Below are 227645 nucleotides of genomic sequence, written 5' to 3' on the forward strand. Positions count from 1 at the left end.
CGCGTTCTCCATAGCGTCGAACGCCAGAAGGCTGGCGATCCCGATTACATGACGTTCGAATACCGTGAGCGGCATAAGGACGGTCACTGGGTCTGGATCGAATGCCGCGGCGCCTGCGTCGCCTGGGACAGCGACGGCAAACCACAGCGCATTATCGGCACCGATGTCGATATCACCAGCCGCAAGCTGGCCGAAGAAAAGATCGCCCGAATGTCCCGGCGGTTGAAGCTCGCCCTGGAGGTTTCGCACATCGGCGTGTTCGAGACGGACTTCGATACCGGCAGTTCGGACTGGGACGACGGCATGATGACCCTCTTCGGCCTGGAGGGCAGCCAGAAGATGCAGATTGGCGGCACATGGGAACAGATGCTCCATCCGGAGGACGCCGAACGCGTCTACAGCAAGGTGGACCATCATGTAGCCAATCTGCTCCCCTTCTCCGACGAATACCGCGTCATCCTGAAGGACGGTTCGATCCGCTATATCCGGTCTCGCACCCTGCCGTTCATCGATCCCGAGGGCCATCGCAAGATGATCGGCGCCAACTGGGACGTGACCGCCGACCACGCGCTCCACCGTGAACTGGAGCGCGCCAAGACGCTCGCCGAAGCACGCAACGCCGAACTGGAGGCAGCCAAGGCACGCATCGAGCATATAGCGATGCACGACTACCTGACCGACCTCCCGAACCGGCGTTTCCTTGACGAGAAACTGGACAGGTTTGCCGAGAACGATCGCGCAACAGCGGGCGGCCTTGCCGTGCTTCATATCGATCTCGACCGCTTCAAGGAAATCAACGACACGCTCGGCCACAGCGCCGGCGACATGATGCTCAAGCACGCGGCAAAGGTGCTGAAGGCCAATACCCGCGGCGAAGATTTCGTCGCCCGCATCGGCGGAGACGAGTTCGTCTTTCTCGCCCGCTTCGAAGGCTCGCACCGCAAGCTCGGACAGCTTGCCGACCGCATCATATCGGAGCTCAGGAAACCGGTATCCTATGAAGGCCATGAGTGCCGCTTCGGCGCCTCCATCGGGATCGCCTGCGAGCTAGGCCCCGAAATCGATGCGCGGCAATTGCTGCTGAATGCAGACATCGCGCTCTACCATGCCAAGAACCGCGGACGTAACCGCCACGAATTCTTTTCCCGCGACAGCCACAAGCATATGGTGGACACCCGAAGGCTTTCGGATGAAATCCTTCGGGCGCTGGAAAACGACGAGTTCGTTCCCCACTATCAGTTCCAGTTCAATGCGCGTACCCTCTCTATTGCCGGCGCCGAGGCTCTGGCGCGATGGCAACATCCCAGGCAAGGCGTGCTGACGCCCGACAGTTTCCTTTCCGTGGCAGAAGAGCTCGGCGTGGTGCCTCAGATCGATGCCCTCATCCTGGAAAAGGCGCTTGCCGACTTCGACAGGTGGCGCGAGCTTGGTCTGAACGTGCCGAAGATCTCGGTCAATGTCTCGACCCGCCGCCTGCACGATCCGTTATTGCGAAAGAAACTGAGCACGCTGTCTTTCGATCCGGGCACGGTCTCCTTCGAGCTGCTGGAGTCGATCTTCCTCGACGAATACGACGAACAGGCGATGGAGAACCTCAGCCATCTGCGCAAGCTCGGTGTCGATATCGAGATAGACGATTTCGGCACGGGCCATGCGTCCATCGTCAGCCTGCTTAGACTGAACCCCAAATCCCTCAAGATCGATCGGCAGCTGGTTCGCGATGTGACGCAATCGACCGAGCAGCGCAAACTGGTCAGATCGATCATCGACATCGGAAGGTCGCTAAATATCGGGGTCACTGCGGAAGGTGTCGAAACGCCGGAACATGTCCGGATCCTGGCCGCGCTCGGTTGCGACGTGCTGCAGGGTTTCGGGCTGGCTCGCCCGATGGCATTCTCGAAGACCGCCGATTTCATTACCGGCGACACCTGGCGTCGCCCATTCCAATAAACGGGCGACGAAATTCTCTGGCAGCCTGAGAGACCGCTTCCCCGGAGGGCTTATTCGCCTTGGATTTGGGCCACGGCCTCGGCCAGAAACTCGATCATCTTCGTGCGCAGTTCCTCGTCGGAAACTGCAACGCCACCAGCAGCCAGATCGCCCTGGAGCTTGCGGATAACATCGCCATCGCCGGCTTCCTCGAAATCGGCAGCGACGACTTCCTTGGCATAGGCATCGGCATCCGCCTTGCCGAGCAGACCGGCAGCCCAGAGCCCGATCAGCTTGTTGCGCCGTGCCACAGCCTTGAAGCGAAGTTCCTCATCGTGTGCGAACTTGTTTTCAAAGGCTTTTTCGCGATCACCCATACCGCTCATCTGTATCTCCCAAAAAGTATCCGTCACCATACGGGGGCTTCGTTTCCCCCATTAATCAAAAGGCTGTAGAAAGTGCAATGCAAACTTGGGGCACATGTTGATTCTCCGAGCCGCGCCTTGGTTTGGACGAAATCCGGGGAGGTAACAACAGCCGCATTGTGAAAAGCGTGGTTTTCCTTTATGGGACCGCTTCAATAATCGTTCCACAGCGTCCCCAGTGTGACGCCAACAGCAGAGAAAACCAGCCATGAACCGTCGCCGCCGTGTTTACGAAGGCAAGGCCAAGATCCTTTATGAGGGTCCGGAGCCCGGCACGCTGATCCAGTTCTTCAAGGACGACGCCACGGCGTTCAACAAGAAGAAGCATGAAGTCATCGACGGAAAAGGTGTCCTCAACAACCGCATTTCCGAATATCTCTTCACGCACCTGAACAAGATCGGCATCCCGACCCACTTCATCCGCCGCATGAACATGCGCGAGCAGCTGATCAAGGAAGTGGAGATGATCCCGCTCGAGGTCGTCGTGCGCAATGTCGCCGCCGGCTCGCTCGCCAAGCGCCTCGGCATCGAGGAAGGCATTGTGCTGCCGCGCTCGATCATCGAGTTCTACTATAAGTCCGACGCGCTCGCCGACCCGATGGTCTCGGAAGAACACATCACCGCCTTCGGCTGGGCCAACCCCGCGGAGCTTGACGACATCATGGCGCTCGCCATCCGCGTCAACGACTTCCTGAGCGGCCTCTTCCTCGGCATCGGCATCCAGCTCGTTGACTTCAAGATCGAGTGCGGCCGCCTCTACGAAGGCGACATGATGCGCATCATCCTCGCCGACGAGATCTCGCCCGACAGCTGCCGCCTGTGGGACATCGAGACCAATGAGAAGCTCGACAAGGACCGGTTCCGCCAGGATCTCGGCGGCCTGCTCGAAGCCTATCAGGAAGTGGCCAAGCGCCTCGGCATCATCAATGAAAACGAGCCGCTGCGCGGCACCGGTCCGGTGCTCGTCAAGTAACCGGCCAAAAAAGTAATCTACGGAGATTGAGAGTGATCAAGGCACGCGTGACCGTAACCCTCAAGAACGGCGTCCTCGACCCGCAGGGCAAGGCAATCGAAGGCGCACTCGGTGCGCTCGGTTTCGATGGCGTCGACCATGTTCGCCAGGGCAAGGTCTTCGACCTCGAACTTGAGGGCGCAGACAAGGCCAAGGCGGAAGCCGACCTCAAGGCCATGTGCGAGAAACTCCTCGCAAACACGGTGATCGAGAACTATACTATCGCCATCGCCTAAAGGTTGAAGGACGATGGGATGGCCGACCAATCTCAGGAACTGCTGTTCGAGATCTTGCGAAAGCTGCAATCGGACATGTCGGTATTGAAGGACGGCCAACGCGAAACGCGGCAGGAGATCAACAGCCTGCGAAACTACATGCACCTGATGCAGGGCGATCTCAACAACTTGCGGGGAACGATGTCGCAGGTAATGGATCGCCTTGATCGGATAGAGGGTCGTCTCGAACTTCGAGAACTGGCCGAAGCACAAGCAAGGTTTGAGCCACAGCCATGAAATCTGCCGTCCTGCAACTCCCCGGCCTTAATCGCGACCGCGACATGATTGCGGCACTCACCAAGATTTCCGGCAATGCGCCGGTGACGATCTGGCAGACGGAAACCGAACTTCCGGATGTCGACCTTATCGTCATCCCCGGTGGCTTCTCCTATGGCGACTACCTGCGCTGCGGCGCGATCGCAGCCCGCATGCCGGTCATGCAGGCGGTGAAGGCTGCGGCAGAGCGGGGCGTCAAGGTTCTCGGCGTCTGCAACGGCTTCCAGATCCTGCTCGAAGCCGGTCTCCTGCCGGGCGCCCTGATGCGCAACGCCTCGCTGAAGTTCGTCTGCCGGGAAATCAAGCTCGAGGTCGTCAATGCCGACACCGACTTCACCCGCGCCTATGCAAAGGGCCAGATCATCCGCAGCCCCGTCGCCCATCACGACGGCAACTACTTCGCGGACGCTGAAACCCTGAAGGCCATCGAAGGCAATGGCCAGGTCGTCTTCCGTTATGCGGAAGGCACCAACCCGAACGGCTCGATCAACGACATCGCCGGCGTAATGAACGAGAAGGGCAACGTTCTCGGCATGATGCCGCATCCGGAAAACCTGATCGAAGCAGCTCACGGCGGCAATGACGGACGCGGCATCTTCGCCTCCGCCCTCGACGTAATCGCTGCTTAACCAGTCGGATGATAGAGAGCGGGCGCCCAATGAACGAAAAGCGATTCAGCATGCGTCCCGCACTCCTTCTTGCCGCCCTTCCCCTTATCGCACTCGCCTCCTGTCAGTCGAAGCCACAACAGACCGCGTCGCATGGACCGTCCGCATTGGACATCATGGAAAAGGTCGCGGTCGGCGCCAATCGCTGCTGGATCAAGTCGGGCGATCCTGCCTTCAAGGCTTACGCAATGGCGCCGGAACTAAATTCCTTCTCCGGCAAGCCGCGTATCCTTCTCGTCCGCAAGGGCTCCGGCGACATTCGCCCGCTTCTCGTGGTGCAGGCGGAAGGCCGTCCGGCGCGTCTCGACGCCTTCGGACCGATGATGGGCGAACCCGTTTCTTCCCGTATCAACTCCGACGTCAACCGTTGGGCCCGCGGCGGCAAGGACTGCTGACTCGCCGCTATACGCGGACATTTAACGTGTGATCAAGGAAACCGCTTCGGCACAGGCTGCAACCCGTGCTAGCGTCTGGCATTCCCTGCGAGACGATATGGATTCCGGTCATGAGTGTTTGCAGATTTCTCGAATGCCTCCGCTTACCGCTGTTTTTGGCGGCAACTATCCCATTATTTTCTAATGCTTCTCTGGCCGCAGACTGGTCGGTTAAGGAAATCCGGCTCGGCGCCACCGCCTCGATCCAGACAAAGAGCACCTTCGAATCAGGCTTCTACCCCACCGTCGTCCTCTATTTCGATCCACTCGATTCGGCCAACGCAGCCACCTGGCGCGAGAAGCTGCTTCGCCCGCAGCTTCATGCCGGACTTTCGGTGAGCAGTGCCGGCAATGCGAGCCAGGTCTATGCGGGCTTCAACTGGAAGGTCGACATTACCGACCGCGTGTTCCTCGACCTCGGCTTTGGCGGTACGGTTCATAATGGCGATCTTGATGACGACGGCACCGATGGGCCCAAGCTGGGCTGCAGCCTGCTTTTCCACGAATATGCCGCGGCCGGCTTCCGCGTGACCGACAAGGTGGACATCCTCGCGACCATCGATCATTCGTCGAACGCGGACCTCTGCGACGTCAACGACGGCATCAGCCATGCCGGCCTGATGCTCGCCTACAAGTTCTAGGCACAAACTCTTTCGCCGCCACGATCAGGCGGCCCGACAAGACACCACATCGAAACCCTGCTCAAGGCCGCATCAGTATCCAGGACTTGCGTGCCTCGCGCTCCGCGTCGACCCTTGTCACCCCAATGTCCTTCAACTGATCGTCTGTCAGTTCCAGCAGCGCGAGTCGCCCGCTGCGCTTCATCCGCCAATGAGAAATCGACTGCGACAGCTTGGCCCAGAACCCCTTCGGCGGCGGCGCGGGGGCAAGCATGTCGCCACTGGAGCGAAACAACGCTTCCCGAGCATAGCCATCAGGCCACATTGTATCAATTGCATCAATATACCGCACTGAATCGGTCATTTCCTCACCAAATGTTTTATTTTTCGATGCAATTTGGGTAACATTGACTCAATGATTGGGACAATATATGGAATTGTCATGATGACAAATTGGCTTCCCGACCTCTCTCAGGGCAAAGGCCCGATCTATGTCCGCCTCGCCGACCAGATCGAGGCGTCAATTGCCGGTGGGACGCTTCCCGTGGGTGCCAAGCTTCCGCCGCAGCGCAATCTCGCCTTCGACCTCGGCATCACCATCGGCACCGTCAGTCGTGCCTATTCGCTTGTTCATGAACGGGGGCTTGTGACCGGCGAAGTCGGACGCGGCACGTTCGTCCGCGATACGCGCGACACGCCGCCCAACGGCGAACTCGATCCCGTTGCCGCAGCGCTTGTCGGCACGCGGCCGATGGCGCCACCACCCGGCAAGATCCGCTTCGACAGTACGGCCGCCCCGGACGTTGGTCAGGGCGCTTATCTACAGAGCCATATCGAGGGCATCCTGCGCGATCACCCGGTCGATATTGCGAGCTATACCCGCAGTTTCCCGGATCACTGGTTTGCCGCTGGTGCCCAATGGCTCGGCAAGGGCGACTGGGCGCCCGATCCGCAAAACATCGTCCCCACCCTCGGCGCCCATGCCGGCATCATGGCGGTCATCAGCGCGGTGACGGCCCCCGGAGACCGCGTGATCTTCGAACACCTCACCTATTCGCAGGTGAGCCGCGGCGCCGGATTGGCCGGTCGCCGCACGGCGCTGGTCGAAAGCGACGAGAACGGTATCTTGCCGGACGACTTCGACAGGGTCTGCGCCCAACAGCACCCGAAGGTCGCCTTCGTGATGTCCTCTGCCCAGAACCCCACCCTCGCGGTGATGCCGATCGAGAGACGCAGGGCGCTAGTCGATATCGCCCGCAAACACAATGTCTGGCTGATCGAGGACGATCTCTACGGCTCCATGTCGTTGCAGCAGCTGCCGCCGCTCGCGGCACTCGCACCCGACCGGACATTCATGGTCGGCGGCCTGTCCAAATCCGTCGCGGCCGGTGTGCGCGGCGGCTGGGTCGCCTGCCCTCCCCATTTTGCCCAGCGTGTGCGCATCGCCCACAAGATGATGACCGGCGGCATTCCCTTCCTGCTGGCCGAACTTTGCGCCCGTCTGGTACTATCGGGCGATGCAAAGACCATCCGTGCGCTCTGCGCCGAGGAAATCGCTGCGAGAGAGGCACTTGCCCGCCAGTATCTCGTCGGCTTCGACTACCGCTCAAGTCCTTCCATCCCCTTCCTCTGGCTTGCTCTTCCCGATCCCTGGCTTTCAGTCACCTTCAAGAATGCAGCACTTGCGGAAGGCGTGCTGATCGACGACGAGGACGAGTTCAAGGCCGGCCGTTCCGAAAAGGTCCTGCACCGGGCACGGATCGGCTTCTCCTCGCCGAAGGATCGCGATGAGGTTCGCAGCGGTTTTGCCGTCATTCGGAGGCTGCTTGAAAACGGCGGCGCGGGCTACGACAGCATAGCTTGACCTGTCTTGCGCTCCGAAGGGCGAACCGGCTGTTGCCAGCCGCATTTTCCTGTCGCACTGTCGGCTTACATGCGCTAAAGAGGCGCCGAAACGCCGATTTTCCGCAGCAGGCCAGCGCCAGACAGGCCCCCAGGACAAGCCCCAGGACAAGCGATGACGATCTCCAACACGATTGCAATCACTCCCGAACTCGTAGCCGCCCACGGCCTCAAGCCGGACGAATACGAACGGATCCTGCAGCTTATCGGCCGCGAGCCGAGCTTTACCGAACTCGGCATCTTCTCGGCGATGTGGAACGAGCATTGCTCCTACAAGTCCTCGAAGAAGTGGCTCCGCACGCTGCCCACCAAGGGCGAGCGCGTCATTCAGGGCCCCGGCGAGAATGCTGGCGTCGTCGATATCGATGACGGCGACGTCGTGGTCTTCAAGATGGAGAGCCATAACCACCCGTCCTATATCGAGCCTTACCAGGGTGCGGCGACCGGCGTCGGCGGCATTCTTCGCGACGTCTTCACCATGGGCGCCCGCCCGGTTGCCGCGATGAACGCGCTACGCTTCGGCGCGCCGGATCATCCGAAGACCAGGCACCTCGTTGCTGGCGTCGTTGCCGGCGTCGGCGGCTATGGCAACTCCTTCGGCGTTCCGACTGTCGGCGGCGAGGTCGAGTTCGATGCCCGCTACAACGGCAACATCCTCGTCAACGCATTTGCGGCCGGCCTTGCCAAGTCCGACGGCATCTTCCTTTCCGAAGCCAAGGGCGTCGGCCTGCCGGTAGTCTATCTCGGCGCCAAGACGGGCCGCGACGGCGTCGGCGGCGCGACGATGGCATCGGCCGAATTCGACGAGTCGATCGAGGAGAAGCGCCCGACGGTGCAGGTTGGCGACCCCTTCACCGAAAAGTGCCTTCTGGAAGCCTGCCTTGAGCTGATGGCAACCGGCGCCGTCATCGCCATCCAGGACATGGGCGCAGCCGGTCTCACCTGCTCGGCCGTCGAAATGGGTGCGAAGGGCGACCTCGGCATCGAACTGGAACTCGACAAGGTGCCGGTGCGCGAAGAGCGCATGACTGCCTACGAAATGATGCTGTCGGAAAGCCAGGAGCGCATGCTCATGGTTCTGGAACCCTCGAAGGAAGACGTCGCCAAGGCGATTTTCGTCAAGTGGGGCCTCGACTTCGCCATCGTCGGCCACACGACCGACGACTTGCGCTTCCGCGTCATCCATCAGGGTGAGGAAGTCGCGAACCTGCCGATCAAGGAGCTTGGCGACCAGGCACCGGAATACGACCGTCCGTGGATCGAGCCGAAGGCCCCGGCCCCGCTGGCCGAAAATGACGTGCCGCAGGCTGATGTCGCCGAGGCACTGGTCAAGCTGGCCGGCTCCGCGAACAATTCCTCGCGCCGCTGGGTCTACGAACAGTACGACACACTCATTCAGGGCAACTCGCTGCAGCTTCCGGGCGGCGACGCCGGCGTGATCCGCGTCGATACCCACCCGACCAAGGCGCTCGCCTTCTCCTCCGACGTCACACCGCGTTATGTCGAAGCCGATCCGTTCGAAGGCGGCAAGCAGGCTGTCGCCGAATGCTGGCGCAACATCACCGCAACCGGCGCACTGCCGCTTGCCGCCACCGACAACCTGAACTTCGGCAATCCGGAACGCCCTGAAATCATGGGCCAGCTCGTATTTGCCATCAAGGGCATCGGTGAGGCCTGCAAAGCCCTCGATTTCCCGATCGTCTCGGGCAACGTCTCGCTCTACAACGAGACCAACGGTCAGGCGATCCTGCCCACCCCGACCATCGCAGGCGTCGGCCTGATGAAGGACTGGTCGAAGATGGCCCGCATCCGCTTCGCCGCCCAGGGTCAGGCGATCCTGCTCGCCGGCGCTCCGTCGGGCTGGGGCAGCCATCTCGGACAGTCGGTCTATCTCCGCGATATCCACGGCCGCACCGATGGCCCGGCTCCGCATGTCGACCTCGCCCATGAGAAGAAGGTCGGCGATTTCGTCCGCGGGCTCATCGGGGCCGGTCTCGCGACCGCTGTCCACGATTGCTCCTCCGGTGGTCTCGCTCTGGCCGTTGCGGAAATGGCGATTGCATCCGGCATCGGCGCAACGATCAATGCACTCGAAGGTGCTGATCCTATCCCGGTCTTCTATGGCGAGGATCAGGGCCGCTATGTCGTGACCGTCGACGAAAAGAACGTCGATGCCGTTCTGGTCCGGGCCGAAGCAGCGGGTGTTTTCTGCCCTTGGATCGGCCGCACCGGCGGTAACAACGTCGTGCTGGGCAATGCCCGCGGGGTCGCAATTGAGGAATTGCGCTCGGCCTATGAATCGTGGTTCCCTGACTTCATGAATGGCGAAGTGGCCTGAACGGCCGCTTCCGAAAAGCAGGGAGAACCACCATGGCTATGAAACCGGGCGATATCGAAGACATGATCAGGGCCGGCATTCCCGGGGCCAAGGTGGTGATCCGGGATCTGGCAGGCGATGGCGACCACTACGCTGCCGAAGTCGTTGCGGAAGCCTTTCGCGGCAAGACGCGCGTGCAGCAGCACCAGATGGTCTATGATGCACTAAAGGGCAACATGGGCGGAGTGCTGCACGCGCTGGCGCTGCAGACCTCCATTCCGGACTGAGCGGACTGGGGAATCAAGATGGCCGATCTTATCAAGGAAGTGGTCGAGAATGTCGTTCAGGGCGTCCTGAAGGAAATCCTGAAGAAGACCACGGGACGGGGAGCGACACGCCGCAACAAGCGCCAGACGCGCTCTGCGACCACCGGACGCTTTACCAGGAAGACCACGCGCAAGCCTGCAAAGAAGCAGGTCAGCCGCCGCCGCAGCGCGACCAGCCGCAGCCGGCAGCGCAAGAGCTGATCCCCGTTCGTTCGGTCCGCTGATTGCACTGGCAAAAACGGCATGCACTTGCTATCTAGAAGAAACGTTTAAACAGCGGCCCTTGAAACCGCGTGTGAAAGGATATCCCATGAGCGTTCACGATTTCATCGACAATGAAGTAAAGACCAACGACGTGGTCGTCTTCATGAAGGGTACCCCGCAGTTCCCGCAGTGTGGTTTCTCCGGCCAGGTCGTGCAGATTCTCGACTACCTCGGCGTCGCCTACAAGGGCGTGAACGTACTGGCCGACAGTGAAATCCGCCAGGGCATCAAGGATTATTCCAACTGGCCGACGATCCCGCAGCTTTACGTCAAGGGCGAATTCCTCGGCGGATGCGACATCGTCCGGGAAATGTTCCAGGCCGGCGAACTGCAGAAACATTTCGAAGACCAGGGCATCGCCGTTCGCGGCGCCGCCTGATCATCACCGGCCCGCGCCTGACGCGGGAACTCATTACTTGTTTGATCCGAAAAGGCGTTGCCACCAGCAACGCCTTCTCGTTGTTTTCAGGGCACTTATTATGACTAAAACGTTACAGCCCGCCCCGGCCAGTCTGAAAGGCATGGGACGAGTGGAATTCATTGCCATGATGGCCTTCCTGATGGCGCTCAATGCGCTCGCCATCGACATCATGCTGCCGGGCCTACCGCAGATCGGCGCCTCGCTCAACGTCCAGAACGAGAACCACCACCAATACGTGGTCTCAGCCTATCTGATCGGCTTCGGCATCGCCCAGCTCTTCTACGGGCCGATCGCCGACCGTTTCGGTCGTCGAAAGCCGATGCTGTTCGGCCTCGGCATCTATGTGCTGTCGTCCCTGATGGTCGTGCTCGTGCCGTCCTTCGGCACGCTGCTCGCGCTGCGCTTCATCCAGGGCCTCGGTTCGGCTGCGACCCGCGTCATCACCGTCTCCATCGTGCGCGACGTTTACGGCGGTCGCCAGATGGCAGAGGTCATGTCGCTTATCATGATGGTGTTCATGGTCATTCCGGTCGTCGCTCCCGGCACAGGTCAGGTCATCATGATGTTCGGTCACTGGCACTGGATTTTCGTCTTCATGGCCGCCGCCGCCCTCGTGGTCGGCCTGTGGATGCATCTGCGCCTTCCGGAAACGTTGCACCGGGAAGACGTCCGCCCGTTCACCGCGAAGTCCATCTTCCAGGGCTTCCGGATCGTGCTCACCAATCGTGTCGCGCTCTGTTACACGATCGCCAGCACCTTCATCTTCGGTGCCCTGTTCGGCTTCATCAACTCGGCACCGCAGGTCTATCTCGGCATCTACGGACTGGGCGCACTGTTCCCCGTGGCATTCGCGGGCGTTGCGCTGTTCATGGCGCTTTCCTCCTTCGTCAACGCCCGTCTCGTCGGCCGTTTCGGCATGCGGCGCCTGTCGCATGCCTCGCTGCTGGGCTTCATCGCCATCAACACCATCTGGCTGGTGGTGCAGGTGTTGGGACCCCAACCCATGCCCTTCCCGCTGTTCATCGTGTTCTTCGCGCTGGCGATGTTCCAGTTCGGCTGGATCGGCTCGAATTTCAACTCGCTCGCCATGGAGCCGCTCGGCCACGTCGCCGGCACGGCCTCGTCCGTCCTCGGCTTCATGGGCACCGTCGGTGGCTCCCTAATCGGCGCGATCATAGGGCAGTCGTTCAACGGTACGGCGCTGCCAATGGTGGCTGGCTTCTTCACCGTTTCGCTGATCGGCCTCGTCTTCGTGCTGATCGCCGAACGCGGCCAGCTCTTCCGACCGCACAACAAGCCGGTGTAAGAACCTCCGAACAAAAGAAAGGCGCGGGAACCGAACGGTTCCCGCGCCTTTTTTCGTTTACGTACCCGAAGACTTTCAGACGTTGAAGATCTTCTCGCGCAGTTCGTTCCAGCTTGCCTCGTCCGACGCGACGAGAATGCCGCCCTCGAAATCGTAGGGACGGTACGGCGTTCTATCGAGCTTGCGTACATAGGCGCCGGCTTCAGCCGAAATCAGCGTACCGGCCAGATGGTCCCAGGGCATCAGCTTGCGATATTGCAGGAAATGCAGGTGTCCCGCGGCAAAGGCGCGATATTCATGCGCAGAGCAGCGATAGCTGGTGAAAAGCCTGACGTCGGCGAGATTGGCAAGCGTCTGCCGCTTCGCCTCGCGCTCCATATAGGTCACTGCCGCGATGCCGACCATCTGCGAAAGCGGCACGGACGGAGCGACAGCCATCTGCTCCTGCTGACCGTCCGGCCGGCAGAGCCATGCGCCGGAGCCCTTCTCGGCAAGCAACCAGTCATTGCCCATCGGATCGTAGATCAGCCCGGCAACCGTCTCGCCCTTGCGCACCACGGAGAGCATGACGCCGAACAGCGGCAGGCCGGCCGCATAGTTGAAGGTGCCGTCGATGGGGTCGACGATCACCGCCAACTCAGCATCCTCGATCTTGCCGAGCAGGCCGGGATCGGCAGCGACCGCTTCCTCGCCGATGAAGACGGCCTCGGGCATCAAGGCCTCGACGCGCGCGCGGATCACCCGCTCCGCGGCCTCATCCGCCTCGGTGACCAGATCGATCGCCTCCGACTTCATCCGCACATCATCCGTGCCGAGATTTCTGAAGCGTGGCAGGATTTCGGTTTCCGCCGCCTCCTGCAGCAGATTGGCGAGTGCGGCGATATCGAGACTTTCCATGACGGTTCCTTCGGGCTTCAGATTCTTGTTATGAGGCGAATATCACTTCGCGCAGGATCATGTCGCGGCAATCCTTGTCGGGAGCGGAAATGATGCCGCCACTCGTGTCTCCCGGCAGATAGGGCGTGCTATCGAACCTGGAGGTCACGCCACCCGCTTCGGCGTGGATCAGCACACCCGCGAGATGGTCCCACGGCATGAGGCTGTGATGGCCGATGAAGTGCACCTTGCCGGTCGCCACCATCCAGTATTCGTAGGCCGAGCAGTTATAGCCGAAAGCCATTTTTGTCTTGGCAAGATTGCCGGCGATCCGTCGCTTTTCCTCATAAGCGAGGTCGTTGACGGAGATCGTACCCACCATGTCCGAAAGCGCAGCCGGACTTGCGACCCGGATCGTATTGCGAGTGCCGTCCGCCCCGAAAAAATGAGCGCCCGCGCCCTTCACCGCCGCAAGCGTATCACCGAGAACCGATTCGTGAATGAGGCCCGCGATGGTCTCGCCCTTGCGGACGACGGCGAGGTTCGTGCCGTAAATCGGCAAGCCGGCCTGGAAATTGAAGGTCCCGTCGACCGGATCAATGACGAAGGCAAGCTCGGCCCCACGCAGGCGTCCGACGACGCCCCTGTCGTTCTCATAGGCTTCCTCGCCAACGATCAGGGCGTCCGGCCAGCGTTCGAGCAGCCGTTCCGTGATGAATTTCTCGGCCAGCAGGTCGGCATCGGTAACCAGATCGATCGACGACTTCTTCTCGCTCACCTGACCGTCTTCCAGATGACGGAACCGGGGTCGTATTTCGGTTCCCGCCGCCTCCTTCACGATATCAAGCACAAGATCGAGGTGGGCGTCGTCAAACATGGATATTCTTTCCGGAAACTGTTGGCAGAGGAAAGATCTCCCGCTGCACTATTCGGATGACGACTGCGTGACAGCAAGACCCGAAAAATCGAAGAGCTTCGGGTCGAGAAGGTGCGAGGCATCCACATGACCGAGTGCACGGAGCATCGCGTCCTTGCGTCCCGGCATCTTTGCCTCGATCCCCGCCAGCATCTCCTTCATCGCATTGCGCTGCAACCCGTCCTGAGACCCGCAGAGATCGCAGGGAATGATGGGAAACGCCATGGCCTCGGCAAAGCGCGCCATGTCGTCTTCCGCCGCATAGGCAAGCGGCCGCAGCACCATGAGGTCGCCCTCGTCGTTCAGGAGCTTCGCCGGCATCGTCGAGAGACGGCCGCCATGGAAGAGGTTCATGAAGAAGGTCTCGAGGATATCCTCGCGATGATGACCGAGCACCAGCGCGTCGCACCCCTCCTCCCGGGCGATGCGATAGAGATTGCCGCGCCGAAGACGCGAACAGAGCGAACAATAGGTCCCGCCATGCGGAACCTTCTCCTTCACCACGGAATAGGTGTCGCGATATTCGATCCGGTGCGGCACACCGATCGAGGACAGATAGTCCGGCAGGATGTGCTTCGGGAAATTCGGCTGGCCCTGATCGAGATTGCAGGCGATCAGCTCGACCGGCAGCAGACCGCGCCATTTGAGATCGAGCAGGATGGCGAGCAGGCCGTAGGAATCCTTGCCGCCCGAAAGACCGACCAGCCAGCGTTTCTGGCCGTTCAGCATATCAAAGTCCGAAAACGCCTGGCGCACCTGTCGGATCAGGCGCTTGCGCAGCTTGTTGAAGCCGACGGAACGCGGCGCGACGGCAAAGACCGGATGGACGCCGGCTGACAGATCGTCATCTTCGACGGCGTCGGCTGCAAAAGTTTCGGCGGATGGCAGGACGTTCATGGGCTGGCTCCGGTGCGCTTACAGCGCTGGCCTCTGCAAATGCCTGTTTGGATCGCCAAGATCAAGTCCCGAACACTGACCAGCCGGTACGCGTGGCAAGCATTTCCAGCGCCACGGAGCCGAGCGCGGAGTTGCCGACCTTGTTCAGCCCTGGCGACCAGACCGCAATTGAGGCCTTGCCCGGCGCAATCGCCAGGATGCCGCCCCCGACGCCACTCTTGCCCGGCAGGCCGACATGATAGGCGAAGTCGCCGGAACCATCATAGTGGCCGCAGGTCAGCATTAGCGCGTTGATGCGCCGCGCACGCTTCGGCGAGACGACCGAGAAGCCGGTGAGCGGATTGGTCCCGCGATTGGCAAGGTAAAGACCGGCATGGGAAAGCTGCACGCAACTCATCGCCAGCGCGCACTGGTGAAAATAGACGCCAAGCGTGTGTTCGACCGGGTGCTGCAGGTTGCCAAAGCCGCGCATGAAGTTGGCGAGCGCGAAGTTCCGGAAGCCCGTCTCCTGTTCCGAACGCGCCACCTTCTCGTCGATGGTGACGGCATCGTCATCGGCGATGAAGCGCATGAACCGCAGGAATTCGCCGATGGCCTCGCGCGGCTTATGGCCGGCCAGCACCATGTCGGTGATCACGATGGCGCCCGCATTGATGAAAGGATTGCGCGGAATACCGTGCTCATGCTCGAGCTGAACGATGGAATTGAAGGACGAACCCGATGGCTCGCGCCCGACCCGCTTCCAGACGGACTCACCGGCCTTGCCGAGCGCCAGCGTCAGCATGAAGACCTTGGAAATGCTCTGAATCGAGAAGGACGTATCCGCATCCCCGGCAGTGTAGGTGGTGCCGTCGACGGTCGTGATCGCAAGGCCGAACTGCGTGGGATCGACGCGCGCCAGTTCCGGAATGTAATCCGCCACCTTGCCCTCGCCGAGCCGGGGCTGAAGGTCGCGTACGATATCGTCAACGACTGCCTGAAGATCCATGGCTTCCTCTCGATGCAAAGCGCAGCGAACGACATATTCAACGGGGAATGCTGCAGTGCAAATAGAAAAAGCCGCCCCGAGGGGCGGCTTTCCACAATCCGCTCTCGCAGAAATCAGCGAGAATAGAATTCGACGACGAGCTGCGGCTCCATGACGACCGCGTACGGCACGTCGGACAGGCCCGGAACGCGAGCGAAGGTAGCAACCATCTTGTTGTGGTCGACTTCGATGTAGTCCGGAACGTCGCGCTCAGCGAGAGAAACCGATTCCAGAACAGTAACCAGCTGCTTGGACTTCTGGCGAACTTCGATGACGTCGCCCGGCTTGCAACGGTAGGAACCGATGTTGACGCGAACACCGTTGACGGTAACGTGGCCGTGGTTGACGAACTGACGGGCAGCGAAGACCGTCGGTACGAACTTGGCACGGTACACGATAGCGTCCAGACGCGATTCGAGCAGGCCGATCAGGTTCTCGGAGGTATCGCCCTTGCGACGGTTTGCTTCGTCGTAGGTGGCGCGGAACTGCTTTTCGCGCAGGTCGCCGTAATAACCCTTCAGCTTCTGCTTGGCGCGGAGCTGAACACCGAAGTCGGACAGCTTGCCCTTGCGGCGCTGACCGTGCTGGCCCGGGCCGTATTCGCGACGGTTAACCGGGGACTTCGGACGACCCCAGATGTTTTCGCCCATACGGCGGTCAATTTTGTACTTGGATGAAGAGCGCTTGCTCATCGTATTTCCTTCTCAACAAGTTAGGCCGGTTTGTTACCAAAGCGGTCGAGGAAACACGCCCTCCTCTGAACGTCGTTTTGGACGTTCTGACAGGTTTCTCACGTAAGCGTACGGACGAAACCACGGGACATGTCAAAACAAACACCGGGCGTTACGGCCCGGCGTTGGTGGGCTCAATAGCGACGGATCACGGGAAAGTCAACGGCTGGCGCTTGAACTAATTGCGCCGATGACCATTTCGAGGGAACGCAGCACCGGGCCCCTCTGACGCGAGTGCCGGATTCCCGTGATGTCGGAGCTGCTATCACCAACCGTTCCGGCAAAGGAAAGCCTCGATGGATTTTCTTTGGACAGACTTCTTGGGGACCGCCATATGGATGTGGCTCTCCTTCCTGGCCCTTGTCATACTTCTACTCGCCCTCGACCTGGGCGTCCTGCACAAAAAGAACGCCGAGATCGGCATTCGCGAAAGTTTCCTGCTTTCCGCCTTCTACATGTCGCTCGGACTTGCCTTCGGCGGATGGGTCTGGTGGCAATCCGGCCAGCAAGCCGGCCTTGAATATCTGACAGGTTTCGTCGTCGAGAAAAGCCTGGCGATGGACAATATCTTCGTCATCGCCATGATCTTCGGCTATTTCGCCATTCCCCGCGCCTACCAGCACCGGGTTCTGCTCTGGGGAATTCTTGGCGTCATCGTCTTGCGCGGCATCATGATTGCCGCCGGTGCCTCTATCGTCGAGAACTACCACTGGGTTCTGTACCTTTTTGCCGCCTTCCTGATCATCACCGGCCTCAAGATGCTGCTTACCGCCAACAAGGAATATGATGTCTCGGGCAATCCGCTGCTGCGGTTCCTGCGCAAACATCTGCCGATCACGGAAAAACTCGAAGGGCACCGCTTTGTCGTCCGGCGGGAAGACGTCTTTTCCGGCAAAATGAAGATCTATTTCACCCCGCTCTTCCTGGCGTTGGTCATGGTCGAACTCGCAGACCTCGTCTTTGCGGTCGATTCCATTCCGGCGGTGTTTGCCATCACCACCGATCCCTTCATCGTCTACACCTCGAACATCTTCGCGATCCTCGGCCTGCGGGCGCTGTACTTCGCGCTGTCGGCGCTCATTCACCGCTTCGCTTATCTGAAGTATGCGCTCTCCGTGGTGCTGATCTTCATCGGTTCGAAGATCTTCGTGGCCGACATGCTCGGGCTGGCAAAGATCCCCCCCATGGTCTCGCTCGGCGTGACCCTCGCCATCCTCGGTGCTGGTATCCTCGGATCGCTCTGGGCAACCCGCAACGAGGACAAGGCAGGCGCAAACACGCTGGCTCAGGAATAGCGACCCTCTCGAAACAGGAGGTGCGGCGCAGTCATGCGCCGCTTCCTCGTCTTGGTGCGCCCCCGGCCTTTCGGCCGATCACTTCCGAGCATTCACGACAGCCCTCCGAAGGGCTATAGCTAGACGGTTTCCATATTTTCAATCCGGATAGCTCATGATCGATACCGTCCTTGAACGCTTTCTTCGCTACGTCGTCATTGATACCCAATCTGATCCCGCCTCGTCGGCGCAGCCTTCCACCGAAAAGCAGAAAGATCTCGGCCGCCTGCTGGTCGATGAACTGCTGGCAATCGGCCTTTCGGACGCCCATCTCGACGAACACGGCAATGTCTACGCCACCATTCCGGCCAATGTCGAAAAGCCGGTGCCAGTCATCTGCTTCTGCTCACACATGGATACGGCCCCCGACTTCACCGGCACGAATGTCAGGCCGCAGATCGTGCGCAACTACCAGGGTGGTGACATAAGGCTGACGGGAGACACAAGCCGGGTCATCCGCGTTGCCGACAATCCGGAACTGAACGCTCAGATCGGCCACGACATCGTCACCACGGATGGCACGACGCTTCTTGGCGCCGACGACAAGGCCGGTGTCGCCGAGATCATGACAGCCGCGCAATACCTCATGGACCATCCCGAGATACGCCGGGGCAAGATCCGTATCCTCTTCACCACCGACGAGGAAATCGGTCGTGGCGCCGACAAGGTCGATCTTCAAAAACTGGGTGCCAGCTTCGGCTACACGCTGGACGGCAGCACCGTCGGCGAAATCGAGAACGAGACGTTTTCAGCTGACGGCGTGGATATCGCCATCAACGGCGTTGCCATTCATCCCGGCACCGCCAAGGGCAAGATGGAAAACGCGATCAAGATCGCCAGCGAAATCGTCGCTCGTCTGCCGAAGGACATTGCGCCCGAAACCACCGAGGGCAAGCAGGGCTTCATCCATCCGGTCGATATCAGCGGCTCCATGGAGAAGGCCCACATTTCCCTCATCATCCGCGACTTCGTGGAAGAGGGGCTGAAGACCAAGGAAACCCTGCTTGAAGAGCTCACGAAAGAGGTCATGAAGGCCTATCCCGGCTCGACCTTCACTTTCACCATCAAGGAACAGTATCGCAACATGAAGGTCGTCCTCGACCGACATCCGATGGTGGTCGACAATCTGGTGGAGGCGGTACGGCGCATCGGCCTGACGCCGGAACTGCACAGCATCCGCGGCGGTACCGACGGCTCGCGTCTGTCCTTCATGGGCCTGCCCTGCCCCAATATCTTTACCGGTGGCCACGCCTATCACTCGCCGTTGGAATGGGTGAGCCGGCAGGACATGGAGAAATCGGTTGAAACGATCGTCGAACTGGTAAAAGTCTGGGAAGAACGCACGCCGGGCTGATGTCTCCCGCACGCGGAAGCTAAGAACAAGCCGATCCGGCATTGAACGATAAGGAGAACTCACATGAACGATCCTTTCGCTCTGGAGCGCTTCGTGAAGGCGCAGAACCCGGTCTATGAAAATGTACTCGCCGAACTTCGCAACGGACGTAAGACGAGCCACTGGATGTGGTTCGTCTTCCCGCAGGTAAGCGGCCTCGGAAGCAGCCCCATGGCTGAGAAATACGCGATTTCCTCGCTCGAAGAGGCAACGGCCTATCTCGACCACCCGGTTCTGGGGCCGAGACTCTGGGAATGCTGTGAGATTCTTATGACGACCGAAGGGTCGAGCGCGGAGGACATCTTCGGTTATCCCGACGTGCTGAAGCTGCGCTCATCGATGACGCTGTTCTCGAAGGCAGCACCCGCACCCAATATCTTCGGCGGCATATTGGAGAAATATTACGGCGGTGAGCCGGATCCGGGAACCCTTCCCCGGATCAGATGAACCATTGGCAAGCCTGCACGACACCCGACGGGAAGCCTATTCGGCCGCCGAAGGAACGTCCGCACCGCCGTCGGTAGCATTCGGATCGCCGGGCTGGGTTTCGGCCTGGAGATCGGGGAAAGCAACGATACGCTTGCCGGCAAAGTCGGTGTGCACGACCACAAGCCCCTGCTCTTCGAAATAGCCGAGAAGCCTGCGGGCACGGCGGGCGGAATGCGTGCCATAAGCCTTGGCGATACGAAGGTCGGAAGGGCAAGCCTCGCCCCTGATTGCCGCCTTCGCCATCAACAGGAACACGCCCTGCAGATCGTCGGAAACGCCGGCGGAAAGCGAAAGCGCTGTCGCCCAGGCTTCGCTGGCTGCCGTTTCTTCGTCCACCCCTGCCCGCGCAATCGCCACCCGGCGGCGAAACTCGCCCATCGCCATCGGCGGACCGGGCACGCGACGCATGCGGGCGCGAACGAGGAACTCCTGATAAAGAACGGAATCAGTGCGATAGGCCGCCTGCGGATCTGCAAGGATTTCCGAGAGAACCGCAGCAAGGCGCTCTTCCCGCTCCTCTTCCGAGATTTCCGGCGTGCTGCTTGCCCTGCTTTCGGTCGCGACCGGCTGGGTCGCTGCCGGGGTCGAACGGGACAGTTCGGCAAGGATATCGGTGGTCGGGCGCGGCGCGGGCGGCGCACGGCGAACGATCGGACGGGTGAATTCTTCCGGATCCGGCGTGAAGATCAGATCCTCGACATCCTGCGGCGCATCCGGCAGCGGCATCAGCTTCGGGCTGGATGAGCGCGCCGAAGTCTCGACCGTTCCAATAACGATCGGCAGCGGACGACGGGAAAGTGCGGGACCGAGTGCCACGAAATTGCCGCGCTTGAGATCGCGGAACATTTCCGCTTGCCGGCGATCCATGCCGAGCAGATCGGCCGCGCGCGCCATGTCGATATCGAGGAAGGTTCGGCCCATCAGGAAGTTGGAGGCTTCCGCCGCCACGTTCTTGGCGAGCTTGGCAAGGCGCTGTGTGGCGATGACGCCGGCAAGCCCGCGTTTACGGCCACGGCACATCAGGTTGGTCATCGCGCCGAGCGACATCTTGCGGGCATCTTCGGAGACGTCACCGCCGACGGAGGGTGCAAACATCTGCGCCTCGTCCACCACCACAAGCACCGGAAACCAGTATTCGCGCTCGGCATCGAACATGCCGTTGAGGAAGGCAGCGGCAGCTCGCATCTGCTGCTCGATATCGAGCCCTTCCAGCGTCAGGACGCAGGAAACACGGTGCTGGCGGATGCGGTTGGCGATGCCGGCAAGCTCGGCCTCGGTCCGCTCGCCATCGACGACAACGTGGCCGTACTTGTCTGAAAGGGTTACGAAATCGCCTTCCGGGTCGATGATGACCTGCTGTACCCAGGGGGCCGACTGCTCCAGCAGACGACGCAGCAGGTGCGACTTGCCCGAGCCGGAATTGCCCTGCACGAGCAGGCGCGTTGCCAACAGCTCCTCGATATCGAGCTTGGCCGGCTGACCGCCAGACACAGTTCCCATATCGATCCCGACCTGCAATTCCCCAACCTCGAAAAGTGCGAATCCCCAATGCCGCCGAAGCGGCGCACCGGATCATGCCATAGCAAAATTGTTGCGGACGTGCGCGTCAGGAAAAAATTAACCCACAGGGGAAATACGCGGACGCCCAGCCCGACACGCTGCCTTCGATGGAACGCAGCGCACCGGGATCGGATCAGATATCCGGCTCGGATGCAGGCGAGACCAGCAGCTTATCGATCCGGCGACCATCAAGGTCGATCACTTCGAACTTCCATCCATCCTTGACAAAACTCTCGCCCAGTTCGGGAATGCGCTTCAGTTCGGCAATGACGAAGCCCGCAACGGTCGTGTAGTCAGGGTCCGATTCGGTCGTCACACGGATCTTGTCGACAAATTCGTCGATCGGCGTCCAGCCGGCCACCAGGAACGAACCATCGTCGCGGCGAACCAGCGACGGTTCCTCCTCGTCCCCCTCCTGGAAGGCACCGGTAATCGCCTCCAGAATGTCTCCGGATGTAACGATGCCCTCGAAATGTCCGTATTCGTCGTAGACCAGCGCCATGTGGAGCGGCGTCTTGCGCATCGCCTGGATGATATCCATGGCGCTCGCAAGGTCCGACACGATCGGCACTTCGCTGATGATAGTGCGGATATCCAGCGGCGCGTCGCCAACCGTAATCGCATCGTAGACGTGCTTCACGAACAGGACGCCGATGATCTCGTCGGAATTGCCATTGCGCACCGGCAGGCGCGAATGCTGCGTCTTGCGCAGGGTTTCGCGAATTTCCTCCGGGGTATCTTCGATGTCGACGACCTCGACGTCACGGCGCGGCGTCATCAGGCCACGTGCCGTCCGGTCCGCCAGACGCATGACACCTGAGATCATAGCCTGTTCTTCGGTTTCAATCACACCGGCGCTCTGCGCTTCCGCAAGCACCGTCTTGATCTCTTCGTCCGTGACCGTACCGACGGAGGCACCGCTTTGGCCGAGAAGACGAAGGACGAGCTTGCCCGAAGCATCGAGCAACCACACCAGCGGTGCCGCGACCCGGGAAAGCATCAGCATCGGCCCGGCAACCTTGGAGGCAACGCTTTCAGGGTTACGCAAGGCGATCTGCTTTGGAACCAGCTCACCGACAATCAATGAAAGATAAGTAATGAAAACAACAACGGAGCCGACACCAAGAGCGTTTGCGGCGCTGACGGACAATCCCTGCAATTCGAGCCATTCGGAAAGACGGGCACCAAGCGTGGCGCCTGAGAACGCGCCCGACAGGACGCCAACGAGGGTAATGCCAATCTGTACGCTGGACAAAAACCTGCCCGGGTTTTCGGCTAGCCTGATGGCAACCGCCGCGCCCGTATTACCCTGTTCGGAAAGAACCCTCAGGCGAGCAGCCCTAGAGGACACAACAGCCAATTCCGACATAGCAAGAACGCCGTTCAACAAAGTCAGAAAAACGACGATCAAAATTTCCGTTAACAAAACGAGAATCAAAGCTCCTCTACACCGGCTGAGCGTCCGGCAACGAGGACGATCTCTAGCATAGAAGCTACCGCCTTCCAAACGGGAACCCTGTCGCACCCAAGAATTGACAGCCCTTGAATGGAAGGGGCAGGAGGAGCGGTTCAGTCACCGAAAACCCCTCGGGAAAGAGGTGCCCGGCAACAGCATTACCAGGCACTTCTTCGGGTCTCAAAACCTTGCATCCCAAGGATTGAGGCTGATCGGGCGGCGCTGAACCTCGACTTCAGGAAGGCCGATATCCCGACGCATGTGATTGTTGAGACCATCGACGCGGTTCGAAGCCCGCCGCTCCCGCCAGACAGTTGCGAGCAGAGCCCGGGCAACCCTCCAGAAGCCGAATTCGCGGTGCAGTTCCCCCACGGTCCTTGCCAAGGGATAAGCAACCAAAGATTGTATTTCACGCATGATTTTCCGTCCCGGCGCATTGCAGCAACCCGGCCCTTCAAAGCTTGCGACGGATCAACGGGATACGCGAAAACGACAAGCGTCGTCGCGTTAGCCGATCACGTCAGTAAAATGAGGATGTGTGAAAAAAATCGCCAATCAGGCGCGATACGCCTGAGTTCCGGCAACACATTGAGCTGAATTTCGCGGCATTATAGCCCAGTCAGCTCGTCCGCCGTCGAGGCGCATATGCGAAGAAAAAGCATTCATGCTGCGCCTCCTGTGTCTAGATCCGGCAGATTGTGAAAACATGTCACGACATCATCCGCCAGACAAGACCACAATTGCGAATTGTGTTCGCTGAATCGGCAGAGTTGCAAAATTGCAACAATCTCCATTGACCGGCTCACGACATCGTGAGACCGAAGCCCTGCATCAGCCGGCGCGTGGAAAAGTCCGGCTTTCCGGAAGTGAAGACGGCGAAGTCGAAACCCTCCGGGTGCTCGGCGCCTTCGATAAGCGGCACCAGACGCCGGGCCTGGCGGGCGATCGCCTCGGCCGGGTCCAGCCAGTCGACCGGCCAGGGTGCAAGCCGGCGGAAGACATTGGCAAGAAACGGATAATGCGTGCAGGCAAGCACGACGATATCCGTCTTTTCTTCTTCCTTCTCGACGAAACAGGGAGAGATTTCCGCAAGCACGGCTTCGTCCGGGATTGTCTCGCCGCGAATATAAGCCTCGGCCATCCTTGCAAGGTTCTCCGAACCGACAAGGCGCACATCACATTTCGTGGCGAAGGACTGGATGAGATCGCGCGTGTAGGCGCGCTTGACCGTTCCGGGCGTGGCAAGCACCGAGACAAGGCCGGAGCGGGTCCGCTCCGCGGCCGGCTTGATGGCCGGGACGGTGCCGATAAAGCGCATGTCGGGAAAGGTATGGCGCAAGTCGGTTCCGGCAAGGGTGAAGGCCGTATTGCAGGCAACGATTACAGCCTCCGGATCGTACCGCTCCAGAAGATCGGCGAATAGCCCGACGATCCGCTCGCGGAGAGGCTGCTCTTCCCAGCCACCATAGGGAAAGCCGGCATCGTCAGCGACATAGATGAAACCGCGCTCCGGCATCAAGACGCGCGCCTCGCGCAGCACGGTAAGGCCGCCGATCCCGGAATCGAAAACCAAAACCGGTTTCAGATCATGCCCCGCTGTCGTCATCCCCGTTATCGTCCCCATTGTCCAGCTTGCCCGCGCCCCGCGGGTTCTTGCGGCTGTAGCGGTCGAATGTGGCGAAAACGCCGCGAAGAACGTGAATTTCCTGCTCGGTGAAGGCGCGGCGCGACAGGACCGCCCTCAGGTTCTCCACCATGCGCGGCTTCTTGCCGACCGGCCGGAAATAGCCACGGGCATCCAGGGCTTCCTCGAGCATTTCGAAGAGGCCGATCAGGTGTTCCTTGGTCGCCGGGTTCTGCTCCACCGCCTGGAACCGCGTTTCACCAAGGTCCTCCATGCCGGATTTCATCCACTCATAGGACATGAGCAGCACAGCCTGGGCGATATTGAGCGAGGCGAAGGCGGGGTTGACCGGAAAGGTGACGATCTCGTCCGCCAGCGCCACTTCCTCGTTGGTCAGCCCCCAGCGCTCGCGCCCGAACAGGATGCCCGTCCGCTCACCGCCGCGAAACTTGCCGCGCAGCGTTTCGGCAGCCGTCACCGGAGAGCGTACCGGCTTGAAGCCATCGCGCTCTCGCGCGGTCGTCGCATAGACGAAGTTGAGATCGGAAATCGCTTCCCCGAGCGTCTCATAGACCCGTGTGGCGTCGATGACGTGGTCCGCCTTGGACGCGGCGGAACGGGCCTTCTCGCTCGGCCATCCGTCCCGCGGATTGACGAGGCGCAATTCCCACAGTCCGAAATTCGCCATGGCCCGGGCGACCATCCCGATATTCTCGCCAAGCTGCGGCTCCACGAGGATGATTACCGGTCCTTCCGCCAGAAGCGCGCGCTCGCTGTTCGTACCTGCCATGTTCCTGTCCGAGGTTTATAAGTGGCGGCTTCACTGGCACAGGCTGCGGCAAAAATCAAAAACTCATTGCCGCAATCAGGGGCTGGCGAGTCTCTCCAGTGACGCTTTCAGCGAAAACCAGCTGCCATCCGACCTTTCCCGCAGGATATCGTCGATGACGAAGCGCATTCCTGCGGCATCGTCTGTGAGCAGGATGAACATCAGCCTCATCTGCGATCCACTCCCGGAATCACCATTGCAGGACGGCAGTTCGAACCTTGCCTCGACCATAATCCGCGTATCGGGTCGGGTCAGATCAGCGACATGGACGTTGCCGATGGGACATCGGTTCGCATCGCCAGTCACCGGATCCTCTTCGAAAAGGCTGACCTCCCGGCGCATCCGGGCCGCGTTCAGGGCTTTCGTATACGCGGACACGAAGTCCGCGCCGAAATCATTGAGCAACTGGATCTCGGTGAAATAGGCCTGATGACCATCCGGTTCATCGAGCGAGTTCGCAACGATCCTGTCGGCATAGGCGCGGACCAGCTCCACGCGGTCATTCGCGCTTGCCGGCTGCACCAGAGCCGGCAGAAGAAAAAGCACTAGCCCGCACGTCCGTCGCATACGCCTCTCACCTCTCGCCAATGCAATCAGTAGCGCAGCAATGATGACCGATGCAACTGGCCGAAACTTGAACCATCACTGGACGGCAATGGCCTTAAGATCATTCTTGATCGAGCTTGAGGAATTACCGTTCTCTACAGGAAAGATGTCGTCGATTACTTGCCGGCCATTCTCGGTCTTTACATGGAAGATCAGCACCCTGTCTTCCCTATAGGCGGGATCGTCGCCGAAGCATTGGTGATTGTTGAAGAGTGCCGTTACCTGCCCGTCTCCGTCGTCTTCGATACGGATGTTTTCGAAGTTGCAGCCATCCTGACCTCCGGCGATCGGATCATAGTCGAACGGGCTACCCGTGGTTTCGCCCTCCGGAAGGTCATAGGCAGGATGCTTCGACGCCTCGTGATAGGCCTTGGCGAAATCGACACTGAAAAGCCGCTTGAGGCGATCATCGCTGAACACGTCGTCATCGGAGGCGGCTTCCCCTGCCCAGTTACCGGCGGCCACATTGATGACCTCCTTGACCGGAGCCGTCGGGTCGGCGGCAAGCGCGGAGCCGGCGGCAAGGACAAGGAGAGCGGCGAAAAGCTTGGATTTCATCGGTGATTTCCCGGCGACTGAAAGGCATGGCGCAAGATATCTCCAGCCGGATAAAGCTCAAGCCCACCGGTCGCATGCCTAAGGCCAAAGTTGGTATGATTTTGTGAACGAAAAGCCGCTATCCGGGCGGTGCAGTGCTTTGCGTTCCCGATCCGGAATGCTATAGCGCAGCAAGCCTAAACACTGGGACCCTCGTCCCTCCCCCCAATCAGCGAGGATATTCATGAGCAAGATCAAGGTAGCCAACCCGGTCGTCGATCTCGACGGCGATGAGATGACACGCATCATCTGGCAGTTCATCAAGGACAAGCTGATCCTGCCTTATCTTGACCTGCAGATCGAATATTACGACCTCTCCGTCGAGAACCGCGACGCCACCAACGACCAAGTGACCGTAGACGCCGCCAACGCCATCAAGAAGCACGGCGTCGGCATCAAGTGCGCGACCATCACTCCGGACGAAGCACGCGTCAAGGAATTCAACCTCAAGGAAATGTGGAAGAGCCCGAACGGCACCATCCGCAACATCCTCGGCGGCGTGATCTTCCGCGAACCGATCATCTGCAAGAACGTTCCGCGCCTGGTTCCCGGCTGGACCAAGCCGATCGTCGTCGGCCGCCACGCCTTCGGCGACCAGTACAAGGCAACCGACTTCAAGTTCCCCGGCAAGGGCACACTGACCATCAAGTTCGTCGGCGAAGACGGCCAGACGATCGAGAAGGAAGTCTACAAGGCTCCGGGCGCCGGCGTGGCTCTCGCCATGTACAACCTCGACGAATCGATCCGCGAATTCGCCCGTGCCTCGATGATGTACGGCCTGATGCGCAAGTGGCCGGTCTACCTGTCGACCAAGAACACCATCCTCAAGGCCTATGACGGCCGCTTCAAGGATATCTTCGAGGAAGTCTACCAGGCTGAGTTCAAGGCCAAGTTCGACGAAATCGGCATCACCTACGAACACCGCCTGATCGACGACATGGTCGCCTCGGCGCTCAAGTGGTCCGGCGGCTACATCTGGGCCTGCAAGAACTACGACGGCGACGTTCAGTCCGACACTGTCGCTCAGGGCTTCGGCTCGCTCGGCCTGATGACCTCCGTTCTGCTCACCCCCGATGGCAAGACCGTCGAGGCCGAAGCTGCCCACGGCACGGTGACCCGTCACTACCGCCAGCACCAGAAGGGTCAGGAAACCTCGACCAACTCGATCGCCTCGATCTTCGCCTGGACCCGCGGTCTCGCTCACCGCGCCAAGCTGGACGACAACGCCGATCTCGCGAAGTTCGCCACCACCCTGGAAAAGGTCTGCATCGAAACCGTCGAATCCGGCTTCATGACCAAGGACCTGGCCCTGCTCATCGGTCCCGATCAGCCGTGGCTCTCCACCACCGCCTTCCTCGACAAGATCGACGAAAACCTCCAGAAGGCCATGGCCGCCTGAGGTTTAAGCCCTATCGCTTTCGACGAGAAACCCGGCCTAGCGCCGGGTTTTTTCGTTCTGGAGTCCTAAGTTTCTCCCCGTCAGAAGACTATGGAGTTCCGTCAAATGCCGGCCACATGACCGTGGCAACATCTTCGGCATGGCGTCAGGCGAGGTTCGTTGACACGGCAGACAAACGAACATAGCATGAACAAAAAAGGAGGGAGGAGCAGCGTGAGCGAAATCGTTTTCTATACCAATCCGATGTCGCGCGGACGCATTGTCCGCTGGATGCTGGAAGAGACGGGCGTTCCCTATCGCACGGAGATCGTTCCCTTTGGCCAGCCTATGAAGAACGAGGCCTATTGCTCCATCAATCCGATGGGCAAGGTGCCGTCGATCGTGCATCGCCAGAAAGTCGTGACCGAGTGCGCGGCAATCTGCGCCTATCTCGCCGACGCCTTTCCCCAGGCGGGCCTTGCCCCGCCCACCATGGATCGAGCCGACTATTACCGCTGGATGTTCTTTGCCGCCGGTCCGCTGGAGGCCGCCGTCTCCAACCGCGCGCTTGGTTTTGTCGTGCCGGAAGACCGTCGCCGCATGGTCGGCTACGGCTCGTACGACGACGTGATGGCCACGCTCGAAAAGGCCGTCAGCAGCAGCGCTTACATTGCGGGCGAACGCTTCACCGCAGCAGACGTCTATGTCGGTTCCCACATCGGCTGGGGTCTGCAATTCGGCTCGATCGAAAAGCGGCCCGCATTCGTCGACTATCTCGGACGCCTCAGCCAGCGTCAGGCCTATCAGCGCGCTGTAGAGCTGGACAATACCGCGATGGCAGCCCTGCAGAAGACTGCATGACTCCTTCGCGGTGTCGCTGATCGAAAAAGTGTGCCGTCAGGTGGAAGCAGCCGGCTTCAGCGGCAGACAGATCTCGGTCAGAAGTTCGGTTGGAGGAACCTCACGGGGATTGTTGAGGTAAATCTCGAAAACCGGCGCATCGCGAACGTCCCTGCCCGACTTGCGCAGCCACTCGCCATAAAGCCAGCGATAGGCAAAACGCATGTCGGCATAGGGCCCCTTGTGCAAAAGGACGGCACACTCCCCGCCTTCGACCATTGCGCTCTGCAATGGAGGATCGACTGCCACCCGACCGCCGTTGGTCACGCAGGCGAGCGATCGCAATTCGCTTTCCGCCACGCTTTCCGGATCGCTGTAATAGATCGCCAGCATCCGCGCTGCAGGATCGGCTAGATTTCGGCTGAACAACGTGCCGAAAAGCTGCTCGAAGGCCTTGCCGATTTCCATATAGGCGCCACGATGGGCAACGCCGATCACCGGCGTTTCGTCTGATGTTCTCAATGTCACGTCATACATAACCCGATCCTCCTTCTCATGGACCATCTGGAACGTCTGATGGCTCCCCTCCTTCCGGTATCGCGCTGGTGGCAGACCATAGGCCGCTTTGAAGATGCGATTGAACGACTGGAGATTGGGATAGCCGCAGCGGCGGGCGATCAACGAGACGGAACGGTCGGATGCAGCAAGTTCAGCTGCAGCGCGCTGCAGCCGCAGGCGCTTGACCGTTGCAGCCAGCGTCTTACCATGCACCGCACGATAGATGCGGTGCCAGTGATAGGGTGACATGCAGGCGACCTCCGCGAGCCGGTCGCTATCGAGTTCTTCGTCCAGATGCTAGTAGATATGGCTCGAAACCCTCAGCAGTCTGCTTTCGTAGGTCCCCCAGATGTCCGCTTTCGTCATTTTTTCCGTCTGTTGATCGTGGTGCCGTTGCGGCGGAGAATGAAGCACAGGCCGGTTTGACAAATCCTGCTTTATATTTCCTGACGTTCGTCAAATACGGCCGACCGTCGATTTGCGATTGCGCGGACTCGGGTTACCAATTGGAATCGCCGGGAACGGCGTCGTTCTCAATCATTCTTTGCATCGGCGGACCATCGTGAACAGTGAATTCCAGCCAAAGCTGATCAGCGTTCTTGCCGAAGGATACGGCTTCGCCCGCCTGAAGGCGGACGCCATTGCCGGCCTGACGGTCGCAATCGTCGCCTTGCCCCTCTCCATGGCGATTGCCATAGCATCCGGCGTCACACCGGACCGGGGGCTTTTCACTGCCATCGTCGGCGGTTTTCTTGTCTCGGCGCTCGGCGGCAGCCGTCACCAGATCGGCGGACCGGCCGGCGCCTTCATTGTGCTGGTTGCGGCGACCGTCACGGCGCACGGTATCGACGGACTGCTGCTGGCAACGGCGATGGCCGGCCTCTTCCTCGTGCTGGCGGGCCTGCTGCGGCTTGGCGACTATGTGAAATTCATTCCCTATCCCGTGACGGTCGGCTTCACCGCCGGCATTGCCGTCATCATCTTTTCCAGCCAGATCACCGAACTTCTCGGTCTTACCCTACCCGCAAGGGAGCCCGGACCGCTTGTCGAAAAACTGCCGGTGCTGGCCAGCGCCCTTCCAACTCTCAACCCGGCCGCGGCTACCGTCGCATTTCTGACGATCGCGACCATCCTCATCCTTCGCAGGTTTCGCCCGTCCTGGCCGGGGCTGCTGATCGCCGTCGGTGTCGCATCCCTTGCCGCAACTCTGCTGAACCTGCCGGTGGAAACCATCGGAACGCGCTTCGGCGGCATACCCCGCAGCCTGCCGGTTCCCCATCTACCATCGTTTTCGCCCGAGCTTGCGCAGGCAGTATTGCCTGACGCCATCGCCTTCGCATTGCTCGGTGCGATCGAGTCTCTGCTGTCCGCCGTCGTGGCAGATGGCATGACCGGGCGCCGGCATCGCTCCAACATCGAACTCATCGGCCAGGGCGTGGCCAATATCGGTTCGGCCCTCTTCGGCGGCATGTGCGTCACGGGCACCATCGCGCGCACCGCAACCAATGTCCGCGCCGGCGGGACCAGCCCGTTCTCGGGCATTCTGCATGCCGTCTTCCTGCTGGTCTTCATGGCGTTGGCAGCGCCGCTCGCCAGCTATATACCGCTGGCATCGCTCGCGGGTGTGCTGGCGATCGTTTCGTGGAACATGGTCGAAAGGCCCGCCTTCGCCGCCCTGCTCAGGTCGTCGCGCGGTGACGCGGTCGTTCTGCTGGCAACCTTCCTGCTGGTGATCTTCCGTGACCTGACCGAAGGCATTGTCGTCGGCTTCACCTTGGGCGCGTTGCTTTTCATCAACCGCATGAGCAAGAGCGTAACGGTCGTGCCTCACGAGGAAGAATCGGAGCACCCGCTGAAGAATACCGACCCCGACACGGTGGTCTACCGGATCGGTGGCGCCTTCTTCTTCGGCGCAGCCGCAACCGTGGGCTCGGTTCTCGACCGGATCGCGGACCGGTACCACAACCTCGTTCTGGATTGTTCCGCGGTTTCCTTCATGGATTCGACAGCGGCCAACGTCATTGCCGGCACGATCCGGAAGGCGGAGAGAGCTGGTGTGCGCGTCTTCATCGCCGGTGCCAATCCGGACTTCAGGCACCTTCTGGAAACCCACGAGGTGAGAAGTCCCGAAGTCGAATATGTCGAGACCATCAAGGCCGCCCGAACACTGATCCGTGAGGTACGACCACCGGAAGCCTGAAACTCTCGAGCCAGAGGCGGTTCCTCCTCAAGCAAAAGGGCGCGGAAACTGTCCGCGCCCTTCCGGCATTTCATTTCTGGGGCATCCTCCCGCAAGGGAAACCAGCCGTTCAGCCAGCCAGTGCGGTCGCGACGGCCTCAATTGCCGCATCCGCCTTGTCGCCGTCGGGACCGCCAGCCTGAGCCATGTCCGGCCGGCCGCCGCCGCCCTTGCCGCCAACGACGGCAGCAGCGACGCGAACGAGATCCACGGCGCTGAACCGTCCTGCGAGATCGGCGGTCACGCCGACGACAACGCTGGCCTTGCCGTCTTCCGAAACGCCGATCAGCGTGATGACACCCGATCCGAGCCCGGCCTTGCTCTCATCGACGAGGCCCTTCAGATCCTTGGCATCCACGCCCTTCAGCACCTTGCCGAGGAAACGGGTGCCTGCGACATCGCGAGCACCTTCATCGGCAGCAGCCTGACCGCTGCCGCCCATGGCGAGCTTGCGCTTGGCGTCGGCCAGTTCGCGCTCCAGCTTGCGCCGTTCATCGACCAGTGCCTCGACGCGCGAAACGACATCGCCCGGCTGAACCTTCAGTGCCGTGGCAAGCTGCTTCACCCGCTCGTCCTGCTCGGAGAGATAGGCGCGCGCCGCCTCACCGGTCAGCGCCTCGATGCGGCGCACGCCAGCGCCAACCGCGCTGTCCGACAGGATCCGGACGAGGCCGATATCGCCGGTTGCGGTGACATGGGTACCGCCGCAAAGTTCGACGGAATAGGGCTTTCCGGCCTTCGGACCATGGACCGCAGTGCCCATCGACACCACGCGGACTTCATCGCCGTACTTTTCACCAAAGAGGGCCATGGCACCTTCGGCAATGGCGTCATCGACGCTCATCAGACGGGTGGTAACCGGCGCGTTCTGGATGACGATCTCGTTGGCCATCTCTTCGACGACCTTGAGTTCTTCCGCCGAGATCGGCTTCGGATGAGAAACGTCGAAACGCAGACGCTCGGGCGCAACCAGCGAACCCTTCTGCGCTACGTGGGTGCCGAGAACCTCGCGCAACGCCTCGTGGATCAGATGGGTCGCTGAATGGTTGGAACGCAAACGCGAGCGGCGGGCGTGATCGACCGTCAGGCTGACGGCGTCGCCGACGCGGATCGTGCCGTCCGAGACTTCGGCAATATGTACGAAAAGGCCTTCGCCCTTCTTCTGAACGTCGGAAACGGAGAGGCTTGCAGTATCGCTTGCGATCTTGCCGGCATCGCCCATCTGGCCACCCGACTCGCCGTAGAACGGGGTCTGGTTGACGATCACCTGGACAGCATCGCCCTTGGAGGCGCTATCGACGGCGACGCCATCCTTGACGATTGCCAGCACCTGGCCTTCAGCCACCTCGGAGGAATAGCCGAGGAACTCCGTCGCGCCATGCTTTTCCTTCAGCTCGAACCAGATGGTTTCGGTAGCCTTGTCGCCGGACCCGGCCCAATGGGCACGCGCTTCCGCCTTCTGGCGCTGCATGGCGTCGTTGAATCCGGTGATGTCGACACCGATGCCACGGGCGCGCAGCGCATCCTGTGTCAGGTCGAGTGGGAAGCCATAGGTGTCGTAGAGCTTGAAGACGGTCTCGCCATCGAGGCTATCGCCCTTCTTCAGGTCGCTGGTCGCGTCCGAAAGCAGCGAGAGGCCGCGCTCCAACGTCTTGCGGAATCGGGTTTCCTCAAGCTTCAGCGTTTCGGAGATCAGCGCCTCGGCGCGCACCAGTTCGGGATAGGCGCGGCCCATCTGCTGAACCAGCGTCGGCAGCAGCTTGTAGATGACCGGTTCACGCGCACCGAGGAGCTCGGCATGACGCATGGCGCGGCGCATGATACGGCGAAGCACATAGCCGCGGCCTTCGTTCGACGGCAGCACGCCGTCGGCGATCAGGAAGGCAGAGGAACGCAGGTGGTCGGCGATGACCCGGTGGCTTGCCCGGCGCTCGCCCTCGGCCTTGACGCCGGTGAGTTCGACCGAAGCCTCGATCAATGCGCGGAACAGGTCGATGTCGTAATTGTCATGCTTGCCCTGCAGAACGGCGGCAACGCGCTCGAGGCCCATGCCCGTGTCGATCGACGGACGCGGAAGGTCGACGCGCTCCTCCTTCGTGATCTGCTCGTACTGCATGAAGACGAGGTTCCAGATCTCGATGAAGCGATCGCCATCCTCTTCCGGCGAGCCGGGAGGACCGCCCCAGATATGGTCGCCATGGTCGTAGAAGATTTCCGAGCAAGGACCGCAGGGGCCGGTATCGCCCATGGCCCAGAAGTTGTCACTCGTCGGAATGCGGATGATCTTCTCGTCGGAAAGGCCGGCGATCTTCTTCCACAGGCCGAAAGCCTCGTCGTCGGTATGGTAGACGGTGACCAGCAGGCGATTGCGGTCGAGACCGAATTCCTTGGTAATCAGGCTCCAGGCAAGCTCGATGGCGCGTTCCTTGAAGTAATCGCCGAAGGAGAAGTTGCCGAGCATTTCGAAGAAGGTGTGGTGACGCGCAGTGTAGCCCACATTATCGAGGTCGTTGTGCTTGCCGCCCGCGCGCACGCATTTCTGTGCCGTCGCGGCCGTAGAATACGGACGCTGTTCAAGGCCGGTAAAGACGTTCTTGAACTGCACCATGCCGGCATTGGTGAACATCAGCGTCGGGTCGTTGCGCGGCACCAACGGGCTGGATGAAACGACTTCGTGGCCGTTGGTCTTGAAATATTCGAGGAAAGTCGACCGGATGTCGTTTACGCCGCTCATGTCACGCCCTTCATTCACGCCGGAATCCGGCCATTCGCGAAAATCAATGGCTTTTATCGTCCGGAATCCCCACTGTCCAGCCGCCCGACGTAAAACCGGCCGCACCTCGCAAGAGATGCAGCCGGCAAAGAAATCAAAACGCAAAAACGAGGGGCTTATTCGTCTGCGCCGTCGCCGTCGTTTGCATCAGGGCCACCGTTCTGCAGGCTCTCGGCAATGAGACCGGCATTCTGGCGAAGCGCCATTTCAATCTCCTGGGCAAGCGCCGGATTGTCACGCAGGAACAGCTTGGCGTTTTCACGCCCCTGCCCCAGACGCTGGCTATTGTAGGAGAACCAGGCGCCCGACTTTTCGACGATACCGCCCTTGACCCCGAGATCGATGAGTTCACCGGTCTTGGAAACACCCTCGCCATACATGATGTCGAATTCGACCTGCTTGAAGGGAGGCGCCATCTTGTTCTTGACGACCTTGACGCGGGTCTGGTTGCCGATGACCTCTTCGCGCTCCTTGACCGCACCGATACGGCGGATATCGAGGCGCACGGAAGCGTAGAATTTCAGCGCATTACCGCCAGTGGTGGTTTCCGGCGAGCCGAACATGACGCCGATTTTCATGCGGATCTGGTTGATGAAGATGACCATGCAGTTCGAACGGGAGATCGACGCGGTCAGCTTGCGAAGCGCCTGGCTCATGAGGCGCGCCTGAAGACCTGGCAGGTTATCGCCCATCTCACCTTCGATTTCGGCACGCGGCGTAAGAGCCGCGACCGAGTCGATGACGAGCACATCGACGGCACCGGAACGCACGAGCGTATCGGTGATTTCGAGAGCCTGCTCGCCGGTATCGGGCTGGGAGATCAGAAGGTTCTGCAAGTCGACACCGAGCTTGCGGGCATAGACCGGATCGAGCGCATGTTCTGCATCGACGAAGGCGCAGATGCCGCCCTTTTTCTGGGCTTCGGCAATCGTCTGCAACGCGAGCGTCGTCTTGCCGGAGCTTTCCGGACCGTAGATTTCAATGATACGCCCCTTCGGCAATCCGCCGACGCCGAGAGCAATGTCGAGACCGAGAGAGCCAGTCGAAACCGTTTCGATTTCGACCACGCTCTCGTTCGCGCCGAGCTTCATGATAGAGCCCTTGCCGAACGACCGTTCGATCTGAGAGAGCGCTGCTTCCAATGCCTTGCTTTTGTCCACCGATTTGTCCTCTACGAGCCGCAAAGAATTTTGTGCCATTCTGTCCACCTTTAGGTTATTGAAGCCGCATAGGCAATGAAGCAGCCGGTGGACTGTATGTACACGTTTTGTTCCATCATGGCAATCCCCTCTCAACAGCATGAATCCATGGGGAATTTCTCAGTGTGTACTTTTTATGTTCCGCCGGTGCGAAACCTCAGAGCACAGCCTTCCCGATCAACCAGGAATATCTCCTGTCGCGTGCTCGATTCGTCGTTTTCCGACACTCTGGCGATGCCGCTATGACGGTCGATATCCTTGTCATCGGCGGCGCCCATATAGACCGTCGCGGTCGTCTCTTCGGGCACACGAAAATGGGTGCGAGCAACCCGGGCCGCTGGATGGAGGAGCCGGGTGGCGGCGGCTTCAACGCGGCCTGCAACCTCGCCCGTCTCGGCCATTCCGTCCGCCTGATCTCGCCTCGCGGCGGCGATGCGGCCGGTGAGCAGGTCTCGGCAGCGGCGGAGCGTCTGGGCATCGACGATTGCCCCGTCGTCTTCCTCGATCGGGCAACGCCGAGCTATACGGCTATACTTGAAGACGATGGCAATCTCGTGATCGCACTTGCCGACATGGCGCTCTATGATCTCTTTTCCGCACGTCGTCTGCGCGCCCGCACGACGCGGGAGAGCCTTGCCGATACCCGAACGATTCTCTGCGATGCCAACCTGCCGGCCGAGACCATCAGTGCACTGGCAAACTTCGCTGCGTCGAGCGGCGTCCCCCTTTCGGCAATCGCCATTTCCCCCGCCAAGGCAACGAAACTGCTGCCCGGCCTGCATAACCTCGACCGTGTCTTCATGAACGCCAACGAGGCGGAAGTCATTGCCGGTCGACGCGCGGCCGATCCCGCCGAATGGCCCCTCCTCCTCAGGAAGGCAGGCCTCAAAGCCGGGACGGTTACCGCCGGCGGAGGCCTCACCATCGCCTTCGATGAGGGCCGAGCCATCGCTCTTTCCCCCCCGTCGGTCTTCGGCATTGCCGACGTCACCGGCGCGGGCGACGCCTTCGCCGCCGGCTTCCTGTCGGCGCAGCTTGAAGGCGCAGATCTCGGTCTTGCCCTGCGCACGGGCACTGCGGCTGCGGCGATCACACTGCTTTCACCGTATGCGACAGCCGAAAGCCTGTCCGCAGATCTTCTCGCCACACATCTGGCTCTTGTGCCGGAACCCGAAATCCTGTCATGACAACGCCTGGACAATACGGATATCAGTGATGACCAAAGCCATCTCGCCTCTTCTTCCCATCGTCTATTCCGGCGAAGTGACCGCAGCCAAGGCGCGCAACGCGCCGATCGTGGCTCTGGAATCGACCATCATTACCCACGGAATGCCCTATCCCGGCAATCTGGAGATGGCGCGCAGCGTTGAAGCCATCATTCGCCAGCAGGGAGCCGTTCCGGCAACCATCGCCGTTCTCGACGGCGTTCTGCATATCGGCCTGGAAACGGCTCAGATCGAAGCGCTCGCCAAATACAAGGGCGCAATGAAGCTGTCTCGCGCAGATATCGCCTTCGCGCTCGCCGAACGGCACACGGGAGCAACCACGGTTGCCGCAACGATGATTGCCGCCGCGCGTGCCGGTATCTCGGTCTTCGCCACCGGCGGCATCGGCGGCGTCCATCGCGGCGCGGAAGAGACGTTCGATATTTCCGCTGACCTGGAAGAACTCGCCCGCACGGCGGTCATCGTCGTCTCTGCCGGACCGAAGGCCATTCTGGATATTCCGAAAACGCTGGAAGTACTGGAAACCCGCGGCGTGCCGGTCGTGACCTATGATAGTGAGGACTTCCCCGCCTTCTGGTCGCGCAGTTCCGGCCTGTCGAGCCCGCTGACACTGCCTAGCCCCGCGGCGATTGCAAACTTCCAGAGAATGCGCGAACAGCTGGGCCTTGATGGCGGCATGCTGATCGCCAATCCCGTACCACTTGCCGACGAGATCCCGCGCGAGGAAATGGAAATCTATATCGGTCGGGCACTCGCCAATGCCGAGCGCGAAGAGATAACCGGCAAGAACGTCACCCCGTTCCTGCTCGACAACCTCTTCCACCTGACGAACGGCCGCAGCCTGAAGACGAATATCGCGCTGGTCGAGAACAATGCCCGCCTCGCCGCCGAGATCGCCGTCGCGATGAACGGCTGAGCGCGGAAAATCGAACGAAATGCGATGGCGGCACCCCCGGTGTCGCCATTTTTCATCCCGCAATCATCGCGTCACACGAAGCCGATCTGCATTGCCCGTTGCAGCGCCTGCTCCAGCCGCTCGGATCCGAGCTTGCGGCAAAGCGAGCTGACGAGATAGTTCACCGTACGGGTTGAAAGCGACAGGCGTTGCGCCATCGCAGCCGTATCGAGGCCGGCTGCTGCCATCTCCAGACACTGTATCTCAAGATTGGACATGCCCGTCCGAGGTCCGTCCAGACGCTTTTCCAGCATTCCCGCCCGGTCGAGCACATGGATGGCGAGGAAGCAGAAGTCCTCGATCTCCGCCAGAGTGAGTGGCGAACGGTGACCGAGGAGGCTCAGGACCTGCCTTCGGCCATCGAGCGTCGGCAGGGAAAAATACACCCCCGTCAACATGCCTTGCTGGACGAGCAGTTGCATGAGCTCGATGATCTGAGGCCTGAGATCGTCCCGGCAACGCAGTTCATCGATGGACCACTGGAAAAGCGGCTGCCCGGACGTTGCCAGAACGGTCTCCGGCGCAAGCGGAAGCCCTCCGATAGCATCGAAACCATCGAGAAACTCCTCGCTGACGCTGTAGAGCAGCAGTCGGCCACGCAGCGAATCGTCACTCGTCGGGAGCATGGCGAAGATCTGGTAGAAGCGATATCCGAAGCGCTCCTGCAATAGCAGCATGCAGGCATCTATACCGGTAAGGCTATCGCAAGCCTGGATGCGGGCAAGAATTTCGTTCCTGTCGACCGGCCCGCCGGCGCACTCGCTCATATTATTCAATTCCCGCACTCTGCCCGAATGAATCAGCCCCCTCCCACGGGCAGCATATCCGGTCCGGCCACGTTATCGTGAGTGAATTGTGATGAGAGCGCAGCCGTCCGTCACAAAAATAGGACAAATCCAATGACGATTGTCAATTTGGACTATCGAGCATTTCGCGTACGGCAACAGCCAGTTGCTTGAGCGAGAACGGCTTGGGCAGGAAGCCGAATTTCGCATCGGCCGGCAGATTGCGCGCAAACGCGTCCTCCGCATAGCCTGAAACGAAGATGAACTTCAGCGACGGATACTTCTTGCGCAATTCGCCAAGCAGCGTCGGACCATCCATTTCCGGCATGACCACGTCGGAGACGACGATGTCGACGGCGCCGTCGAGTTCGTCCATGATCTCCAGAGCTTCAACGCCGGAGCCTGCCTCGTGTACGGTATAGCCGCGCGTTTCCAGCATGCGCTTGCCGCCGCGCCGCACGGCCTCCTCATCCTCGACGAGAAGAACAACGGCAGACTTGCCGGTCAGGTCATCCGGTTCGGTCGCCTGCGGCGCCTGCGCCAGAGCGGCATCGGCACCACCTCGTGCCGTGTCACCGGTGACGACGGAACCCTCGATTTGCTGGACGACCTCGACCACATGATGCGGCAGGAAGATGCGGAAGACGGTTCCCTTGCCCACCTCGGATTCCGGATAGATATATCCACCGGATTGCTTGACAATGCCATAGACCATGGCGAGACCGAGACCGGTGCCCTTGCCCACTTCCTTGGTAGTGAAGAACGGCTCGAAGATCTTGTCCATGATTTCGGGCGCGATACCCGTTCCGGTATCGGCAACCTCGACAAGCACCAGTTCTTCTTCCGGCAGACCACGGTAATGGAACGCGGCAGCTTCGGAAGCGGAAACATTGCGGGTCGTGATGGTGATCGTGCCCCCCTCGGGCATGGCGTCGCGGGCATTGACGCAAAGGTTGATCAACACCTGCTCGAATTGCGAAAGGTCGGTCTTCACCGGCCAGAGATCTCGTCCGTATTCGACCTTCAGCTTGACGTTCGTGCCCGAAATCAACCTGTCGACCAGCATTCTCAGGTCGCCGATCACATCGGTCAGGTTGAGGACCGCCGGGCGCATCGTCTGCTTGCGCGAGAAGGCGAGCAATTGCCGGACCAGAACGGCCGCGCGGTTGGCGTTCCGCTTTATTTCCATGAGATCGGCGAAACTTGCATCCGAAGGCCGGGCCTGGAGAAGCAGGTGGTCGGAGGAAAGCAGGATGGCCGTCAGCACGTTGTTGAAGTCATGTGCGATACCGCCGGCGAGCGTACCGACGGCATTCATCTTCTGCGTCTGCGCCATCTGCGTTTCGAGCGCCTTCTGGTCCGTCACGTCAACGGCATAGACGATGGCCGCCTCTTCCGGCGCCTCGTCGCTCTGGTCGATCACCGCATTGACGTAGAAGCGGAAATGCCGCGTATCGCTTTCGGGATGACGGCTGTCGAGCGGGGCGATGTCGACCTGCCGGTCCTTGGCGGCGGCCAGGGCCTGACGGAAATGCTCCCGTTCGCTCTCGTGGATGACAACCTCGAGCTTGCCCCCGCGATCGACATAGTCGCGACCGACGACATCGGAGAAAAGCTTCATGAACGGTGCATTGGTGCGCAGGATGCGCCCCTCGCCGTCAACGGAAGCGATGGCCATCGGCGTGTTGTTGAAGAAGCGGGTAAAGCGCATCGAGGCGACCGAGGCCGACTGGTCGCTACCGTTGCCTTCCTGCCGCGCAAGGACGATGGAACGGCTTTCTCCGGGAGCTCCGTCCCGCGCCGAGCGCACCCGGTGGACGAGATGCACCGGAAAGCTCTGGCCGTTGGTCTTTCTGAGATCGAGATCCAATGTCTCGGTCTTCGACAGACCAGGCTCGGCCTGCACGGAATTGACCAGCGCCATGCCCTCGCCCGCCACCAGATCGGCAATCGTCATGGAGCCCGGCGTGAACTGCGTAAGATCGATACCGAGCCATTCCGCCAGGGTGGCGTTGAGATAGTAGATTTCGCCCTTGCGGCCGGCCGAGAAGAAGCCGGCGGGCGCATGGTCGAGATAATCGATGGCGTGCTGCAGTTCCTTGAAGAAGCGCTCCTGATCGTCCCGCTCGGAGGTGATGTCGGTGATCTGCCAGACATGCAGCTTCTGCGCCCGCGCCTCGTTCGACAGAAGCCTCGCCTTCAGGCGGTACCAGTGCGCACCTGAACCGTTCCCTGTGTGGACGCCGAGCGGCTTCAGCAGACGGAACTCCTCATAGCCTTCCCTGCCCTCGCGCAATCCGTTGGTCAGCCGGTAGAGGGCTTCGGACGATTCCCTGTAGCGTGACAGAAGAGCTTCCAGCGCCTGAACCTCCGTCGCCTTGGTGGCGCCGGTCATTCGGCCGTAGGCGGCATTGGCATAGATCACGCGTGCATCGGCATCGGTGATAAGCGTTCCTTCCGGCAGACTTGCGAGAAAATTCCGGGCCAGCGAGTCCGACCGGGACTGCGGCATAACCTCGACGAAGCCGATCACGGCCGAGACAAGGAAGAATATGCCGGTCATGGCGAGCACGCCCAGGATGCCAAGCACGATCTCATTCTCGAGTTGGTCCTTGAACACGACGAAGGCGACCGCCGCGCAGACGAGCACGAGAGCGAGCAGGATAATGCGGAGCGCCGTTCCGGAACGGGTGCCGCGGTCCACCAGGGGACCTTCGTACTCGCCGGCCTGCTGCAGTCTTGTCATATATGCCTCTTGCGTGGGTCCACTCCGTGGGAATCGGACACTTCACATCTTCTTTAGCAATTTGCACCTGCCGCAAAAAGCTCCGAAAGACCTGATTGGCAGGCTCAATGCACAGCAATCCCACAGGACCGCCGCAATTTTGTCCGATGATGTGGCCAGTCGGCGCCATGCTGGCCTGTCGATGCCCTGCCGCATTGCTAAAACAATCGTCTTCTGCCAGAAAGCGGAAAAAGGAGAGCGCGACATGCTTGATGAACTGGTCACCGCCTATGGGAACCGTTTCCTGGTTGCGGCACTGGGGGTCAGTCTTGCGCTTCTGTGCCTTTTCATCGTCCTCAGGTTGCTGCGCAATCGTGCGCCCTCGCCTTTTGTACGCGGCGGACGCAACCGCCAGCCGAGGCTTCAGGTTCTTGATGCCGCAGCCATCGACGCAAGACGTCGGCTTGTCCTCGTTCGCCGCGACAATGTCGAGCATCTCGTCATGATCGGCGGCCCAACCGATATCGTCATCGAAAGCGGTATTGGCGACGAGCGCGCCTATCTTTCGGCCGTTCCGGTCCCGGCCTCCGTGGAGAGCGCGGAAACGGCAGCGCGCATCGCTCCGCAAGCAGAACCCCAGCGCGTCCTGCCGCAGGAACAGCCGGTTGCCGCCGCAGAACCGGCGCTGAAACCGACACCTGTGGAGCAGCCGCAGGCTCAGCCCGCAAGATCGGAACCCGTCGCCGCAAGGCCTCAACCGCAGCAGCCCCTTCGCGCACCTGCCCCCCGGCCGGAACCCGTCGCACCGGCAACCGCAGCCGCCTTGACGGAAGAAGTCGCGGCACCTGCTCCGAAACCGCAAACGACCGTAACTCCCGCCATGGCGACGCCAGTCGCGGAAACGCCGCAGGCTCAACCGGTTCACCCTGAGCGCGCCGCAGCAGCCACCTCCGCCCAGGTCACTCCGGCCCCTGCCTATGTGCCGGTTGCAGCACCGATACCTGCTGCGCCGGCACCACACGCCGCGCCACCCGTTGCGCCCGCCGTCCAGCCCGAACAGGCCCCAGTGCAGGCATCGAACCCGGTGATACACGCCGAAGACGTGCTGGAGGCTGCCCGACAGCGCGTTCTTCCCCCGAGCGTGGAAAGCCCGGCAGCGGCGAGCGCCAGGCCTTCACAGGCAGACGAACAACATCCGAAAAAGGAACTGAGCGACTTCGAACGCGTCCTTGAAGAAGAGATGGCGCTTCATCTCTCGGCGAACGAAACAGCTGCCAGGACGCAATTCGACGTCGCCCCGATCGTGCCGGATACCCGCCCGAGCCGTCCGATCGCGCCTCCCGTGATCGTTACCCCCCCGCCGGGCGCTCCTGCGGCAGCCAATCGCGAAGAACCCAATCTTCAGACGGAGATCGCACGCATTTTTGGCGAGATGTCGGTCAATCGGAACAACTGACCCCATGGCACAAAAGCATCCGTAAAACCGAAGCCGACCCCTTTAGCGGAGCAACGTCGTTCGCCCTGCTAAAGCGCCTGCGGCCCGCTAAGTCCTCATCCTGACGGTTGGCTTGCATCAAAAACCATCAGCATACTGAAGGCACCGCGGCCGAAGGTAGGCGCGCCGCACAGCCCTCTGGATAGAACGAAAAATGCCGACGCTAGGCCGGCATTTTTCCAAACGGCGAAACGCCGCTAAACTTTCTGTTTTCTCAAGTTCCTGCGCGAGGCAGCGTCACTCGTCGCGATAGACTTTTTCGCGACGCTCGTGGCGCTCCTGCGCTTCAATCGACAATGTCGCGATAGGACGGGCATCCAGGCGCCGCAGGCCGATCGGTTCGCCGGTTTCCTCGCAATAGCCGTAGGTGCCATCGTCTATGCGCTGCAGGGCTGCGTCGATCTTCGAGATCAGCTTGCGCTGACGATCGCGGGCTCTGAGTTCGATGGCGCGGTCCGTTTCGGAGGAGGCCCGATCGGCGAGATCGGGATGGTTGGCACTTTCCTCGGCAAGGTGCCCGAGAGTTTCCCGTGCTTCCCGGAGGATGTCGTTCTTCCATGCGATGAGTTTTGCCCGGAAGTATGCCCTCTGGTTTGCGTTCATGAACTCATCGGCTTCCGAGAGAACATAATTGCTAAGATCGATCTTCTCACTCAACGCGATTCTCCTGAAGAACATCTCAATGAGCGGGTGTATAACCTTTCGTTAAAACAGGTTCAAGCCTTCTGGCCGTTTTCAAGGCATTTTTAAATCTGTCATATTTTTCAGCTAAGGGCATAGTTTTTAAGCACTATTTCATTCAGCCCCTTGAGCACCTCTACAAGCCATGGTTGACGCAACTCAATGCTCGCCTGCTATCGGCCTTTAGCAGCAGTTGACGGACATCCCTGTCAGCGGCTAGGTCAGTGCCTGAAGTCCAGCCGCGGAAAATCTCACCGGATGTCTCTCGTAACCCCGCCCCCTGATCGTATCTATCTGTTGCGGCATGCGAAATCCGGCTGGGCGCTGCCCGGTCAACGCGATTTCGACCGTTCGCTCGATGATGCGGGCTATGCCGAGGCCGAGCTTGTCGCCGACGCGGCCGCCGAAAAGAACTACCGTCCGGACCTGTTGATTTCCTCGACCGCGGTGCGTTGCCGACAGACTGCCGATGCCATTCAGCGGGCATTTCCCGGCGAAATGGAATGCCGTTTCGTCGATGATCTCTACAATGCCCCCGCGGACAACTACCTCGAGATCCTCTCGGCGCTGCAGGGATATGGCTCCGTGATGCTGGTTGGCCACAATCCCGCGATTGAGGAAGTGCTGATTTCGCTCGCAGGCATGGACGCGGCCAACCGCACCATTCCCGAGGGTTACCCGACCGCCGGTCTTTCGGTTCTCGATTACGGCACTCCGGCCGCAGATGGCGAAAAGCCGTGGCTGCTCACGGATTTTCTCGTCGGCTGACGTACACTCCGTCGGAAAGGATAGCGCGTCGTCTTCCGGGCGTCGATCCGGCACCCTATATTGGCGCTGCAGACCATTGCGGGAAAAAGACAATTGCCTCCTTCGCTGACCAGCATTTCCGATGAAGCAGCCATCGTATTCGACAATATCGCGGACCGGGCCGCCAATCTCGTCAACCCGACGCTCCGGCTCGGCGTGACCGGCCTGTCGCGCGCGGGAAAGACCGTCTTCATCTCCTCGTTGGTTCACAACCTGCTGCATGGCGGACGACTGCCCCTGTTCGAGCCCCAGCGCTCCGGTCGCATCTCGAATACACGGCTGGAAGAACAGCCTGACGATGCGGTCCCGCGCTTCCAATACGAGGATCATATTCGCGCGCTGGTGAAGGATCGCGTCTGGCCCGATTCCACCCGCGCCATCTCGGAATTGCGCATCACGATCGATTACAAGAGCGCCAGCGGCTGGAACCGGCTCTTCTCCCCCGGACGGCTTTCGATCGATATCGTCGATTATCCCGGCGAATGGCTGCTCGATCTGCCGCTGCTGGGCCAGGATTTTCGCGAGTTCAGCGAAAGAACGGCAACGCTGGCCAGAACCGGCATCCGGGCGGAACTCGCCCGCGACTGGCTCGTGCACAGTTCGGCAACCGTCATGGATGCTCCGGCAGACGAAATGACCGCCCGCCGGCTAGCCGAGAGCTTCACCGCCTATCTCAAGGCCTGCAAGTCCGACGAGCGATCGCTCTCGACGCTGCCTCCCGGCCGCTTCCTGATGCCCGGCGATCTCGAAGGTTCACCCGCGTTGACATTCGCCCCCCTACCCGACATGCCCGACACCCCGGCACCGAAGGGCTCGCTGAGGGCGATGATGGAGCGCCGCTACGAGGCCTACAAGACGGTGGTGGTCAAACCCTTCTTCCGCGAGCATTTCGCCCGCCTCGACCGTCAGATCGTGCTGATCGATACATTGCAGGCGATCAATCGTGGACCGGAAGCAGTGCAGGACCTGGAGCGCGCGCTGGCCGACGTTCTCGCCTGCTTCAGGCCGGGCTCGAACAACCTGCTGACGGCGCTGATCCGTCGGCGGATCGACCGCGTTCTCGTCGCCGCCACCAAAGCCGACCATCTTCACCATAAAAGCCATGATCACCTGCAGGCCTTGACCCGCCGGCTGGTCGAGCGCGCCATTCATTCGATCGGCATGGCCGGGGCCGGCATAGACGTCATGGCTCTTGCCTCCGTCCGTGCAACGAGGGAAGCCAATGTGCGCCGCGACGGGCACGAACTGCCCGTTATCGTGGGCACCCCCATGGCAGGCGAGACCATCGGCAGTGAACATTTCGACGGCAACCGCAAGACCGCCGTCTTTCCGGGCGACCTGCCGGAAGATCCCGAAGCCTTTTTCCGCGCGCTGGATGACCCCGCGGCGTCCCATCACCTGCCGGAACTCAACATCGTACGCTTCCGCCCGCCCATGCTCGAGGAGACCGGTGGCGGCATAACCCTGTCTGTGCCCCATATCCGGCTGGACCGGGCGATGCAGTTCCTGTTCGGAGACCGTTTGGCATGAAGGACCCCAAATCCCCGCCCACACCATCGCCGGGCGCACCGTCATCACCCGCGCATTCATCCAACCGCCGCCGTCCGGCGTCCTTCAGCGTCGAGCCGGACGAACCGGTTCGTCCCGTGCCGCCATTGCGCCGCGCACCGCAAAGTTTCGATCACGACGTGGACATCATCCCGGATGAGGCGGATCCCTTCCTCGGCGCGGACCTCGCCGGCGACCAGATTCCCGTGGCCGAACCGCGCAAGCGGAGCTTCTCGTTTGCACGCGTGGCAGCCGGCGCCTTCGGCATTCTGCTTTCGCTGGCGATCGGCCTGTGGGTCGACAGCCTCATCCGCGATCTTTTCACCCGTTCCGACTGGCTGGGATATACCGCCATCGCCGTGCTTGCGGTCGGCCTTCTCGCACTCCTGATCGCTGTCGGCCGGGAAATCGCCGGGATCTACCGCCTGGACGCGGTACAAAAGCTCAAGGAAGATGCCGAACGCGCCGCGGCCGAAGGCGCAAGACCCGCTGCCCGCGCGGTCGTATCAAGGCTCGTGCGACTCGTTTCCTCCAAGCCGGAAACGGCTCGCGGCAGACGCACCCTTGCCGAAAGCGATGAGGACATCATCGACGCACCGCTGCTGATCGAACTCGCCGAACGCGAACTGATGACCCCGCTCGACATCCGCGCCCGGGCGCTCATTCTCACCGCATCGAAGCGTGTGTCGGTCGTCACCGCCGTCAGCCCGCGCGCAGTGGTCGATCTCTCCTACGTACTGTTCGAGGTCGTGCGGCTGGTACGCGCCATGGCGGAACTCTATGGCGGCAGGCCCGGCGCTTTCGGCATGCTGCGCCTGCTGCGCGACGTCATTGCCCATCTCGCCGTAACCGGCTCCATCGCCGTCGGTGACGGGATTGCCCAGCAAATTCTGGGTCATGGCCTCGCCGCCCGGCTTTCCGCACGACTCGGCGAAGGCGTCATAAACGGCCTGATGACGGCCCGAATCGGCATAGCCGCCATGGACCTCTGCCGCCCCCTTCCCTTCAAGGCGCTGCGTCGGCCGGGGATCGGAGACTTCATGTCTGATCTCGCTCCGAAGTTGACAGGCACTGCGTCGGATGCGAAGGAATGACCTGCCGTCGCTGCAGGCAAGTCGCATTGCTGCCCCGGACAATTGAAGTCTTGACGCCTCAATCAAGAAAGCGTTAACCACTTTTACCTTATATTTCACGCGGGTTTATTGGTTGCTCGTACCAAGGTAAGTCGATGTCGCCTCGTTTCTTTTCGCCAGTCGGTCACGTTGTCGCCGCATCCGTCGTCGCCACGATCGCAGCTGCTCCGGCAGCGGACGCAGCCTCGCGCGACAAGCGTTTTTTCCAGCAGGTAGCCGGTCAATGGAAGGGTCCGGGCGAAATCGTCGCCGGCAAGTACAAGGGCACCAAGTTTACCTGCAACCTGACGGGCCAGCCCGCAGAGGGCAAGGAAACCGGCATGACACTCGACGGCACCTGCCGCGTCGGCGTGTTCTCGCAGCCGATGCGCGCGGTCATCGCCCAGGTCGATGGCAACTATAAGGGTGAATTCCTCGACGGTGCCGACGGCAAGGGCCTCGACATCGTTTCGGGTCAGGTCACCGGCGATCGCGTCGTCATGGGCATCAACCGCGCCAAGCTTGACGGTGCCATGGTTGCCCGAATCGAGAAGGACGCCGCGATGAACATCACGATTTCGGTCAAGGTCGAGGATCGCATGATCCCGGTTATAGGCCTGAAGCTCAATCGTCAGGCATCGGCCATGGCGGTTGCGGAAGAATAAGCGTCCGCCTCCACGGCAGCCGTCCGGAAGCATTTCAACCGCGCCACCAGGCGCGGTTTTCGTTTGCCACGACAATTCCACCGGCATCCGAATCACCAAGCCAGTCGGAAACCGGCCTCCCGTCCACCGGAAGATCGGCAGCGATATCGGCAAGCGGCATCAGTACGAAGGCGCGCTCCGTCATGCGCGGATGCGGCACTTTCAGCGCCTCCTCGCCATGGCGCTCGTCATCATAGGTCAGGATGTCGATGTCGATGGTCCTCGGCCCCCAGCGCTCGATCCTTTCCCGCTTCATGTCGCGCTCGATGTCGAGACAGACGGCAAGAAGAGCCTTGGCCGAAAGCGTGGTCTCCACGAGAGCGCAGGAATTGTAGAAATCGGCCTGATCCGTCTTGCCCCATGGCGGAGTACGGTAGAGGCGCGATACGGCTGTGACCCGGCAATCCGGGCGCGCATCCAGCCGGCGTAGCGCGAGCGCCATCGCGGCGACCGGATCCCCGATATTGCCGCCAAGCCCCAGCGTCGCGGGACGCCAGGCGTTATTTGCTGAAGTGTTCAACACTCACCTGTACATAATCGAGAATGCCGGGAACCGGTGCACTGGGCTTGCGGACGGTGATCCGCGCACGCTTGATCGGCGAAAACCTGACGCAGAGTTCCTTGGCGATCGTCAGCGCCAGCGCCTCGATCAGGAGCTTCCTGCTGGTGGTGACGATCTCTTCGATCACCTTGAAGACGATCCCGTAATCCACGGTGCCGTCGAGCTCGTCGTTCTCGGCAGCCTCGGCACCAGCCACGTCGAACTCTGCGTCAACATAGAAACGCTGGCCGAGAAACTCTTCCTCGGGATAGACGCCGTGCCGGGCGAAGAAGGCACAGTTTTTCAGTGTGATCGTGTAGATATCGGTCATTTGACGCATTCCCTTGCAGCCTTCCGGCCAGCAGCCATCATAGCATCGGCGACAAGCAGGGCGTCCCTGTTGATCGCGACATTGTGCACCCGGAAAACCGAAGCGCCCTTCAGCCGAAGAAGCGCGGTCGTCGCAGCCGTAGCAGCATCCCGATCGGCCGGCTCACGACCGGTTACCGTACCAAGGAACCTCTTGCGGGACGTCCCGACCAGCAGCGGATAGCCAAGCGCCGAGACTTCCTCAAGCCGAGCCATCAGCTCGAAATTCTCTTCAGTCGTTTCCTTGGCAAAACCGAAACCCGGATCGAGCGTGATCGCTTGGCGTGCAACGCCTGCGGCCACGGCGATCTCCAGCGAGCGTTCAAGGAAAGCGAACTGATCCGCCACAACGTCAGCGAGCTTCTGCCGGTCCCGCCCGGTGTGCATGATGCACAGGCCTGCGCCCGTCTTCGCCGCGACTTCGGCAATATCCGGTTCACGCTGCAGCCCGAAAACATCGTTGACAATATGGGCCCCGGCTGCGACCGCGACCCGAGCTGTTTCCGCCCGATAGGTGTCGATGGAGAGCAGCGCGTCGGTTTCCTTCGCCAGCCGCTCGATCACCGGCGCAACCCGGTCCTGCTCCTCCGCCGCACTGACGGGATCGCCACCCGGACGGGTGGATTCACCCCCGATATCGAGGATATCCGCGCCCTCCGCGATACAGGAAAGCGCGTGCTCGACGGCCCTCTCGACACTGAAGTGTCTGCCGCCATCGGAAAAGGAATCGGGCGTAACGTTGACGATCGCCATCAGCCGGCCCTTTTCTCCGAGTAGAAGTTTCCGTCCATGGGCAAGGTGCCAGTTCGTGACATTCTCTGAAACCATGACCGGCCCTTTCCACTCTCAAAAAATTGCGGGCACCGATATTGCGCTCGCTGTCGCTATGCCCCAAGGTCGCGGCGAATACAACATCGCGGATATGAAGAATGACGTTTGCAAACCGGCTGGGGATTACGGCCATTACAGCCATCATGCTGGCGCTTTCCCCTCCTCAGTCGAAAGCAGAGACAATCGTCAACAAGAGCTTCAGCTACTTCCAGATTGGCGGCCGGACCGCCGAGGAACTCGACCGGGAGCTTGAGAAGCGCGGCCCGATGACCAAGACCAGCGGCAGCCGTCACCCGGGCGCCACCCAGATCAAATTCGGCGGAGAAATCACCTATCTGCCATCCAATGGACGCTGTTCCGTCGGCGAGGTCAAGGTGACGCTGAAGACCAAGATCATCCTGCCACGCTGGAAGAACCGCAATCGCGCCAACCGCGAACTCGGCATGATCTGGGACGCCTTATCGAGCGACATCAAGCGCCACGAGGAACGCCACGCGGAAATCGCCAGGCAGCACGCCCGTCAGCTGGAGCAATCGCTGAAACGCCTGAGGCCCGCTCGCGATTGCGAGACGCTTCAGGCCAAGGTGGCGGACCTGACGGCCAGAACCGTCGAGGAACATGACAAGGCCCAGATCGCCTTCGACCGCGTCGAGGCGCTGAATTTCGAGAATCGACTGATTCGCATTCTCGAATACCGCTCCAGGGGCAAGAACGTCCAGAACTGAAGCGCAGATAACCGCGGATGGCAGGAAAAGTGGCCGTTTGACGGCGAAGCTTGCGCGAAACTTGCGCATTGCCCTGTGAATAACCGGCTATTTCTTCCGGTAGCACTTGATGAAAAGCTGAAATACAAGTGTCATGTCATTCACAGTTCATCACATTTGTAAGCGGGTTCCCCGAGTTCTCCTGGCGCATCCTGGTGCCGCAGGTGTTTCCTCCCTCGCCTGTCAGGGCGATGCGCCCACTTGCCTCGCTCTTCGCTGGCCGACGGGCGAGGCTTTTTTTTGGCGCATGTTCCTTGGGAAGTCTTGGGATCAGCCCTGGCGTTCGGGCACGTGAACGGTCAGCCCGTCGAGAGCCGCCGTCATCTTGATCTGACAGGAAAGACGCGAATTGGGGCGCACATCGACGGCGAAGTCGAGCATGTCTTCTTCCATCGGCGAAGGCGAGCCGGCTTTTTCGACCCATTCATCGTCGACATAGACATGACAGGTAGCACAGGCGCAGGCGCCGCCGCATTCGGCGTCGATACCGGGAACGGAATTGCGCACCGCATTTTCCATGACCGTCGAGCCTTCTTCCACAGAAAGGTCGAAACGGGTGCCGTCGAATGCGATGATGTTGAGTTGTGCCATGATGAGATGTCCAGACGTCGCGTATTGAAAACCGGCGAAGTCATCCCCCAAATCGCCCTGCCAGTCAACATTCCGCAGGGCGAAAGCGCACTGCAGCACGAGGCTATCGAAGGCCCCGTGCAGCAAGTCGGCTACCGGCGGTCGAAACGCATGGCGTCCGGCCACCGAAAAACGTTTAGCGGCAAAGCTTGCAGATGAAGTTTTCGGCTTCTACGACCGCAGCAGCGACGGCGGCGATGGCGGCCGGTTCGTTGCCGCGAGCCTCTACGACGGTCGCGGCGGCAGCGACCGAATGGGCGCCCACGGCGTTTGCCGCATTTTTCAATCGCCCAGCGATCGTCTCGCGGGTCTCGGTGCTCGCCGGATTGCCGAAGGCCTGAAGGCAGCCACGGGCCTGACGGGCGAACATCTGCAATACTTCCATTTCGAGCGCCTTGTCGCCCTTGGTCTGCTTGGCAAGGTGAACCAGGTCGATCGGACGATTTTGGGAGGGGCAACGCCCGCCGGAATTCTCGGGGGCTTCGAATGCGATATTCAGCGCCGCCATGGCCAGTTTTCCTTTTTTTATCGTTATTGGGTGCCATGATGTTTTTCACGACGGCGTGCCTATCCAGTTAAATTCGGGCCCATTTGCGGCGGAAACCTTACGACATGGTTAACAAGCATTAAACATTTGTCTCAAATGATGTTTCAGGCGCTAAATTAGTTTAAATGCTGTTAACAACCAACCCTGCCGATTGGGAATGGAGGGCCGCTTAATTGTAACGCATCGGCGAATGTGTCACTACGATACGCTCATATGGGTGAAGGGTGTAAACCTTTGCCCAATGGTCGGAAGATGATAAGGAATTATCCTTATGTGTGCTGAAAACAGGCACGGTCCGGCCCTTGTAATCCAAAGGGATTTCCTTCTGGCGTGGCGGCAGCGGGAAATTCATGTGTAAGGCGGTCGATGCCGCGCCCCTGTTGCAGGCGGCTGAGGGAGCAAGGCAGGAACCGGCCCAGTAGGCGGTAGCGAGGCGTAACCCTATGGCGAACAACAAGACGGTCGAGTCGATTGACGACAGCGCGTTTCAGGCTCTCGAAGCGGCCCTGAGGATCGACTTCGACGAAGAAGAGAAGCCCGCGTCGAAAACCCGACCGACGCCACACGCACCGGAGGCAAAAGTGTCCGAGTCCAATACCCCGCGCCCCGCTGCTGCACAAAAACAGGCGGAGCGACGGGCCGCGCGCGCCGGCGAGCTTGCTCCCGAACCGGCGCCCAAGGCTCCCTCTTTCGAACCGGCCAACGATGCTTCGCGCCGCAGTCCCGCAGCGATTATGAAGTCGCTGGAAGGCGCCTCGATGCGCTCGGCCATCCGCAACGCCGCGATTGTCTCGGCGCTGTGGGTTATCGCCGCGATCGGCCTTTCCCAGCTCCTCTACGGTAGCCAGATCTGGCAGGCGCCGACGATGGCCGACGTCGTGGCCATGCCGGGCGTCGTCGCAATCGTGATCGGCACGATCATCCCGGTCCTGCTCTTCTTCGCATTCGCCATCATGATGGCCCGCGCCCATGACCTGCGCAACGCCGCCCGCTCCATGGCGGAAGTGGCTCTGCGTCTTGCCGAGCCGGAAACCATCGCCTCCGAACGCATCATGACCGTCGGACAGGCCGTTCGCCGCGAAGTTTCCGCGATGAACGAAGGCATCGAGCGCACGATCGCCCGAGCGACCGAACTCGAAACCCTCGTCCACTCGGAAGTAAGCGCGCTGGAGCGCAGCTACACGGACAACGAACTGCGTGTCCGTGGCCTCGTCCATGAACTCGGCTCCGAACGCGATGCGATCGTCAACCACGCCGAACGCATTCGCACCTCCATCGTCGGCGCCCACGAGCAGTTGAAAGAAGAACTTTCGCTTGCGACGGAAGAAATCTCCGTGCGTCTGGCGACATCGGGCGAAGCATTTGCATCCCTGATCGACACCCGTGCCGCCGCCCTGATGGAGAAATCCGACCAGGCTGCCAGCGCCATCGGCACCCTGCTCGCCGTCAAGACGGAAAACCTTGTCCAGACCCTGAGCGCTTCAGGCATTTCGCTCGCAAGCGAATTCGACACGCGCCTCAACCAGCTCACCGGTACGCTGGCCGAACGCGGACGCGAACTGCTCGGAGAGTTTGAGACCCGCGCGTCCTCGCTCGACGCCAATACCGAAAAGCTGAATGCAGCGCTCAGCGAACGCGCACGCCAGCTCAACGAGACCCTGGTCGAAAGAACCCGCGAAATCGCCGAAAAGCTGACCACCGGCGAACAGGGCATCACCAATTCGCTGGGCGATGCACTCGCCAAGCTCAATGCCAGCCTCGACGAGAAGGGCCAGACCTTCCGCCAGAGCCTGCAGTCCAGTGTCGACGACGCGATCGTTGATCTCGACCTGCGTTCCGGCCTCTTCGAGGACCGTCTCGAGGCCACCATCGGTCAGGTCAACACGGCATTCGACGAGCGCGTAGCGGAATTCGCCAGCGCCTTCGACCAGCGCGCCGGTTCGCTCGACAGCAAGCTCATGGAGAGCCTCGCCCGCATCAACGAGACCGTCAGCGGCGGCTCCGAGGCAATCGACGGCATCCTCAGCTCCAGCATCGACCGACTGGGCTCGACGATCACCGACCAGTCCTTCGCGCTGGCGACCGCAGTTGGAACCGGGCAGGAACTCATCGACTCGGCGCTCGCCAACCGCGCGCAGGAAATCGCGGATGCCATGTCGGCCCGCGCCCAGGCGCTCACTGAAAGCCTTGAGAACGCCCAGCGCCGCATTGACGCCGTCATGGAAGAACGCGGTGGTGCACTCTACAACGCGCTCGCCGACAACCAGTCCCGCTTCGACGAGACCCTTGCGAGCCGCGCAGAGACGATCATCAACGCGCTGTCCGGCAACCACGATCGCTTCGCCGAAACGCTTGACACCAAGAGCCGTGAGATCGCGCAGACCCTGGCTGACGGTCAGGCCCGTCTGGACGAAACCTTCGACGGTCGCGCGGAGGCGATCGGCCTTGCACTTTCGCTCAACCACGACCAGCTCTCGGAAACGCTCGAAGCCCGCAGCCGCGAAATCGCCCAGACGCTCGCCGACGGTCAGGCTCGCCTCGACGAGACCTTCGACGGCCGCGCGGAAGCCATCGGTCTTGCGCTCTCGCTCAGTCACGACCAGATCGCAGAAACGCTCGAAACCCGTAGCCGCGAGATCGCCCAGACGCTCTCCGAAGGCCATGCACGTCTTGACGAAACCTTCGACGGTCGCGCGGAAGCCATCGGCCTTGCTCTCTCGCTCAACCACGACCAGATCGCAGAAACGCTTGAGACCCGAAGCCGCGAGATTGCACAGACGCTGGCCGAAGGCCATGCCCGCCTCGACGAAACCTTCGACGGCCGCGCGGAAGCCATCGGCCTTGCACTGTCACTCAATCACGACCAGATCGCAGAGACGCTCGAGACACGAAGCCGCGAGATCGTGCAGTCCATGTCCGAGGTTAAGGCAAGCCTTGACGAGACCCTGGACGCTCGCAGCCGCGAGATTGCCCGTACCCTTTCCGAGGGACAGGCACGTCTCGACGAAACGCTGGACGGTCGCGCCACCGCATTCGTGGAATCCATCAGCGGAACCGAGACCCGGCTCGCAGAAACGCTCGATCGTCGCACCAGTGCAATCGTCGAGACCGTTGCCGAAGCCGACCGGCGCCTCGAAGCCACCTTCGCCGACAAGGCGGAAACGATCCGCGCTGCCTATGGCGAGAGCCAGGAGCAGCTCGACATGGCATTGGCAGGCCATACGTCCTACCTCAGCTCCACGCTGGAGGAAGCGGGCAACCACATCGAAAAGGCACTGGGCGAAGGATCGGGCCGCATCGGTCAGGCCCTGAACACGGTGCTCACCGATATCGGTCAGACTCTCTCCTCGGGCATATCCGACATCGACGGCAAGCTCTCCGACACCCATGAGCGGATCCGCTCGACGCTGGACGACCGTAGTAACGCCATCAACCTGGCGCTGAACGACGCCCGCAGCCAGCTGGAAAGCACGCTCACCGAGCATGGCGCCTCCATGGGCGCATCGCTTGCCGCCAGCGCCGGCATGCTGGAAATGACGCTTGAACAGCGCGAGGAAGCCCTGCGCCGCACGATCGACGAGAGCGGCAATGCTCTCGACGAACGCCTGCGTGGCACCGCCCGGTCGCTGGTCGGCCAGATCGGCAACGTCGCCGGCGAGATCACCCGCACGGCGGAGGACTTCTCCAGCCGCGTCGAACAGTCGGTCGGTGGCATGAGCGCACGTCTCGACGAGACCAGCGCCCGGATCGAAACGAGCCTCGGCACGCTGGAAGACCGGATCCGCAACGGCCTGGACGGTGTCGACACCCGCGTCGCCGATGCCGGCGAGATCTTTGCCGCCAAGCTGGCCGAGAAGGTTTCCGATATCGAGAAGGTTGGGACCGAGGCCGCAGAACGCGTTTCGCGCATCCTTGAAGAGGGGACCAACCTCGTTGCGCAGACCTTCGAGGGCCGCACCGCCCAGATCGATGAACGCCTGTCCACCATGGACCGCGCCCTGAACATCGGTCTCGACAACGTCAACCGCACCATCGAAGGCAAGGCTGCCGGCCTCGCCACCACGCTGCGCGGCGCCGTTTCCGACGCCGCCCGCGAACTCGACGCCGAGGCACAACGTTCCGTCGACCTGCTCAACCAGAGCGGTCAGCAGTTTGCCGAGCGGATCGGCGAGCGCAGCGCCGAACTCAGCCGCGCCGTCGAGGAGCGGTCCGAGGATCTGGCAAACCGCATCGCCGAGACCCAGAGCCGCCTCGCCGGCCAGGCTGCTTCGGTCGCTCAGACCTTCTCCGAAGCCGGCGACATCATCGCCAACAAGGTTGCGGAAGCCGAGACCCTCGTGAGCAGCCAGATCCAGGCGCTTTCGGGCACCCTTTCGGAAGCCGGCAACACGCTGGAAACCCGGGCGGCAGCAATCCGCGAAGCGCTGGCCGGCAATACGGAGGAACTGGCGCAGACCATGAACACGGTCGACAAGGCACTGGAAGCCCGCGGCAATTCGATCCGCGCAGTCCTCGACGAACGCACCCGCGAACTCAATTCGATGCTCGCCGGCCGTTCCGCGGAACTGTCGCGCCTGATCGACGAGAAGGCGACACCGGTCATTGCGGAATATGCGGAAACCGGCCGCGCTGCAGCCGAGCGCATCACCGAGGCCGCCCGCCTCAGCGCCGAACGCCTGCGTTCCGAAAACCAGGCCGTTGTGGCCGCCATCAGCGAGCGCGCTGACAAGGCGGTCGAGGCTCTGGGCACTGCCGAGAGCAGCATTGCCGAAAGCGCGGGTCGCCTGATCCAGCGTCTTGGCGAAAGCAATACCGGCCTTGCCGGCATGATCGAGCAGGTTGCCACCAATATCGTCGCGGCAGACAGCCAACTCGGCCAGACGACGGAACGTTTCGCCGAGGCATCGTCCAAGGCTGCCGACCTCATCTCGACCTCCAGCCGACTGCTGGATGGCAAGCTCGAGCGCCTGTCCTCGATTTCCGACGACACGCTGTCTCAGGTCACCGCCATCGTCGGCCGCTTCAGCGATCACTCCAAGGTCCTCGGCCAGGCATCCGACCTCCTGTCGGCCGCCCAGTCCAACCTTGTCGGCACGCTTGAGGATCGCCAGCAGGCGCTGCGTGATCTGGCTGTCGGTCTGGTCAAGCGTTCCGAGGAGATCGAAACGACGATGCAGGGCCTGACCAACATGGTCGAATCCGCCTTCGAACGCGCCGAACAACGCTCGGGTCAGGTTGCAGGCAACCTGCGCCAGAGCATTCAGACGTCCTTTGCCGACATCGGCAAGATCCTCTCAGAAACCGAAAAGCAGGCCAACGCCACGGCCGGCAGCATGCGCAACGCGCTGCTTTCTGCTGGCGAAGAGGCCAACCAGTCGATCGAGAAAACCCTGTCGGAAGCCGAAAAGCGTTCTGCCGATCTTGCCGATCGTCTGCGTGGCGGCCTCACCGCTTCGCTCTCCGACGTGGACAAGCTGCTCGGCGAAGCCGGACGCAAGTCGGATGGCGCTGCAAACCACCTGCGCGAAGCCCTTCGCCAGTCGGTCGAGGAAGCCGTCAGCCGCTTTGCCGGCGCAACAGACGAGATCCGCCGCTCGGCCCAGGATATCCGCAAGGAACTCGACCTCACCCGCAGCGAGCTGAAGCGCGGTGCATTCGACCTGCCGGAAGAGGCCAAGGAAAGTGCCGCCGCCATGCGGCGTGCCGTTTCCGAACAGATCAAGGCGCTGCAGGATATCTCCCAGCTCGTCGGTCGCTCAACCCAGTCGCTGGAAATCTCCGAGCCGGTCGCACGTCGCCTCGCGGAAGCTCGCCCGGCCGAACAGCCGCGCCGGGCAGCCACACCGACCCCTGCCCCGCAGCCTGCGCCTGTTCCGGCACCCGCGCCGGTCCAAGCGCCAGTCCAGGCACGTGCCACCGAGCCACTCGGCCTGCGTGGCAGCCTGAACGCCACCCAGGCTCCGGTCCCCGCACCGGCTTCCGCTCCCGCAGCCCGTCAGGAAACCGGTGGCTGGATCAGCGACCTCCTGCGCGGCGCGTCGCGCGACGAAGAACATGGAATGGCGGCTCCCCAGCCTGCCCGTCCTGCCGCACCGGCTCGCCCAGTCGAACAGCCGCCTGTACAACAGCGGCAGGCCGACAACCGTAATCCGCGCCACATGGTCGAATCGCTGAACTCGCTCTCGGTCGATATCGCTCGCGCCATCGATCACGATGCCTCGGTCGAACTGTGGCGGCGCTACCAGCGCGGCGAGCGCGACGTCTTCACCCGCCGCCTCTACACGCTGAAAGGCCAGCAGACCTTCGACGAGATCAAGCGCAAGTACGACCGCGAGCCGGAATTCCGCACCGCTGTCGACCGCTACATCAACGACTTCGAAAAGCTGCTCGCCGATGTCGCCCGCACCGACCGCGACAAGAGCGTCACGCAGTCCTACCTGACCTCGGATACGGGCAAGGTCTATACCATGCTCGCCCACGCCGCCGGCCGCTTCAGCTGAGCCGCTGGCGCCAGCAGGCGAAGACAAGAACAAACCCCGGAGCAAACAGACTCCGGGGTTTTTATTTTGACCTGATATCGCTCAATGCCGGCGCGTGCGTCGGCCAGCACGACAGAGCTGTCAGAGCCAGAGTATATCGTACAGAACAGAGATATGGTTCGCTTTGCGTCAGACGAAACAGAGGCAAATTCCTGCCGTCAAACGTTTCCACGCGCAGCATTCAAAACCGCGCGGCCCAAAACCGTGGTCATTCATGAAATGGCCCCGCCGAAATCCGGCGAAGGCGTTTCGCCGATCAGAGCTGGGTCAGCGTCCAGGCAACGATTTCCGCGGTCACCTGACCGAAGGCGCGATCCATCGCGCGGATATAGACCTCATTCGTCGAGCCGCCGGTCGGCACCGATGCGCTGAACGCGCGCTGGGCCTTGATGGTGCCGTTGCGGTCGTTGAGCAGCTTGGCTGAAATCTCGACCACCGCGCGGCTGCTGCCACTGGCGTCGATCTCGAACGCACGGATGTCGGTAATCAGCTGGTAGTCGATGGCGAGCCCCTGCCCGGGCGTGCCGACGCCACCGAGCTTACCGGTGTTCTCGAAGGCTTCCACTAGCTTCGACTGCACCATGCGGCTCAGCTTGTCGCTCCACTGGGCATTCGACAGATAGCGTATTTCGGATCCCGAGACGCGGACCAGCACCTGTTCGCTGTCGACCGCCTTCAGGGCGGAGGGGTCGGCGACCAGCAGCTGCCTGTTTCGCGCCGACGCAGTCGTCTCGACTTTCGGCGAGGCCGACAGATCGAACGTGTCGTTCTTCGCGGCTGAACTGCAGGCGCTGAGCCCGCCCATCGCAATCGGCAGGACGATCGCCGCTACAAGAAGCCCGATCCGTCGACGCGCCAGCAAAACGCCTACCATCATGTCAGCCCTGTCCTTTTGGCCTTCGATCATCATTACCGCCGAGTCCGTCCGTCATATTGCTTGACGTTTTCACCGCCGAAAATCAACCGCTGCGGGTCGCGATCGAAGTTTGTGATCGCATCGTTGAGATCACGCATAGTCTGCCGCGTATCCGTAACGAGCGACTGTATATCCCTGAGACCGCCATTGGAGAAGCGGGCAAGGTTGTCGGCAATCGGAGTGATCCGCGCATTCAGGTTTTCGGCCATGATGCGAATGGATTCCAGCGTCTTGCGCGCCTCTGATGTCAGCGAACTCGTGTCGTCCGAACCGAGAATGCCATCGACCTTCTTAAGGATACCGTCGACCCGCTCGGAAGCGTTGTTCAGCTTGTTGGCGAGCTGGGTGAAATCGGTGATCGCCTGATCTATGTCCTGGCGCCGGTTGGTCACGCTCTGGCTGAGATCCTTGAAGCCGGAAATGGCAGTGCGCGCGTCCGCAGCCGCCACGGAAACGTCATCCACGACCCTGCCCACCTTCTGGCTGTCAACCGCATCGACGAGCGTGTTGATTTTCGTCAGCGTCTGGTCCGCATGCACGCCGAACTGTTGGAAGGTCGACGCGGTCTCCTTGAAGCCATCGATCGCCGGCGCAATCTTCTTGGATGCCTCGGCGAAATTGGCGGTCGCTTCCTGCGTGTTTGTCAGGATCTTGTCGATCTTTTCCGAATTGAGCGACCTGAACAGGTCCTCGGCCGCGGAAAGCGTCGAATCAAGCCGCCCCGAAAGACCGGATACCGAGGTGGAAAGCGCGCTGACGCTCTCCAGGAACTTGTCGATACCATCGGCATTGTCGGCAAGCGCCTTGGAGAAGGTCTCCGCATTCTTCACCGTATTGGTGAGCGGCGCTCGCGAATCCTCGATGAAACCCTGCAATTCGCCGATAGCGCCATTTGCCCGCTGCAGGATCTTGTCCGCAGTCGCAAGCAAGTTGGTCACGCTCGACTGGTCGGCAATGAGGACAGCCGGTTCGCCGGTCGCGATTGCCTTCTCCAGAATATTCTCACCGCCAGCGTTACCGCCGGAAAGCTCGATATAGGCGGCGCCGGTCAACCCCTGGATTTCAAGCACGGCCTTGGTGGAACTGGAAACAGGCGCATCGGCCCGCACCTCGGTGAAGGCGACGGAGAATTGCGGGTCATCCTTGTCGATGTAGAGATTGCGCACAGAGCCGACCGCGATACCGTTGAACCGTACGGGCGAGCCGATACTCAAACCATTTGCCGAGCCGGGAATGCGGATGGCGAGCGGCGCAACCGGACCGCCGCGGCCATATTCCGCCATCCAGTAGACGAAACCGAACGCCGCCGCGATGACGAGCACCGTGAAAAAGCCGACGATGGCATAATTGGCTCTGGTTTCCATAGGTCAGTCACTCACCGGATTTTGAGCCGGGGCTGCCGGCCTCTCAATGGAACGGGCGCGCTTGCCCCTGAAATACGACCTCACCCATGCATCGTCGCAGGCGAGCATATCGTCTAAGCTTCCCTCAACCAAGACCCGCTTCTGTCCCAGCACGGCGATGCGGTCGCACACGGAAAACAGGCTGTCGAGATCGTGGGTCACCATGTAGACGGTAAGGCCGAGCGTATCGCGCAGCCGCGCGATCAGTTCGTCAAACTCGGCGGCGCCGATCGGATCGAGACCCGATGTCGGTTCGTCGAGGAAAAGAAGGTCCGGGTCGAGCGCAAGCGCACGTGCGAGCGCCGCTCGCTTGATCATGCCGCCGGAAAGTTCGGATGGATACTTGTCAGCCGCATCCGGATCGAGGCCTACCAACTCGATCTTCAGATAGGCGAGCTCATCCATTAGCCATTTCGGCAGATCGAGATATTCGCGCATCGGCAGCTGGATGTTTTCCTTGACCGTCAAGGCGGAAAAGAGCGCGCCGTGCTGGAAAAGCACACCAAGACGCGTATCGAGCGTCACGCGCTCGGCTTCCGACACCTTGTCGTAATCCGCCCCGAGGATCTCGATCGTGCCGGAACGCCGCGGCAGAAGCCGTAGCACCGTGCGCATCAGCACGGATTTACCAGCGCCTGAGGCTCCGACGAAACCGAGGATCTCGCCCCGGTAAATATCGAGATTGAGCCGGTCGAGAACGACCTTCTCGCCGAAGGCGACCGTCAGGTCACGCACGGAAAGGACCGCTTCGCGTTTCTGTGTGTCGGGGAGATTATCTGCCATCATCCCCTCCTCAGAAATCGATCGCTGCGTAGAACATGGCGAAAAGCCCGTCCACAAGGATAACGACGAAAATCGATTTCACCACCGCGGCCGTGACGTGTTGCCCGAGTGATTCGGCACTGCCCCCGACCTTCATGCCTTCGACCGCCGAGACGATGCCGATGATGAGCGCCATGAACGGCGCCTTGATCATGCCCGACGCGATGGTCGAATAATCGATCGAATCATGCAGCCGTGTGGTGAAGACATCGAAGGTGATGTCGGAATAAGCCCAGGCAACGACGGCCGCGCCATAGAGTGCTGCGAAGTTGGCGACGATGGTCAGAAGCGGCAGCGCGATCGTCAGCGCCACGAGGCGCGGAAACACCAGCACGCCGATCGGATTGAGACCGATGACCTTCAGCGCATCGATTTCCTCGCGCATCTTCATCGAGCCGATTTCGGCGGTGATGGCGCTGCCGGAACGTCCGGCGATCATGATGGCCGTCAGCAGCACGCCGATTTCGCGCAATTGCAGGATGCCGACCAGATCGACGACAAAGACTTCCGCCCCGAAATAGCGGAGCTGGAATGCGCCCTGCTGGGCGATGATCGCGCCGATCAGGAAAGACATGAGCACGATGATCGGAACGGCCCGCACGCCCATGTGATCCAGCTGGTTGACCACGGAGGCAGGAGAAACGCCGCTACCGCGGCCAAGCTTGGTCTGCGCTCCGCGCACCGCCGAGCCCAGCACGAACATCATGGCGACGAAATCCTGCCAGAGATCGACCACCGTCTCGCCAATGGGGCCGAAGATACGCTGGAAGAGCGGGCTCTTGACGTCGTTCTGGCTCGGCTCGTTCACCTTCTCCGGCATGGCGGCAATGAGTTCCCGCATGGCATCGCTGCCACCGGTCAAGGCGACGGAAACGCCTTCCGCGTGCTGCTTGGCGACGAACCGCCGGATGAGCCAGGCGCCTGCAGTATCCATTGCGGCAACCTGCGACAGGTCGATTTCAACGATACTCTTCTCGCCATCGGCCAGACGGCCCGCGTTATGCAACATCGCGCCGAGGCTGTTGTTGCGCCATATGCCGCGCAGCTCAAGCCGCCGCCCTGCCCGGTCGGGCAGGGCATGAATCTCGATAGACGCGTTTTCTGGATGAACCGGCTTCACTATCCCGACGACTTCTACGCTTTGGCCATGCGCACTCGCCGGTGAAGGCCGCCTGCGCGAAACTTGGATTCCGCGCAGTATAGCCAGACCGCCCAAGGATGAAATCCTTAACCGGCGTTAAAGATTCCAAAAGCCGGCAAAGCCACAACAAAAACCGATAATTCGCGCGATTGGGCTGGCGGCCTCACGCCGCGCGAATGTCCTCGTCAGATTCCTGCTTGATCGAAGCAAGCGCAAGCGGCACCGGAACCATGGCGAGTTGCTTAGCAGGCTTGGCCGCACCCACGAGATGGCCCCAGTTGATCAGCTCGAATCGGCCATCGGGATGTTCGGCAATCGCCGTACAGCTTTCCACCCAGTCACCCGTGTTGACATAATGGATACCGTCGATGTCTTCCATCACGGCATGGTGGATGTGACCACAGATCACGCCATCGACCTCGTTGCGCCGCGCCTCGTCGGCAACGACCCGCTGGAATTCACCGATGAAGTTGACGGCCTGCTTCACCTGCTGCTTGGCCCAGGAGGAGAACGACCAGTAAGGCATCCCCAGCCGACGCCGAAATCCGGCAAGCAGGAAGTTGATCGCGATCGCTGTGTCATAGGCCCAGTCGCCGAGATAGGCGAGCAGCCGCGCATTGCGCACCACGACGTCGAATTCGTCCCCGTGCAGGACCAGATACTTCTTGCCGTCGGCGGTCTCGTGAATCATGCGTTCGGCAACTTCGATGCCGCCGAAATGGGTACCCGGAAAGCCACGCAGGAATTCGTCATGATTGCCGGGAATGTAGACGATACGGGTACCTTTGCGCGCCTTGCGCAAGAGCTTCTGTACGACGTCGTTGCAATCCTGCGGCCAGTACCAGCTTCGCTTCAGCCGCCAGCCATCGACGATATCGCCGACGAGGAAAATCGTGTCGGCCTCATGGGTCCGCAGGAAATCGAGAAGAAAATCGGTCTTCGCCGCCTTTGAACCCAGATGCACATCGGAAATGAAAAGGGTTCTGAAATGCCGCGTATCCGTCTGCCCACTCACGGTCGCCATCCTCTTGATCTCGCCTCATGAAACCATGACTGGCTCAAACCAGACTCGTGTTTCAGGAAGATGACACACTGGGGATATGCCGTTGCAGGCGAGAAAATCCGGGCAAAAACATGCGGCAGCGGTCGTTGACGGCACAACAGGCGACGGAACCCGACACTGTCGGGCGGTTCAGGCGAGTTCCGGCAGCCGGTGCCGTGAGAGAAGCCCGGCCTCCTCCCGCTCCACCCCTAGCGACACAAGAACAAGCTCGGCAACCTCGCTGCCAGCGTCCCGCCAGGTCTTATAGCCTTCCTGCACCAGCATCATGCCGGAAAGCGTAGCGCCGCCGATGATCGCGAGCGCCGAATTGGCCTGCTCATGCTGGATCGCGTAACGACCGTTTTCTATCCCGAGCCTGAGATCCTCGCCGGAGGTTCCTGCGAGCAACCCTTGAAGCGTGCGGTTGCTGAAACCGAAATGCACCATGAAGCGGCCCCATTGGGGCTCCTCATGCGACCTGCGGATGAAGAGCCGTATACCACAGGCCAGCCGTAACGGCGGATCGCTGATCGCCTCCAGATTGCCTCGCACCTTGAGCAGCATCTCGCTTGCCAGATCGCCCGCAATATCCTCAAACAGCCTGCCCGGGTCCGGTATGGCGTTATAGATGGTTCCGCGCGCGACACCTGCTTCCTCGGCAAGATCACTGATCGTCACTCGATCAGAACCTTTACGGGAAAAAAGCCGCATGGCGGCATCGTAGATACGGCATTTTACATTTGGCACGTGAAGACAACCTCCGTGGTCCATCGGCCGGCCCAAAGGCGTCCGACATTCACTCCCCTGGTCAGCCCCACCTGAAGCATCCTGATTCCGATTGTGAGAAATGACCGGTAAACACATGAATCCGGACGAAGTTCCCTATTCCTCGCGTGAACACGGCCCATCGGAAACGGCAACTCGAATATCAGATTCCCACCGTTGGACGCCAGATCATTCACCTCGAAACGTCCAGCTCCACTCGCTTGCGACAAACAGACGCAATTGTTGACTTTTGAACACATGTGTTCAATATAAACCAAAATTGACTTTCTCATCAACATCTCATCCACGGGCCATGAGAAACCATCCTCCCGGAAGGCCCGACAAGGAGAAAATCCGTGAAGAAACTCATCGTCGCATTGGGCCTTGTCCTTACACTCGCCGCCTGCGCACAGACCACCAGTGAACCCACCGGCAGCACCCCGGCCGCCAAGTCGAAATACGGCATCGGCCCCACTTCGCTGCCGCCGGTCATCACGCCTTCTGTCTGAGGTCAGCTTCAGGGATCATCGTTTTTCGCCTGTGCCGCCGCCCTCTCTCCCCGCGCAGGGCTACATGCGACGGGACCTGCACCGCTCAGGCGCTTGGACAGGGCCGAAGCAGGTACGGCGAAACGCAGCAATGGCCGGATAGGGTCCGCCACCCGGCCATCGCCCCTTCACCGCCCGTAAAGTGGTTGCGATCAGAACCGAATGGGACTTCCCCCCGGGGCCAATTGGTGTATTCAGGGATCTCGATAACCTGAAACGACGATGCCGATGGACCCGATGAACGCTCCCGAAAAAAACAAGCCGCAGCCGACGACCGCGGTCGCGGACCTCGATGAACAGGCCCTGTTTTATCACCGCTATCCCCGTCCCGGAAAGCTTGAGATCCAGGCAACCAAGCCGCTGGGCAACCAGCGCGACCTGGCGCTCGCCTATTCTCCGGGTGTTGCCGCTCCCTGCCTCGCGATCCGCGACGAACCGGAAACCGCCGCCGATTACACGGCCCGCGGCAATCTCGTAGCCGTCATCTCCAACGGCACGGCCGTGCTCGGCCTTGGCAATATCGGACCTCTGGCCTCCAAGCCGGTCATGGAAGGCAAGGCGGTTCTGTTCAAGAAGTTTGCCGGTATCGACGTCTTCGACATCGAGATCGACGCTGCCGGCGTCGACGCGATGGTATCCACCGTCTCCGCGCTGGAACCCACCTTCGGCGGCATCAACCTTGAGGACATCAAGGCGCCGGAATGCTTCGAGGTGGAGGCTCAGCTCCGCGAGAAGATGAACATCCCGGTCTTCCATGACGACCAGCACGGCACGGCAATCATCGTCGCCGCCGCCATCCTCAACGGACTGGAACTTGCCGGCAAGAAGATCGAGGACGTGAAGATCGTCGCCTCGGGCGCCGGTGCCGCAGCACTCGCATGCCTCAACCTGCTGGTCACGCTCGGCGCACGCCGCGAGAACATCTGGGTCCACGACGTCGAAGGCCTCGTCTATGTCGGCCGCGAGGTGCTGATGGACCGCTGGAAGTCGGTCTACGCGCAGGAAACCGACAAGCGCGTTCTGGCTGAATCCATCGAGGGCGCGGACGTCTTCCTCGGTCTTTCCGCCGCGGGTGTCCTGAAGCCGGACCTGCTGACGAAGATGGCAGAGAAGCCGCTGATCATGGCGCTCGCCAATCCGACGCCGGAAATCATGCCGGATCTCGCCCGCGAAGCCCGCCCGGACGCAATGATCTGCACGGGTCGTTCCGACTTCCCGAACCAGGTCAACAACGTCCTCTGCTTCCCCTACATCTTCCGCGGGGCGCTCGATTGCGGCGCGACAACCATCAACGAAGAGATGAAGATGGCCGCCGTGCGCGCCATCGCGGCACTTGCCCGCGAGGAAGTCTCGGAAGTCGCCGCCCGCGCCTATACGGGCGAAACCCCGACCTTCGGGCCGAACTACCTGATCCCCTCGCCGTTCGATCCTCGCCTGATCCTGCGCATTGCGCCAGCCGTCGCGCGCGCCGCCGCCGAAAGCGGCGTGGCCAAGCGCCCGATCACCGACTTCGACAGCTATCTCGACCTGCTGAACCGCTTCGTCTTCCGCTCGGGCTTCGTGATGAAGCCGATCTTCGCGGCGGCGAAAAAGGCGCAGAAGCGGGTCATCTTCGCGGAAGGTGAAGACGAACGCGTGCTGCGCGCAGCCCAGGTCCTGCTCGAGGAAGGTACCGGACAGCCTATCCTGATCGGCCGTCCCCAGATCATCGAAGCCCGCCTCAACCGTTTCGGACTGCGCATCCGCCCGGGCGTCGATTTCAGCCTCGTCAATCCCGAAGACGATCCGCGCTACCGTGAATATGTCGATGACTATTTCGCCCTTGTCGGCCGCGAAGGCATCAACCCGGAAGCCGCGCGCACCATCGTGCGTACCAACAACACCGTGATCGGGGCGCTCGCCGTCAAGCGCGGCGAAGCCGATGCGCTGATCTGCGGTGTGGAAGGCCGCTACGATCGCCATCTGCGCGATGTCCACCAGATCATCGGCAAGAAGCCCGGCGTTTGCGCCTTCTCGGGCCTCAGCCTGCTGATCTCGCAGCGCGGCGCGATCTTCTTCACCGATACCTTCGTGACCTACAATCCTTCCGCAGCCGAGATCGCCGAAATGACGATCCTCGCCGCACAGGAGATCCGTCGCTTCGGCATCACTCCGCGGGCGGCACTGGTCACGCACTCCAACTTCGGTTCGCGCGATTCCGAGAGCTCCCGCAAGATGCGCGAGGCGCTGAAACTCATCCGCGAACAGGCGCCGGAACTCGAAGTCGATGGCGAAATGCAGGGCGGTTCCGCCCTTTCGGAAAGCCTGCGCAAGCGGGCCATGCCGCATAGCACGCTGACGGGCGAAGCCAATCTTCTGGTCTTCCCCAATCTCGATGCCGCCAACATTTCGCTCGGCATCGTTCGCACCATGATGGACGCGCTGCATGTCGGCCCTATCCTGCTCGGAACGGCGCTTCCGGCACACGTCCTCTCGACGTCGGTCACCTCTCGCGGCGTGGTCAACATGGCGGCTCTCGCCGTTGTCGAGGCATCCCAGCCCGACTGATGTAAGCCGTTGAATCATTGGAAAAGAATTTCCCCGCCACCGATTGGCGGGGATAATGCGCCGACGTCCCGCGCCCGATATATGCCCTAAAATTTGGCTGGACAACCGCTTGCCCTCCGCCCAATCTTGACCCATGTAATTTCAGGGTTTCAGTATGACGTACCAGGGCGGATATTTCGACCTGCTGGACTGGCTTGAAAGCGAAAAGGGCGTTCGACCGCAACAGTTTTTCAGAAGGATGCAAAAGGCCTTTGGCCTTGCCAATCTGCTCTACGCCGAAGCCACCGTAACCCCCGCAGGCGTCAGATTGCACCGGCTGCACCACACCTTCACGCCGGTCCTGGTGCGTGCGGTCAGGGCTCTTCCCGACCATGTCACCCGCCCATCGATGCGGGCAGCCTTCAATGCGATCGGCGTGCTCGACTGGTCATGGTTCGCCGACCGCACCATCGAGGCGCAAACGCTGCATCAGCTTTCCGAGGATCTCCCGATCGCTCTCCATGGCGTCATCTATCCGCTGCCAGCGCGCGAAGGTCGCTCGGCCCTGATGGCGATCAACTCCAGCCTGCCGTCCGCGGACTGGGAGCACTACCGGCGCCAGAACGACCCTTATCTGCACGATCTCGCTGCACGATTTCATGCCGCCATCGTCACCGGTCGAACACCCCGCTCGATGTCCAGGCGGGGAAGATCCGAACTGACTGCCCGCGAACGGGAAGCGCTCACTTGGGCGGCGGCCGGCAAAAGCTATTGGGAGACATCCGTGATCCTCGGCATATCGGAACGCACCGTGCGCTTCTTCATGTCCAATGCCAGACGCAAGCTGAACGTCGCCACCAACACGCAGGCAGTCGCGGAGGCCGTCTGGCGTGGCCTGATCACTACCACCGGCGACGAATGATCTCGAAGCCGGATCAGGCGGGCCGGAATAATAATCAAAAATTGTATAGTTATACACTGTCACTACCGACAGTTTAAATTCCTACACAGTTCGGCATTTTTTCCTCTCCAACCACGGAAGGAAATCGCCATGATCAGGATCATTACCGCCGCGAACCGCGAAAGCCATTCTGCCGAGATCGCCGAGATGCACACCCTTCGCAAGAAGGTCTTCCACGATCTGTTGAAGTGGGACGTCTCCGTGAAGGGCGACTGGGAGATCGACCACTACGACGCCGCCAACCCGGTCTATGTCCTCTCCTATTCACCGGAGGGCCGCCTGCGCGGCTCGCTGCGGCTGCTGCCGACGCTCGGACCCAATATGCTGGACGATACCTTTCCCATCCTGCTGGGCGACGAACCGGAAATCCGCAGCGCCTCTGTCTGGGAGTCCAGCCGTTTCTGCATAGAACCGGAGATTTCCCAGGACCGCGCCTCCAACCAGGTAACGGTGGCCGCCGCAGAACTGATGTGCGGTGTGGGAGAACTTTGCCTCGCCTCCGATATCTCGCATATCGTCACGGTGACCGACGTCTTCCTCGAACGCATGTTCCGACGCATGGGATGCCCCGGCGAACGCATCGGGGAGCCCCGCAAGATCGGCTCGGTCTTCGCAGTTGCAGTCGGCTGGGAAATCGACACCGAAATGCTTGCCGGCATGAAGGCCATCGCCGCCATCGAAGGCCGTGTCCTGGAGGATGCTTCCGCGCTCGGCCGTGCTCGCGCCGCCTGACGCATTCCCGTTGCGCCGATACAAGGCCCGTTAACACAAATAAGTGTTCCCGGTTGGCACTTCGTCACTCGCTAATTATGGTGAGATTACATATAGGCTCATCGAATGTGAGCCAGAGTGGCACGAAGCGGACCGGGGACACGATTTGCAGCGCGGCAAGAAAATATTTCTGCTGGCATTCGCCGCCGCGCTGGCGTGTCAGCCTATTGCCGCCCACGCCTCGGCTTTATGCGGACAACTGCGTGATGGGCTGACGAACAGCAGCCAGATCATTGGGAACAGCAGCGAATTCCGCCGTTATTCCAGTGCCATAGCCCGCCAGAACATCGAGATTCGCAAGACACGTCAGGATATCCGTCGCCTGCATTGCGACACCTCCGCCATCGTGGTCATCCGCGCCGACGGCGGCAACGATTGTTCGGATCTTTCTTCCGCCCTGACCAGAATGGAGGAGAACAGGCGCGACCTCACCGCCCGGCTGGAAGCACTGCGCAACAGCGGCCCGGACGAGGCGACCAAGGCGCGCATTCTCGCCGCCCTTGACGCAAACGGCTGCAACAACGAACCGCCCGGTAACGCTGAAGCCGCCGGGCAGCAGCTTTCCACCCCCCAGGAGGAAACTGATAGCCGCATGACCGCCGCACTGGAAGGCACCACGGCCTACGGCAATCTCCGCACGCTTTGCGTCCGTACCTGCGATGGGGGCTTCTTCCCGATCTCGTCCAACACATCGCCAATGAACTTCCGGCGAGATGCCGATACCTGCCAGCAGATGTGCCCGGGGGTCGAGACGGAACTCTACTACCACTCGATGACATCAGGCGAGAGCGCCGATATGGTCTCGACCCAGACCGGCCGCCCCTATCGCGAGCTTCCGACCGCCTTTTCCTACCTGAACCGGCCGACCGGCGAGAAATCCGCCTGCGAATGCGATCTCGGCGCCTATTACTCGAAGATTCGAGAAAACAGCGCGACGCTGAATGTTCCAGACGACAAGTCTGCCGTCATCGATATGAATCCGAAGGTGCCCGCCACCGCGCCAGCCCAGCCGGTTTCGTCGCCCCCCGTCGAGCGACCCTACAACCCAGAGGACAGCAAGATCCGGCGTGTAGGACCGGCCTTCCTGGCTCCCGACCTCGGCAATCTCGACCTCAGGCATCCGGCAGCACCCGGACCGCAGCCTCTCCAGTAACGAACGGAATACAAAAACCACCGGTTACACGGTAACCGGTGGTTTTGTTTTTTCACGTTGAACCGCACTCAGGCGGCGCGGGAAACCACGCCTCGAACGGACTGTTCCAACAGTCGGAACTGATTGACCTGACCGGCCAAGTCTTCCGCCTCCTGCGCCAGCTTATGCGCGGCAGCGCTCGTTTCCTCAACCATGGCCGCATTCTGCTGGGTCACCTGATCCATCTGCGTGATTGCCGCGTTGATTTCTGACAGACCCGTCGACTGTTCATGCGCACCGGTAACGATGGCCCTTATATCGCCATTGATTTCCATGACATTCGCCTGGATCAGGCTCAGAATGTCACCGGACTGATTCACCAGTGAAACGCCACTGCTGACCGCTTCGTTCGATTTCTGGATAAGGGCAGCGATTTCCTTTGCCGCGTTGGCCGAACGCTGGGCAAGTTCGCGGACTTCCTGAGCGACGACGGCAAAGCCCTTGCCCGCCTCGCCGGCGCGGGCAGCCTCGACGCCGGCATTCAAGGCCAGCAGGTTGGTCTGGAAAGCGATCTCGTCGATGACGCCGATGATCTTGCCGATCTGGGAAGAACTCTGCTCGATATTGCCCATCGCCTCGATCGCGCTGTGGACGATCTGGTCGGACTGTTCGGCACGACGGTTCGCCTCGCCTACCTTCCGGCTTGCGCTATCGGCGATGGCGGCAGCATTCTTCACGGTAATGGTGATCTGGTTCAAGGCGGCAGCGGTCTGCTCGAGAGCGGCGGCCTGCTGCTCGGTGCGCCGGGCGAGATCGTCCGAAGCGGAACGCATTTCCGACGAACTGGAGCGGATCTCGTGCGAAATGCCGGTAATGCCGGCCATCGCGGCCTGCAGCTTGCGGGCGGACTGGTTGAAGTTATCGCGCAGCCGATCATATTCACCATCGAGATGCGTATCGATACGCGCCGTCAGGTCCCCATGGGCGAGACTATCCAGCGCTCCGGCCAGCGCATCCACGGCCGCCTTCGTGCGTTCAAGCTCGGCCATGCGTTCAGCCTCATTCATCGACTGCAACTGCTGCACTCGGTCACGATTACGCTGTTCCTCCAGCTGAGCATTCCGGCGCGCGATCAGGTTTTCCCGGAAGTTCTGGAAAGAGCGGGCGAGATCGCCGATTTCATCGACCCGCTCGGCGCCAGCCAATTCGACATCGCTGTTTCCGTCTGCAAGCGCATTCATTGCCGCCGTCACGCGATTGAGCGGAGCGAGCAGGCGACGGGAAACGAAGAAGGCCAGCAAGGCGCCGCACCCGATCATCACGACCCCGAGTGCGGCAAGCGTCAGCGCCATGGCTTCCGCTTTCGTGTGCGTCGCCGCGATGTCTGCGTCGGCCTTTGCATCCTCACGGGCAACGATCGCACCGACAATCGAACTCGTGGCTTCTATTTCCTTCTGAAGGGCATCGGAGAAGCCGTCAAAACTGCCCATAAGCTTGTTGCCCTCGGCAGGACCCGCGGCAATGTAGGCATTGGCCATGGCAATTCCGCCCTGGTGGAACTCTTCGTAACGCTTGGTCAGCTGAGCGATGGCCGGAGCCAGTTCGGGAGCCGACAGACTGCCCGCCAGCACCTCGATCCGTTCCGCCTTCTGGTGAAGTCGCACGGATTCCTCCTCCGCGAGCTGGAAACCGTCATCGAGACCATCGAGAGCCTGTGTGGCGGAAATATCTGTCAAGGCTTCCTGCGTGCCCACGATCGCGAGTTCCACCTCCTTCTGCAGCGAAATGAGCTCGCGCAGCTGAAGATCGACCTTCCGTTCGTTGTCGTAGAGACTGATGAGAGAGTTAAGCTGCTGTTGTCCCGCAATATCGGAAATGGCGAGGACCGCCGAACTCACCAACACGAGTCCGGCAATGGCGGCGGGTACCGCCCTGCCGAGGCGAATGCGCAAAAAATACATGACGTCTCCAGAAGAGATATGACACCCGTTTGGAAGCGGAAGGCCTGTTCATCCGGCGAGGATCTATTGCGTCATGCAATGGCAACCACCCTTACGTTACGAGAGGATTAGGTCGCAGCGCTTAATGTTTGTTAAACATAAGGAACTCCTGGCGAACCATTTTTGGTCAGGAGCGCTCCCGCGCCGAGGTTGCCGGGAGCACTCCCCATGACTCCTCGTAGACAAGTTCCTCCAATGGAATTTTCTGACGCCAGCCTCTGACCGCAAGCTCCGGCTGATCGAAGAGCTGGTCGACATAGCCGAGACAGAACCAGCCGATGATCTCGACATGGTCTGGTATCGAAAGGACCGATCTCAGGTCGTCCTGATGGAAAATGCTGACCCAACCGACGCCGACGCCTTCGGCGCGTGCAGCGAGCCACAGGTTCTGGACGGCGCAGACCGTCGAATAGCTGTCCATGCGTGGATTGTGGGTACGCCCGAGAATGACAGGACCGCCTCGTGTCGGATCGCAGGTTACGCAGATGCCGACAGGCGCCTTGCGGATGCCCTCGAGCTTCAGCCGCTGATAACTCTGCCGCTGCTCGCCCGAAAACATCGCGGCGGCCTCGTCATTCGCTCGGCAAAACGCCTGCCATACAGCCTCGCGTCTGGCGGCATCGCGCACCACCAGAAAGTTCCAGGGCTGCATGAATCCGACCGACGGCGCGTCATGTGCCGCTTGCAACAAGCGCCAGATGAGTTCGTCCGGCAAGGGATCGGGCAGGAACTGGTCGCGCACATCGCGACGGCTGCGAATGGCGCGGTACACGGCCTTCCGCTCCTGAGCGGAAAAAGCACCTGCCCGCACGAGATGATCGTTCGGTTCGTTGCGCATCGTCATATCCCCAACAATGCTTGCAACCGCCCGCCGTCCGCGCAGGGCAAGTCTATCTCGTCAGGCCGGTCTTCTGACTGGGCTTCCTCTGCTCCGCACGACCTTCCCGACCTTGCGGCCAGTGGTCCGGATCCGAAGATCCGACGACGGGGCATCCACCTCACAGCGTTGGGCACGTGCCGGAATTCCACCGGCTTCCCGATTCTCCCGCAACAGCGCACGGGCACCTGACGTGAATGGTTTTACAGCAAGCGGGCCGCCACGCAAACCGCCGTTTGCGACAGGCCCTCAATCCTTTGCGGGAAAGTATCTGATATAGGCAAACTCGTCTCCATCCGGCGACCAGCTCGGCACATTGATCGTCCCCTGACCGCCGAACAGCTCAAACAGTGTTTCGAGGTTGCCACCATCCATGTCCATCAGGCGCATCCGGACGTCAAGATCACGCGGATGATCGAAGACCTCCGGATCGTAGGAGATCAGGACGACCTTGTCGCCCTTCGGCGACGGATGCGCAAACCAGTTGCCGAAATTGTCGCTGGTCAATTGCTGCAAATCGCGACTGTCAGGGCGTATCCGCCAGATCTGCATCAGGCCCGTGCGGCTCGAATTGAAATAGATCCACTCGCCATCGGCGGACCAGTCAGGACCGTCATTGCGCCCCTCTCCAAAGGTCAGGCGCGTCTCGACGCCACCCTCCACCGATATTGTGTAGATATCGAAGATCTGATCGCGGATACCGCAATAGCTGACGAAACGGCCGTCGGGCGACCATCCATGCCAGTAGGACGGCAGATTTTCCGTTATCTGGCGCGGCGTCCCACCCTCAGCCGGCATGATGTACATGCAGGTCTTGCCGTGTTCCACCTTGTCACACAGCATGATGAACCGGCCATCCGGCGAAATGCCGTGATCGTTATTGCAGCGGGTGGCGAAACCCGTGTCGATCTGCCGTGGCTCCTCGCTGCCGTCGGGCGGCAGGCGATAAAGCAGGCCGTCGCTGTTGAGCAGCAGGTAGCTGCCATCGGGCGACCAGTTCGGCGCCTCGATCAACCGCTCCGTCTGCCAGACGACACGGTGCTCGCGTGTGCGGATATTGAAGATCTCGAGCGAGCTTCGCATGTCCTCTCCAGATCCGGTCGCCGATGCGCCGTCAGCGATCCCGGAAACGGTTAGTGATCGGATAGCGCCGGTCGCGGCCGAAGTTCTTCTTGGTGATCTTCACGCCGGGGGCCGACTGCCGCCGCTTGTATTCGGCGAGATAGAGCAGATGCTCCACCCGGTGCACCGTCGCAATGTCATGGCCGCGGGCCACGATATCCTCGACCCCCATCTCCTTCTCGACGAGGCATTCGAGGATGTCATCGAGCACCGGATAGGGCGGCAGCGAATCCTGGTCGGTCTGGTTCGGCCGAAGCTCCGCAGACGGCGCCTTGGACAGGATGTTGGCGGGGATGACCTCTCCCGACGGCCCGAGCGCACCCGGCGGCACATGGGCATTGCGCCAGCCGGAAAGCGCGTAGACCTGCATCTTGTAGAGGTCCTTGATCGGATTGAAGCCGCCGTTCATATCGCCGTAAAGTGTCGCATAGCCGACCGACATCTCCGACTTGTTGCCGGTGGTCACCACCATCGAACCGAACTTGTTGGAGATGGCCATCAGGATGGTACCGCGGGCGCGGCTCTGAAGGTTCTCCTCGGTGATACCGCTGTCCGTTCCCTCGAACATGTCGGAAAGCGCGGAAAGAAAACCTTCGACCGGTTCGGCAATCGGCACAGTGTCATAGTGGCAGCCAAGCGCCTTCGCGCATGCTTCCGCGTCGGCAAAGGATTCCTGCGAGGTGTAACGATAGGGCAGCATCACCGTGCGCACCCTCTCCTCGCCCAGAGCATCGACGGCAATCGCCGCGCAAAGGGCGGAATCGATACCACCGGAAAGGCCCAGAACGACGCTCTTGAACCCGTTCTTGTTGACGTAGTCGCGGAAGCCCAGAACGCAGGCGCGGTAATCCGCCTCTTCCTTCTCCGGGATATGCGACATCGGTCCGTCCGTGCACCGCCAGCCGTCCTCGGCACGCTTCCAGGTGGTCACGGTCATCGTCGGCTCGAACTGGCTCATCTGGAAGGCGAGCGACTTGTCGGCATTGAAGGCGAAACTCGCGCCGTCGAAGACCAGCTCGTCCTGGCCGCCAACCTGGTTTGCGAAGATAAGCGGCAGACCGCTCTCGATCACCTGACGCAGTGCCACCTGATGGCGCACATCGACCTTGCCGCGATAATAAGGCGAACCGTTGGGAACGAGCAGGATCTCGGCACCCGTCTCTGCCAGCGTCTCGCAGATCCCGAGATCGTTCCAGATTTCCTCGCAGATCGGAATACCGAGCCGCACGCCGCGGAAGTTTACCGGCCCCGGCATGTCACCTTCGACGAAGACGCGCTTCTCGTCGAACTCGCCGTAGTTGGGCAGATCGATCTTGTCGCGAAGACCGATGATCTTGCCGCCATCGAGAACGGCCGCGGAATTGTGCCGCCCCTTCTGCCCCTGCCGCGGGAACCCGACAATGACGCCCGGTCCACCGTCAGCCGTATCGGCGGCAAGCTGCTCGACGGCATGCAGACATGCCTTCAGGAAGGCCGGCTTGAGCACCAGATCCTCGGGCGGATAGCCGGAAATGAACAGTTCGGTCAGCAGCAGCAGGTCGGCCCCTTGCGCGGCCGCCTCGGCGCGTACTTCCCGCGCCTTCGCAAGATTGCCGGCAACGTCGCCGACCGTCGGATCGAATTGCGCAATGGCGATGCGCAGGATGTCGGGTCGAATGGGTGTATCGCTCATGGGGCAGGTTTAGCGCGTGACGATGACAATCGCAACGAGGACGTGGCTCACGAAAAGCATGGCGAGTAAAAGATCACCGAGAGAGTAGATTCCATGTGAACAAATCGTCCGAGCGCCTAGTTCATCTGGCATTCATGACGGTTATGTGACAGCTATGCGAAGTTTGGATGACATGACTTCATAGCTGGAGAGCAAGGTGCTTGAGATTGGCTCAGAGCCGGCGATTTCGTCGAACGTCGCCCGACAGGGCACCGTGGCACAGGCAAGCCGCCAGCAGGCGAAAACAGCGCTTGTCACGGTTGCGATGTCTCTCGGCATCGCGCTCCTTACCATTATCTGCAGCGAATGGCTGGCACGCGGCAGCCTGATCGACATTGCCGACTATATGCTCTCGCCGAGCCGTCCGGGGCTCGTGGCTGCGGGGGTCATATTCCTCCTGCTGCTCGCAGGCGATGCACTGTTCGGCCGCGCCTACCAGTCGGCGCTCGTCATCGTTCCGCTGGCGCTACTGCCGGCCTTTTTCTCCGGGCAGAAGCAACTCTTCCTCTCCGACCCGCTCTATCCGAGTGATCTTCTGTTCGGGCGCCAGATCATGGAGTTGCTGCCCGTCATGGTCGCGGCAAAGCCGTTCACCGCGATAGCCATATCCGCCGCCACGCTGGCGACGATCAGTATTGTCGTCTACCTGTTTGTCGTCAGCTGGAAGCGTTTTCCGCGCCTCAACGGCATGTCAAAGCTTGGCCGACTGGTCGTTGCGTTACCGATCATCGGCGCCTTCCTGTCCCTGATGGACGCGACCTCCTATTCCTACCTGCGTGACCGGCTGAACATCGTCCCCATGATGTGGGACCAGCAGGAAAACTACCGCCATAACGGCTTTCTGCTTGCTTTCGCCTTCAACGCGCCGATGGCCAACGTGTCGGCGCCGGAGGGCTATGGCAGCGACGCAATTGCCGACATCCCGGCAGACCGCGTGCCCGCCAGCTTCTTCTCCGGCCGCCATGCCGACGTCATCATGGTGATGAGCGAATCTCTCTGGGATCCGACCCGCCTTTCCAACATCGGCTTTTCTCCGGACCCGATGCCGACCATCCGCGCCAGCCAGTCCGGCAACGTCTTCTCGCCGGAATTCGGCGGCATGACCGCCAATGTGGAATTCGAGGCACTTACGGGCTTTTCCAATGCCTTCCTTCCCTATGGAAGCATTCCCTACCAGCAATATGTTCGTCGTCCGCTGCCATCGCTCGCCACCTTCTTCGAATCCAAGGGCTACACCAGCAAGGCCTTCCACCCGTTCCAGAGCTGGTTCTGGAACCGCGCAAACGTCTACAAGGCCCTCGGCTTCGACAGCTTTGATTCCGAAGAGACAATGCCGGCGATGGAAAAGCGGGGCATCTTCGCTTCCGACGAAGCCCTTACCCGCGAAATCATGCGGGTGGGCGACGATACCGCCGAGCCGTTCTTCTTCTTTGCCGTCACCCTCCAGGGGCACGGCCCCTACGAGGCGAACCGATACGCCAGCAACACCGTAGAACTCGACGAAGCCGTGCTTTCTTCGGAAAGCCGCAATACGCTCGCAACCTACGCGCAGGGCGTGCGCGAGGCGGACAAGAGCCTCAAGACGCTGATGGAATGGGCGAAAAAGCGTCGCCGTGAAACCATCATCGTGCTGTTCGGCGACCACCTGCCGCCGCTTGGCACCGTCTATCCGGAAAGCGGCTACATGCCGGATCAGGTCGCGACCCGCAGGGCGCCGCTCGACGTGATGAAGCGCGAGCACGAGACACCGCTCGTCGTCTGGTCTTCCAAGCGCGGCGTACAGAAGGATATCGGATCGGTGAGCCCCGCCCAGCTTCCTTCGCTGGTGGTAAAACTGGCCGGTTATCGCCACCCCTATTACACCGGCGTGCTCGGCCGGGCACAGGAACGCTTCACAGTCTTCGACCGCCACCTGCTGGTGGAACGGAATGGCAGGACGCAGGCCGACTGGGCCGTCAACGGCACGACACTCGATCCTTCGATCCGTGATCTGCGGCTGCTGCAGCATGACATGATGTTCGGCAGCCAGTTCGGCATGGAGCGCTTCTTCCCGGAGATGACCGACCGCCTCAACCCGGAGTCGTGATCCCCCGACGAAAGGACGGAATGCCGCAGCGGCATGTTACGCATTATCATTGCCCCGCATCTTGCGCGGACGAAAGAAAAGCGTCATTGACATTCGCAACGCGTCCGGAAGGATGGCGAAAGGGGATGATCTCCCGCGAGGTCACGCATGCCGACAGATCGCGGCATCGCCCTGCAAACATGAAGAGTTCAGGTATTTCATCAGAGCGTAACGAGCCATGCGGTCATTGACCCGAGCCGAGATTGCTGCCCATCCGTCGTTTCCGTCGATCGAAAAGCAGATTGCGAAACATCTTATAGAAATTCACGTCCGTACGCCGAGGCTGTCACGCCTGAAGGCGTCTCACCGAAAATGGTTGATGACGCAGTCACTCTATGCGCTGAGCCTGCAGCGCACTAAAGGCGACCCCCTCTCCGGCCTGACGGCAACCCGTTTCGTCGAGATCGTCATGAAACTCGGCGCGGCAAGCCGAAATACGGCAACCGCTTTTCTGGCGGAACTGGTCGCCTACAAGTTCCTCCGTGACGTGCCGGACGTCCCGGACCGCCGCGTGCGGGTGCTCGAAACCACCGAAGCCAGCAATACCGCTATGATGGGTTGGTTCACTGGCCACATGGCCTGTCTTGACCGGCTGGACGGCGGCAACCGCGAGGCGACGACCGCAACCGATCCTCGCATCTTCCGTATCGCGCAGCCCTATGCAGCCGCCAAACTCGTGGAAGACCCGATCTGGCGCGATCCGGCCGACTCCATCGGTCATTTCCTCTGGTCCGATCTCGGCGGCATGGTTCTGCATGACCTGATCGCGCGCATCGAAACCTTCGACCCTGACGCGGAACGCACGAGCATCGGCCCGGTCACGCTCGCCGAACTCAGCGACATCTACATGATCTCGGCCACCAACCTGAAACGCATGTTCAAGAAGGCCGAGCTGGAAAACCTACTCGGCTGGGATCAACCGCGACGGCGGGGCGACCTGTGGCTGTCGAAATCATTCCTCAGCGACTACTTCACCTGGCAGTCCGCCAAGTTCGCGGCTCTGGACGAGGCCTATCAGCACGCCCTTGAGGAGATTGCGGAAGCTGGTCCTGCGACGATGCCTCAGGAGGTCGTGACGGGAGCGGCCGGTGGTCCGTCACCGGCAAACTTCGGCAGCGCATCGTCCAGATCATAATAGTCGCCCTTGTCGGCACAATAGATGTGACAACCAGGTTCGAGGCCGGTGGGCGTTTCGAAAGCGCCGGCGAGGATGGACATGTAGTCGAGCCCGTCGCCACGCCAGAAGAGCGCCGAACCGCAGGTGCGGCAAAAGCCTCGCGCCGCCGTATCGCTCGCCCGGTACCAGGTGACGTTGTCCTCTCCCCTGAGATCGATGTGCTCCAGCGCAACATTGGTGGCGGCGTAGTAATGCCCCGTCTGCTTGCGGCATTGGGAGCAATGACAAAATATGATTGGCCGCAGCGGCCCCTTCACCTCGAAGGAAACCGCCCCGCACAGGCACGCTCCGGATCGTTGCTCACCGCTCATCGCCACTTCTATCCCTCGTTTCTTGGTCTTTGACCGGCGCAGGTTCGCCTTCCTCCCCCTTGGAGGTCAATTGCAAACCATTGAAGCTTTGGTTGCGGTTTCCTCAAGATCTGGCTTTTGCCGCCGCGGCGCCAATTTTGCGCTGCATCAATATGAAATATACCTAATACAAGCACGAATTGCTTCCCGGAGATAACCAAACCTTAATAAGCGAGTAGTTTCATTACAATCTAAATTACGCATACACGGACGAGGGAGTATTCCAGGATGCGTAGAAAGCGGAGTTTACTCACAGATAGACGCGGTGCCGCAGCGATCGAGTTCGCCATTCTGGCCCCTGTCTTCTTCATGGTCGTCTTTTCGATGATCGGTTACGGCATCTACCTGAGTGCGAGCCATGCGGTGCAGCAGCTCACAGCCGATGCAGCGCGCACGGCGATTGCGGGGCTCACACCGGCCGAGCGCAAGCAGCTCGCCGAGAAATACGTGAAGGTGACGACCCCGGAATATGCATTCCTTGACGACAAGGCCATGACGGTTGCGGTGCAGGACGACCCGAACAATCCCAACCAATTCACAGTCAGCATTTCCTACGACGCATCGGGCCTGCCGATCTGGCAGCTCTACAGTTTCGCCATGCCGGGCAAGGTGATCCGGCGTTTTGCCACCATCCGCGTCGGGGGGATATGACATGAAACGGCGCCCCAGCCTCTCGCCCAGACGAATGTTGAAGGAAGATACCGGCAACATCGCGGTCTCGGCCGCCCTTGTCGCCCCGTTGATCATAGGAACTCTGGCGCTTGGCGTGGACTACGGCCACCTGACTATGCAGCAGCGGGCGCTGCAACAGGCCGCGGATCTCTCCGCCATCGTTGCCGCCTCCAGCCTGTCCAACCCGGGACAGGCGGCCTTCGACTACTTCAAGATGAACGGGCTGGATATGCCCGTGGCAACCGCCACGGGCCTCATCACCGATACCGGCGTCGTATCGCTCGACAAGATCAACCAATATTCGGCAGTGGCAACGGTGACCACAGGTCGCTACACCGCCGATCCCGCACTCTCGGTCGATGCGCGATTCGTCCAGACGAGCAGCTATCCCGATGCGGTCAGGGTCGAAGTCCGCAGGAAGGAGACACTCTTCTTCGCCAGCGCCTTCGCCGATCCACCCACACTCGGAGCGGTCGGCACGGCCGCCGCAAACAAGATGGCGAGCTTCTCCATCGGCACACGGCTTGCAAGCCTGCATGACGGAGTTCTGAACGCGGTGCTTTCGGGATTGCTCGGCACCAGCGTCAGCCTCGACGTCATGGACTATCGCGCGCTTATCGATGCCGACGTTGCCGTCCTGAAGACGCTCGACGCTCTTGCAATCGACCTCGGCCTTACTGCGGTAACTTACGAGGAACTGCTTCAGACCGATGTCAGCTTCGGCAAGGTGATTGACGCCGTGCTGCGCCAAACCACGCTCGATGCCAAAACGAGATCGGCACTCGAAGCGCTCAAGCGCACGGTTGCCAAGACGAAGCTCACGGTCAAGCTTGAGAACGTCCTCAACCCCGGCCCCTATTCCGAACGACTGATCGGCAGCGCCGACCACCTGACGGTCGATGTCGGGGTATTCGAATTCCTGACGGCCGCCGCGGCAGCAGCCAACGGCAAGAATCAGGTTGCCGTCGATCTTGGTGCAACCTTTCCGGGCCTCGCTTCGGCAAAGCTGTCGATCGCCATCGGCGCGCCGCCCGTCTCCACCCCGCCGGCTGCGGTCGGAGGCGTCGGCACCATCGTCCGCACGGCGCAGACGCGCGTAGCCTTGAATGTCTCGACAGACGGATTGCTAGCGCTTGCCGGCATCAAGGTGAAGGTGCCTCTCTATATCGAGGTCGCCCATGCCGAAGCGAAGCTGACCGAGATCCACTGTCGTGACCGCAGCGGCTCGGCGGATGTGCGGATAGAGGCCGTGCCGGGCGTTGCCGAAATCGCACTTGGCAATATCGATACCAGCGCCTTCGCCAATTTCGGCACCAAGCCGCGGGTAACCAAGGCCACACTGGTACAGGCACCGCTGCTGGGTATCGACGCAATGGCCTATATCAACGCCACCAATCTCGACAAGAAGACGCTGACCTTCACGCCCAACGAGATCGCCAGCGGCACCGTGAAGACAGTCTCAACCAGCCAGACCCTGACCACGCTGCAGTTTTCCCTGCTGAAGAACCTCGACGTCGATATCCGTCTTGCGGGGCTGACACTTGGAACACCGCAGGCCGTTCAGAACGCACTGGCTCAGACACTTGCCAACCTCACTGTTCCGCTGGACAGCCTGCTCTACAACACACTGCTCGCACTCGGTATCCGTATAGGCGAGGCCGATATACGGGCGACATATGCCACCTGCCAGCAACCCGTTCTCGTCCAGTAGGCGGAAACAGAAAAGCCGGCGTCTCATCGACGCCGGCTTTCAGGATTTTCCGATATCAAACGCTTAACCGTTGGCGACCAGCATCCGCTTTTCGTCGCGACCACCCTTCATGCGCTCGGCCAGCAGGAAGGCCAGTTCGAGCGCCTGATCGGCGTTGAGCCGCGGATCGCAATGGGTGTGGTAACGGTCCTGCAGATCTTCTGCCGAAACAGCGCGCGCACCGCCGGTGCATTCCGTTACATCCTTGCCGGTCATCTCGATATGGATGCCGCCCGGATGCGAACCTTCAGCACGATGGATCTGGAAGAAGCTTTCGACCTCCGAGAGGACCCGTTCGAACGGACGGGTCTTGTAGTTGTTGAGCGTGATCGTGTTGCCGTGCATCGGATCGCAGGACCATACGACCTTGCGACCTTCGCGCTCGACGGCACGGATCAGCTTCGGCAGGTGGTCGGCAACCTTGTCATGGCCGAAACGGCAGATCAGGGTCAGACGGCCGGCCTCGTTCGCCGGGTTCAAGAGATCGATCAGGTTCAGAAGGTCGTCCGGCTGCAGCGACGGACCGCACTTCAGGCCGATCGGGTTCTTGATGCCGCGGCAGTATTCGATGTGGGCATGGTCAGCCTGGCGCGTGCGGTCGCCGATCCAGATCATGTGACCGGAGGTCGCGTACCAGTCGCCCGACGTGGAATCGACGCGGGTCAGCGCTTCCTCATAGCCGAGAAGCAGCGCCTCGTGGCTGGTGAAGAAATCCGTCTCGCGCAGGCTCGGATTGTTGTCCGAGGTGATGCCGATGGCCTTCATGAAGTTCATCGTCTCGGAGATCCGGTCGGCGAGCTTGCGGTAGCGCTCGGCCTGCGGGCTGTCCTTGACGAAGCCGAGCATCCACTGATGCACGTTCTCAAGGTTGGCATAGCCACCCATCGCGAAGGCGCGCAGCAGGTTCAGCGTCGCAGCCGACTGCCGGTATGCCATGATCTGACGTTCGGGATTGGGAACGCGGGCCTCAGGCGTGAACTCGATGCCGTTGACGATATCGCCACGGTAGCTCGGCAGCTCGACATCACCCTGCTTTTCGAAATCCGAAGAGCGCGGCTTGGCGAACTGGCCGGCGATGCGTCCGACCTTGACGACCGGAAGCTGCGCACCATAGGTCAGGACGACAGCCATCTGCAGGAAAGCGCGGAAGAAGTCGCGGATCGTATCCGCGCCATGCTCGGCAAAGCTCTCTGCGCAATCCCCGCCCTGCAGCAGGAAAGCGTTACCTTCCGCGACATTGGCAAGCGACTTGGTCAGGCGACGTGCTTCACCGGCAAAGACGAGCGGCGGATACTTGGCAAGCTGGGCTTCCGCATCCGCGAGCGCTGCTGCGTCCGGATAGGCGGGAACCTGCTTGATCGGCTTCTGTCGCCAACTACCTGGGGTCCAATTCTGTGCCATGGTCTTCACCTGCTGTTAAAAGGCGGCCTCCTCCCGGCCGCTTGGAATTCGGGGCTTATAAACGGATATATCGGCGTTGCAAAGCCGAAGTTGAAGGCCTTCCGCGCACACTCGGTCCTCATTTTCCGAACACCCTGCCCCTTGCATTCACCCGACGGACCACCGTTCCATCGTATCTTGCTGAAAAAGCAGACCCCTCATTCAGCGACAGTCGTGACGGCAGGGATCCGAGCCTTGATTTTACATGAACGTAAACGTAAGAATTTCATCGGATGCAATTGATGCGCGACGGGATGAGGAGATCGGTCGATGCAACAGGATGCGGATGTAAAACGCAGCGATATCGTTTTTGAGGCCGCCGACGGGTTTCCGCTCGCCGGTACGCTTTTCGAGGGCGCGGGCAATGGCCCGCTCGCCCTGATCTCATCGGCCGCCGCCGTACCGCGCAACATCTATGCACGCTTCGCCCAGCACCTCGCTGCCGTCCACGGCTATCGCGCCGTCCTGACCTACGACTACCGCGGCGTATCGGCTTCCAAGGCGCCGCCTGGCTGGTACACCCTGCCCGGTATGACGGACTGGGCGGAAAAGGACATGCCCGCAGCCATCGGCAGGCTGGAACGTTTGGCGCCCGGCCATCCGATGGTCGGCATCGGCCAGTCCTTCGGCGGCCAGGCACTTGGCCTCTGCGGCCGCGCCGCAAGGTTCGAACGCTATCTGATGGTCGCCGTCATGTCAGGTCACTGGCGCTACACGGATGAGCCCTTGAAGGTCTTCGCGGCGATGAACCTGATCGGTGTGCCACTTGCCATGCTGACCGGCAGTGTCCCGGGCTGGGTGGGACTTGGAGAAACCCTTCCCGGAACGGTCTTTCGCCAATGGGCCAGATGGGGCCGCTCCCCGGACTATTTCTTCGCCGATCCCACCATGGATGCGGCAAGACGGTTTGCCGAAGTCCACACGCCGATCCTGTCGATCGGCGTCGAGGACGATCCGTGGGCCACGCCGCGCGCGCAGGAGGCGATCCTGAAGGGATATGTCAACGCGCCCGTCGAACGCCGCCGTGTCAGCCCGCCGCCCGGCCAGACAATCGGTCACCTCGGCTTCTTCCGGCCGACATTCCGGGAAAACCTTTGGGAACCCGCCATCGACTGGCTCAACGGCGCAACTCGGAGAAACGCCGTGCTGGCGTCTTGAGGTCCGCCGACGAGAGCGGACCTCGGAAGCATCCGGGAAGCGGCGCGCTCAGACGCGCTCGCCGTTCCTGATCCGGTAGCTCGGATTGTACATCGTTACCAGCTCTTCCGCTGCCGTCGGATGCACGGCCATGGTCCGGTCGAAATCATCCTTGGTGCAGCCGGCCTTCAGCGTAATGCCGAGAAGCTGCGCCATTTCGCCGGCGTCGTGGCCGAGGATATGGGCACCGACCACCTTGCGGTCCGCAGCATTGACGATCAATTTCATGATCGTCTTTTCCGCGCGACCGGAGAGCGTTGCCTTCATCGGCCGGAACTGGGCGCGGTAGACCTCGATTTCATCGAATTTCTTCGCCGCAGCCTCTTCCGAAAGGCCGACCGTACCGATCTCCGGCTGGGAGAAGACCGCCGTCGCGATCAGGTCGTGATCCGGCGAGGTCGGGTTGTTCTTGTACTCGGTCTCGATGAAGCACATCGCCTCGTGGATCGCCACAGGCGTCAGCTGCACCCTGTCGGTAACGTCGCCGAGCGCGAAGATGCTCGGCACGTTCGTCCGCGAATACTGGTCGACGATGATGGCGCCCCGCTCGTTGGTGGCAACACCAGCAGCCTCAAGCCCGAGACCCTTGGTGTAGGGATCGCGGCCGAGCGCCAGCATGACCTGGTCCGTAACCAGCGTACCGTTGCTCTTCGTTTCGGCAGCAAGGCGCCCATCCGCCGTCTTGGCGACGGAGACAAAATGGTCATGGAGAATGATACGGATACCCTTCTGCTCCATGGCCTCATGCAGGCCGCGGCGCAGATCGTGGTCGAAGCGGTTGAGGATCTCGGCCCCGCGATAGATCAGCGTGGTCTCGACGCCGAGACCGTGGAAGATGTTGGCGAATTCGACCGCGATGTAACCGCCGCCGGCGATCACGATGGACTTCGGCAGTTCCGGCAGATGGAACGCCTCGTTCGAAGAAATGCAGAGTTCGTGACCAGGCAGCGCAGCATGCGGATTGGGCGCACCGCCGACGGCGATGATGATCTTCTCGGCGGTTACGACCTTACCGCTCTTGGTGAGGCGCACGCGGTTCGGGCCGACGAGTTCAGCGCGAGTTTCGAGGATTTCCGCTCCGGCGTTTTCGAGGCCCTTGCGATAGAGCCCTTCCAGCCGGTCGATTTCCTTGTCCTTGGCGGCGATCAGCGCCTTCCAGTCGAAGCGGCTTTCGCCCACTGTCCAGCCGAAGCCGGCGGCATCCTCGAAATGCTCATGATACTGCGAGGCATAGACGAAGAGCTTCTTCGGCACGCAACCGCGAATGACGCAGGTGCCGCCGAAACGATATTCCTCAGCGATTGCCACCTTCTTGCCAAGCGAGGCGGCAAGCCTTCCGCTGCGAACACCGCCCGAACCACCACCGATCACGAACAGGTCATAATCGAAATTCGACATCGAAAAGCTCTCCTTGCAATCTCATTCGTCAAGAACATAGCGAACCGCCACACGATATAGAGTGCCGGTGCTGCATTTGAAACGGGTGCGGTGCAACGTACCTGCAAAAAGAAAGGCCCGGATGCGATCCGGGCCTTTCCCTGAAAATTGATTTCGCAGTTTACTGCTTCGGCGCTTCTGCCGGAGCCTGTGCGCCGACTTCCTTGAGAAGCGCGTCGTTGGACTGCTTCTCCAGATCGCGGGCAACACCGGCAGTCCAGATATCGGCAGCCTTCAGCAGTTCGCGAGTTGCAATCGGGCCATCCTTCAGCAGCTTCTTGCCCGTATCGCTCGAATAGAAGGCAGTGATCGCCTTGAGTTCGTCGACGGTAAAGGCCTTCGCGTAGACGAGAGCAGCTTCGTTCTCCAGGTCGGCGCGGCGCGGAGCGATCTTCAGCGCTTCTTCCTCGACCTTCTTGGAAATCTCATCCTGAAGGTTCGGATAGGCCTGGATAAGCTGAGCCACCAGACGGTCCATGATGTTCGGCAGGATGTTGTCGAAACGGTTGGTAACACCGAGCGAAGAGATGGCTGCGCGTGCGGCCTGCAGGTGCTCCGCCGGCACTTCCTGTGCCTTGGCGGAAACGGCCAGCATCATGCTGCCGGCAATGAGCGCGACCGAGGCAACACGGCTCAGACCCGAAAACTTGATCATGAAATTCACAGCTCCTGTTTAGTTCTTTGCGCCCATCACCCGCGCACCCGCCGGACCGGCGATGATGGCAAGTGAGGCCAAGTTGATGAATAGTCCGTGTTCGACCACACCGGGGATGGTGTTCAGCGCACTTGCCAAGGCCTCTGCATCAGGAATGCGGCCAAAAGATGCATCGAGAATAAGATGTCCACCGTCCGTGGTGAACACCCCGTCATCCGACATGCGCATACGCAATTCGCCAGAAAGGCCAAGACGGGAAGCGAGCTTTTCGATGGCAATCCGGGTCGCGACCTGACCGAAGGGGTTGATCTCGATCGGCAGCGGGAAGCGACCAAGCACATCCACCACCTTGCTTTCATCGGCAATCACGATCATTCGCGAAGAGGCGGCCGCGACGATCTTTTCGCGCAGCAACGCACCGCCGCCGCCCTTGACCAACCGAAGGGCTGCATCGACCTCGTCCGCACCATCGATGGTAAGGTCGAGTTCGGGAAGCTCGTCGAGCGATTTCAACGGAACACCAAGTTCGACACAGAGCCGCGCGGTGCGCTCGGACGTCGGAACGCCTTCGACCTTGAGGCCGCCGGCGACCTTTTCAGCAAGCAGACGGACGAATTCCTCCGCGGTAGAACCGGTGCCGATACCGAGGCGCATGCCGTCCTCGACGTGCTCCAAAGCCGCAGCTGCGGCCTTGATCTTCATCTCGCGGGCGTCCATGCGCCGAAAACTCCCATCTGTTGCGTCGAGTGCTGTTTACACGGCTCATAGCCCGAACGAAAGCCCCTTTCCGATACCGGTGTAGCGGTTGCCTTTTGTCAGGCTTTCGCCTAACCGCAGGGAGGAAAGCAGCCAGTCACGCAGGATGGAGCCAGCCCTTGACCGCCCCCACCATCGTCTTCGATCTCGACGGCACTCTTGTCGATACCGCCCCCGATCTCGTCGAGAGCCTCAACCACACGATCGCCGTGGCAAATCTCGAGCCGGTGACCTATGACGACCTCACCCATCTCGTCGGACAGGGTGCCCGCGTGATGATCGCACGGGCGTTTGCGCTGCGTGGCGCGCCGCTCTCCGACGAAGAACTCCCCGCCCTGCTCGACCGCTTCATCGAACACTACAAGGCCAACATGCCGGGCCAGAGCCGCCCCTTCCCCGGACTTATCGATGCGCTGGATCGGTTGACCGAAGCGGGATTCAACCTCGCAGTCTGCACCAACAAGTTGGAGGCTCTCGCACTGCCGCTCATCGAGAAGCTGGACATGACCCACTATTTCAAGGCGATTGCCGGCGGCGATACGTTTGCGGTGAGGAAGCCGGATCCGGGGCATCTGACCAGCACCATAGAACGGGCCGGGGGCAATCCGCGCCTCGCCGTAATGGTCGGCGACAGCGACAACGACATTCTGGCGGCGCGCAATGCGGCAATCCCGTCAATCGCCGTTCCCTTCGGCTATTCGCACGAGCCAATCGAAAGCCTCGGCGCCGACCGGCTGATCAGGCATTTCGATGAACTGGATGCGGCATTGATCGGTGAACTGCTCGGCCATCGCTGAGCAGTTTCACTTGAGTTTCGTTACGAGCGGCTGCGGGCGTCGCTCGTGACCGTGAACGCCTTCTGCGTGGCCGCATCGCGCCCGTAGACGTCGTCGAAATACTCGACCACGCCGTTCTTGTTCGGCCATGCCGTGAAGTAGGACACGTAGACCGGGATCTTCTGCGGCACCTGCACGGCGCGGTTCTGGCCCGACGCGATCTGCTTGCCGATTTCGCTGACGGTCGTCCCCATGACGGCAGCAGCCATCTCGCGCGGTTCGGCAAGACGTACGCAGCCATGGCTGAGCGCCCGCATGTCCCGCTTGAAGAAGCTCTTCGACGGCGTGTCGTGCATGTAGATTGCATGCGCGTTCGGGAAGAGAATCTTGAGTTCGCCAAGCGCATTGTCGCCACCCGGCGGCTGGCGCACATCGACCGAATGGGTCGCATTCCAGTCCACGGCGGTCGAGGAGACCGTGCGGCCGTTATAGCTCACCTGATAGCCGAGGCGATCGAGATAGGACGGGTCCTGCCGGAGCTTGGGCAGCATCTCATTGACGATGATCGACTTCGGCACGCCCCAATAGGGATTGAACTCGACGGTCTGGATCTGGTCCTGGAAGAAATAGGTCTGGTTGGACTTGGAGCCGACCACGACCCGCATCGACAGCTGCTCGCGACCTTCGTTGTAGTAATAGGCCATGTAGGCAGGCTGGTTGATGAAGACGAAGCGCTGTCCGAAATCAGCCGGCAGCCAGCGGACTTCTTCCATCGCCACGACCAGCTTTTCGATCTTCTCGGCATTGCTGCGGCCTGTCAGGGTACGGATGGTCGCGCGACCGATCACGCCGTCGGGCTTAAGACCCTTTTCCTGCTGGAAAGCTTCGACCAGGGCGACAAGCTCAGGCGTATATTCCGGTGTGCCGGCATAGCTGTCCAGCACCGCGCCATGCTGCGCCTTGAACGCATCAGAGGCCTGTGCCTTGATGACGGCAAGGATATTGGCGAGCTCCGGGTTGCTCTGGCCGGGCTTCAACAGGGTATCTGGAGCAATCGTGACAGTAACGCCGCCGGCCTGACTGTCTTCGGCCTTCAGGCGGGCCAATTCGGCCCTCATTGCCATGAACTGGGCGTTATCCGGATCGCGGCTGCGAATATACGCGCCAACATCGGGGCTGAGGCGGGCCATGTTGAGAACCGGCTTCAGGTTGACCGACTTGCGCTTGAAGTCGTGGTAACCCGAGAGCTTGTTCGGGTCGATACGACCGCGCACCGTGTCGTTCACATAGGTCAGAAGCTTGGTGGAAAGCGCGAGTTCGAACCGAGCAAGCTCCTTGGCGGCCTTGTCGGGATCAGCAGGATCGGTCGCATCCGATGGCAGGGTGACGGCATAGTCTGCAGGCGCAAGGCCCGCGATATCGGCGGCAGCCAATGCGGTCATGGCAGCGCGGGCCTGATCCGTGACGCCCGTCTCGGACACCCAGATCAGCGGCTTGCCGGACTTGTAGTATTCCTCGACGACCGCAGCGACATCGGCCGTTGCATTCACCTTGACCGAAGACAGGAAATCCCTGGCGGTGCGGGTCGCGGCCGCGTCAGTGCTGCCAGAGGTCGGAATGACGATCGCGCGCGTGGCTTCCGCCTTGTAGGTGTAGTAGCGCGGACCGGTGACCTTCGGCAGCGGCTCCGGATCGCCCATTTCCAGGCCACCATTTGCCTGCGGCTCGATGACGGAATTCATCGCCGGCTTGTTCTTTGCCGGACCGCCGCGCAGAAGATCCAGAAGCGTCGCTGCATTGGCGGAATGTGGAAAGGCGTTGAAGCCCGTCACCGCGGCCAGCACTGCCATTGCCGCGATCCTGTTGTATCTCGTCATTTCGCTCTCGTTCCCGACATGGGTTCGTAACAAGCCGGCTTGGGGACGGCCGACCCACTTGGCGCGGATCACTAGCTGATCAGCACCATATTGAAAAGTTGTGACTGCTTAAGAACACGACCGACTCGCGTCCCGAATTTGGATACATCCGACCGGAAATGTCTGTGGCATTCGACACAAAGTAAGTGAAAATATTCGTTAATTTTCCATTTACCGATCACATGAAGTTGACCGGAGGAGCGACCTGCCGGATTTCGCAAATGCGAATTCGCCATCACCAGTGCCAAATATGCCACGCCGTCGATGGCGCCTCGGGTGTCGCCCTATAGATGCCGGAAACGTTCCCGGACTGCCGGCCGCCTTTCAGGAAGCCGTCTGGCGGCCAGCCGGATTACGGTTCGCCGTCTCCTCAAAGACGGGACATCTCAACTCCGGCGCAGCGCTGCAGCAGTCCTTCATCAAGGACACGGCCACCTGGCGCAACAGCGGCGCTTCCACCCGATAGCGGATATGCCGCCCCGCCCTCTCCCCTGAAATGAGCCCGGCATTGGTCAGCACCGTCAGGTTGGTTGAAAGCGTGTTGGCGCGGATGCCGAGGCGCTCGCCGATATCGCCGGCATTGAGCCCCGCCGGCGCATGACGCGCCAGCAGCCGAATGATCGAAAGGCGCCCCTCATGGCCAAGGGCGGAAAGGGCCGCGAGAACGGGTTTGAAATCCGGGTTTCCAGAAGGCATGGACTTTCACATCTCTAAAACGGGCTTCACTCTTATGGAGCAGCCAATAACTTGACAAATATAATCATGTAAATGCTATTCGATTGCGTCCCAACCATATCCTCCTAATGTGGCGGGACCCGTTGAACCAATCCGGAGCAGGAAAAATGAATACCCGCACAGAAAGCGATACTTTCGGGCCGATCGAAGTGGCAAGCGACCGTTACTGGGGCGCTCAGGCGGAACGTTCCCGCGGCAACTTCAAGATCGGCTGGGAAAAGCAGCCGCTTTCGGTAGTCCGCGCGCTCGGCATCGTCAAGCAGGCGGCGGCCCGCGCCAACATGGCCCTCGGCCATCTTGATCCCTCTCTCGCAGACCCGATCATCAGGGCAGCACAGGAAGTGATCGACGGCAAGCTCAACGATCACTTCCCGCTGGTCGTCTGGCAGACGGGCTCCGGCACGCAGTCCAACATGAATGCAAACGAGGTAATCTCCAACCGTGCCATCGAGATGCTGGGCGGGGTCATGGGCTCGAAGAAGCCGATCCACCCGAACGACCACGTCAACATGAGCCAGTCGTCGAACGACACCTATCCGACGGCCATGCACATCGCCTGCGCCGAACAGATCGTTCATCACCTGATCCCCGGCCTCAGGCACCTGCACGAAGCGCTCGACGCGAAGTCGAAGGCTTTCGCGCATATCATCAAGATCGGCCGTACCCACACCCAGGACGCCACTCCGCTCACCCTCGGCCAGGAATTTTCCGGCTATGCTGCTCAGGTCACCTCCGCCATCAAGCGCATCGAACTGACGCTGCCGGGCCTCTACGAACTCGCCCAGGGCGGCACGGCGGTCGGCACAGGCCTCAATGCGCCGGTCGGCTTTGCCGAGAAGGTCGCGGAGGAGATCGCCAAGATCACCGACCTGCCCTTCGTCACGGCGCCCAACAAGTTCGAGGCGCTGGCGGCGCATGACGCCATGGTCTTTGCCCACGGCGCGATCAATGCCGCCGCCGCCGCCCTCTTCAAAATTGCCAACGACATCCGGTTCCTCGGCTCCGGCCCGCGTGCCGGCCTCGGCGAACTTTCCCTGCCGGAAAACGAGCCGGGCTCCTCGATCATGCCGGGCAAGGTCAACCCGACCCAATCGGAGGCGCTCACCCAGGTCTGCGCCCACATCTTCGGCAACAACGCGGCGATCACCTTCGCCGGCAGCCAAGGCCATTTCGAGCTTAACGTCTACAACCCGATGATGGCCTACAATTTCCTGCAGTCGACCCAGTTGCTCGGTGATGCGGCACGCTCCTTCACCGACAATTGCGTCGTCGGCATCGAGGCGCGCGAAGACAACATCAAGCGCGGCGTGGAAAACTCGCTGATGCTGGTGACGGCGCTGAACACCCGCCTCGGCTACGACACCTGCGCCAAGATCGCCAAGACGGCCCATAAGAACGGCACGACGCTCCGGCAGGAAACCGTCGGCGGCGGCTATCTCACCAACGAGGAATTCGACGAGTTGGTGCGGCCGGAACTGATGATCGGCCCGAAGTGACGAAACGGGCCTGACCGTCCCGACGAACACGTTACCGGCGGAAACCATGCCTTAAGGGGAAGGTTTTCGCCGGTCACCGAACGACTTTAGAACCATTGCAAAACGGGCTTTCCGGGACTAGACCGGCGTGCGAAATGCGCTTCCGCACATCGTCCAGAAAGGCTCCGCAATGGCTGACGATCTTTTCCCGCTCGGCGAAGATAACACCTCCTATCGCAAGATCACCTCCGACTACGTTTCCACGACGACGTTCAACGGCAAGGAAATCCTGACCGTTGAGCCGGAAGGTCTGCGTCTCCTCGCGGAGACGGCCCTTGCCGATATCAACCACCTGCTGCGCCCGGGCCATCTGAAGCAGCTCGCCTCGATCCTCGAAGATCCCGAGGCGACCGACAACGACCGTTTCGTTGCCTACGATCTGCTGAAGAACGCCAATATCGCCGCGGGCGGCATCCTGCCCATGTGCCAGGATACCGGAACTGCGATCGTGATGGCCAAGAAGGGCCGCCGCGTCTGGACCGAAGGCGGCGACTATGAAGCGCTGGCCGCCGGCGTACGCGACGCCTATGAGAAGAAGAACCTGCGCTACTCGCAGCTTGCCCCGATCAAGATGTTCGAGGAGAAGAACACCAAGACCAACCTGCCAGCGCAGATCGACATCTACGAGGAAGGCGACGACGCCTACAAGTTCCTGTTCATGGCCAAGGGCGGCGGCTCGGCCAACAAGACCTTCCTTTATCAGGGCACGCCTTCGCTTTTGACCCATGACCGCATGATCGATTTCCTCAAGGAAAAGATCCTCACCCTCGGCACGGCAGCCTGTCCCCCCTACCATCTGGCCATCGTCATCGGCGGCCTGTCGGCGGAAATGAACCTGAAAACGGTCAAGCTCGCCTCCGCTCGCTATCTCGACAACCTTCCGACCGAAGGCTCGGAAAGCGCCCACGCCTTCCGCGATCTCGAGATGGAAAAGGAAATCCACAAGCTCACCCAGCAGATGGGTGTCGGCGCTCAATTCGGCGGCAAGTATTTCTGTCATGACGTCCGCGTCATCCGCCTGCCGCGTCACGGCGCCTCGTTGCCGATCGGCCTCGGCGTCTCCTGTTCCGCCGACCGCCAGGCGGTCGGAAAGATCACGAAGGACGGTATTTACATCGAACAGCTCGAGACCGATCCGTCGAAATACATGCCGGACATCGATGAAACGGCGCTTTCCTCCTCGGTGGTCAAGATCGATCTCAACCAGCCGATGAGCGCCATTTTGGCCGAGCTGACCAAGCACCCGGTCAAGACCCGCCTGTCGCTCACCGGCACGATTATCGTCGCTCGAGACCTCGCGCACTCCAAGATCCGCGAACGTCTTGAAAAGGGCGAGGGCATGCCGGACTACATGAAGAACCACCCGGTCTATTATGCCGGACCGGCGAAGACCCCGACCGGTTACGCCTCCGGCTCTTTCGGCCCGACGACGGCCGGCCGCATGGACAGCTACGTCGACCAGTTCCAGTCCTTCGGCGGCTCCATGGTCATGCTCGCCAAGGGCAATCGCTCGCGCGCCGTTCGCGAAGCCTGCAAGAAGCATGGTGGCTTCTATCTCGGCTCGATCGGCGGTCCGGCCGCCCGCCTTGCCCAGGACTGCATCAAGAAGGTGGAAGTGCTCGAATATCCGGAACTCGGAATGGAAGCCGTATGGAAGATCGAGGTTGAGGATTTCCCCGCCTTCATCGTCACCGACGACAAGGGCAACGACTTCTTTCAGGAGTTCAACCTCGGCTGACGTTCCACGGTACCATTAAGCAAAAGGATGCGGCGCTGCAGTGCCGCATCTTCCAGCTGTCCCCAGCAACCCTTTGAAAACCAAAGGATGAAAACGGATTTCGCAGCGCAGCACGAAATCTGACCAACAAGTTTTGGGGTAGCGGATGTTAAAGCTTTTCAAACAATTTTAGTCCAACAATGTATTGGGGATGACAAATCCAAAGACATCAACTGGAGTTCGCCGATGAGCACGGCAACGACGCCCAAGGGACAGGTTCCCGACGTTGCGGCGCAAATCACATATGCCATGCGGACGATGGGTGTAGCGCCTATCCCCCGCAATTATGAGCTTTTCTATGAAGCTTATATCGGCTCGAACCCTTCATTGACCCGCGAACTGGCTGCGCTTGGCAGCCGCGCCACCCAGGACGAACTGGATGCGCTGGGTCAGCAGTATTTCGGCAATCATCATCAGAGCCGGGTCATCGAGACCGCACATTCGAGGATCGTTACCGAGCTCGATGGCCTTCTGCGCCTGCTGAAGCAGGAGCAGAACTCGCTCGAAAGCTATAACAAGCTGCTGGGCGAGACCTATACCCGCATCAACTCCAAGAGCAGCACCAGCGCGGACATCCTGAGAAGCGCGATCTCGATCCTGACCGAGGCCACCGGGGACACGATGGCACACGGGGAACAAACGGCCGAGAAATTCAGCCAGAAATCCCAGGAAATGGATCAGGTCCGCAAGGAACTGGATGAATACAAGCGCATCGCCAATACCGACTCGCTGACGCGTATCGCCAACCGCCGCGCCTTCGACGAGCGCCTGGCTGCGATCTACGATACCTCATCCACCAGCTCGCTGACGGCTCTGGTGCTGGCAGATATCGACCACTTCAAGAAGATCAACGACACCTATGGCCACCCTGTCGGCGACAAGATCCTTGCGACCGTCGCGACGGTGATCCGTTCGAATGTCCGTAAGGACTGTTTCGTGGCCCGCACCGGTGGCGAGGAATTCGCCATCATCATCGACGGCAATACGGCCGAAGAGGTCAACCAAATGTGCGAGCGCGTGCGCAACGCACTCGAAACCACGCCCTTCAAGAATTCGAAGACCGGGGTCAATTACGGCCCCATCACCATGTCGCTCGGCTTCTGCATGTCGGGCGAAGCTGAAGACCCGGGCGAACTCTACGCGAAATCCGACATCGCGCTCTATTGCGCCAAGAATGCCGGTCGTAACCGCACCAAGTATTACGAGGACGGCATGAAGAAGGATTTCACCAAGAGCTGGCTGATCTACAAACGGTAGGCAGCGTCGGTCGGTCCCGCGCGGCGCGACGGGGCGCGCCTGCCTCACCAATGCGCAGCTTACCACATGGTCTTTGCTGCGCGCGCCGGCCATTCCCGATCATAGGTTTCCTTGTCGAAATCGGTCTTCGCCGCCTTCAGCAAGTCACCGGGAGTCGGCAGGCTCTTCGGATCGACAAAGCTCTCAGGGTTCCAGAGATCGGCGCGCATGATCGCCCGCGCGCACTGGAAATAGACCTCGTGGATGGTAACCAGCACCACCGTGCGCGGATGTTTTCCATCCATCTCGAAGCTTTCCAGCAAAGCCGCATCGACGGAGATCACCGCCTGGCCGTTGACCCGGATCGCCGTGTTCGAACCGGGAATGAGGAACATCAGCGCAACGCGCGGGTCCCGGACGATATTCAGCAGCGAATCGATGCGATTGTTGCCACGCCAGTCAGGCAGCGCGAGCGTCTTTTCGTCCTCGACCCGAACGACCGATCCGCGGTCGCCGCGCGGCGAACAATCGAGCCCCTCCGGTCCGGAGGTTGCGAGCGCCATGAAGGGAGCGATTTCGATCATACGGCGATATTCCGCCGTGAGGCTGGCTGTCACCTTGGCGATCGACGCCTCGGACACGCCGTCATAGATCTTTTTCAGCTCTTCAGGGCTGCGAATGATGGACATGGAACCTCCCGGTACAGCCTGTCATATGGCCTGTCGCACTAGGTCCGTTTCGTATCAGAATGATGACACGTCGCGAAGCGGTTCGGGCGAGTTCTCGACCACCGAAAGGGAAACCTCGGAGCCGCAAAGAAACCGGCTCGTTGCGGCAATCACTTCCGGCGCGCTGACGATACGCCGGTGACCGTAACCGTTTGCCCAGAGATGCTGCACCTTGTCCGATATGCCGAGATAGCGCTTGGCATGCTCCACCCGCACTTCCTTGTCGTCCTCGGCATGAATAACGAGGAGCGGCCGATCCAGGCGCCTTGCAATGGGCACCGCGTCATAGGCCTCGACCGGAGCTCCGGTCATGGTCTGCGAATACGTGGCGAGAAGTTCGCGCGCTGCACTACCAAGCCCCACGTGATCAGCGAAATCACGCATGACGTCGGTTATCCGCGACGGAGAACCGATCAGCACCATCCGCCCGGCATTGAAGGCGGGAACGCAGCCGAAAATTCCGCCCGACGCCGTCATCAGGCTCGCACCGCCAAAGGAATGGCCGACGGCTCCATCGAACGGCCCGAACTGCGCCTGCGCCGCAACGATCGCCTCCGCTGCCCGCCGCATATCGAGAAGTCGCCCGGACGAACGACCGTGACCGGGCAGATCCAGCAGGACCACTTCCGCACCGCTCGCCTGAAGCCCGGAAGCGATCTCCGTCAGATATTCCGCCCGCGCGCCCCATCCATGCACCACGAGAATCCGCCGCGGCGCCGCTTCTCGCGAGGACAACCGGTAGGCACTGACGAAACCGCTGCTGGTCGGAAGCGTGATTCTCTCCGCCAGGGAAAGCCGTTGCTCACCAGCGGCAAACACCGCCTTTGCCTTGTCGCCCTTCGGCTTCCTCGAAGGCGTCACGCAGAAGAGCCGGAAAGCCAGCCTCGCGGCGATATCCGGGGAGACTCGTCCAAGCACAGAGAAACCGGCACGGGTGACCTTGATGGCAAAGGATGGCATAGTCTGGATATCCGTGATAAAGTTCAATCATGAACAATAAAGTACAGCGATGAACAAAAATCAAGTCCTGCCCTGGGATCATCCTCGTTTCAAGAGCTGGATCGCCGTCGGCCGCGCCTGCCAGTTGATGCAGCAAGCCCTGACGCGGGCGTTGGCGGATCTGGAAATCAAGCCGCCGCACCTCGACATTCTCGTCAATCTCTATCGCTTCGAAGGGATTTCGCAGCAGGAACTGGCCCGCAAGCTGCTGGTCGGCCGCTCCAACATGAGCATGCTGCTGCCGCAGATGGAAAAGCGCGGACTGCTGGAGCGCCGAGCCGATCAGAAGGACAAGAGAGTGCTGCGGCTCTATTTGACCGAATCGGGACGCGAACTGACCGGCCGGGCCATGGTCATTCAGACCGACATCATCGAGAAAACGCTCTCCGCGACGCCGATCGAGGATTGCCGGGCCATGGCGGAAAACATGGAAAAACTGATCACACGGCTTCAACAACAAGAGGTCATCGGTGCTTAAGCCGGCCCTCAGCTACGACTGAAAGCACTCAACGGGGATCGCGGCTCAAGCCCTTTGCGGCAAGTTCACCTTCATATTCGGCAAACTTCTCGGCACCGCTCAGCCCGAGTTCGTGCAGATAGCTCCAGGTGAAGATTCCGGTGTCATGACCGTCGTCAAAACGGATCCGGACCGCGTAATTGCCGGTCTGGACCATATCGGAAATGGCGACATTCCGCTTGCCCGGCACTGTGACCTTCTGGTCGGGGCCATGCCCCTGAACCTCAGCGGAGGGCGAAAGCACGCGCAACATTTCCGCCGGCAGGACAGCTTTCGTCCCGTCGTTGAAGGTCACCGTCAACAGCCTGCGATCCTTCGAGACCTTGAGTTCGCTTGGCCAGACATCGCTCATCGTCATGCTCCACCATCGGATTTCGAACAGACAGTTAGGCATCGCGGTCTTGCAGCGCAAGACATTTTGATGAATAGCAACCGTCCGTATAGCTTGACGCAATTCCCTGAAATACCCATCCTATTAGGAAGAACCGGTATTATTGCAAAAACCGGGAGGTTCCGTTGAATTTCAAAGCAGGTCCATGGCCGAACGCATCGGCTCTGGTCGACAGCAGCGCCCCCATGATCGACCCGTTCGGCCGAGCGGTGACCTATCTGCGCGTGTCGGTGACGGACCGCTGCGATTTCCGCTGTACCTATTGCATGGCGGAAAACATGACCTTCCTGCCGAAGAAGGACCTGCTGACGCTCGAGGAGCTGGACCAGCTCTGTTCCGCCTTCATCGCCAAAGGTGTTCGTAAGCTGCGCCTGACGGGCGGGGAACCTCTTGTGCGCAAGAACATCATGTTCCTCGTCAGAAGCCTCGCTCGCCATCTTGAGTCAGGCGCGCTCGACGAACTGACACTGACGACGAACGGATCGCAGCTTGCCCGCTTTGCCGACGAGCTTGCCGCATGCGGCGTTCGCCGCATCAACGTGTCGCTCGACACCCTCGATCCCGACAAGTTCCACGCGATCACCCGCTGGGGCGATCTCGGCAAGGTGATGGAAGGCATCGCCGCCGCTCAGCGCGCCGGCATCCGGGTCAAGCTCAATGCCGTCGCGCTCAAGGACTTCAACGAGCACGAAATCCCGGACCTCCTGCGCTACGCCCATGCCAACGACATGGACCTCACCCTGATCGAGACCATGCCGATGGGCGAAACGGACGAAGACCGCACGGACCAGTACCTGCCGCTTTCGACCGTGCGCGAGCGCCTGTCGCAGAACTTCACCATGACCGATATTCCGCTCTCGACCGGCGGCCCTGCGCGCTACGTCGATGTGGCGGAAACCGGCGGACGCCTGGGCTTCATCACACCGCTGACCCATAATTTCTGCGAAAGCTGCAACCGGGTGCGCGTGACCTGCACCGGCACGCTCTACATGTGTCTCGGCCAGAATGACGCCGCCGATCTCCGCATGGCCTTGCGGGCCTCACCGGATGGTGCCTTCCTTTCGACCGCCATCGATGAGGCCATCGGCCGCAAGCCCAAGGGGCACGACTTCATCATCGACCGCGACCACCGCCGGCCGGCCGTCGCCCGCCACATGAGCGTCACCGGCGGCTGAGCACTTTGGAATTCAGCATCCTGGCGCCGGTTTCGCTCCTGCCCTCAGGCGCTCCGCCGCATCGCTATGTCCTCATGGCGTCGCTCGTTTGCACCGAGCAGATGCTGGCTGGCGAGGTCGCGGGTCTTGAACTGGTCGATCTTCGCCATCAGCACTTCGACGCGATGGCGCAGGCCTTGGATTTCGGCGTTGTTCTCTTCCACCATCGCCGCGTTGCGCTGGGTGATGAGTTCCACGTCCTTGACGGCCTTGGTCACTTCGCTGATGCCGGTCGACTGTTCGCGGGTGGCGGACGATATGCCTTCGACCAGAGTCTGTACTTCCTCGACCTGATCGATGATTGCCTGCAGCGCCTCGCCCGTCTGTTCGACCAGCGAGACACCCGACTTTACCTGCCCGGAACTGACCGAAATCAGCCCCTTGATTTCCTTGGCGGCGCTTGCGCAACGCTGGGCAAGTTCCCGAACCTCCTGGGCGACCACGGCAAAGCCGCGTCCCGCCTCGCCTGCCCTTGCAGCCTCGACGCCGGCATTGAGCGCAAGCAGGTTGGTCTGGAAGGCGATTTCGTCGATGACGCCGATGATCGTCGAGATCTTTTCCGACGAACGGCTGATTTCGGCCATGGCTTCCACGGCATGGGTGACGACCACTCCCGACTGGCGGGCATGGTCGCGCGCCAGATGGACCGACTGCGCGGTACGACCAGCACCGTCCGCCGTCGAGCGCACCACATCGCTGAGATGTGCCAGAGCCCGTGCGCTTTCTTCAAGCGCCGCCGCCTGCTGTTCTGTACGACGGGCGAGATCGTCCGCCGAAACTGCAAGATTGCCGGTGCCGGCGTCGATATCGACGCTGGTGGAGCGGACATCCGCAAGGGTTGCCCGCAACGCCTCGACGGCATGGTTGTAGGTCTCGGCCATGGCGACGAAATCACCCGGCAGGTTGTCGCGCATGGTAACCTCGAGGTTACCAGCCGCCAGCGCCTCCAGCACTTCCGAAAGGGCATCGAGCGCCGACCGCTGCTCGGCTTCGATCTGTTCGCGCTCGCGGGCACGCTGCTCGGCTTCCTTCGCGGACATCGTTCTGGCGCTTGCAGCCTCATCCTCGAGTCTGCGGTTTTCGACTGCCGCATCGCGGAAGACCGTGACGGAACGCACCATATCGCCGATTTCGTCGCCACGATTGCGACCCTCGATCGGCACCGCGAGATCGCCGCCTGCAAGCCGCGTCATGACCTCGGTGATGCGCTTCAGCGGCGCGCGCAGCGTCTCGATCAACATAAGGCCGCCGACGATCGCAAGCAGCGTACCGACGACCATGGCGATGACGGAAATCGAGGCGGACCGTTCGCTGTCTTCCTTGCCGATCTCCTGCGCATGGCTGACGAAATCGCGCAGTGAGGACATAGCCTTTGAAACGTGCTCGGATGCGGTCGCCCGCTCCTTCCGCCAGGTTTCGTCGAGAGCCAGAAGCGATGCGGACTGGCTTTCGATCGCAGCCACATGCGGCTCGATCTTCTTGGCGAAGTCGCGCAGCGCACTGTTCTTCGCACCAAGCGCGGAAATCTGCTTGCCCGCGCCGGAGAGAGCCTTCAGGTCTGAAAGAACCTGCTGCCGGGAGGCATCGTCGACCACGGCACGCATCCGCTCCGAATGCAGGCGCAGGGCATCGATACCGATCGCGGCGGTATCGACCAGTTCCATGAGTTCCTTCTGATCAGCAACAAGCTTGTCGAGACCGACGAAACGGTCGGAAGCGACATCGGTATTCTTGGCGGCCTGCAGGGTGAGCTTCTGCTCGATGCCGACCAATTCCGAAAGCTGTCGGCCAAGCGCCTGGGCCTTGGCGTCATCGCTGTCATTGCCGGCAAGGATAGCATCGAGCCTGGACACGGCACCGGCCACCTCGGCAATCGTCGGCTTGCTCTTCGGCGAAGTGATGGATTCGGCGCGTGCCAGTTCCTTGGCGATGGCGCCCATGTAGAGGCGCGCCTCATCCAGCTGCTCGGTCGGAGTGAACGCCATCTGCACGCCGGCGCGCATCTTGCCGAGCTTGTCGACCAGCCCCTTGAAAGCCGAGCTGTCGAACAGCAGTTCCTTGGCGAACTGTTCCTTCTCGGTGAATTCCTTGCGGACGAATTCGACCTGCTTCTTGATCTGACCGCCTTCGGTCTCGATGGCGGCGAGGCTCGCCTCGATCGAAGCGTCGAGATTATCCCGTTCGGTCTTGTTCGCCCACATCGCGTCGAGTTGTACGCGCATCTTGTCGGCGAGCGCCCTGAGATCGCCGAGTTCCGCCTTGGCTGCCTGCTCGGCCAGCACACCGTCGAGAACGCCGAGACCGCTTTCTTCCGCGGAAATCGCCGCGATCAGCGCCGAACGGCTCTCTTCGGACGGATCGATCGTGAATTCCTGCAGCGCCGCCTGCACCTTCTCGAGATCGCTGATATTGCCGATCGTCGCGCGGGTCACCGTCATGTGGCCGTTGAGCATGGTTGCCGTGTGGTAACCGAGCAGTCCAACCCCGGCCATCAGGATAACAAGCGGCACGACGAAGAGAAGAACCTTCGTGACGATGCGGCGGCTTTGCAACAGGCGGTCAATGAAACTCATGCGATCCTCGAAAAAGAATTCTGTCAAATCTTCTGGCGTATCATGATCTATGCCCGGCGAGGCGGGCCGAATCCGCAACAGGCGGGGATTGCGAAACTGTCCCGCCACAAACTTGAACAATCGTTAAGCTCGCCTCCGCTTTCTTAAGTATCGACGCGTTTTTAGCGCTTCGGAGAGTTTTCCTGTGTGGAAAACCGGGTATCCGCCACAACCGACTTCGGATAGAAGGGGCCTCCAGCTTCTCAGGATTCTTCAATGGCTCTGTCCAGCAATACTAAGGGCGCCCTGCTGATGGCGGCCTCCATGGCCGGCTTCACCATCAACGACGCACTGACCAAGGCGGTAACGCCCTATATGAATGTCGGGCAGATCATGCTCCTGCGCGGTGTCATGACGACGATGCTGGTCTATCTGATCGCCCGCCGGATGGGAGCGCTTGTCCATATCCGCTCGCTCATCCAACCGCTGGTGCTGCTGCGCATCCTTTGCGAAACGCTTTCGACCATCGCCTATCTCAGCGCCCTGAGGCAGATGCCGCTCGCCAATGCATCCTCAATCCTGCAATCGCTGCCGCTCGCTGTGACGCTCGGGGCCGCGCTGTTTCTCCGTGAACCGGTTGGCTGGCGGCGATGGACGGCGATCATCGTCGGCTTCATTGGCGTGCTCATCATCATCCGCCCCGGCCCGGAAGGTTTCACCCATGCCTCAATCTACGTGGTGTTGAGCGTATTCTTCGCGGCGTCCCGCGACCTGGTGACAAAGAAGATCGACACGGCCATCCCCTCACTCAGCGTGACGCTTTCCACCGCAGTTGGCATCACCCTGACCGGCGCAGTGCTTGTCGTGCCGTTTGGCGGCTGGCAGCCGGTCAGCGGGACCAATTTTGCGACGCTGGCGCTCGCCTCCGTCCTGCTCTTTGTCGGCTATCAATCCATCATCATGGCAATGCGCACCGGCGAAATCTCATTCATCGCTCCCTTCCGCTACATGAGCCTGCTCTGGGCGGTCGTGCTTGGAATGGTCCTCTTCGGCGAAGTTCCCGACGCCTGGATGATGACCGGCGCAGCTATCGTCATCGGCTCCGGCCTCTACACCTTCTATCGCGAGAACAAGCGCAAGATCAGAAACCCGGTCGGACAGCAGTCCCAGCCGGGATCCCCCCTGTAAAGGCAAAGAGGCCATGAGCGAGCCGCAGACAGCACAGTCTTTCCCGGCGCTGATCCTTGCTGGCGGCCTTTCGCGGCGGATGGGTCGGGACAAGACGGTGGTCAACCTCGCCGGAAAGCCGATGATCGCCCATGTCGTCGACCGCTTGAGACCGCAGGTGTCAAGCCTCGCCGTCAATGCCCCGCCGGGCGCTCTTCCCGAAATAGGCATCCCTGTGCTGCCGGACACCGTTCCCGGCCACGCCGGCCCCCTCGCAGGCGTTCTGGCCGGGTTGATCCATGCGCGGGAAAGCATGCCAGAGGCATCCCATCTGCTGACTGTCCCCGCCGACACACCTTTCCTGCCAGTGGACCTGACCGCGAAAATGACGGCCAACATCGAGCCGGGGCGGATCGTCGTTGCGACCTCGCTCGGCCGCATCCATCCGGTCGTCGCTCTCTGGCCCATTTCGCTGGCGGATGATCTTGAAGAATGGCTGGGCGACCCGGATAACCGCAAGCTTCAGTCCTTCATTACCGGCTATCCCTCCGTGACCGTCGATTTCCCGCCGGTCGAAACCGCATCAGGCCCTCTCGACCCGTTCTTCAACGTCAACACGCCTGATGACCTCGCCCGCGCCGAACAAATCCTGAAGGAACGCCGCCCATGACAGAGGAAAAGCCGACAGGCGGACCACGCATCTTCGGAATTTCCGGCTGGAAGAATTCGGGCAAGACGGGACTGGCTGTGCGCCTGGTCGAGGAATTCACCCGGCGCGGCTACCATATCTCGACCATCAAGCATGCCCATCATGATTTCGACATCGACAAGGTCGGCGCCGACAGCTACCGCCACCGTCAGGCCGGAGCCCACGAGGTGGCGATCGTGTCGGGAACCCGCTACGCCATCATGCACGAACTGCGCGGCGCACCCGAACCGTCATTCGACGAGATCGTCACCCGCATCGCCCCCTGCGACCTGATCCTCATCGAGGGCTACAAGCGGGAAGCAGTTCCGAAGATCGAAGCCCGACGACTGGAAGCGGCAAAGCGCGAGCCGCTCGCGCCGTCCGATCCGCACATCGTCGCCATCGCCGCCGACCATCCTGTGGACGATACAACCCTCCCCGTCTTCGATCTCGACGACACAAATGCGATCGCCGATTTCATCGCCGGCATCACGGGCCTGCCGCCCAGGCAATAACCTTTGTCAGCACCCAGGGTCCCCAAATGAAAAGGCCGCCGGATCGTCTCCGGCGGCCTTTCTTTTCAATCGATCCACCGTTTAGCGGTTGGCGACGCCTGCGGGGCGAACCAGCGGCGTTACGCGACGGATGGTCACGCGGCGGTTCTGCTGTTCGGCAACCTGCGTGCGGATCTTCAGGTAGCGTTCACCGTAGCCCTGGGTCGACATGTTTTCCGGCGGGATGCCGTAAACCTCGGTCAGGAGGTTCGCTACGGTCTCGGCGCGCTGGTCCGAAAGCACGAGGTTCGAACGGTCAGAGCCCACGGCGTCGGTGTGCCCCTCGATGAGGAAGACCTCGCCCGGGTCCTTTTGGAGAACCTTCTGCATCGCATCGGCCACCTTGCGCAGCGTCTTCGCCTGGGCGAGCGGCACTTCCGCCGACCCTGAGGGGAAGGTGATCGTATCGAGGTCGATACGACGCACCTTGTCACGCAGACGGGCCGACGACTTCACTTCGTCCAGCGAGTAGACACGCTCGACGCGCTCGACTGGCGGACGGGCGAGGAAATCGTAGTAATCGCGATCCGGCGCGTTCGACATCGTGACGATATAGTCGTTGACGGGAACGGTCAGGCGCATCGGCGGCAGATCATAACCGACATCCACATAAACACGCGGATGTTCGCTGTCGGCTTCGGGCGAGTAGACCAGCACATATTCCTCGCCATCCGGCGTGAAGCGCGAACGCAGGATGATGTCGCCGTAACGGTTATAGATCGTGACCAGACGCGAGCCGTCGCCACGTTCGATCGTCTCGCGGGAGCGACCACGCGACAGCTGCTCGTAATAGGTCTCCTGAGCATCATAACGCAGGCGCGGACGGTCGTCGCCACGAACGACGACCTGATTGCCGACGTTGATGACGGTGCGGTTGTCGATCTGCTCGATAACCTTGACCTGATTGACCACGTTGTTCTGAACGTTGTTCGTGACGTGATTGTTGTTGGTCGTATTATTGGTCGTGTTGTTCGTCACGTTGGTCACATTGGTGACGTTCGTGATGTTGTTGACCACGGTCGTCGGGACCTGGAAAGTCGGGGCGGCATTAAGCTGCTTGCCCTTTTCCTCGGCGGCGGCCTCGATCACCTTCGCCTCGAACTTCGGAGCGTCGGCCTGTGCGGCGGCATCGCTTTCCGGCGGAGCAGCAACTGGAGTTTCCTCGCGGGCCTGGGTGCGGACATCGCGAACATCGGCCTGGCCGCTGTTGTCCGCATCCTTGTCGCTATCGAGCACGGCGGCACCGTTATCGACCGGAAGAACCACGGTTTCGGCGGTCTTCGCCGGATCCTCGGCGATCTGCTGCTTCTGTTCTTCGGTCCGGGTATCAACGACTTCAGGAACCACGACCTCGGCAGGCGGCTCCACAGCTGGAACAACGACCTGCTCGCCAACGGCCTGTCCATCCTGCACCGGTTCGCCGGCAGGCTGACCAGCGGACTGATCGGTCTGCGGCTGCGCGGGCGCTTCACCCTGCGTCGTATCCTGCTTGGGCTGCTCGGTCTGCGGCTGTTCCGCGGGAGCCTGTTCCGCCGGGGCGGCTGTCTGTGCCGGCGGGCATGCGTCAGCCGAAGCAGCCTGCGAACCATCGGTGCAGGTAACGGCCTCGGCAGCAGCAGGCTGCTGGGCCTGCTGTTCGGCGGCTTTCTGAGCGTCTTCGGCTGCCTTCTGCTCGGCCGCCTTTTGAGCTTCTTCGGCGGCCTGCTGCTCGGCAGCCTTCTGGGCTTCTTCGGCGGCCTGCTGCTCGGCAGCCTTCTGGGCTTCTTCGGCGGCCTGCTGCTCGGCAGCCTTCTGGGCTTCTTCGGCGGCCTGCTGCTCGGCAGCCTTCTGGGCTTCCTCAGCGGCCTGCTGTTCAGCGGCCTTCTGGGCTTCTTCGGCTGCCTGCTGTTCAGCGGCCTTCTGGGCTTCCTCGGCGGCCTGCTGTTCGGCGGCCTTCTGGGCTTCTTCGGCAGCCTGTTGCTCGGCAGCCTTTTGGGCTTCTTCGGCGGCCTGCTGCTCGGCAGCCTTCTGGGCTTCTTCGGCAGCCTGCTGTTCAGCGGCCTTCTGGGCTTCTTCGGCGGCTTGCTGTTCGGCGGCGCGCTGTGCTTCTTCGGCGGCCTGCTGCTCGGCCGCGCGCTGCGCTTCCTCTGCTGCCTTCTGCTCGGCCGCGCGCTGGGCGTCGATAGCATCGCAGGCGGACTGATCGGCAGCCTGGCTGCCGTCGCTGCAGGTCACGGCAGCCTGGGCAACGAGAACACCGGATTGTTCGATTGCCGAACGGGCGGCTTGATCCGCAGCGCGGGAAACGGCCGAAGCCGATACCGGCTCCACCATGACCGCGGCCGACAGGACCGGCAACGCGACCGTCGCGAACAGTTTAGATCTCAACTTCATATCACCTTCCTTACGAAGCGTGTCTCCACGCGGGTCTGGGAGAAGCATTGTCGAAACGGCAATTTTGTGTCGGTGCCGTTCTCCCCCGCTCCCGATCGGACAGAACCTAATTTTCGGCAAATTAACCTTGGCTGAACGAAAAAGTTCGCGCGTTACACTTCAGGTTTCTCGTTCAGCCGCTGATTCCCTGAGACTGTAACAAAAGGGCTTGCTCATGCAATTTTTGCGACAGTTACGTGTTTACTGTTGATTTTCGGGAGAAAAGGGTAGGAATATCGCCTCAGGTTCGGCATTCGGAATGCCGTACTTTCCGGTTCAGCGCGGGCATCACAACCGCGCGGACAACCAACAGAGAGGATCTTCATGCGTATCGCCACCCGTTTTCTTGCTGCTGCCTCGATCGCCGCGCTGTCGCTTTTTGCCGGCTCCGCAATGGCTGAAGACAAGCTGATCATCGGAACCGAAGGCGCCTACCCGCCCTTCAACAACCTCGAATCGGACGGCTCGCTCGTTGGCTTCGACATCGACATTGCCAAGGCGCTCTGCGATGAGATGAAAGTCACCTGTGAATTCGTGACCCAGGACTGGGACGGCATCATCCCGGCGCTTCAGGCCAAGAAGTTCGACGCGATCATCGCCTCGATGTCGATCACGCCGGAACGCCTCGAGAAGGTCGACTTCTCCAAGAAGTACTACAACACCCCGCCGGCGATCGCCGTGCCGAAGGATTCCCCGATCACCAAGGTCGAGGAACTGAAGGGCAAGGTACTCGGCGCGCAGTCCTCGACCACCCACTCGAATTACGCTGAAAAGCACATGCCCGATTCCGAGCTGAAGCTTTATCCGACGGCCGACGAATACAAGCTCGATCTCTCGGGCGGTCGTGTCGACGCCGTCATCGACGATATCGTCGTGCTTTCGGAATGGGTGAAGTCCGACGCCGGCTCCTGCTGCAAGATCCTCACCCCGCTGCCGATCGACCCCGAGATCAACGGCGCCGGCGCAGGCATTGCTGTCCGCAAGGGCGAAACCGCGCTTGCCGACAAGTTCACGACCGCGATCGCAGCCATTCGCGCAAACGGCAAGTATAAGGAAATCAACGCCAAGTACTTCGATTTCGACGTTTACGGCGATTGATCCCCTGAAAAACTGAAGTCATGGATGGCGGAAGACGCGTTCTTCCGCCATTCTCATATCCGGATAAACCGGAAAAATAAGACGCGGTACAAACCGCCAAGGGGAATTTTGGCATGAGCGGAGTGTTTTCCGCCCTCGGATCATTGTGGTCCTGGACTCAATATGCGTTCGATCCGTTCTGCGGACCGGTTGGGATATATTCCCTCTTCGGTGGATCATCGCTGGTTTCCTGCGGTATCGCAGGTTGGGGCGATGAGATCGCCTTCGGCGTCAAGGTAACGGTCACGCTGGCGCTGGCCACCCTGCCCTTCGGCCTGCTGATCGGCTTTCTGGTGGCTCTGGCCATGCAGTCGCAGGACAGGGCGCTGCGGCTGGCGGGCGGCATCTACACCACGATCTTCCGCGGCCTGCCCGAACTGCTGACGCTCTTCATCATCTATTACGGCGTCCAGATGGTGATTCAGGGACTGCTGGCATGGATAGGTTACGACGAACGCGTCGAGATCAACGCCTTCGTCGCCGGCATGATCGCGCTTTCCGTCGTGTTTTCGTCCTACTGCTCCGAGGTCCTGCTCTCGGCATTCCGCGCCATTCCCAATGGGCAGTATGAGGCGGGCGATGCCGTTGGCCTGCGGCGCGTCACCACCATGCGCCTCGTGATCCTGCCCCAGCTCATTCGCATCGCCTTGCCTGGCCTCGGCAATCTCTGGATGAACCTCCTCAAGGACACGGCCCTCGTCTCCGTCATCGGCCTGACCGACATCCTCCGCCAGACGGGCGTCGCCGCCAAGGTGACCAAGGAACCTTTCGTGTTCTACGTACTCGCCTGCGCGCTCTATCTCGTTCTGGCCATGCTGTCGTCGATCGTCATCAGCGCAATCGACCGCTCGACCAGACGTTCGGAGGCAGCCCGATGAGCCATGTCAGCGAACTCATCCCGCCGCGCCCCGCGCCTCCGCAGGTATCGCGCCGCGTCACGAAGAGCCATATCATCGGCGTCGCGGGACTGGCCATCTGGCTTCTGCTCGCAGCCGGGCTTGTTTACATGATGATCTCCAACTGGGACACGGACAAGTTCGTCAAATACGGACCGCGTTATCTGTCCGGCCTTCTCACGACTGTTATCCTCGTGGTCGTCTCGGTCCTGCTGGGAGCAATCCTATCGGCACCGATCGCCTATGCCCGCATGTCGAAAAACCGGGTGCTGAACTCTGTTTCCTACGCCTATGTCTACCTTTTCCGCGGCACGCCGCTGCTCGCCCAGATCTATCTGATCTACTACGGCGTCGGATCGTTCCGGACAGGAATCGAGTCCGTCGGCCTCTGGTGGTTCTTCCGCGAAGCGTGGAACTGCGCGCTTCTGTCCATGACGCTCAATACCGCCGCCTATCAGGCCGAGATCCTGCGCGGCGCGATCCAGAGCGTGCCGCGCGGACAGACGGAAGGCGCGAAATCACTCGGTCTTCCGCCCTCGGTGACGTTCTGGAAGATCATCCTGCCGCAGGCGCTGATCGTCGCGCTTCGCCCCTATGGCAACGAGATCATCCTGATGATCAAGGGATCGGCCGTCGTCGCGGTCGTCACCGTTCTCGACCTGATGGGACAGACCCGCTACACCTTCTCGCGCACCTTCGACTATCAGGCTTACCTCTGGGCGGCAGTATTCTACCTGTCGATTGTTGAAGCCATGCGTCACGCATGGGGATGGATGGAAGCCCGCCTGACGCGGCACCTGAAACGCTGAACCGCCTTTTCCGCTCGGAAACATCGTTGGCAGCACTCTTCCATCGAGGCTGCCAACACTCTGTTTTAAATGGAAAAAATCCGATCATGACAGTTTTGTTAAGCCTCGATTAAGGCTGATAGTCTTATTGTTTTGTTAACCGTGTTTCACGGCACGGCCACCGGCCTCGCCGAAGCGGAAAACCGCCGGCCCCGGTTCCTTCAAAGTGGGAACAAAACGAGGTTGCGATGAACCAGGACATGGAACTTATGCTCAAGGGCTACGGCCTGACGACTGCCCAGATACTCTATCGCCTTCCCGACCACCCGACATTCCTCCAGACCTACATCTGGCAGCATTACGATCTGGCGCCGGATTTTCCGGAGATGCGGACATTCCTGCAATTCTGGCAGGAGAAGCTGGACGGCCCGCTGCATTCGGTCCGCTACGTGCACAAGAAGATGATCGCGGCAAACGAATGGCGCGCCCTGAAAGGCGAGTTCATCCTGCACTGACGGCAGTAGAAATACCGCGCTGATTGCAAATGACGGCCCGAACGGCTAGAGGCAGTCGAAAATGGCTGCCGGCTGGCGGTGGTCGGATGCAGCGGAGCGGTATGCAATGGCCAAGATTGACGAAGAAGCCCTGGCGGAAGCGTATAACCGTGCGCTCGCGCTCGAAAAGGCCGGCGACATCGACGCAGCCGTAAAAGCCTATGAGGAAGTTCTGGCGATCGATCCGGAAGACCATGGCGGCGCCTCGGTTCGTATCGCATCGCTCGGACGCGGCGACGCGCCGCCCAAGGCGCCGGATGCCTATGTCGAAACCCTGTTCGACCAACATGCGGAAGCCTTCGAGGATATTCTTGTCGAGCAGCTCGGCTATGCCGTGCCGGTGCTTGTTCGCCAGCGGCTGCAGGAGCTCGGCCTCGGCCCCTTCAAGCGCATGCTGGACCTCGGCTGCGGAACCGGCCTGACGGGCGGAACCCTGCGGGACATGGCGGAAGACATTACCGGTCTCGACATCTCCGAAAACATGGTCGAAATCGCCCATGAAAAGGATCTCTACGAGACCCTCTACGTCGCCGAGGTCGAGGATTTCCTTGAAGATAACGACGACGAGCCCTTCGACCTGGTCACCGCGACCGACGTCCTGCCCTATCTTGGTGCCCTGGAGCCGCTGTTCTTCGGTACGGCTGAAAACATGGTCGAGGGCGGCATCTTCGTCTTCTCCTCCGAGACACTGCCCGAGAACGTCATGGCCGGCCGCCCCTATATGGTCGGCCCGCACCAGCGCTTCGCCCATGCGGAAACCTATGTCCGCGAACGGCTCACTGCCACCGGCTTCGAACTGGTGGAAATCTCCGAGATCAACGTGCGCATGCAAGACGGCCATCCGACACCCGGACATCTGGTGATCGCACGCCTGCGCGGCTGACATTCTTCGTACCGACTTTCTCCTCCTCTACGACGGGAGCGTGATCGACCCAGTATTCGTCCGGATACTCATGGCACCGCGAGCGGCTGATACCGGATGACTGGCCAGACGGTTGGAACGTCAAGATACGAATGAGTTCGAGATAAATTTCGATGATGGTGGGCATGGCATTTTCTCCTTTGCCCGCCATCTCAACCCACTTGCGCCCTCTTCTCAAACGAGCTTATCGTGCACCTCAATTGACTTGAGGTTATGGATGAAGCGTGGTCGCCTGCCCCTGACGGCATTGAGAAGCTTCGAGGCGGCGGGCCGTCTCGGAAGCTTCACCGCGGCCTCTCTGGAACTTTATGTCTCGCAGGCCGCCATCAGCCGGCAGGTCCGCGAACTGGAGACGATCCTCGAAAAACCGCTCTTCGAACGCGGTCATCGGCGGGTGACACTCACACTGTCAGGCCGCCAGCTGCTGGAAAGCCTGACGACGGCCTTCGACAGCATTGCTATCACGCTGGACGAGATCGCTGGAGAGCCACGGCGGCATGCACTGGTGATCAGCAGCGAGCCGGGCTTTGCCTCAAGCTGGCTCGCGCCGAACCTTCGCCGCTTCAACGCCGCCTATCCCGATATCGACCTCACTGTGGACTCCGATCAGCGCCTGATCGATTTCAGGAACAGCGGAGCCGAAATCGCCATCAGGCACAGCATCGACCGTGACGCATGGCCGCGCACCGAAGCGCGCAGATTGATCGACGTCATGCTGGTCGCCGTTGCGGCCCCGGGCCTTCTCTCGTCCGGCCCGCCCATCTTGACGGCCAGGGACATCCTCGGCCGTCCGATACTTCACGAAGAAAACCGCGACAACTGGCAGAACTGGCTTTCTGGGGTGGGCGTCCGCACCAAGGTGCCGGCCGGTCCCGTTTATACCGACAGCGCGCTGGTGCTTCAGGGTGCCTTGCGCGGGGATGGCATCGCGCTGGTGGACCGCCTTCATGCGGAAGAAGCAATGCAGAACGGATCGTTGGTGCAGCTGTTCGACCACGCCCTGCCCTTCGGCGCCTTCTGGATCGTCGCCCGCGATTTCGATCACCTTTCGAAACCCGCCACTGCCTTCGTCGACTGGCTCGAAACATCGATTCGACAGCAGGTCGCCGATTAGAGCGCCGTGCGTCCATTTGGACGCACAAGGGACGCTCCAACATCTTGAATCCACGCATCGAGCTTTCCGAAAATCGATTCCGATTTTCGGGCCGATGCGCTAGTTGCGTGTGAGAAACGATCAGCCCGCAGTCGCTGGTTAATATCGGCTCACCACAGGCAGCGGACACGCAATCCGCTCGCAATTTCCCGGCCTGTCAGACCCAAAAGCCTTTCCCGCGTGCCATTCTTCCGTTAATCGAAAGGCACAAGCTTAGGAGAACAGCATGGCAAAAGTGGCATTTATCGGTTTGGGCGTCATGGGATACCCGATGGCGGGACATCTTAAGACCAAGGGCGGCCACGAGGTAACGGTCTATAACCGTACCGCCGCAAAGGCCGAGAAATGGGCCGCCGAATTCGGCGGCCGCGCCGCACCGACGCCGGCCGCAGCAGCAGCCGATGCCGATTTCGTCTTCACCTGCGTCGGCAATGACGACGACCTGCGTTCGGTAACGATCGGCGAGAACGGCGTGCTTTCCGGCATGAAGGCCGGCGCCATCCTGATCGACAACACCACGGCCTCGGCCGAAGTGGCGCGCGAACTTCATGCTGCCGCGAGCGCCAAGGGCTGCAACTTCATCGATGCCCCGGTCTCGGGCGGACAGGCTGGTGCAGAAAACGGCGTACTCACGGTCATGTGCGGCGGCGACGAAGTCACCTTCGAAAAGGTCAGGCCGGTCATCGACGCCTATGCCCGCATGGTCGGCCTGATGGGCCCGGTCGGCGCCGGCCAACTCACCAAGATGATCAACCAGATCTGCATCGCAGGTGTCGTTCAGGGCCTCGCCGAGGGGATTCACTTTGGCAAGAAAGCCGGCCTGGACATTGAAAAGGTTGTGGAAGTCATCTCCAAGGGCGCTGCCGGCTCCTGGCAGATGGAGAACCGCCACAAGACCATGAACGAGGGCAAGTACGAGTTCGGCTTCGCCGTCGACTGGATGCGCAAGGACCTCGACATCGTCCTCACCGAGGCACGCCGCAACGGCGCGAACCTTCCGGTCACTGCACTGGTCGACCAGTTCTACGGCGAGGTTCAGCAGAAGCTCGGCGGCAATCGCTGGGATACCTCCTCGCTTCTCGCCCGGCTCGAAAAATGACGCTCCCGCGCGCTGCCACGACATCGGAAATCGTTGCGCATCTTCAAACGCTGCGCAGCGATAGCAATGTCGAGGGCATGTCGCGCTTCGGGATTGCAACGGAAACCGCGCTCGGCATCTCCAATCCCGACCTGCAAAAATTGGCGAAATCGATCGGGCGCGACCACGGCCGCGCCCTTGAACTCTGGAAGACGGGCCTGCGTGAGGCACGCATGCTGGCAATCTACACCGCCGATCCCAAGGTCATGACCAAGGCCGAGGTGGAGGATTGGGCCGCGGACTTTGCCTCCTGGGAAATCGTCGATGCAGCAGCCGATCTCCTGACGGAAACCCCTTACTGGCGCGAACTCATCAAGCAATTCGCCGAAGACGACCGGGAATTCGTGCGCCGTACCGCCTTTTCCATGATCGCCGGGGCGACGGTTCACAACAGAAGCGAGCCGAATGAGGCCGTGATAGCCTACCTGCCGCTGATCGAACGTCATGCAGGCGATGAGCGCAATTTCGTGAAGAAAGCCGTGAACTGGGCTCTGCGCAATATCGGCAAGCGCAATCGGAGCTGCCACGGTCCCGCATTGGTGCTGGCGGAAAAGCTGGCCGCCAGCGATGACAGGACTGCGCGATGGATCGGTAAGGATGCGCTTCGCGAACTGTCCAGCGACAAGATCCTCGCGAAGCTCAAGCCCTGAAGGGCGCCTAAGCGCGACCTCTCAGTCTTCCGAGGACTTCTGGTTGTCGATCAGCATGTAGTCGAGCGGCAGTTCCGTCGTGTACTTGATCTGCTCCATGGCGAAGGCAGAGGACACGTCACGGATCTCGATCTTGGCGATGAGCCGCTTGTAGAAGGCATCATAGGCGGCGATATCCGGCACGACGACGCGCAGGAGATAATCGACATCGCCGCTCATGCGATAGAATTCAACCACTTCGGGGAATTCCGCGACCACTTCGGAAAAACGCTTCAGCCATTCTATCGAGTGGCTCGAAGTGCGCACCGACACGAAAACGGTGACCTTCGTGTTGACCTTTGCAGGATCGAGCAGAGCGACGCGGCGACGGATGACACCATCTTCCTCCATCTTCTGGATACGGCGCCAGCAGGGGGTCGTCGACAGGCCGACCTTCTTGGCGAGATCGGCGACGGCCAGTGTGGAGTCTTCCTGAAGGATACGGAGAATTTTTCTGTCGAGTCGATCCATGCTCTCACCTTTCGAATATTATTCTCCATATAAAGGAAAAATCCTTAAAGCAAAGAAAATTGTTTCAGGTTGCAAGCCTATCCACTTCCCGACGCAGGACGGGCAGGACGTCCGCCTCAAACCACGGATTACGCTTCAGCCAGGCGGTGTTGCGCCAACTCGGATGCGGCAGGGGCAGAACTTTCGGCCCTTCCGTATTGGCGAGCAGAAAGTCGCGCCAATGCTCGACCGTTTCCGTCATCGTCTTGCGCCGCCTGCTGCCGAGATGCCAGGTCTGGGCATACTGGCCGATCGCCAAAACCAGCTCGACCTGCGGCATTGCCGCGATCACCGTCGACCGCCACTGCGGCGCACATTCACGCCTGGGCGGCAGGTCATGCCCCTCGGCATCATAACCTGGAAAACAGAACCCCATAGGCACGATCGCAAAACGGGACCGGTCATAAAACACGTCACGGCCAACATTCAGCCATTGCCGCAACCGGTCGCCCGAAGCGTCGTTGAACGGAATGCCGCTCTGGTGAACCTTCATTCCGGGCGCCTGACCGGCAATCAGGATTCGCGCCGTCGCGGAGAGATAGGCGACCGGTCTCGGCTCATGAGGCAGTCGTTTAGCCTCCCCGCCCGCCGGACAGTCACGACAGATCCGACAGCTCGCTATGGCATGCTGCAGTTCTTCAGGCGTGGCCATAGAAAGACCTGCTCGTTGGAAAAATTTGTGAAGGCTTTGTACCGGGACTCGTGACCATGCCTCAGTTGACACCGAGCCACTGACGGAGAAAAGCGAAAAAGTCGACAGCTGGTTCAGGCTCCTCCGCCCGGTGGATGCGCCGCCACTCCTGAGGCCGGGTGAACGGCCCTCCCCAGACCCCAAGCCGCTCGCGCCGCGCCTTCGCCTCTTCGGCCTCGTAATCCCCATAGGCAACCGCCAGCCCCTCGCCGACCAGCATGGCCCCCACATCGCCATCCGCCGAGGTTCGGCAACGCGCGAGTTGACGCCGATAGCGATCCGTCTGACTGCCCCGACAGGTAAGGGCCTTCATCTCAGCGATTTCCGCAAGCCTCGTTCGCGAAGCGGCTCCGCAATCCCAGACAGCAGCTGCCTCCCCGCAGGACTGACCGGCCTCCGGCGCGTCGATACCCTCAAGCCGCAACCTGTCATGGCCGAGCGCAAGCGTATCTCCATCGACAACGAAAAAGCGTCCGGAAAATTCCGTTTCCTGCCGCCGCTCAAGCTTCGCCACGATCAGCAGGCCGAGCACCAGCATGCAGAAACCGACGACAAAATCCCGCAAAATACGCCATGAACGCTTCACATTTCGGCCCATTTCGAAAACGAAACCTTTTCGATCATGGCAAACAAAACCTTTTTCGACAGTATCTTCTTAAGAAATGACTATTAAGCTCGCGTCACCAAGGAGACATGAATTTCCGAAATATGAGTACAGGCGTATCGACATCGACGGACAAGAATATCGTCGACCTCTCGCGCAGCCATCGCAACAAGGCTGTCGCGAAGGCTGTTCGCACGACTCGTGAACGGTTGCAATCGAACGGCGGCATCCCCCAGTTCGAAAGCGAAATGCTCGGCATGCATGTTAGCGCCACACTGCAGGCCGCTGCGGTTATACCGATGATCGTCCTTATGGTCACCGGTATCGGCACCTATATAAGCCACCAGGCGAACCTGGTGATGTGGACACTGCTGACACTGGTCGTCCATGCGCTCAACATCGTCATCACCCGCCGGGCAGCATCGCAGTCCTTCTCGGTCGAAAACATCGTCAAATGGCGGCGGCGCCTGCTGGCGGGTCAGGCTGCAATGGGCGTCTGTTGGGCGCTTTTCTCGCTTCAGGCCTGTTCCGCCTGCGAAGGCGATGCCTTCATCTTCTACAAGGGCGCCGTGCTGCTGATCGTGCTGTCCATCACGGCAATGTCGAACATGCTGCTGAGACAGGCCGTGCTTTTCGGCTTCCTCCCGACTGTCGCAGCCCTCGTTTACAACGCCGCAGGCAGCCGCGATGTGCTGGACATCGGCCTGACGGCGATGTTCACAACCGCCCTCGTCTTCTTCATCTACATCACTGGCCGTCTCTACCAGACAAACGTCAAGCTGCTCTCCTTCCAGACAGAAAAGGACGACCTGATTGCTGAGCTGGAGGTCGCGAAGTCGCTTTCCGACGAGGCCCGCCGCCGCGCCGAAGAAGCCAACCTCGCAAAATCACGCTTCCTTGCGTCGATGTCCCATGAGTTGCGCACACCGCTGAACGCCATTCTCGGCTTTTCCGAGGTAATGGCGACGGAGGTTCTCGGCCCGCTGAACAACCCGCTCTACAAGGAATATTCGGGCGATATCCATCGCTCCGGCCAGCACCTGCTCGATCTCATCAACGAGATTCTCGACCTTTCGCGCATCGAGGCCGGCAAATACGACCTGAACGAGGAAACTGTCTCCCTGCTGGAGCTCGCGGAAGACTGCGTGGGCATGGTCCAGCTTCGCGCCAAGGCGAAGAACATCAGCATCGACGAGCAGTTCGAACCGAAACTGCCGAGTGTGTGGGCCGATGAAAAGGCCATTCGGCAGGTCATCCTCAACCTGCTGTCCAACGCCATAAAATTCACACCGCAGAACGGCGAAATCCGCGTCAAGGTCGGCTGGACGGCCGGCGGCGGACAGTACGTCTCGATCCGCGATAACGGTCCGGGTATTCCCGAGGAGGAAATCCCCGTCGTGCTCTCAGCCTTCGGTCAGGGCTCCATCGCCATCAAGAGCGCCGAACAGGGCACCGGCCTTGGTCTCCCCATCGTGCAGGCGATCCTCGCCAAGCACGGCGGTGAGTTCAAGCTGAAGTCAAAGCTGCGCGAAGGCACGGAAGTGATTGCGATCCTGCCGGCAAGACGCGTGCTCGAAAGCCTGCCTGCCGTCACCGAGGCCCATGCGGTCGAACCGCGCCGGCGCCATTTCGCCTGAACAATTCAGGCGATTCGGCATCGCTCAATCGATAAAAGCCCGGAAGATGACGACATAGGTTACGTAAAGCCCGTTTGCCACCAGCAGGCAGAAAACGGCAAATGAACCAAGGTCCTTGGCGTTGCGGCCAACGGTCGAAATCTCCGGAGAGATCCGGTCGACCAATTCCTCGATGGCCGTATTGAGCGCCTCGATCGAAAACAGGATAGCCATCAGCACGACGAAACCAAGGAATTCGACAAGGCTCGCGCCGACGATGGCAAACAGCACGAGACCGGCACCAAGCGCAAGCAACTCATGCCGGAAGGCGGATTCCTGTACCAGCCGTCGGAAACCCTGCATGGAATATTGGCCGGCAGCAAAGAGGTGCGCGACCCCCGTCTTTTTCTCGAAGGTCTCGCTGGCCGGCTCTTGGTTTTCGTCGTTACGCGTCATTCTTTGTTGGACACCCCGGCCGACGCGAAAGTCGCCATTCCCGAGTGGCAGGCCGCAGCAGCCTTGACGATACCGGCGGCAAGTGCCGCACCGGTGCCTTCGCCGAGCCGCATGCCGAGCGCCAGAAGCGGCGTCTTGCCAAGCTTCTCGATCGACTTCAGGTGACCGGGCTCGCCGGAAACATGACCGATCAGGCAATGGTCGAGCGCGGAAGGATTGGCAGCCTTCAGCAGAGCCGCAGCCGAGGTCGCGACGTAACCATCGATCAGGACTGGAATCTTCTGCATGCGGGCGGCAAGGATGGCGCCAGCCATGGCGGCGATCTCGCGACCACCAAGGCGGCGCATGATTTCCAGCGGATCATCAAGGTGGTCCTTGTGGAATTCGACAGCAGCGTTGACCGCCTCGATCTTGCGGCGAAGCACCTCGCCCTCGGAACCGGTTCCGGGGCCGACCCATTCCTCGGCGGTGCCGCCATAGAGCGCAAGATGGATGGCGGCTGCGATGGTCGTGTTGCCGATGCCCATCTCGCCGATGCACAGAAGGTCGGTGCCACCGGCAATCGCCTCCATGCCGAAAGCCATGGTGGCAGCGCAATCGCGCTCGGACAGCGCCGGCTCGCAGGTGATGTCGCCCGTCGGGTAGTCGAGCGCCAGATCAAAGATCTTCAACCCGAGGTCATAGGTGGCGCAGATCTGGTTGATCGCCGCACCACCGGCCGCGAAATTCTCCACCATCTGCTGGGTCACGGAGGACGGATAGGGCGTGATCCCGTGCTTCGTCACACCGTGGTTGCCGGCGAAGATCGCAACGAGCGGGCGATTGACCGCCGGCGAACGACCGGTCCAGGCGGCGAGCCACATGGCGATCTCCTCAAGGCGGCCGAGAGCGCCCGGCGGCTTGGTCAGCTGCCGGTCACGATCACGCGCGGCAACCAGCGCAGCCGTATCGGGGCCGGGCAATTCGCGCAGCAGGACACGGAAATCATCGAAAGGCAGGCCGGTCACGGTCATCGGCAGAGATCCTTGTGGTCTTCTCGGAAATCGGTTTTGCCTCTAATACTGACCCCGTCGACCCGCAACAACCGAAAAAGCGCTGTTTGCCGTCGTCTTTGACATGGAGCAAGCAGAGCCGATGATCTTCAGCGACTACCTGACCGATACAGCGCGGTCGATCGCCTTCCTGAGCAGGCTGCCGGTTCCCTCCCGATTCTTCGAAGGCCATGACGGAGCCTTGTCCCGCACGGTGCGTGCCTTTCCGCTAGCAGGAGTGCTGATCGCCCTGCCCCCGGCGCTGACGTTTGCCGCAGCGCTTGCCCTGCATGCGACGCCACTGCTTGCCGCATTCCTCTCCATCGCAGTCCTTCTCGTCGTCACCGGCGCCCTGCACGAAGACGGCCTTTCGGACGCAGCCGACGGCCTCGGCGGCGGACGTGACCGGGAACACGCGCTCGCCATCATGAAGGACAGCCGCATCGGCTCCTATGGCGCCGTGACCATCGTGGTGGCCATTGGCATGCGGGCCGCCGCCCTCGCCCAGATAGCCGGCGCCGCAACGCCGGTTGCCGCAGCGGCCTGCCTCCTCGGTGCAGCCGCGGCAAGCCGGGCGCTGATGGTCTGGCACTGGTCGGCGCTTCCGCCGGCCCGCACCGGCGGCGTCGCGGCATCCGCAGGCAAGCCGGAGCCGGGAGCACGGCACGTCGCACTGATGTCCGGACTGCTCATATCCCTCGCACTCCTCCTGCCCGCATCCTCGCTGTTTGCCACCATGATCGCGCTGCTGGCCGGTATCCTGCTGACTGCGGGCTTTACTGCTCATGTACGCCGAAAACTCGGAGGACATACGGGCGACACCATCGGCGCCAGCCAGCAGGTCGCGGAAATCGCCACCCTCGTTGCCCTTGCCATGACTGCCTAGAGGACCGATATAAAAAAGGGAACAAGGTATGCTCATGGAATCACCCTGCATTCTCGTCTGCTCTATCGACATGAAGACCGGCTATTGCTTCGGTTGCGGCCGCACGCGTGACGAAATCGCGGGATGGATTGGCTATACCGATCAGGAACGGCGCTCCATCATGGAGGGCTTGCCGGCCCGGCTCGAAACCGTCGAACGCAAGCCCCGGCGCGAAACCCGCCGCGCGCGGATGACGCGTGAACGCGAGAACGGTTGATGCGCCTCGTCATCGTCCTTGCCATACTTGCCTTCGGTCTTGTCGTACTCCTGCTGAATCAGGATAGCGGACGCAGCTTCGGAATGGCCAATGGCGACTTCGCCAGCTTCATCAGCCTGCTTCCCTTCGCGGTCATGCTTTCCGCCGGCATTCTGGCAAGCCGGCGTTCCCTCGGAGAAAGCGCTCGACAACTGATGCTGTGGGTACTCATCATACTGACGCTCGTCACCGGCTATCTTTATCGGGATGACCTCAGGTCTATGGGGTCGCGACTGACAGCGGGACTGATTCCCGGGCGGGCGGTGATCGCCACCGGTATCGACGGCCAGCCGGAGGTGATTCTTCACAAGACCCGCGGCGGCCATTTCGAAACGACTATCGACATCGATTCCGTGCCTGTGGACGTGATGATCGACACGGGAGCAAGCACCGTCGCCTTGCGTTACGAAGACGCCCAGCGCATCGGTGTCGACATGTCCGGCCTCGTCTTCAACCGGGCAATTATGACAGCCAATGGCCGCGCTCTGGCCGCACAGGTTCGCCTTCGTCAGGTGGCTCTCGGCCCCATCGTTCGAAGGGATGTGGAAGCTTCGGTCATGGAGAAAGGCCAGCTCGACCAGAGCCTGCTCGGCATGAGCTTCCTCTCGACACTCGCGTCCCTGCAGATGCGAACCGACGAATTGCGGCTGCGCGACTGAGCGCAGGCCGTGATGGCGTCAGTTTGGCGCCGTCGACTCAAGCAGCATGCTGTCGGAATAGACGCGATTTCGCCCGTAACGCTTGGCGAAATAAAGGAACTGGTCGGCGGCGTTCAGATAGTTGGAGAAATTCTCCAATCCCCCGACCTCTGCGATGCCTATGGATGCGGTAACGGAGATGTCGTTGTCATCCAGCGCCACCTTGAGATCCGCGATGTTCTGCCGGATCATCTCGCAGAACTCGCTGGCAGCAACGGAATCGAGACCGTTCAGCAGCAGGCCGAACTCCTCGCCGCCCAGTCGTGCCAGAAGATAATCCGTATCCTCGGTCAGCGCCTGCAGCCTGGTTGCCACGGCCTTGAGAACACGGTCACCGATTTCGTGGCCATAGGTGTCGTTGAGCTTTTTGAAATGGTCGATATCGAGCATGGCCATGCTGCACGGCAGCCCCTGCTCCAGGCAGCTCGCAACCTTGGCCGGCCCCTCATCGAAGAAATGCCGACGGTTTCTGAGGCCCGTCAGGTAGTCGCTGAAGGCGGCAAGCCGCAACTGCCGAAGCTGCGACAGCGTCTCGACATTATGGCCGATGCGGCATTGCAGTTCCTCGACCACGAAAGGCCGATAAACGAAATCATTGGCGCCGGCCTTGAGGAAGCTCGCCGACAGCAGGCGGTCGGCGGAAGACGAGATGCCAATAATCCTGAGACGGTCGGAACCATGGGCGCGTCGAATGCGCCGGGTCAGCTCATAACCGTCCATGTCAGGCATGTTGTAGTCGGTGATGACCAGCTCAATGCCGGGATGGGCCTCCAGCATGCCCATGGCCTCGCTGCCGGTCGAGGCCTCGAAAACCTGAAATTGCTGCAGGCGCAGAAGCTCGGTCAACATCTGACGCGCCGAAGCCAGATCATCAACGACGAGCACTCGTACATGCCGGTTCGCCAGGATCCTGTCGACGGCGGTGATCACCATGTCGACCGCCCGTTCGTTGTTCTTGATCACGTAGTCGGCAACACCGCGCTCAACCAGCTTTTCACGCATCTCGCGATTGAAGTCGGCAGTGAACACGATCGCGGGAATGCCCAGTGCCACGACCTCATCGAGCACCTGCCCGTCGGGCGAATCCGGTAGGGTCAGATCGACGACCGCGACGTCGAAATGGGAACCGCCGCCGGAAGCCTCCTGGAACGCCCGGGTCGTCGCACAATGGGTGACGTTGTAGCCATGTTCCTTTTCGAAGCGGTGGCACAGCAGGGACGCGAAAGTCCGGGAATCCTCGATGACCAGCACATGCGCCTTCTTCCGATACGGGGATTGATCGACCGGATCCGGGAGGTTCGTGTTGGCAGGCAAGGACATTGTAGGCACTTTCAAAGGGACAAAAGAATTCTGAATGGTATGCGCTGCGGTTCGTCCCGGTCGCTCCAATATACATCCGACCGGGACAACGATTACGACTGCGACTATTTTCGCTTCTGCGCCGCACGTATCTGAATGAGTGTATCGAGATTCTGATTAACGCGGCAGTAGAATTCCTCATCAATAAAGGGTCTCAGCATGAAATCATTGCCGCCGACCTTGAGGAAACGGGCAGAAAGCAGGCGGTTGTTCGAAGACGACACCCCGATGATGCGCAGTTCGTGAGAACCACGGGCGGCACGGATGCGCCGGGTGAGTTCGAAACCGTCGATGTCGGGCATGTTGTAGTCGGTGACGACAAGGCCGATATCCGGATTGGCCTTGAGGATCTCCAGCGCCTTCGCACCGCTGTCGGCAACGCTGACCCGGAAATTGTACCGCTTCAGGCGGCTGGAAAGCAGGGCGCGCGCGGTAGCGCTGTCGTCCACGATCAACACGTGATGCTGGTGATTGGTGAGGAAGCGATAGACCGACTCAGCCAGCATCTCCACGGCGAAGATGTTGTCCTTCAGAATGTAGTCGACGATGTCCTTGGCGAGAAGCTTCTCACGCATCTCTCCCTGGAAAGTGCCAGTAAAGACGACGGTCGGGATATTGAGGTCGATCAGATATTCCAGCGCCTCGCCATTCTCCGCCCCCGGCAGATTTATATTCGAAATGGCAAGGGTCACGGGTTCCTGCGACAGCTCGTTTGCCGCCTGCAGGTCTTCGAAGGTGCGGCATATCTCCGCATTGATACCGAATAGCTCCCTCAGGCGCGTTCCGATCATGGAAGTGAAAACATTCGAATCTTCGGCAACGATGATCCGAGCATCAGGAAATGTTTCTCCGGAATATTGCATTCCGGAAATACCGAGGAGAGCCATGCGCCTTTGACCTTGAGAAACTGTTTTTGACTTGCACTTGGACGACTTGCAGAACGATCATGTTCTGGGCAGCGCCATAAAAACATGCAGAGATTAATCCCCAATAAAAAAGGGACTGCAACTGCCGCCCCTTTTCCTGCCTCTTGTCAGTTTCGAAGCATTTTATCTGTGCCCCGACCTGAAACAGACAAAAAACGCCCGTCGAAGCGGGCGTTCTGCATATGCGAAAATGAGACGATATACCTCAGTGGATTGTCGCCGCTCCGTCCTTGATCTCGATGGTTTCACCACCCTCCAGACCGACGCGGTCGCCATTCGGCAGCGTCACGAAACAGCCGGAGGGGCAAATCTTCTCCGAGGACCCGGCATCGATCGAAACTTCCATACGATTGCCATTTTCCACGACCACAAGAACAACGGCGCCGGAACCGGCATTGGTAACCGTCGCCGCGATGGCACCGCTGCTCAGACCGAGCACAAGAAATGTCGCCGCCATGATCTTTTTCATGCGAATTCGGTGCGCCTGCACCGTCCTCTCGTTGCGCTTCGCCGCACCCGGGATATTCTCGGGCTGTGCGAGCTTGCCCCCTTCTATCGTTTCACCGCTGAATAGAGCCTGAACGCAACGTTCATGGCAAGATCTTGTCTTCATCCTCCTGGTCGGGAGTATTGCGGAGTTCGGTTTTGTTACGTCCCCGACCCCATCCGGCTTTGTTTTCCTCCCGACCAATATGCAGACGCACATCCTGGTGAGGATAGGGAATCTGGATGCCTTCCACCTTGAAGCGCTCGAAGATCGTGACGCGCAGGTCATTCTTGACCGGCAGGCCCCCAAGGACATCGGCGACGAAGCCCCGAAGTTCGAAATCAAGCGACGACGCGCCGAAGCCGTTGAACATCACCACCGGCTCGGGGTTGCGCAGCACGTCGGGATGGGCATTGGCGATTTCCAACAGCAACTCCATCACCCGGCGCGGATCGTTGTCATAGCTCACGCCCACCGGGATCTCGATGCGGCCGAGCTTGTTGCGGTGTGTCCAGTTACCGACCGGAGCATTGATGAGTTCGGAATTCGGAACGATGATCGACTGACGCTGGAACGTCTCGATCTCCGTGGCGCGCACGGAAATGCGGCGAACGAAGCCCTCCGTCGTGCCCGTCGCCACCCAGTCGCCGACCTTGAACGGCCGCTCGACCAGCAGGATGAGGCCCGAGACGAAATTCGAGACAATATTCTGCAGACCGAAACCGATACCGAGGGAAAGAGCACCGGCGACGAGGGCAAGGCTAGAAAGATCGATGCCCGCCGCCGAAATGCCGATCAGGCCGGCAATCCCGGTGCCAAGATAGCCGATACCGGTCTTGACCGAGTTACGCACGCCGGCATCGACCTGCGAACGCGCCATGATGCTACCATCAAGCCATTTCTGGAACCAGCGCGTGACAACCAGACCGACGCTGAAAAGCAGGATACCGCCAAGAATGCCGACCAATGATATGCGGATGGTTCCGACATGGATCTCGGTGAAGATGTTGTAGAACCAGAGCTGCAGGTCCCTGGGCTGGAAGCCCCAGGAAATCAGGATCAGCGGAATACCGATTGTCAGCGCGAAGGCATAGATCAGCAATCCGGCGACCATGCCCGCCTGATCGAGCGCAATTGCCGACAGCGAGAAACGCTTCTCCAGATATTTCCCGACCCGCGTTTCGCCGAAGCGATTGGGTGCCGAGATCGCCTTGCCGGAGAGAATGCCAATATACATCGTGGCGATGACTGCGCCCGTCAGGATGATCTGGGTGGCAAGGAAGCGCGCCAGCCCGACATAGCCGATGACGCTGGCGAAGACGAGGCCGAAACCGATGAGCCTCAGCAGCACGGCAAAGGCCTTCGGCCAGGGCCTGCCTCTTTCCGCCGGATCATTGTTATCGCTGAGAACGGGCCTCAGGAACGAAACGATGAAGATGATGATGCCGACGACCACCGACGACACGAGGCTCTTCATGACGGTGAGAACGACGGGCGAACTCAGCGTCTCGCTGATCGAGCCGAGTACGTAGTCGAAGCCATTGACCACCGCCATGGCCACCACCGCAATATTGATATCGCGCGCGCCCTTGTCCGAAAGCCTGACCAGACGCCAGCTCGGTGCCCTCGGGGCGAGAACCGCCCGCGCCAGCATCGAGACGAAGAACACGAGACCGGCCAGTCCGAAAAGGGCCGAAACGATCGGCGAAATATCCGGCCTCAGCACGTTGAAGGTTTCAAGGAAAAAGAAGCTCGCGCCAAGAAAGGCTCCGAGCGCCATGGCCGGCAGGATGGTGGACCAGAAGGCAACAGAGAACCGGCTCATATAGGCCGGGTCCCTGTTGTCGGGATCGCGTTTGATCAGCGAACCAAACAGCCGGTACTCCACATAGAGCATCACCAGTGCCAGAGACAGCGACAGCATCACGGCAGTACCGAACGGCACGCGCTTGAACTTCCAGATAAAGGAATACCAGCTGGATATGGTCCGACCGAAACGGCTGATTTCGTTCGAGAACGAGCTCAGCGCTTCGTCGAAGACCTCGCCCGAAATCTCCGTGTGCTCAAAGAGCTGGTCGGCGAACAGCCGACGGCGGATATCGGTTATGGCCTTCGAGAGGTTGGTGCCACGGATCGACAGGTCCTCCGCCTGCCCCGTCAGCGTATTGATCTGCAACCGCTCGGCATTCAGCTTGTTGCGCTCCTCCGTGATCTCCGGAGCTTCGGCGGGCTGGCCGTCCTTCGGCGCCTCACCGAGCTGCGTTAGTCGTGTCGTCACGTCGTTCAGGCGCGGCCGAAGCTGGACGGAAATCTGCAGGAGGTCGTGGGAAAGATTGTCCACCTGCGCCTTGATATCGACCAGAGCCGAATCGTCTGTCTTCCTTGCCTCGACCTGAGCCTCCAGATTATCGAGTCGCGCCTGCGTCTCCTCAATCTTCGTCGCGGCATTGCCCATGGCATCGTCACGCTGCAACAGGTTGTCCTGCGCCAGAACCTGCCCACCGCAGCCCGGCAGGAAAGCGGGAGAGAGGGCAAGCAAGGCGACGATGGCAAGCGGATAGAGGCGGCGGCAAATACGGAACAAGGTCAATTCCCTAAGTGGTCTTGTGCGATTTGCGCGGACAATAGTTTCAGTTTCAGTCAAAAGAAAGAACGGTAACCAGCAGCTCAAAATGAAATGCCGGCCCCGCTTTGTCACGGGACCGGCATGGATTTCAGTCAGATGTTCCGAACGATTAGACGGCAGCGATCTTCGCCCGAAGCTCTTCGAACCGCTGCAACTGCTCGCCGATCAGTGCCCTTTCGGCGTCGCGCCGGACGAAGACCTTGAACATCGCCCGGCCCTCGCCGTTCATGAACCAGACGGAACAGGACCGGCGGCCATGAAAACCGCGATCGACAAACGCGATCGACGTGCAGCGCTCCTTGCGGATATGGCCTCCGATCGGGCTGTCTCCATGGATATTGAACCAGCCGTGACCTTCGCTGCCGGCCGGAAGGCTGCCCTCCACCTCGAGCACGATGTCTTCGGTGTGCACGATCAGCAGGACCTCGCCCCAACCGGTCAGATCCGTCCAGATGCTGTCCCAGCGATCTGCAGGCGCAAGCACCGCTGCACCTTCCGGAAGTACGGCCAGCACATCGGCAGGCGTTACTCCGGCGGTGGCGGCGATAGCCTCGACCACGCCATCCGGTTTCTCCGCAAGAGCGGCACGCGCCCGGTCAGCCCTTTCGGCCATGGAATTCAGCGCCCCTTCCATGTCAACCTCAGGCAGCCTCTGCGTCGGAGCGCTTGCCGTCGCGATCTTCATGGATAATCACTTCGAAGCCTTCGAAATGCGGGCCGGAAAGATACTGCACCTTGCTTTCGCCGGCACGCGCATGGGCGGCGCGGAACTGCTCGGACTTGGTCCAAGCAACGAATGCCTCCTGGCTTTCCCAGACGGTGTGGGAGGCATAGAGCGTATGATCTTCCGCCTTCGGTCCCTTCAGCATGTGGAACTCAATGTAACCAGGCAGTTCGGCAAGACGGCCCTGGCGGGAACGCCACTGCGCTTCGAACGCCTCTTCGAAACCCGGAAGAACCCGGAAACGGTTCATAGCAATATACATAAGCAAATCCCTTCTTCGTCCGGCAGGCCAACCGCGACGGCTTTCCAGCCCGCCCTTCAATTGAAAATCGGTGCACAACATTGGCACCCGATCTGTTGCCTTCCTAGTAAAACTTTCATATAAAAGTCAAGTTAAATGTCGCTACGCAAGCGACCGATTTCGCACGCAATTCGGCCTGCCGCACCAGCCGGTTCGTCCCGAAACGAAAACGGAATCAGAATTACAGGATATTGAAATGACTGATTTTTCCATGTCGCTTGCCACTGTTTCGCGTCACCTCGCGACCACCGTTTTTCTGCTCGCCGCCGGCGCAGGCGCCGCACTTGCCCAGTCCCCCGTCATCGATGCCAAGCGTATCGTTTCGGTCGGCGGAACCGCGACGGAAATCATCTATGCACTCGGTCAGGGTGACCGCCTCGTCGCCGTCGATACGACGAGCACCTATCCCGCCGATACCGCGAACAAGGCAAGCGTCGGTTACATGCGACAGCTCTCCGCCGAGGGCGTGCTTTCCCAGAAGGCCGATCTTATCGTGATGGAGGCAGGCTCCGGTCCGGCAGACGCAATCGCCATCCTGAAGGCGAGCGGCGTTCCGATCGCCACCATCTCGACCCCACCGGAAGCCTCAGAAATCGGCAACAAGATCCGCGCTGTCGGCGCAGCCATCGGCAAGGACAGCGAAGCCGAAAAGCTCGCATCCGACGTCGAAGCCAAACTGAAGACGCTCGAAACGGAGATTTCCGCACTACCCGAGCCCCGCAAGCGCGTGCTGTTCGCCCTGTCGCTCGCCAATGGTCGCGTTATGGCCGCCGGCAGCCATACTACTGCCGATGCCATCATCGGGCTTGCCGGAGGCATCAATGCGGTCTCCGATGTGCAGGGCTACAAGCCCCTCAGCGACGAAGCCGTCATCGCTGCCAAGCCGGACATCGTCCTCGTCATGAATGGCGGCGCCATGCACATGACGGCCGAACAGGCCTTTGCCCTGCCGGCATTGCAGGCAACACCCGCCGGCGCAAACAAGGCGTTCATCGCCATGGATGGCCTCTACCTGCTTGGCCTCGGCCCGAGATCGGCGGAGGCAGCACACGACCTCGCGGCACAGCTCTATCCCGGCGCCGTCAAGCCCGCAGAGAGCAAGCCATGAACGCGATGGCGACCTTCGTCGCAAAGACGGCAAGGCCGACCGTTCCCGGTGACCGTTCCGGTTCCGGCGTCATCGTTGTCGCCTTGCTGCTGATCCTGCTTGCCGCGGGCGCGTTCGCCTCGCTTGTCACCGGTCCCACGGGCGTCGGTCTGCCGGATCTCATCGCCTATTTTTCCGGGCAAAGTGCAGAGATGTCTCAGCAAGATCTTGCGATCATGGAAGCCGTCCGCCTGCCACGCACCGCGCTCGGCATTCTCGTTGGCGCGGGCCTGGGCGTTTCCGGGGCCATGATGCAGGGGCTGTTCCGCAACCCCCTTGCCGATCCGGGCATTGTGGGCGTGACATCGGGTGCGGCCTTCGCCGCCGTCTGCGCCATCGTATTGGGAGGCACGGTGCTGGCGCCAGTGCAGGCGCTTCTCGGCAATCAATTCCTGCCGATCATGGCTTTTGCCGGCGGCCTCGCCAACACCTTTCTCCTTTACGCCATCGCCACGCGCAATGGCCAGACCTCGACCACCGCCCTGATCCTTTCGGGGATCGCCATCGGTGCGATGAGCGCGGCCGCCACCGGCCTGCTGATCTTCATCGCCGACGACCGGGCTCTGCGTGACATCACCTTCTGGTCGCTGGGCTCGCTGGGTGGCGCCACCTATGCCAAGATCCTAGCAACCCTGCCGTTCATTCTCTTCGTGCTCGTCATCATTCCCTTCGTCGCCCGCGGCCTCGATGCGCTGGTGCTCGGCGATGCGGCGGCCTTCCATATGGGCATTCCGGTACAGCGCCTGAAACGCTGGTCCATCGTCGCCGTCGCGGCTGCCTGTGGCGCAACGGTCGCCGTTGCCGGCTCGATCTCCTTCGTGGGGATCGTCGTGCCGCATCTGCTGCGCCTCGCCATCGGCCCGTCACACCGTTTCCTGCTGCCCGCCTCCGCCATCGGGGGCGCTGCCCTCCTCCTCTTCGCCGACAGCATCGCCAGAACCGTTGCCGCACCGGCAGAACTTCCAATCGGCATCATCACAGCAATCCTCGGAGCCCCGGTCTTCCTCTTCCTGCTGCTTGGCCGCAGCGGACGCGCAGCCATGGATGGCCTCTGATGATCGAAGCCACCAATGTTTCCATCCGTCGCTCGGGCCGGCTCCTGATCGACAGGATCAGCCTTGCCGTGACACCCGGCAGCGTCACCGCCGTCATCGGCCCGAACGGTGCCGGCAAATCGACACTGATGAAGGTCCTGTCAGGGGAAATACCGCCGGATGAAGGATCGGTCAGCTGCAACGGACGTAACCTCCGGCAACTCTCTCCGATCGAACTCGCCGCAGAGCGCGCCGTGCTGCCGCAATCCACGGTGCTGTCCTTCCCGTTCACCGCGCTGGAAGTGGCTCGCATGGGCGCGGTCGCCTATGGCGATCCGGATCCCGCCAATTCGGCGCGGCGCGCACTTTCCCGCGTAGGCCTCGAAGGCTTCGAGGCACGCGCCTACAACGCCCTGTCAGGCGGCGAACAGCAGCGCGTGCAGTTCGCCCGCGTGCTCGCCCAAGTGCCGTCCGCAGTGGAGAATGGCAAGGCCCGGGCGCTCTTCCTTGATGAGCCAACATCGAGCCTAGACATCGGTCACCAGATCGCTGTTCTGGAAATTGCCCGAGACTTCGCCAGGGACGGCGGCGCGGTGCTGGCGATCCTGCACGACCTCAACCTTGCGGCGGAATTCGCGGACGATCTTGTGGTCCTGAGCCATGGCCGCGTGGTGGCCAGAGGACGTCCATCGGAGACGCTTCGCGACGATGTGATCAGCGAGGTCTATGGCATCAAAGGTACAGTGGGCCGGGTACCGAACGAAGCAATACCCTTCGTTCTGCCGCAGTCCCGAATCAGCCAAATGGATTAAAGCCGGCTAACGGAGTTATCCACAGCTTTCCACAGGCCTTGCGTGAGAAAACGCGCCTAATTTCCGCAACATTCCCGGAACATTTGAATCGAAGAGCGGAACAAAACGGGATTATTATTATCGACGGAAAGCTGCGGGTGTTGTGAGCCGCCTTTTCCGCAAATTCCGTATCCCTTCGCCGGCAAAGAACAGTGCCACCGAAGGGATTAGATTGGGCATAACCCCACTCACATAGGGAAATGCAGCCGGCGAAGGCTCATTCGTGAATGGTGTAGGAACCCAGCTCGCAAAGGTTCTGCGAGTCTTCGGTCGTGTCCAGATTGGAATCCTCATCGAATTCGAAACGCATGTCGTATTCGCAAACCGTGCGACCGTCAGCGATGGTGAGCTGTACGCTCTCGCCCGGCCCGAGAACGTCCTTGCCGAAGACATCCTCTTCCCAGTCGTCTACGCCGACCGGAGACGTATAGAAGCGGGTCAGAACGGAATTCGTGCCGTTGGTAAGTGTGAAGACCAGGTCCTCGGCCTGCGCCGCGGTGGTGGTCAGGATTGCAGCCGCCAGAAAGCCTGCGGCGGAAAGCATCGTTCTCATGCGAAACAAATCTCCAAGCCCGAGATTGGGCAAGGTCTGCTTATCGCAAAATGGTAAAGTAACGATCCTGTGATCGGCTTGGATTGCTGACCAATTTTGGACGGTGCGCAAAAATTTCCGACAAAGCGGAATATTATCTTCCAAAACACAAGTGTTTTTAGGAGATGATGGTGGGTGATGTAGGGCTCGAACCTACGACCCGCTGATTAAGAGTCAGCTGCTCTACCAACTGAGCTAATCACCCGTTAGCACCGTCTGGCGGTGTGAGAGGGCGTATAGACAGGATCCGTGTTGTTGTCCAGCCCAGAATATCCTTGCCGAGACATCTTCTTTCAGCCCAGGCATGCCGACCGAAGACGTGCAGAAGCGGTTCAGAACGGATTTCGTACACTCGTCAGCACAGACACCGGATTCTCGGACTGCGCCGCGGTGACTTCAGGGGTGTAGCTGCATGCTAGACTGCGGTGGAAAACATCGACCTCATGCGAAACAAATCTCCAAGACCGAGACTGGGCAAGGTCTGCTTATCGCAAAACAGTCAGCAGCGCCCCTGTGACCGCAAATGGCGCAGGCCAATTTCGGACTATGCGCGAAAAATTTCCGCCGGAGCGGAATTTTTACTTTCAAGTCAGAGATCTTGAAGAGATGATGGTGGGTGATGTAGGGCTCGAACCTACGACCCGCTGATTAAGAGTCAGCTGCTCTACCAACTGAGCTAATCACCCGTCAGCACCGTCTGTCGGTGTGAGAGGGCGTATAAACAGGATCCGCGTTGTTGTCCAGCGCGGAAACCTGAATTCTTTGCCCTTTTGTCAAAAAAAATTAAAAAACAAAAATCGTCCTTTGTTTTCAGATATCTAGAACACCGCTCGCAAAACGTACCGCTTGTCCGCCGATGCGAGCCCGGGAAATTTCGCCATCCTTGGCATCGATATGAAGGTGAATATAGGATGGCCGGCCCATCTCCACGCCCTGTTCCACCATCATGGGGTGATGTCCGTCCGGAAGCGCATCGAAATGACGGATTGCCCCCGAAAGGGCCGCAACGGCTGACCCCGTCGCGGGGTCCTCGGAAATACCCATGTCGGGCGAAAACATTCGCGCGTGGAACCTGGCTCCGTGATGCACGCCACCGCGACAATAGACATAGGCAGAGGTCAGCCCACCCTCGCAGAGCGGCGCAGTCCGCTCCCAAAGCTGCGGATCGAAATCCACCCGCTCGACTGCGCTGAGATTGTGCACGGGTACCAGAAGGAACGGAACGCCTGCGCTCCAAATGGATGGAGCATGATTCTCGAAACCGAGCTCGGTGATTTTCAGCGACAGCGCATCGGCGATGCCCTGCCGGTCCAGCGCCAGCTCATAGCTCATCGAGGTCTTGGGCAGATCGAACTCCGCGAAGCTCGCCTCCCCCTCCCTCAGCCGCACCGCACAGCGTACCGGTCCGACATTCTCTTCCAGTACCGACACGAGATCGAGATTGCCGCCGCCATCCTCATATGCGCGTTCGGCAAGCGCGATCGCAGTGCCCACGGTCGGATGGCCGGCGAAAGGCAGTTCGCGCGCCGGCGTGAAGATACGCACCCGTGCGCTATGGGACCCGTTCGACGCCTTCATGACGAATACCGTCTCCGACAGGCTCATTTCCGCAGCTATCCCCTGCATCGCCTCATCGGTCAGGTCATCGGCTTCGAACACGACAGCCAGAGGATTGCCAGCCAGTTTCCGGTTGGTGAAAACGTCGTAGATTGAATAGGGGCGCGCCAAGGGAAGTCTCCGACTATACTTGCATTTCGAACCCAGGAGACTGCCCGACCTTGCCGCGAGGTGCAAGCAGGCAGAACGGCTAACCCTTCCCGGCGAAAAACCACTCAAGCACCGGCGGCATGGCCGCGTTATAGGGATGGGCGCCCGGATCGGAGGACCGGATCGCAACCGCTCCGGCAATCTCCTTTTCCTCGTCCACCAGCATATGCGCCGCGATGCACGCGAGCAATTCGTCCGCCGACCTGTCGAACCGGTAGCGCTGCAGGATGGTAAGCCGCCGGTTGCGGTAGCTGCCGAAAAATCCGCCCTCGGGTGTGGCCTCATCGAGGTCCAGCCCTGTCTCCTCTCGCACCTCGCGCCGCATGTTGCCGGTGAGGTCGCATTGCCCGTCGACGATATCGCTCCGGTCGAGCGAGCCGGCAGCGAAATAGACCTGCCCGGCATTGGCCGTATGCGCGCCCATCTTCACGGCGATCAGGGCGTTGTCGGAGGAAATGATGACCGGAAAGCAGAAGGTGTGATATCCACCCCGCCCCTGTCTCTGTCCCTGCGGTTGGCGACGCCACCACATGAAGGTGGAGTAAGGAACTATGAAGGCCTCCCCCTCCAGGACGCCATCGCAAAAGGTCAGCCGGTTCTGGAAGACGAGATCGCCGTTGAAGAGCGCCGGATTGGCAGCAATCTCCCGCTCCCAGTTTTCCTCCGCAGCTTCCTTCTCGGCCCGATGGAACGGGTGCTCGCCTTCGAGAACGCGAAGGCTGATCTCCTTCACCGGGAAGACGCGCCCGTCATCCGGCAGTCCCGTCTGATCGCGAAAGGGAAGATCGGTCATGGAATATCCAGTGAAATGACGATGGGGCAATGATCGGAGGCCTTCGGTCGGTCCCAGCCGACGCGCGGATAACGCTCGACATCCTGACCCGGCGGAAACACCGTACGGAACGGCTGGCCGGCACGGATAATGTCGGGGCTTTTGCCCGGATTGGCGGCGGCCAGAGCCGGCGAAAGCCAGATATAGTCGAGTTGGCAGAGATGCTGCTCAGCCGGCCCGCGCGCATGGTAAAGCGTCCAGCGGTCAAGCGGCTCACGCCGCAGCATGACATTTTCGGCAAACCCATCGGCAGAAAAAACGTCGAGCGCGCTCGGCCTCGTTTCGCGGTATTCGAAGCGATAGCCGGTCCGCCGGTCGCCGATCACGTCCACCCGCTCCTGATAGTCGTTCATGTCGCCGCATATGGCGAAATTCTTGTCGGCCGTCTGCCCCTTGCCGAAACGCTGCTCGATGATGTGGCGCACCGCCTTCGTTTCCGCCTCGCGGACCGGCATCGTCGACGTGCGCCCATCCATACCGTCGCGACCGTTGGTCATCGACTTGAAGTGGACGACATAGAGCGTGAAGGGCCGCCCTCCGACCATGAGATCAAGTTCAAGGCAGTCACGCTTGAAGATCCGGTCGTCGGGCTTTGCATAATTTGCGACCGCGGGTGTGAAGAGTCCGAGATCGTCATAGGTCAGCGCCGCATGGCTCTTGATGTCGGCAACGGAAATGGTCTCGCCGTCGCGGGTCTGCTCGCGCATCATCACGCCGACATCGATGCCGCGGCTGTCATTGCCCTCAACGAGATATTTGTGCCGGTAGCCGGCGCCCATCATCCGGAAGAGATAGCCGTATTCGAAGTTCTGCAGGGCGGTCATGTTGTCGACCTCCTCCAGACAGAGGATATCGGCATCAGCATCGGCGATCGCCAGCGCCGAAAGCTGGCGGGTATCGTCGGTCGATGCCACCACCCGCGCCGCCTCGAGCCGCTGGTAATCCTGCTCGTTTCGCATATCGAACAACTGTAAGACGCGATCCTGTCGCAACTGGTTGCGAAAACCGGTGAAATCAAAACGGGTTATCAGGTTCTCGATATTGAACGTGCCCAGTCTCAGCGCCATGCAAATCATCCATTGAAAATATCACGTAAGCGATCGACACGCCCACGCCGATGAAGATAGACACTAATGATCGCGCCGTCATGAACGCAGCGAAACGAAATTGTCCGGCGAACCCATGCCGAAACCGCCGCCGCAGTGGCAGCTACCTCAAAGTCGCCACCCCTTGCCAATCACGACCCGCACCCGATCGCCCGGCGTGACCAGGTGTCCGCTATAGGCACGAAGAACCTGCCCGTCCTCGATCCGCAGGCGCAAGGCATAACGTTCGCCCTCGTAAAGCACGGTCTCGATTGTGGCGGCAAGCCCTTCCGGGCCCAGGATAACATCTTGCGGCCTGACCAGCACATCGACCGTCGCTCCGCCGGTGCCGCCCTGTGCCATGAGCGGGGCAAGCTGCTGCCAATCCAGCTCACGGCTTGTGCCGTCGCCTGCGGGGACATTGATGATGGCCCCCTGCCCGATCAGCGAACCCACCAGCCGCCCCTCGGGACGCGCGTAGATCTCGGCCGGCGGAGCCACTTGCAGCAACCTGCCTTCGGACATGACCGCGACATCGGTGGCCAGCGCCATCGCCTCGGCCTGATCGTGCGTGACATAGACCATGGTCGCACCGGAACGCGCATGAAATTCGCGGAAGGTTTCCTCCATCTCCTGACGCAGATGCCGGTCGAGATTGGCGAGCGGTTCGTCGAGCAGCACCACATCCGGGTCCGTCACCAGACTGCGCGCCAGCGCCACCCGCTGGCGTTGCCCGCCGGAGAGATCGGCCGGGCGGCGCTCCGCATATTGCTCCAACCGGACCGCCTTCAACGCCTCACCGACCTTCTCGCGGTAGCGCTTGCCGGAAATGCCACGCACCTTCAGCGGATAGCCGACATTGGCCGCGACCGTCATATGCGGCCAGAGAGCGTAAGACTGGAACACCATCGCCATGTTGCGCCGTTCCGGCGGTACTGCCCCGGAAGCATCGGATAGCACCCGGTCGCCGAGAAGGATGGAACCGTCGCTCGGCGTTTCGAAGCCGGCAATCATCCTCAGCACGGTCGTCTTGCCGCAACCGGATGGCCCGAGCAGCGCCAGGAAACCACCGTCGCGGATCTCCAGCGATACGTCGTTCACGGCGGGCTTGCCGGTTCCGTAATCCTTGCAAAGCTTGTGCAGTGTCAGTTTCGCCAAGGAACGACTCCTTTCGGCAGCCGGGCCGCCATCAGTTCGAGCAGCAGCATCAGAACCACGACCATCGCCACCACCAGCACGGAGAGCGCCGATGCCAAGTCATAGGAGCCGCTGTCATCGAGATTGTAGATCGCCACGCCGAGCGTCTGTGTGCCTGCGGACCAGAGAAGCGCCGAGACCGTGAGTTCGTTGCAGGCGATCAGGAAAACGAGGATGACGGAAGCGCCCGCCGCCGGCGCGATCAGTGGCACGATGATATCCGCGAGCCGCCGCCAGAAACCGGCTCCCGACAGCCGCGCTGCCTCCTCCAGAGCCGGATCGAGCTGGCGCAGCGCACTCACCACAGGCTTCAGCCCCACGGCGAAGAAGCTGGAGAAATAGGCCGCGAGAATGATCCAGATCGTGCCGTAGATGGTGACGCCGAGAAGCGGCAGGGGCGCGGCAAAGACGAGAATGAAGGCGACAGAGATGACGATGCCCGGCAGCGCATAGGGGATCTCGATCATCGCCGAAAGCGCAGCCGAAAGCCGCTTGCCGCCCCGTGTCAGCGCATAACCCGTCAGCACCCCGATCACCAGAAGTCCGAAGGCGGTCGCCGAGGCCAGAAAGATGGAGTTGGCGAAGGCGGTGCGCGTCACCTTCTGGCGGAACAGGATTTCCTCATAGGCTGCAAAGGACGCCGTCTTGAACGACAGAGCCACGCCATAGGCCGGCACCAGCGAAGCGGAGACGAGCGCGATGAACGGTGCGATCAGGATCGCGAAAAGCAGGAGCCACAAGAGGATTTCGACCGGCAGGCGCAGGGCACCCAGCTGGAAGGTGGCGGATGCGCCCGAAAGCCCGATGACGCGATAGTCCCTGCCCCTCAGCGCCCATTCCTGCACCTGCAACCCGACTACCGCCATCACCGCGATCATGCCTGAGAGAATGGCGATGTCACCGAAGGTGCTGGTGCCGAAACTCGCAAACCTGGCATAGACCAGCGTCGGCAGCGTGTAGATCGAAGCGGGGATACCGAGAATGGCCGGAATGCCGAAATTGCCGACGCCGGAAACAAACGCCATGGCAGCGCCCGCAATCAGCCCCGGCAGCGACAATGGCAGGATGATGTCCTTCAACACCTGCCACGGCGAAGCCCCGGAGAGCTTTGCAGCCTCGATACCGTCGCGCGGCAGAGCGAGCAGCCCGGCTCGAAGCGACAGGAAGACGAGCGGTGAATGCTGCACTCCGTAAAGCAGGGCAATACCGGCAATAGAATAGAGCGGCTGGGGGCTGCCGAGCGGCGGCGCAAGACCAAGCGCCTTCAAGAGCGGGCTGGAAGGTCCCGTCATGCCCACCCAGGAAAGTGCCGTTACCTGCGGCGGTATCATCGTCGGCAGCATGAAAAGGAAGCTCAGGAGCCATTTGCCGCGAATGTCGGCGAGCGTCAGCGCCAGCGCGAAAAAGCCGCCGATTGCGACGGCCGCGATCATGCCGAGGACGGACGTCGTCAGCGTATTCCACGCCGCGGTCCAGATCGCCGGATCGGCAAGAAGCTCCAGCGCCTTGCCGTTGAGGATAGAGGAAATGCCAGCCATCACCAACCTTGCGAGCGGCAGCACGCAAAGGCCGGCGACTACGGCCGTGACAAACGGAAACAGCCAGCGGGGCTGGCTGTTCGCATTGGCGGGAAGACGCCGCATGAGCCCTTCGATCAGTTGGTGCCGAAGATGCCGGAGAAGGTCTTCAGGTCTTCGTCGGTTGCCTTGAGCGCGGCAGCGGCGTCGATCGGGAGAACCTTGATGGTATCGCGGGCCGGGAAACCGGCGGGAACGGCCATGCCGTTGCGAGCCGGGATGTAACCGAGCTTCAGGAAGCCTTCCTGCCCCTTTTCGGAAAGCACATAGTCGACGAACTTCTTCGCGGCTTCGGCATTCTTGGTGGACGCGAGAATGCCGACCGGCTCGGTGACGGCGGAGACGCCTTCTTCCGGGAAAACGAACTCGACCGGAGCGCCCTTGGCCTTTTCGCGGATCGGCATGTAGTCGACCACGACGCCGTAAGCCTTCTCACCCGATGCGACGGACTTCAGCACGGCGCCGTTACCGCCGGAAGCGATGGCGCCGTTTGCCTGAAGTTCCTTGTAGTAATCCCAACCGAGCGACGAAACGCCGGCCAGCGTCTGGGCGTGGATGAGTGCGGCACCGGAGGTCAGCGGGCTCGGCATGGTCACGAGGCCCTTGGCTTCCGGCTTGGCAAGATCCTTCCAGCTCGTCGGCTTCATCGTAGCGGCAGTGTTGTACATGATGCCGGTGGTGATGAGCTTGGTGGAATAGTAGAAGCCGTCGGCGTCATAAAGGGTAGCGTCGTAGTTGACTGCTTCCGGCGACTTGTAGGCCAGAAGCTGGTCGTTCTGCTTCATGCGCTCGAGCGTGACAGTGTCGGCGATCAGAAGCACGTCGGCAACCGGGTTGCCCGCTTCGATCTCGGCCATCAGCTTCGCCATGATCTTCGGCGTGCCGTCGCGGACCCAGTCGACCTTCACGTCGGGATTGGCGGCCATGAAGCCATCGACCGTCGCCTGCGCATCTTCGTTCGGCTGGCTGGTGTAGAGCACCAGATTGGCGGCATCGGCCGAAACGGTCATGAAACCGAAAGCGGCAAGCGTAGTGAAGGCGGAAAGCAGAGTTTTCATCGGAACGTCCTCGCAGGTATGAGACGCCGCTCATTAGTGCCGCCGTATAACACCGGCATGACACCGGCCTTTCTTTCCCGATAAAAACGAGGGCGGTCTTCCAGCCGTCCTCAAACACCTTCGTCCAATCGCCCTAGCACCCGGCATTAAAACTGCTTCAACAATCAGCGAATATACCAATTTTTTGAGACTTTTATGGGTTGAATGGCGTTCGATCGGAGTTGGGCGTTGCAGGCCAACCCAAATCCTGCGATGGCGGAAAAATCATCCGACGGAGAATGGTAAGAGACATGAAGACCCGCAGTCACTGGCGCGCGCGGTTGCGCTACGAATTCGACAAGAGCATGGCTGGCGGAGCGATCGCGCTGATCGGCTGGCTGGCCCTCATTTCGCTGGTCGTCATCATTCTCGCCGGCATATTCCTGGCGATCTCGGGCATCGCGCCGGAAGGCGGCGAACCCGTCGGCTTCCTCGAAGGCGTATGGGAATCCCTGATGCGCACCATGGACGCCGGCACCATGGGCGGCGACATGGGATGGGGTTTTCGCATGGTGTCGCTCGTCGTCACCGTCATCGGCATCTTCGTCTTCTCAGCCTTGATCGGCGTCATCTCTTCCGGCCTTGAGGACAAGCTAAGCGAGCTGCGCAAGGGGCGCTCCCGCGTCCTTGAGACCGATCACACCATCATCCTCAACTGGTCGCCTTCCATCTTCGACGTCATCAACGAGTTGGTGATAGCCAACCAGAGCCGCAGGAAACCACGCATCGTCATCATGGCCGACAAGGACAAGGTGGAGATGGAAGACGAAATCGCCACCAAGGTCGAGGACCTGAAGAACACAAGGATCATCTGCCGCAGCGGCGATCCGACCGACCTCTACGATCTCGACATCGTCAACGCCCAGACCTCCCGCTCGATCATCGTCCTGTCGCCGGAAGGCGAGGATGCCGATTCCCGTGTGGTCAAGTCGGTGCTTGCCCTGGTCAACGATCCCAAACGTCGGATCGAACCCTACAAGATCGCCGCCGAGATCCGCGACGGCCGCAATGCCGAAGTCGCCCGCATCGTCGGCGGCCACGAACTGCAACTCGTTCTCGCCGACGACCTCATCTCCCGCATCGTCGTCCACACGAGTCGCCAGTCCGGTCTCTCCGCCGTCTATTCCGAACTGCTCGATTTCGACGGTTGCGAGATCTATACGCTCGAGCAGCCGGAACTGACCGGCAAGCCCTTTGGCGCTGCCGTGATGAGCTACGAAAACTGCTCGTTGATCGGCATATGCGATGCATCCGGTGCCGTAATTCTCAATCCGCCGCCGGCAAGGGTTTTCGAACAGGGCGACCGCGCGATCATCATTGCCGAGGACGACGCCTCGATCCGCATATGGAACGGCAATCTGGAGATCGCCAAGGAAACGATCCGCCCAGCGGCCAAGCGCGAACGTCAGCCGGAACGCACGCTGGTCCTCGGCTGGAACCGTCGCGGTCCGATCATCGCCTCGGAACTCGCCCGCTATGTCGCCCCCGGCTCGCATCTCACGATCGCCGCCAACTCCGCGGCCTTCGACAGGGACGTCGGCAATTTGGACATCGATCCTACCGTAATGACGGTCGAATGTCGTGTAGTCGACACCAGCGACCGGACCTCCCTCGACGCCCTGGCTATCCCCACCTTCGACCACGTACTGGTTCTCGGCTACAGCGACGACCTTTCGGCACAGGGCGCCGATACTCGTACCCTCATTACTCTTCTCCAACTGCGCCGCATTGCCGAGCGTTCCGGCAAACGCGTCAGCGTCGTCAGCGAGATGATCGACATCCGCAACCGGCAGCTTGCCGAAGTCACCCGCGCCGACGACTTCGTCGTCAGCAACAAGCTGGTCAGCCTGATGCTGGCGCAGGCCTCGGAAAACGAGTTCATGGCAGCGATCTTCAACGAACTGCTGGATGAAAAGGGCTCGGAAATCTACATGCGCCCCGTCACGGATTACGTATCCATCAACCAGCAGGTCAACTTCTTCACCATCAGCCTGGCAGCCCTGCGGCGTGGCGAGATCGCCATCGGCTACCGCCGGCAGCGCGAGGACGATGCCGACGCCCGCAAGCTCGGCGGTGTCACCGTCAATCCCTTGAAATCCGAGAGGATCACCTACTCGGCCCGAGACATGGTGATCGTGCTCGCCGCTGATTGATGCAACAAAAAAGCCCGGCTTCCACCGGGCTTTTTCTCTCTGCCATTTGAACGGCCTCAGGCCGCCAGCGCCAGCGCGCCGCTGACCAGACGACCAAGGCGTTTGATGCCTTCGTCGATCATCTCCTCGTTGGCGCAGGAGAACGAAAGCCGCAACGTGTTGGCTCCGGAACGGTCGGCAAAGAAGGCTTGGCCTGGCACGAAGGCAACCTTTTCCGTCTCGACGGAACGGGCGAGAAGTTCGCCTCCGTCCAGCCCTTCCGGCAGCGTCACCCAGACGAACATGCCGCCTTCCGGCCGCGTCCAGACTGTGCCGGCCGGCATGTACTTCTCCAGAGCCGCCAGCATGGCATTGCGCCTTTCGCTGTAGGCAGCCCTGATCTTGGCGACCTGCTGGTCGAAATGCCGTGTCGCCACATGGGCGATGGCCATCTGGTTGATGGTAGACGAGTGCAGGTCGGCCGCCTGCTTCATCAGCACGAGCTTGCGGATAACCGGCATTGCCGCGACCACGAAACCGACCCGTAGGCCCGGCGCCAGCGTCTTGGAAAAGGAGCCGCTATAGATCGTACGGGTATTTTCGATCGAGCCCTTTTCCGCGATCTCCAGCGCCAGGATTGGCGGGGTCGCCTCGCCGTCATAGCGCAGCGACTGGTAAGCGGCATCCTCGATGATGGCGATATCGAGTTCATCCGCCAGCTTGAGCAGGCGGCGGCGTCCGTCGAGGTTAACGGTCTCGCCTGTGGGATTGGCGAAATCGGCGGAGAGATAGGCGAACTTCACTTCGCCGCCGAGGTTTTCCGCAGCCGCCCTGTAACTCTCCGGCGTCCGGTTGCCGAAGGTCAGTTGATCGTAATTCGGCTCATAGGCATTGAAGGCCTGCAGCGCACCGAGATAGGTCGGCCAGTTCACCAGCGCGGTATCCTTCGGCGACAGGAACAGTTTTCCGAGATAATCGAGGGCCTGCTGCGAACCGGAGGTGATGAAGATGTTGTCGACCGTGCAGGCTATCCCGAGCTTTTCCATCTCGCCCTTCAGCCATTCGCGCAGCGGCTTGTAGCCCTCGCTCACAGAATACTGCAGCGCTGCCGCCGCTTCTGCGCCCGAGAAGATATCGGCATAGGCGGCCTTGAAGGCCTCGTCGGGGAAGAGTGCCGGATCGGGAATCCCACCGGCAAAGGAAATGATGTCCGGACGCTCGAGAAGCTTCAGCAATTCTCGGATTTCGGATGCACGCATGCGCGACGACCGCGTCGCGAAGATATGGTCCCAATTCAGCACGGGAGTTTCCTCGAAGTGTTTTTAGAATGCGCTCAGATGACCATGAATGGCTCGATATGTCAATAATACTGACCTATCGTGTTTTGAAACTTTTCCAGACAATGGACATGCGTGGCGCAACAATCATTCGCCTGAAGTAATCACGAGGCAAGATTACGTCGATTTCAGTCGTGTACTACGCCTTTTGGCAGCGGATGCGATCCGGCTGCAAAGGTGCTAGAAAAGCGACGGTGCAACACGGGGGCTAGAAGATGCAAAAGGGGCTTTCGGTTTTCATCCTGATGGCCGCATCGCTGTTCCCTGCATCCGCGTTTGCCGGCTGCTTCGACCTCGCCAAGGGACAGCCGTCGAGCCTCAGCGGCGTGCTGACCCACCACATCTTTCCGGGACCGCCCAACTTCGAGGATGTCCAGAAGGGCGACACGCCGGAACCCGGCTACATCCTGAAGCTGGATGACAACATCTGCCTTACGGGAGACGTCGACTTCGCCGACCCCAAGCTCCGTTTCGACGAGGTACAGCTTGTCCCGACCGACGAGACCAGCGCGGATATGAGGACACTACGCGACAGCCGCGTGCACGTCATCCTCAAGGACCCGATGCCCGCCATGACCGGCCATCACCACCGCCCGCTGGTGGCCTGGGTGACGGCCATAGAGCCGCAAGGTGACCCAACGAAAAACTACGGCACAGCGGCAACGACAGTCGAAGCCTTCTACAAGGCTCTGGAAACCGGCGATGGGATGCTCGCCGCACGCTTCATCATTCCGGAAAAGACGGAGAAGGGCCTGCTGTCTCCCGGCTCGCTCTCGCGGTTCTATGGAAATCTCGATGAGCCGTTGGAACTGCATGACGTCCACGCGCTCGCCGACGACAGGTTCCTTGTCCGCTACCGGTTTCGCGATGGCGAAAGGGTCTGCGACGGCCGCGCCACCGTCACCACTACCCGCCGCGACGGCCGCGCCTTCATCAAATCGATCCGGGCCGATAGTGGCTGCTGAGTGGCCAAAGAAAAAGGCCGGGGAAGTAACCTCCCCGGCCCGGATATTCTGGCTTTTCCGATCCGATGACGCACAAGACGCGCGCCAGGATGACGGAGATTAGTTGCGGGCCTTGTCGACCAGCTTGTTCTTGCCGATCCAGGGCATCATGGCGCGGAGCTTGGTGCCAACTTCCTCGATCTGGTGGCTGTCGTTCAGGCGGCGGATACCCTTGAAGCGGGCGGCACCGGCGCGGTATTCCTGCATCCAGTCCGAGGTGAACTTGCCGGTCTGGATGTCGTGCAGAACGCGCTTCATTTCAGCCTTGGTTTCGGCAGTGATGATGCGCGGACCGGTGACGTATTCGCCCCATTCGGCCGTGTTGGAGATCGAGTAGTTCATGTTGGCGATACCGCCTTCATAGATCAGGTCGACGATCAGCTTCACTTCGTGCAGGCACTCGAAATAGGCCATTTCCGGAGCGTAACCGCCTTCGACCAGCGTTTCGAAGCCGGCGCGGATGAGCTCGACGAGACCGCCGCAGAGAACGACCTGTTCGCCGAAGAGATCGGTTTCGCACTCTTCCTTGAACGAGGTTTCAATGATGCCCGAACGGCCGCCGCCAACGCCACAGGCGTAGGAGAGAGCGAGTTCAAGCGCGTTGCCGGAAGCGTTCTGATGGATGGCAACGAGGCAGGGAACGCCGCCGCCCTTCTGGTATTCGCCGCGAACGGTGTGGCCCGGGCCCTTCGGCGCGATCATGACGACATCGACCGAAGCCTTCGGCTCGATCAGGCCGAAATGAACGTTGAGACCGTGGGCGAAAGCGATGGCAGCGCCGTCACGGATGTTCGGAGCGATGTCGGCCTTGTAGATATCAGCCTGAAGTTCGTCCGGGGTCGCCATCATCATCAGGTCGGCCCAGGCGGCAGCTTCGGCGACGGTCATGACCTTGAAACCGTCGGCTTCGGCCTTCTTGGCGGTTGCGGAGCCGGCCTTGAGCGCGATCGCAACATTCTGCGCACCGCTGTCCTTCAGGTTGAGGGCGTGTGCACGGCCCTGGGAGCCATAGCCGATGATGGCGACCTTCTTGGCCTTGATGAGGTTCAAGTCGGCATCACGATCGTAATAGACGCGCATCGTATTTTCCTTCCCTATGCTTGTCGGTTGTAATGGGTGTCGGTATTCGGCGAACCGTTGAGGGCGGAACCCTACGGCCCTGCCAAAGCTTTTTCCGTGCCGTAGAGCACGAGGAAGGCGTGTACCGCTTTCTCGGCCCTGGCAGCGAAATTCTTCGGATTGGGCGCCTCGCCGAGCAGCATGCGCACATGCAGGTCGGAGACAATCAGCCCGTAAAGCGTACGATAAGCCTCTTCGCCATCGGAAAAGCGCAGCAGGCCATCGCGCTGGCCCGCGTCGAGAAGCGCCCGCGCGCGCCGGTCGATCTGCCGACGGCCTCGCTCGAGCAAGAGCGTGCCGAGCTTCGATCCGTCACGGCTGCTCTGGCCGATCGCCAGACGGTTGAGCGCCAGCGAAACGTCGCCCGCGAGAACATCCAGCAGGTCGTGGGCGAAGACATCGAGATGATCCTTGAGGCTTGCAGCGCTCAGGCGTTCGCCCGGGCGCTCGACGGTCCTGACCTTGCTCGCCTGATAGGAGATCATCGCGGACAGAAGGCCGTCGCGGTCCCCGAACCACTTGTAGAGGCTTTCCTTGGAGCAGTTGGCGGCGCGCGCTAGGCCGGCGGTCGTCAGCGCCTTGTCACCGCCCTCGACGAGCAGACGCAACGCTTCCGCCAGAACGGCGCTCTGGCGCGGCGTGAATTCAGCGGTGGCGGCTTCGGTCTGCAAGATGATGATCCTCAAGTACCGTACGGTACGGTTCTGTTTATCGGCAAAAAAATCGGCGGTCAAGTCCCTTCAAAAAGACGGTCGTCCAACGCCGGCATCAGATCCATGAACCGGCTGTGACAAGGGTCGAGAACGAAAGCCGGAAAACCGTCGACGGTGAATGAACTCTGATCCCGGCCAGTTTTGGTGTTTGGCCTTGCGGCCCCAGCGCGATAAAGCAGGACGATCAACTCATCCGGCCCGAAGGATCGTCTCCATGTCGTTGCGCATCGTCACCCTGCTTATAGCCTCCGCCAGCCTCCTTGCTGCGACCCCGCTGGCCGCAGCACCCGAGAACCGCTGCGGCTGGATCCAGAATCCCACACCCGGCAACTACTGGCTGGACGACCGTGACGGCACCTGGATCATCACCACGCAAGGGATGGACGACGAACCGCTCGGCATGGAGAACTTTCCGGACATCTCGACCGGCGACTACGTCGCCGTCAACGGTAACTACGGCTACACCTGCGGATGCGTGAAAGCCGAAACGGAAAAGAATACCGATCCCGCTCTCTCGGTGAAGGGAAAGATCACCGCCATCTACGGCGTCAAGCTCCTTCCCCTCAAGACATGCCTCGCGGACCGTAACCTGCCCAAGCCCGAGTAACGCTGGCGACCCGCGCCGTCAGCTTCATGCCGCTCCAAAATCTTCTTTTTGAAGCATAATCTTACCGATCCTCGTTTCACTCCGGTCGGATCACGCTCTAAACGGCGTAGCTGACCGGCACCGCCTGCCCGCTCTTCAACGTCTCCATGGAGATGAAGGCGGAAACGTCGAACAGTTCGATACGTTTGACCAGACGACGGTAGACCACGTCGTAATTCTCGACCTGAGGCAGCACGATCTTCAGCAGATAGTCGTAGCTGCCTGTCAGCCTGTGCGCCTCGACGATCTCAGCAATATCAGCGATTGCCCCCCGAAATGTCTCGATCCAGTCATCGGAATGATGCGCCGTCTTCACCAGCGCAAAGACGGTCGTCGGGACGCCGATCTTTTCCCGGTCGAGAATCGCGATCCGCTTCGAGATATATCCCGCATCCTCAAGCCGCTGGATACGGCGGGAACAAGCCGAGGCGGACAGCGAAACCAGCTCGGCAAGGTCCGCCAACGGAACGGAGGCATCGCGCTGCAGGGCGTCGAGAATCTTTCGGTCGCGGTCATCAAGCATATACAACTCCCAACTGCCGGACCAACGCCGGAAAACTGCAAAAAACAACTATAATCTGCATTCAGAATGCACGAACTATGGATGCCGCCTTCGCAATTGCAAGCCATTCGCTCCGGCGGTGTGTCACAATCCCAAGAACAATTTCTTCCGGAGAAGCAAGATGAAACGTGTTGGGTTGATTGGCGGCATGAGTTTCGAGAGTTCGGCGGTTTACTACCGTCTGATCAATGAGATAGTTCGCGATCGTGTGGGCGGCCTCGCTTCGGCCGACATGCTCATGCATTCGGTCAACTTCTCCGAAATCGTCGGCTACCAGAAGGCCGGGCGGTGGGACTTGGCAGAAAAGCGCCTCGCCGAAGTGGCCGGCGGCCTGCAGGCAGCGGGCGCGGATTGCATATTGATCTGCACCAACACCATGCATCTCGTCGCCAATGGCGTCTCTGAAACCATCGACATTCCCCTCATCAATATCATCGACGTGACTGCAAAGGCGATTGCGGGGAATGGGTATCGCCGCCCCTTGCTCCTCGCCACCCGCTATACGATGGAGCACGGCTTCTACACCGACCGGATGCGGACCCATGGCCTCGATCCGCTCGTCCCGGATGAGGATGACCGTATTCGCGCGCACTCGATAATTTTCGATGAACTCTGCGCAGGACAGGTCAGGGATACATCCCGCGACGCCATGAACGCCATGATCGAAAAGGCAAAACGCGCCGGCGCCGATAGTGTTATTCTCGGCTGCACGGAGATCTGCCTTCTCCTCGATCCGCAAAATCTGCCCCTGCCGGGTTTCGATTCAACCGAGCTTCACGCATCTGCCGCCGCGGACTTCGCGCTCGCGGCCTGGCCATCATAAATTGGACTTAGTCCAATAACTAATTGTCATCGTCATGTTATTCGTCTATCCAGCATCGAAAGGGAGAAATCGATGCTGGATAGACGAGACCTTTCGACGATAGAGGCAATGCGCGCCTTCAACCGATTCTACACCGACCGAATCGGCATCCTGGACCGGGCCTATCTCAAGGCCGACTACACGCTGGCCGAAGCACGTGTCGTCTACGAACTCGGATCCCGCGGTCGCGCTTCGGCCACGGAACTCGTCCGCGACCTGCATCTCGATCCAGCCTATCTCAGCCGCATCATCAAGGCGTTCCGTTCCGCCGAACTCATCGAACAGACGCGAGATCCCGAAGACGGCCGCAGCCAGATCATCAGCCTCACTCCGAAAGGCGTGGCCGAGTACGAGGCACTCGGCGAACTGTCGCGAAACCAGCTTGCGCTGATGCTGGAACCGCTCGGCCCCTCCGAACGTGAGACGCTGGTCGATGGCATGGCAGCGATCACCCGCCTGCTCGACGACGAGCGGCGCAACACGGTACCCCCGATCCTCAGACCCCACCGTCCCGGCGATCTCGGCTGGATCATCCAGTCCCAGTCCGAATTCTACGTGCGTGAATTCGGCTGGAACGACAAATTCGAGGCGCTGGTCTCCGATGTTGCCGCAAGATTTCTGTCCGGTTTCAATCCGGCCCGCGACTATTGCTGGATCGCCGAGCGTCACGGCGTTCGCATCGGTTCGGCGCTGGTCATGGATGGCGGCAATGATATCGCCAAACTGAGGCTGCTCTATGTAGACGAAGCCGCGCGCGGCCTTGGCCTCGGGCGCCTACTGGTCGATCAGTGCATCGATTTCGCCCGCCGCGCCGGCTACCGGCAGATCACGCTCTGGACCAACGACATCCTGCATGCCGCCCGCCACATCTATGTCACGGCCGGTTTCAGGCTTGTAACGGAGGAACAGCACACGCTTTTCGGCCCGGAACTGAACGGGCAGACATGGACCCTCGATCTCTGACCGATGTTCTCAGACACCCTCGGCATCGAAACGCTGGCGCGCCTCCCGCACGGCAAGGAAATTCGTTTCCGCCCACTCCAGAAGACCGGCGAGCGCCTTGAAAAGCGATTGCCCAAGCTCCGTCAGCCGGTATTCGACGCTCGGCGGCTTGGTCGGAAAAACCGTGCGCTGGACGTAACCATCCCGTTGCAGCTCGCGAAGGGTCTGCGTCAGCATTCGTTGGGAGATATCAGGAACCAGCCGCCGCAATTCGCCGAAGCGGTAAGGCCGCTCCCAGAGAAGGATGAGCAACAGGCTCGACCACTTTCCGCCGATATGATCGATAACGGAACGAACCGGACAATCGGCAAGCGACGGCCCGTCAACTCCCTTGTAGGCGGCGATTTTGGCCTCGAATCCCGAAATGGCGATGGTCATATGGTTCCTTTATGATCAGGTGGGCACCAAAAAGTGCCTTCTTTACAAGTCATCGTCAATTCCCATTTTAGCGTTACTCTCATTTTGAGAGCGCCATTTTCGCTGCGAAGACCCTCGCAGCAATGCAAAGGGAAAAGACCATGAGCAAGATCCTCGTCACTGGCGCCTCCGGCAAGCTCGGCGGCCTCGTCATCGACAACCTGATCGCCAAACAGGGCGTTGCACCGGCCGATATCGTCGCCGGCACCCGCGATCCGTCGAAGCTCTCTGCTCTCGTCGCCAAGGGCGTGGAAGCCCGCAAGGTCGATTTCGACGATCCGGCCTCGCTGGAAGCCGCCTTCAAGGGTATCGACCGCCTGCTGATCGTCTCCACCGACGAACTGGCCATTCCCGGCAAGCGCCTCATACAGCACAAGGCAGCCGTCGAGGCCGCAAAGAAGGCCGGCGTCGGCCGCCTTTTCTACACCTCCCTGCCCAATCCCGACATCTCCAAGGTCACCTTCGCTCCCGACCATTTCGGCACTGAAGAAGCAATCAAGGCAACCGGCCTGCCCTACACCTTCTTCCGCAACAGCTGGTACATGGAAAACCTGTTCATGGCCCTCCCCGCCGCTCTCGGCTCGGGCAGTTGGTACACCTCCTCCGGTGAGGGCAAGATCGGCCACATCAGCCGTGCCGACATCGCCAAGGCCATCGCCGGCGCCCTTGCCAAGCCGGTTTCGGAAAGCGTCATCTACACGCTGACGGGCGAGAAGACCTACACGACCGACGAGATTGCAGCCCTCGTGCGTGAAGTGACCGGCAAGCCGCTCGCTGTCGTGCATGTAACCGACGAGCAGCTTGCCGCCGGCATGGCAGGCGCCGGCGTCCCCGCCCCGTTCATCCCGACCTTCGTCTCCTTCGACACGAATACCCGCGAAGGCCTGTTCGACGTCACCAATGACGAAGCTGCCAAGCTGTCCGGTGAGAAACTCGTTTCGCTCAAGGAATTCCTGATCGCGAACAAGGCAGCCCTCAGCGCCTGATTCACACGGTGCTTTACGAAAAAGGCCCGGCGTTCGTCGCCGGGCCTTCTGTTTATCTGCACGGCCGCCATCGACCTAGCGCATCGGCCCGAAAATCGGAATCGATTTTCGGACAGCTCGATGCGTAGATTCAAGATGTTAGAGCGCTGAAAAGAACTACTTCTCTCGCGTCAGACCGTCTGCCCGCAGGCGCGACGGAAGCGACGCACCGTTTCGGCCATACCGTATTCCAGCGCGTCGGCCGTCAATCCGTGACCGATCGAAACTTCGGCAAGTCCGGGAATGCGCTTCATCAGCGCCGGCAGGTTGGCGACGGTCAGGTCGTGCCCCCCATTGACGTCAAGACCGCATGCAAAAGCTGCGTCCGCCGTCCGCCCGAGCAGCTCGATCTCCTGCGCCGCCTTGTCCGGATTATCGAAACAGCCGCCATAGGGGCCGGTGTAGAGTTCGATGCGATCGGCCCCCGTCTGCCTTGCCACGGCAGCCGCCTCGGCATCGCCGTCACCATCGGCAAAAAGCGAAACGCGCATACCCTTCGACTTCAGCCGCGCAACGGTCTCGGTGAGGAATGCCTTGTGTTTTCTGAAATCCCAGCCGTGATCCGACGTCGCCTGGCTCGGATCGTCGGGCACCAGCGTCACCTGCTCCGGCTCGGTCTGCTCACACAGGACAAGGAAATCCTCGGTCGGATAGCCCTCGATGTTGAATTCGGCATGGGGAAAATCGTCATCGATCAGAGCCCGCAACACCGGCAGGTCCGAAAAACGGATATGCCGCTGGTCCGGCCTTGGATGAACGGTCAATCCGCTGGCTCCGGCTTCAAGAGCAAGCCGCCCGAAGCGCGCCACATCCGGCCATGGCAAATCCCGGCGGTTGCGGAGCATGGCAATGGCATTGAGATTGACGGAGAGCTTGGCCGGCATCGCGATCTTTCCAGGCTATGGTTTTCGAGAGCCAAGCATTTAGGCGATCAGGCCGGGGAACGCCAACGAGAATCGCACATGATCCCATCGACGGCATTGATGAATGTCGCCAGCCCCCAAAACCTGAGTGTCATTCCAGTTTTTTTCGGGGGAAATGACCTAAATTGGGTATTTTCCTCAGGTTTCCCTTTGTGGCATTCCAAAGAAAGGACTTTACTTTCAGGAAAGTGAATCGGGAACGCGGCTGAGGGTTTCCAGTCCGGTTCCGCGCAAGGCGCGGCGGACATCTTTGAGACGGCTCTTGCAAGAGGCAGATGCCATGGAGAGACAATTGAGCGAGGTTCGGCGCATAGACAGCGACAGAGTGAAGCTTTGCCTTCAGACGATCCTCGGCAGCCAGACCTTTGCTCGCTCCGAACGTCTGCGTGCGTTCCTCAGGTTCGTGGTCGAGATGGAACAGCTTGGGCTGGCGCATCAGCTCAAGGGATATACGATCGGGATCGACGTGTTCTCCCGCGACGAATCCTTCGATCCGGGCGCTGACCCCCTCGTGCGGGTGCAGGCGGGCAAGCTGCGGCGGCTTCTCAACCAGTATTATGCCGATGAAGGACGCCACGAACCGCTGCGCATCCGCATACCGCTCGGCTGCTACGTACCGATTTACGAATGGGCTCCGACAGAGAACCGCCGTTTCGTCGCAGAAAAGCCTGCGGCAAGCTGGCCGGAGATGATCTGCCTTCCCTTGATGCCGGACACGGGTAACCGGCTGGCCGATGTGAACGTCAAAGGCGTTTATCGCCTGCCGCATATCACCATATCATCGCCGGAAAACCCGGACTGGCGAACCCGGACTTTCACCAACGCCGTACGGATCGCCGCAAAACACCTATGGGGCATAAAGCTGGACTGCAACGATGCCTGTGATGGCGACGAAGCCAATCCGCTGGATTTCTCCCTCGAAATCAGCGCCGACAGCGAAACGGCGCCACTCACGGCAAATCTCCGCCACCGGCAAACGGGCAAGCTGGTGGTCGGCTATGCGCGCAACGCGACGGAGACCGGATCCAACCGTCAGGTCGCCGCCTTCGCCAACCAGTTCTGCGTCGAGACCCTGTCGCTTACAGGCCAACTCTACCATTTCTGTCAGGCCCGGTCGCTGTCCTCTGTTCTGATGGAGTGCCTGGAGGCAACCTATCTCTACAACCTAGACAACTCGCCGGACACATTCATGGAAGCGACACGTCATCAACGGCGGCTCGTCCATCCCTATCCGCTGACCCATTTCATCAGCGAGCTTTCCGGCCTCATGGCATTGACGGCCGATGCCGGCCAGATCAGCCGGCAGGGTTAGATTTCACGGGTTTCGCTGTATATTCTTCCCGTCAGGCAGTTTGCAAAAGGCGCTGACGAGGATTAATCTGAAGTTTTACATGACTGGGAAGGCAACCTTTCCGGGATAATACGACCGCAAGCATCATGCGGATCTGCTTTCGGAATTGCATGAAATCAAAAGAGATAAGGCATTGCTGGCGATAACCTTTTCGCCAGACATAGCGTGGAATGGCAGGGGAAACGCATTTCATGGCGTCCGCGGAGATTACATGTCCGGGACCACAGGAAAAATGGGTAAAAAATTGCATTGAGAGGAACGACAGGAACGCTGGACAGGGGGAGGTCATGGCGGAAAGGTTGCACCATCGAAAAAGCGCCGGCGATACGAGGGCCGGAGCGACATCAGAGACCATTTATCTGCCGGCCGTGGAGCTGCCCGCCCAACTACCGGAGGAACCGATAGCCATAGCGGAGATGGCGTCTCTCTTCGGCATCACCCATCGCACTCTGCATTTCTACGAGGAAAAAGGGCTGATAAAGGCCGGACGCGTCGGCCTGATGCGTGTCTACGGTCAGCAGGATATCTCCCGCATGGCCGTCATCACGGCCTGCCGCGATGTCGGGATGCCTGTGGCTGCGATCCAGGAACTCATGGAAGCGCTGAAGAAGGTTCGGTCCCAGACCAAGGCCGACGCCCTGTTCGCCGAAGCCCTCCTTGCCCGCCAGCGGGAACTGACGGCAAGCCTCTCGACAACCCATCACCAGATGCAGCAGATCACAAGGCTCCTGGCGCAGGACAAGGACGAGGCGCAGAACGCGCGCGTGCAACAGGCACAGCGCATCGGGCTGACGGATGTCGAGCGCCGCTGCCTCGAACTGATGGCAGAAGGCTATGCGCCCCTGAGGCTCGCACGCGCGCTTGACATGAGCACCAGCGAGATCGGCAGGATCGAAGGAGAGATCATCCGCAAGTTCGACGCCAGCAACAGATTTCAGGCTGTCGCCAAGGCCGTTCTCCTGGGGCTGGTTAACTAGGGCCAGACCCCCGCAAGAACGCGCGGCAGCCTCCCGAAATGACGGCGAGCCGGAACGGAAGTCTCCAGGGGCTGGACCTGAGCCCGAAAGGGTTCAAAGCGCCTTGGAATCGGAGATGGCCGCTCGGACATCGCGAACATCATCGTCGGCAAACTCCACGACTTGCCGACGATCAAATCTTACCGTGATTTAACGGGACTTTCCTCGCTGGAGGGGGTAGCGGAAGCTTGTTCAAACAATGAGTGAGCTTACAAAAATGCCCACCTTTCTGTCTCGGTACGCAACACCCTTCATCACGGGACTTTTCCTCGTTTCGCTGGTTTCCGGCATCGCACTGTTCTTCCACATCGGATCGGCCGCGTTCCGTGGCATGCACGAGTGGTTGAGCATGGTGCTCATCCTGCCGTTCTTTCTCCATACCTGGAAGAACTGGCGGCCTTTCATGATGTATTTCAAGCGCCTTCCCATGGCGATCGCACTCAGCGTCTGTCTTGTCGCCGGCCTCGTCTTCGCCTGGCCGGCCATCACCGGCACTGCCAGCAACACCGGCGGCAATCCGACTGTCGCCATGGCACGCATCGTCACCGGCGGCACGCCGGCGCAAGTGGCGCCGCTGCTTGGACATACCGAGGAGAGCCTCGTCGCATCGCTCAAGGAAAAGGGCTTCGACGCAGCAGAACCAGGCAGGAAGCTGTCTGAAATCGCATCGGCTTCCGGCAAGGAACCCATGGCGATGATGGCCACGCTCGCTTCGCTGCAGACGGAGCAGTAACTGCGGATCGTGAAGGCGCTCACCGTACGATGGTGAGCGTCTCCGCCGCACGCGTGACGGCAGTGTAGAGCCAGCGCTCGCGGGTATCACGAAATGCCCAGCTCTCGTCGAACAGGACCACGTTGTTCCACTGGGAACCCTGCGCCTTGTGCACCGTCAGCGCATAGCCGTAGTCGAATTCGTCATAGCGCTTGCGCGTCGACCACGGGATCTCGCCCTCGACATCCTCGAACGCCGCCTTCAGCAGCTTGATCTTCGCGGCGCCGCGATCCATGTCGTCGTCTTCCGGGCGGATCAGCAGGTTGATGCCGGGCTTCACCGTCTCCCGTGACGACGTCATCACCTGCCAGAGCGAACCGTTCAGAAGGCCCTTTACCTGATCGTTGCGCAGGCAGACCAGCTTGTCGCCCGCCTGCGGATAGTCGACCGTGAAGCCCTTGAGTTCCCGCAAGCGCTTGTTGTAGCGCCGCCGCGTCTTGTTGGTGCCGACCAGCACCTGATCCGCGCCCAGCACCAGATCCTGTGTCACCTCGTTGCGGGAAATCACATGGGCGGTGCCATAGTCGCCATGCATGATCTCCTTGCCCTCGCGCACCTGCATCGCAAGCTGGATGATCGGATTGTCGCGCGCCTGACGATGAATATCCGTCAGCAGGTAATCAGGTTCCTGTTCCGTAAAGAAGCCGCCACCCGTGACCGGCGGCAACTGCCCCGGATCGCCGAGAACCAGAATAGGTGTGCCGAAGCTCATCAGGTCCTTGCCGAGCTGTTCGTCCACCATCGAGCATTCGTCGATCACGATCAGCGCCGCCTTGGCGACGGGGCTCTGCCGGTTGATCGAAAACATCGGGGCTATGGATGTCTTGCCGGTTTCCTCGTCCTCGACGGCCTCTTCACCACGCGGGCGATAAATCAGCGAATGGATGGTCTTGGCATGCGAAGCGCCGCGCGAGCGCAGGACCTGCGCCGCCTTGCCGGTAAACGCCGCGAACAGCACGTCGCCGTCCACATGCTCGGCAAAATGCCTGGCAAGCGTCGTCTTGCCCGTGCCGGCATAGCCGAACAGACGAAAAACCGGCTGCTTGCCCTCCTTCAGCCATTTGGAAACGGCCTTCAGGGCTTCGTCCTGTTGAGGTGCGAACTGCATGGGGCGACTTGTCAGGATTCGCGCCGAAAAGGCAAGCAAAGCATGACTTGATCGTAGGCCGCGGGAAAGAAACGTGAGGAGCAGGAGGAAATCCTTGTCCCACGACGGAATAAAGCGGCCATCCTTGGTGTCAAACACACAGGCGGGGCCATCAAGGCACCTGCCCATTACATCGGAGGAAGTACAATGAAAACCCGTCTGTTCCTGTCCGTCGCCCTCATCGCCCTTGCCGCCCCGGCATTGGCCGGTCCCTTCAAGACCGTTGAAGCATCGGGCGGCAAGGTGCTCGCCAATGAAAAGGGCATGACGCTCTACACCTTCGACAACGACAAGAAGGGCATGTCGAACTGCTATGACGCCTGCGCCGGCAACTGGCCGCCCTATCTTGCCACTTCAAGCGCCAAGGCGGAAGGCGCATACTCGCTGGTGACCCGCAAGGACGGTAAGATGCAGTGGGCCATGAACGGCATGCCGCTCTACTTCTACGCCGAAGACATGAAGCAGGGCGATATGGCCGGCGACGGCGTGAAAGGTGTCTGGCATGCAGCAAGGCCCTGACGATCAAGGCCCGAAGGATCGAAACGGCGGACCGGGGGAACATCCCCCCGGCCCAGGCCGCTTCGAGAATGACATGCTGTCGCTACTGCCGGCCCTGCGGCGCTATTCCCGCAGCCTCACACGTTCCGATGCCGAAGGCGAAGATCTGTTTCAGGATTGCGTCGAGACCGCGCTTGCCAAACGCGGCAACTGGCGTGGCATCAACCTGAAGGGCTGGATCTACGCCATCATGACAAATCTGCACCGCAACCATGACCGTCAGACAAGACGACATCCGGTGGTTGACTTGGAGGAAGCGGCAGACGTGCCCTCGCCTGCAACGTCTGACGATCCCCTCGAACGCCAACGGCTGCATTCGGCGTTAAATGGCTTGCCGGACGAACAGCGGACCGTGCTCATGCTGGTGGTGGTCGAAGGCCACGCCTATCACGAGGTCGCGGAAATCCTTGAAATCCCCATCGGCACCGTGATGTCTCGCCTCTCCCGCGCCCGCCAGCGCCTGCGCGACGTGCTCGCCGAAAAGAATATCGTTACCCTGCGGAGACCGAAATGACGCAAACCCTCGACACCGTGGATGACGGCAACCTGCATGCCTATGTCGACGGCCTTCTGGACGAGAAGCGCCGCGCAGAGGTCGAGGCCTGGCTTGCCGACCATCCGGACGAGGCAGCAAAGGTTGCCGACTGGCAGAGACAGAATGCCGACATCCGCGAACTCTTCCGGGACTACGAACGCCATGAAGAGACAGATCGCTCCATGCTCGCCCGCCACCGCTCCGCCGCCGGCCGGAACGTTTCCATTCGCGCGATCGCAATGCGCGTCGCCGCAGCGGTCGCGCTTTTTACCGCAGGTATCGCCGTTGGCCGCTTCACTCCTCCAGCCGCAGAAAACGTGCCGGTACAGGTCGCCGTCAATACCGCCAGCCTTCAGGATCAGGCCCGCTCCGCCTTCCTGATCTATGCCAACGATGTTCGTCATCCGGTCGAGGTCGGAGCGGACCAGCAGGAACATCTGGCAACATGGCTCGGCAAGCGGCTGGACTACCCCATGCGCATTCCCGACCTCTCCGCTGTTGGCATGAAACTCGTCGGCGGACGGCTGGTGCCGGTCAGCGGCAAAGCCGGTGCCTTGCTGATGTATGAGGATACCTCTGGAGAACGGATCACAGTGCTGGTCGGCCGCAACGAGGACAACCGGGAAACCAGCTTCCGCTATGCCAGTGACGAAGGTCTGGAGACCTTCTACTGGATCGACGGACCGGTGGGATATGCGGTCACCGGAGAAATCTCCCGCGAAAGGATGCAGCAGATAGCCGATGAGTGCTATCGTCAGTTCGACAGCTGACGTGTGGGAGGCACGCGTCACGGCGGAGAGAACCGATGACGCTGAAGCTCTATTTCCACCCTCTCGCATCCTTCTGCCACAAGGTGTTGATCGCTCTCTACGAGAACGCCCTGCCGTTCGATCCCGTCATCGTCGATCTCGGTAACGAAACCTCACGCGAGGCTTTCAGGCAGGTCTGGCCACCCTTGAAGTTCCCGGTGCTGGTCGATGAGGCGCGGCAGGCCACTGTCGCTGAGTCCGCCACCGTCATCGATTATCTCGACAGCTTCGCCACCCCGGAGAGGCCTCTCGTACCCCACGATCCGGATCTCGCCTGGCGAGCCCGCATGTGGGACCGCCTGTTCGACGATATGCTGCAACTGCCGATGCAGAAGGTCGTGCTGGATGCCCTGCGCCCCGCCGACGGCCACGATCCGTTCGGGGTAGAACAGGCGAAGGCGGACATACGCACCGCCTATACCTTCATGGAGGAACGCTGGCCGCAAGCCGGCTGGGCCATCGGTCCGGATTTCACGCTGGCTGACTGCTCCGCCGCGCCGGCCCTGTTTTACGCCGACACGATCTGTCCGCTCGGCGAGGATTTTCCGCGCCTCAAGGCCTATTTCAAGCGCCTGAAGCAAAGGCCATCGGTCGCGCGCGTGATGCGAGAGGCACAACCCTATTTCCCGATGTTCCCGCTTAATCCGAAACCATCGATTTAGCGCAGACTTAAACCCGCATCGGATCGTTTTCGAGCAGGATGGGGCTGCCATGTGGCGTCGCTTCCGCCGCCCGCTTCCAGCTCTCCTGCAGGGCCAGCACCGTATCGGCGTCGGCAAGCCCCTTGGAAACCAGAAGCCCGGTCAGCGCCGCCACCCAGCCGTCGAAGTAATCGGAGCCGTCATCGGCGCGTTCGGGTTTATGCAGTTCGGCGGAAAGCGCCTCTGCCCACTCAATCCAGGAAAACAGGCCCTTCTCGTGCAGGTGCACGGTCATGGCAAAGGCCTGCGCGTTCCACGGCTCGGCAAAGACCGGATCGCCCTCCGCCGATTTCGGCAGTCCCGGCGACCGTCGCAGCGGAGATGGTGCCTCACAGGCGCTCAAGGTAGCTCTCCCACGCATCGATCGAGACCGTCAAGGACGGATCGGCCCCGTCTCCCCAGATCTCCCCGGCATCGAACACGACCGTATAGATCCATTCCGGATTTTCTCCCTTGCCATGGGCATTGTCATCGGCAAAGACGTAGCTGCCCTGCACAGCCTCGATCACTCCGGTCTTGGCGCGTGCATAGCGCGGCAGCCGGGTATGGGTTTCCGGATTGAAATTCCGGGTGCGCACGCGATCTCCCACCGAGAAACGGGGTTCGTTGTGCACCGGCCGATCGCACGGACCGCCACGCGCCAGAACGCCAGGCACCATGTCCGCCGTCAGAACACGCTTCGGCGTCGCACCATGACCAAGGTTCCGGCCGGAAAAAAGCTCATCGCGCGTTGCAAAGCCATGCCGCTCTAGAAGCGTATCCAGCGCTCGAATCCAGATCTCGTAGTAACTCGCGGAGAGATAGTTCGCCGGCGGAATATTCTCGCGGGCGTGACGGCTCTCATCGATCGACCATGCCCCGAAAGCGCCGCAGCAAAGTGTCAGCCCGAGCGCCCGCTTTTCCCATTCGGCATGAAAGAGCGGCTCGTCCTTTTCCGGCGCCACCGGGCCGAAGCCCATCTGACCGCCGAGGTCGTGAGGACCGTTCATCGCCCGCCCTCCGGCGATGCTGCAAGACCGGTGCCGATCATGGAATCCCGGGTCACGAGAGCCGCAAGCGCCTCCTGATCCAGCCCGTCAGTGCCTTCAGGACGCTCCGGCACGACGATATAACGAAGCTCGGCCGTCGAATCCCAGACGCGGATCTTCTTTTCGGGACTCAGCGTCACACCGAACTCCTCCAGCACAGCACGCGGATTGATGACGGCGCGCGAACGATAGGCCGGGGCCTTGTACCAGACCGGCGGAAGCCCCAGGACCGCCCATGGATAACAGGAGCAGAGTGTACAGACGACCATGTTGTGGGTCTCGGGCGTATTGAATACCGCCCGCATATGCTCGCCTTGCCGCCCGGTATAGCCGAGGCTCGCAATCGCTGCCGTCGCATCTTCCTTCAGCCACTCGGCGAAAGCCGGCTCGCTCCATGCCTTTGCCACCACATGGGCGCCGTTTCGTGGGCCGACCTTGGTCTCATAGGTCTCGACGATCGCGTCGATCGCCGCGGGATCGATAAGACCCTTTTCCGTCAGCAGCGTTTCCAGCGCGCGAACCCGCGCCTGCATGTCGGAATAGTGGTTGTCGTGGTGATGATGACCGTGATCGTCGTCATGGTCATGCGAATGATGGTCGTGCTCGTGCAAGGCGGCGCCCCTCGATGTCGAAGAGCGTCAATTCTTAGCAGGCTGACGAGGGATGCCAAGCCCCGTCCATTCCGAAATAACCGGTCATTTCAGCATCGGCCACAGGCTTGCGACCAGCAGGAGAGCCATGGTGATGTTAAACCATTTCAGCCGCACCGGCACCGACAGCCATTCGCGCAGAACAGAGCCGAAGCCCGCCCATGTGGAAACGCTCGGCAGGTTGACCGCGGCAAAGACCAGCCCGACGAGCGCGACGCTCCACAAATACTGGTCGGCATCGATATAAACCGACATCGCCGTGACGGCCATCACCCAGGCCTTGGGATTGACCCACTGGAAGGCAGCAGCAACGAGAAAGGTCATCGGCCGCGCCGCAGCTTCGCCGTCGCCAAGCGTCCGCGACATGCCGATCTTCCAGGCTATGTAGAGAAGATAAATCCCACCGGCGATCTTGAGGCCGGTATAAAGCAACGGCACGGTCGCAAGCAAAGCGCCAAGCCCGACCCCGACCCCGATCAGCAGCGACAGGAAGCCGACCCCGATGCCGAGCATATGCGGAACCGTGCGCCGGAAACCGAAATTCACGCCCGAAGCAAACAGCATCATGTTGTTCGGGCCTGGTGTGATGGACGTCGCGAAAGCGAAGCCGACCAAGGCCGAAAGTGTAGCAGTATCCAAGATGAACCCCCTGAAATCGGAGGCAAAATAGCCATGCGTCTGCCATCCGACCATCGGAGATTTGTCACGGTGGCAATCATTTACGCCGGAACTCCCGGCCTTGTCGCCGGCGGGTCTCAAGAGATCCAGCAAATGCGTTTCAAGGATTGAAACCGGCAGCCGCTTCTCTAATCTGCAAGGCCTGTTCGACACGAGGACATCAGATGCACGACCCGATTCCCACGGTAACCCTTCCCTCCGGTCTGGATATCCCGGCCCTTGGCCTCGGTACATGGAAGATGGGGGAGACAAGAGGCCGCGCACTCGAAGAGATCGACAGCCTGCGGCTCGGCCTCGACCTCGGCATGACGCTGATCGACACCGCCGAAATGTATGGCGAGGGCGGGGCGGAGAAGATCGTCGGCAAGGCGCTGGAGGATCGTCGCGACGAAGTGTTCCTCGTCAGCAAGGTCTATCCCTGGAATGCGAGCTACGAAAAGACCATAGCCGCCTGCCGGGCAAGCCTTGCGCGCCTCGGCACCGACCGGCTCGATCTCTACCTGCTTCACTGGCGCGGCGAGTATCCGCTCGACGAAACCGTGGCCGCTTTCGAACATCTGAAGAAAGAAGGCATAATCGGCGCCTGGGGCGTATCGAACTTCGACGTCGACGACATGGAGGAATTGTTCTCCGTACCCAATGGGGAAAACTGCGCCGCCAATCAGGTGCTCTACAATCTCGGCCGCCGTGGCATCGAGTATGATCTCCTGCCCTGGTGCCAGCAGCGAGGCATACCCATCATGGCCTACTCGCCGATCGAGCAGGGCCGTCTCGTGCACCATCCCGACCTCATCCGTATCGCCAAGACCTATCAGGCAACGCCGGCGCAGGTGGCCCTCGCCTTCGTGCTGGAACGCGACGGCGTGATCGCCATCCCGAAATCCGCCAACCTGAGGCGTGTGCGGGAAAACCGAGATGCGGTAGACCTCGATATCAGCGACGAGGACTGGGCAGAACTCGACGCCGCCTTTCCGCCGCCGGACGAGAAACTTCCGTTGGAAATGCTCTGAAATCGCCTTCGGTTTCGTGAATGGAAACCTCATCCTTCACTTCGAGCGCGGAAAGAAACCTACGCGGTCAGAGAGGTATTCTCCTCTCCCCACCATCGAATGATGCCGCCCAATAACGCTCGCCCTCCCCACCCACACAATACGCAAATAAAATAATTAGCTATTCAACTAATCATAAAAATTAAATCTGACATACGGACTGGACATTTAAGAATTTTCCTAATTATAGAATTTGCAAAAAACACGCACATTCAGTCCAATGACCAAGGCGCTCAGGTGAAGAAGCAGACGAAAAAGGCATCCACCCCACACAAGTCCGAAAGGCGGGCTCAGCAGGCCTTTCATGCTCTCGCCGCCGCTCCTCGTCGGGCAATCCTCAAATACCTTGCCGTCTCAGGACTCACCGCGGGCGAGATATCCTCACGCTTCGACATGGCCAAGCCATCGGTATCGCAGCACCTCGCAATTCTGGAAAATGCCGGCCTTATCACGCGCGAAAAGCGCGGGCAGTTCGTTCACTACGCCCTGGCACCGAACATCCTGAAGGAGGTCCTGACCGGCTTCCTTCAGGATCTTGAGCCACCGGAAGTATCGACGACCGACGACCCGGCTAAACCGCAGGAACAGACAGAGCAGAAGAGCAAGGGAAAATCGGCCAAGGTAGCCAAGCCTATCAAAGCAGAGACAGCCGATGAGCCAGCGGCAAAGCCTCTGCCCAGCCAGATGTCGATGTTCTGAAGCATATCGCGCAAAAGTGTGCAGCGGTTTTGCGACGATGGCATACGATAAAACAACGACGTGAAGCGCAAGGAGTTGAATCTGGAAGATCGCGACGCGCCTTGGAACGACCTTCGCAAGGACGGCTCGAGCTCGAACGCTCGATATGCGATGCACTCAGTACCGATGTCTCCCGGCAATACGGCACGACACATACAGCCGGCATTCAACGCATGACAGAAACCCTCCGCACTGGCAGGCGCGGCACATAGCAAAAGGCATCCTGCGGTGACTAAACCGGCAGAATGCCTTTTGGATCAGACGGGATGAATGGGCATCCGCCCCATCAGGCAGCGGATGCGATCGGCTTGTAATCGATCAGGATACCGGATGTCCCGGCGTTGGATGTGAGACCAGCCTCATTCGCCGCCGAAAGCAATCACATGCCCTGCGAACCGCGGTTCATCGCCGCAATGCCCGTGCGGCAGATTTCATTGAGACCGAGCGGCTTCATGATCGCCACGAACTGGTCGATCTTGGAGGACTTGCCGGTGATCTCAAAGATGAAATGCTCAACGGTCGCATCGACCACCTTCGCCTGGAAGGCATCGGCCAGACGCAGGGTTTCAGCGCGCATCTCGCCTTCGGAGACCACCTTCACCAGCGCGACCTCGCGCTCGATCGGACGTTCCTGGCCAAGCTCCTTCGCCCGCACGGTAAGGTCGAGAACCCGGTGCACCGGCACGATACGCTCGAGCTGGGCCTTGATCTGTTCCAATACGCTCGGCGTACCGCGCGTGACGATGGTGATGCGCGAAAGATGCGCCTCGTGCTCGGTCTCGGAAACCGTCAGACTTTCGATGTTGTAGCCGCGACCGGAGAATAGGCCAATGACGCGGGCAAGCACGCCCGGTTCGTTGTCGACGAGAACCGATAGCGTATGGCTTTCGATAGCCGCCGTTTCCTTGGCGATGAAGTAAGCCGAACCCGTGGGTTGAAGCTGTGCGTTCATGGTGTTGTGCCTTTCAGCGTGATTTGAGGCGCCCGATGGACCACGGGCGTGCCGCGAGAACCACAAGGAGCGGAAAAACAAGGTAAGACGCCAGAAACAGGAAGTCGTCTGCTCCCAATTCCGGGCTGTAGAACTCATAGTCATCGCCACATGGCGTATGGAATCGAAGGCTGGACCACCACGCAGGGGCAGTGAGACAAAACATCCCCACCGCGAGCGAAGCAGGGATCATCGGCAGACCGCGAGAGTTGTCCTTCTTGGACGCGCGGTAAGTCAGATACACCGCCAATCCGAGAGGCAACGACGAAAGCACCGCTCCTGTCGTGAGGGTGCCACTCGCACCCATCGTGCACGTCCCGGTGAAGCCCAGCATTTGCAGGAGCATTGCAATCAGAATAAGTACTCCTGCAATCAATGCTCCCATGCGTGGATCCCCTTCCTTGCCAATCAAACCAGCTGACGGCCCTTGGCGTCGATCGCCGTCGCAACGGCCTCGTCGGTCGCCTCGTCGGGAAGCAGCATCTCGTTATGTGCCTTGCCCGACGGGATCATCGGGAAGCAGTTGGCGAGATTGGCGACGCGGCAGTCGAAGATCACCGGCTTCTTGACGTTGATCATCTCCATAATGGCATCGTCGAGTTCATCGGGCTTTTCGCAACGCAAGCCGACAGCGCCATAGGCCTCGGCAAGCTTGACGAAATCAGGCATGGCCTCGGTGTAGGAGTTCGACAGGCGATTGCCATGCAGGAGTTGTTGCCACTGGCGAACCATGCCCATGTACTGGTTGTTCAGGATGAAGATCTTGACCGGCGCTTCATACTGGACAGCGCAGGACATTTCCTGAATGCACATCTGGATCGAGGCATCGCCGGCGATGTCGATGACAAGGCTTTCCGGATGGGCGATCTGTACCCCGATTGCCGCCGGGAAGCCGTAGCCCATGGTGCCGAGACCGCCCGAGGTCATCCACCGGTTCGGCTTCTCGAAGCCAAAGAACTGCGCGGCCCACATCTGGTGCTGACCGACTTCGGTGGTGATGTAGGTGTCGCGATCCTTCGTCAGGTGATAGAGCCGCTCGATGGCGTATTGCGGCATGATGACATCCTTCGACGGCGTATAGGCGAAGGAGCGGCGCGCCTTCCAGCGAGCAATGCTGTCCTTCCACTCCGCCGTCTGGGCAGCCTCGGGCTTCTTCGGAAGCGCCCGCCAGAGGCGGACCATGTCTTCGAGTACATTGCCGACATCACCGGTGATCGGAACATCGACGCGAACGTTCTTGTTGATCGAGGACGGATCGATATCGATATGGATCTTCTTCGAATTCGGCGAGAAGGCGTTGAGCCTGCCGGTAATGCGGTCATCGAAGCGCGCGCCGACGCAGACCATGACGTCACAATCGTGCATGGCCATGTTGGCCTCATAGGAACCGTGCATGCCGAGCATGCCCAGCCAGTTCTTGCCCGAGGCCGGATAGGTGCCGAGACCCATCAGCGTGGACGTGATCGGGAAATCGGTGAGTTCGACCAGTTCGCGCAGCAGCTTGGAAGCTTCCGGCCCGGAATTGACGACACCGCCACCCGTATAGAAGACCGGACGGCGGGCATGCGCCATCAGTTCGATGGCCGCACGAATGGCGTTTTCGTCACCCTGAACCTTGGGCTGGTAGCTTCTCTGAGCAACATGCGCCGAAGGCGGCGTATAGGTGCCGGTCGCGAACTGGACGTCCTTCGGAACATCGACCAGAACCGGGCCGGGGCGGCCGCTCTGCGCAATGCGGAAGGCCTCGTGGATGACTCCGGCAAGCTCGTTGACGTCCTTCACCAGCCAGTTGTGCTTGGTACAGGGTCGCGTAATGCCAACGGTATCGCATTCCTGGAAAGCATCGGAACCGATCAGGCTCGTCGGGACCTGGCCGGAAATGCAGACCAGCGGGATCGAGTCCATCAAGGCATCCTGCAGCGGAGTAACGGCGTTGGTCGCGCCGGGACCGGAGGTTACGAGCAGAACGCCGACCTTGCCTGTGGAACGGGCATAACCTTCCGCGGCATGCCCTGCCCCCTGTTCGTGACGCACGAGGATATGCTGGATCTCTTCCTGCTGGAAGATTTCGTCATAGATCGGCAGCACGGCTCCGCCGGGATAACCGAAGATATGCTCAACCCCGTTGTCCTTCAGCGCTCGCAGAACGATTTCCGCGCCGGTCATCTGATTGTCTTTACCCGTCATGCCTGTTTCCATCTGCCTAGGGATTTTTTTGAGAGCCGTAGCCCGGTTTTGGCCATAAAAAAAGGCCCCTTTGAGGAGCCTGTCATCTAGCGCATGGGTGGCTATCGCCGGATGGTTACACCATCCTGCCCATGCGCTTTCCCACCACAATAAGAGCCTGCAAATTTTTCATGACACGTGTGATAACACAAATCGGCAAAGCGTCAACGCATCAAATGACAAAAAACGGCACTGAATAAGACAGAAAAGACCACGCTTTCGGAAAATGCAGCCTTTGCGATACACCCGTCGTTAAGTCCCGGACAGCTATATTGCCTCCCCGAGCAGGGAGCCTCCTATTGCGTAACGACGATCTCAAGACATCCGGCAGCGCTGGCGAACAGGATCGCCGCGACCGCATGCATCCGGGTTATCGCATGCTCGGGCGCGTCGTCGCCTGCAACGGCTCCCGCGCAACCATTGCCGCTGTGGCGGAAGAAGGCTCCACCGACCTCACAGAACTCTGGTCCGTCGGGCGCCTGATCTCGATCAGCGTCGGGGCAAACCGCGTGGTGGCGCTTGCCTATTCGATGCAGACAGGCTCCCGCGACTGGGGTGAGGAGGCCGACAACTATTTCCTCATCGAGGTCGAGCTGCTGGGCGAGGTCCACAAAGGCCTGAGCGGTCAGGACGAGTTCTCGACCGGCATCTCGCGTTATCCCTATCTCGGCGCCGTCGCCCACCGCATACGTGCTGCCGACCTCCTGCGCATCTACGACAGCCGCAAGGGATCCTCCTGCGCCATCGGCAAGCTCACGCAGGACGAAAGCATCGACGCAACCATTCACATTCCCTCGATGCTTTCCAAGCATTTCGCCGTCGTCGGCTCCACCGGCGTCGGCAAGTCGACGGCCGTCTCGCTGCTGCTGCGCAAGGCAATCGAGGCCGACCCGAAATTGCGCGTCCTCATCCTCGACCCGCACAATGAATTCGCCGCCGCCTTCCCCGAGCATGCAGTGGTCGTCGATACCGATACGCTGGACCTGCCCTTCTGGCTGATGAAGCTTGAGGAATTCGCCGAAGTGCTGTTCCGCGGCCGCCCATCGGTGCCGGAGGAACTCGACATTCTCCGCGACCTCCTGCCGGAGGCCAAACGCGCCTTCCGTGGCAACGAGTCCGCTCTGATGCGCCGCACGTCGGACAAAAGCTCGATCACTGCCGATACACCGGTACCCTATCGCATGGCGGACCTTCTGGCGCTGATCGACGATCGCATCGGCCGGCTGGAAGGCCGCGGCGACAAACCGTTCATGCGCGCGCTGAAGATGCGCATCATGTCGGCGATCAACGATCCGCGCTATCACTTCATGTTCTCCAACAACACGATCAGCGACACGATCATGGAGACGATTGCGGAAATCTTCCGCATTCCGGGAGACGACAGGCCGATCTGCACCTTCCAGCTCGCCGGCATTCCTTCGGAGGTGGTGAATTCCGTCGCCTCGGTCCTCTGCCGCATGGCCTTCGAACTGGCGCTCTGGTCGAACGGCGCAATCCACATGCTCGTCGTCTGCGAAGAAGCCCATCGCTACATTCCATCCGACCCGAGCCTGGGTTTCTTCCCTACACGGCAGGCCATTGCCCGTATCGCCAAGGAAGGCCGTAAGTACGGCGTATCGCTCGGCATCATCACCCAGCGCCCCGGCGAACTCGACCAGACGATCCTGTCGCAGTGCTCGACCCTGTTCGCCATGCGCCTGACGAACGACCGGGACCAGGAAATCATCCGTTCCGCAATCCCGGATTCGTCGATCTCCACGACCAGCTTCATTTCCTCGATTGGCAATGGCGAGGCGATCGCCTTCGGCGAGGCGATTGCCGTGCCCATGCGCATGCGTTTTTCGCGCGTCGACAGCAGCCATCTGCCAAAGGCCAACGGCACCGGCGTCAAACACAGCGAGGAAAATCCCGATACGGTCGACCTCCGGTCGATCGTTGCCCGCATGCGGTCCGTAGCGGCACCGGATATTGCGGCATTCCAGCAGAGCTTCGAAACCGCCTTCCCCGCCAGCCGGCCGGAGGAAAGTCCGAGGAGCTTCAACGAAGTCGCACCTCCCTCCCGGGAGCAGGATGAAGACGATTTCGAGATCCCGGCCCATCTCGGCCCGAACGCCACGTTCGATGAGATCCGGCAGGCTCTCCTGACACCTGAGCATCCCGCCCCGGCAGCACATCCCGTTCCCGTTCCCGTTACCGCACCCGAACCGCCGCCGGTAGTCGAGCCCTACCGTCCCGACATGCTGCCCGGCAGCAGGTTTGCGGAAGAGCGCACAGCCCTGCAGCGCGAGGGCATATTCCCCCAGCAGCCGCGCGAACGAGGCGAACCGGCGCCTTACGCTGCGATCCACACGCAGGAGCCTTCGCCGCCCGCCAACCCTTCCTTCGGAGGCACGCTTCGTCGAGAAGGAAGCTCGCTTCGCGAAAGCATCCTGAAGAAACCTCTCTCCAGCCTCTACCGCAAGGACTGAGCGGAGAAAGTAGCGGGGTCGACCCGCTCCCAGCTTTCATCCATCTGGTTGCGAAACCACGTCATCTGCCGCTTGGCATATTGCCGGGTCGCAGCCGATGCCATGTCGATGACCTCTTCCCGTGACAGCTGCCCCTTCAGCATCGCCGCGATCTGGGAAACCCCGATCGCCTTCATCGCCGGCATCTCGGGAGAAAGCCCAAGCGCCAACAACGCTTCGACCTCTTCTACAGCACCCTGCTCGAACATACCGGCAAAGCGCCGGTTGATCCTCTCATGCAGAAGCGCACGGTCCGGCAACACCACGAATTTGCGGGCACGGGCGGGATTGATCGGCATGGGGCCAGCCTTACCCTGAAATTCAGAGATCGATTGTCCCGTCGCTTCCAGCACTTCGAGCGCCCGCACGATCCGCTGGCCATCCTGTGGATTGAGGCGCTCTGCCATGGCAGGATCGCGCGCGGCAAGCTCGCGGTGAAGCGCCTCCGCTCCTTCCTCAGAAAGCCGCCCCCGCCATGTCGTCCGGATATCCTCGGGCACGGTCGGCATATCGGAAAGTCCGCCGGTCAGCGCCTTGAAGTAAAGACCTGTGCCTCCCACGATGACCGGAAGCACTTTTTGGGCCTTAAACCGGGAGAGCAGATCGCCGCTTTCGCGCAACCAGTCGCCGGTCGAATAGGTATTGCCGGGATACACATGCCCATAGAGGTGGTGGGGAATGCCCTCCATTTCCTCTTCTGATGGGCGCGCCGTCAGCACCCGCAGGACGTCATAGACCTGCATGCTGTCGGCGTTGACCACCTGCCCGCCGAAACGCTTTGCGAAATCGAGCGCCAGCGCGGACTTGCCGCTGGCAGTCGGCCCGGTTATCAGGATCGCGTCGATATCAGTTCCAAGGTTATCCATCATGGCCCTCGTTGCCACGCTTATTGCCAATCCGTCAAATCCCGTTCTCGCACCCGACATCGCCGAAAAGGCCGCCGAGGCGGTGAAGGCCTCCGGTCTGTACTGGCTCGCAGACGGCATTGCCTGCGACATCGCGCTCAAGGATGGCACGGTCTCAGCAGAAGCGGAAACCGCGCTGCGCGCCGCAATCGAAGGTCTTCCGGTCGACCTCGCCATTCAGGATGCCGATACCCGACGCAAGAAGTTTCTGATTGCCGATATGGATTCGACCATGATCGGCCAGGAATGCATCGACGAACTGGCCGCAGAAGTCGGACTGAAAGAGAAGGTTTCGGCGATTACCGCACGCGCCATGAATGGTGAGATCGCCTTCGAACCCGCACTCAGGGAACGTGTCGCCCTGCTCAAGGGCTTGCCCGTCACAGTGGTCGACGAGGTGATCGCCAGGCGCATCACGCTGACACCGGGCGGACCGGAACTGATCGCCACCATGAAGGCCAAGGGGCATTACACCGCACTGGTTTCCGGCGGCTTTACGGTCTTCACATCACGCATCGCCGAAACCCTCGGCTTCCACGAAAACCGCGCCAACATCCTGATCGAGGAAAACGGTGCGCTGGCCGGTGTGGTGGAGGAGCCGATCCTCGGCAAGCAGGCCAAGGTCGATGCTCTGCTGGACATCACCGACAAGCTCGGCATCGATCCCGCCGACGTAATCGCCGTCGGCGACGGCGCCAACGACCTCGGCATGCTCGAACTGGCAGGATCGGGTGTCGCCCTCCACGCCAAGCCGGCAGTGGCCGCACAGGCTAAGATCCGCATCGACCACGGCGACCTCACCGCGCTCCTTTACCTGCAGGGCTATCGCAAGAGCGATTTCGTCACCCCCTGAAGCCAGCCACAGCAATCCTCATGAAAACGACCTCCGTGTTCTCTACACGGAGGTCGTTTTCGTTGATCAGGATTTCGCACGTGTAAAGCGCATCATTCCTTGAACTGCGAGACCAGCGCTACTCCAGTGGCACTGCGACGAGCCGGAGATTGCCCTCGCCGTCGGCCACCATCAGATGCGCGCTGCGGCGTCCCTCACCCTTGAGCGCGGCCAGCATGTCGATGACATCCTTCGGCACCTGCATGAATTCCTGAGCCACCTCGACGATCACCTGCCCGACCTTCAACCCCTTGGCCTCGGCCTGCGAACCAGGCAGAACCTTGGTGATGATGACGCCTTCGACGCTCTCCGCGATGGAATAGGTCTTCCGACCGGCATCATCGAGTGTCGCAAGTTCGACGCCGATGAGGTTTTCCATCACCGGAGCCGAGCTGTTGCCCTGTTCCTCGGGAGCTTGCTGGTCTTCCTCGATGGTGCCGTCATCTTCCGGCGCGGCCTCGCCACCGCCCTCGGGTGCTGCGTCTTCTCCACTTTCTGTCTGATCGTCCGATTTGGCCTGCTGCTCATCTTCCAGACGGCCGAGATTCACCTTTACGGTTTCCTCCTTGCCGTCACGCAGGATGACGACATCGACTTCCGCCCCGACGCGGCTCTCGGCAACGATACGCACCAGATCGCGGGTGTCGCCAACCTTCTTGCCGTCGAAGCCGACGATCACGTCGCCGACCTTGATCGGACCGTTCTCGACCGGTCCACCCTTGACGATGCCGCTGACCAGGGCGCCGCGCGCCTTGCCGACAATGCCGACACTCTCGGCCACGTCGTCGGTGACAGGCTGAATGCGAACGCCGAGCCAGCCGCGCCGTGTCTCGCCGAATTCCATGAGCTGCTTGATGACATTCTCCGCAAGCTCCGTCGGAACCGCAAAGCCGATACCGATGGAACCGCCGCTCGGCGAGATGATCGCCGTATTGATGCCGATGACTTCGCCGTTCATGTTGAACAACGGACCACCGGAATTGCCCTTGTTGATCGCGGCATCCGTCTGGATGAAGTTGTCGTAGGGTCCGGCATTGATGTTGCGGCCACTGGCCGAGATGATGCCGACGGTCACCGAACCACCAAGGCCGAAGGGGTTGCCGATCGCCATCACCCAGTCGCCGATGCGCATCTTGCGGGAATCGCCGAACTTGACCGACTTGAGCGGCGCAGGAGGCTCGACCTTCAACACCGAAAGGTCGGTCTTTGTATCCGTGCCGATCAGCTTTGCCTTGAGCTTGGAGCCATCCGGGAAGATCGCCTCGATGTCATCGGCATTCTCGATCACGTGATTGTTGGTAACGATGAAACCGCTCGGGTCGATGACGAAGCCTGAACCGAGCGAATTGACCTTGTTATTGCCGTCCTGGCTGCCGCGGTTCTTGAAGAAATCCTCGAAAAGCTCCTGGAAGGGAGACCCCTCCGGCAGCTTCGGCATCGGCGCATCACGCTCTTCCTTGACGCTCTGCGAGGTGGAGATGTTAACCACCGCGTCCAGCAGGCCCGAGGCGAGATCCGCAACCGATTCGGGTCCCTGGGCTCGCACGGGATATGGCGCGACGACACTGCCGACGGCAAGGGCTGCCCCGACCAGGAATGCTGGAAGGAGGGAATGGCGCTTGCGGGCGTCGATGGTCATGAGGCTTCCTCTGCGGTTCGGAAATCGCTTTTTGGCGACAGCATAAGGCGGAATGATGAAAGGTTAAATCAATTTCAGGCGAGACCTCACCGCTCCGTCATCCGCGAAGCAGCCATACGAGAGCGACGCCAAAGGCAATCGCGACAAGACCGGAAAGACGCAACTGCCCTTCAGGAATGTCAGGCAACAGCTTCGCCATCCTGACAAGCAAACGAGGGGCTAGTGCATAGACCAGCCCCTCGATGATGAGAAAGAACGCCACGCCTGTCAGAAAATCCGACATGGCGCCCCTATCAGTTGTTGGCAGCTGCCGGCGCGGCAGGCGCGGCTGCAGCAGGACCCGAGGCTCCGTTGAAATAACGGAAGAATTCGGAATCCGGCGAAAGGACCATCGTCGTGCCGTTGCCACCCAACGCCCCGTTATAAGCGCGCATCGAACGGTAGAACTCGAAGAAGTCCGGATCGCGCGAGAAGGCTTCCGCGAATACGCGGTTACGCTCGGCATCGCCCTCGCCTCGCAGCACTTCCGAATCACGCTGGGCTTCCGCCTGGAGTTCGACGACCTGACGGTCGGCGATTGCGCGGCGACGCTGGCCTTCTTCATTACCACGGGCACGGATGAGTTCGGCTTCCGCCAGACGTTCGGCCTTCATGCGATCGAAGGTCTGCTGGGAGACTTCCTGTGTCAGGTCGGTACGACGGATGCGAACGTCCTCGATGGTGATACCGAGCGATTCGGCGTCTGCCCGAAGGTCGTCGCGAACCTCCTGCATCATCGAAGCACGGGCGTCGGACAGAGCGGATTCGAAACCCCTCAGACCATAAACCCGGCGCAGCGATGCATCGAGACGGGTTGTAAGACGGGTTTCGGCAGCGTCGCGGTCGCCCGAAACGGTTTCGCGGAAGCGGCGTGCATCGGTGATCTTGTAGACCACGAAGGCATCCACCTCGTAGAATTTACCGCCCGAAACCTGAACGCGGATGTTGTCGAGATCGAAGCGAAGCGCCTGATCTTCCACGTACTGGACACGGTCGGCATCGGCAAACGCGAAGGGCAGCTTGAAGTAGAGACCCGGGTCCTTGTAGACGGCCTGGATCTGACCGAAACGGACCACGATTGCCTGCTGACGTTCGTTGACGACGAACACCGACGAGTAGATGAGCAGCAGAACGGCGGCAAGGCCGATCAAGATAGCGACAAGGCGATTGGACATGATCAATTGCCTCCCTGCTGCGTCTGGCCCTGGCCCATGCGATTGAGCTCGTTGAGCGGCAGATAGGGCACGACGCCCTGCTTCTCGTCGATGATGACCTTGTTGGAGTTCTTCAGAACCTGCTCCATGGTTTCAAGATAGAGGCGCTTGCGAGTAACGTCGGGCGCCTTGCTGTATTCCTCGTGGATGTCGACGAAGCGCTGGGCTTCACCCTCGGCTTCCTTGACGACACGGTCCTTGTAGGCGGCCGCTTCTTCACGGATCTGCGCGGCCTGACCGCGAGCCTGACCAAGCTGCTGGTTGGCATACTTGTTGGCTTCCTCGACGAAACGGTCTTCGTCCTGTTCGGCACGCTGCACTTCATCGAAGGCGTCGGCCACTTCGCGCGGCGGGGCCGCATCTTCGATCGCAACGGCATTGATCGAAATGCCTGCGCCGTAGCTATCCATGGTGCCCTGGATGATCGCCTTCACGTCCGCTGCAATCTGCTGACGCGCATCGCGGAAGATGTCCTGCGCCGGACGACGGCCGACGATTTCGCGCATGGCGCTTTCGGCAACCTGCTGCAGCGTCTGCGGCGGGCTTTCGATATTGAAGAGATAGGCCTTGGGATCGCTCACTGTGAAGAGAACCGAGAACTGCACGTTCACGATGTTCTGATCGCCCGAAAGCATCAGACCGGCGCTCGAAGACGAAGAGGCCTTCGCGCCGATGTTCTGCTGTTGCTCGGTGACCTTGACGATCTCGACGGTTTCGAGCGGCCAAAGATGGAAATGCAGGCCAGGCATGGAAATCTCTTCCTGCGGCTTACCGAAGCGCAGTTCGACACCGCGCTCGTCCGGCTGCACCGTATAAATGGCCTGCATGGCCCAGAATGCGCCGAGCACGAGAAGCAGAACGACCACTACGCCGCCGTTGAAACCTCCCGGCACGATGTTCTTCAGCCTGTCCTGCCCGCGACGGATGAGATCCTCAAGGTCGGGCGGCGTATTGCCACCGCCGCCGCGCGGCCGGTTCGGCCCCTGCCCCCAGGGTCCCTGATTGTTACCGCCGCCGCCGCCCCATGGGCCGCCGCCGTTCTGATTGCTCCAGGGCATCAATACCTCTTTGTTTGCAAGTGCTCCCATCATCCCAGCCGCCGGCACTCGCGGGCCGCGGACGGAACGCTCGTCCCGTTATAGGTATCGGGCCGAGGCCTTTCAACGGAAAGTACCTAACTTCTTCTGCCGTTAGGGAAAATAATGCGTTATGCCGCAGGACGACGCCGGTAGGTGGTGTATCGCGTCGGATAATTATCCTTCTCGCCGGCGGGAACCAGCGTTTCCTGCACTTTTTCGAACACCGCCGGATCTATCTCCGGGAATACGGTATCGCCCTCGATCGCAGCTTCGACATGGGTGACATGCAGCACACCGGCGAGCGGCAGTGCCTGCCGGTAGATCTCACCACCGCCGGCGACGCAGACCTCGTCAACACCCGTCTCGACCGCGATTTCCTTAGACCGCTCAATGGCTTCGTCCAGACTACGAACAGTCTCGACGCCAGCGACATCTATCGCTGCCCCGCGGCTTACGATGACATGCGGGCGCCCCGGCAGCGGTTTGCCGCCCACGGATTCGAAGGTCTTGCGCCCCATGACCAGCGGCTTGCCGAGAGTGAGCGCCTTGAAGCGCTTGAGGTCGGTCGACAGCTTCCATGGCATATCGCCGTTGCGGCCGATCACGTTGTTGGACGCCATCGCGACCACGATCACAATTTCGGGATTGGACATTTTCTGTCTTTCGTGAATGCCCGTCCGGGGTGTCAGACGGCGATCGGCGCCTTGATGCTTGCATCAGCCTCGTAGCCTTCGAGGCTGAAATCCTCGAAACGGAACGAGAAGATGTCGCGCACTTCCGGATTGATCTTCATTCTCGGCAAAGCCTTCGGCGTACGGGCAAGCTGCTGTTTCGCCTGCTCGAAATGGTTCGCGTAAAGATGCGCGTCGCCGAGCGTATGCACGAAATCGCCGGGCTCGAGATCCGTCACCTGCGCCACCATCATCGTCAGCAACGCATAGGAAGCGATGTTGAAGGGCACGCCGAGGAAGATATCGGCGGAACGCTGGTAGAGCTGGCAGGAGAGCCTGCCATCCGCCACATAGAACTGGAACAGGCAGTGGCAGGGCGGCAGCGCCATCTCGTCCACTTCGGCCGGGTTCCAGGCGGAAACGATATGCCGGCGCGAATTGGGGTTCTTGCGGATGCCTTCCACCAGATTGGCGATCTGGTCGATATGGCCGCCGTCGCCGGTCGGCCAGGAACGCCACTGCGCGCCGTAGACAGGACCGAGATTGCCGTTCTCGTCGGCCCATTCGTCCCAGATGGAAACTCCGTGCTCATGCAGATAGGCGATATTGGTCTCGCCCTTCAGGAACCACAGCAGTTCGTGAATGATCGAACGAAGATGCAGCTTCTTGGTCGTGAGAACCGGAAAGCCCTCACCGAGGTCGTAGCGCATCTGATAGCCGAAAACCGAACGCGTGCCTGTGCCGGTCCGGTCGCCACGATCCGTGCCGTTGTCCATCACATGCTGCAGGAGATCCAGATACTGCTTCATTGTTCCGTCTTCGACTCGAGAGGAGGACATCGCAATTTAGTGCGACCACACGAGGGAACCAAGGCGGGGCACGATAAATTACGCCGATCATTGCATTTAGCGCGCTCGGTCAGCCGGACCAAGGTGCTGGCAGCAGTTTCCCCCGATTATCGCGGCGGCAGAAACAACCGCCGAAAGCAGCGACGCCCCCCTTTTCAATGCAGCAGGAAACACCTATATCACTCCTGCCGGCTTTCGGGTCGGCTATGGCGATAAACGGTCGGTGTAATAAACCTATTGGACCCGGGGGCGGTACCCGGCGCCTCCACCAAAAACCGGTCGGTCCGTGATGACCGGCTTTTGATGGGGGCGAAATAGGATCGACAAGGGCGTAAAGATCGAACTTTTGCTCGGCATGATACCGCCGTTATCGGGTCACAAGTGTAGTTGCAAACGACAACAACGCTAAGGGTTATGCTCTCGCTGCCTAATGGCGGTGCGGGAAACCCACTCTAAAGCCCTCTAGGTTAGCCCCTTGAGGCGGGGTCCGAAGGCACCTGGCAACAGAAGCCTTCACCTAACTCTTTTCCCTCATTCTTCCTCGCCTACCCCCTTCCGCCAAAATCATGTACTATCGCCTGATATGACTCGTCACCGGGGGCTTTCCCGCTGTCCGGCGCCATGGCATATAGCCGTGGAAAGACGTCACAGGAAAGAAAGACAGGACCATATGGCGCAGGACCATATTCGCTACGACATTCTGGCTCAGGACGCGCTGCGCGGTGTCATCCGCAAGGTTTTGACGGAGGTCGCAGCCACCGGCCGTCTGCCAGGTGACCACCACTTCTTCATCACCTTCCTGACCGGCGCGCCGGGCGTGCGCATTTCCCAGCACCTGAAGGCCAAGTACGCCGAGCAGATGACCATCGTCATCCAGCACCAGTTCTGGGACCTGAAGGTGACCGACAGCCTGTTCGAGATCGGCCTGTCCTTCTCCGACACGCCGGAAAAGCTGGTCATCCCCTTCAACGCGATTCGCGGCTTCTATGACCCCTCGGTGAACTTCGAACTCGAATTCGATGTGCCGCTCGCAGAAGAAGACGAGGAAGGTGCAGAGATCACCGCTTATCCAGTCTCCGCCGCCGCCGCCGAACACACGGAAGAAACGGCTGAGAAGCCGGCCGAAGAGAAGAAGGAAGGTTCCGTCGTTTCTCTCGACGCATTCCGCAAGAAGCAGTGACCTGTGATCAGGGGCGCCTCAAAAGAGGTGCCCTCTTGCCCCCGCCGGAACATCAAAGATGAGCGCAGACGTCGTCAATCTCCGCCAGTTCAGGAAGACCAAGGTCCGCTCCGAAAAGGAAGCAAAGGCCGAACAGAACCGTATCACCTTCGGTCGCACCAAGGTCGAGAAGCAGTTGACCCACGCGCTCAACAAGAAGGCCGAAAAGACCCTCGACCAGGGACGGCTTGAACATCCGAAGCCTGAGTGACGCGTCTCACAGCAAGCTCTTCCGCTTCAGGCACTTACCACCATTTCCGGAATCACTTTGTGAAAGACCTTTCCACCGGGATGAGGCAATCGTGATCCGTAAGCATTCAATCACCTTGCGAGGCCATCGCACCAGCTTCTCACTCGAAAACCCGTTCATGGATGAGTTGAGAGCGATAGCCGACGAGCGCAACCTGCCGCTCGCGGCCCTCATCACGGAGCTCGACGAGAACCGCGACCCGACGGCCAATCTCTCTTCGGCGCTTAGGCTCTATGTTCTGAATTGGCTGAAGGCAAAGGCTCAAAAGACCTGAGCTATCCCGCGTCCATAACGCCCGTTCGCCACAGATCGACCGCAGCAGGCGAAGGAAAAAACGGATGAACGGCTCCGCATTCATCCCGATGGACTACCCAAGCACACGCTCAATTGACGCCCGGCAGGCTCTCGAACTGTAGCGGCTTGGCCGGCGGAAGACTATCGCGCGTTACTTTCTCGTCGGGCGAAACCGGCATCTCCGGGGTGGTGAACGTCCCATCGCCGAGCGGCTGCCCCGTCGGGGTGGAAGCACCTTCGGTAGCCGCCTGTGCCGCTCGCCGCGCGGCTTCTTCCGCAGCCAGCCTTTCGGCCTCCGCCTTCTGACGTGCCTCCTCGGCAGCTCTCGCCCGCTCGGCCTCCGCCTTCTGACGCTCATCTTCCCGATAGCGATGAAGGACGACCTCACGCCTCAGCCGCTGTTTCTCCAGCACGTTTGACTGCAGCGCCTCCACCCTGCGACGCTCCCGCTCGAAGGCGCGAAGCGACAGGAAATTCGTCAGATCGCCAACATCGAGTTGCCGCGCAGGTGCGCCGATCTCGCCGGCATAGGCAAGCCGGATACCCGGTTCAGCACCGGCCAGCGCATCGTCACCGGCATCGAACGCGATATGGACGGTACCGTCCATGGTTCCGTCGATAACATTCAGGCGGGCTTCACCATCCAGCTTTGCCGATTGGCTCTCCAGCGTCACGTTCTGGATGCGCATGACGCCGCCGGTCATGTTGAACGGCACCACGACGTTCTGGAATAGACCCGGCCCGGCATCGATCAGCCCTGCCGCGATAGCCTTCACCTTGTCTTCCGTGATGTCGCCCTTGATGCCACCAGCCGCCTCCAGAACCTGCGGCAGGAGCCCAAGGTTGAGCTTCGACACGGTCAGCGCGCCAACCTTCAGGGAACCGGAACCGTTGGTCGAACCGAGCAATTCAGACACCGTCTTGCCGCTCCCTTCCGCGACGAGGTCGAAATCGAACCGCCCGGTTGCTGCGGCCTGACCACCCTCTTGCTGTGCCGGCAGGGCATCAGCGAGATCACCTCCCGCAAGTGTGATGCGGCTCTGATAAAGCCCCGTCCCGTCGGCGTTGGCGACCATCAGCCGGCCCGTAAGCGTTCCGCCAAGCCAGCCTCCCGTAACATCGTCGAGGATGAGTTCGCCACCCGAGCGGCGCAGCTTTGCAGACAGGCCGATTACAGGGTCGATGATGCCGGATGAGAAGTTGCCAACCTCCAGCGCAATGTCGAGATCGGGTTCACTGACTCGCGCCGGCAGCGCCTCTTGCGAAAGCTTGCCCGTTGCGGGATCGCTGACGGGTCCGAGGACCGTCTCGGCAAGCCATGCAAGATCAGCCCGACCGGCCTTGAGCTGTCCCTCGATCTTCGGCTGGCCCGACAGGTCGAGGGACAGATCTCCGCTCAATGCATTTCCGTCCAGCGTCGCTTCGATCCGGTCGAACAAGGCCTTCCGGTCGGCCAGCTTGACGTCGGCAGAAAACTGCGTGGGCAATCCGCCACCGACCGCCGGCATCGCAACGCCTGCAGACATCAGGAATGGCTCCAGATCGTCGCTCGTGACCGAAACCTTTCCGGCTCCCGCCAGAAAATCCGCAATATCGAGAGAAACCTGCCCGCTCGCCGTCGCTTCCGTGCCGGCGGAGGTGAACCTCAGCGCAACGTCCGCGGCTTCTCCACCTTGATCGCTGACATCCAGTGAGAGACGGCCCGCAACGCCGGTACCGGTCGGCAATGGATCAAGCCCCGCCTGACCAAGCAAAATCTGCGTTTCCGGGTTTTCGAGCGTCGCATTCATTTTCAGCGCTGCGGTGCCCGTGAAGTCGGCGATGTCATCGACGGCATAATCAGCGGTGATGGTGCTGCCATTGGCCGTACCGCTGAATTTTGCGGTCAGACCGCTGCCGCCGGCATCCCCCAGCGATACGGCCGCCTGCATGTTTGCATCCGCATACCAGGGCGCGCTCTTCACCAGCCAGGCAAGTGCCGGATGCGGCGGAAGCTGGGCCGCAGCCATCGTCAGGAATGGCGTGGGATCGGCGGACTGAAACGCGATTTGCGCCTTGCCGGTGTAATCGAGCAACGAGCCGCTCGCGGATCCGCTGGCACGAATCGAAGCGCCGGCCACGTCGCCTATATTCAGCCGCTCGACCGAAACGCTGCCGCTGTCAAGCGTGAAGATGGTGTCGACCTCATGGCTCTCGACACCGTAAGCGACAAGTTTGCCGACCTTCATGCGCGTGGCAATCCGCTGGGCGAACACGCCGTTGTCTAGGTCGTCGCCGACGATCAGTGCACCGAGCGCCCGCGCCGCATCGAGATCGATTTCGTTGCCGGAGAGATCGACCGACAGTGTTGCCGGCTGACCGTTGACCGACTGCCGCTCCAGACGACCGTTGAGATGCGCCTCGCCGATGGCGAGTTCCAGTTTCTCGAAACGTTGGATATCCGGCGTCAGGTTGACGGCCGCGGAAAAACCGGCCGACTTCAGTTGCCGGATCGCAGGATCGACGACGCCGGATACCCATGAAGCCAGTCCCGACGGCTGTGTCGAAGCCACAAGCAGGTCGCCGCTGAACGAAGGCGATCCGATCAGCGTGAGCTTGCCCCTCGCTTCGACCTGCGTGCGGCCGGGCAGAACCGCAGCCGCGCGTTCAACGGTCCAGCCGGTGCCTGCAGGGCGAATATCGATCTGGATGTCACGCAGCACCGTATCGCCGGCCACGATTGCCGGCAGTTTCAGATTTGCTCGTCCCGGCACGGTCGGTACCGGAATCTCCGCCGCCATGGCGATCAAGAGATTGAGGCGCTGGCGCACGGACCCGGCGGCATTGCGCCCCGTCTTGCCCTGCCCGCCGTCATTCGCCAACCTGTTGACGTCGACCTGCTGACCCTCCGCCGTTAGCAGGAACTCCGGCTTTGCTCCGGTGTCGAGTTTCGCCTCGCCGGTGATGACGTAGGGATTGTCTGCCTCCGCCAGCTCAAGCCGGTACGCAGGAACGACAATACGCTCATTGGTAAGCTCGAACTCCCCCTTGGCCCGTGGTGCGGGCACCGGCTTGCGGTCGTTGGGCACCTTCTCCACATAGGCATCCCGCCACTGACCCTGGAAACGCCCCTTGTAGATCGGCTTGCCTTCAGCGAGCGAAAGGTCGCCCTCTAGGTCCAGACTGAATGGTCGGTTGCCGGGATCGAGCCTCAACTTGAGTGGAATTGCCCCGGTCGCCGGATTGGGCTGCTGGCTGGCAAGATGGAATCCACCAGCTTCGCCATCAACCACGGCCGTACCGTCTGCGGTCCACGGACCGGCAAGGGACGCCGCAGTCATCTCGGCGTCGAGCCCGCTCACCTTTCGCGTCCGGCCGGATTGCTGGTCGATGAATTCGATCTCGCCGCCGGTGACGTGCACCTTTTCGAGCACGACCGTCCGGGCCGGAATTTCCGCGCTGGAGCCGCGCAGCCAGTCGAGCGTACCATCGGCCAGCAACCGGATACGCGCCTTCGGCTCCTCGATTCGCATGTCGAAAATGCGCGCCTCGCCGGAAAGGAAGGGAGCAAGTTCCGCATCGAGCGAGAAGCGCGAGACGGTAACGAGCGGCGCGCCTTCGCTGTCGGGACCGACTGTCACGTCGTGCAGGGTGACCGAAGGAAAAGGCAGAAGGCGGGCATTGACCTCGCCATGCACGGTCACCTTCTTGCCGAGGATACGGCTGGCCTGATCCTCGAAATCCTTGCGGAAATCGGTCCAGTCCACGAACATCGGCCCGAGCAGCGCCGCAAACAACGCCACGACCAATAGTCCGCCGAGGAAAACCAGTAAGCGTCCGATCACGACCTGCCCACTCCACTCACATTCGCGGCCACCTTAAAGCGCGTCGCGATCTTTCAGATTCGCTTCTTACGCTTCACGTCCTCATTTTATCGCATGTCGTTGCCGCAAAACCGCTCAACACTTTTGCGCGACATGCTCTGGTTTCGCGGCAAGACTACCCGTATTTTGCCCTGCGGCAACTGCAAGGATTGGCTTTTACAGCCGGAAGATCTTGCCGGGATTGAAGATATTGTCCGGATCGAGGCTCTTCTTGATCGATCGCATGACCGGCAGCGCCGAGGGCAGTTCCTGCTCCAGATAGCTCATCTTGCCCTGCCCCACGCCGTGCTCGCCGGTGCAGGTGCCACCCATGGCGAGCGCACGCGCGTTGAGACGGGCCATGAAGGCCTCGCTGCGCGCGAGATCTTCCGGGTCCTTGTCGTTGAACAGCATCAGCACATGGAAATTGCCGTCGCCGGCGTGCCCGACAATCGGCGCCAGAAGACCCGTTTCGCGAATGTCGGCCTGGGTCTCGGCCACGCATTCAGCAAGCCGCGAGATCGGCACGCAGACATCGGTCGAAAGGCCGTTCAGTTCCGGAGCCAGAGCCCGACCCGCCCAATAAGCGTTGTGACGAGCCTTCCAGAGCTGTGCCCGTTCCTCGGCATTGGTGGTGTACTGGAATTCATCCGAACCAAATTCCGCGGCGATTTCCCGGAACTGCCCGGCCTGCATCTCGACCGTCTCTTCTGTGCCATGGAATTCAAGGAAGAGCGTCGGCTTTTCCGGATAGGAGAGCTTCGAATAGGCGTTGACCGCCTTCATCTGCATTTCGTCCAGCAATTCGATACGGGCGACCGGAATGCCCATCTGGATCGTCATGACGACGGCATCGCAGGCGGCCTTTAGGCTTGGAAAGGCACAGACGCCACCGCTGATCTTGGCGGGAATGCCCTGCAGCTTCAGCGTGATGGAGGTGATGATGCCGAGCGTGCCTTCCGCTCCGACGAAAAGCCGGGTCAGGTCATAGCCGGCGGAAGATTTCCGCGCCCGCTGCGCCGTCCTGATTTCCTCGCCATTTGCGGTGACGACGGTCAGCGCCAGCACATTCTCCTTCATCGTGCCGTAGCGTACGGCGTTGGTGCCGGAGGCGCGCGTCGACGCCATGCCGCCGAGAGAGGCATTCGCGCCCGGATCGATCGGGAAGAAAAGGCCGGTGTCGCGCAGATAGGTATTCAGATCCTCGCGAGTGACACCGGGTTCGACCGTGCAGTCGAGATCTTCCGGGTTCACTTCGATCACCCGGTTCATCCGACTGAAATCGACCGAGATGCCCCCGCTCGGCGCATTCACATGACCTTCCAGCGAAGAGCCGGTGCCGAACGGGATCATCGGAACTTTGTGGGCGGCGCAAGTTCGGACCACCGTCTTCACTTCCTCGGAATTTTCCACGAAGACGACGCCATCAGGCAGTTGCGAAGGCAGATAGGTGGTGGTGTGGCTATGCTGCTCACGGAAAGACTGGCCGGTATGGAATCGCTCGCCGAACTCCTGCTTCAGGATGCCGAGAACCTTGGCGATCCCCTCCTCGTTGCGCGCACCCGGCACCACATCCTTCATCACCATGACTGCATCTCCTGCACATTCCACGGCCGGTTCGAAGCCGGTCTTGAGGCGGCAGCTATGGGACAGCGGCGGGGCTTTGTCCAGTGCAGGAGCAGGTCCGCACAGTCGGTCACGAACTGAAATCAGTCCGCCTTAAGCGTTTCCGAAAGAAGCGTGGTGAGCCGCCGCCAATGGCGCTCTGCACCGTTAACCGAGTAAACGCTGTGATCGGGAACACACCAGCCGTGGGCCATGCCGACATAGTTTTCCAGCGCGAAATCGACTTCCGCCCGGCGAAAGGCATCGACGAACCGGTTCGACTGTTCCGGCGAGAAAGAACCATCCAAGCCAGCCGTGCCGACATAGACCCGCGCCCGCATCCTGTCCGCCAGCAGATGCGGACTATCGGGCGCTTCGCTTGCGAGATTGCCGCCATGGAAGCTCGCGGCAGCGACGATATCGTCGGGATAGGTTCCCGCCGCCGTCAGGGCACGACTGCCTCCCATGCAATAGCCCACGACCGCGATCGGGCCAGTTGCGCCGGCCTGCCTCAGGGCAGCAAGGAAAAAGCCGGTGTCCTCCGCGGTCATCGCCTGCGTCGTGCCGCCGATCATCGACCGCAGCTGCGTTGCGGTTTCCGGAGTACTGAACGCGGTCGCAGCATCGAACGGTCCATAGGTTCCGAAGCGATAGAATAAGTCAGGCACCAGCACGGCATACCCCTCATCCGCAAGGCGCTCCGCCATGCCGAAAAGCGCCGCCCGCGGACCGAAGGCGTCCATGTAGAGAATGACGCCAGCAGTCGCTCCGGCATCGCCAAACAGATGGGCAGAAGCAATGCCGTCGGATGTCGCTACCTCGATTTGCCGTTGCGTCAAGATATTCTCCCCTGGCAAATTTCAAGACTATTCAGGTCCCGGGAAGCACCTCCGGCGCTTCGGTAATCATATCACTCGCCTGCCTCGACCGAGGCGGCAAAAGCCATTTCCCGCTGCAGCCGCTCCTCTTCATGGGCATGCGGCTTGGCGAAGCGGGCAAGCGCCAGATAGGCGACCGGCGTCACGAACAACGTCACCACCGTTGCAAGGCCGAGACCACCGACGATAACCCAGCCGAGTGCGATGCGGGCTTCCGCACCAGCGCCATGGGCGAAGACCAGCGGCACGCCGCCGAGAATGGTGGCGATCATCGTCATCATCACCGGCCGCAGGCGCATGTTGGCGGCATTCTCGATCGCCTCACGCACATCCTGCCCGCGGTCACGCAACTGGTTGGCGAATTCCACGATCAGGATGCCGTTCTTCGCCATGATGCCAACCAGCATGACCAGACCGATCTGGCTGTAGACGTTGAGGCTGGTGCCGGTGAATAGCAGGGCGAAAACGGCGCAGGCAAGCCCCAGCGGCACCGTCGCCATGATGATCACCGATGACAGCACGCTTTCGAACTGCGCGGCCAGCACCAGGAAGATGATGACGATGGCAAAACCGAAGGTGATGCCCATGCCGCCGGTATTTTCGCTGAGGGTCGCAGCCTCTGCCAGCGGCAGGATACGCGCGCCGGGCGGCAGCAGCGGTCCTGCAATGGTCTGCGCCTTTTCAAGCGCCGACCCCAGCGAAAGCCCCGGTCCGAGACCCGCCGTGATCTGCACCGCGGCAAGCTGCTGTTCCCGCTGGAGGCTCGGCGCGACGGCCTTTTCCTGCAGCTTTGCGATGACGGACATCGGCACGATCTTGCCGTCGCCGGTCTTGAGGAAGATGTTCTCGAGGTCTGTCGGATCGTCGATCGGACGCGTGGTCGAGGTGAGCTTCACCGGATAGGATTCGCCGTCGATATAGACATCGCCGATGGAACGCCCATCGAGCAGCGATTGCAGCGCCTGGGCGAGCCCGGTGATGTTGATACCGAGATCTGCGGCACGCTCGCGGTCAATGCTCACGCCGAGCTGGGCCTGGCTGATGTCGTTGGTCAGGCGCGGATTGTCGAAGCTGCCGTCGGCCTCAAGCGCGGCAACCACCTTGATCGCCGCCACCGTCAGCTGCTCGTGGTTCGAACCGACAAGCGCGAATTGCAGACCGCTGCCGCCGCCGCGGATTCTCAGGCTGTTCGGCTGCTGAGCAAAGGCGTTGACACCGGGAATGCCCGCGGTCGCCTTGTTGATGTCGCGCACGATGGTGTCCTGGCTGCGCTCCCGCTCGCTCCAGGGCGCAAGCGTCAAAACCATGAAACCGCTATTGGTATTGCTGCCGAAACCCGAGATCGAGAACAGGTTGGCAATTTCGCCATCGTCGCGGAGCGGCTTCAGCGCCTCCTCGATCCGGCGCATCTGGTCCTGCATGTAATCGAGGCTGACACCTTGCGGCGCCGTCACGCGCAAGGTCACCGTCGAGCGGTCCTCGCGCGGCGTCAATTCGTTGGTAATCAGGGAAAAGTCTCCGAAGGCCGCACCGGAAAAGATCACCGCGACCACGAACACCACCATCGGCGCGTTGAGGCAAGCCCGCAGCGCCACCCGGTAGAAGGCCGAAAACGCATCGCCGAACCGTCCAAGCAAACCCTTCCCGTGATGGATAGCATGCGAGGTCAGCATGCGCGAGGCGAGCATGGGGCAGAGCGTGAGCGCCACGATGGATGACAGCGTCACCGAGAAGGCGAGCACGAAACCGAATTCGCGAAACAGGCCACCCACCTGCCCCGGCAGGAAGGAAAGCGGCACGAAGACCGCTGCAAGCGTCGCAGTCGTGGCGATGACGGCGAAGAAAACTTCCCGCGTGCCGAGCACTGCCGCCGCCCGGGGACCAAGGCCCTGCGCCCGCCGCCGCACGATGTTTTCCAGAACCACGATGGCGTCATCGACCACGAGGCCGGTTGCCAGAACGATCGCCAGCAGCGTCAGGATGTTGATCGAGAACCCGACCAGATAAACCGCCGCCAGCGTGCCGATCAGCGACACCGGCATGGTGATCGCCGGAATGAGCGTCGCGCGCCAGTCGCGCAGGAAGAGATAGATGATGCCGATGACGATCACAGCCGCGAGCACCAGCGCGTTCACGACTTCGTCGATAGACCCGCGGATGAACACCGCGTCATCACTGGTGATGCGGATCTGCGTGCCCTCCGGCAGATCCTTCTGCATCGCCTCAACAGCGGTCTTGATCCCGTTCGAAATACTGAGCGTGTTCGATTTCGCCTGACGGATCACGCCGAGGCCGATGCCGGCCTTGCCGTTCGAACGCAGCGCGGTGCTGCGCAGGTCCGGGCCGAAGGTAATGGTCGCGACGTCGCCGAGCCGCACCTTGTCCTGAACGATCAGATTGGCGAAATCCTGGGGCGTCCGGAGGTCCGCGGTCGCGCGCACCACGATGTCCTGCGTCGAACTGGTGATCGAACCGGCCGGAACGTCGAAGGCGATATCGGAAAGCGCGCTTGCCAGCGAAGCGATGGTCAGCCCCCGGCTTGCGAGTGCCGACTGGTCGACATCCACCCGGAAGATCTTCTCCTGTTCGCCGTAAAGCTCGATATCGGCAACGCCTTCGACCGAGGCCAGCCGGTCGGAAATCTCGTTGTCGACCAGAAGGGTCAGATCCTCGATGTTCATCCGGTCCGAGGTGACGGCGAGTCGCATGACCGGATCGGAATCCGAGTCAGCCTTGACAATGCGCGGCTCGTCGGCGTCATCAGGCAGGCTGTAGGTCACGCGGGCGATGGCATCGCGCACGTCGCTGGCGGCGACATTAAGGTCGGTGGTATCGGTGAATTCAAGCGTGACGCGGCTGTTGCCGAAGGAGGATGCGGACGAAAGCGCCTTCAGGCCCGCGACACGCGCCACGGCCCCTTCGATGACGGTCGTCACCTGCTGGTCGACGGTCTGTGGAGACGCGCCGTCGAACGTGGTTCTGACCGTAATGACCGGCCGGTCGACATCCGGCAGTTCACGCACTTCGATCCCGTAGAAGGCGGCGAGGCCCGCAACGACCATCAGGGCATTGAGAACCGCCGCAAAAATCGGACGTCGGATGAAAAGCGCGGTAAAGCCGGCCTGCACATCCGGGGCGGCCTTGGGCTCGTGCTCCTCCGCCAGCTTCTCAGCTTCAGGCGTGACCGTTGTATCATTCGTCGCTTCGCTCATCGGCTCGCCACCGGTTTCTCGCCGTTATCGGGTTTCGAGGCTCCGGCTTCGTCACCCACGATCTGCACTGTACGCCCGACCCTGACGCGCTGGACGCCTTCGGTCACAACCCGGTCGCCATCGGCAAGGGCGGCTTCCACCAATACGGCATCGGGATTGCGCTGCACGATCCGCACGGGAACCCGCTCGGCCTTGCTGTTCGTGACCCGCCAGACAAAGGAGCCCTCGCTGTCCCACTGGACGGATAGCGGATCCACGGCCGGGTATCGTTCGCCCGCAAAGGTCATCGCGACGGTGAAGGCCATGCCGGCCCTGAGATCGTCATTGTCGTTGCCGATGCGCGCCCTGACCCTGAGCGTACGGCTCGCTTCGTCGATCCGGTTGTCCACCGCCTCGACGCTGCCGTCATAGACACTGCCCGGCCGCGCCACCGCCTTGGCATTCACCGGCTGCCCGACCTTGACGATCGGGGCGAAACGTTCGGGCACCCAGTAATCGACCAGCAGCTCGGAACGGTCGTCCACCGTCGCGATTGCGGTCGACGTGGTGACATTGTCGCCCACATTCACCGTCACTATACCCGCGATGCCGTCGATCGGCGCCACGATGTCGCGGCGCTTCAGTTCGAGTTCGGCAGAGGCGAGCGCAAGCTTCGCCGTTTCCAGCGCGATGTCCGCGTCGAAGGCATCGATGCGCGATACGCTGGATTTGAGATTGGTGTAGAGCTGAGATTTCTCGGTCGCGCTCTTGAGAGCCACCTGTGCCTGATCGCGGGCGATACGCTGTTCCTCGTTCTCCAGCCGCGCGATCAGCTGTCCCTTGGTGACCTTGTCACCGGACTTCACGTGGATCTCGAGAAGCGTTCCGGCCACCTGCGGCATGACGGTTACCGACTGGATGGCGTCGCCCGTGCCGATGGCGGAAAGCCTGTCGTTGACGAGCCCAATCTTCACGTTCTGCACAACGACGGATGGCGCGGCGTTGCCATTGCGATTACCGCCCTGCCCGCCACCGTTACCGCTGCCCTTACCCTCGGTGGCTTTCGATGCCTCGCCGGGGCCGATCATGGCGATGACAGACTGGGGCACGCCCGCCCGCGCCAGAAGCGCGCCGGCGCCGGGCACGAGCCATATCCACCCCAGGAGACAGAGCGCGATCGCCACAACACTCAGCAGCAACTGCTTCCAAAACGCCATCGGGGACTCCAGTCTTGATGACGACAGCCGGTTTCGGCTGGGCTGTCGCGAAATTGCCGCGCGTTACGGGGCCGGCTTGCGCCGCAATATTTCCCCGTCGGCCCGCTTCGGCAAGTCAAGAAACGGTACATTACCAAAATGTCATCCGCAGGGCGCTATCCCCCTCCTTGACAATTGCTGCACTGCGACAAACCTTCAGGATACGCCGACATTATCGGCGGCAGCCATCGCCATTGTGTAACCGGGTCGTCAAAATGCTTTCATTGGATGATTTTCTTGCCCGCATACCGAAAATGGAACTGCATCTTCATCTCGAAGGATCCATCCGCCCCCAGACCGCCGTCGATCTCGCCGCCAAGAATGGCGTGACGCTGCCGCCCTTCAAAAAGGCCGAGGAACTCTACCACTACGACAACCTCAAGGACTTCCTGGCGATCTATACCGCCGTTTCCGACAGCGTGGTTTCAGCGGATGATTACCGGCGCATCACCTACGAGATGCTGGAAAACTGCGCTGCCCATAACGCCCGCTACGTAGAATTCTTTTTCTCCCCGCAGGTGCACTTCCCCCATGGCGTCGGCTTCGACACACAGATGGACGGCATCACGGCCGGCATGGCGGAGGCGGAAGCGGATTTCGGCATCGTCAGCGTGTGCGCTCCGGGGATCAACCGAGAACTCGGCCCCGATGCGGGCGAAGAGTTCCTCGACATGGTCCTCGCGCGGCGTGACGAAAAGCTCGTCGGCATCGGCCTCGATTTCAACGAAGCCCCCTTCCCTCCGGAACCCTACGCCGCTCTTTTCGACCGGGCTCGTTCCGCCGGCCTGAAGGTGACCGCCCATGCCGGTGAGACAGGACCTGCGGATTTCATCCGCGGCTCGCTCGACGCCCTCAAGGTTCGCCGCATCGACCACGGCTATCACGTGGTCAACGATCCCGAACTGATGGCCCGCTGCCGCGACGAAGACATCCTCTTCACCGTCTGCCCTTCGACCAGCGCCATCACCTCTCCCTGGCATGATCTGACGAGCCCCGATCATGCCATCCGCCGGATGAAGGAGTTCGGCCTGAAGGTCATGCTCAACAGCGACGATCCGCCGATGTTCTTCACCGATCTCGGCGCGGAATACCGCAAGGCAGCGCACTTCCTCGGCTTTTCCCCGAGCGATATCCGCGCAAGCGTGATGAACGCCATCGACGGAAGCTGGCTGGACGAGCCGACCCGGAAACTCTGGAAAGCCGAGTGGAGCCTCGAGATCGACGCGCTGATGGCCGATCTGGAATAGGCCGTCTCATCCACCTATTGGGCGGCCGGTCACAGTGGTGTCGGAATGAAAGGAGAACGTCTTGACTCGCCTTTCCATCCCGAATCACTACATTGAGCCGCATGAGTAACGGTTTCGACGACATTCCCTTCTTCGATGAGGAGCCCGCGCCGCGCAAGCCGGCAGGCGGCGCACCCTCCGGTTCAGCTCCGGCAGCCGGCGGCCTCGGCATCGCCGCGCGCGCCATGGCCGCCCGCGATCAGACCCGTAACACGGACTATCTCGCCGGCCTCAATCCGGAGCAGCGCGAAGCGGTCGAAACCACCGACGGTCCCGTTCTGGTGCTCGCCGGCGCCGGCACCGGCAAGACCCGCGTGCTCACCACCCGTATCGCCCATATCCTCGCGACCGGCCGCGCCTTTCCCTCCCAGATCCTTGCCGTAACCTTCACCAACAAGGCCGCGCGCGAGATGAAGGAGCGCATCGGCCTGCTGGTCGGCGGCGCCGTGGAAGGCATGCCCTGGCTCGGCACCTTCCACTCGATCGGCGTCAAGCTGCTTCGCCGCCATGCCGAGCTTGTCGGTCTCAATTCCGATTTCACCATCCTCGACACTGACGACGTGGTGCGCCTGATCAAGCAGTTGATCCAGGCGGAAGGCATAGACGACAAGCGCTGGCCGGCCAAGCAATTCGCCGCCATGATCGACGGCTGGAAGAACAAGGCACTGGACCCCTCGCAGATCCCGGAAGGCGACGCCCGGGCCTTCGCCAACGGCAAGGGTCGAGAACTCTACGCCGCCTACCAGAACCGCCTGAAATCGCTGAACGCCTGCGATTTCGGCGACCTGCTGCTGCACCCGATCCGCATGTTCCGTATGAACCCGGATGTGCTGAAGGACTATCACCAGAAATTCCGCTACATCCTCGTCGATGAGTATCAGGACACCAACACAGCGCAGTACATGTGGCTGCGCCTGCTGGCGCAACGCCCGCAGGGGGTTCCGCAGAACGTCTGCTGCGTCGGCGACGATGACCAGTCGATCTACGGCTGGCGCGGTGCGGAAGTAGACAACATCCTGCGCTTCGAGAAGGATTTTCCCGGCGCCAAGGTCATCAAGCTGGAACGCAACTACCGCTCGACCGAGCACATTCTCGGCGCAGCCGGCCACCTGATCGCCCACAACGAAGGCCGTCTCGGCAAGACGCTATTCACCGACCGGCGGGAACCCGACGATGAAAAGGTCGTCGTCCATGCCGCGTGGGATAGCGAAGAGGAAGCCCGCGCCGTCGGCGAGGTAATCGAACAGCTTCAGCGCGGTGATGGTGACGGTAAGAAGCACAACCTCAACGACATGGCGATCCTTGTCCGTGCCTCCTTCCAGATGCGCGAGTTCGAAGATCGCTTCGTGACGCTGGGTCTGAACTACCGGGTTGTCGGTGGTCCGCGCTTCTACGAGCGCCTCGAAATCCGCGACGCCATGGCCTATTTCCGGCTCGTCTGCCAGCCTGCCGACGACCTCGCCTTCGAGCGCATCGTCAACACGCCGAAGCGCGGCCTTGGCGACACGACGATCCGCACGCTGCACGATTATGCCCGCGCTCGCGACATCCCCATGCTCGCCGCAGCCGGCGATCTCATCGAGACGGACGAACTGAAGCCGAAGGCCCGAAAGGCGCTTTTCGACGTGATTCAGATGTTCAGAAGATGGCAGGAACTGCTTGAAACGACTCCACATACCGAGCTCGCCGAACAGATCCTGGAAGAGTCCGGCTATACCGATATGTGGAAAAACGACAAGTCGGCGGAAGCCCCCGGACGCCTCGAAAACCTGAAAGAACTCATCCGCTCGATGGAAGCCTTCGAATCGATGCGCGGCTTCCTTGAACATGTTTCGCTGGTCATGGATGCCGAACAGAACGAGGACATGGATGCCGTGTCGATCATGACGCTGCATTCGGCCAAGGGTCTCGAATTCGATACCGTCTTCCTGCCCGGCTGGGAGGAAGGCCTATTCCCCCACCAGCGCGCACTCGACGAAGGCGGACGCGCAGGCCTGGAGGAAGAACGCCGCCTCGCCTATGTGGGCATCACGCGCGCCAAGCGCCGCTGCCACATCTGGTTCGTATCGAACCGGCGTATCCACGGCCTCTGGCAATCGACCATGCCGTCACGCTTCCTCGATGAGTTGCCGGTCACCCATGTCGAGGTCGCCCAGACGGAACAGTCCTATGGCGGCTACGGTCGCGGCGGCTATGGTCAGTCGCGCTTCGACAAGGCCGAGCCCTTCCAGAACAGCTATTCCACTCCGGGCTGGAAGCGGGCACAGCAGAACAAGACCGACGCCACCCGCGACAACTGGGGCAGCCGCTCCGGCCATGCCGTCGAGCGCATCGGTTACGGTGAGAGCGGTCCCCGCGCCCGCACCATCGACGGCGAACTGGTGGCAAAATCGGTGGCCGATACACCGTCGAAATTCGTGGTCGGTGACCGCGTGTTCCATATCAAGTTCGGCAACGGCAACGTGGCGGCAATCGAGGGCAACAAGCTGACGATCAATTTCGACCGCGCCGGCGAAAAACGCGTGCTCGACGGCTTCGTCGAGAAGGTTTGAGACACATATCTTCTGATTACGGAAACGAAAATAGCCGCGAGATGCGGCTATTTTTCTTTGAAGACATCGTTCGGGGAAATGTCGTCGGCGTGTCAGCCGCGAGCTTCTTCGCCACGGTGAAGCCACATCAATTCGGCCTGCACAGCGGCCTGAAAATCCATGATTTCCAAGCGCATTTCCTCTTCCGGGCATCCCAGAGCGAGCAGTTCGTCACCAAGCGAGCGGCAGACGGAACGCCAGTAGTTGACCGCATGATGGCCGTTCAACCGGTCGAGTTCCACGGCAGACCGGCGAATCAGATCGCGGCGACCGGTCAGGGGAAAGAAGGCGATGGATGGGGCAGTCTGGCCGTTGGCGGCGAAATCACTCATACGAAGCATCCTTACGTTACGATATGTGTGTAAGGTCCACATGGTTAACGTTCGGTTTCTCCCTCAGTTTTCATGGGTTAAACAGCACTCCCCGGGCATTCGCGCCCGGGGAGAACGGCTCCTCGCTTTTTCCGCAAAGGTGGATCAAGGCAAGGTGAAGGCCATGACATAGCCGCCCGGCTTGGTGCCGACCGATCCATGGCCACCGGCGACCATCACGACATACTGCTTGCCGTCGTCGAGAGCATAGGTCATCGGCGTCGCCTGCCCGCCCGCCGGCAGACGTGCCTTCCACAGTTCGTGGCCCGTGGTCAGGTCATAGGCCCTGAGGTAGTTATCGACCGCCGCACCAAGGAACGCGACGCCGCCCTTGGTGATCATCGGCCCACCGATGCCGGGCACACCGACCTTGAAGGGCAGCGGCAATGGCGTCATGTCCATGACGGTGCCGTTCCGGTGCTTGTAGGCGATCTGGCCAGTCCGGAGATCGACACCCGCGACATAACCCCATGGCGGCGCCTGGCAGGGAATGCCAAGCGGCGAGAGGAACGGCCCCATGTAGACGCCGTAAGGTGCGCCGTCATTACGGTTCAGCCCTTGCTCCGACCCCTTCTCGTCCTGCCCGCGCGGAGGAACTTCGGCGCGTGGCACCAGTCGCGAGGTAAACGCGAGATAGGTCGGCATGCCGAACATCACCTGCCGTTCCGGATCGACCGCGACCGAACCCCAGTTGAAGGTGCCGAAATTGCCGGGATAGACCAATGTGCCCTGCAGCGACGGCGGCGTGTACTGCCCCTCGTATTTCAGCTTGTGGAATGCGATGCGGCACGCCATCTGGTCTATCAGCGTCACGCCCCACATGTTCTTTTCTTCCAGCTTTGGCGGACGGAAGCTCAGGGCCGAAAGCGGCTGCGTCGGCGAGGAGAAGTCGCCTTCCACCGCACCGCCCGGCGCTGGCTGTTCGCTGACCGGAATGATCGGCTCGCCGGTTCGCCGGTCGAGAACATAGAGATCACCCTGCTTGGTCGGCCCGACGAGCGCCGGCACCGGCGTACCGTCAGGCCGCGTGATGTCGAGCAGTACCGGCTGGGCAGGAACATCCATGTCCCAGAGATCGTGATGAACTGTCTGGCGCACCCAGCGGTCTACTCCGGTCTTGATGTCCAGCGCGACGATGGACGAGGAGTATTTTTCCACATTCTCGCTGCGGCCGATGCCGATCTGGTCCGGCACCTGATTGCCAAGCGGGATATAGATGAGGCCAAGCTGTTCATCGACCGAGAAGACCGACCAGCTGTTCGGGGAATTGGCCGTATAGGTTTCTCCCGGACCAATCGGCTGGGTGCTGCCCGGATTTCCGCTGTCCCAGTTCCAGATCAATGCCCCGGTATTCACGTCGTAGGCGCGGATGACGCCGGATTGCTCCTTCGTCGAATAATTGTCATTCACGGCCCCACCGATGATGATCTTTCCATCCGCTATCGCCGGCGGCGACGTGGAGTAGTAGTAACCGGCGGGATTGTACGGCATGCCGGTTTCGAGGTGCAGGACACCGCTTTCGGCAAAGCTCGTGCATATCTTGCCGCTCTCGGCATCGAGCGCGATCAGACGCGCATCCGAGGTCGGCAGATAGACGCGGGTGACGCATTCTGCTCCGGCAGTCGCAGCCGGATCGGCATAATAGGTTACGCCGCGGCAGGTCTGATGCTGCCGGTCTGGGTTCAACCCGACATTCGGATCGTATTTCCAGACTTCCTTGCCAGTGGCCGCATCGAGCGCGATTGCCCAGTTATGCGGCGTGCAGAGATAGAGGCGGTTGCCGATCTTCAACGGCGTCACCTGATAGGTGGTTTCACCGATATCTCCCGGCTGTTTCACGTCGCCGGTCTGGTAGGTCCATGCAACCTTCAGATCTTTCACGTTTTCCGTGGTGATCTGCGCCAACGGCGAGTAGCGCTGCCCAAAAGGCGTGCGTCCGTATTGATGCCATTCGGCATCGGCCACCTCGCCGCCATAGGCCGGCGTCTGGACCACGGCCTCGGTTGGCAGGTTACCCTCCTTGTCCAGCGGGTCGATGGCAAGCGAATAACCGGCGACGACCAGCGCAATCAACACCGGAATACCAACCGGCCAGAGCGGAGCATCGCCACCGTTCAGCCGTCGGCTAACGGCAGGCAGGAGAAGCAGGAAGGCGAGCAGGATGACCAGTCCTCCCCGCGTCCCGAGCTGCCACCAGTCGAAGCCTACCTCCAGAATGGCCCAGCCGAGCGTGGCGAGGATGAAGAGCCCGTAAAGCCACAACGCCGCCTTGCGGCGCAGGAGAAGCAGGATTGCGGTGAGGATAAAGACGATTCCGGCCTCAAGATAGAAGGGGCTGCCGGACAAGGCGACCAGCTCGACGCCGCCGATCGCCAGCACGAGCCCGATTGCGCCGAACAGGACGGCGGTGAGGACAATGATCATGTCGCTTCCAATTCGTTATGAAAATAAACCTGACGCTGCGAGTGCAAACGCTCGCCACGGCGCAAACACGACAGTCATGCTTTTGTTCCATCAGGACTGATATTTGTCAAATTGCCGGAAACGGCGCGGCGCCGTGCAAACACGAAAAGAGCTATCCGCACGCCTCTGTGGGTTGAGCGTGCAAGGTGAAATCCACTGATCCAAGAGCATGCCGCATCCGGCGGAGTGCCATGACAGCAAGTCTCTCGGTCCAGTGGCATCCACCAACGAAGTAGAATGTCCTGATGTACGCCACGGAACGGGACCGGCGCATCGTGAAAGACGGAGGACAACACCCCGCCTGCCCTTGATCCCGCCGCCACCGCTTGCCATCTTGCGGCGCATATAGACAAGAAGGGAACGACAATGACCAAGGCTCTGCTGCTGATCGACATCCAGAATGGTTTCTGCCCCGGTGGGAACCTGCCGGTGGCGGATGGTGACAAGGTGGTGCCCGTTGCCAATGCCTTGATGGCGAGCGGCCGCTACACGCTGATCGTCGCCTCCCAGGACTGGCACCCGGCCAATCACGGCAGCTTTGCCTCGCAGCATCCCGGCAAGACGCCCTTCGAATTGGGCGAGCTTTCCGGCCAGCCGCAGATGATGTGGCCGGATCACTGCGTGCAGGGCACCAGCGACGCCGAGTTCCATCCCGACCTCGATACCTCCGCCATCGATTACGTTCAGCGCAAGGGTCAGGACCCGGCCGTCGACAGCTATTCCGCATTTCGCGACAACGACCGCTCGGCGCTGACCGGCCTCCACAGCTATCTTCAGGAAAACGGCGTCAGCGAAGTCGACATCATGGGCCTCGCCACGGATTACTGCGTCAAGTTTTCCGTGCTTGACGCCCTGGACATGCTGCCTGATGTCACCGTGCGTTTCATCGAGGACGGGTCCCGCGGCATAGACCCCGAGGGCGTGAAGGCAGCCATCGCCGAGATGAAGGCCAGCGGCGCCGAGATCGTAAGCAGCGCTGATATAATCGTTTGAGAAAACCCTCCAACCGATTCCGCACATTGCCTTTTCACAGGAACGGCGCTAGTGCAGCGCGTCGTGTCAATCGGGAGGAGCCGATATGGAGACCGTCACCACTATTTCCGCCCTCCGGCAGCGGCTCGGCCCCCATCGCCGAGCCTCCCGCGACATCGGCTTCGTGCCGACCATGGGCTATCTGCATCAGGGCCATATGAGCCTTGTCGAGCGCTCCCGCGCCGAAAACGACGTCACCGTCGTCTCGATTTTCGTCAATCCGCTGCAGTTCGGCAAAAACGAGGATCTCGATCGTTATCCCCGCGACCTTCCACGCGACAGCATGATGCTGGAACTGGCTGGCGTCGATTTCCTGTTCGCTCCGCGCGTCGAGGACATGTATCCGCGGCCGATGGAAACCGTGGTCGACGTCCCGAAACTCGGCTCGGAACTGGAGGGCGAGGCCCGCCCCGGCCATTTCGCCGGTGTCGCGACCGTGGTCACCAAGCTCCTCAACATCGTCCAGCCCCATGCGGCCTATTTCGGCGAGAAGGACTACCAGCAGGTGGCCGTCATCCGCCGCATGGTCGAAGACCTCGCCCTGCCGGTCCGGGTCGTGCCGGTGCCGACGGTGCGCGAGGCGGACGGCCTCGCCTGCTCGTCGCGCAATGTCTACCTTTCGGATCAGGAACGGGCAGCGGCCGTCATCGTACCGAAGGCGCTTGAGGAAGCGGCAAGGCTACGCGCCCTTGGCCTCACCGATCCGGCCGAAATGGAACGTTCGCTCTCCGCATTCATCGCCGCCGAACCGCTGGCGACACCGGAAGTCGTGGCAGTGCGTCACCCGGATACGCTGATGCCGCTTTCAACCCTCGACGGTCCCTTCCTGGTCCTTCTCTATGTCCGCGTCGGCAAGACGAAGCTGCTCGACAACCGCGTCATCGGCAACGCCGCCGCCAGAGGCAGAGAGGCCGCCTGAGATGAGCACACCACCCCGTCAGAAGCGCCTCACGCCCGCCGACATCCCCGCTCTCAAGGGCAATCGACCCGTCGTGTCGCTGACCGCCTACACGACGCCGATGGCGCGCCTGCTTGATCCGCATTGCGATTTCCTGCTGGTCGGTGACAGTCTCGGCATGGTGCTCTACGGCATGGACACCACCGTCGGTGTCACCATGGAAATGATGATCGCCCACGGCCAGGCTGTCATGCGCGGTGTCTCCCGCGCCTGCGTCGTCATCGACATGCCCTTCGGTTCCTATCAGGAATCGAAGGAACAGGCATTCCGCTCGGCAGCCCGTATCATGAAGGAAACCGGGTGCGACGGCGTGAAGCTGGAAGGCGGCGCGGAAATGGCCGAGACCGTGGCCTTTCTCGTCCAGCGCGGCATACCGGTGCTCGGTCATGTCGGGCTGATGCCGCAGCAGGTCAACACATCGGGCGGCTACCGCTCCAAGGGCCATAGCGAGAAGGAGGCGGACAAGATCCGCCGCGATGCCCGCGCCATCGATGAGGCCGGCGCCTTTGCCATCGTCATCGAAGGCACGGTCGAGCCGCTGGCCCGCGAGATCAGCGGCTCGGTATCCGCCGCGACCATCGGCATCGGCGCGTCTCCGGCCTGCGACGGCCAGATCCTCGTCTCGGACGACATGCTCGGCCTCTTCAACGACTTCAAGCCGCGTTTCGTCAAACACTATGCCGAACTGGCGCAAGTGATATCGAAGGCTGCGGAAGACTATGCCGGTGAAGTCCGCGCCCGCGCCTTCCCCGGCCCCGAACATACTTTCCAGCCGCGTCCGAAAGGCTGACGGCCCAGCACCGTTCCACGATTGAAAACTGTCATCCCCCGCCCCTATGGTAAGCCAACGGGAATCGAAGGGACCAGCCATGCCGGAAATCGTCAGCATCACCAATGATCGCCTTACCGTCGAGGTTTCCTCGTCTGGCGCGGAAATGCAGTCGCTTGTCTCGTCGGATGGCCGCTCATGGCTTTGGAACGGCAACGCAACCTGGTGGTCGGGCCGATCCCCTATCCTCTTCCCGATCGTCGGCAAGGCACCGGGCAACAAACTGACTATCGATGGCCGGCAGGTCGATATGGCGCAGCACGGCTTTGCCCGCCGCAACGAATTTGCACTCGTGAACCAAACGCAGACGAGTTGTGCACACCGGTTGACGGCAACGGATGCGACACGCTCCGTTTATCCCTTCGAATTTACACTCACGCTCATTCATTCGCTCAACGGCAACACGCTCACCGTTGCTGCCGAGGTCGAAAATCTGGACGAGAAACCAATGCCCTTCGGGATAGGTTTCCACTCCGCCTTCTCGTGGCCTCTACCCGGTGCAGAAGGCAAGCAGCATATGGTGCTGCTCGCAAACCGGGCGGAACCGCCTTTGGCACGTCTGGAGGATGGACTTCTACGTGCCGACCGCCTTCCTTCACCCTTCGCCGAGGGAAAGCTGGAGATATCGCCTGAAATGTTCGTCGAAGACGCGATGATCTTCACGGAGGGAACGGGAACAGCCCTCACCTATGGCGTCGATGGCGGTGAAGCTCTGCACTTCAGCTTCGAGAACCTGCCGAATCTCGCGCTCTGGACCAAGCCCAGCGCGCCCTTCCTTTGCGTCGAGCCCTGGCACGGCACGGCCGCGGCCGTCGGCGCTTCCGACGATATCACGAAACGGCCCTTCACGAAGATATTGCCGCCGGGCGAAAAGGCCCGCTTCGCCTTTACCGTCGAAATCCCCGCCTGACGCGGGCCTTCAGGAGCCGACCGGGCGCTCAAGCTGGTAGATCGCATCGCCAAGGCTTTCGACCTGCCGGGCGAACAGCGCCTGAGCATCGTGCAGGCCACGATTGTAATGAAGTGCGCCAACCGTGCCCGCCATGAACTCGATCAGGCTTTCCGCCTCGAAGCGGCCGAGCTTCACGTCGTATTCGGTATCGACGTGCTTTTGTACGGCCGCCACCAGCGCGGCCAGCTGCTCGGGTGAAAAATCGGGTTTTGCCATGGCCGGCGTTCCTTTCGTTCAAGAAATCCCCGCCGAGTTGCGCGAGGTAGTGATGGCGATCAATTCACCGCGATAAACCATCACGCGAATTGGTTTGTATATCAGTGCCTTTTGCGACAGTGAAAAGCCGATCACAACAGAGACGAACGATGCGAAGCGACTTTATCGAGGGCATGCGCGGCAGCATGCCGATCCTTTTCTCTACGATGCCGTTTGCAACGCTATTCGGGGCGCTTGCCGTCGCCAATGGCCAGACGGTTGCCGAGGCGACGCTGATGAGCGCCAGCGTCTTTGCCGGTGCAAGCCAGCTCGTCGGCATCGAGCTATTCGGTCATTCGGTGCCGATATGGGTGATCGTACTGTCGATCCTCGCCGTCAACTTCCGGCACGTGCTCTATTCGGCGGCAATCGCCCCGTTCGTCGGCCATTTCACCCTGTCTCAGAAGGCCATGAGCTTCTTCCTGCTCACGGACCCGCAATTCGCCGAAACGCTGACCCGAGGCGAAACCGGCCGTCCCGTGACCTTCGCCTGGTACATGGGATTTGCCATCACGATCTACGTTCCCTGGGTGGCAATGACGACCGTCGGCGGCCTGCTCGGCAGCGTGATGGGCAATCCCTCGAACTGGGGCATCGACGTGCTGTTGCCGATCTATTTCATGGGCCTCGTTCTGGGCTTCCGTAAGCGCAACAACTTCCTTCCGATCGTGATCGTCAGCGCGCTCGTTTCCGTGGTCGCCCAGAAGCTCGTCGGTTCTCCCTGGCATGTCAGCATCGGCGCCATCGCCGGCGTGGCGCTCGCCGCCCTGCTGCCGCCGAAGAAGATCGAAGATGCTGCGAAAGAGGAGACCGCCCGATGAGCACTTTCCTCACACCCTACATGACGTTGCTGATTGCGGCAGCGGCAGTCGCCACCTTCATCACCCGCATCGCCGGCTACATTCTGGTGAAGCGGCTGAAGACCATACCGCCGCGGCTGGAGGCGGCGCTGAACGCAGTTCCCGCAGCCGTGCTTACTACGCTCGTCGCCCCCGCTTTCTTTTCCGGAGGGACCGACGTCAAGGTCGCGATGGCGGCTTCGTTGCTGATCGGGCTGCGCTTTTCGGCAATCCCGATGCTCATTGGCGGTTGGATCGTAGTAATGGCGGCGCGCCAGTTCATGATGTAACGCGCCGCCGATATCGAGGGGACCGGATCAGATCTCGCGACGGAACGGTTCCGTCATACGCTCCAACCATTCGCGGATCTTGGGATCATGGATGAGCGGCATCAGCTCGGCCCGGGTCTTGTCATGATAAGCGTCGAGCCAGCGCAATTCTTCGTCGGTCAGGAGATCCGTGTCGACGAGATATTTGTCGATCGGCACATAGGTCAGCGTCTCGAAGGAGAGCATCGGCTGGTCGCCGCCCTCGACGGGTTCCGCCTCGCGCACATAGAGCAGGTTCTCGATACGGATACCGAAATGACCCGGACGGTAATAGCCGGGCTCGTTTGAGAGGATCATGCCCGGCAGCAATTCCTGCGTCGAAAGACGCGAAATGCGCTGCGGCCCCTCATGTACCGAGAGGTAGGAGCCGACGCCATGCCCGGTTCCATGGGCGAAGTCCGCACCCGCCTTCCAGAGAGCGATGCGGGCCAGCGGATCAAGGTCACAACCGCGTGTCCCTTTCGGAAAGCGCGCCGTGCTGATGGCAATCATGCCCTTCAGCACAAGGGTAAAGAACCGCCGCTGCTCATCCGGCACCGGGCCGATGGCGATCGTACGGGTGATATCCGTCGTGCCGTTCACGTATTGCGCGCCTGAATCGATCAGGAACATTTCGCCCGACTTCAACGGACGGTCCGTCTCAGTCGTGACCCGGTAGTGAATGATCGCGGCATGTTCGCCGGCACCGGAAATCGTGTCGAAGGAGATGTCCTTGAGCGGGTTCTGCATCCGCTCTCCGACCCGCGCCCGCGCCTCCTCCAGCGCCTTCGTTGCGGCAATCTCGCTGACCGTACCCGGATGCTGTCCGTCCAGCCAATGCAGGAACTCGGTAACCGCCACGCCGTCCTGCAGATGGGCGGCCGCAGAACCATTCAGTTCCACGCTGTTCTTGGTCGCCCGCGGTATCCTGACGGGATCGGCCCCCTCGATGACATTGCCACCATGGACGCGAATGAGTTCGACCAGCGCGAACGGCGCGAGATCGGGGTCGATGAGAATGCTCACGCCCTTGGACGCCAAATGCGCCAGCCTGCCGGTCAGAAGTTCCGGATCGACCTGTTCGCAGAGCTGTCCGAGATAGGCCTCGGCCTCAATGCCGGTCTTGCGCTTGTCGAGGAATAGTTCCGCCTTGCCATCGGCATGGATGATGGCGCGCGCCAGCGGATGCGGCGTGTGCGGAACGTCAGCGCCGCGAATGTTGAAAATCCAGGCGACGGAGGAAGGATCGGTGATCAAAACCGCCGCGATCCCCTTATCCTTCAGGTCCATGGCGATCTTCGCAATCTTGTCCCGCGCCAGCAGGCCGGAATAAGCGATGGTCTGGATCGTCACGGCGCCGAGCGGTTCCTCCGGCCGGTCGGTCCAGATGCCATCGACGGGGTTGCGCGTCAGAAAGACGAGCGCTCCGTCCTTCTCTGCCAGCGCCTTTTCCAGCCGGCGCACTTCGGCAGTCGTGTGCAGCCACGGATCGATGCCGAGCTGGAAGCCCGTATGGGTATGGGTCCGCACCCACCGGTGCGGCGGCTCCCCCACCAGATCGCCACCGGTAAAGACCGACTGGTCCACCTGCTGGACAAGCTGCGTGGTGTAACGACCATCGACGAACACCACAGCCTGTCCCGCCGTCACCAGCACCTGTCCGGCCGAACCGGTGAACCCCGTGAGCCAGGAAAGCCTCTCTGCCGAAGCCGGTACATATTCGCCCTGATATTCGTCGGCGCGAGGCACAAGCAGCCCGTCAATACCGAGGTCTGCAAACTGCGCTCTCAACGCCTCGATACGCTCGCGGCCATATTGCGGAGTGGAGGTGACGTCAAAGGACTGAAACATGGGGACTACCTGCCTTGAGGATTCGTGGCATCGCTTATAGCAAGCCTCGCTGCCCCTGCCCATTTCCAACCGCAAAAGACGGCAGCCATCCAAAATGACGCGTCGCGGCATCGAAAAACAGGCGCAATGCACAAATGCATAAAATCGCGTCAAAAACATCCAAGATACACTTAAGATTTGCACTTGATGCATAGCACCTTTGAGACAAAGCACCTGCCTCTATCGCATTGCACAATCTATATGGCGCTCATCGAACGACTTAAACGAGTGGACAAGGAATACGGCAATGGCAGGATCGCTCTTGCAGAACGGATACCGCCAGATCATCGCTAACCGCGAGTGCCAGGCTCAACGCCGCCTGACTGGCGCTCTGCTCGACAGGAACAACAGCATTTTCCTGCGCCTGGACGCTCCGCGCGAGCAGATTCGCCGCAAGGAACGGCAGCACGCATTCTTCTGAGATCCGGAGAGCGCGGCCTGACCGCGTTCTCGACGGAAAGCACTCCCGCTTGAGCGATCCTCCCAAGGCTCGCGGGACCTGGACCGGCAAGATCGGTCCTGCAAGGCGGCATCACAGATGCCGCCTTTTGCTTTGCCTTTTTCTGAATTCAACTCGCTATGCCACGACAGCAATGCTGCGATGCAGCATTGCGGGGCGTCGCCTGCTTACCGGCGATGGCTTTCGTGCCGCAGGTGGATGGTCACCCAGCCATTGCGCCAGATGGTGCGCACATGGGCAAGACCCGCGCCGTTATAGGCCGCCAGCACCTTCCAGCGTTGCGCTGCGAGAATGCCTGATAGAATGACCGAACCGCCGGGCGCCAGATTGGCCACGAGCTGCGGCGCCATCTTCATCAGCGGTCGGGCAAGGATATTCGCGATAATGAGATCGAACGGACCGCGCTGACGGAATGCCGTCGAATGGAAACCGGGAGCCACGCGGAAATCGATCCCTTCGACGACACCGTTGCGCCGCGCATTCTCGCGCGCGACACGGACAGCAATAGGATCGATATCGGTCGCCAGCACCGGCACCGGCAAGAGCTTGCGCACGGCGATGGCAAGCACGCCGCTGCCCGTGCCGAGATCGAGCGCATTGGCAACAGGCCTTGAACGCACGACTTCCTCGATGACCTCGAGGCAGCCGGCCGTCGTTCCGTGATGGCCGGTGCCGAAGGCCTGCCCTGCATCGATCTCGATTGCCACATCGTTCGGCTGCACCTTGTCCCGGTCATGGGAACCGTGAACGAGGAAACGCCCTGCCCTGACCGGCGTCAGCCCTTCCAGCGACTTGGCGATCCAGTCGATGTCGGGAATCACCTCACGCTCGACCGGCAGGTCGGGATATTCTTCGGAAAGCAAGGCGACGACACGCTCGTTCACCTCTTCTTCCTCATCGAACATCATGTAGACGGAAGCCTGCCAGACGTCGTTCTTCTCGTCCACCTCGGTCGTGGCGATGGCGAAGTCCTCCTCGCCGAAAGCAAAGCTCATGAGATCGAGGATACGGTTCGCATGCTGCTCCGTGGTGGTGACGAAAAGACGGATTTCGCTCACGATCGATGGTCCTGTGACGTTGGAAAAGGTTTCAAGCGCAAACGCCGCGCTGCTTGCGTCTGCGCTACACCGTCGCCTTGCAGATGGCAACCTTCCAGAGTGTCGTATCCGGTATGCAGGGTCAGCCCTTGGCGAGATTTTCAAGCTTCTTCATGGCCACATCGGGATTTTCGCCATAGGCAATGGTGCCGACGAAGCGCCCTTCCGCATCCAACAGGAAGACAGAGGCCGTGTGATCCATGGTGTAATCCCCGTTCGGATCCTTCTCATCCAGGGGAACCTTTCGGGCATAGACCCGGAAGCCCTTGATGACCTCGGCCACCTTGTCCGGAGCGCCGGAAATGCCGACCACCCGGTCGGTCACGTTGGAGATGTAGGTGCCGAGAATTTCCGGCGTGTCACGCTCGGGATCCACCGACACGAAATAGGCCTGCAGCTTGCTCTTGTCGGGATCGACCTTGGCGAGCCAGCCATCGAGTTCGAACAACGTCGTCGGGCAGACTTCCGGGCAATGGGTAAAGCCAAAGAACAGCGCCGTCGGCTTGCCGCGGAAGGCCTGTTCGGTGATGGGCTTGCCGCTCTGATCGGTCAACTGAAACGGCACGCCGAACGGCCCTTCAGCCATCTTCGTCTTCGATTGCGTCACGGCAAGCGTCAGCCAGCCAAGAACACCGGCCATGATCAATACGCCGACCCAGAGGAAAATCCGAAACGTCTTCATCTATTCCATCCTCGCGCCCCGCTACCCAGGCGGTCGCACACATTCTTAACATGCCGATACGCCGCCGGCGCAGGAAGTGCAAATCAACAGCCTGTCAAAAAGAGAGACCGCGCGGTTTTGCCTCGCCCGGAGGCAACGACCGCGTTTCCGGCAGGGTCATCAGAAGCAGAGTGAAAAGCCGTTCTCGGACAGCGCAAGAAAGATCGCAGCGCCATGCTGAAGCCAGCCGGCAAAAGCAAGCGTAACGGCCATCGAAAGCCCCGCCGCGACAACGGCGACCACTGCAATGCGCGGAAATACAGGAGCGATCTGGTTCATGACTCGTTTATAATATTTCCCGCCTATCGCTGAAAGTGCAAACTTTCCGAAACACATTCAAGAAAGTTGATGAAATGGACAGCGCTTTCTGAGACGCTTTGAGAATGATCGCTGGTAGCGACCTAGAGTCTTGGGAGGGACGAATGGGAGAGCAGGCCTTACAGGCATTTCCGCAACAGAAATTGCGGATCAATCACATGAAACTCGACGACGTATGGGCGGCATTGCGCGAAGGTGTGAATGACTTCCGCCGCTATCCCCAGTTCGGACTTTTCTTCGGCGGGATCTACGCGCTCGGCGGCCTGTTCATCGTGACGGTACTGATCCGCTATCATCTGCCTTGGATGATCATACCCGTCGCCATCGGCTTTCCCCTGATCGGCCCTTTCGTCGCAGTCGGCCTTTACGAAGTCAGCCGCCGCCATGAAAAGGGAGAGCCCATCACCTGGAAAGGCGTGCTGACTGAAGTCTTCCGCCAGCGGGAGCGCCAGCTCTCCTGGATGGCATTCGCCGTGCTGTTCGTCTTCTGGATCTGGATTTACCAGGTGCGCCTGCTGCTCGCCCTTTTCCTCGGCTTCAAGATCCCGGCGACCCTTGCCGCATTCTTCACGCTTCTTACCACGACACCGGAAGGGATTGCCTTCCTGATGGTCGGCACTGTCGTCGGAGCGCTTCTTGCTACCATTCTGTTTTCCCTGACCGTCATCTCGATGCCGCTGCTGCTCGATCACGATATCGATTTCGTCACGGCAATGATTACCAGCATCCGGGTCGTGTTCGAAAACCCCGTACCCATGTTCGCGTTCGGCCTGATCGTAGCGGCCGCGGCGATTCTCGCCCTCCTGCCGGCATTCCTCGGACTTTTTGTCGTGCTGCCGATCTTGGGGCATGCGACTTGGCACCTTTACTCCCGGGCGATCGCCCGGGTCTGACGATGACGGACCGGGCCTCTCGAGAATTAGCCGCCGCCGCCCCACAATTTTGTGGTTGGGGCCTGCAATATTAGCCGTTGTTTAACGCATATTCGCGATTCTTCAGTTTGCGAGATGATCGTTACAGATCATTCGGACATCACGTCCGCCGGGACGCGTTCCTTTCTCCTCGGCCCTCCGCATGCATGTGAACGATATTGCCGGCGCTCAGCGTCGGCACTCGGTGGGCTTTGGGGAGGCATATGCTCAATTTCGTATCGGCAGACATGCCCGCCAGTCGGTCAGCATCCGCTGACGCATGGCTCCGCGGCAACATGCGGCCGGCCGTCCGGGATGTCGGGACCGCATTCGGTATCTCTCGCAAACAATTCGCCGGCTCGACCGGCCAATACGAGATGGGCGGCGCGACCGTCGTCTCCCGCCACTTCGCGCCGGCAGGAACCGACGCATCTCCACAGCCATCGTCCGCGCGCAACCTGACAGACAGGATCGCGGTGACATCCAACCTTAGCGCCGCCGTTTCCAGCCGGACCGGGGCAGCAGACAACCGGGAAGAGTTCTAACCATGAGCAATGCCATCAAACAGTCCGGGGCCTACCTCGAAATCGTCTCTTTTCATCTGGGCGATCAGGAATTCTGCATCGACATCATGGCAATCCGCGAAATTCGCGGTTGGGCGCCGGTGACCCCGATGCCGCACACGCCGCCTTATGTGCTGGGCCTCATCAACCTGCGTGGCGCCGTGATTCCGGTTATCGATATGGCCTGCCGCCTCGGCATGAAGATGACGGAGCCCTCCGAGCGCGCCGCCATCATCGTCACCGACATTGCCGGCAAGCTGGTCGGCCTGCTGGTCGAGCAGGTTTCCGACATGATGACCATCAAGGCCGAAGACCTGCAGCCGGCTCCGGAGATCATTCCGGAAGAACAGCGCGCCTTCTGCCGCGGTATCGTGGCTCTGGAAAAGTCGATGGTCTGCTTCCTCAACCTCGACACCGTCATCGCCGACGAGCTCGCCCAGGCCGCCTGATCCGCCCCAATACGGCTCTTTTCCCGACCGAAACCCGACTCTGCCGGGTTTCGGTTTTTTTGTATTCGGGAACAACGGATTAAAATTTTCAACCGCAGGCCAAACCGCAGATCAACCCGAACCAATATTCGGAAGTTAAAAACGTAATATTCGCCCTTTATTCTGATGTTTATCCTTCACCCAACATGTGAAGGGCCGTTTTCCCGCATATTCCCCGGCAAATATGCTGGCAACAATTGGCAGATATGCTCTGCCTGTCCATCGACGGGGTTTATGGAGCAGCCTGCACCGCACGACGTTATCCCGGCACGGCTCCAAAGATAAAAAAGCTGCGTTCCGGAATGGCTACTATCCGAAACACAGCTTTTTCAACTGAAGTCCAGGAAGCGTTGGCTGCCTGGTCTGGCAAGCACGAACAGTTGACGGTCGAAAATGGGGTGACACGACCGCCTGCCAGTGCTGCCGGAACTTTCGCAAACTCTACAAGTAAACGGAAGTGACCGCGCTCACAAAAAACCGGTACAATCGGCTTTTGGATCGATCATTTTTGGCACAATTATTCCGATCCCACAAAAATTTAAGGGTTATCAGGGTTTACCCTTGGTCCACGTGACCGGCTCGTTGAACAGCGGCACCGTCGAGATCGCCATCTTGGCGGAGCCGTCGACGACCTGACGGGAGTGAATGAGATAGATCAGCGTGTCGTTGGCCTTGTCGTAGATCCGGTTGACCACGAGCTGTTTCCAGATGAGCGACATGCCCTCGCGAAACACTTCCTCCCCCTCCTTCGAAAGATCGATGTCGCCGATCTCGATCGGCCCCGTCTGGCGGCATGCAATCGAGTTGTTGGAGGGATCCTCGAACCAGTTGCCCTTCGACAGACGGTCGATGATCGAGCGATCGAAATAGGTGACATGGCAGGTCACGCCCTTGATCTTGGGATCCGTAACCGCCTCCACGACGATATCGTTGCCGACCCAATCGACGCCGACCTTGCCAACCTCCTCGGCGGATGCGGGGGAAACAATCGCCGACAGCAGGATGCCGGCGGCAAGGACATTGGATCTAAGCGACATGAAGACCTCCGGTAGTGTCACGCTACTGAGATAAGCGTGGCACACGGCCTTACAAGACGGAAGCGCCTTTCGTCTTGCGACGAACGGAACATGCCTCATAGCCACCGCGATAAAGCCGTCCCGGCGAAATACCGAGGCTTGCCGCCAGCTCCGGAATTCCATCCGCACGTTGCTGCCGGGCCATGGCGATGGAGGCAATAGCGCAGACATGGGCATCTTCCGCCGCGTTATGGTGTGAGAATGACAGGCCAAGATGAGCTGCCAGCACGTTCAGCCGATGCGATCCGAGTTCCGGCCACGCCCGCTGGGAGAGCTTGACGCTGCAGACATAGGAAAGCTCGGGATAGGGCAGCCGATAGGCATCGAGCGATGCCCGCCAGACGGAAAAGTCGAAGGCGGCATTATGCGCGATCATCATGGCGCCATCGAAATCGTCGGCGAACTCGTCCATGACCTCCGGAAACTCCCCGGCGTCTTCGACATCCTCGGGCCGAATGCCATGAATGGCGATATTGAACGAAGAAAACCGCATCGACTTCGGTCGGATCAGCCGTTCCTCGACCCGCACCACCTTGCCATCCTCGATAAAGGCGAGCCCGACCGAACAGGCGCTGCCGCGCTCCTCATTGGCGGTCTCGAAATCGATGGCAATGGCTTTCAAGGGATAGATCTCCCGGAATCGTTGAACCCGGATGGTCATAGAACCTGCAGACGCCGTGCGCAAACAGGACATTCGACCACCATTGCCACTGTTGGCTCCGCGTACAGCCTTATGTCGCCATCTTTATTGCCTTTTCGCCTCTCTCCCCCTGTACATCTACCTGTTTGCCGGATAGGAACGCCCTCAACGACGGACCGCTTCTGGCGGCCGATGGCGCACGAGCGCCCGACAGGCATCCAGCGAGATGCGCAACACCAGGTTCGAAAGACGATTCAATGACAGAATTTGACGGCATCGCGCCGCCGATCGCAGAGGCATTGTCGAAGCGCGGCTATGCCACCCTGACTCCGGTGCAGCAGGCCATGCTCGACCCCGAGCTTGCCGGCGCAGATGCGCTGGTTTCGGCCCAGACGGGTTCCGGCAAGACGGTCGCTTTCGGACTGGCTCTGGCCCCCACGCTGCTTGACGGCGAGACCCGCTTTGGCCGTGCCTCCGCCCCTCTGGCACTCGCCATTGCCCCTACGCGCGAACTGGCGCTGCAGGTCATGCGCGAGCTCGAATGGCTCTACGAGATGACCGGTGCGACGATCGCCTCCTGCGTCGGCGGCATGGATATTCGCACGGAACGGCGCGCACTCGAGCGTGGCGCCCATATCGTCGTCGGCACGCCTGGCCGTCTGCGCGACCACATCACCCGCAACGCGCTTGATCTCTCTAAAATCCGCGCCGTCGTGCTCGACGAAGCCGACGAGATGCTCGATCTCGGCTTCCGCGAGGATCTGGAGTTCATTCTCGAATCGGCACCGGATGAACGCCGCACGCTGATGTTCTCGGCAACCGTTCCTAAGTCGATCGCCGATCTCGCCCGTAACTACCAGCGCGACGCAAAACGCATTGCCACCGCGGGCGAAAGAAAGCAGCACGTCGATATCGACTACCGCGCGCTCATGGTCGTGCCGTCCGACAAGGAAAACGCGATCATTAACGTCCTGCGTTACTACGAGGCGCGCAACGCCATCGTGTTCTGCTCGACCCGCGCCGCCGTCAACCACCTGACGTCCCGCCTGCACAATCGCGGCTTCTCCGTCGTCGCACTCTCCGGCGAACTCAGCCAGAACGAACGCACCCACGCGCTGCAGGCCATGCGCGACGGCCGCGCCCGCGTCTGCATCGCGACCGACGTCGCTGCACGCGGTATCGACCTGCCCGGCCTCGAACTGGTCATCCATGCCGACCTGCCGAGCAACCCGGAAACCCTTCTCCACCGCAGCGGCCGTACCGGCCGCGCCGGCAACAAGGGCGTGTCCGCCCTGATCGTTCCGATGAGCAATCGCCGCAAGGCAGAACGCCTGCTGGAAAACGCCAAGATTGCCGCGAACTGGGCCAAGCCGCCGTCAGCCGATGAAGTTACCCGCCGCGACGACGAACGCCTTCTCGGCGATCCGCTGTTCCTCGACAAGGTAAACGAAGACGAGAGCGGTGCCGTCGCTGAATTGCTCGAAAAGCACGGTGCCGAGCAGGTTGCAGCCGCCTTCGTCCGGCTCTATCGCAGCGGCCGCTCGGCACCGGAAGACCTGATCGACGTCACCGTCTCCCCGGAACGCAAGCGCCGCGAACGGGATGGCGATGACGCGTCGCGCCCCGCACATAGCGAATTGCGTCCGCGCGAAAACTTCGGCCCGAGCGTCTGGTTTTCGCTCTCGGTCGGCCGCCGGCAAAATGCCGAGCCGCGCTGGCTGATCCCCATGCTCTGCCGTCACGGCCAGATTTCCAAGGTCGATATTGGCGCCATCAAGATGCAGCCGGAAGAGACCTTCGTCGAACTCGCGGCGGGCAGCGCTGAACACTTCCTCGCAGCTCTCGGTCCCAACAAGACGATAGACCGCGGCATCACCGTGCAGCCGCTCGACGGCGTCCCGGATTTCAACGCCCCTCCGAAGGAGCGTCCTTTCCGCGAGAAGCGCGAATTCGGCGACAACAAACCCTATGGCGAAAAGCGCGACTTCGGTGACAAGAAGCCGTATGGCGACAAGAAACCCTACGGTGATAAGAAGCCTTACGGTGACAAGCCCGCCGGCAAGCGCCGCTTCGACGACGACATGGTGAAGGCCGACGCGGAAGTCTGGGGCGATGCACCTGCCCGCAAGCCTGAAGGTGACCGCGACTTCGGCAAGAAGCCTTTCACGAAAAAGCCGAAGGCAGCCGGTGCTGGCGACAACCGTACCTGGGACAAGCCCGCAAAGGGCGACTGGGCTGGCAAGGAACGCGCCGGCAAGCCGGGCAAGCCCGGTGGCAAGTTCAACGACCGTGGTTTTGATAACCGCGGAGGCAGCGGCCCGGACGGCAAGCCGAAGAGGAAGAGCCGTCCCAACGGCTGAGGACAGAAATTGGGGCATCTCAGGTGAAACAGATCATCGCCGATGCTCCAGCTCGTCACCTCCCGTTCCGCATGCAGAACCGTCAGGTTCTCTTGCTGATTCCGGAGAGAGAACCCGATAGGCCCGACCCTTTGCGTCGGGCTTACGCTGCCCTGCCTGCGGCAAACCTCAGATGCTCCAGCATGTGCGCTATGCCCTGACCAAGGTCGATGGACGGGGAAAGCCCGTAGTCGGACTGCAGTTCCGTATCGCCGCAGCGGAAGAAAACCCCTTCCGGCTTGTCGGAAAGGCCTGAAACTTTCGGCTCCCATCCAATCTGCCGAGCCACTTCCTTCGCCAGTGCAATGAACGAAGTGGCGACACCCGTCGACAGGTTGAGACTTGCCCCCGACGGCAGCCGGTCGACCGTTCGCCAGATAAAATCCACGCAATCCGAGATATGGATGAAGTCGCGGCACTGCCGGCCGGAGCCCCAGACGTACACTTCGTCCTGCCCCCTTTCGCCCATCAGCCGCTTGCAGATCGCCGGAAAGGGATAGGCAAGGTCCTGATCCTCGCCGTAGCCGCTAAAGGGCCGGTAAGCGATGGCCCGCCCGCCATAGCGCTCCACATAGAGCTTCATCAGGAATTCACCGGTGAGCTTTGCCCAGCCATAGCTGAGATCGGGAACGCCGATATCGTTCTCAAAGGAGATCATGTCCTCGCTGAGGAGCTTATGTCCGCTCGGCCCCTGCAAGCCGATGGGATAGGCGGCACTTGAGCTGAAGAATACCACGCAGCCGGGCTTCGTTTCCGCCGCCCATTTCCACATCTGCGCGTCGATGGAGAGATCTTCCGCAACGTAGAGGGTTTGCGTCTCCAGCATGACCCTTCCGCCCACCATGGCGGCAAGGTGATAGACATAGTCGAAACGCTCGGTGGAGCGGGCGAAATATTCGCGACAATCCTGATACACAAAGGTGAAGCGCCCTTTCGGTGGAACCATCCAGCGTTCAGGGCGGAGCGCTCCCGTGCCGGCAACGAGGGCGTCGACACAAACGACATCGAAGCCCTCTTCCAGAAGCCTGGCGCAGATATGCCTTCCAACGAAGCCGGCGCCGCCGGTCACCAAAGCCCTTGCCATACTGTTGACACTCCCCGCAAACCCGTTCCCATCTTCAACCTCGGCCTGTCCCATGGACCGGCTGCGAAGCCATAGGCTAGTGAATCAGCTGAACCTTTTCCGGCACGGAGCCGACCTCTGCTTCCTCCACGTCCGATGGCTTTGACCTTTGATAGATATCGGAGAGACGCCGGCTCCACTCGTAGCCGTCCGGCGCGATGCGCTTGCCATATTCATAAGCGCCTTCGCTGAGGCGTCGGACAGTTACAACGCTATCCATCATCGCCATCTTTTCGGCCAGCGATGCGGCGTTGCCGCTCTCGAAGACGAGGCCGGCGCCATTGCCTGCTACCTCTTCGGCAATCAACGCATTGCTGCTGACGATCACCGGAATGCCGCTCATCATTGCCTCCGCGGCCACCAGTCCATACGGTTCCGGCATGCGCGAGGGCATGAGGAAGAAGCGCGCTTCGCCAGCAATCCGCTGAACTTCGCTATCCTCCAGCCAGCCGGGCACGTAACAATTTGGCAGGGCGTCCCGCATTTCCTTGAGCAACGGTCCTTGACCGATCAGCGTGGCGGTGCGGCCGGTCATATTGAGAGCTTCGGCAAGCGTCCGCACGCCCTTCTCCCAGGTCATGCGACCGAGGAAAAGCGTCCGGTCGTTCTGCCAGGCCCTCACAGGTTCAGCGGTCAGTGGCTTGCAGGGCGTGCGCAACGTGCGGAAATGCTTGAGGCCAGCGCTGCGAAGATAGGGCTCCATGTTTTCATGGGCGAGAATGACCTCCACCCGGTTCCAGAATGTCTGCCCGGCAGAACGCTGCGTCAGCATCCGCCCGACACGCCACAGTTTGTGCATGTAGTTGCGCTTGTCGCAGTTGCTGCAAACACACGCTGTCGACATCGGTTGATAATTGCAGACGTCGCCTGTCCTGAAATTCAGGTAACCGCCATTCGGACAGTTGAGGAAGAAATCATGGGCAGTGATGATCACGCGGGCTCGGTGGCGGGCAAGAGCGTGAAAGATGGAGGGCGAGAGGATCTGCGACCAGCCGTGCACGTGAACTACGGTCTCCTCGTCGCCCTCGGCAAGCATATTGTCCAACGCTTCGTAAGCACGGCGATTGTAGTTTCGGTCGATAACATCCCGAAGGCGAACACCATCACGCAAGGGCCGCTCTCCGAGAGAAGTCACCTTCGCTCCGGGAAAACGGGCGCGCACGCCCTCTCCATCGTCACCGACAAGGACCGAACAGTTCATCCCGGCCGCTATGCCAGCCTCGATACACTGCATCGCAACCTTGGTTGCGCCACCCAGAACAACTGACACATCGTTTACAACAAGAAGCCGCATATCGCCGTGGTCCACCAATAAAGAACCAAACGACGGAGGGTGTGAAATACCCTCAGACTCCCCAGCCGGCCCATCGTTCTCAACGACAATTGACGTACATTTAAGGGTGGTAGTTCAATTTATCCTTTTGAGTTATTCCACTGGATATTCCGACTATACGCCCCGATTAAAAGAGCCAGCGGAATCAGCATTTCAACCACTGATGAAGGCCAGCCACTCGTCCTCGTCCATAACGGTTACGCCCAGTTCGCGGGCCTTGTCGAGCTTGGAGCCAGCACCGGGTCCGGCAACGACATAATCCGTTTTCTTCGATACCGAGCCGGCTACCTTTGCCCCCAGAACTTCGGCTCTAGCCTTGGCCTCGTCACGGGTGAACTTTTCGAGAGACCCCGTGAAGACCACGGTCTTTCCGGCAACCGGACTGCCGCTCGTCGTCGGCGCTTCCGCATCGAGCGGCGTCACCTCCTGAAGAAGCCGTTCCACCACCGCCATGTTGCGCGGTTCCTTGAAGAACTCGACAATAGAGGCAGCAACGACTTCGCCGATACCGTCGATGGCATTAAGTTCGTTCCACGCATCGCCGTGCATAGGTGCGGCGGCTTTCATCCCCTCGGCAAAAGCCGAATAAGACCCGTAGGAGCGGGCGAGAAGTTTGGCGGTGGTCTCGCCGACATGGCGGATTCCGAGCGCAAAGATCAGCCGGTGCAGCGCGATCTGCCGGCGCGCATCGATTGCGTCGAACAGCTTGCGGACACTGACGCGACCGAAGCCCTCGATATTCTCGAGCTTCATAAGCGGCGAGGCTTCCTGCCTGCGCTGCAAGGTGAAGATGTCAGGTGCCGTGCGGATCTGGATCGCCGGGTCCTCGCTCTCGAAGAAGAAATCGACCTGCTTCGTTCCCAGCCCTTCGATGTCGAAGGCATTGCGCGAGACGAAATGCTTGATGTGCTCCTTGGCCTGCGCCGAACAGACGAAACCGCCGGTGCAACGGGTGACCGAATCGAGCTTACCCGTCTTCTCGTTCAGTTCACGCACCGCGTGACTGCCGCAAACCGGGCAAGTCTTCGGGAACGCGTAAGGCACTGCCCCTTCCGGTCGCTTCTCCGGCACGATGTCGAGAACCTGCGGGATCACGTCACCGGCGCGCTGGACGATGACCGTGTCGCCGATGCGAATATCGTGATCGTCAGGACGGATGCGCTCACCGGAATTGCCGATACCCTTGATATAATCCTCGTTGTGCAACGTGGCATTGGTGACGACCACACCGCCGACCGTGATCGGCTCCAGCCGCGCAACCGGCGTCAGCGCACCCGTACGCCCGACCTGGATCTCGATGTTTTCAACCGTGGTGAAGGCCTGCTCGGCCGGGAACTTGTGCGCCGTCGCCCAGCGGGGCGAGCGCGAGCGGAAGCCCAGCCGTTCCTGCAGGTCGAGCCGGTCGACCTTGTAGACGACACCGTCGATATCGTAGTCGAGATCGGCGCGCATCAGGCCGATCTCCCGGTAATGCGCCAGAACTTCCTCGGTCGAATGCAGGCGCTTCATCAGCGGATTGACCGGAAAACCCCACTCGCGGAACACCTCGACCATGCCGAACTGCGTATCCGCCGGCATCGCCGACATGTCGCCCCAGGCATAGGCAAAAAATTTCAGGTTGCGGCTCGCAGTCACCTTCGGATCGAGCTGGCGAAGGGAGCCGGATGCGGTATTGCGTGGATTGACGTAGGTCTGCTTTCCCTCGGCCTCCATCTGCGCGTTGAGCGCGAGGAAATCGCTCTTGGCCATATAGACCTCACCGCGCACCTCGACGACGTCGGGCGCGCCCGGCGGCAGCTGGCGCGGAATGTCCTTGATGGTAAGGATGTTGGCGGTGACGTTCTCACCCGTGGTACCATCGCCGCGCGTCGCAGCGGTCGTCAGCCGGCCGGCCTCGTAACGGATCGACATGGAGAGACCGTCGATCTTCGGTTCGGCCGTGAATGCAATGGAATTGTCCGGCAGCCGGCCAAGGAAGCGATAGACGGAGGCAACGAAGTCCGCGACATCCTCATCGGAAAAGGTGTTGTCGAGCGACAGCATCGGCCGTGCGTGGACGATCGGCGCGAATGTGGCGAGCGGAGCAGCACCCACCCGGCGTGACGGGCTGTCGGCACGCACGAGCGCCGGAAAGCGAGCCTCTATGGCATCGTTGCGCCTCTTCAGCGCATCATAGTCGGCGTCGGAAATCTCCGGCTGGTCCTTGCCGTGATACAGCGCATCGTGCTTTGCGATCTCGGCGGCAAGCCGCGCAAGCTCGTTAGCTGCCTGCTCCTCGTTCAGATCAGCGACTGCGATGATATCCTCTGCCATGGCTATGCTCCGAATTTAAGAGCCTCCGGTATTAACCGAAATCGACAGAATGGAAAGCGGGCACTCACCCTGCTGAGCGAAGCCCCTCTCCGAACTCCAGCCTCGCCGTCAAAGGCAGGTGGTCGGAGGCAATACGCGCAAGCGGCGTATCGTGAACCGCAAGCTCCGCGATGAGACCGGCACGGTTCGCCATGATCCTGTCGAGGGAGAGCATCGGCAGGCGGGCGGGGAAACTCGGGATAGGCGGAGGCAACGGGCCGAACACCGATTCGAGCCGCGTAAGCGCTGAACCCGGCCCGAGACGCCATTCGTTGAAATCCCCCATCAGTAGCGTCGGCCGCTCTTCCCGCGCCCCAATGATGTCGAGAATGACATCCGCCTGCTGCTTTCGCGCCCAGCGCAAAAGGCCGAGATGGGCTGCGATAACCCGAAGCCCCTCGCCCCGGGCAAGATCGATCTCGGCGACGAGCGCACCGCGCGGCTCAAGGCCCGGAAGCGCCACCTGATGGACGTCCCGCACCATACCCTCCTTGAACAACAGCACATTGCCGCGCCAGCCATGCGATTTCGGCTTGGCGAGTACCGGAACCGGCATCAGGCCGGTCTCCAGCCTGAGCCGCGGCAGATCGAGTAGCCCGGACTTTTCCCCGAAACGCTGGTCTGCCTCCTGCAGCGCGATCACATCTGGATCGATCTCGGAGATCACCTCAATGATACGTTCGGGATTGAAACGTCCATCGATACCAACGCATTTGTGGACATTGTAGGAGGCGACCACCAGCGATCCATCGCGTTGATCGAAAGGCCGGATCATGGACCGGTTGCGGCGATTCTTGATCGACGCGAGCATTGTCCTGGCGAGGTTGCCGTTGGTCTTCGTCATCGCGTTTCCATGCCAGTTGTAGAAGCATTTGTCTGAGTCGCAACGTACTGCGCCGCAGCAGAAATTTCATGGCAAACGCCGCATCCGCCGACGATTTTGCGGATATCATCGGCACCTGTCATAGATAGGGCGATCCCAGCCAGAAAATACGGTTGAGGAAGCGAACGGCGAAAGGCTGGGCCTGCAAGGCATCGAAGGACAGCGTCTCCGCATCGTCGAGTGCTGCATCGATCCGCGCATCGATCGCAGCCGCGAAATCCCGGTCGAAAACCTCCATGTCGATCTCGAAATTCAACCGCAGGGAGCGGGAATCGAAATTGGAAGAACCGACGAACGACCACTGCCCATCGACCGTCAGAAGCTTCGAATGGTCGAACGGCCCCTGCGCACTGTAGATGCGGCAACCTTCTTTCAGGATCTGCGCGAACTGTGATGTCATCGCGTGACTGACGATCGCGAGATTGTTCTGCGAGGGCACGACGATCTCGACCACCACACCGCGCCGCGCCGCCGTGAACAGGGCGGCAAGCAGAATGTTGTCCGGCAGGAAATAAGGCGACATGATCCGGATGGACTTTTCCGCCACCGAAAACGCGCCCATCAGGATCTTGTGATTCGTTTCGATATTGCTGTCCGGACCGGAAACGATGGCTCGCGCAAAGGCCGGCCCACCCTGTACCCCGTCATCCACCGCCACCTGCCAGGCGATCCCCGTCAGTACCTCGCCAGTCTCGAAATGCAGGTCTTCCGCCGCAACCGCGAAGATATCGGCAACAACAGGTCCCGTGACCCTGAAATGCGTATCGCGCGCAGCATGGTCCCCTTCAAAAGCAGCGCGTATATTCATGCCGCCCATGAAGGCGACCTTGCCATCGACCACCACGATCTTGCGGTGCGTGCGCAGGTTGGCATAGGGCAGTCGCATGCCGACGATGACCTTGCCATTGAAGGAAGCGGCGGGAACGCCGCGATCCTTCAGATAACCGATAATGCTCGGTACGCTGTATCGGGCGCCGACGGCATCGACGAGAACCCGGACCTCCACGCCGCGTCCGATGGCTGCTGCAAGGCAATCCGCAACGCGTTTCCCCGTCGGATCACGGTCGAAAATATAGGTTTCGAGAATCACGCTGCGCTCGGCGGCATCGATCGCCGCGCAGATCGCTGCGTAGGTCTCGGTGCCTGTATGCAGGATCTCGATGCGGTTGCCGGAGAGAAGCGCATGATGGCCAACCGTATCACCGAGTGATTTCAGCGCCGCCATGCGGCTGCCGAACTCCTTGGCGATCGCCTCGCGCGGCACACCATATTCCGAGAGCCGCTTCCACAGTTCCTCGAAACGCCTGCTGCGCCGGGAGATCAGGGATTTGCGGCGCACGCGATTGATACCCGCGACGGCATAGATCAGGGCACCGATCAACGGCGAGAGAACGATAATGCCGACCCAGCCGATCGCCGAGCGGACATCCCGTTTAGTCATCGCCGCGTGCACGGCTGCTACCGTTCCCATCACGATGGAGAGAACGGCAAGGATTTCAGCCCAGTAGGTTGCAAAAAGGCCTGTCATCGTGCCCCGAAGGAAACAGGTTTCGCCCCTAAAAGCAATCCGCGCCCCGGCAAAGACCGCGTTGAGAGCCGTCAGCCCTCGCCGGCCAGAAGCTTGGCGGCAGCTGCTCTTGCCTCATCGGTGATCGAGGCACCCGCCAGCATGCGGGCAATCTCTTCCCGCCGCCGCTCCGGCTCCATCGTCGCGACCCTTGTGGCGATCTTGTCGCCCGCTTCGCCGGAAGGTCCCTTGGAGATCAGCAGATGGGTCGCCGCACGGGCGGCAACCTGCGGCGCATGCGTGACCGACAACACCTGCACCTTGATCGAAAGCCGCTTCAGCCGCTGACCGATGGCATCGGCAACCGCGCCGCCGACACCCGTATCGATTTCGTCGAAGACCAGCGTCGGAGCCGACCCGCGATCGGCCAGAGCAACCTTCAGCGCCAGCAGGAAACGGGAAAGTTCGCCACCCGAGGCAACCTTCATGATCGGTCCCGGCCGCGTTCCGGGGTTGGTCTGGACATGGAACTCGACGGTATCGATCCCTTCGGCCGTGGCCGTCTGGGGGTCGACCCTAACTTCCACCATAAACCGGGCGCGCTCGAGCTTCAGGGCCGGCAACTCCGCCATCACCGCATCGGAGAGCGCCGAAGCGGCATTGCTGCGTTTTCCGGACAAGGTAGAGGCAAGCTGGTCATAATGCGCTCTGGCCACCTGCACGGCCTTTTCCAGCTCGCCCAGACGTTCCTCGCCTGCATCGAGTTCGGCAAGGTCACCCACCATCTTTTCCGCCAGGGCCGGCAGATCGGCAACGGAAACCGAGTACTTGCGACCGGCGGCCCTCAACGCAAACAGGCGCTCCTCGACCCGCTCCAGTTCGTTGGGGTCGAACTCGGTACGCCGGAGCGCCGCCTCGACCTCCATCTGTGCGTTGGAAAGGTGATCCAGCGCCGTATCGAGCAGTTGAACTGTCTCTTCCAGCAAGCCCGGCGCCTCATGGCTTTTACGCTCCAGCCGCCGAACCATCGACGCAATCAGAGGAACGGGCGAAGCATGACCGTTCAGGAATTCGGAGGCTTCTGCAATGTCGCTGGCGATGCGCTCGGACTTCTGCATGACCGTGCGGCGTTCAGCGAGCGCATCTTCCTCTCCGTCAGTGGGAGCGAGCTTTTCCAGTTCCTCGACAGAAGCCCGGAGATAGTCGGCCTCACGCGCGGCCGCCTCAACACGCGCCCTGTGCGTCTTCAGCACACGGTCCGCCTCGCGCCAGCGGCGATAGGCATCACCGACGGTAACCACTTCATCGGTGAGACCGGCAAAGGCGTCGAGCAGCATCCGGTGCGCGTCGGTATCGACCAGCGCCCGGTCGTCATGCTGCCCGTGGATTTCGACGAGCAGTTGCCCTGCCTGCCGCATGAGCTGCACGGATACCGGCTGATCGTTGATATAGGCTCGGGTGCGTCCGTCGGACGACTGGATGCGCCTGAAGATGAGATCGCCGTCATCGTCGACGCCATTGCCACGTAGCAGCGTACGGGCCGGATGATCCCCGCCGATATCGAAGACCGCCGTGACTTGGCCCTTCTCCTCGCCGTGACGCACGAGCGAGCCATCGCCGCGCCCACCAAGCGCAAGCGAAAGGCTGTCGAGCAGGATGGACTTGCCGGCGCCGGTCTCGCCGGTCAGCACCGAGAGCCCGGCCTCGAAGGCAAGATCAAGCCGCTCGATCAGAACGATATCGCGGATCGACAACTGGACGAGCATGGCTGCCTCATCTCACCTGAATGGCGGTATATCAGCTCCCGAGCAGGAGCTTCTTGCCGGCGCGGGAAATCCACGAACCCGCGTTTTCACGCGGTTCCAGACCGTTGCTCTGCAAGAGCTTGTAGGAATCGGCGTACCACTGGCTGTCCGGATAGTTGTGGCCGAGAATGGCCGCAGCAGTCTGCGCTTCCTGCACGACGCCCATTGCGTAATAAGCTTCGACGAGGCGCGCCAGCGCTTCCTCGATCTGGTTCGTGTTCGGATACTTCTCGACGACAGTGCGGAAACGGGAAATCGAAGCAAGGTATTCCTTGCGCTCGAGATAGTAACGACCGACCTGCATCTCCTTGCCGGCCAACTGGTCACGCGCGAAGCGGATCTTGGACTGCGCGTCGTCGACATATTCCGAATCGGGATACTGATCGACGACCTTCTGCATGGCCTCGATGGTCTTCAGCGAATTCTTCTGGTCCTGCGTGACGTTGGAAATCTGCTTCCAGTAGGCAAGACCAACAAGATACTGCGCGTAGGCCGCGTCGTCGGACTTCGGATAAAGGTTCAGATAACGGGTGCCGCTGGTGATCGCATCGGGATAACGGCCCAGACGGTATTTCACGAAGGTGCTCATCACCAGCGACTTGCGCGCCGGTTCGGAGAACGGATGCTGCGCATCTACGGCATCGAACTTGCGCGACGCCTCGGCCATGTTGCCTGCCTTCATGTTGGCAAGGCCCTGGTTGTAGAGGGTTTCCGGCGGATCCGTGTCGACGCCGAGCTTGGTGATATCAATATCGGGATCGGACTGGCAGGCAGCGAGCATCGCGCCGGATACCGTCATCATCACAAAAACGCTGGCAATACGTGCGGCTTTCTTCACAACGACCGACCTTACTTGATTCATTCGACAGATCCCGATTGCAGCGCCGTTTGAAAAGCCGTCGCTTTCAAATGGCGTTTCTAGCCACAAAAGCGGCATGAGAGCAACGCAATGATATCGATTTAACGCATTTTTGTGGCGATCCGTAAGGAAAACCCGGAATTGGTCCGTAACCTTCTGTCTGTTTAAATAGCAACCGCCGGTAACGACTTGTCCCGCTCCAGGGAAGAAGCGGGACAATGGAGGTAAGCACTATGAAAATCGAAGGAAAAGCGCCTTTCAGGCCATCCCTCAAGCGAACCAGGGAGCAAATTCCGGAACGTTGACCGCGACGAATTCACGCGCCCTCGCCTGCTGGCTGCGGGCCGGAGCCTCGACAACTTCATAAGCGTCGCGATTCTCCAGAAGAGCCTTCAGTGCATTGGCGTTGAGCTTGTGGCCGCCACGATAGGAGCGATAGCAACCGATAAACTGGGCGCCTGCGAGCGCAAGGTCGCCAACGGCATCCAGCGTCTTATGACGAACGAATTCATCCGTGTAGCGAAGGCCCTCGACGTTGATGACGGTGTTGTCGTCGGAGATGACAACCGAATTCTCCAGCGACGAGCCCAGAGCGAAGCCTGCAGCCCAGAGACGCTCGACATCACGCATGAAGCCGAAGGTACGGGCACGCGACAATTCGGTCTTGAATGTTGCTGCCGTCAGGTCGCCCTGCCAACTCTGCCGACCGATCAGCGGCGAGTCGAAATCGATCTCAACCTCGAATCGCGTACCGTCATAGGGACGGAACTCCGCCCAGGAAGCGCCTGCTTCAATACGAACAGGCTTGGTAACCCGGATATAACGGCGCTTGACGCCGAGATTGGTGATACCGACCTGCTCGATCGCCTCAATGAAGACTTCGGAGCTGCCGTCCATGATCGGCATTTCAGCACCGTCGACCTCGATCAGAAGATTGTCGAGACCGAGTGCATAAATGGCCGCCATGACATGTTCTATGGTCGCAACGGAACGCGTCGGCGATGTGCCGAGCACCGTGCAGAGATCGGTATTGCCGACCTGCGAGGAAACCGCCTTGTATTCGACCTGCGTACCGTCTTCGAACGTCCGCACGAAGACGATGCCGGTGCCGGCCTCAGCCGGCTGAAGATTGATCGTCACAGACCGCCCGGAATGCACACCGATGCCGGTCAGGCTGAGCGGTGCTGCGATGGTCGTCTGAAATCCGAGCAATGCGATTGCCATGAATACTGCCTCTGTCTGTCAGCCGGTCACAGCGTTGTCGTGATCCGGCCTGCCATTCCCCGGGCAAGCGGCCTTCCGGCGCTCCCTGCCCTCGTCTTGATCCTTTCATACGGCGGCCCTATCCACATTCCAAATCACTGTTCGTTTCCGATTGTTACGATCCAACGACTTTGAAAACAAAAGACAATTCAGAGAGGCCTGCATTAGCCCGGAACAAAGAAAGCCCGGACTTTCGTCCGGGCTTTCAAGACACTCTGTAAGGCTAGCCTTAATTCGACTGGCGACGCAGGAAGGCCGGAATTTCCAGCTCGTCGTCACCGCCATGGGCGGAGCGAGCAGCCGGCATCTGACGACCCTGGTCGTCGAGCTGTCCGCGACGCGGCGCATAGAGGCTGGCCTCGGCCGAAAGCGGGCGACGCTGGGCAGCGGGTGCGGCCGGGGCATGTACCGGGGCTTCGGCAGCAGCCTGTTCACCTTCCTGGTGACCTACCAGCGAATTCGTGATTCGCTTCAGCAGGCCCATCGGACCCCGCTCGTCATGGGCGGCAGGAGCTGCGCGCTGGTCCAGTTCGGCACGGACGACCGGCGAGAAGTCATCGACCTTCGGCATGCGAACCTGCTCGACCGTCTGGCGCGCGACCGGAGCAACCGGCTCGTGACGAACCGGAGTGGCAGCCATCGGCTGCGGAGCCGGAGCGGTCATCGGAGCAGCCGGACGGCTCATGGCCGGAGCGGGCATCGGTTCTGCCATGCGCGAAGCCGGTGCCTGTTCAGCAACCGGAGTTGCGAACAGGCGGCTTGCCGGACGGAATTCCGGTTCGGCAACCTGCTGCTGCACCGGAGCGGCGACAGCCTGGCGGGCAACTGCGATTTCGAGTTCACGCTCCATTTCGGCTTCAGCCGAGCGGATGGTTTCGGCGACCGGGTCAATAACGGTCTTGGGTGCCTGCGCCATTGCAGGCTGATATGCGGCCGGAGCCGAAGCAACGGCCGCGGAAGGACGCATAATGGGCTTCGACAGCGGAGCGGCTTCAAAACCCTTGGAGGCGAGAGCCGCGCGGTCGATACCGGTGGCGACCACGGATACGCGGATGATGCCTTCAAGCGATTCGTCGAAGGTTGCGCCGAGGATGATGTTGGCGTCCGGATCGACTTCTTCGCGGATACGGGTTGCAGCTTCGTCGACTTCGAACAGCGTCAGGTCGCGACCGCCGGTGATGGAGATCAGGAGGCCCTGAGCGCCCTTCATCGAGGTTTCGTCGAGCAGCGGGTTGGCAATCGCGGCTTCGGCAGCCTGCATTGCTCGGCCCTGGCCGGAAGCTTCGCCGGTACCCATCATTGCACGACCCATTTCGCGCATGACCGAGCGGACGTCGGCGAAGTCGAGGTTGATGAGACCTTCCTTCACCATCAGGTCGGTAATGCAGGCAACGCCGGAGTAGAGCACCTGGTCGGCCATCGCGAATGCGTCGGCGAAAGTGGTCTTGTCGTTGGCGATGCGGAAGAGGTTCTGGTTCGGAATGACGATGAGCGTGTCGACCGACTTCTGAAGCTCTTCTATGCCGGATTCGGCGAGACGCATGCGGCGACCGCCTTCGAAGTGGAACGGCTTGGTAACCACGCCAACCGTCAGGATGCCCTTGTTGCGGGCGGCCTGTGCGACGACCGGAGCTGCACCGGTGCCCGTGCCGCCGCCCATGCCGGCGGTGACGAAGCACATGTGCGTACCGTTCAGGTGATCGATAATTTCATCGATGCACTCTTCAGCGGCAGCGCGACCGACTTCCGGCTGGGAGCCGGCACCGAGGCCTTCCGTGACATTCACACCGAGCTGGATGATGCGCTCGGCCTTCGTCATCGTCAGTGCCTGGGCATCCGTGTTGGCGACGACAAAATCGACGCCCTGGAGACCAGCGGTGATCATGTTGTTGACGGCGTTGCCGCCACCGCCACCGACACCGAACACGGTGATCCGGGGCTTCAGCTCGGTAATGTCAGGCTTCTGCAGCTTGATGGTCATGGTACCAGTTCCTTCTCTTTCCGGCCGCATCGCCACGCCGGCCATGTCATTTCAACTCTTTCACCCGTCGCCCCGGCCCTGCGGAAATCGACGGGCTGAACTCAAAAACTTTCCTTCAGCCACTGGCCCATACGGGCGATCCGGCTGTTGCCGTTACCGAACGGCGAGAACAGTCCTGCCTGCCCGGCATGGGTTTCCTGGTCAGCAACTTGCGGATAAATCATCAATCCGACAGCGGTCGAAAAAGCGGGACCCTTGGCCGCGGCCGGGAGGCCGGCGACACCCATCGGGCGCCCGATTCGCACATTGCGGGCAAGGATGCGGCGCGCAGCTTCAGGAAGACCCGTCAGCTGGCTTGCGCCACCTGTCAAAACGACTCGCTTGCCGACAACCGGCGAGAACCCCGACTTCTGAATCCGATCGCGAAGGAGTTCAAGTGTCTCTTCGATCCGAGCAAGAATAATCCGCGTCAGGAGAGCCTTCGGCACCTGGGTCGGCTGGTCGCGATCATCCTCGCCGATCGGCGGAATGGAGATCACGTCACGATCGTCAGCACCGTTCGCAAGAGCCGAGCCATGCACGACCTTGAGGCGTTCGGCATCCTCGATCCGGGTCGAAAGGCCGCGAGCGACGTCGGTCGTAACGTGGTGACCGCCGAGCGCGATGGCATCGGTATGGATCAGCTTGCCTTCCGCAAAGACCGAGATCGTCGTCATGCCGCCACCCATGTCGATAGCAGCGCAGCCGAGTTCGACTTCATCATCGACCAGTGCGGCCAGACCGCTCGCATACGGGGTCGCCACGACGCCTTCGACACTCAGGTGAGCGCGATTGATACACAGCTCGAGGTTCCGGAGCGCAGCGCGTTCGGCCGTCACCACATGCATTTCGGCACCGAGAATATCGCCATACATGCCGAGCGGATCACGGATGCCGCGTTCGCCATCCAGCGAGAAGCCGGTAGGCAACGAGTGCAGGACGGCGCGATCGGAACCCTGCGACTGCTGTCCGGCAGCCACGAGAATCTTGCGCAGATCACCCGATTCGACTTCCTGGCCACCGAGATCGATGGTCGCGGTATAGACGTCCGAACCGATACGGCCCGCAGAAACATTGACGATCAGACTGTCGACGGTGAGGCCGGCCATACGCTCGGCGGCATCGACCGCGAGACGGACGACGTTCTCGACCGCATCCAGATCGGCGATCACACCGGACTTCACACCCCGCGAGCGCTGGTGACCGATGCCGATGACTTCTACGTTATGCGTGCGACCCGGCAGCACGGTGCTTTCCTTGCGCGGCGTCAGCCGGCCGATCATGCAGACGACCTTGCTGGAACCGATATCCAACACCGAGACCACATGGCTGCGCTTCGAGGAAAGCGGCTTGATGCGCGGGAGACCAAAGTGGGAGCTTCCGAACAGGCTCATATACTCTGCCCCGCCTTCTTGAGTGCTTTACGACGCTCTTCAACAGCCACCAGTCGACGCTCCTGCGCTTCCGGCGTCAACTGGATCGCGGTGCGGTCAGACAGGCGAAGATCCACAGCTGCAATATCGCGGGAAAGGAGTTGCTGATCGGCATCCAGACGCGAGAGCCGACCGAGCGCATCACCGATACCATCCTCGGGAAGCTTCACAACCACGCCGTTGTCCAGATGGATATCCCAACGACGACCGGCGACCCGGACATAAGCCTTAATCCGCGAAGCGATTTCGGGGAATTTCGCAAATTCCGTCTCGACATCCGAAGCCGCAGTTTCGGCATCGCGCCCGACGAAGAGCGGCAGGCTTGCAAACTTGTTGTCCCGCAGTGGAGCAATAACGCTACCGGACTTCTCGATCAGGGAAAGTTCCGTGCCATGCTGCCAGATGCCGTAAGCCTTCCGTTCCCGCAGAACCACCTCAACGGTCGCCGGATAGATCTTTCGAACCTCCGCCGATTCGACCCAGGGAAGATCACTCAGCGCCTGACGCGCAGCCGTGATGTCGAGGCCGAGAAGACTGGTGGACCCATCAAGCCCGAGAAGCTGAAGAATGTCGATTTCGGAAGTCTGCTCGTTACCGGTGACCTTGACATCTTCGATCGCGAAACCGGCAAACGAGGTCAGCGCGTGACTGACCGCCGGCCCATGCCCGCCAATGACGATCCCATAAACCGCGATTGCGGAATAGAACCCGACAAAGGATACCTTACCGGCATGCGCGGGGATCGCGATGCGCCCGGAGCAAAGGCTGACGATGAAGCGCACGACACGCCGCAGCGGACGCGGCAGAACCACACCCTCCGCGGAAGCCGCAGAGGCGGATGCGCCGTACGCCGCAAAGCCCCCTGATCTATCGCCCCTCACCGCAAACAAGACGCATCCTCCACCATCCAACTGACAAATTCACCAAAGCCCATACCCATATGGGCAGCCATTTCAGGCACCAGCGAGGTTGGCGTCATTCCGGGCTGGGTATTGATCTCCAGCCAGATGAGCTCACCATCTTCGGACAAACGATCATCGAAACGAAAATCCGAACGACTGACCCCTCGACACCCGATTGCTTGATGCGCCTTAACTGCCAATGATTGTATTTTTTGGTAAATTTTCGGTGAAATTTCTGCAGGAAGTACGTGCCGCGAACCGCCGGCGACATATTTTGAATCATAGTCGTAGAAGCTGTGCCCCTGCGGCACGATTTCCGTGACACCGAGCGCCTTGCCGCCCATGACGCCGCAGGTAAGCTCGCGACCGGCAACGTAATGCTCCACCATGACCCGGTCGCCATAACGCCACTCGCTCGACAGGAGCGACTGCGGCGGATGCGCCATGTCCTCGCGAACGATGACGACGCCGAAGCTGGAGCCTTCGCGAACCGGCTTCACCACATAGGGCGGAGCGATGGGATGCTCCGTCCCGATATCGAAACGCATCATCACCTTCGCCTCGGCAACCGGAATACCGGCATTGGCCGCAACGATCTTGGCCTGCGCCTTGTCCATGGCAAGCGCGGACGCCAGCACGCCGGAATGCGTATAGGGAATCTGCAGGTATTCGAGAACGCCCTGAATGGTGCCGTCTTCACCGAAGGGGCCATGCAGCGCATTGAAGGCGACATCCGGGCGAAGATCGGCAAGCACCTGCCCGATATCGCGATCAACGTCGACGCGAGTGACGCGATAACCGACAGATTCGAGAGCCTCCGCACAGGCAGCCCCGGAAGAAAGGCTAACTGGCCTCTCCGAGGAAAGACCACCCATCAGGACGGCTACATGCTTGCCACTCATCAACGCCCCCGCAGGAAAAAATGAAACATACTGATCGACTTGGAGCCGGAAGCGGACTCAGTTGATGACCGCCTCGACCGTTGTCTTAGTAAAACGACATTAAGGTTAATGAAGTGTTTACTTTCGTTAACCGACCGGCCCCGAGCAGCCTCATTTTAACGAAATCCGCCAACGGCTTTCCGCCTGCAACACAGATTTCCCGCAGGCGGCGCTTGCAGCGCCCCGGGGAAACCAAATGCGGCAACCGAATCGGTAACCCGCCGTTTCACAACGAAAATCTTCCTCAAATGGCAACTTTATGGCCGCGTCGGACACGGCAGCATTCCATTTCTTGCGAACTTGACGCTTTACAAGAAGGAAAATTGTATTAATGAGCATGCAACCTTTCTGTAGGTTTTGTTAAGAAACTCCCGAACTGGAAACTGTAAATGTCAGACGCGATATCTCCCATATCGCCGACTGCGACCACGTCTTCCGGCAACGCCGCATTGAATTCCCCCGCGCGTGTGCTGATGGCCAGTCTGGTCGGCACGACAATCGAATTCTTCGATTTTTATGTCTACGCAACCGCGGCCGTGCTGGTCTTCCCGACGCTGTTCTTCCCGAACAACGATCCGACCACCGCGCTGCTCGCATCCTTCGCCACCTTCTCCATCGCTTTCTTTGCCCGCCCGCTTGGCGCCGTGGTCTTCGGCCACTTCGGCGACCGCATCGGCCGCAAGACGACGCTGGTCGCAGCTCTGCTGACGATGGGCATCTCCACCGTGGTCATCGGCCTCTTGCCGAGCTACGAGCAGATCGGTGTTGTCGCCCCGCTGCTGCTGGCGCTGTGCCGTTTCGGTCAGGGCTTCGGTCTCGGCGGTGAATGGGGCGGCGCCGTGCTGCTCGCCACAGAAAACGCTCCGGAAGGCAAGCGCAACTGGTACGCCATGTTCCCGCAGCTCGGCGCTCCGGTCGGCCTGTTCCTGTCCTCCGGCACGTTCTGGCTGCTGCTGCACTTCATTTCCAATGACGCACTGCTGGCCTGGGGTTGGCGCGTCCCCTTCCTCGCCTCCACGATACTGATCGGGCTGGGCCTGTGGGTCCGCTTCTCGATCAGCGAAACGCCGGCCTTCCAGAAGGCGATCGACACGCAGGAACGCGTGGCGGTTCCCGCTGCCGAGGTGTTCACCAAATACAAGCGCAGCCTGTTCCTTGGTACCTTCGTCGCTCTGGTCACCTTTGTGCTGTTCTACATCGGCACCGCCTGGCTGCTCTCTTACAACGTCAAGGTCCTGCAGATCCCGTTCCTTGACGCCTTGGAAATCCAGATCCTCGGCTCGGTCGTCTTCGGTATCTTCATCCCGATCACCGGCAAGCTCGGCGACAAGATCGGCCGCCGTCTGTCACTGATCGTCATCACCGTCCTGATCGGTCTGTTCTCCTTCCTGCTGCCTTCGCTGCTGCAGGGTGGCGAGGGAGCCGTTGCCCTCTTCGCCGTGATCGCCATGGCACTGATGGGCATGACTTACGCGCTGATCGGCGCGGCACTGGCGGCCCCGTTCCCGACGAACGTCCGCTACACCGGCGCATCGCTGACCTTCAACTTCGCCGGCATCGTGGGCGCATCGCTCGCGCCCTACATCGCCACATGGCTGCAGGCCAATTACGGCATGACCGCCGTTGGCTTCTATCTCGGTCTCTCCGCCGTGATTACCCTGGTCTGCATCCTGCTGTCGGGCCGCGAAGAAGTCTGACAGACTGAATCAGAAACGTAGAAAAGGCCGCGAAGCATATGCTTTCGCGGCCTTTTTCTTGTTCACCTCCCGGAACATCTCACCTTTCCCCATCGATATCAGCCCGCTAACATGCCTTGAACAACGAGGGGCCCCGATGATTTCAAGACGAGCGCTGCTGAATGGATTGATGGCATTCGGCTCGATGCAAACCTTTCAGCCGGCGGCGCGTGCCGCCTCATCCACGACGGACGTCACCTTTCTCGTTACCAATGACATACATGCCTGCCACCTTTGGAAAGGACTGAGCCCCGGTTGCGAAGAGCAAGGCAAGACCGACAAGAACCTTCGGCGCCAGATCCGGGCGCTGAACGGCGTGCATCGCCTCCAATGGCCAATCGAAATCGATGGCAAACCCACCTCCCTGGCGGGTGCAGGAACCGGTATAGCAGTCCCGCGCGGCCTCGTTATCTGCGGCGACATCACCGATGACGGCGGTGGACAGACAGCCCTGCCCCGTGAGGGCGACCAGATCAAACAGTTTTCCAGACGATACCGGCAGGGCTCCGGCCCGAACCGTGTGCACTATCCGGTCTATGTCGGGCTCGGTAATCACGACCTCGATCAGGATGGCAGACCGCCGGATGTCGATTGGTACCGGGACGAACTGCGTGACTACGTCCGCCTGAACCATAAGCCGAGCGCCTTCCTCAAGCCGCCCCATCCAGCGGATAACTACGACGAAGCGTCCGACAGCTATTCGTGGAACTGGGATCGACTGCACCTCATCCAGATGCAACGCTTCGCTGGCGATACCGGCAAGGGCGCGGCCAGCGGCCTGTCATGGCTGAAGCGGGATCTAGCCA

209 protein-coding genes, 2 tRNA genes, 1 other RNA gene, 1 pseudogene and 1 riboswitch (2 of these 214 running past the window's edge) are annotated in these 227645 nt (G+C 60.8%); of the genes and pseudogenes, 98 read left to right on the top strand and 115 right to left on the bottom strand.

Translation table 11 applies throughout. From position 1 onward, the window contains the following. Positions 1-1950, top strand: the 3' portion of a protein-coding gene (locus NBH21_RS06955; RefSeq protein WP_425340398.1) for a sensor domain-containing protein. 273 nt of this gene lie to the left of the window's left edge; only the last 1950 of its 2223 coding nucleotides appear in the window; its start codon lies beyond the left edge, outside the window; its stop codon occupies positions 1948-1950. Positions 1951-2000: 50 nt separating this feature from the next. Here the strand turns inward: NBH21_RS06955 and NBH21_RS06960 are convergent, their stop codons facing one another. Continuing rightward, the gene (locus NBH21_RS06960; RefSeq protein WP_250916182.1) at positions 2001-2315 is read right to left on the bottom strand and encodes a DUF1476 domain-containing protein; all 315 of its coding nucleotides are present in this window, start codon (positions 2313-2315) and stop codon (positions 2001-2003) included. Between the two features lie 247 nt (positions 2316-2562). Between NBH21_RS06960 and purC the strand changes: the two genes are divergently transcribed. From purC to NBH21_RS06990, 6 genes are all read left to right on the top strand, one after another. After that, positions 2563-3327 (top strand): phosphoribosylaminoimidazolesuccinocarboxamide synthase, encoded by a 765-nt coding sequence (purC, locus tag NBH21_RS06965; RefSeq protein ID WP_163899430.1) that lies wholly within the window; start codon positions 2563-2565, stop codon positions 3325-3327. Positions 3328-3359: 32 nt separating this feature from the next. Beyond that, positions 3360-3602, top strand: coding sequence for a phosphoribosylformylglycinamidine synthase subunit PurS (gene purS, locus NBH21_RS06970; RefSeq protein WP_250916181.1), 243 nt, complete (start codon positions 3360-3362; stop codon positions 3600-3602). An 18-nt stretch (positions 3603-3620) separates the two neighbouring features. Beyond that, positions 3621-3878, top strand: a complete 258-nt coding sequence (locus NBH21_RS06975; RefSeq protein WP_250916180.1) for a hypothetical protein — start codon at positions 3621-3623, stop codon at positions 3876-3878. Then, positions 3875-4546 carry a phosphoribosylformylglycinamidine synthase subunit PurQ gene (purQ, locus tag NBH21_RS06980; RefSeq protein WP_250916179.1) on the top strand — a complete coding sequence of 224 codons (672 nt, stop codon included), beginning with the start codon at positions 3875-3877 and terminating at the stop codon, positions 4544-4546. The genes NBH21_RS06975 and purQ overlap by 4 nt, the downstream gene beginning before the upstream one ends. Before the next feature lie 50 nt (positions 4547-4596). Next, a complete protein-coding gene (locus tag NBH21_RS06985; RefSeq protein WP_250916178.1) occupies positions 4597-4980 on the top strand; it encodes a hypothetical protein in 384 nt (127 codons plus the stop codon). Positions 4981-5090: 110 nt separating this feature from the next. Further along, complete coding sequence (locus NBH21_RS06990; RefSeq protein ID WP_250916177.1) at positions 5091-5660, top strand: acyloxyacyl hydrolase; 570 nt, start codon at positions 5091-5093, stop codon at positions 5658-5660. A 61-nt stretch (positions 5661-5721) separates the two neighbouring features. On the opposite strand, the gene NBH21_RS06995 is transcribed toward NBH21_RS06990, so the two are convergent. After that, positions 5722-6003, bottom strand: coding sequence for a DUF1127 domain-containing protein (locus NBH21_RS06995; protein ID WP_250916176.1), 282 nt, complete (start codon positions 6001-6003; stop codon positions 5722-5724). A gap of 81 nt (positions 6004-6084) precedes the next feature. On the opposite strand from NBH21_RS06995, the gene NBH21_RS07000 reads away from it, so the two are divergent. The 6 genes from NBH21_RS07000 to NBH21_RS07025 all read left to right on the top strand — a co-directional run bounded on the left by NBH21_RS07000 (position 6085) and on the right by NBH21_RS07025 (position 12175). Then, on the top strand, positions 6085-7503 hold the full coding sequence (locus NBH21_RS07000) for an aminotransferase-like domain-containing protein (protein WP_250916426.1): 1419 nt from the start codon (positions 6085-6087) through the stop codon (positions 7501-7503). Positions 7504-7656: 153 nt separating this feature from the next. Beyond that, complete coding sequence (purL, locus tag NBH21_RS07005; RefSeq protein WP_250916175.1) at positions 7657-9879, top strand: phosphoribosylformylglycinamidine synthase subunit PurL; 2223 nt, start codon at positions 7657-7659, stop codon at positions 9877-9879. A gap of 32 nt (positions 9880-9911) precedes the next feature. Continuing rightward, positions 9912-10145, top strand: coding sequence for a BolA/IbaG family iron-sulfur metabolism protein (locus NBH21_RS07010; RefSeq protein WP_163899442.1), 234 nt, complete (start codon positions 9912-9914; stop codon positions 10143-10145). 18 nt (positions 10146-10163) lie between these two features. Further along, positions 10164-10385, top strand: a complete 222-nt coding sequence (locus NBH21_RS07015; protein WP_250916174.1) for a hypothetical protein — start codon at positions 10164-10166, stop codon at positions 10383-10385. A gap of 109 nt (positions 10386-10494) precedes the next feature. Continuing rightward, positions 10495-10827: a Grx4 family monothiol glutaredoxin gene (gene grxD, locus NBH21_RS07020; protein ID WP_099058051.1), complete on the top strand. Its 333-nt coding sequence runs from the start codon at positions 10495-10497 to the stop codon at positions 10825-10827. A 142-nt stretch (positions 10828-10969) separates the two neighbouring features. Continuing rightward, the gene (locus NBH21_RS07025; protein ID WP_250916425.1) at positions 10970-12175 is read left to right on the top strand and encodes a multidrug effflux MFS transporter; all 1206 of its coding nucleotides are present in this window, start codon (positions 10970-10972) and stop codon (positions 12173-12175) included. A 75-nt stretch (positions 12176-12250) separates the two neighbouring features. Here the strand turns inward: NBH21_RS07025 and NBH21_RS07030 are convergent, their stop codons facing one another. The 5 genes from NBH21_RS07030 to rpsD form a co-directional block, all read right to left on the bottom strand. Next, positions 12251-13072, bottom strand: a complete 822-nt coding sequence (locus NBH21_RS07030) for an inositol monophosphatase family protein (RefSeq protein ID WP_250916173.1) — start codon at positions 13070-13072, stop codon at positions 12251-12253. A 28-nt stretch (positions 13073-13100) separates the two neighbouring features. After that, the gene (locus NBH21_RS07035) at positions 13101-13928 is read right to left on the bottom strand and encodes an inositol monophosphatase family protein (RefSeq protein ID WP_250916172.1); all 828 of its coding nucleotides are present in this window, start codon (positions 13926-13928) and stop codon (positions 13101-13103) included. Between the two features lie 48 nt (positions 13929-13976). Beyond that, positions 13977-14864, bottom strand: a complete 888-nt coding sequence (gene ttcA, locus NBH21_RS07040) for a tRNA 2-thiocytidine(32) synthetase TtcA (protein ID WP_250916171.1) — start codon at positions 14862-14864, stop codon at positions 13977-13979. Positions 14865-14925: 61 nt separating this feature from the next. Then, entirely contained in the window at positions 14926-15852 is a 927-nt protein-coding gene (locus NBH21_RS07045; RefSeq protein WP_250916170.1) for a glutaminase, read from the bottom strand. Positions 15853-15965: 113 nt separating this feature from the next. After that, positions 15966-16583, bottom strand: coding sequence for a 30S ribosomal protein S4 (gene rpsD / locus NBH21_RS07050; protein WP_250916169.1), 618 nt, complete (start codon positions 16581-16583; stop codon positions 15966-15968). Positions 16584-16918: 335 nt separating this feature from the next. On the opposite strand from rpsD, the gene NBH21_RS07055 reads away from it, so the two are divergent. The 3 genes from NBH21_RS07055 (at position 16919) to NBH21_RS07065 (ending at position 19796) form a co-directional block, all read left to right on the top strand. Continuing rightward, complete coding sequence (locus tag NBH21_RS07055) at positions 16919-17917, top strand: TerC family protein (RefSeq protein ID WP_250916168.1); 999 nt, start codon at positions 16919-16921, stop codon at positions 17915-17917. Positions 17918-18071: 154 nt separating this feature from the next. Then, positions 18072-19310: a peptidase T gene (gene pepT / locus NBH21_RS07060; protein ID WP_250916167.1), complete on the top strand. Its 1239-nt coding sequence runs from the start codon at positions 18072-18074 to the stop codon at positions 19308-19310. Between the two features lie 63 nt (positions 19311-19373). Beyond that, the gene (locus NBH21_RS07065) at positions 19374-19796 is read left to right on the top strand and encodes a DUF1810 domain-containing protein (protein ID WP_250916166.1); all 423 of its coding nucleotides are present in this window, start codon (positions 19374-19376) and stop codon (positions 19794-19796) included. A gap of 36 nt (positions 19797-19832) precedes the next feature. Here the strand turns inward: NBH21_RS07065 and NBH21_RS07070 are convergent, their stop codons facing one another. From NBH21_RS07070 to NBH21_RS07100, 7 genes are all read right to left on the bottom strand, one after another. Continuing rightward, entirely contained in the window at positions 19833-21356 is a 1524-nt protein-coding gene (locus NBH21_RS07070; protein ID WP_250916165.1) for a helicase HerA domain-containing protein, read from the bottom strand. Between the two features lie 175 nt (positions 21357-21531). Continuing rightward, the gene (locus tag NBH21_RS07075; RefSeq protein WP_250916164.1) at positions 21532-22824 is read right to left on the bottom strand and encodes a hemolysin family protein; all 1293 of its coding nucleotides are present in this window, start codon (positions 22822-22824) and stop codon (positions 21532-21534) included. 210 nt (positions 22825-23034) lie between these two features. After that, a complete protein-coding gene (locus NBH21_RS07080) occupies positions 23035-23226 on the bottom strand; it encodes a DUF1127 domain-containing protein (protein WP_250916163.1) in 192 nt (63 codons plus the stop codon). A 430-nt stretch (positions 23227-23656) separates the two neighbouring features. Further along, complete coding sequence (murI, locus tag NBH21_RS07085) at positions 23657-24460, bottom strand: glutamate racemase (RefSeq protein WP_250916162.1); 804 nt, start codon at positions 24458-24460, stop codon at positions 23657-23659. Beyond that, positions 24441-25268: an RNA methyltransferase gene (locus NBH21_RS07090; protein WP_250916161.1), complete on the bottom strand. Its 828-nt coding sequence runs from the start codon at positions 25266-25268 to the stop codon at positions 24441-24443. The genes murI and NBH21_RS07090 overlap by 20 nt, the downstream gene beginning before the upstream one ends. Before the next feature lie 75 nt (positions 25269-25343). After that, positions 25344-25853, bottom strand: coding sequence for a hypothetical protein (locus NBH21_RS07095; RefSeq protein ID WP_250916160.1), 510 nt, complete (start codon positions 25851-25853; stop codon positions 25344-25346). 96 nt (positions 25854-25949) lie between these two features. Then, positions 25950-26471: a hypothetical protein gene (locus NBH21_RS07100; RefSeq protein ID WP_250916159.1), complete on the bottom strand. Its 522-nt coding sequence runs from the start codon at positions 26469-26471 to the stop codon at positions 25950-25952. 223 nt (positions 26472-26694) lie between these two features. Between NBH21_RS07100 and NBH21_RS07105 the strand changes: the two genes are divergently transcribed. Together NBH21_RS07105 and NBH21_RS07110 are read left to right on the top strand one after the other, a co-directional pair. Next, positions 26695-27909: an NADP-dependent isocitrate dehydrogenase gene (locus tag NBH21_RS07105; RefSeq protein ID WP_099058066.1), complete on the top strand. Its 1215-nt coding sequence runs from the start codon at positions 26695-26697 to the stop codon at positions 27907-27909. 213 nt (positions 27910-28122) lie between these two features. Beyond that, positions 28123-28749 carry a glutathione S-transferase family protein gene (locus tag NBH21_RS07110; RefSeq protein ID WP_250945151.1) on the top strand — a complete coding sequence of 209 codons (627 nt, stop codon included), beginning with the start codon at positions 28123-28125 and terminating at the stop codon, positions 28747-28749. A gap of 36 nt (positions 28750-28785) precedes the next feature. On the opposite strand, the pseudogene NBH21_RS07115 reads toward NBH21_RS07110, so the two are convergent. Further along, positions 28786-29652 (bottom strand): annotated as a pseudogene (locus NBH21_RS07115) (AraC family transcriptional regulator). A 196-nt stretch (positions 29653-29848) separates the two neighbouring features. Between NBH21_RS07115 and NBH21_RS07120 the strand changes: the two are divergent. Further along, positions 29849-31486, top strand: coding sequence for a SulP family inorganic anion transporter (locus tag NBH21_RS07120; RefSeq protein WP_250916157.1), 1638 nt, complete (start codon positions 29849-29851; stop codon positions 31484-31486). Positions 31487-31595: 109 nt separating this feature from the next. Here the strand turns inward: NBH21_RS07120 and alaS are convergent, their stop codons facing one another. Beyond that, positions 31596-34259: an alanine--tRNA ligase gene (alaS, locus tag NBH21_RS07125; protein WP_250916156.1), complete on the bottom strand. Its 2664-nt coding sequence runs from the start codon at positions 34257-34259 to the stop codon at positions 31596-31598. 155 nt (positions 34260-34414) lie between these two features. Continuing rightward, positions 34415-35497: a recombinase RecA gene (gene recA / locus NBH21_RS07130; protein ID WP_250916155.1), complete on the bottom strand. Its 1083-nt coding sequence runs from the start codon at positions 35495-35497 to the stop codon at positions 34415-34417. Between the two features lie 242 nt (positions 35498-35739). Between recA and NBH21_RS07135 the strand changes: the two genes are divergently transcribed. Next, a complete protein-coding gene (locus tag NBH21_RS07135) occupies positions 35740-36684 on the top strand; it encodes a carbohydrate kinase family protein (RefSeq protein WP_250916154.1) in 945 nt (314 codons plus the stop codon). 28 nt (positions 36685-36712) lie between these two features. Continuing rightward, positions 36713-37639 (top strand): pseudouridine-5'-phosphate glycosidase, encoded by a 927-nt coding sequence (locus tag NBH21_RS07140; RefSeq protein ID WP_250916153.1) that lies wholly within the window; start codon positions 36713-36715, stop codon positions 37637-37639. Between the two features lie 71 nt (positions 37640-37710). Here the strand turns inward: NBH21_RS07140 and NBH21_RS07145 are convergent, their stop codons facing one another. Beyond that, positions 37711-38445: a helix-turn-helix transcriptional regulator gene (locus tag NBH21_RS07145; RefSeq protein ID WP_250916152.1), complete on the bottom strand. Its 735-nt coding sequence runs from the start codon at positions 38443-38445 to the stop codon at positions 37711-37713. 142 nt (positions 38446-38587) lie between these two features. Next, positions 38588-41209: a cell cycle histidine kinase CckA gene (gene cckA / locus NBH21_RS07150; RefSeq protein ID WP_250916151.1), complete on the bottom strand. Its 2622-nt coding sequence runs from the start codon at positions 41207-41209 to the stop codon at positions 38588-38590. A gap of 244 nt (positions 41210-41453) precedes the next feature. On the opposite strand from cckA, the gene NBH21_RS07155 reads away from it, so the two are divergent. Further along, the gene (locus tag NBH21_RS07155) at positions 41454-42644 is read left to right on the top strand and encodes a flagellar biosynthetic protein FliO (protein WP_250916150.1); all 1191 of its coding nucleotides are present in this window, start codon (positions 41454-41456) and stop codon (positions 42642-42644) included. A 276-nt stretch (positions 42645-42920) separates the two neighbouring features. Here the strand turns inward: NBH21_RS07155 and dksA are convergent, their stop codons facing one another. After that, positions 42921-43340: an RNA polymerase-binding protein DksA gene (gene dksA / locus NBH21_RS07160; protein ID WP_099058077.1), complete on the bottom strand. Its 420-nt coding sequence runs from the start codon at positions 43338-43340 to the stop codon at positions 42921-42923. 282 nt (positions 43341-43622) lie between these two features. Between dksA and NBH21_RS07165 the strand changes: the two genes are divergently transcribed. From NBH21_RS07165 to NBH21_RS07180, 4 genes are all read left to right on the top strand, one after another. Further along, positions 43623-44132 carry a SixA phosphatase family protein gene (locus NBH21_RS07165; protein WP_250916149.1) on the top strand — a complete coding sequence of 170 codons (510 nt, stop codon included), beginning with the start codon at positions 43623-43625 and terminating at the stop codon, positions 44130-44132. A 93-nt stretch (positions 44133-44225) separates the two neighbouring features. After that, complete coding sequence (locus NBH21_RS07170) at positions 44226-45701, top strand: YcjX family GTP-binding protein (protein WP_250916148.1); 1476 nt, start codon at positions 44226-44228, stop codon at positions 45699-45701. Continuing rightward, positions 45698-46813 (top strand): YcjF family protein, encoded by a 1116-nt coding sequence (locus NBH21_RS07175; protein ID WP_250916147.1) that lies wholly within the window; start codon positions 45698-45700, stop codon positions 46811-46813. Before NBH21_RS07170 ends, NBH21_RS07175 begins: the two co-directional genes overlap by 4 nt. Positions 46814-46947: 134 nt before the next feature. After that, positions 46948-47496, top strand: a complete 549-nt coding sequence (locus tag NBH21_RS07180; RefSeq protein WP_250916146.1) for a hypothetical protein — start codon at positions 46948-46950, stop codon at positions 47494-47496. A gap of 34 nt (positions 47497-47530) precedes the next feature. Here NBH21_RS07180 and folK read toward each other — a convergent pair whose 3' ends face one another. From folK to folP, 3 genes are read right to left on the bottom strand one after another with little or no spacing between them, the layout of a single operon-like run. Continuing rightward, positions 47531-48055 carry a 2-amino-4-hydroxy-6-hydroxymethyldihydropteridine diphosphokinase gene (folK, locus tag NBH21_RS07185; RefSeq protein WP_280925021.1) on the bottom strand — a complete coding sequence of 175 codons (525 nt, stop codon included), beginning with the start codon at positions 48053-48055 and terminating at the stop codon, positions 47531-47533. Beyond that, a complete protein-coding gene (folB, locus tag NBH21_RS07190) occupies positions 48036-48407 on the bottom strand; it encodes a dihydroneopterin aldolase (protein ID WP_250916145.1) in 372 nt (123 codons plus the stop codon). The genes folK and folB overlap by 20 nt, the downstream gene beginning before the upstream one ends. Beyond that, positions 48404-49273 (bottom strand): dihydropteroate synthase, encoded by an 870-nt coding sequence (gene folP, locus NBH21_RS07195; RefSeq protein WP_250916144.1) that lies wholly within the window; start codon positions 49271-49273, stop codon positions 48404-48406. The genes folB and folP overlap by 4 nt, the downstream gene beginning before the upstream one ends. 101 nt (positions 49274-49374) lie before the next feature. On the opposite strand from folP, the gene NBH21_RS07200 reads away from it, so the two are divergent. Continuing rightward, the gene (locus NBH21_RS07200) at positions 49375-50001 is read left to right on the top strand and encodes a DUF922 domain-containing Zn-dependent protease (RefSeq protein ID WP_250916143.1); all 627 of its coding nucleotides are present in this window, start codon (positions 49375-49377) and stop codon (positions 49999-50001) included. Positions 50002-50310: 309 nt separating this feature from the next. On the opposite strand, the gene NBH21_RS07205 is transcribed toward NBH21_RS07200, so the two are convergent. Continuing rightward, entirely contained in the window at positions 50311-50631 is a 321-nt protein-coding gene (locus tag NBH21_RS07205; protein WP_250916142.1) for a 2Fe-2S iron-sulfur cluster-binding protein, read from the bottom strand. Positions 50632-50806: 175 nt separating this feature from the next. Next, the gene (locus NBH21_RS07210; RefSeq protein WP_250916141.1) at positions 50807-51178 is read right to left on the bottom strand and encodes an Hpt domain-containing protein; all 372 of its coding nucleotides are present in this window, start codon (positions 51176-51178) and stop codon (positions 50807-50809) included. Between the two features lie 482 nt (positions 51179-51660). Between NBH21_RS07210 and NBH21_RS07215 the strand changes: the two genes are divergently transcribed. Beyond that, positions 51661-57717, top strand: coding sequence for an apolipoprotein A-IV repeat region-like domain-containing protein (locus NBH21_RS07215; RefSeq protein WP_250916140.1), 6057 nt, complete (start codon positions 51661-51663; stop codon positions 57715-57717). A gap of 295 nt (positions 57718-58012) precedes the next feature. Here the strand turns inward: NBH21_RS07215 and NBH21_RS07220 are convergent, their stop codons facing one another. The 6 genes from NBH21_RS07220 to NBH21_RS07245 form a co-directional block, all read right to left on the bottom strand. Next, the gene (locus tag NBH21_RS07220) at positions 58013-58633 is read right to left on the bottom strand and encodes an ABC-type transport auxiliary lipoprotein family protein (RefSeq protein ID WP_250916139.1); all 621 of its coding nucleotides are present in this window, start codon (positions 58631-58633) and stop codon (positions 58013-58015) included. Between the two features lie 32 nt (positions 58634-58665). After that, entirely contained in the window at positions 58666-60036 is a 1371-nt protein-coding gene (locus tag NBH21_RS07225; protein ID WP_250916138.1) for an MlaD family protein, read from the bottom strand. A gap of 3 nt (positions 60037-60039) precedes the next feature. Continuing rightward, on the bottom strand, positions 60040-60858 hold the full coding sequence (locus NBH21_RS07230) for an ABC transporter ATP-binding protein (RefSeq protein WP_250916137.1): 819 nt from the start codon (positions 60856-60858) through the stop codon (positions 60040-60042). Positions 60859-60868: 10 nt separating this feature from the next. Next, positions 60869-62017 carry an ABC transporter permease gene (locus NBH21_RS07235; protein WP_250916136.1) on the bottom strand — a complete coding sequence of 383 codons (1149 nt, stop codon included), beginning with the start codon at positions 62015-62017 and terminating at the stop codon, positions 60869-60871. 184 nt (positions 62018-62201) lie between these two features. After that, positions 62202-63062: a UDP-2,3-diacylglucosamine diphosphatase gene (locus tag NBH21_RS07240; RefSeq protein WP_250916135.1), complete on the bottom strand. Its 861-nt coding sequence runs from the start codon at positions 63060-63062 to the stop codon at positions 62202-62204. Positions 63063-63230: 168 nt separating this feature from the next. Then, complete coding sequence (locus NBH21_RS07245) at positions 63231-63944, bottom strand: TetR/AcrR family transcriptional regulator (protein ID WP_342452004.1); 714 nt, start codon at positions 63942-63944, stop codon at positions 63231-63233. A gap of 257 nt (positions 63945-64201) precedes the next feature. Here NBH21_RS07245 and NBH21_RS07250 point away from each other — a divergent pair, with 257 nt between their 5' ends. From NBH21_RS07250 to NBH21_RS07270, 5 genes are all read left to right on the top strand, one after another. Continuing rightward, on the top strand, positions 64202-64354 hold the full coding sequence (locus tag NBH21_RS07250; RefSeq protein WP_250916133.1) for a lipoprotein: 153 nt from the start codon (positions 64202-64204) through the stop codon (positions 64352-64354). Between the two features lie 276 nt (positions 64355-64630). Then, on the top strand, positions 64631-66940 hold the full coding sequence (locus NBH21_RS07255; RefSeq protein WP_250916132.1) for an NADP-dependent malic enzyme: 2310 nt from the start codon (positions 64631-64633) through the stop codon (positions 66938-66940). A gap of 154 nt (positions 66941-67094) precedes the next feature. Then, positions 67095-67841 (top strand): helix-turn-helix transcriptional regulator, encoded by a 747-nt coding sequence (locus tag NBH21_RS26050; protein WP_280924134.1) that lies wholly within the window; start codon positions 67095-67097, stop codon positions 67839-67841. A gap of 129 nt (positions 67842-67970) precedes the next feature. Next, positions 67971-68612: an acyl-homoserine-lactone synthase gene (locus tag NBH21_RS07265; protein ID WP_280924135.1), complete on the top strand. Its 642-nt coding sequence runs from the start codon at positions 67971-67973 to the stop codon at positions 68610-68612. Positions 68613-68757: 145 nt separating this feature from the next. Next, positions 68758-69804, top strand: a complete 1047-nt coding sequence (locus tag NBH21_RS07270) for a DUF2865 domain-containing protein (protein WP_250916131.1) — start codon at positions 68758-68760, stop codon at positions 69802-69804. Positions 69805-69872: 68 nt separating this feature from the next. Here NBH21_RS07270 and NBH21_RS07275 read toward each other — a convergent pair whose 3' ends face one another. The 4 genes from NBH21_RS07275 to NBH21_RS07290 all read right to left on the bottom strand — a co-directional run bounded on the left by NBH21_RS07275 (position 69873) and on the right by NBH21_RS07290 (position 75454). Beyond that, positions 69873-71744 carry a methyl-accepting chemotaxis protein gene (locus NBH21_RS07275; RefSeq protein ID WP_250916130.1) on the bottom strand — a complete coding sequence of 624 codons (1872 nt, stop codon included), beginning with the start codon at positions 71742-71744 and terminating at the stop codon, positions 69873-69875. 166 nt (positions 71745-71910) lie between these two features. After that, positions 71911-72621 (bottom strand): 5,6-dimethylbenzimidazole synthase, encoded by a 711-nt coding sequence (gene bluB, locus NBH21_RS07280; RefSeq protein WP_250916129.1) that lies wholly within the window; start codon positions 72619-72621, stop codon positions 71911-71913. A gap of 46 nt (positions 72622-72667) precedes the next feature. Further along, a riboswitch (cobalamin riboswitch) is annotated at positions 72668-72867 on the bottom strand. A gap of 42 nt (positions 72868-72909) precedes the next feature. Next, complete coding sequence (locus NBH21_RS07285; RefSeq protein WP_250916128.1) at positions 72910-73743, bottom strand: TolB family protein; 834 nt, start codon at positions 73741-73743, stop codon at positions 72910-72912. A 31-nt stretch (positions 73744-73774) separates the two neighbouring features. Next, a complete protein-coding gene (locus NBH21_RS07290) occupies positions 73775-75454 on the bottom strand; it encodes an NAD+ synthase (protein ID WP_250916127.1) in 1680 nt (559 codons plus the stop codon). 304 nt (positions 75455-75758) lie between these two features. On the opposite strand from NBH21_RS07290, the gene NBH21_RS07295 reads away from it, so the two are divergent. Both NBH21_RS07295 and NBH21_RS07300 read left to right on the top strand, forming a co-directional pair. Then, the gene (locus NBH21_RS07295) at positions 75759-77579 is read left to right on the top strand and encodes an LTA synthase family protein (RefSeq protein ID WP_250916421.1); all 1821 of its coding nucleotides are present in this window, start codon (positions 75759-75761) and stop codon (positions 77577-77579) included. Between the two features lie 358 nt (positions 77580-77937). Further along, positions 77938-78753: a hypothetical protein gene (locus NBH21_RS07300; protein ID WP_250916126.1), complete on the top strand. Its 816-nt coding sequence runs from the start codon at positions 77938-77940 to the stop codon at positions 78751-78753. On the opposite strand, the gene NBH21_RS07305 is transcribed toward NBH21_RS07300, so the two are convergent. Then, a complete protein-coding gene (locus tag NBH21_RS07305; RefSeq protein WP_250916125.1) occupies positions 78681-79106 on the bottom strand; it encodes a GFA family protein in 426 nt (141 codons plus the stop codon). The genes NBH21_RS07300 and NBH21_RS07305 overlap by 73 nt on opposite strands. 267 nt (positions 79107-79373) lie before the next feature. Here NBH21_RS07305 and NBH21_RS07310 point away from each other — a divergent pair, with 267 nt between their 5' ends. Together NBH21_RS07310 and NBH21_RS07315 are read left to right on the top strand one after the other, a co-directional pair. Continuing rightward, positions 79374-79796 carry a TadE/TadG family type IV pilus assembly protein gene (locus NBH21_RS07310; RefSeq protein ID WP_250916124.1) on the top strand — a complete coding sequence of 141 codons (423 nt, stop codon included), beginning with the start codon at positions 79374-79376 and terminating at the stop codon, positions 79794-79796. A 1-nt stretch (position 79797) separates the two neighbouring features. After that, positions 79798-81528 carry a TadG family pilus assembly protein gene (locus tag NBH21_RS07315; protein ID WP_250916123.1) on the top strand — a complete coding sequence of 577 codons (1731 nt, stop codon included), beginning with the start codon at positions 79798-79800 and terminating at the stop codon, positions 81526-81528. Between the two features lie 63 nt (positions 81529-81591). Here the strand turns inward: NBH21_RS07315 and NBH21_RS07320 are convergent, their stop codons facing one another. Then, the gene (locus NBH21_RS07320; protein WP_250916122.1) at positions 81592-82968 is read right to left on the bottom strand and encodes a class II 3-deoxy-7-phosphoheptulonate synthase; all 1377 of its coding nucleotides are present in this window, start codon (positions 82966-82968) and stop codon (positions 81592-81594) included. A 309-nt stretch (positions 82969-83277) separates the two neighbouring features. Between NBH21_RS07320 and NBH21_RS07325 the strand changes: the two genes are divergently transcribed. Beyond that, on the top strand, positions 83278-84165 hold the full coding sequence (locus NBH21_RS07325; RefSeq protein WP_250916121.1) for an alpha/beta hydrolase family protein: 888 nt from the start codon (positions 83278-83280) through the stop codon (positions 84163-84165). Between the two features lie 48 nt (positions 84166-84213). Here NBH21_RS07325 and gor read toward each other — a convergent pair whose 3' ends face one another. From gor to rpiA, 3 genes are all read right to left on the bottom strand, one after another. Further along, positions 84214-85602 carry a glutathione-disulfide reductase gene (gene gor, locus NBH21_RS07330; protein WP_250916120.1) on the bottom strand — a complete coding sequence of 463 codons (1389 nt, stop codon included), beginning with the start codon at positions 85600-85602 and terminating at the stop codon, positions 84214-84216. A 160-nt stretch (positions 85603-85762) separates the two neighbouring features. After that, positions 85763-86296 carry a DUF2059 domain-containing protein gene (locus NBH21_RS07335; protein ID WP_250916119.1) on the bottom strand — a complete coding sequence of 178 codons (534 nt, stop codon included), beginning with the start codon at positions 86294-86296 and terminating at the stop codon, positions 85763-85765. Positions 86297-86314: 18 nt separating this feature from the next. Then, positions 86315-87013 carry a ribose-5-phosphate isomerase RpiA gene (rpiA, locus tag NBH21_RS07340; RefSeq protein WP_250916118.1) on the bottom strand — a complete coding sequence of 233 codons (699 nt, stop codon included), beginning with the start codon at positions 87011-87013 and terminating at the stop codon, positions 86315-86317. Between the two features lie 158 nt (positions 87014-87171). On the opposite strand from rpiA, the gene gph reads away from it, so the two are divergent. Continuing rightward, positions 87172-87849 (top strand): phosphoglycolate phosphatase, encoded by a 678-nt coding sequence (gene gph, locus NBH21_RS07345; RefSeq protein ID WP_250916117.1) that lies wholly within the window; start codon positions 87172-87174, stop codon positions 87847-87849. Positions 87850-87869: 20 nt separating this feature from the next. Here the strand turns inward: gph and NBH21_RS07350 are convergent, their stop codons facing one another. Then, positions 87870-89705 (bottom strand): L,D-transpeptidase family protein, encoded by a 1836-nt coding sequence (locus tag NBH21_RS07350; protein ID WP_250916116.1) that lies wholly within the window; start codon positions 89703-89705, stop codon positions 87870-87872. Positions 89706-90068: 363 nt separating this feature from the next. Next, the gene (locus NBH21_RS07355; protein WP_250916115.1) at positions 90069-90440 is read right to left on the bottom strand and encodes an ArsR/SmtB family transcription factor; all 372 of its coding nucleotides are present in this window, start codon (positions 90438-90440) and stop codon (positions 90069-90071) included. Positions 90441-90586: 146 nt separating this feature from the next. Between NBH21_RS07355 and fumC the strand changes: the two genes are divergently transcribed. The 3 genes from fumC to NBH21_RS07370 all read left to right on the top strand — a co-directional run bounded on the left by fumC (position 90587) and on the right by NBH21_RS07370 (position 95048). Further along, positions 90587-91975 (top strand): class II fumarate hydratase, encoded by a 1389-nt coding sequence (fumC, locus tag NBH21_RS07360; RefSeq protein ID WP_250916114.1) that lies wholly within the window; start codon positions 90587-90589, stop codon positions 91973-91975. Positions 91976-92144: 169 nt separating this feature from the next. Continuing rightward, positions 92145-93752, top strand: a complete 1608-nt coding sequence (locus NBH21_RS07365; RefSeq protein WP_113437581.1) for a fumarate hydratase — start codon at positions 92145-92147, stop codon at positions 93750-93752. A gap of 225 nt (positions 93753-93977) precedes the next feature. Beyond that, positions 93978-95048: a GGDEF domain-containing protein gene (locus NBH21_RS07370; RefSeq protein ID WP_250916113.1), complete on the top strand. Its 1071-nt coding sequence runs from the start codon at positions 93978-93980 to the stop codon at positions 95046-95048. 59 nt (positions 95049-95107) lie between these two features. Here NBH21_RS07370 and NBH21_RS07375 read toward each other — a convergent pair whose 3' ends face one another. Both NBH21_RS07375 and NBH21_RS07380 read right to left on the bottom strand, forming a co-directional pair. Beyond that, the gene (locus NBH21_RS07375; protein WP_250916112.1) at positions 95108-95716 is read right to left on the bottom strand and encodes a pyridoxamine 5'-phosphate oxidase family protein; all 609 of its coding nucleotides are present in this window, start codon (positions 95714-95716) and stop codon (positions 95108-95110) included. Positions 95717-95770: 54 nt separating this feature from the next. Further along, positions 95771-96715: an alpha/beta hydrolase gene (locus NBH21_RS07380; RefSeq protein WP_250916111.1), complete on the bottom strand. Its 945-nt coding sequence runs from the start codon at positions 96713-96715 to the stop codon at positions 95771-95773. A 49-nt stretch (positions 96716-96764) separates the two neighbouring features. Here NBH21_RS07380 and NBH21_RS07385 point away from each other — a divergent pair, with 49 nt between their 5' ends. Next, positions 96765-97232, top strand: coding sequence for a MarR family winged helix-turn-helix transcriptional regulator (locus tag NBH21_RS07385; protein WP_250916110.1), 468 nt, complete (start codon positions 96765-96767; stop codon positions 97230-97232). Between the two features lie 28 nt (positions 97233-97260). Here the strand turns inward: NBH21_RS07385 and NBH21_RS07390 are convergent, their stop codons facing one another. Further along, a complete protein-coding gene (locus NBH21_RS07390; protein WP_250916109.1) occupies positions 97261-97623 on the bottom strand; it encodes a gamma-butyrobetaine hydroxylase family protein in 363 nt (120 codons plus the stop codon). 224 nt (positions 97624-97847) lie between these two features. Between NBH21_RS07390 and moaA the strand changes: the two genes are divergently transcribed. Then, positions 97848-98837, top strand: coding sequence for a GTP 3',8-cyclase MoaA (moaA, locus tag NBH21_RS07395; RefSeq protein WP_250916420.1), 990 nt, complete (start codon positions 97848-97850; stop codon positions 98835-98837). Between the two features lie 44 nt (positions 98838-98881). On the opposite strand, the gene NBH21_RS07400 is transcribed toward moaA, so the two are convergent. Then, the gene (locus NBH21_RS07400) at positions 98882-101449 is read right to left on the bottom strand and encodes a methyl-accepting chemotaxis protein (protein ID WP_250916108.1); all 2568 of its coding nucleotides are present in this window, start codon (positions 101447-101449) and stop codon (positions 98882-98884) included. Between the two features lie 255 nt (positions 101450-101704). On the opposite strand from NBH21_RS07400, the gene NBH21_RS07405 reads away from it, so the two are divergent. Genes NBH21_RS07405 through mobB form a run of 3 tightly spaced genes read left to right on the top strand, consistent with a single transcriptional unit; the run spans position 101705 to position 103798 of the window. After that, entirely contained in the window at positions 101705-102616 is a 912-nt protein-coding gene (locus NBH21_RS07405) for a DMT family transporter (protein WP_250916107.1), read from the top strand. Between the two features lie 13 nt (positions 102617-102629). Next, positions 102630-103265: a molybdenum cofactor guanylyltransferase MobA gene (gene mobA / locus NBH21_RS07410; RefSeq protein WP_250916106.1), complete on the top strand. Its 636-nt coding sequence runs from the start codon at positions 102630-102632 to the stop codon at positions 103263-103265. Continuing rightward, positions 103262-103798 carry a molybdopterin-guanine dinucleotide biosynthesis protein B gene (gene mobB, locus NBH21_RS07415; protein WP_250916105.1) on the top strand — a complete coding sequence of 179 codons (537 nt, stop codon included), beginning with the start codon at positions 103262-103264 and terminating at the stop codon, positions 103796-103798. The genes mobA and mobB overlap by 4 nt, the downstream gene beginning before the upstream one ends. Positions 103799-103879: 81 nt before the next feature. On the opposite strand, the gene NBH21_RS07420 is transcribed toward mobB, so the two are convergent. Then, positions 103880-106210, bottom strand: a complete 2331-nt coding sequence (locus NBH21_RS07420) for an OmpA family protein (RefSeq protein ID WP_250916104.1) — start codon at positions 106208-106210, stop codon at positions 103880-103882. Between the two features lie 363 nt (positions 106211-106573). Between NBH21_RS07420 and NBH21_RS07425 the strand changes: the two genes are divergently transcribed. The 8 genes from NBH21_RS07425 to NBH21_RS07460 all read left to right on the top strand — a co-directional run bounded on the left by NBH21_RS07425 (position 106574) and on the right by NBH21_RS07460 (position 113487). Then, a complete protein-coding gene (locus NBH21_RS07425) occupies positions 106574-107347 on the top strand; it encodes an ABC transporter substrate-binding protein (protein ID WP_250916103.1) in 774 nt (257 codons plus the stop codon). 113 nt (positions 107348-107460) lie between these two features. Then, on the top strand, positions 107461-108264 hold the full coding sequence (locus NBH21_RS07430; RefSeq protein WP_250916102.1) for an ABC transporter permease: 804 nt from the start codon (positions 107461-107463) through the stop codon (positions 108262-108264). After that, a complete protein-coding gene (locus tag NBH21_RS07435; RefSeq protein ID WP_250916101.1) occupies positions 108261-109091 on the top strand; it encodes an ABC transporter permease in 831 nt (276 codons plus the stop codon). The genes NBH21_RS07430 and NBH21_RS07435 overlap by 4 nt, the downstream gene beginning before the upstream one ends. Before the next feature lie 227 nt (positions 109092-109318). Further along, entirely contained in the window at positions 109319-109585 is a 267-nt protein-coding gene (locus NBH21_RS07440; RefSeq protein ID WP_099058124.1) for an usg protein, read from the top strand. A gap of 106 nt (positions 109586-109691) precedes the next feature. Further along, the gene (locus tag NBH21_RS07445) at positions 109692-110507 is read left to right on the top strand and encodes a class I SAM-dependent methyltransferase (RefSeq protein WP_250916100.1); all 816 of its coding nucleotides are present in this window, start codon (positions 109692-109694) and stop codon (positions 110505-110507) included. 256 nt (positions 110508-110763) lie between these two features. Continuing rightward, the gene (locus NBH21_RS07450; protein WP_250916099.1) at positions 110764-111660 is read left to right on the top strand and encodes a LysR substrate-binding domain-containing protein; all 897 of its coding nucleotides are present in this window, start codon (positions 110764-110766) and stop codon (positions 111658-111660) included. Between the two features lie 265 nt (positions 111661-111925). After that, positions 111926-112798: an NAD(P)-dependent oxidoreductase gene (locus tag NBH21_RS07455; RefSeq protein WP_250916098.1), complete on the top strand. Its 873-nt coding sequence runs from the start codon at positions 111926-111928 to the stop codon at positions 112796-112798. Continuing rightward, positions 112795-113487: a DNA alkylation repair protein gene (locus NBH21_RS07460; RefSeq protein ID WP_250916097.1), complete on the top strand. Its 693-nt coding sequence runs from the start codon at positions 112795-112797 to the stop codon at positions 113485-113487. The genes NBH21_RS07455 and NBH21_RS07460 overlap by 4 nt, the downstream gene beginning before the upstream one ends. 21 nt (positions 113488-113508) lie before the next feature. Here the strand turns inward: NBH21_RS07460 and NBH21_RS07465 are convergent, their stop codons facing one another. From NBH21_RS07465 to NBH21_RS07475, 3 genes are all read right to left on the bottom strand, one after another. Next, complete coding sequence (locus NBH21_RS07465) at positions 113509-113997, bottom strand: Lrp/AsnC family transcriptional regulator (protein ID WP_099058128.1); 489 nt, start codon at positions 113995-113997, stop codon at positions 113509-113511. A gap of 64 nt (positions 113998-114061) precedes the next feature. Further along, positions 114062-114688: a uracil-DNA glycosylase family protein gene (locus tag NBH21_RS07470; RefSeq protein WP_250916096.1), complete on the bottom strand. Its 627-nt coding sequence runs from the start codon at positions 114686-114688 to the stop codon at positions 114062-114064. 61 nt (positions 114689-114749) lie between these two features. Continuing rightward, positions 114750-115313: a thermonuclease family protein gene (locus NBH21_RS07475; RefSeq protein WP_250916095.1), complete on the bottom strand. Its 564-nt coding sequence runs from the start codon at positions 115311-115313 to the stop codon at positions 114750-114752. A 122-nt stretch (positions 115314-115435) separates the two neighbouring features. Between NBH21_RS07475 and NBH21_RS07480 the strand changes: the two genes are divergently transcribed. Next, entirely contained in the window at positions 115436-116968 is a 1533-nt protein-coding gene (locus tag NBH21_RS07480; RefSeq protein WP_250916094.1) for a sensor histidine kinase, read from the top strand. A 24-nt stretch (positions 116969-116992) separates the two neighbouring features. On the opposite strand, the gene NBH21_RS07485 is transcribed toward NBH21_RS07480, so the two are convergent. Together NBH21_RS07485 and cobT are read right to left on the bottom strand one after the other, a co-directional pair. Beyond that, positions 116993-117403 (bottom strand): diacylglycerol kinase, encoded by a 411-nt coding sequence (locus tag NBH21_RS07485; RefSeq protein WP_250916093.1) that lies wholly within the window; start codon positions 117401-117403, stop codon positions 116993-116995. After that, positions 117400-118416 (bottom strand): nicotinate-nucleotide--dimethylbenzimidazole phosphoribosyltransferase, encoded by a 1017-nt coding sequence (gene cobT / locus NBH21_RS07490; protein ID WP_250916092.1) that lies wholly within the window; start codon positions 118414-118416, stop codon positions 117400-117402. The genes NBH21_RS07485 and cobT overlap by 4 nt, the downstream gene beginning before the upstream one ends. Positions 118417-118537: 121 nt before the next feature. On the opposite strand from cobT, the gene NBH21_RS07495 reads away from it, so the two are divergent. The 3 genes from NBH21_RS07495 to NBH21_RS07505 are packed head-to-tail and all read left to right on the top strand — an operon-like array spanning position 118538 to position 120274. Further along, positions 118538-119320, top strand: a complete 783-nt coding sequence (locus NBH21_RS07495) for an adenosylcobinamide-GDP ribazoletransferase (protein WP_250916091.1) — start codon at positions 118538-118540, stop codon at positions 119318-119320. A gap of 34 nt (positions 119321-119354) precedes the next feature. Beyond that, positions 119355-119576: a DUF1289 domain-containing protein gene (locus tag NBH21_RS07500; RefSeq protein ID WP_250916419.1), complete on the top strand. Its 222-nt coding sequence runs from the start codon at positions 119355-119357 to the stop codon at positions 119574-119576. Continuing rightward, positions 119573-120274, top strand: coding sequence for a TIGR02281 family clan AA aspartic protease (locus NBH21_RS07505; RefSeq protein ID WP_250916090.1), 702 nt, complete (start codon positions 119573-119575; stop codon positions 120272-120274). The genes NBH21_RS07500 and NBH21_RS07505 overlap by 4 nt, the downstream gene beginning before the upstream one ends. A gap of 18 nt (positions 120275-120292) precedes the next feature. Here the strand turns inward: NBH21_RS07505 and NBH21_RS07510 are convergent, their stop codons facing one another. The 6 genes from NBH21_RS07510 to hmuQ form a co-directional block, all read right to left on the bottom strand. Beyond that, the gene (locus NBH21_RS07510) at positions 120293-121633 is read right to left on the bottom strand and encodes a diguanylate cyclase domain-containing protein (protein WP_250916089.1); all 1341 of its coding nucleotides are present in this window, start codon (positions 121631-121633) and stop codon (positions 120293-120295) included. Between the two features lie 104 nt (positions 121634-121737). Next, a complete protein-coding gene (locus NBH21_RS07515) occupies positions 121738-122559 on the bottom strand; it encodes a response regulator (RefSeq protein ID WP_250916088.1) in 822 nt (273 codons plus the stop codon). A 244-nt stretch (positions 122560-122803) separates the two neighbouring features. After that, positions 122804-123055: a hypothetical protein gene (locus NBH21_RS07520; protein ID WP_250916087.1), complete on the bottom strand. Its 252-nt coding sequence runs from the start codon at positions 123053-123055 to the stop codon at positions 122804-122806. A gap of 133 nt (positions 123056-123188) precedes the next feature. Continuing rightward, a complete protein-coding gene (locus NBH21_RS07525; RefSeq protein ID WP_250916086.1) occupies positions 123189-125669 on the bottom strand; it encodes a mechanosensitive ion channel family protein in 2481 nt (826 codons plus the stop codon). Between the two features lie 151 nt (positions 125670-125820). Next, positions 125821-126345, bottom strand: a complete 525-nt coding sequence (hutX, locus tag NBH21_RS07530; protein WP_250916418.1) for a heme utilization cystosolic carrier protein HutX — start codon at positions 126343-126345, stop codon at positions 125821-125823. A 7-nt stretch (positions 126346-126352) separates the two neighbouring features. Continuing rightward, entirely contained in the window at positions 126353-126697 is a 345-nt protein-coding gene (hmuQ, locus tag NBH21_RS07535) for a heme-degrading protein HmuQ (protein ID WP_250916085.1), read from the bottom strand. 250 nt (positions 126698-126947) lie between these two features. On the opposite strand from hmuQ, the gene NBH21_RS07540 reads away from it, so the two are divergent. The 3 genes from NBH21_RS07540 to NBH21_RS07550 are packed head-to-tail and all read left to right on the top strand — an operon-like array spanning position 126948 to position 129729. Then, a complete protein-coding gene (locus tag NBH21_RS07540) occupies positions 126948-127844 on the top strand; it encodes a heme/hemin ABC transporter substrate-binding protein (protein WP_425340399.1) in 897 nt (298 codons plus the stop codon). A 5-nt stretch (positions 127845-127849) separates the two neighbouring features. Next, on the top strand, positions 127850-128938 hold the full coding sequence (locus tag NBH21_RS07545) for a FecCD family ABC transporter permease (RefSeq protein ID WP_250916417.1): 1089 nt from the start codon (positions 127850-127852) through the stop codon (positions 128936-128938). After that, positions 128938-129729 carry a heme ABC transporter ATP-binding protein gene (locus tag NBH21_RS07550; RefSeq protein WP_250916083.1) on the top strand — a complete coding sequence of 264 codons (792 nt, stop codon included), beginning with the start codon at positions 128938-128940 and terminating at the stop codon, positions 129727-129729. Before NBH21_RS07545 ends, NBH21_RS07550 begins: the two co-directional genes overlap by 1 nt. 256 nt (positions 129730-129985) lie before the next feature. Here the strand turns inward: NBH21_RS07550 and NBH21_RS07555 are convergent, their stop codons facing one another. The 9 genes from NBH21_RS07555 to NBH21_RS07595 form a co-directional block, all read right to left on the bottom strand. Then, on the bottom strand, positions 129986-130321 hold the full coding sequence (locus tag NBH21_RS07555) for a hypothetical protein (RefSeq protein ID WP_250916082.1): 336 nt from the start codon (positions 130319-130321) through the stop codon (positions 129986-129988). Between the two features lie 168 nt (positions 130322-130489). Beyond that, positions 130490-130565: transfer RNA gene (locus NBH21_RS07560), tRNA-Lys, on the bottom strand. 405 nt (positions 130566-130970) lie between these two features. Continuing rightward, positions 130971-131046, bottom strand: a tRNA-Lys gene (locus NBH21_RS07565). Positions 131047-131170: 124 nt separating this feature from the next. Next, a complete protein-coding gene (locus NBH21_RS07570) occupies positions 131171-132088 on the bottom strand; it encodes a PhzF family phenazine biosynthesis protein (RefSeq protein ID WP_250916081.1) in 918 nt (305 codons plus the stop codon). Positions 132089-132167: 79 nt separating this feature from the next. Further along, positions 132168-132920, bottom strand: a complete 753-nt coding sequence (locus NBH21_RS07575) for an NUDIX hydrolase (RefSeq protein WP_250916080.1) — start codon at positions 132918-132920, stop codon at positions 132168-132170. After that, positions 132917-134026: an endonuclease/exonuclease/phosphatase family protein gene (locus NBH21_RS07580; RefSeq protein WP_250916079.1), complete on the bottom strand. Its 1110-nt coding sequence runs from the start codon at positions 134024-134026 to the stop codon at positions 132917-132919. Before NBH21_RS07580 ends, NBH21_RS07575 begins: the two co-directional genes overlap by 4 nt. A gap of 147 nt (positions 134027-134173) precedes the next feature. Next, entirely contained in the window at positions 134174-135202 is a 1029-nt protein-coding gene (locus NBH21_RS07585) for an ABC transporter ATP-binding protein (protein WP_250916078.1), read from the bottom strand. Further along, on the bottom strand, positions 135190-136884 hold the full coding sequence (locus tag NBH21_RS07590) for an ABC transporter permease (RefSeq protein WP_250916077.1): 1695 nt from the start codon (positions 136882-136884) through the stop codon (positions 135190-135192). The genes NBH21_RS07585 and NBH21_RS07590 overlap by 13 nt, the downstream gene beginning before the upstream one ends. 11 nt (positions 136885-136895) lie before the next feature. After that, positions 136896-137876: an ABC transporter substrate-binding protein gene (locus tag NBH21_RS07595; RefSeq protein ID WP_250916076.1), complete on the bottom strand. Its 981-nt coding sequence runs from the start codon at positions 137874-137876 to the stop codon at positions 136896-136898. A 290-nt stretch (positions 137877-138166) separates the two neighbouring features. On the opposite strand from NBH21_RS07595, the gene NBH21_RS07600 reads away from it, so the two are divergent. Beyond that, positions 138167-140068, top strand: coding sequence for a CASTOR/POLLUX-related putative ion channel (locus NBH21_RS07600; protein ID WP_250916075.1), 1902 nt, complete (start codon positions 138167-138169; stop codon positions 140066-140068). Positions 140069-140124: 56 nt separating this feature from the next. On the opposite strand, the gene NBH21_RS07605 is transcribed toward NBH21_RS07600, so the two are convergent. After that, positions 140125-141348 carry an aminotransferase-like domain-containing protein gene (locus NBH21_RS07605; RefSeq protein ID WP_250916074.1) on the bottom strand — a complete coding sequence of 408 codons (1224 nt, stop codon included), beginning with the start codon at positions 141346-141348 and terminating at the stop codon, positions 140125-140127. 251 nt (positions 141349-141599) lie between these two features. Here NBH21_RS07605 and NBH21_RS07610 point away from each other — a divergent pair, with 251 nt between their 5' ends. Beyond that, on the top strand, positions 141600-142349 hold the full coding sequence (locus NBH21_RS07610; RefSeq protein WP_250916073.1) for a DUF4431 domain-containing protein: 750 nt from the start codon (positions 141600-141602) through the stop codon (positions 142347-142349). A gap of 99 nt (positions 142350-142448) precedes the next feature. On the opposite strand, the gene ilvC is transcribed toward NBH21_RS07610, so the two are convergent. Next, complete coding sequence (gene ilvC, locus NBH21_RS07615; protein ID WP_113447314.1) at positions 142449-143468, bottom strand: ketol-acid reductoisomerase; 1020 nt, start codon at positions 143466-143468, stop codon at positions 142449-142451. Positions 143469-143539: 71 nt separating this feature from the next. Next, complete coding sequence (locus tag NBH21_RS07620; RefSeq protein WP_250916072.1) at positions 143540-144178, bottom strand: TetR/AcrR family transcriptional regulator; 639 nt, start codon at positions 144176-144178, stop codon at positions 143540-143542. A 256-nt stretch (positions 144179-144434) separates the two neighbouring features. Here NBH21_RS07620 and NBH21_RS07625 point away from each other — a divergent pair, with 256 nt between their 5' ends. Then, entirely contained in the window at positions 144435-144827 is a 393-nt protein-coding gene (locus NBH21_RS07625) for a DUF4087 domain-containing protein (protein ID WP_250916071.1), read from the top strand. A gap of 97 nt (positions 144828-144924) precedes the next feature. On the opposite strand, the gene NBH21_RS07630 is transcribed toward NBH21_RS07625, so the two are convergent. Next, complete coding sequence (locus NBH21_RS07630) at positions 144925-145389, bottom strand: Lrp/AsnC family transcriptional regulator (protein WP_250916070.1); 465 nt, start codon at positions 145387-145389, stop codon at positions 144925-144927. A 160-nt stretch (positions 145390-145549) separates the two neighbouring features. Here NBH21_RS07630 and NBH21_RS07635 point away from each other — a divergent pair, with 160 nt between their 5' ends. Then, positions 145550-146251 carry an aspartate/glutamate racemase family protein gene (locus tag NBH21_RS07635; protein WP_250916069.1) on the top strand — a complete coding sequence of 234 codons (702 nt, stop codon included), beginning with the start codon at positions 145550-145552 and terminating at the stop codon, positions 146249-146251. A 72-nt stretch (positions 146252-146323) separates the two neighbouring features. Continuing rightward, entirely contained in the window at positions 146324-147253 is a 930-nt protein-coding gene (locus tag NBH21_RS07640) for a bifunctional helix-turn-helix transcriptional regulator/GNAT family N-acetyltransferase (RefSeq protein ID WP_250916068.1), read from the top strand. A gap of 9 nt (positions 147254-147262) precedes the next feature. Here the strand turns inward: NBH21_RS07640 and NBH21_RS07645 are convergent, their stop codons facing one another. Then, the gene (locus NBH21_RS07645; protein WP_250916067.1) at positions 147263-147670 is read right to left on the bottom strand and encodes a winged helix-turn-helix transcriptional regulator; all 408 of its coding nucleotides are present in this window, start codon (positions 147668-147670) and stop codon (positions 147263-147265) included. Positions 147671-147810: 140 nt separating this feature from the next. Between NBH21_RS07645 and NBH21_RS07650 the strand changes: the two genes are divergently transcribed. Beyond that, on the top strand, positions 147811-148695 hold the full coding sequence (locus tag NBH21_RS07650; RefSeq protein ID WP_250916066.1) for an SDR family oxidoreductase: 885 nt from the start codon (positions 147811-147813) through the stop codon (positions 148693-148695). Positions 148696-148865: 170 nt separating this feature from the next. Here NBH21_RS07650 and NBH21_RS07655 read toward each other — a convergent pair whose 3' ends face one another. After that, positions 148866-149618: a pyridoxine 5'-phosphate synthase gene (locus tag NBH21_RS07655; RefSeq protein WP_250916065.1), complete on the bottom strand. Its 753-nt coding sequence runs from the start codon at positions 149616-149618 to the stop codon at positions 148866-148868. 331 nt (positions 149619-149949) lie between these two features. Here NBH21_RS07655 and NBH21_RS07660 point away from each other — a divergent pair, with 331 nt between their 5' ends. The 3 genes from NBH21_RS07660 to NBH21_RS07670 all read left to right on the top strand — a co-directional run bounded on the left by NBH21_RS07660 (position 149950) and on the right by NBH21_RS07670 (position 152757). Next, positions 149950-150969 carry a hypothetical protein gene (locus NBH21_RS07660; protein WP_250916064.1) on the top strand — a complete coding sequence of 340 codons (1020 nt, stop codon included), beginning with the start codon at positions 149950-149952 and terminating at the stop codon, positions 150967-150969. Between the two features lie 326 nt (positions 150970-151295). Beyond that, positions 151296-151985, top strand: a complete 690-nt coding sequence (locus tag NBH21_RS07665) for a MerR family transcriptional regulator (RefSeq protein WP_250916063.1) — start codon at positions 151296-151298, stop codon at positions 151983-151985. 256 nt (positions 151986-152241) lie between these two features. Beyond that, positions 152242-152757 (top strand): DUF4405 domain-containing protein, encoded by a 516-nt coding sequence (locus tag NBH21_RS07670; protein ID WP_250916062.1) that lies wholly within the window; start codon positions 152242-152244, stop codon positions 152755-152757. Between the two features lie 19 nt (positions 152758-152776). Here the strand turns inward: NBH21_RS07670 and NBH21_RS07675 are convergent, their stop codons facing one another. After that, a complete protein-coding gene (locus NBH21_RS07675; protein WP_250916061.1) occupies positions 152777-153904 on the bottom strand; it encodes an ATP-dependent DNA helicase in 1128 nt (375 codons plus the stop codon). Positions 153905-154090: 186 nt separating this feature from the next. Here NBH21_RS07675 and NBH21_RS07680 point away from each other — a divergent pair, with 186 nt between their 5' ends. The 4 genes from NBH21_RS07680 to NBH21_RS07695 are packed head-to-tail and all read left to right on the top strand — an operon-like array spanning position 154091 to position 156507. After that, positions 154091-154462, top strand: coding sequence for a COG4315 family predicted lipoprotein (locus tag NBH21_RS07680; RefSeq protein WP_250916060.1), 372 nt, complete (start codon positions 154091-154093; stop codon positions 154460-154462). After that, entirely contained in the window at positions 154446-155015 is a 570-nt protein-coding gene (locus NBH21_RS07685; RefSeq protein WP_425340390.1) for an RNA polymerase sigma factor, read from the top strand. Before NBH21_RS07680 ends, NBH21_RS07685 begins: the two co-directional genes overlap by 17 nt. Beyond that, entirely contained in the window at positions 155012-155806 is a 795-nt protein-coding gene (locus tag NBH21_RS07690; RefSeq protein WP_250916058.1) for an anti-sigma factor family protein, read from the top strand. The genes NBH21_RS07685 and NBH21_RS07690 overlap by 4 nt, the downstream gene beginning before the upstream one ends. A 35-nt stretch (positions 155807-155841) precedes the next feature. Then, the gene (locus NBH21_RS07695; RefSeq protein ID WP_250916057.1) at positions 155842-156507 is read left to right on the top strand and encodes a glutathione S-transferase family protein; all 666 of its coding nucleotides are present in this window, start codon (positions 155842-155844) and stop codon (positions 156505-156507) included. Positions 156508-156514: 7 nt separating this feature from the next. Here the strand turns inward: NBH21_RS07695 and NBH21_RS07700 are convergent, their stop codons facing one another. The 4 genes from NBH21_RS07700 to NBH21_RS07715 form a co-directional block, all read right to left on the bottom strand. Next, complete coding sequence (locus NBH21_RS07700; protein ID WP_250916056.1) at positions 156515-156889, bottom strand: nitrile hydratase accessory protein; 375 nt, start codon at positions 156887-156889, stop codon at positions 156515-156517. Beyond that, positions 156876-157535, bottom strand: coding sequence for a nitrile hydratase subunit beta (gene nthB / locus NBH21_RS07705; protein WP_250916055.1), 660 nt, complete (start codon positions 157533-157535; stop codon positions 156876-156878). Before nthB ends, NBH21_RS07700 begins: the two co-directional genes overlap by 14 nt. Beyond that, entirely contained in the window at positions 157532-158185 is a 654-nt protein-coding gene (gene nthA / locus NBH21_RS07710) for a nitrile hydratase subunit alpha (RefSeq protein ID WP_250916054.1), read from the bottom strand. Before nthA ends, nthB begins: the two co-directional genes overlap by 4 nt. An 84-nt stretch (positions 158186-158269) precedes the next feature. Further along, entirely contained in the window at positions 158270-158863 is a 594-nt protein-coding gene (locus NBH21_RS07715; RefSeq protein WP_250916053.1) for a LysE family translocator, read from the bottom strand. A 203-nt stretch (positions 158864-159066) separates the two neighbouring features. Between NBH21_RS07715 and NBH21_RS07720 the strand changes: the two genes are divergently transcribed. Both NBH21_RS07720 and NBH21_RS26230 read left to right on the top strand, forming a co-directional pair. Further along, a complete protein-coding gene (locus NBH21_RS07720; protein WP_163899678.1) occupies positions 159067-159912 on the top strand; it encodes an aldo/keto reductase in 846 nt (281 codons plus the stop codon). A gap of 276 nt (positions 159913-160188) precedes the next feature. Further along, positions 160189-160650 (top strand): metalloregulator ArsR/SmtB family transcription factor, encoded by a 462-nt coding sequence (locus NBH21_RS26230; protein WP_425314357.1) that lies wholly within the window; start codon positions 160189-160191, stop codon positions 160648-160650. A gap of 418 nt (positions 160651-161068) precedes the next feature. Here the strand turns inward: NBH21_RS26230 and ilvN are convergent, their stop codons facing one another. Genes ilvN through NBH21_RS07740 form a run of 3 tightly spaced genes read right to left on the bottom strand, consistent with a single transcriptional unit; the run spans position 161069 to position 163867 of the window. Continuing rightward, complete coding sequence (gene ilvN / locus NBH21_RS07730; protein WP_250916052.1) at positions 161069-161641, bottom strand: acetolactate synthase small subunit; 573 nt, start codon at positions 161639-161641, stop codon at positions 161069-161071. A 13-nt stretch (positions 161642-161654) separates the two neighbouring features. Next, positions 161655-162065 (bottom strand): hypothetical protein, encoded by a 411-nt coding sequence (locus NBH21_RS07735; protein ID WP_250916051.1) that lies wholly within the window; start codon positions 162063-162065, stop codon positions 161655-161657. Between the two features lie 23 nt (positions 162066-162088). Then, positions 162089-163867: an acetolactate synthase 3 large subunit gene (locus NBH21_RS07740; RefSeq protein ID WP_250916050.1), complete on the bottom strand. Its 1779-nt coding sequence runs from the start codon at positions 163865-163867 to the stop codon at positions 162089-162091. A 338-nt stretch (positions 163868-164205) separates the two neighbouring features. Between NBH21_RS07740 and NBH21_RS07745 the strand changes: the two genes are divergently transcribed. Beyond that, positions 164206-166374 (top strand): ATP-binding protein, encoded by a 2169-nt coding sequence (locus tag NBH21_RS07745; RefSeq protein ID WP_250916049.1) that lies wholly within the window; start codon positions 164206-164208, stop codon positions 166372-166374. Here NBH21_RS07745 and miaA read toward each other — a convergent pair. Further along, the gene (miaA, locus tag NBH21_RS07750; protein WP_250916048.1) at positions 166359-167282 is read right to left on the bottom strand and encodes a tRNA (adenosine(37)-N6)-dimethylallyltransferase MiaA; all 924 of its coding nucleotides are present in this window, start codon (positions 167280-167282) and stop codon (positions 166359-166361) included. The two genes, NBH21_RS07745 and miaA, sit on opposite strands and share 16 nt — an antisense overlap. Here miaA and serB point away from each other — a divergent pair. Then, complete coding sequence (serB, locus tag NBH21_RS07755) at positions 167281-168171, top strand: phosphoserine phosphatase SerB (RefSeq protein WP_250916047.1); 891 nt, start codon at positions 167281-167283, stop codon at positions 168169-168171. The genes miaA and serB overlap by 2 nt on opposite strands. A 118-nt stretch (positions 168172-168289) precedes the next feature. Here serB and NBH21_RS07760 read toward each other — a convergent pair whose 3' ends face one another. The 6 genes from NBH21_RS07760 to NBH21_RS07785 all read right to left on the bottom strand — a co-directional run bounded on the left by NBH21_RS07760 (position 168290) and on the right by NBH21_RS07785 (position 173661). Further along, positions 168290-169849 (bottom strand): Do family serine endopeptidase, encoded by a 1560-nt coding sequence (locus NBH21_RS07760; protein ID WP_250916046.1) that lies wholly within the window; start codon positions 169847-169849, stop codon positions 168290-168292. Between the two features lie 97 nt (positions 169850-169946). Continuing rightward, entirely contained in the window at positions 169947-170132 is a 186-nt protein-coding gene (locus NBH21_RS07765) for a DUF2065 domain-containing protein (RefSeq protein WP_163899694.1), read from the bottom strand. Positions 170133-170142: 10 nt separating this feature from the next. After that, positions 170143-171063 (bottom strand): protease modulator HflC, encoded by a 921-nt coding sequence (hflC, locus tag NBH21_RS07770; RefSeq protein WP_250916045.1) that lies wholly within the window; start codon positions 171061-171063, stop codon positions 170143-170145. A 2-nt stretch (positions 171064-171065) separates the two neighbouring features. Then, positions 171066-172160, bottom strand: coding sequence for an FtsH protease activity modulator HflK (hflK, locus tag NBH21_RS07775; RefSeq protein ID WP_250916044.1), 1095 nt, complete (start codon positions 172158-172160; stop codon positions 171066-171068). 149 nt (positions 172161-172309) lie between these two features. Then, positions 172310-172834 (bottom strand): dihydrofolate reductase, encoded by a 525-nt coding sequence (locus NBH21_RS07780; RefSeq protein ID WP_250916043.1) that lies wholly within the window; start codon positions 172832-172834, stop codon positions 172310-172312. Positions 172835-172866: 32 nt separating this feature from the next. After that, positions 172867-173661, bottom strand: a complete 795-nt coding sequence (locus NBH21_RS07785; protein ID WP_250916042.1) for a thymidylate synthase — start codon at positions 173659-173661, stop codon at positions 172867-172869. A 187-nt stretch (positions 173662-173848) separates the two neighbouring features. On the opposite strand from NBH21_RS07785, the gene ssrA reads away from it, so the two are divergent. From ssrA to NBH21_RS07805, 4 genes are all read left to right on the top strand, one after another. After that, positions 173849-174218: a transfer-messenger RNA gene (gene ssrA / locus NBH21_RS07790) on the top strand. Between the two features lie 152 nt (positions 174219-174370). Continuing rightward, positions 174371-174880, top strand: coding sequence for an SspB family protein (locus tag NBH21_RS07795; protein ID WP_250916041.1), 510 nt, complete (start codon positions 174371-174373; stop codon positions 174878-174880). 58 nt (positions 174881-174938) lie between these two features. After that, on the top strand, positions 174939-175130 hold the full coding sequence (locus NBH21_RS07800) for a DUF4169 family protein (protein WP_250916040.1): 192 nt from the start codon (positions 174939-174941) through the stop codon (positions 175128-175130). A 91-nt stretch (positions 175131-175221) separates the two neighbouring features. Next, a complete protein-coding gene (locus NBH21_RS07805; RefSeq protein WP_250916039.1) occupies positions 175222-175443 on the top strand; it encodes a ribbon-helix-helix domain-containing protein in 222 nt (73 codons plus the stop codon). Positions 175444-175552: 109 nt separating this feature from the next. On the opposite strand, the gene NBH21_RS07810 is transcribed toward NBH21_RS07805, so the two are convergent. The 5 genes from NBH21_RS07810 to NBH21_RS07830 form a co-directional block, all read right to left on the bottom strand. Further along, positions 175553-179287 carry an AsmA family protein gene (locus NBH21_RS07810; protein ID WP_250916038.1) on the bottom strand — a complete coding sequence of 1245 codons (3735 nt, stop codon included), beginning with the start codon at positions 179285-179287 and terminating at the stop codon, positions 175553-175555. Positions 179288-179482: 195 nt separating this feature from the next. After that, positions 179483-180892 carry an FAD-binding oxidoreductase gene (locus NBH21_RS07815; protein WP_250916037.1) on the bottom strand — a complete coding sequence of 470 codons (1410 nt, stop codon included), beginning with the start codon at positions 180890-180892 and terminating at the stop codon, positions 179483-179485. A 122-nt stretch (positions 180893-181014) separates the two neighbouring features. Beyond that, positions 181015-181749 carry a dienelactone hydrolase family protein gene (locus NBH21_RS07820; protein WP_250916036.1) on the bottom strand — a complete coding sequence of 245 codons (735 nt, stop codon included), beginning with the start codon at positions 181747-181749 and terminating at the stop codon, positions 181015-181017. Between the two features lie 71 nt (positions 181750-181820). After that, entirely contained in the window at positions 181821-185000 is a 3180-nt protein-coding gene (locus NBH21_RS07825; protein WP_250916035.1) for an efflux RND transporter permease subunit, read from the bottom strand. Continuing rightward, complete coding sequence (locus tag NBH21_RS07830) at positions 184997-186196, bottom strand: efflux RND transporter periplasmic adaptor subunit (protein WP_250916034.1); 1200 nt, start codon at positions 186194-186196, stop codon at positions 184997-184999. The genes NBH21_RS07825 and NBH21_RS07830 overlap by 4 nt, the downstream gene beginning before the upstream one ends. A 293-nt stretch (positions 186197-186489) precedes the next feature. Here NBH21_RS07830 and add point away from each other — a divergent pair, with 293 nt between their 5' ends. Beyond that, complete coding sequence (gene add / locus NBH21_RS07835; RefSeq protein ID WP_250916033.1) at positions 186490-187482, top strand: adenosine deaminase; 993 nt, start codon at positions 186490-186492, stop codon at positions 187480-187482. 101 nt (positions 187483-187583) lie between these two features. Then, entirely contained in the window at positions 187584-190073 is a 2490-nt protein-coding gene (locus NBH21_RS07840) for an ATP-dependent helicase (RefSeq protein ID WP_250916032.1), read from the top strand. Between the two features lie 92 nt (positions 190074-190165). Here the strand turns inward: NBH21_RS07840 and NBH21_RS07845 are convergent, their stop codons facing one another. Together NBH21_RS07845 and NBH21_RS07850 are read right to left on the bottom strand one after the other, a co-directional pair. Then, positions 190166-190444: a DUF6074 family protein gene (locus NBH21_RS07845; protein WP_250916031.1), complete on the bottom strand. Its 279-nt coding sequence runs from the start codon at positions 190442-190444 to the stop codon at positions 190166-190168. Positions 190445-190588: 144 nt separating this feature from the next. Continuing rightward, positions 190589-192907 (bottom strand): glucose/quinate/shikimate family membrane-bound PQQ-dependent dehydrogenase, encoded by a 2319-nt coding sequence (locus NBH21_RS07850; RefSeq protein WP_250916030.1) that lies wholly within the window; start codon positions 192905-192907, stop codon positions 190589-190591. Positions 192908-193312: 405 nt separating this feature from the next. Here NBH21_RS07850 and pncA point away from each other — a divergent pair, with 405 nt between their 5' ends. From pncA to NBH21_RS07870, 4 genes are all read left to right on the top strand, one after another. Continuing rightward, positions 193313-193939: a bifunctional nicotinamidase/pyrazinamidase gene (gene pncA, locus NBH21_RS07855; protein ID WP_250916029.1), complete on the top strand. Its 627-nt coding sequence runs from the start codon at positions 193313-193315 to the stop codon at positions 193937-193939. A gap of 85 nt (positions 193940-194024) precedes the next feature. Beyond that, positions 194025-194897, top strand: a complete 873-nt coding sequence (gene panC, locus NBH21_RS07860; protein ID WP_250916028.1) for a pantoate--beta-alanine ligase — start codon at positions 194025-194027, stop codon at positions 194895-194897. Between the two features lies 1 nt (position 194898). Beyond that, positions 194899-195726, top strand: a complete 828-nt coding sequence (gene panB / locus NBH21_RS07865) for a 3-methyl-2-oxobutanoate hydroxymethyltransferase (protein ID WP_250916027.1) — start codon at positions 194899-194901, stop codon at positions 195724-195726. A gap of 79 nt (positions 195727-195805) precedes the next feature. After that, entirely contained in the window at positions 195806-196675 is an 870-nt protein-coding gene (locus tag NBH21_RS07870) for an aldose 1-epimerase family protein (protein ID WP_250916026.1), read from the top strand. A gap of 9 nt (positions 196676-196684) precedes the next feature. Here the strand turns inward: NBH21_RS07870 and NBH21_RS07875 are convergent, their stop codons facing one another. Then, a complete protein-coding gene (locus NBH21_RS07875; protein WP_250916025.1) occupies positions 196685-196933 on the bottom strand; it encodes a DUF2164 domain-containing protein in 249 nt (82 codons plus the stop codon). 149 nt (positions 196934-197082) lie between these two features. On the opposite strand from NBH21_RS07875, the gene NBH21_RS07880 reads away from it, so the two are divergent. Both NBH21_RS07880 and NBH21_RS07885 read left to right on the top strand, forming a co-directional pair. Continuing rightward, positions 197083-197793, top strand: coding sequence for an AzlC family ABC transporter permease (locus NBH21_RS07880; RefSeq protein WP_250916024.1), 711 nt, complete (start codon positions 197083-197085; stop codon positions 197791-197793). Then, positions 197790-198101: an AzlD family protein gene (locus tag NBH21_RS07885; protein ID WP_250916023.1), complete on the top strand. Its 312-nt coding sequence runs from the start codon at positions 197790-197792 to the stop codon at positions 198099-198101. The genes NBH21_RS07880 and NBH21_RS07885 overlap by 4 nt, the downstream gene beginning before the upstream one ends. A gap of 27 nt (positions 198102-198128) precedes the next feature. On the opposite strand, the gene NBH21_RS07890 is transcribed toward NBH21_RS07885, so the two are convergent. Beyond that, positions 198129-199970: an aminopeptidase P family protein gene (locus NBH21_RS07890; protein ID WP_250916022.1), complete on the bottom strand. Its 1842-nt coding sequence runs from the start codon at positions 199968-199970 to the stop codon at positions 198129-198131. A gap of 286 nt (positions 199971-200256) precedes the next feature. Here NBH21_RS07890 and NBH21_RS07895 point away from each other — a divergent pair, with 286 nt between their 5' ends. Then, the gene (locus NBH21_RS07895; protein ID WP_250916021.1) at positions 200257-200430 is read left to right on the top strand and encodes a hypothetical protein; all 174 of its coding nucleotides are present in this window, start codon (positions 200257-200259) and stop codon (positions 200428-200430) included. Positions 200431-200636: 206 nt separating this feature from the next. Here the strand turns inward: NBH21_RS07895 and NBH21_RS07900 are convergent, their stop codons facing one another. From NBH21_RS07900 to NBH21_RS07910, 3 genes are all read right to left on the bottom strand, one after another. Continuing rightward, the gene (locus NBH21_RS07900; RefSeq protein WP_250916020.1) at positions 200637-201527 is read right to left on the bottom strand and encodes a 50S ribosomal protein L11 methyltransferase; all 891 of its coding nucleotides are present in this window, start codon (positions 201525-201527) and stop codon (positions 200637-200639) included. A gap of 121 nt (positions 201528-201648) precedes the next feature. Then, a complete protein-coding gene (locus NBH21_RS07905) occupies positions 201649-202248 on the bottom strand; it encodes an SCO family protein (RefSeq protein ID WP_099058250.1) in 600 nt (199 codons plus the stop codon). A gap of 159 nt (positions 202249-202407) precedes the next feature. Further along, positions 202408-202566 (bottom strand): hypothetical protein, encoded by a 159-nt coding sequence (locus NBH21_RS07910; RefSeq protein WP_250916019.1) that lies wholly within the window; start codon positions 202564-202566, stop codon positions 202408-202410. A gap of 197 nt (positions 202567-202763) precedes the next feature. On the opposite strand from NBH21_RS07910, the gene NBH21_RS07915 reads away from it, so the two are divergent. After that, positions 202764-203498 carry a DUF2189 domain-containing protein gene (locus tag NBH21_RS07915; RefSeq protein WP_250916018.1) on the top strand — a complete coding sequence of 245 codons (735 nt, stop codon included), beginning with the start codon at positions 202764-202766 and terminating at the stop codon, positions 203496-203498. Positions 203499-204063: 565 nt separating this feature from the next. Next, entirely contained in the window at positions 204064-204528 is a 465-nt protein-coding gene (locus tag NBH21_RS07920) for a chemotaxis protein CheW (protein ID WP_099058254.1), read from the top strand. A 587-nt stretch (positions 204529-205115) separates the two neighbouring features. On the opposite strand, the gene NBH21_RS07925 is transcribed toward NBH21_RS07920, so the two are convergent. After that, positions 205116-205604 carry a CreA family protein gene (locus NBH21_RS07925; RefSeq protein ID WP_250916017.1) on the bottom strand — a complete coding sequence of 163 codons (489 nt, stop codon included), beginning with the start codon at positions 205602-205604 and terminating at the stop codon, positions 205116-205118. Positions 205605-205653: 49 nt separating this feature from the next. Beyond that, positions 205654-206265: a 3'-5' exonuclease gene (locus NBH21_RS07930; protein ID WP_250916016.1), complete on the bottom strand. Its 612-nt coding sequence runs from the start codon at positions 206263-206265 to the stop codon at positions 205654-205656. 275 nt (positions 206266-206540) lie between these two features. Between NBH21_RS07930 and NBH21_RS07935 the strand changes: the two genes are divergently transcribed. Continuing rightward, entirely contained in the window at positions 206541-208643 is a 2103-nt protein-coding gene (locus NBH21_RS07935; protein ID WP_250916015.1) for a DEAD/DEAH box helicase, read from the top strand. A 142-nt stretch (positions 208644-208785) separates the two neighbouring features. Here NBH21_RS07935 and NBH21_RS07940 read toward each other — a convergent pair whose 3' ends face one another. Further along, positions 208786-209766: an NAD-dependent epimerase/dehydratase family protein gene (locus NBH21_RS07940; protein ID WP_250916014.1), complete on the bottom strand. Its 981-nt coding sequence runs from the start codon at positions 209764-209766 to the stop codon at positions 208786-208788. A gap of 76 nt (positions 209767-209842) precedes the next feature. Beyond that, the gene (locus NBH21_RS07945) at positions 209843-210604 is read right to left on the bottom strand and encodes a glycosyltransferase family 4 protein (protein WP_250916013.1); all 762 of its coding nucleotides are present in this window, start codon (positions 210602-210604) and stop codon (positions 209843-209845) included. A gap of 117 nt (positions 210605-210721) precedes the next feature. On the opposite strand from NBH21_RS07945, the gene NBH21_RS07950 reads away from it, so the two are divergent. After that, the gene (locus NBH21_RS07950) at positions 210722-211072 is read left to right on the top strand and encodes a hypothetical protein (protein WP_250916012.1); all 351 of its coding nucleotides are present in this window, start codon (positions 210722-210724) and stop codon (positions 211070-211072) included. A gap of 219 nt (positions 211073-211291) precedes the next feature. Here the strand turns inward: NBH21_RS07950 and ligA are convergent, their stop codons facing one another. The 11 genes from ligA to NBH21_RS08005 form a co-directional block, all read right to left on the bottom strand. Then, complete coding sequence (ligA, locus tag NBH21_RS07955) at positions 211292-213451, bottom strand: NAD-dependent DNA ligase LigA (protein WP_250916011.1); 2160 nt, start codon at positions 213449-213451, stop codon at positions 211292-211294. Positions 213452-213515: 64 nt separating this feature from the next. Beyond that, entirely contained in the window at positions 213516-214334 is an 819-nt protein-coding gene (locus NBH21_RS07960) for an endonuclease/exonuclease/phosphatase family protein (RefSeq protein WP_250916010.1), read from the bottom strand. Between the two features lie 118 nt (positions 214335-214452). After that, the gene (locus NBH21_RS07965) at positions 214453-215901 is read right to left on the bottom strand and encodes a phospholipase D-like domain-containing protein (protein ID WP_250916009.1); all 1449 of its coding nucleotides are present in this window, start codon (positions 215899-215901) and stop codon (positions 214453-214455) included. Positions 215902-215972: 71 nt separating this feature from the next. Further along, positions 215973-217646, bottom strand: a complete 1674-nt coding sequence (gene recN / locus NBH21_RS07970) for a DNA repair protein RecN (RefSeq protein ID WP_250916008.1) — start codon at positions 217644-217646, stop codon at positions 215973-215975. A 31-nt stretch (positions 217647-217677) separates the two neighbouring features. Further along, complete coding sequence (locus tag NBH21_RS07975; RefSeq protein WP_425340400.1) at positions 217678-218487, bottom strand: outer membrane protein assembly factor BamD; 810 nt, start codon at positions 218485-218487, stop codon at positions 217678-217680. Positions 218488-218814: 327 nt separating this feature from the next. Then, a complete protein-coding gene (lpxC, locus tag NBH21_RS07980) occupies positions 218815-219768 on the bottom strand; it encodes a UDP-3-O-acyl-N-acetylglucosamine deacetylase (protein ID WP_250916006.1) in 954 nt (317 codons plus the stop codon). A gap of 268 nt (positions 219769-220036) precedes the next feature. After that, the gene (gene ftsZ / locus NBH21_RS07985) at positions 220037-221788 is read right to left on the bottom strand and encodes a cell division protein FtsZ (protein ID WP_250916005.1); all 1752 of its coding nucleotides are present in this window, start codon (positions 221786-221788) and stop codon (positions 220037-220039) included. 101 nt (positions 221789-221889) lie between these two features. After that, positions 221890-223221: a cell division protein FtsA gene (ftsA, locus tag NBH21_RS07990; protein WP_250916004.1), complete on the bottom strand. Its 1332-nt coding sequence runs from the start codon at positions 223219-223221 to the stop codon at positions 221890-221892. After that, complete coding sequence (locus tag NBH21_RS07995) at positions 223218-224150, bottom strand: cell division protein FtsQ/DivIB (RefSeq protein ID WP_280925019.1); 933 nt, start codon at positions 224148-224150, stop codon at positions 223218-223220. Before NBH21_RS07995 ends, ftsA begins: the two co-directional genes overlap by 4 nt. After that, entirely contained in the window at positions 224138-225064 is a 927-nt protein-coding gene (locus NBH21_RS08000) for a D-alanine--D-alanine ligase (protein ID WP_099058267.1), read from the bottom strand. Before NBH21_RS08000 ends, NBH21_RS07995 begins: the two co-directional genes overlap by 13 nt. 150 nt (positions 225065-225214) lie before the next feature. Further along, positions 225215-225442, bottom strand: a complete 228-nt coding sequence (locus NBH21_RS08005; RefSeq protein WP_250916003.1) for a hypothetical protein — start codon at positions 225440-225442, stop codon at positions 225215-225217. Positions 225443-225492: 50 nt separating this feature from the next. Here NBH21_RS08005 and NBH21_RS08010 point away from each other — a divergent pair, with 50 nt between their 5' ends. Together NBH21_RS08010 and NBH21_RS08015 are read left to right on the top strand one after the other, a co-directional pair. Further along, positions 225493-226800 (top strand): MFS transporter, encoded by a 1308-nt coding sequence (locus NBH21_RS08010; protein WP_250916002.1) that lies wholly within the window; start codon positions 225493-225495, stop codon positions 226798-226800. Between the two features lie 136 nt (positions 226801-226936). Continuing rightward, a protein-coding gene (locus tag NBH21_RS08015; protein ID WP_425340391.1) for a metallophosphoesterase crosses the window boundary here: on the top strand, positions 226937-227645 show its 5' portion. The gene runs 386 nt beyond the window's last position; 709 of the gene's 1095 nt are visible here — the first part of the coding sequence; it begins with the start codon at positions 226937-226939; its stop codon lies off the right edge, out of view.

The organism is Ciceribacter sichuanensis (assembly GCF_024055605.1).
Classification (GTDB): Bacteria; Pseudomonadota; Alphaproteobacteria; order Rhizobiales; family Rhizobiaceae; genus Allorhizobium; species Allorhizobium sichuanense.

What these genes read in the sequence shown, in the direction of transcription:
- NBH21_RS07665 (WP_250916063.1), top strand. Translation starts at nt 151,296, where the DNA reads ATGGCGGAAAGGTTGCACCATCGAAAAAGCGCCGGCGATACGAGGGCC.
- NBH21_RS07015 (WP_250916174.1), top strand. Translation starts at nt 10,164, where the DNA reads ATGGCCGATCTTATCAAGGAAGTGGTCGAGAATGTCGTTCAGGGCGTC.
- NBH21_RS07580 (WP_250916079.1), bottom strand. Translation starts at nt 134,026, where the DNA reads ATGGCGCTGAGACTGGGCACGTTCAATATCGAGAACCTGATAACCCGT.
- murI (WP_250916162.1), bottom strand. Translation starts at nt 24,460, where the DNA reads ATGACGACAGCGGGGCATGATCTGAAACCGGTTTTGGTTTTCGATTCC.
- NBH21_RS07225 (WP_250916138.1), bottom strand. Translation starts at nt 60,036, where the DNA reads ATGGAAACCAGAGCCAATTATGCCATCGTCGGCTTTTTCACGGTGCTC.
- NBH21_RS07845 (WP_250916031.1), bottom strand. Translation starts at nt 190,444, where the DNA reads ATGAGTGATTTCGCCGCCAACGGCCAGACTGCCCCATCCATCGCCTTC.
- NBH21_RS07825 (WP_250916035.1), bottom strand. Translation starts at nt 185,000, where the DNA reads ATGAGCGAAGCGACGAATGATACAACGGTCACGCCTGAAGCTGAGAAG.
- mobA (WP_250916106.1), top strand. Translation starts at nt 102,630, where the DNA reads ATGAGCGAGCCGCAGACAGCACAGTCTTTCCCGGCGCTGATCCTTGCT.
- pepT (WP_250916167.1), top strand. Translation starts at nt 18,072, where the DNA reads ATGATCGATACCGTCCTTGAACGCTTTCTTCGCTACGTCGTCATTGAT.
- NBH21_RS07480 (WP_250916094.1), top strand. Translation starts at nt 115,436, where the DNA reads ATGAGTACAGGCGTATCGACATCGACGGACAAGAATATCGTCGACCTC.
- NBH21_RS07540 (WP_425340399.1), top strand. Translation starts at nt 126,948, where the DNA reads ATGTCGCTTGCCACTGTTTCGCGTCACCTCGCGACCACCGTTTTTCTG.
- NBH21_RS07035 (WP_250916172.1), bottom strand. Translation starts at nt 13,928, where the DNA reads ATGTTTGACGACGCCCACCTCGATCTTGTGCTTGATATCGTGAAGGAG.
- NBH21_RS07890 (WP_250916022.1), bottom strand. Translation starts at nt 199,970, where the DNA reads ATGTTTCAGTCCTTTGACGTCACCTCCACTCCGCAATATGGCCGCGAG.
- NBH21_RS07575 (WP_250916080.1), bottom strand. Translation starts at nt 132,920, where the DNA reads ATGACCGATCTTCCCTTTCGCGATCAGACGGGACTGCCGGATGACGGG.
- NBH21_RS07960 (WP_250916010.1), bottom strand. Translation starts at nt 214,334, where the DNA reads ATGACGAAGACCAACGGCAACCTCGCCAGGACAATGCTCGCGTCGATC.
- folP (WP_250916144.1), bottom strand. Translation starts at nt 49,273, where the DNA reads ATGGTTTCAGAGAATGTCACGAACTGGCACCTTGCCCATGGACGGAAA.
- NBH21_RS07645 (WP_250916067.1), bottom strand. Translation starts at nt 147,670, where the DNA reads ATGACCATCGCCATTTCGGGATTCGAGGCCAAAATCGCCGCCTACAAG.
- NBH21_RS07785 (WP_250916042.1), bottom strand. Translation starts at nt 173,661, where the DNA reads ATGAAGCAGTATCTGGATCTCCTGCAGCATGTGATGGACAACGGCACG.
- NBH21_RS07610 (WP_250916073.1), top strand. Translation starts at nt 141,600, where the DNA reads ATGCAAAAGGGGCTTTCGGTTTTCATCCTGATGGCCGCATCGCTGTTC.
- NBH21_RS07920 (WP_099058254.1), top strand. Translation starts at nt 204,064, where the DNA reads ATGAGCAATGCCATCAAACAGTCCGGGGCCTACCTCGAAATCGTCTCT.
- NBH21_RS07555 (WP_250916082.1), bottom strand. Translation starts at nt 130,321, where the DNA reads ATGAGAACGATGCTTTCCGCCGCAGGCTTTCTGGCGGCTGCAATCCTG.
- NBH21_RS07485 (WP_250916093.1), bottom strand. Translation starts at nt 117,403, where the DNA reads ATGACGCGTAACGACGAAAACCAAGAGCCGGCCAGCGAGACCTTCGAG.
- ftsZ (WP_250916005.1), bottom strand. Translation starts at nt 221,788, where the DNA reads ATGACCATCAAGCTGCAGAAGCCTGACATTACCGAGCTGAAGCCCCGG.
- NBH21_RS07145 (WP_250916152.1), bottom strand. Translation starts at nt 38,445, where the DNA reads ATGAGCGAGTGCGCCGGCGGGCCGGTCGACAGGAACGAAATTCTTGCC.
- NBH21_RS07910 (WP_250916019.1), bottom strand. Translation starts at nt 202,566, where the DNA reads ATGAACCAGATCGCTCCTGTATTTCCGCGCATTGCAGTGGTCGCCGTT.
- purQ (WP_250916179.1), top strand. Translation starts at nt 3,875, where the DNA reads ATGAAATCTGCCGTCCTGCAACTCCCCGGCCTTAATCGCGACCGCGAC.
- NBH21_RS07760 (WP_250916046.1), bottom strand. Translation starts at nt 169,849, where the DNA reads ATGACCATCGACGCCCGCAAGCGCCATTCCCTCCTTCCAGCATTCCTG.
- NBH21_RS07210 (WP_250916141.1), bottom strand. Translation starts at nt 51,178, where the DNA reads ATGGCGGCGCTGAATATCGCATTCGAAGCCCCCGAGAATTCCGGCGGG.
- moaA (WP_250916420.1), top strand. Translation starts at nt 97,848, where the DNA reads ATGATCGACCCGTTCGGCCGAGCGGTGACCTATCTGCGCGTGTCGGTG.
- NBH21_RS07370 (WP_250916113.1), top strand. Translation starts at nt 93,978, where the DNA reads ATGAGCACGGCAACGACGCCCAAGGGACAGGTTCCCGACGTTGCGGCG.
- NBH21_RS07895 (WP_250916021.1), top strand. Translation starts at nt 200,257, where the DNA reads ATGGCAGGATCGCTCTTGCAGAACGGATACCGCCAGATCATCGCTAAC.
- NBH21_RS07325 (WP_250916121.1), top strand. Translation starts at nt 83,278, where the DNA reads ATGCAACAGGATGCGGATGTAAAACGCAGCGATATCGTTTTTGAGGCC.
- NBH21_RS07425 (WP_250916103.1), top strand. Translation starts at nt 106,574, where the DNA reads ATGCGTATCGCCACCCGTTTTCTTGCTGCTGCCTCGATCGCCGCGCTG.
- NBH21_RS07450 (WP_250916099.1), top strand. Translation starts at nt 110,764, where the DNA reads ATGAAGCGTGGTCGCCTGCCCCTGACGGCATTGAGAAGCTTCGAGGCG.
- NBH21_RS07915 (WP_250916018.1), top strand. Translation starts at nt 202,764, where the DNA reads ATGAAACTCGACGACGTATGGGCGGCATTGCGCGAAGGTGTGAATGAC.
- NBH21_RS07265 (WP_280924135.1), top strand. Translation starts at nt 67,971, where the DNA reads ATGATCAGGATCATTACCGCCGCGAACCGCGAAAGCCATTCTGCCGAG.
- NBH21_RS07000 (WP_250916426.1), top strand. Translation starts at nt 6,085, where the DNA reads ATGACAAATTGGCTTCCCGACCTCTCTCAGGGCAAAGGCCCGATCTAT.
- NBH21_RS07320 (WP_250916122.1), bottom strand. Translation starts at nt 82,968, where the DNA reads ATGGCACAGAATTGGACCCCAGGTAGTTGGCGACAGAAGCCGATCAAG.
- lpxC (WP_250916006.1), bottom strand. Translation starts at nt 219,768, where the DNA reads ATGGCAATCGCATTGCTCGGATTTCAGACGACCATCGCAGCACCGCTC.
- NBH21_RS06985 (WP_250916178.1), top strand. Translation starts at nt 4,597, where the DNA reads ATGCGTCCCGCACTCCTTCTTGCCGCCCTTCCCCTTATCGCACTCGCC.
- nthB (WP_250916055.1), bottom strand. Translation starts at nt 157,535, where the DNA reads ATGAACGGTCCTCACGACCTCGGCGGTCAGATGGGCTTCGGCCCGGTG.
- folB (WP_250916145.1), bottom strand. Translation starts at nt 48,407, where the DNA reads ATGACCGATATCTACACGATCACACTGAAAAACTGTGCCTTCTTCGCC.
- NBH21_RS07065 (WP_250916166.1), top strand. Translation starts at nt 19,374, where the DNA reads ATGAACGATCCTTTCGCTCTGGAGCGCTTCGTGAAGGCGCAGAACCCG.
- NBH21_RS07840 (WP_250916032.1), top strand. Translation starts at nt 187,584, where the DNA reads ATGAGTAACGGTTTCGACGACATTCCCTTCTTCGATGAGGAGCCCGCG.
- NBH21_RS06990 (WP_250916177.1), top strand. Translation starts at nt 5,091, where the DNA reads ATGAGTGTTTGCAGATTTCTCGAATGCCTCCGCTTACCGCTGTTTTTG.
- NBH21_RS07300 (WP_250916126.1), top strand. Translation starts at nt 77,938, where the DNA reads ATGACGCAGTCACTCTATGCGCTGAGCCTGCAGCGCACTAAAGGCGAC.
- NBH21_RS07625 (WP_250916071.1), top strand. Translation starts at nt 144,435, where the DNA reads ATGTCGTTGCGCATCGTCACCCTGCTTATAGCCTCCGCCAGCCTCCTT.
- NBH21_RS07460 (WP_250916097.1), top strand. Translation starts at nt 112,795, where the DNA reads ATGACGCTCCCGCGCGCTGCCACGACATCGGAAATCGTTGCGCATCTT.
- NBH21_RS07670 (WP_250916062.1), top strand. Translation starts at nt 152,242, where the DNA reads ATGCCCACCTTTCTGTCTCGGTACGCAACACCCTTCATCACGGGACTT.
- NBH21_RS07935 (WP_250916015.1), top strand. Translation starts at nt 206,541, where the DNA reads ATGACAGAATTTGACGGCATCGCGCCGCCGATCGCAGAGGCATTGTCG.
- NBH21_RS07105 (WP_099058066.1), top strand. Translation starts at nt 26,695, where the DNA reads ATGAGCAAGATCAAGGTAGCCAACCCGGTCGTCGATCTCGACGGCGAT.
- NBH21_RS07310 (WP_250916124.1), top strand. Translation starts at nt 79,374, where the DNA reads ATGCGTAGAAAGCGGAGTTTACTCACAGATAGACGCGGTGCCGCAGCG.
- NBH21_RS07630 (WP_250916070.1), bottom strand. Translation starts at nt 145,389, where the DNA reads ATGCTTGATGACCGCGACCGAAAGATTCTCGACGCCCTGCAGCGCGAT.
- NBH21_RS07045 (WP_250916170.1), bottom strand. Translation starts at nt 15,852, where the DNA reads ATGGATCTTCAGGCAGTCGTTGACGATATCGTACGCGACCTTCAGCCC.
- NBH21_RS07435 (WP_250916101.1), top strand. Translation starts at nt 108,261, where the DNA reads ATGAGCCATGTCAGCGAACTCATCCCGCCGCGCCCCGCGCCTCCGCAG.
- recN (WP_250916008.1), bottom strand. Translation starts at nt 217,646, where the DNA reads ATGCTCGTCCAGTTGTCGATCCGCGATATCGTTCTGATCGAGCGGCTT.
- NBH21_RS07365 (WP_113437581.1), top strand. Translation starts at nt 92,145, where the DNA reads ATGGCTGACGATCTTTTCCCGCTCGGCGAAGATAACACCTCCTATCGC.
- recA (WP_250916155.1), bottom strand. Translation starts at nt 35,497, where the DNA reads ATGGCACAAAATTCTTTGCGGCTCGTAGAGGACAAATCGGTGGACAAA.
- NBH21_RS07880 (WP_250916024.1), top strand. Translation starts at nt 197,083, where the DNA reads ATGCGAAGCGACTTTATCGAGGGCATGCGCGGCAGCATGCCGATCCTT.
- NBH21_RS06995 (WP_250916176.1), bottom strand. Translation starts at nt 6,003, where the DNA reads ATGACCGATTCAGTGCGGTATATTGATGCAATTGATACAATGTGGCCT.
- NBH21_RS07500 (WP_250916419.1), top strand. Translation starts at nt 119,355, where the DNA reads ATGGAATCACCCTGCATTCTCGTCTGCTCTATCGACATGAAGACCGGC.
- NBH21_RS07655 (WP_250916065.1), bottom strand. Translation starts at nt 149,618, where the DNA reads ATGCCGGCCAAGCTCTCCGTCAATCTCAATGCCATTGCCATGCTCCGC.
- NBH21_RS07390 (WP_250916109.1), bottom strand. Translation starts at nt 97,623, where the DNA reads ATGAGCGATGTCTGGCCAAGCGAACTCAAGGTCTCGAAGGATCGCAGG.
- bluB (WP_250916129.1), bottom strand. Translation starts at nt 72,621, where the DNA reads ATGCGCAACGAACCGAACGATCATCTCGTGCGGGCAGGTGCTTTTTCC.
- NBH21_RS07740 (WP_250916050.1), bottom strand. Translation starts at nt 163,867, where the DNA reads ATGACGGGTAAAGACAATCAGATGACCGGCGCGGAAATCGTTCTGCGA.
- NBH21_RS07245 (WP_342452004.1), bottom strand. Translation starts at nt 63,944, where the DNA reads ATGTGTTTACCGGTCATTTCTCACAATCGGAATCAGGATGCTTCAGGT.
- NBH21_RS07230 (WP_250916137.1), bottom strand. Translation starts at nt 60,858, where the DNA reads ATGGCAGATAATCTCCCCGACACACAGAAACGCGAAGCGGTCCTTTCC.
- NBH21_RS07335 (WP_250916119.1), bottom strand. Translation starts at nt 86,296, where the DNA reads ATGATCAAGTTTTCGGGTCTGAGCCGTGTTGCCTCGGTCGCGCTCATT.
- NBH21_RS07100 (WP_250916159.1), bottom strand. Translation starts at nt 26,471, where the DNA reads ATGAAATCCAAGCTTTTCGCCGCTCTCCTTGTCCTTGCCGCCGGCTCC.
- NBH21_RS07385 (WP_250916110.1), top strand. Translation starts at nt 96,765, where the DNA reads ATGAACAAAAATCAAGTCCTGCCCTGGGATCATCCTCGTTTCAAGAGC.
- serB (WP_250916047.1), top strand. Translation starts at nt 167,281, where the DNA reads ATGGCCCTCGTTGCCACGCTTATTGCCAATCCGTCAAATCCCGTTCTC.
- fumC (WP_250916114.1), top strand. Translation starts at nt 90,587, where the DNA reads ATGAATACCCGCACAGAAAGCGATACTTTCGGGCCGATCGAAGTGGCA.
- rpsD (WP_250916169.1), bottom strand. Translation starts at nt 16,583, where the DNA reads ATGAGCAAGCGCTCTTCATCCAAGTACAAAATTGACCGCCGTATGGGC.
- hflK (WP_250916044.1), bottom strand. Translation starts at nt 172,160, where the DNA reads ATGCCCTGGAGCAATCAGAACGGCGGCGGCCCATGGGGCGGCGGCGGC.
- NBH21_RS07640 (WP_250916068.1), top strand. Translation starts at nt 146,324, where the DNA reads ATGCTGGATAGACGAGACCTTTCGACGATAGAGGCAATGCGCGCCTTC.
- mobB (WP_250916105.1), top strand. Translation starts at nt 103,262, where the DNA reads ATGACAGAGGAAAAGCCGACAGGCGGACCACGCATCTTCGGAATTTCC.
- NBH21_RS07350 (WP_250916116.1), bottom strand. Translation starts at nt 89,705, where the DNA reads ATGACGAGATACAACAGGATCGCGGCAATGGCAGTGCTGGCCGCGGTG.
- NBH21_RS07400 (WP_250916108.1), bottom strand. Translation starts at nt 101,449, where the DNA reads ATGAGTTTCATTGACCGCCTGTTGCAAAGCCGCCGCATCGTCACGAAG.
- ilvN (WP_250916052.1), bottom strand. Translation starts at nt 161,641, where the DNA reads ATGAACGCACAGCTTCAACCCACGGGTTCGGCTTACTTCATCGCCAAG.
- NBH21_RS07595 (WP_250916076.1), bottom strand. Translation starts at nt 137,876, where the DNA reads ATGAAAACTCTGCTTTCCGCCTTCACTACGCTTGCCGCTTTCGGTTTC.
- NBH21_RS08000 (WP_099058267.1), bottom strand. Translation starts at nt 225,064, where the DNA reads ATGAGTGGCAAGCATGTAGCCGTCCTGATGGGTGGTCTTTCCTCGGAG.
- add (WP_250916033.1), top strand. Translation starts at nt 186,490, where the DNA reads ATGGAACTGCATCTTCATCTCGAAGGATCCATCCGCCCCCAGACCGCC.
- NBH21_RS08005 (WP_250916003.1), bottom strand. Translation starts at nt 225,442, where the DNA reads ATGCTCATTAATACAATTTTCCTTCTTGTAAAGCGTCAAGTTCGCAAG.
- cckA (WP_250916151.1), bottom strand. Translation starts at nt 41,209, where the DNA reads ATGACAAGACTGCAGCAGGCCGGCGAGTACGAAGGTCCCCTGGTGGAC.
- gor (WP_250916120.1), bottom strand. Translation starts at nt 85,602, where the DNA reads ATGTCGAATTTCGATTATGACCTGTTCGTGATCGGTGGTGGTTCGGGC.
- NBH21_RS07550 (WP_250916083.1), top strand. Translation starts at nt 128,938, where the DNA reads ATGATCGAAGCCACCAATGTTTCCATCCGTCGCTCGGGCCGGCTCCTG.
- miaA (WP_250916048.1), bottom strand. Translation starts at nt 167,282, where the DNA reads ATGATGGATAACCTTGGAACTGATATCGACGCGATCCTGATAACCGGG.
- NBH21_RS08010 (WP_250916002.1), top strand. Translation starts at nt 225,493, where the DNA reads ATGTCAGACGCGATATCTCCCATATCGCCGACTGCGACCACGTCTTCC.
- NBH21_RS07180 (WP_250916146.1), top strand. Translation starts at nt 46,948, where the DNA reads ATGTCGCCTCGTTTCTTTTCGCCAGTCGGTCACGTTGTCGCCGCATCC.
- NBH21_RS07965 (WP_250916009.1), bottom strand. Translation starts at nt 215,901, where the DNA reads ATGACAGGCCTTTTTGCAACCTACTGGGCTGAAATCCTTGCCGTTCTC.
- NBH21_RS07470 (WP_250916096.1), bottom strand. Translation starts at nt 114,688, where the DNA reads ATGGCCACGCCTGAAGAACTGCAGCATGCCATAGCGAGCTGTCGGATC.
- NBH21_RS07735 (WP_250916051.1), bottom strand. Translation starts at nt 162,065, where the DNA reads ATGGGAGCATTGATTGCAGGAGTACTTATTCTGATTGCAATGCTCCTG.
- ttcA (WP_250916171.1), bottom strand. Translation starts at nt 14,864, where the DNA reads ATGAACGTCCTGCCATCCGCCGAAACTTTTGCAGCCGACGCCGTCGAA.
- NBH21_RS07275 (WP_250916130.1), bottom strand. Translation starts at nt 71,744, where the DNA reads ATGTATTTTTTGCGCATTCGCCTCGGCAGGGCGGTACCCGCCGCCATT.
- NBH21_RS07215 (WP_250916140.1), top strand. Translation starts at nt 51,661, where the DNA reads ATGGCGAACAACAAGACGGTCGAGTCGATTGACGACAGCGCGTTTCAG.
- NBH21_RS07545 (WP_250916417.1), top strand. Translation starts at nt 127,850, where the DNA reads ATGGCGACCTTCGTCGCAAAGACGGCAAGGCCGACCGTTCCCGGTGAC.
- rpiA (WP_250916118.1), bottom strand. Translation starts at nt 87,013, where the DNA reads ATGGACGCCCGCGAGATGAAGATCAAGGCCGCAGCTGCGGCTTTGGAG.
- NBH21_RS07315 (WP_250916123.1), top strand. Translation starts at nt 79,798, where the DNA reads ATGAAACGGCGCCCCAGCCTCTCGCCCAGACGAATGTTGAAGGAAGAT.
- grxD (WP_099058051.1), top strand. Translation starts at nt 10,495, where the DNA reads ATGAGCGTTCACGATTTCATCGACAATGAAGTAAAGACCAACGACGTG.
- NBH21_RS07680 (WP_250916060.1), top strand. Translation starts at nt 154,091, where the DNA reads ATGAAAACCCGTCTGTTCCTGTCCGTCGCCCTCATCGCCCTTGCCGCC.
- NBH21_RS07290 (WP_250916127.1), bottom strand. Translation starts at nt 75,454, where the DNA reads ATGAGCGATACACCCATTCGACCCGACATCCTGCGCATCGCCATTGCG.
- NBH21_RS07305 (WP_250916125.1), bottom strand. Translation starts at nt 79,106, where the DNA reads ATGAGCGGTGAGCAACGATCCGGAGCGTGCCTGTGCGGGGCGGTTTCC.
- NBH21_RS07430 (WP_250916102.1), top strand. Translation starts at nt 107,461, where the DNA reads ATGAGCGGAGTGTTTTCCGCCCTCGGATCATTGTGGTCCTGGACTCAA.
- NBH21_RS07090 (WP_250916161.1), bottom strand. Translation starts at nt 25,268, where the DNA reads ATGGCAGGTACGAACAGCGAGCGCGCGCTTCTGGCGGAAGGACCGGTA.
- NBH21_RS07870 (WP_250916026.1), top strand. Translation starts at nt 195,806, where the DNA reads ATGCCGGAAATCGTCAGCATCACCAATGATCGCCTTACCGTCGAGGTT.
- NBH21_RS07650 (WP_250916066.1), top strand. Translation starts at nt 147,811, where the DNA reads ATGAGCAAGATCCTCGTCACTGGCGCCTCCGGCAAGCTCGGCGGCCTC.
- NBH21_RS06975 (WP_250916180.1), top strand. Translation starts at nt 3,621, where the DNA reads ATGGCCGACCAATCTCAGGAACTGCTGTTCGAGATCTTGCGAAAGCTG.
- NBH21_RS07800 (WP_250916040.1), top strand. Translation starts at nt 174,939, where the DNA reads ATGAGCGCAGACGTCGTCAATCTCCGCCAGTTCAGGAAGACCAAGGTC.
- pncA (WP_250916029.1), top strand. Translation starts at nt 193,313, where the DNA reads ATGACCAAGGCTCTGCTGCTGATCGACATCCAGAATGGTTTCTGCCCC.
- panC (WP_250916028.1), top strand. Translation starts at nt 194,025, where the DNA reads ATGGAGACCGTCACCACTATTTCCGCCCTCCGGCAGCGGCTCGGCCCC.
- panB (WP_250916027.1), top strand. Translation starts at nt 194,899, where the DNA reads ATGAGCACACCACCCCGTCAGAAGCGCCTCACGCCCGCCGACATCCCC.
- NBH21_RS07830 (WP_250916034.1), bottom strand. Translation starts at nt 186,196, where the DNA reads ATGGCGTTTTGGAAGCAGTTGCTGCTGAGTGTTGTGGCGATCGCGCTC.
- NBH21_RS07010 (WP_163899442.1), top strand. Translation starts at nt 9,912, where the DNA reads ATGGCTATGAAACCGGGCGATATCGAAGACATGATCAGGGCCGGCATT.
- NBH21_RS06960 (WP_250916182.1), bottom strand. Translation starts at nt 2,315, where the DNA reads ATGAGCGGTATGGGTGATCGCGAAAAAGCCTTTGAAAACAAGTTCGCA.
- NBH21_RS07515 (WP_250916088.1), bottom strand. Translation starts at nt 122,559, where the DNA reads ATGGCTCTCCTCGGTATTTCCGGAATGCAATATTCCGGAGAAACATTT.
- NBH21_RS07465 (WP_099058128.1), bottom strand. Translation starts at nt 113,997, where the DNA reads ATGGATCGACTCGACAGAAAAATTCTCCGTATCCTTCAGGAAGACTCC.
- NBH21_RS07285 (WP_250916128.1), bottom strand. Translation starts at nt 73,743, where the DNA reads ATGCGAAGCTCGCTCGAGATCTTCAATATCCGCACACGCGAGCACCGT.
- NBH21_RS07055 (WP_250916168.1), top strand. Translation starts at nt 16,919, where the DNA reads ATGGATTTTCTTTGGACAGACTTCTTGGGGACCGCCATATGGATGTGG.
- NBH21_RS07720 (WP_163899678.1), top strand. Translation starts at nt 159,067, where the DNA reads ATGCACGACCCGATTCCCACGGTAACCCTTCCCTCCGGTCTGGATATC.
- NBH21_RS07695 (WP_250916057.1), top strand. Translation starts at nt 155,842, where the DNA reads ATGACGCTGAAGCTCTATTTCCACCCTCTCGCATCCTTCTGCCACAAG.
- NBH21_RS07355 (WP_250916115.1), bottom strand. Translation starts at nt 90,440, where the DNA reads ATGCCTTCTGGAAACCCGGATTTCAAACCCGTTCTCGCGGCCCTTTCC.
- NBH21_RS07945 (WP_250916013.1), bottom strand. Translation starts at nt 210,604, where the DNA reads ATGCACAAACTGTGGCGTGTCGGGCGGATGCTGACGCAGCGTTCTGCC.
- NBH21_RS07635 (WP_250916069.1), top strand. Translation starts at nt 145,550, where the DNA reads ATGAAACGTGTTGGGTTGATTGGCGGCATGAGTTTCGAGAGTTCGGCG.
- NBH21_RS07495 (WP_250916091.1), top strand. Translation starts at nt 118,538, where the DNA reads ATGATCTTCAGCGACTACCTGACCGATACAGCGCGGTCGATCGCCTTC.
- ilvC (WP_113447314.1), bottom strand. Translation starts at nt 143,468, where the DNA reads ATGCGCGTCTATTACGATCGTGATGCCGACTTGAACCTCATCAAGGCC.
- NBH21_RS07685 (WP_425340390.1), top strand. Translation starts at nt 154,446, where the DNA reads ATGCAGCAAGGCCCTGACGATCAAGGCCCGAAGGATCGAAACGGCGGA.
- NBH21_RS07600 (WP_250916075.1), top strand. Translation starts at nt 138,167, where the DNA reads ATGAAGACCCGCAGTCACTGGCGCGCGCGGTTGCGCTACGAATTCGAC.
- alaS (WP_250916156.1), bottom strand. Translation starts at nt 34,259, where the DNA reads ATGAGCGGCGTAAACGACATCCGGTCGACTTTCCTCGAATATTTCAAG.
- NBH21_RS07455 (WP_250916098.1), top strand. Translation starts at nt 111,926, where the DNA reads ATGGCAAAAGTGGCATTTATCGGTTTGGGCGTCATGGGATACCCGATG.
- NBH21_RS07690 (WP_250916058.1), top strand. Translation starts at nt 155,012, where the DNA reads ATGACGCAAACCCTCGACACCGTGGATGACGGCAACCTGCATGCCTAT.
- NBH21_RS07905 (WP_099058250.1), bottom strand. Translation starts at nt 202,248, where the DNA reads ATGAAGACGTTTCGGATTTTCCTCTGGGTCGGCGTATTGATCATGGCC.
- ligA (WP_250916011.1), bottom strand. Translation starts at nt 213,451, where the DNA reads ATGGCAGAGGATATCATCGCAGTCGCTGATCTGAACGAGGAGCAGGCA.
- NBH21_RS07675 (WP_250916061.1), bottom strand. Translation starts at nt 153,904, where the DNA reads ATGCAGTTCGCACCTCAACAGGACGAAGCCCTGAAGGCCGTTTCCAAA.
- NBH21_RS07875 (WP_250916025.1), bottom strand. Translation starts at nt 196,933, where the DNA reads ATGGCAAAACCCGATTTTTCACCCGAGCAGCTGGCCGCGCTGGTGGCG.
- NBH21_RS07815 (WP_250916037.1), bottom strand. Translation starts at nt 180,892, where the DNA reads ATGGTGATGAAGGATGTGGTGCCGGGTGCGCGCAACGAGGAGGGGATC.
- NBH21_RS07520 (WP_250916087.1), bottom strand. Translation starts at nt 123,055, where the DNA reads ATGGCGGCGACATTTCTTGTGCTCGGTCTGAGCAGCGGTGCCATCGCG.
- NBH21_RS07025 (WP_250916425.1), top strand. Translation starts at nt 10,970, where the DNA reads ATGGGACGAGTGGAATTCATTGCCATGATGGCCTTCCTGATGGCGCTC.
- NBH21_RS07175 (WP_250916147.1), top strand. Translation starts at nt 45,698, where the DNA reads ATGAAGGACCCCAAATCCCCGCCCACACCATCGCCGGGCGCACCGTCA.
- NBH21_RS07765 (WP_163899694.1), bottom strand. Translation starts at nt 170,132, where the DNA reads ATGTCGGATTTTCTGACAGGCGTGGCGTTCTTTCTCATCATCGAGGGG.
- NBH21_RS07950 (WP_250916012.1), top strand. Translation starts at nt 210,722, where the DNA reads ATGGGCAGTGATGATCACGCGGGCTCGGTGGCGGGCAAGAGCGTGAAA.
- NBH21_RS07780 (WP_250916043.1), bottom strand. Translation starts at nt 172,834, where the DNA reads ATGTCCAATCCCGAAATTGTGATCGTGGTCGCGATGGCGTCCAACAAC.
- NBH21_RS07380 (WP_250916111.1), bottom strand. Translation starts at nt 96,715, where the DNA reads ATGCCATCCTTTGCCATCAAGGTCACCCGTGCCGGTTTCTCTGTGCTT.
- NBH21_RS07975 (WP_425340400.1), bottom strand. Translation starts at nt 218,487, where the DNA reads ATGATGACGGTATCCGGCGCGATGCTCGCTGCCTGCCAGTCCGATCCC.
- NBH21_RS07375 (WP_250916112.1), bottom strand. Translation starts at nt 95,716, where the DNA reads ATGTCCATCATTCGCAGCCCTGAAGAGCTGAAAAAGATCTATGACGGC.
- NBH21_RS07205 (WP_250916142.1), bottom strand. Translation starts at nt 50,631, where the DNA reads ATGGCACAACTCAACATCATCGCATTCGACGGCACCCGTTTCGACCTT.
- NBH21_RS07850 (WP_250916030.1), bottom strand. Translation starts at nt 192,907, where the DNA reads ATGATCATTGTCCTCACCGCCGTCCTGTTCGGCGCAATCGGGCTCGTG.
- NBH21_RS07440 (WP_099058124.1), top strand. Translation starts at nt 109,319, where the DNA reads ATGAACCAGGACATGGAACTTATGCTCAAGGGCTACGGCCTGACGACT.
- hflC (WP_250916045.1), bottom strand. Translation starts at nt 171,063, where the DNA reads ATGTCCAATCGCCTTGTCGCTATCTTGATCGGCCTTGCCGCCGTTCTG.
- NBH21_RS07510 (WP_250916089.1), bottom strand. Translation starts at nt 121,633, where the DNA reads ATGTCCTTGCCTGCCAACACGAACCTCCCGGATCCGGTCGATCAATCC.
- NBH21_RS07420 (WP_250916104.1), bottom strand. Translation starts at nt 106,210, where the DNA reads ATGAAGTTGAGATCTAAACTGTTCGCGACGGTCGCGTTGCCGGTCCTG.
- NBH21_RS07295 (WP_250916421.1), top strand. Translation starts at nt 75,759, where the DNA reads ATGTCTCTCGGCATCGCGCTCCTTACCATTATCTGCAGCGAATGGCTG.
- purC (WP_163899430.1), top strand. Translation starts at nt 2,563, where the DNA reads ATGAACCGTCGCCGCCGTGTTTACGAAGGCAAGGCCAAGATCCTTTAT.
- NBH21_RS07030 (WP_250916173.1), bottom strand. Translation starts at nt 13,072, where the DNA reads ATGGAAAGTCTCGATATCGCCGCACTCGCCAATCTGCTGCAGGAGGCG.
- NBH21_RS07795 (WP_250916041.1), top strand. Translation starts at nt 174,371, where the DNA reads ATGGCGCAGGACCATATTCGCTACGACATTCTGGCTCAGGACGCGCTG.
- hmuQ (WP_250916085.1), bottom strand. Translation starts at nt 126,697, where the DNA reads ATGTATATTGCTATGAACCGTTTCCGGGTTCTTCCGGGTTTCGAAGAG.
- NBH21_RS07940 (WP_250916014.1), bottom strand. Translation starts at nt 209,766, where the DNA reads ATGGCAAGGGCTTTGGTGACCGGCGGCGCCGGCTTCGTTGGAAGGCAT.
- NBH21_RS07445 (WP_250916100.1), top strand. Translation starts at nt 109,692, where the DNA reads ATGGCCAAGATTGACGAAGAAGCCCTGGCGGAAGCGTATAACCGTGCG.
- NBH21_RS07240 (WP_250916135.1), bottom strand. Translation starts at nt 63,062, where the DNA reads ATGGCGACCGTGAGTGGGCAGACGGATACGCGGCATTTCAGAACCCTT.
- NBH21_RS07155 (WP_250916150.1), top strand. Translation starts at nt 41,454, where the DNA reads ATGCTTGATGAACTGGTCACCGCCTATGGGAACCGTTTCCTGGTTGCG.
- NBH21_RS07925 (WP_250916017.1), bottom strand. Translation starts at nt 205,604, where the DNA reads ATGTCGCTTAGATCCAATGTCCTTGCCGCCGGCATCCTGCTGTCGGCG.
- NBH21_RS07255 (WP_250916132.1), top strand. Translation starts at nt 64,631, where the DNA reads ATGAACGCTCCCGAAAAAAACAAGCCGCAGCCGACGACCGCGGTCGCG.
- NBH21_RS07885 (WP_250916023.1), top strand. Translation starts at nt 197,790, where the DNA reads ATGAGCACTTTCCTCACACCCTACATGACGTTGCTGATTGCGGCAGCG.
- NBH21_RS26050 (WP_280924134.1), top strand. Translation starts at nt 67,095, where the DNA reads ATGACGTACCAGGGCGGATATTTCGACCTGCTGGACTGGCTTGAAAGC.
- NBH21_RS07140 (WP_250916153.1), top strand. Translation starts at nt 36,713, where the DNA reads ATGACCAAAGCCATCTCGCCTCTTCTTCCCATCGTCTATTCCGGCGAA.
- cobT (WP_250916092.1), bottom strand. Translation starts at nt 118,416, where the DNA reads ATGACCGTGACCGGCCTGCCTTTCGATGATTTCCGTGTCCTGCTGCGC.
- NBH21_RS07220 (WP_250916139.1), bottom strand. Translation starts at nt 58,633, where the DNA reads ATGATGGTAGGCGTTTTGCTGGCGCGTCGACGGATCGGGCTTCTTGTA.
- NBH21_RS07165 (WP_250916149.1), top strand. Translation starts at nt 43,623, where the DNA reads ATGTCTCTCGTAACCCCGCCCCCTGATCGTATCTATCTGTTGCGGCAT.
- NBH21_RS07590 (WP_250916077.1), bottom strand. Translation starts at nt 136,884, where the DNA reads ATGCGGCGTCTTCCCGCCAATGCGAACAGCCAGCCCCGCTGGCTGTTT.
- hutX (WP_250916418.1), bottom strand. Translation starts at nt 126,345, where the DNA reads ATGGAAGGGGCGCTGAATTCCATGGCCGAAAGGGCTGACCGGGCGCGT.
- NBH21_RS07200 (WP_250916143.1), top strand. Translation starts at nt 49,375, where the DNA reads ATGACGTTTGCAAACCGGCTGGGGATTACGGCCATTACAGCCATCATG.
- NBH21_RS07405 (WP_250916107.1), top strand. Translation starts at nt 101,705, where the DNA reads ATGGCTCTGTCCAGCAATACTAAGGGCGCCCTGCTGATGGCGGCCTCC.
- ftsA (WP_250916004.1), bottom strand. Translation starts at nt 223,221, where the DNA reads ATGAGCCTGTTCGGAAGCTCCCACTTTGGTCTCCCGCGCATCAAGCCG.
- NBH21_RS07135 (WP_250916154.1), top strand. Translation starts at nt 35,740, where the DNA reads ATGACGGTCGATATCCTTGTCATCGGCGGCGCCCATATAGACCGTCGC.
- purL (WP_250916175.1), top strand. Translation starts at nt 7,657, where the DNA reads ATGACGATCTCCAACACGATTGCAATCACTCCCGAACTCGTAGCCGCC.